General features: G+C 33.0%; 186 protein-coding genes, 4 tRNA genes and 1 pseudogene (2 of these 191 only partly in view). 111 read left to right on the top strand and 80 right to left on the bottom strand.

All coding sequences use genetic code 11. The features are described 5' to 3' along the window. A protein-coding gene (locus tag Q0739_RS05210; RefSeq protein ID WP_298237644.1) for a TonB-dependent receptor crosses the window boundary here: on the top strand, window positions 1-773 show its final stretch. The gene continues 2,152 nt to the left of window position 1, outside the view; only the last 773 of its 2,925 coding nucleotides appear in the window; its start codon lies beyond the left edge, outside the window; its stop codon occupies window positions 771-773. A gap of 338 nt (window positions 774-1,111) precedes the next feature. Here Q0739_RS05210 and Q0739_RS05205 read toward each other — a convergent pair whose 3' ends face one another. The 4 genes from Q0739_RS05205 to Q0739_RS05190 form a co-directional block, all read right to left on the bottom strand. After that, the gene (locus tag Q0739_RS05205) at window positions 1,112-4,636 is read right to left on the bottom strand and encodes an efflux RND transporter permease subunit (protein WP_298237643.1); all 3,525 of its coding nucleotides are present in this window, start codon (window positions 4,634-4,636) and stop codon (window positions 1,112-1,114) included. A gap of 92 nt (window positions 4,637-4,728) precedes the next feature. Then, window positions 4,729-5,898, bottom strand: coding sequence for an efflux RND transporter periplasmic adaptor subunit (locus tag Q0739_RS05200; protein WP_298237642.1), 1,170 nt, complete (start codon window positions 5,896-5,898; stop codon window positions 4,729-4,731). A gap of 14 nt (window positions 5,899-5,912) precedes the next feature. Next, window positions 5,913-7,229 (bottom strand): TolC family protein, encoded by a 1,317-nt coding sequence (locus Q0739_RS05195; RefSeq protein ID WP_298237641.1) that lies wholly within the window; start codon window positions 7,227-7,229, stop codon window positions 5,913-5,915. Between the two features lie 5 nt (window positions 7,230-7,234). Next, a complete protein-coding gene (locus tag Q0739_RS05190) occupies window positions 7,235-7,843 on the bottom strand; it encodes a TetR/AcrR family transcriptional regulator (RefSeq protein ID WP_298237640.1) in 609 nt (202 codons plus the stop codon). 125 nt (window positions 7,844-7,968) lie between these two features. On the opposite strand from Q0739_RS05190, the gene Q0739_RS05185 reads away from it, so the two are divergent. Further along, entirely contained in the window at window positions 7,969-8,943 is a 975-nt protein-coding gene (locus Q0739_RS05185) for a polyprenyl synthetase family protein (protein WP_298237639.1), read from the top strand. A gap of 44 nt (window positions 8,944-8,987) precedes the next feature. After that, window positions 8,988-9,338 carry a hypothetical protein gene (locus tag Q0739_RS05180; RefSeq protein ID WP_298237638.1) on the top strand — a complete coding sequence of 117 codons (351 nt, stop codon included), beginning with the start codon at window positions 8,988-8,990 and terminating at the stop codon, window positions 9,336-9,338. Between the two features lie 91 nt (window positions 9,339-9,429). Here Q0739_RS05180 and Q0739_RS05175 read toward each other — a convergent pair whose 3' ends face one another. Beyond that, window positions 9,430-9,948 carry an alpha-ketoglutarate decarboxylase gene (locus Q0739_RS05175; protein WP_298237637.1) on the bottom strand — a complete coding sequence of 173 codons (519 nt, stop codon included), beginning with the start codon at window positions 9,946-9,948 and terminating at the stop codon, window positions 9,430-9,432. Window positions 9,949-10,105: 157 nt separating this feature from the next. Here Q0739_RS05175 and Q0739_RS05170 point away from each other — a divergent pair, with 157 nt between their 5' ends. Next, the gene (locus Q0739_RS05170) at window positions 10,106-12,847 is read left to right on the top strand and encodes a 2-oxoglutarate dehydrogenase E1 component (protein ID WP_298237636.1); all 2,742 of its coding nucleotides are present in this window, start codon (window positions 10,106-10,108) and stop codon (window positions 12,845-12,847) included. Window positions 12,848-12,876: 29 nt separating this feature from the next. Then, entirely contained in the window at window positions 12,877-14,088 is a 1,212-nt protein-coding gene (gene odhB / locus Q0739_RS05165) for a 2-oxoglutarate dehydrogenase complex dihydrolipoyllysine-residue succinyltransferase (RefSeq protein ID WP_298237635.1), read from the top strand. A 496-nt stretch (window positions 14,089-14,584) separates the two neighbouring features. Here the strand turns inward: odhB and Q0739_RS05160 are convergent, their stop codons facing one another. Together Q0739_RS05160 and Q0739_RS05155 are read right to left on the bottom strand one after the other, a co-directional pair. Further along, window positions 14,585-15,217, bottom strand: a complete 633-nt coding sequence (locus tag Q0739_RS05160) for a response regulator transcription factor (RefSeq protein WP_298237634.1) — start codon at window positions 15,215-15,217, stop codon at window positions 14,585-14,587. A gap of 29 nt (window positions 15,218-15,246) precedes the next feature. Beyond that, the gene (locus Q0739_RS05155; RefSeq protein WP_298237633.1) at window positions 15,247-15,714 is read right to left on the bottom strand and encodes a retropepsin-like aspartic protease; all 468 of its coding nucleotides are present in this window, start codon (window positions 15,712-15,714) and stop codon (window positions 15,247-15,249) included. 52 nt (window positions 15,715-15,766) lie between these two features. Here Q0739_RS05155 and Q0739_RS05150 point away from each other — a divergent pair, with 52 nt between their 5' ends. The 8 genes from Q0739_RS05150 to Q0739_RS05115 all read left to right on the top strand — a co-directional run bounded on the left by Q0739_RS05150 (window position 15,767) and on the right by Q0739_RS05115 (window position 20,908). After that, entirely contained in the window at window positions 15,767-16,534 is a 768-nt protein-coding gene (locus Q0739_RS05150) for a TatD family hydrolase (RefSeq protein ID WP_298237632.1), read from the top strand. Between the two features lie 3 nt (window positions 16,535-16,537). After that, window positions 16,538-17,569 (top strand): asparaginase, encoded by a 1,032-nt coding sequence (locus tag Q0739_RS05145; protein WP_298237631.1) that lies wholly within the window; start codon window positions 16,538-16,540, stop codon window positions 17,567-17,569. A gap of 78 nt (window positions 17,570-17,647) precedes the next feature. After that, window positions 17,648-17,735: transfer RNA gene (locus tag Q0739_RS05140), tRNA-Ser, on the top strand. A gap of 74 nt (window positions 17,736-17,809) precedes the next feature. Then, window positions 17,810-18,586, top strand: a complete 777-nt coding sequence (locus Q0739_RS05135) for a MotA/TolQ/ExbB proton channel family protein (protein ID WP_298237630.1) — start codon at window positions 17,810-17,812, stop codon at window positions 18,584-18,586. A 20-nt stretch (window positions 18,587-18,606) separates the two neighbouring features. Continuing rightward, complete coding sequence (locus Q0739_RS05130; protein ID WP_298237629.1) at window positions 18,607-19,011, top strand: hypothetical protein; 405 nt, start codon at window positions 18,607-18,609, stop codon at window positions 19,009-19,011. A 1-nt stretch (window position 19,012) separates the two neighbouring features. Continuing rightward, the gene (locus Q0739_RS05125) at window positions 19,013-19,621 is read left to right on the top strand and encodes a biopolymer transporter ExbD (protein WP_298237628.1); all 609 of its coding nucleotides are present in this window, start codon (window positions 19,013-19,015) and stop codon (window positions 19,619-19,621) included. A 24-nt stretch (window positions 19,622-19,645) separates the two neighbouring features. Continuing rightward, entirely contained in the window at window positions 19,646-20,125 is a 480-nt protein-coding gene (locus Q0739_RS05120; RefSeq protein ID WP_298237627.1) for a biopolymer transporter ExbD, read from the top strand. A 90-nt stretch (window positions 20,126-20,215) separates the two neighbouring features. Continuing rightward, complete coding sequence (locus Q0739_RS05115) at window positions 20,216-20,908, top strand: porin family protein (RefSeq protein ID WP_298237626.1); 693 nt, start codon at window positions 20,216-20,218, stop codon at window positions 20,906-20,908. Here Q0739_RS05115 and Q0739_RS05110 read toward each other — a convergent pair. The 11 genes from Q0739_RS05110 to rplM all read right to left on the bottom strand — a co-directional run bounded on the left by Q0739_RS05110 (window position 20,903) and on the right by rplM (window position 32,807). Beyond that, window positions 20,903-21,508 carry a hypothetical protein gene (locus Q0739_RS05110; RefSeq protein ID WP_298237625.1) on the bottom strand — a complete coding sequence of 202 codons (606 nt, stop codon included), beginning with the start codon at window positions 21,506-21,508 and terminating at the stop codon, window positions 20,903-20,905. The two genes, Q0739_RS05115 and Q0739_RS05110, sit on opposite strands and share 6 nt — an antisense overlap. After that, a complete protein-coding gene (rpoN, locus tag Q0739_RS05105; RefSeq protein WP_298237624.1) occupies window positions 21,508-22,968 on the bottom strand; it encodes an RNA polymerase factor sigma-54 in 1,461 nt (486 codons plus the stop codon). Before rpoN ends, Q0739_RS05110 begins: the two co-directional genes overlap by 1 nt. 81 nt (window positions 22,969-23,049) lie before the next feature. Continuing rightward, window positions 23,050-24,486 carry an asparagine--tRNA ligase gene (gene asnS / locus Q0739_RS05100; RefSeq protein ID WP_298237623.1) on the bottom strand — a complete coding sequence of 479 codons (1,437 nt, stop codon included), beginning with the start codon at window positions 24,484-24,486 and terminating at the stop codon, window positions 23,050-23,052. A gap of 80 nt (window positions 24,487-24,566) precedes the next feature. Beyond that, entirely contained in the window at window positions 24,567-26,954 is a 2,388-nt protein-coding gene (locus Q0739_RS05095) for an efflux RND transporter permease subunit (protein ID WP_298237622.1), read from the bottom strand. A gap of 58 nt (window positions 26,955-27,012) precedes the next feature. Next, window positions 27,013-28,284 carry a hypothetical protein gene (locus Q0739_RS05090; protein WP_298237621.1) on the bottom strand — a complete coding sequence of 424 codons (1,272 nt, stop codon included), beginning with the start codon at window positions 28,282-28,284 and terminating at the stop codon, window positions 27,013-27,015. Window positions 28,285-28,341: 57 nt separating this feature from the next. Continuing rightward, window positions 28,342-28,899 (bottom strand): ribosome recycling factor, encoded by a 558-nt coding sequence (gene frr, locus Q0739_RS05085; protein ID WP_298237620.1) that lies wholly within the window; start codon window positions 28,897-28,899, stop codon window positions 28,342-28,344. 68 nt (window positions 28,900-28,967) lie between these two features. Then, window positions 28,968-29,675 carry a UMP kinase gene (gene pyrH, locus Q0739_RS05080; RefSeq protein ID WP_298237619.1) on the bottom strand — a complete coding sequence of 236 codons (708 nt, stop codon included), beginning with the start codon at window positions 29,673-29,675 and terminating at the stop codon, window positions 28,968-28,970. Window positions 29,676-29,897: 222 nt separating this feature from the next. Then, complete coding sequence (gene tsf / locus Q0739_RS05075; RefSeq protein ID WP_298237618.1) at window positions 29,898-30,872, bottom strand: translation elongation factor Ts; 975 nt, start codon at window positions 30,870-30,872, stop codon at window positions 29,898-29,900. Window positions 30,873-30,956: 84 nt separating this feature from the next. Next, the gene (gene rpsB, locus Q0739_RS05070; RefSeq protein WP_298237617.1) at window positions 30,957-31,772 is read right to left on the bottom strand and encodes a 30S ribosomal protein S2; all 816 of its coding nucleotides are present in this window, start codon (window positions 31,770-31,772) and stop codon (window positions 30,957-30,959) included. Between the two features lie 193 nt (window positions 31,773-31,965). Further along, window positions 31,966-32,352, bottom strand: coding sequence for a 30S ribosomal protein S9 (gene rpsI / locus Q0739_RS05065; protein ID WP_298237616.1), 387 nt, complete (start codon window positions 32,350-32,352; stop codon window positions 31,966-31,968). Then, window positions 32,352-32,807 (bottom strand): 50S ribosomal protein L13, encoded by a 456-nt coding sequence (gene rplM / locus Q0739_RS05060; RefSeq protein WP_298237615.1) that lies wholly within the window; start codon window positions 32,805-32,807, stop codon window positions 32,352-32,354. Before rplM ends, rpsI begins: the two co-directional genes overlap by 1 nt. A gap of 292 nt (window positions 32,808-33,099) precedes the next feature. Here rplM and Q0739_RS05055 point away from each other — a divergent pair, with 292 nt between their 5' ends. Continuing rightward, window positions 33,100-35,052 (top strand): YgiQ family radical SAM protein, encoded by a 1,953-nt coding sequence (locus Q0739_RS05055; protein WP_298237614.1) that lies wholly within the window; start codon window positions 33,100-33,102, stop codon window positions 35,050-35,052. Between the two features lie 41 nt (window positions 35,053-35,093). Here the strand turns inward: Q0739_RS05055 and Q0739_RS05050 are convergent, their stop codons facing one another. From Q0739_RS05050 to polA, 3 genes are read right to left on the bottom strand one after another with little or no spacing between them, the layout of a single operon-like run. Then, window positions 35,094-35,837, bottom strand: coding sequence for a glycosyltransferase family 2 protein (locus tag Q0739_RS05050; RefSeq protein ID WP_298237613.1), 744 nt, complete (start codon window positions 35,835-35,837; stop codon window positions 35,094-35,096). A 6-nt stretch (window positions 35,838-35,843) separates the two neighbouring features. Beyond that, on the bottom strand, window positions 35,844-37,337 hold the full coding sequence (locus Q0739_RS05045) for a hypothetical protein (protein ID WP_298237612.1): 1,494 nt from the start codon (window positions 37,335-37,337) through the stop codon (window positions 35,844-35,846). A 1-nt stretch (window position 37,338) separates the two neighbouring features. After that, window positions 37,339-40,197 (bottom strand): DNA polymerase I, encoded by a 2,859-nt coding sequence (gene polA / locus Q0739_RS05040; RefSeq protein WP_298237611.1) that lies wholly within the window; start codon window positions 40,195-40,197, stop codon window positions 37,339-37,341. A 167-nt stretch (window positions 40,198-40,364) separates the two neighbouring features. On the opposite strand from polA, the gene Q0739_RS05035 reads away from it, so the two are divergent. Together Q0739_RS05035 and Q0739_RS05030 are read left to right on the top strand one after the other, a co-directional pair. Beyond that, window positions 40,365-41,594: a metallophosphoesterase gene (locus tag Q0739_RS05035; protein ID WP_298237610.1), complete on the top strand. Its 1,230-nt coding sequence runs from the start codon at window positions 40,365-40,367 to the stop codon at window positions 41,592-41,594. Window positions 41,595-41,740: 146 nt separating this feature from the next. Beyond that, window positions 41,741-42,037, top strand: a complete 297-nt coding sequence (locus Q0739_RS05030; protein ID WP_298237609.1) for a thioredoxin family protein — start codon at window positions 41,741-41,743, stop codon at window positions 42,035-42,037. On the opposite strand, the gene Q0739_RS05025 is transcribed toward Q0739_RS05030, so the two are convergent. Both Q0739_RS05025 and Q0739_RS05020 read right to left on the bottom strand, forming a co-directional pair. Further along, entirely contained in the window at window positions 42,034-42,702 is a 669-nt protein-coding gene (locus Q0739_RS05025) for a polysaccharide deacetylase family protein (RefSeq protein WP_298237608.1), read from the bottom strand. The two genes, Q0739_RS05030 and Q0739_RS05025, sit on opposite strands and share 4 nt — an antisense overlap. A 5-nt stretch (window positions 42,703-42,707) precedes the next feature. Continuing rightward, window positions 42,708-46,010 (bottom strand): DUF2723 domain-containing protein, encoded by a 3,303-nt coding sequence (locus Q0739_RS05020; protein WP_298237607.1) that lies wholly within the window; start codon window positions 46,008-46,010, stop codon window positions 42,708-42,710. Between the two features lie 172 nt (window positions 46,011-46,182). Here Q0739_RS05020 and Q0739_RS05015 point away from each other — a divergent pair. The 4 genes from Q0739_RS05015 to infB all read left to right on the top strand — a co-directional run bounded on the left by Q0739_RS05015 (window position 46,183) and on the right by infB (window position 50,979). Further along, window positions 46,183-46,255: transfer RNA gene (locus Q0739_RS05015), tRNA-Gln, on the top strand. A 259-nt stretch (window positions 46,256-46,514) separates the two neighbouring features. Next, a complete protein-coding gene (gene rimP / locus Q0739_RS05010) occupies window positions 46,515-46,976 on the top strand; it encodes a ribosome assembly cofactor RimP (RefSeq protein WP_298237606.1) in 462 nt (153 codons plus the stop codon). Between the two features lie 12 nt (window positions 46,977-46,988). Beyond that, complete coding sequence (gene nusA / locus Q0739_RS05005) at window positions 46,989-48,221, top strand: transcription termination factor NusA (RefSeq protein ID WP_298237605.1); 1,233 nt, start codon at window positions 46,989-46,991, stop codon at window positions 48,219-48,221. Between the two features lie 28 nt (window positions 48,222-48,249). After that, window positions 48,250-50,979 (top strand): translation initiation factor IF-2, encoded by a 2,730-nt coding sequence (infB, locus tag Q0739_RS05000; protein WP_298237604.1) that lies wholly within the window; start codon window positions 48,250-48,252, stop codon window positions 50,977-50,979. Window positions 50,980-51,040: 61 nt separating this feature from the next. Here the strand turns inward: infB and Q0739_RS04995 are convergent, their stop codons facing one another. Beyond that, complete coding sequence (locus Q0739_RS04995) at window positions 51,041-51,433, bottom strand: SPOR domain-containing protein (RefSeq protein ID WP_298237603.1); 393 nt, start codon at window positions 51,431-51,433, stop codon at window positions 51,041-51,043. A 213-nt stretch (window positions 51,434-51,646) separates the two neighbouring features. On the opposite strand from Q0739_RS04995, the gene Q0739_RS04990 reads away from it, so the two are divergent. The 16 genes and pseudogenes from Q0739_RS04990 (at window position 51,647) to queG (ending at window position 74,695) form a co-directional block, all read left to right on the top strand. After that, entirely contained in the window at window positions 51,647-52,942 is a 1,296-nt protein-coding gene (locus tag Q0739_RS04990) for a cytochrome c3 family protein (protein ID WP_298237691.1), read from the top strand. Window positions 52,943-53,023: 81 nt separating this feature from the next. Next, on the top strand, window positions 53,024-56,137 hold the full coding sequence (locus Q0739_RS04985) for a TAT-variant-translocated molybdopterin oxidoreductase (protein WP_298237602.1): 3,114 nt from the start codon (window positions 53,024-53,026) through the stop codon (window positions 56,135-56,137). A gap of 28 nt (window positions 56,138-56,165) precedes the next feature. Next, window positions 56,166-57,587: pseudogene (nrfD, locus tag Q0739_RS04980) on the top strand (NrfD/PsrC family molybdoenzyme membrane anchor subunit); the annotation flags it as partial. A gap of 39 nt (window positions 57,588-57,626) precedes the next feature. Next, entirely contained in the window at window positions 57,627-58,157 is a 531-nt protein-coding gene (locus tag Q0739_RS04975; RefSeq protein ID WP_298237600.1) for a DUF3341 domain-containing protein, read from the top strand. An 8-nt stretch (window positions 58,158-58,165) separates the two neighbouring features. After that, on the top strand, window positions 58,166-58,717 hold the full coding sequence (locus Q0739_RS04970; RefSeq protein ID WP_298237599.1) for a cytochrome c: 552 nt from the start codon (window positions 58,166-58,168) through the stop codon (window positions 58,715-58,717). A 20-nt stretch (window positions 58,718-58,737) separates the two neighbouring features. Continuing rightward, window positions 58,738-60,105, top strand: coding sequence for a quinol:cytochrome C oxidoreductase (locus Q0739_RS04965; protein WP_298237598.1), 1,368 nt, complete (start codon window positions 58,738-58,740; stop codon window positions 60,103-60,105). 30 nt (window positions 60,106-60,135) lie between these two features. Beyond that, a complete protein-coding gene (locus Q0739_RS04960; RefSeq protein ID WP_298237597.1) occupies window positions 60,136-61,206 on the top strand; it encodes a cytochrome c oxidase subunit II in 1,071 nt (356 codons plus the stop codon). Between the two features lie 28 nt (window positions 61,207-61,234). Further along, entirely contained in the window at window positions 61,235-63,028 is a 1,794-nt protein-coding gene (locus tag Q0739_RS04955) for a cbb3-type cytochrome c oxidase subunit I (protein WP_298237596.1), read from the top strand. A gap of 224 nt (window positions 63,029-63,252) precedes the next feature. Then, complete coding sequence (locus Q0739_RS04950; protein ID WP_298237595.1) at window positions 63,253-66,888, top strand: gliding motility-associated C-terminal domain-containing protein; 3,636 nt, start codon at window positions 63,253-63,255, stop codon at window positions 66,886-66,888. A gap of 26 nt (window positions 66,889-66,914) precedes the next feature. Continuing rightward, window positions 66,915-67,871 (top strand): type IX secretion system membrane protein PorP/SprF, encoded by a 957-nt coding sequence (locus Q0739_RS04945; RefSeq protein WP_298237594.1) that lies wholly within the window; start codon window positions 66,915-66,917, stop codon window positions 67,869-67,871. A 19-nt stretch (window positions 67,872-67,890) separates the two neighbouring features. Beyond that, window positions 67,891-69,777, top strand: coding sequence for an OmpA family protein (locus Q0739_RS04940; protein WP_298237593.1), 1,887 nt, complete (start codon window positions 67,891-67,893; stop codon window positions 69,775-69,777). 152 nt (window positions 69,778-69,929) lie between these two features. Continuing rightward, the gene (locus Q0739_RS04935; protein WP_298237592.1) at window positions 69,930-70,145 is read left to right on the top strand and encodes a hypothetical protein; all 216 of its coding nucleotides are present in this window, start codon (window positions 69,930-69,932) and stop codon (window positions 70,143-70,145) included. A 48-nt stretch (window positions 70,146-70,193) separates the two neighbouring features. Further along, window positions 70,194-71,216, top strand: a complete 1,023-nt coding sequence (gene ruvB, locus Q0739_RS04930) for a Holliday junction branch migration DNA helicase RuvB (RefSeq protein ID WP_298237591.1) — start codon at window positions 70,194-70,196, stop codon at window positions 71,214-71,216. Window positions 71,217-71,405: 189 nt separating this feature from the next. After that, window positions 71,406-72,305 carry an AraC family transcriptional regulator gene (locus Q0739_RS04925; RefSeq protein ID WP_298237590.1) on the top strand — a complete coding sequence of 300 codons (900 nt, stop codon included), beginning with the start codon at window positions 71,406-71,408 and terminating at the stop codon, window positions 72,303-72,305. Between the two features lie 87 nt (window positions 72,306-72,392). Continuing rightward, on the top strand, window positions 72,393-73,721 hold the full coding sequence (locus Q0739_RS04920) for a vanadium-dependent haloperoxidase (protein WP_298237589.1): 1,329 nt from the start codon (window positions 72,393-72,395) through the stop codon (window positions 73,719-73,721). A 50-nt stretch (window positions 73,722-73,771) separates the two neighbouring features. Beyond that, window positions 73,772-74,695: a tRNA epoxyqueuosine(34) reductase QueG gene (gene queG / locus Q0739_RS04915; protein ID WP_298237588.1), complete on the top strand. Its 924-nt coding sequence runs from the start codon at window positions 73,772-73,774 to the stop codon at window positions 74,693-74,695. A gap of 6 nt (window positions 74,696-74,701) precedes the next feature. On the opposite strand, the gene Q0739_RS04910 is transcribed toward queG, so the two are convergent. Next, on the bottom strand, window positions 74,702-75,730 hold the full coding sequence (locus Q0739_RS04910; protein ID WP_298237587.1) for a LacI family DNA-binding transcriptional regulator: 1,029 nt from the start codon (window positions 75,728-75,730) through the stop codon (window positions 74,702-74,704). Window positions 75,731-75,896: 166 nt separating this feature from the next. On the opposite strand from Q0739_RS04910, the gene Q0739_RS04905 reads away from it, so the two are divergent. The 12 genes from Q0739_RS04905 (at window position 75,897) to sprA (ending at window position 96,643) form a co-directional block, all read left to right on the top strand. Continuing rightward, window positions 75,897-78,551, top strand: coding sequence for a TonB-dependent receptor (locus Q0739_RS04905; protein ID WP_298237586.1), 2,655 nt, complete (start codon window positions 75,897-75,899; stop codon window positions 78,549-78,551). A gap of 179 nt (window positions 78,552-78,730) precedes the next feature. After that, window positions 78,731-79,108, top strand: a complete 378-nt coding sequence (locus Q0739_RS04900) for a glutaredoxin family protein (RefSeq protein ID WP_298237585.1) — start codon at window positions 78,731-78,733, stop codon at window positions 79,106-79,108. Then, complete coding sequence (locus tag Q0739_RS04895) at window positions 79,095-80,393, top strand: MFS transporter (RefSeq protein WP_298237584.1); 1,299 nt, start codon at window positions 79,095-79,097, stop codon at window positions 80,391-80,393. The genes Q0739_RS04900 and Q0739_RS04895 overlap by 14 nt, the downstream gene beginning before the upstream one ends. A 64-nt stretch (window positions 80,394-80,457) precedes the next feature. Beyond that, window positions 80,458-81,465 (top strand): aldo/keto reductase, encoded by a 1,008-nt coding sequence (locus Q0739_RS04890; RefSeq protein WP_298237583.1) that lies wholly within the window; start codon window positions 80,458-80,460, stop codon window positions 81,463-81,465. Between the two features lie 184 nt (window positions 81,466-81,649). Further along, the gene (locus Q0739_RS04885) at window positions 81,650-82,588 is read left to right on the top strand and encodes a carbohydrate kinase (RefSeq protein ID WP_298237582.1); all 939 of its coding nucleotides are present in this window, start codon (window positions 81,650-81,652) and stop codon (window positions 82,586-82,588) included. 10 nt (window positions 82,589-82,598) lie between these two features. Continuing rightward, window positions 82,599-84,164: a sucrose phosphorylase gene (gtfA, locus tag Q0739_RS04880; protein ID WP_298237581.1), complete on the top strand. Its 1,566-nt coding sequence runs from the start codon at window positions 82,599-82,601 to the stop codon at window positions 84,162-84,164. 397 nt (window positions 84,165-84,561) lie between these two features. Then, on the top strand, window positions 84,562-85,137 hold the full coding sequence (locus Q0739_RS04875; RefSeq protein ID WP_298237580.1) for a Crp/Fnr family transcriptional regulator: 576 nt from the start codon (window positions 84,562-84,564) through the stop codon (window positions 85,135-85,137). Between the two features lie 54 nt (window positions 85,138-85,191). Beyond that, complete coding sequence (locus tag Q0739_RS04870; RefSeq protein ID WP_298237579.1) at window positions 85,192-85,551, top strand: DUF4406 domain-containing protein; 360 nt, start codon at window positions 85,192-85,194, stop codon at window positions 85,549-85,551. Then, window positions 85,541-86,122 carry a GDP-mannose pyrophosphatase NudK gene (nudK, locus tag Q0739_RS04865; RefSeq protein ID WP_298237578.1) on the top strand — a complete coding sequence of 194 codons (582 nt, stop codon included), beginning with the start codon at window positions 85,541-85,543 and terminating at the stop codon, window positions 86,120-86,122. Before Q0739_RS04870 ends, nudK begins: the two co-directional genes overlap by 11 nt. A 309-nt stretch (window positions 86,123-86,431) precedes the next feature. Next, complete coding sequence (locus Q0739_RS04860; RefSeq protein WP_298237577.1) at window positions 86,432-88,729, top strand: NADP-dependent malic enzyme; 2,298 nt, start codon at window positions 86,432-86,434, stop codon at window positions 88,727-88,729. Between the two features lie 51 nt (window positions 88,730-88,780). Continuing rightward, window positions 88,781-89,362 (top strand): Holliday junction branch migration protein RuvA, encoded by a 582-nt coding sequence (ruvA, locus tag Q0739_RS04855; protein ID WP_298237576.1) that lies wholly within the window; start codon window positions 88,781-88,783, stop codon window positions 89,360-89,362. A 6-nt stretch (window positions 89,363-89,368) separates the two neighbouring features. Beyond that, window positions 89,369-96,643, top strand: a complete 7,275-nt coding sequence (sprA, locus tag Q0739_RS04850; protein ID WP_298237575.1) for a cell surface protein SprA — start codon at window positions 89,369-89,371, stop codon at window positions 96,641-96,643. A gap of 103 nt (window positions 96,644-96,746) precedes the next feature. Here the strand turns inward: sprA and Q0739_RS04845 are convergent, their stop codons facing one another. Genes Q0739_RS04845 through Q0739_RS04825 form a run of 5 tightly spaced genes read right to left on the bottom strand, consistent with a single transcriptional unit; the run spans window position 96,747 to window position 99,783 of the window. Further along, window positions 96,747-98,003, bottom strand: coding sequence for a Y-family DNA polymerase (locus Q0739_RS04845; RefSeq protein ID WP_298237574.1), 1,257 nt, complete (start codon window positions 98,001-98,003; stop codon window positions 96,747-96,749). 20 nt (window positions 98,004-98,023) lie between these two features. Then, a complete protein-coding gene (locus tag Q0739_RS04840) occupies window positions 98,024-98,476 on the bottom strand; it encodes a DUF3157 family protein (protein ID WP_298237573.1) in 453 nt (150 codons plus the stop codon). 60 nt (window positions 98,477-98,536) lie between these two features. Further along, entirely contained in the window at window positions 98,537-98,746 is a 210-nt protein-coding gene (locus Q0739_RS04835; RefSeq protein WP_298237572.1) for a helix-turn-helix transcriptional regulator, read from the bottom strand. Between the two features lie 3 nt (window positions 98,747-98,749). Further along, window positions 98,750-99,229 carry a DUF2975 domain-containing protein gene (locus tag Q0739_RS04830; RefSeq protein ID WP_298237571.1) on the bottom strand — a complete coding sequence of 160 codons (480 nt, stop codon included), beginning with the start codon at window positions 99,227-99,229 and terminating at the stop codon, window positions 98,750-98,752. Between the two features lie 2 nt (window positions 99,230-99,231). Next, on the bottom strand, window positions 99,232-99,783 hold the full coding sequence (locus Q0739_RS04825) for a DUF2975 domain-containing protein (RefSeq protein ID WP_298237570.1): 552 nt from the start codon (window positions 99,781-99,783) through the stop codon (window positions 99,232-99,234). Window positions 99,784-99,949: 166 nt separating this feature from the next. On the opposite strand from Q0739_RS04825, the gene Q0739_RS04820 reads away from it, so the two are divergent. From Q0739_RS04820 to bioB, 8 genes are all read left to right on the top strand, one after another. Next, complete coding sequence (locus Q0739_RS04820; RefSeq protein WP_298237569.1) at window positions 99,950-101,092, top strand: pyridoxal phosphate-dependent aminotransferase family protein; 1,143 nt, start codon at window positions 99,950-99,952, stop codon at window positions 101,090-101,092. Between the two features lie 48 nt (window positions 101,093-101,140). Next, complete coding sequence (locus tag Q0739_RS04815; protein ID WP_298237568.1) at window positions 101,141-101,566, top strand: DUF2007 domain-containing protein; 426 nt, start codon at window positions 101,141-101,143, stop codon at window positions 101,564-101,566. Continuing rightward, window positions 101,563-102,171 (top strand): dethiobiotin synthase, encoded by a 609-nt coding sequence (gene bioD / locus Q0739_RS04810; RefSeq protein ID WP_298237567.1) that lies wholly within the window; start codon window positions 101,563-101,565, stop codon window positions 102,169-102,171. Before Q0739_RS04815 ends, bioD begins: the two co-directional genes overlap by 4 nt. A gap of 83 nt (window positions 102,172-102,254) precedes the next feature. After that, entirely contained in the window at window positions 102,255-103,520 is a 1,266-nt protein-coding gene (gene bioA, locus Q0739_RS04805; protein ID WP_298237566.1) for an adenosylmethionine--8-amino-7-oxononanoate transaminase, read from the top strand. 21 nt (window positions 103,521-103,541) lie between these two features. Further along, window positions 103,542-104,729, top strand: coding sequence for a beta-ketoacyl synthase N-terminal-like domain-containing protein (locus Q0739_RS04800; RefSeq protein WP_298237565.1), 1,188 nt, complete (start codon window positions 103,542-103,544; stop codon window positions 104,727-104,729). 60 nt (window positions 104,730-104,789) lie between these two features. Further along, entirely contained in the window at window positions 104,790-105,422 is a 633-nt protein-coding gene (locus Q0739_RS04795; protein WP_298237564.1) for a hypothetical protein, read from the top strand. Then, complete coding sequence (locus Q0739_RS04790) at window positions 105,391-107,070, top strand: flotillin family protein (RefSeq protein ID WP_298237563.1); 1,680 nt, start codon at window positions 105,391-105,393, stop codon at window positions 107,068-107,070. The genes Q0739_RS04795 and Q0739_RS04790 overlap by 32 nt, the downstream gene beginning before the upstream one ends. 80 nt (window positions 107,071-107,150) lie before the next feature. Beyond that, window positions 107,151-108,245, top strand: a complete 1,095-nt coding sequence (bioB, locus tag Q0739_RS04785) for a biotin synthase BioB (RefSeq protein ID WP_298237562.1) — start codon at window positions 107,151-107,153, stop codon at window positions 108,243-108,245. Window positions 108,246-108,327: 82 nt separating this feature from the next. Here the strand turns inward: bioB and Q0739_RS04780 are convergent, their stop codons facing one another. Both Q0739_RS04780 and Q0739_RS04775 read right to left on the bottom strand, forming a co-directional pair. Then, a complete protein-coding gene (locus Q0739_RS04780) occupies window positions 108,328-108,831 on the bottom strand; it encodes a 30S ribosomal protein S16 (protein WP_298237561.1) in 504 nt (167 codons plus the stop codon). 135 nt (window positions 108,832-108,966) lie between these two features. Beyond that, complete coding sequence (locus tag Q0739_RS04775; protein ID WP_298237560.1) at window positions 108,967-110,028, bottom strand: lactonase family protein; 1,062 nt, start codon at window positions 110,026-110,028, stop codon at window positions 108,967-108,969. A gap of 167 nt (window positions 110,029-110,195) precedes the next feature. On the opposite strand from Q0739_RS04775, the gene dnaE reads away from it, so the two are divergent. From dnaE to tsaB, 9 genes are all read left to right on the top strand, one after another. Further along, window positions 110,196-114,581, top strand: coding sequence for a DNA polymerase III subunit alpha (gene dnaE, locus Q0739_RS04770; protein ID WP_298237559.1), 4,386 nt, complete (start codon window positions 110,196-110,198; stop codon window positions 114,579-114,581). A gap of 225 nt (window positions 114,582-114,806) precedes the next feature. Further along, window positions 114,807-115,334: a DUF420 domain-containing protein gene (locus Q0739_RS04765; protein WP_298237558.1), complete on the top strand. Its 528-nt coding sequence runs from the start codon at window positions 114,807-114,809 to the stop codon at window positions 115,332-115,334. A 75-nt stretch (window positions 115,335-115,409) separates the two neighbouring features. Then, on the top strand, window positions 115,410-115,649 hold the full coding sequence (locus tag Q0739_RS04760) for a hypothetical protein (protein WP_298237557.1): 240 nt from the start codon (window positions 115,410-115,412) through the stop codon (window positions 115,647-115,649). Window positions 115,650-115,705: 56 nt separating this feature from the next. Beyond that, the gene (locus tag Q0739_RS04755; RefSeq protein WP_298237556.1) at window positions 115,706-116,407 is read left to right on the top strand and encodes an ABC transporter ATP-binding protein; all 702 of its coding nucleotides are present in this window, start codon (window positions 115,706-115,708) and stop codon (window positions 116,405-116,407) included. Further along, window positions 116,400-117,632, top strand: coding sequence for an ABC transporter permease (locus tag Q0739_RS04750; RefSeq protein WP_298237555.1), 1,233 nt, complete (start codon window positions 116,400-116,402; stop codon window positions 117,630-117,632). Before Q0739_RS04755 ends, Q0739_RS04750 begins: the two co-directional genes overlap by 8 nt. Further along, window positions 117,633-118,874 carry an ABC transporter permease gene (locus tag Q0739_RS04745; protein ID WP_298237554.1) on the top strand — a complete coding sequence of 414 codons (1,242 nt, stop codon included), beginning with the start codon at window positions 117,633-117,635 and terminating at the stop codon, window positions 118,872-118,874. A 14-nt stretch (window positions 118,875-118,888) separates the two neighbouring features. After that, entirely contained in the window at window positions 118,889-119,992 is a 1,104-nt protein-coding gene (locus Q0739_RS04740; RefSeq protein ID WP_298237553.1) for an efflux RND transporter periplasmic adaptor subunit, read from the top strand. 11 nt (window positions 119,993-120,003) lie between these two features. Further along, window positions 120,004-121,353, top strand: coding sequence for a TolC family protein (locus tag Q0739_RS04735; protein ID WP_298237552.1), 1,350 nt, complete (start codon window positions 120,004-120,006; stop codon window positions 121,351-121,353). Window positions 121,354-121,449: 96 nt separating this feature from the next. Continuing rightward, window positions 121,450-122,124: a tRNA (adenosine(37)-N6)-threonylcarbamoyltransferase complex dimerization subunit type 1 TsaB gene (gene tsaB / locus Q0739_RS04730; RefSeq protein ID WP_298237551.1), complete on the top strand. Its 675-nt coding sequence runs from the start codon at window positions 121,450-121,452 to the stop codon at window positions 122,122-122,124. Here tsaB and Q0739_RS04725 read toward each other — a convergent pair. The 5 genes from Q0739_RS04725 to Q0739_RS04705 all read right to left on the bottom strand — a co-directional run bounded on the left by Q0739_RS04725 (window position 122,121) and on the right by Q0739_RS04705 (window position 126,763). Then, a complete protein-coding gene (locus tag Q0739_RS04725) occupies window positions 122,121-122,936 on the bottom strand; it encodes a mechanosensitive ion channel domain-containing protein (protein WP_298237550.1) in 816 nt (271 codons plus the stop codon). The genes tsaB and Q0739_RS04725 overlap by 4 nt on opposite strands. Before the next feature lie 88 nt (window positions 122,937-123,024). Beyond that, entirely contained in the window at window positions 123,025-123,378 is a 354-nt protein-coding gene (locus tag Q0739_RS04720; protein ID WP_298237549.1) for a DUF1304 domain-containing protein, read from the bottom strand. Further along, a complete protein-coding gene (locus Q0739_RS04715; RefSeq protein ID WP_366140768.1) occupies window positions 123,375-125,480 on the bottom strand; it encodes a thioredoxin domain-containing protein in 2,106 nt (701 codons plus the stop codon). Before Q0739_RS04715 ends, Q0739_RS04720 begins: the two co-directional genes overlap by 4 nt. A gap of 79 nt (window positions 125,481-125,559) precedes the next feature. Continuing rightward, window positions 125,560-125,760 (bottom strand): dodecin family protein, encoded by a 201-nt coding sequence (locus Q0739_RS04710; RefSeq protein WP_169672214.1) that lies wholly within the window; start codon window positions 125,758-125,760, stop codon window positions 125,560-125,562. 100 nt (window positions 125,761-125,860) lie between these two features. Continuing rightward, window positions 125,861-126,763 (bottom strand): NifU family protein, encoded by a 903-nt coding sequence (locus Q0739_RS04705; RefSeq protein ID WP_298237548.1) that lies wholly within the window; start codon window positions 126,761-126,763, stop codon window positions 125,861-125,863. A gap of 176 nt (window positions 126,764-126,939) precedes the next feature. Between Q0739_RS04705 and Q0739_RS04700 the strand changes: the two genes are divergently transcribed. Beyond that, on the top strand, window positions 126,940-127,941 hold the full coding sequence (locus Q0739_RS04700; protein WP_298237547.1) for a type IX secretion system membrane protein PorP/SprF: 1,002 nt from the start codon (window positions 126,940-126,942) through the stop codon (window positions 127,939-127,941). Window positions 127,942-128,036: 95 nt separating this feature from the next. Here the strand turns inward: Q0739_RS04700 and Q0739_RS04695 are convergent, their stop codons facing one another. Next, on the bottom strand, window positions 128,037-129,194 hold the full coding sequence (locus Q0739_RS04695) for a vWA domain-containing protein (protein WP_298237546.1): 1,158 nt from the start codon (window positions 129,192-129,194) through the stop codon (window positions 128,037-128,039). A 261-nt stretch (window positions 129,195-129,455) separates the two neighbouring features. Between Q0739_RS04695 and Q0739_RS04690 the strand changes: the two genes are divergently transcribed. The 4 genes from Q0739_RS04690 to Q0739_RS04675 all read left to right on the top strand — a co-directional run bounded on the left by Q0739_RS04690 (window position 129,456) and on the right by Q0739_RS04675 (window position 133,363). Beyond that, on the top strand, window positions 129,456-131,573 hold the full coding sequence (locus tag Q0739_RS04690; RefSeq protein WP_298237545.1) for a histidine kinase: 2,118 nt from the start codon (window positions 129,456-129,458) through the stop codon (window positions 131,571-131,573). 110 nt (window positions 131,574-131,683) lie between these two features. After that, entirely contained in the window at window positions 131,684-131,752 is a 69-nt protein-coding gene (locus Q0739_RS04685) for a hypothetical protein (protein ID WP_366140770.1), read from the top strand. A gap of 292 nt (window positions 131,753-132,044) precedes the next feature. Next, window positions 132,045-132,779, top strand: coding sequence for a LytTR family DNA-binding domain-containing protein (locus Q0739_RS04680; RefSeq protein ID WP_298237544.1), 735 nt, complete (start codon window positions 132,045-132,047; stop codon window positions 132,777-132,779). A gap of 71 nt (window positions 132,780-132,850) precedes the next feature. Beyond that, the gene (locus Q0739_RS04675) at window positions 132,851-133,363 is read left to right on the top strand and encodes a gamma carbonic anhydrase family protein (RefSeq protein ID WP_298237543.1); all 513 of its coding nucleotides are present in this window, start codon (window positions 132,851-132,853) and stop codon (window positions 133,361-133,363) included. Between the two features lie 6 nt (window positions 133,364-133,369). Here the strand turns inward: Q0739_RS04675 and murI are convergent, their stop codons facing one another. From murI to Q0739_RS04635, 8 genes are all read right to left on the bottom strand, one after another. Beyond that, window positions 133,370-134,149 carry a glutamate racemase gene (gene murI / locus Q0739_RS04670; RefSeq protein WP_298237542.1) on the bottom strand — a complete coding sequence of 260 codons (780 nt, stop codon included), beginning with the start codon at window positions 134,147-134,149 and terminating at the stop codon, window positions 133,370-133,372. A 66-nt stretch (window positions 134,150-134,215) separates the two neighbouring features. After that, complete coding sequence (locus Q0739_RS04665) at window positions 134,216-134,722, bottom strand: OmpH family outer membrane protein (RefSeq protein ID WP_298237541.1); 507 nt, start codon at window positions 134,720-134,722, stop codon at window positions 134,216-134,218. 25 nt (window positions 134,723-134,747) lie between these two features. Then, the gene (locus tag Q0739_RS04660; protein ID WP_298237540.1) at window positions 134,748-135,767 is read right to left on the bottom strand and encodes an OmpH family outer membrane protein; all 1,020 of its coding nucleotides are present in this window, start codon (window positions 135,765-135,767) and stop codon (window positions 134,748-134,750) included. A gap of 185 nt (window positions 135,768-135,952) precedes the next feature. Beyond that, window positions 135,953-138,595, bottom strand: coding sequence for an outer membrane protein assembly factor BamA (gene bamA / locus Q0739_RS04655; protein WP_298237689.1), 2,643 nt, complete (start codon window positions 138,593-138,595; stop codon window positions 135,953-135,955). Continuing rightward, window positions 138,528-139,268, bottom strand: a complete 741-nt coding sequence (locus Q0739_RS04650; protein WP_298237688.1) for an isoprenyl transferase — start codon at window positions 139,266-139,268, stop codon at window positions 138,528-138,530. Before Q0739_RS04650 ends, bamA begins: the two co-directional genes overlap by 68 nt. Window position 139,269: 1 nt before the next feature. After that, a complete protein-coding gene (locus Q0739_RS04645) occupies window positions 139,270-139,959 on the bottom strand; it encodes a DUF6089 family protein (RefSeq protein ID WP_298237539.1) in 690 nt (229 codons plus the stop codon). A gap of 99 nt (window positions 139,960-140,058) precedes the next feature. Next, complete coding sequence (locus tag Q0739_RS04640; protein ID WP_298237538.1) at window positions 140,059-140,943, bottom strand: NAD kinase; 885 nt, start codon at window positions 140,941-140,943, stop codon at window positions 140,059-140,061. Between the two features lie 3 nt (window positions 140,944-140,946). Then, complete coding sequence (locus Q0739_RS04635) at window positions 140,947-141,606, bottom strand: CBS domain-containing protein (protein WP_298237537.1); 660 nt, start codon at window positions 141,604-141,606, stop codon at window positions 140,947-140,949. A 98-nt stretch (window positions 141,607-141,704) separates the two neighbouring features. On the opposite strand from Q0739_RS04635, the gene Q0739_RS04630 reads away from it, so the two are divergent. From Q0739_RS04630 to clpX, 7 genes are all read left to right on the top strand, one after another. Further along, window positions 141,705-142,418: a pyridoxine 5'-phosphate synthase gene (locus Q0739_RS04630; RefSeq protein ID WP_298237536.1), complete on the top strand. Its 714-nt coding sequence runs from the start codon at window positions 141,705-141,707 to the stop codon at window positions 142,416-142,418. After that, window positions 142,418-143,182 (top strand): alpha/beta fold hydrolase, encoded by a 765-nt coding sequence (locus tag Q0739_RS04625; RefSeq protein ID WP_298237535.1) that lies wholly within the window; start codon window positions 142,418-142,420, stop codon window positions 143,180-143,182. Before Q0739_RS04630 ends, Q0739_RS04625 begins: the two co-directional genes overlap by 1 nt. A gap of 57 nt (window positions 143,183-143,239) precedes the next feature. Then, entirely contained in the window at window positions 143,240-144,427 is a 1,188-nt protein-coding gene (locus Q0739_RS04620; protein WP_298237534.1) for an energy transducer TonB, read from the top strand. A gap of 16 nt (window positions 144,428-144,443) precedes the next feature. Then, window positions 144,444-144,791 (top strand): phage holin family protein, encoded by a 348-nt coding sequence (locus Q0739_RS04615; RefSeq protein WP_298237533.1) that lies wholly within the window; start codon window positions 144,444-144,446, stop codon window positions 144,789-144,791. Between the two features lie 196 nt (window positions 144,792-144,987). Beyond that, window positions 144,988-146,316, top strand: coding sequence for a trigger factor (gene tig / locus Q0739_RS04610; RefSeq protein ID WP_298237532.1), 1,329 nt, complete (start codon window positions 144,988-144,990; stop codon window positions 146,314-146,316). A gap of 139 nt (window positions 146,317-146,455) precedes the next feature. After that, complete coding sequence (gene clpP / locus Q0739_RS04605; RefSeq protein ID WP_298237531.1) at window positions 146,456-147,130, top strand: ATP-dependent Clp endopeptidase proteolytic subunit ClpP; 675 nt, start codon at window positions 146,456-146,458, stop codon at window positions 147,128-147,130. A 67-nt stretch (window positions 147,131-147,197) separates the two neighbouring features. Then, complete coding sequence (gene clpX, locus Q0739_RS04600; protein WP_298237530.1) at window positions 147,198-148,430, top strand: ATP-dependent Clp protease ATP-binding subunit ClpX; 1,233 nt, start codon at window positions 147,198-147,200, stop codon at window positions 148,428-148,430. A 229-nt stretch (window positions 148,431-148,659) separates the two neighbouring features. Here the strand turns inward: clpX and Q0739_RS04595 are convergent, their stop codons facing one another. Beyond that, a complete protein-coding gene (locus Q0739_RS04595; protein ID WP_298237529.1) occupies window positions 148,660-150,174 on the bottom strand; it encodes a GH3 auxin-responsive promoter family protein in 1,515 nt (504 codons plus the stop codon). 42 nt (window positions 150,175-150,216) lie between these two features. Here Q0739_RS04595 and Q0739_RS04590 point away from each other — a divergent pair, with 42 nt between their 5' ends. After that, complete coding sequence (locus Q0739_RS04590; protein WP_298237528.1) at window positions 150,217-151,011, top strand: DUF2797 domain-containing protein; 795 nt, start codon at window positions 150,217-150,219, stop codon at window positions 151,009-151,011. A 54-nt stretch (window positions 151,012-151,065) separates the two neighbouring features. Here the strand turns inward: Q0739_RS04590 and rpsU are convergent, their stop codons facing one another. The 3 genes from rpsU to Q0739_RS04575 form a co-directional block, all read right to left on the bottom strand. After that, window positions 151,066-151,260 (bottom strand): 30S ribosomal protein S21, encoded by a 195-nt coding sequence (gene rpsU, locus Q0739_RS04585; protein ID WP_298237527.1) that lies wholly within the window; start codon window positions 151,258-151,260, stop codon window positions 151,066-151,068. A 75-nt stretch (window positions 151,261-151,335) separates the two neighbouring features. Then, entirely contained in the window at window positions 151,336-154,032 is a 2,697-nt protein-coding gene (locus Q0739_RS04580; RefSeq protein ID WP_298237526.1) for an AsmA family protein, read from the bottom strand. A gap of 125 nt (window positions 154,033-154,157) precedes the next feature. After that, window positions 154,158-154,862: a queuosine precursor transporter gene (locus Q0739_RS04575; protein ID WP_298237525.1), complete on the bottom strand. Its 705-nt coding sequence runs from the start codon at window positions 154,860-154,862 to the stop codon at window positions 154,158-154,160. 131 nt (window positions 154,863-154,993) lie between these two features. On the opposite strand from Q0739_RS04575, the gene folK reads away from it, so the two are divergent. After that, the gene (gene folK, locus Q0739_RS04570; RefSeq protein WP_298237524.1) at window positions 154,994-156,124 is read left to right on the top strand and encodes a 2-amino-4-hydroxy-6-hydroxymethyldihydropteridine diphosphokinase; all 1,131 of its coding nucleotides are present in this window, start codon (window positions 154,994-154,996) and stop codon (window positions 156,122-156,124) included. A gap of 22 nt (window positions 156,125-156,146) precedes the next feature. Here the strand turns inward: folK and Q0739_RS04565 are convergent, their stop codons facing one another. The 3 genes from Q0739_RS04565 to Q0739_RS04555 form a co-directional block, all read right to left on the bottom strand. Next, window positions 156,147-156,971 (bottom strand): cysteine hydrolase, encoded by an 825-nt coding sequence (locus Q0739_RS04565; RefSeq protein ID WP_298237523.1) that lies wholly within the window; start codon window positions 156,969-156,971, stop codon window positions 156,147-156,149. Window positions 156,972-157,103: 132 nt separating this feature from the next. Further along, window positions 157,104-157,763, bottom strand: coding sequence for a class I SAM-dependent methyltransferase (locus tag Q0739_RS04560; RefSeq protein WP_298237522.1), 660 nt, complete (start codon window positions 157,761-157,763; stop codon window positions 157,104-157,106). 72 nt (window positions 157,764-157,835) lie between these two features. Then, window positions 157,836-158,372: an RNA methyltransferase gene (locus Q0739_RS04555; protein ID WP_298237521.1), complete on the bottom strand. Its 537-nt coding sequence runs from the start codon at window positions 158,370-158,372 to the stop codon at window positions 157,836-157,838. 229 nt (window positions 158,373-158,601) lie between these two features. Between Q0739_RS04555 and mutS the strand changes: the two genes are divergently transcribed. The 3 genes from mutS (at window position 158,602) to Q0739_RS04540 (ending at window position 161,518) form a co-directional block, all read left to right on the top strand. Then, complete coding sequence (gene mutS / locus Q0739_RS04550) at window positions 158,602-161,214, top strand: DNA mismatch repair protein MutS (protein WP_298237520.1); 2,613 nt, start codon at window positions 158,602-158,604, stop codon at window positions 161,212-161,214. 97 nt (window positions 161,215-161,311) lie between these two features. Then, window positions 161,312-161,383: transfer RNA gene (locus Q0739_RS04545), tRNA-Gly, on the top strand. Window positions 161,384-161,434: 51 nt separating this feature from the next. Next, window positions 161,435-161,518: transfer RNA gene (locus Q0739_RS04540), tRNA-Leu, on the top strand. Window positions 161,519-161,741: 223 nt separating this feature from the next. On the opposite strand, the gene Q0739_RS04535 is transcribed toward Q0739_RS04540, so the two are convergent. Together Q0739_RS04535 and Q0739_RS04530 are read right to left on the bottom strand one after the other, a co-directional pair. Continuing rightward, on the bottom strand, window positions 161,742-162,110 hold the full coding sequence (locus Q0739_RS04535; RefSeq protein ID WP_298237519.1) for a hypothetical protein: 369 nt from the start codon (window positions 162,108-162,110) through the stop codon (window positions 161,742-161,744). Window positions 162,111-162,202: 92 nt separating this feature from the next. Next, entirely contained in the window at window positions 162,203-163,522 is a 1,320-nt protein-coding gene (locus Q0739_RS04530; RefSeq protein WP_366140767.1) for a glycosyltransferase N-terminal domain-containing protein, read from the bottom strand. Between the two features lie 53 nt (window positions 163,523-163,575). On the opposite strand from Q0739_RS04530, the gene Q0739_RS04525 reads away from it, so the two are divergent. Together Q0739_RS04525 and galE are read left to right on the top strand one after the other, a co-directional pair. Next, window positions 163,576-164,733, top strand: a complete 1,158-nt coding sequence (locus Q0739_RS04525) for a DegT/DnrJ/EryC1/StrS family aminotransferase (protein WP_298237518.1) — start codon at window positions 163,576-163,578, stop codon at window positions 164,731-164,733. Beyond that, the gene (gene galE / locus Q0739_RS04520; protein WP_298237517.1) at window positions 164,726-165,745 is read left to right on the top strand and encodes a UDP-glucose 4-epimerase GalE; all 1,020 of its coding nucleotides are present in this window, start codon (window positions 164,726-164,728) and stop codon (window positions 165,743-165,745) included. The genes Q0739_RS04525 and galE overlap by 8 nt, the downstream gene beginning before the upstream one ends. Window positions 165,746-165,799: 54 nt before the next feature. Here the strand turns inward: galE and Q0739_RS04515 are convergent, their stop codons facing one another. The 4 genes from Q0739_RS04515 to Q0739_RS04500 form a co-directional block, all read right to left on the bottom strand. Continuing rightward, entirely contained in the window at window positions 165,800-166,918 is a 1,119-nt protein-coding gene (locus tag Q0739_RS04515; protein WP_298237516.1) for a histidine kinase, read from the bottom strand. Then, on the bottom strand, window positions 166,918-167,697 hold the full coding sequence (locus tag Q0739_RS04510) for a response regulator (protein ID WP_298237515.1): 780 nt from the start codon (window positions 167,695-167,697) through the stop codon (window positions 166,918-166,920). Before Q0739_RS04510 ends, Q0739_RS04515 begins: the two co-directional genes overlap by 1 nt. A 360-nt stretch (window positions 167,698-168,057) precedes the next feature. Further along, entirely contained in the window at window positions 168,058-169,182 is a 1,125-nt protein-coding gene (locus tag Q0739_RS04505; RefSeq protein ID WP_298237514.1) for a histidine kinase, read from the bottom strand. Window positions 169,183-169,201: 19 nt separating this feature from the next. Next, complete coding sequence (locus Q0739_RS04500) at window positions 169,202-169,984, bottom strand: response regulator transcription factor (RefSeq protein ID WP_298237513.1); 783 nt, start codon at window positions 169,982-169,984, stop codon at window positions 169,202-169,204. Window positions 169,985-170,528: 544 nt separating this feature from the next. Here Q0739_RS04500 and Q0739_RS04495 point away from each other — a divergent pair. From Q0739_RS04495 to Q0739_RS04485, 3 genes are read left to right on the top strand one after another with little or no spacing between them, the layout of a single operon-like run. Continuing rightward, a complete protein-coding gene (locus Q0739_RS04495; RefSeq protein ID WP_298237512.1) occupies window positions 170,529-173,735 on the top strand; it encodes a SusC/RagA family TonB-linked outer membrane protein in 3,207 nt (1,068 codons plus the stop codon). A 10-nt stretch (window positions 173,736-173,745) separates the two neighbouring features. Next, window positions 173,746-175,449: a SusD/RagB family nutrient-binding outer membrane lipoprotein gene (locus tag Q0739_RS04490; protein ID WP_298237511.1), complete on the top strand. Its 1,704-nt coding sequence runs from the start codon at window positions 173,746-173,748 to the stop codon at window positions 175,447-175,449. 11 nt (window positions 175,450-175,460) lie between these two features. After that, window positions 175,461-176,375: a hypothetical protein gene (locus tag Q0739_RS04485; protein ID WP_298237510.1), complete on the top strand. Its 915-nt coding sequence runs from the start codon at window positions 175,461-175,463 to the stop codon at window positions 176,373-176,375. Window positions 176,376-176,438: 63 nt separating this feature from the next. Here the strand turns inward: Q0739_RS04485 and lspA are convergent, their stop codons facing one another. The 6 genes from lspA to Q0739_RS04455 form a co-directional block, all read right to left on the bottom strand. Next, a complete protein-coding gene (lspA, locus tag Q0739_RS04480; RefSeq protein ID WP_298237509.1) occupies window positions 176,439-176,933 on the bottom strand; it encodes a signal peptidase II in 495 nt (164 codons plus the stop codon). Further along, entirely contained in the window at window positions 176,934-177,827 is an 894-nt protein-coding gene (gene fabD / locus Q0739_RS04475) for an ACP S-malonyltransferase (RefSeq protein WP_298237508.1), read from the bottom strand. A gap of 42 nt (window positions 177,828-177,869) precedes the next feature. Continuing rightward, window positions 177,870-179,426, bottom strand: coding sequence for an FAD-dependent protein (locus Q0739_RS04470; protein ID WP_298237507.1), 1,557 nt, complete (start codon window positions 179,424-179,426; stop codon window positions 177,870-177,872). Between the two features lie 186 nt (window positions 179,427-179,612). Further along, window positions 179,613-180,236, bottom strand: a complete 624-nt coding sequence (locus Q0739_RS04465; protein ID WP_298237506.1) for a hypothetical protein — start codon at window positions 180,234-180,236, stop codon at window positions 179,613-179,615. Window positions 180,237-180,749: 513 nt separating this feature from the next. After that, window positions 180,750-181,259, bottom strand: a complete 510-nt coding sequence (locus Q0739_RS04460; protein ID WP_298237505.1) for a hypothetical protein — start codon at window positions 181,257-181,259, stop codon at window positions 180,750-180,752. Window positions 181,260-181,361: 102 nt separating this feature from the next. Continuing rightward, window positions 181,362-182,294 carry a dihydrofolate reductase gene (locus Q0739_RS04455; protein ID WP_298237504.1) on the bottom strand — a complete coding sequence of 311 codons (933 nt, stop codon included), beginning with the start codon at window positions 182,292-182,294 and terminating at the stop codon, window positions 181,362-181,364. 281 nt (window positions 182,295-182,575) lie between these two features. Between Q0739_RS04455 and Q0739_RS04450 the strand changes: the two genes are divergently transcribed. Continuing rightward, window positions 182,576-182,872, top strand: a complete 297-nt coding sequence (locus Q0739_RS04450) for an isoamylase early set domain-containing protein (protein WP_298237503.1) — start codon at window positions 182,576-182,578, stop codon at window positions 182,870-182,872. Between the two features lie 161 nt (window positions 182,873-183,033). On the opposite strand, the gene Q0739_RS04445 is transcribed toward Q0739_RS04450, so the two are convergent. The 5 genes from Q0739_RS04445 to Q0739_RS04425 form a co-directional block, all read right to left on the bottom strand. Next, the gene (locus Q0739_RS04445) at window positions 183,034-183,858 is read right to left on the bottom strand and encodes a thymidylate synthase (RefSeq protein ID WP_298237502.1); all 825 of its coding nucleotides are present in this window, start codon (window positions 183,856-183,858) and stop codon (window positions 183,034-183,036) included. Between the two features lie 161 nt (window positions 183,859-184,019). After that, window positions 184,020-185,555, bottom strand: a complete 1,536-nt coding sequence (locus Q0739_RS04440) for a nucleoside transporter C-terminal domain-containing protein (protein ID WP_298237501.1) — start codon at window positions 185,553-185,555, stop codon at window positions 184,020-184,022. Window positions 185,556-185,570: 15 nt separating this feature from the next. Next, complete coding sequence (locus tag Q0739_RS04435; RefSeq protein WP_298237500.1) at window positions 185,571-186,185, bottom strand: bifunctional nuclease family protein; 615 nt, start codon at window positions 186,183-186,185, stop codon at window positions 185,571-185,573. 209 nt (window positions 186,186-186,394) lie between these two features. Beyond that, window positions 186,395-187,354 (bottom strand): electron transfer flavoprotein subunit alpha/FixB family protein, encoded by a 960-nt coding sequence (locus Q0739_RS04430; protein WP_298237499.1) that lies wholly within the window; start codon window positions 187,352-187,354, stop codon window positions 186,395-186,397. An 85-nt stretch (window positions 187,355-187,439) separates the two neighbouring features. Beyond that, window positions 187,440-188,186 (bottom strand): electron transfer flavoprotein subunit beta/FixA family protein, encoded by a 747-nt coding sequence (locus tag Q0739_RS04425; protein WP_298237498.1) that lies wholly within the window; start codon window positions 188,184-188,186, stop codon window positions 187,440-187,442. 155 nt (window positions 188,187-188,341) lie between these two features. On the opposite strand from Q0739_RS04425, the gene Q0739_RS04420 reads away from it, so the two are divergent. Both Q0739_RS04420 and Q0739_RS04415 read left to right on the top strand, forming a co-directional pair. Further along, window positions 188,342-189,319 carry a pyruvate dehydrogenase complex E1 component subunit beta gene (locus tag Q0739_RS04420; protein ID WP_298237497.1) on the top strand — a complete coding sequence of 326 codons (978 nt, stop codon included), beginning with the start codon at window positions 188,342-188,344 and terminating at the stop codon, window positions 189,317-189,319. A gap of 64 nt (window positions 189,320-189,383) precedes the next feature. Further along, window positions 189,384-191,888, top strand: coding sequence for a DUF5686 and carboxypeptidase-like regulatory domain-containing protein (locus Q0739_RS04415; protein WP_298237496.1), 2,505 nt, complete (start codon window positions 189,384-189,386; stop codon window positions 191,886-191,888). Between the two features lie 37 nt (window positions 191,889-191,925). Here Q0739_RS04415 and Q0739_RS04410 read toward each other — a convergent pair whose 3' ends face one another. Next, entirely contained in the window at window positions 191,926-192,543 is a 618-nt protein-coding gene (locus Q0739_RS04410) for an SGNH/GDSL hydrolase family protein (RefSeq protein ID WP_298237495.1), read from the bottom strand. A gap of 8 nt (window positions 192,544-192,551) precedes the next feature. Next, window positions 192,552-194,777, bottom strand: coding sequence for a M1 family metallopeptidase (locus tag Q0739_RS04405; RefSeq protein ID WP_298237494.1), 2,226 nt, complete (start codon window positions 194,775-194,777; stop codon window positions 192,552-192,554). Window positions 194,778-194,973: 196 nt separating this feature from the next. On the opposite strand from Q0739_RS04405, the gene Q0739_RS04400 reads away from it, so the two are divergent. The 3 genes from Q0739_RS04400 (at window position 194,974) to Q0739_RS04390 (ending at window position 199,137) form a co-directional block, all read left to right on the top strand. Beyond that, a complete protein-coding gene (locus tag Q0739_RS04400; protein ID WP_298237493.1) occupies window positions 194,974-195,501 on the top strand; it encodes an inorganic diphosphatase in 528 nt (175 codons plus the stop codon). 129 nt (window positions 195,502-195,630) lie between these two features. Continuing rightward, complete coding sequence (locus Q0739_RS04395) at window positions 195,631-198,060, top strand: sodium-translocating pyrophosphatase (RefSeq protein WP_298237492.1); 2,430 nt, start codon at window positions 195,631-195,633, stop codon at window positions 198,058-198,060. Window positions 198,061-198,141: 81 nt separating this feature from the next. Beyond that, on the top strand, window positions 198,142-199,137 hold the full coding sequence (locus Q0739_RS04390) for a phosphatase domain-containing protein (protein WP_298237491.1): 996 nt from the start codon (window positions 198,142-198,144) through the stop codon (window positions 199,135-199,137). Between the two features lie 4 nt (window positions 199,138-199,141). Here the strand turns inward: Q0739_RS04390 and Q0739_RS04385 are convergent, their stop codons facing one another. From Q0739_RS04385 to Q0739_RS04365, 5 genes are all read right to left on the bottom strand, one after another. After that, window positions 199,142-200,755 carry a glutamate synthase-related protein gene (locus Q0739_RS04385; RefSeq protein ID WP_298237490.1) on the bottom strand — a complete coding sequence of 538 codons (1,614 nt, stop codon included), beginning with the start codon at window positions 200,753-200,755 and terminating at the stop codon, window positions 199,142-199,144. A gap of 93 nt (window positions 200,756-200,848) precedes the next feature. Next, the gene (locus Q0739_RS04380) at window positions 200,849-201,463 is read right to left on the bottom strand and encodes a deoxynucleoside kinase (protein WP_298237489.1); all 615 of its coding nucleotides are present in this window, start codon (window positions 201,461-201,463) and stop codon (window positions 200,849-200,851) included. A 5-nt stretch (window positions 201,464-201,468) separates the two neighbouring features. Continuing rightward, a complete protein-coding gene (locus Q0739_RS04375; protein ID WP_298237488.1) occupies window positions 201,469-202,248 on the bottom strand; it encodes a hypothetical protein in 780 nt (259 codons plus the stop codon). 33 nt (window positions 202,249-202,281) lie between these two features. Beyond that, window positions 202,282-202,965: a response regulator transcription factor gene (locus Q0739_RS04370; RefSeq protein WP_298237487.1), complete on the bottom strand. Its 684-nt coding sequence runs from the start codon at window positions 202,963-202,965 to the stop codon at window positions 202,282-202,284. After that, entirely contained in the window at window positions 202,958-204,421 is a 1,464-nt protein-coding gene (locus tag Q0739_RS04365) for a HAMP domain-containing sensor histidine kinase (protein WP_298237486.1), read from the bottom strand. The genes Q0739_RS04370 and Q0739_RS04365 overlap by 8 nt, the downstream gene beginning before the upstream one ends. Before the next feature lie 126 nt (window positions 204,422-204,547). On the opposite strand from Q0739_RS04365, the gene Q0739_RS04360 reads away from it, so the two are divergent. From Q0739_RS04360 to Q0739_RS04350, 3 genes are all read left to right on the top strand, one after another. Further along, on the top strand, window positions 204,548-205,366 hold the full coding sequence (locus Q0739_RS04360) for a GLPGLI family protein (RefSeq protein WP_298237485.1): 819 nt from the start codon (window positions 204,548-204,550) through the stop codon (window positions 205,364-205,366). Window positions 205,367-205,501: 135 nt separating this feature from the next. After that, window positions 205,502-206,374 carry a GLPGLI family protein gene (locus Q0739_RS04355; protein ID WP_298237484.1) on the top strand — a complete coding sequence of 291 codons (873 nt, stop codon included), beginning with the start codon at window positions 205,502-205,504 and terminating at the stop codon, window positions 206,372-206,374. A 42-nt stretch (window positions 206,375-206,416) separates the two neighbouring features. After that, complete coding sequence (locus Q0739_RS04350) at window positions 206,417-209,134, top strand: TonB-dependent receptor (protein WP_298237483.1); 2,718 nt, start codon at window positions 206,417-206,419, stop codon at window positions 209,132-209,134. A gap of 234 nt (window positions 209,135-209,368) precedes the next feature. Here the strand turns inward: Q0739_RS04350 and Q0739_RS04345 are convergent, their stop codons facing one another. The 3 genes from Q0739_RS04345 to metK all read right to left on the bottom strand — a co-directional run bounded on the left by Q0739_RS04345 (window position 209,369) and on the right by metK (window position 213,458). Next, window positions 209,369-210,448 carry an HpaII family restriction endonuclease gene (locus Q0739_RS04345; protein WP_298237482.1) on the bottom strand — a complete coding sequence of 360 codons (1,080 nt, stop codon included), beginning with the start codon at window positions 210,446-210,448 and terminating at the stop codon, window positions 209,369-209,371. After that, window positions 210,445-211,710: a DNA cytosine methyltransferase gene (locus Q0739_RS04340; RefSeq protein WP_298237481.1), complete on the bottom strand. Its 1,266-nt coding sequence runs from the start codon at window positions 211,708-211,710 to the stop codon at window positions 210,445-210,447. The genes Q0739_RS04345 and Q0739_RS04340 overlap by 4 nt, the downstream gene beginning before the upstream one ends. 494 nt (window positions 211,711-212,204) lie before the next feature. Continuing rightward, complete coding sequence (gene metK / locus Q0739_RS04335) at window positions 212,205-213,458, bottom strand: methionine adenosyltransferase (protein WP_298237480.1); 1,254 nt, start codon at window positions 213,456-213,458, stop codon at window positions 212,205-212,207. A gap of 581 nt (window positions 213,459-214,039) precedes the next feature. On the opposite strand from metK, the gene ilvD reads away from it, so the two are divergent. The 15 genes from ilvD to proB form a co-directional block, all read left to right on the top strand. Next, a complete protein-coding gene (gene ilvD / locus Q0739_RS04330; protein WP_298237479.1) occupies window positions 214,040-215,725 on the top strand; it encodes a dihydroxy-acid dehydratase in 1,686 nt (561 codons plus the stop codon). Window positions 215,726-215,780: 55 nt separating this feature from the next. Then, the gene (ilvB, locus tag Q0739_RS04325; RefSeq protein ID WP_298237478.1) at window positions 215,781-217,514 is read left to right on the top strand and encodes a biosynthetic-type acetolactate synthase large subunit; all 1,734 of its coding nucleotides are present in this window, start codon (window positions 215,781-215,783) and stop codon (window positions 217,512-217,514) included. Between the two features lie 12 nt (window positions 217,515-217,526). Next, on the top strand, window positions 217,527-218,060 hold the full coding sequence (gene ilvN, locus Q0739_RS04320) for an acetolactate synthase small subunit (RefSeq protein ID WP_298237477.1): 534 nt from the start codon (window positions 217,527-217,529) through the stop codon (window positions 218,058-218,060). A gap of 15 nt (window positions 218,061-218,075) precedes the next feature. After that, window positions 218,076-219,551 carry a ketol-acid reductoisomerase gene (gene ilvC, locus Q0739_RS04315; RefSeq protein ID WP_298237476.1) on the top strand — a complete coding sequence of 492 codons (1,476 nt, stop codon included), beginning with the start codon at window positions 218,076-218,078 and terminating at the stop codon, window positions 219,549-219,551. 106 nt (window positions 219,552-219,657) lie between these two features. Continuing rightward, window positions 219,658-220,923: a threonine ammonia-lyase IlvA gene (gene ilvA / locus Q0739_RS04310; protein WP_298237475.1), complete on the top strand. Its 1,266-nt coding sequence runs from the start codon at window positions 219,658-219,660 to the stop codon at window positions 220,921-220,923. Between the two features lie 133 nt (window positions 220,924-221,056). Further along, window positions 221,057-222,649: an NADP-dependent glyceraldehyde-3-phosphate dehydrogenase gene (locus Q0739_RS04305; protein WP_298237474.1), complete on the top strand. Its 1,593-nt coding sequence runs from the start codon at window positions 221,057-221,059 to the stop codon at window positions 222,647-222,649. Window positions 222,650-222,687: 38 nt separating this feature from the next. Beyond that, window positions 222,688-223,194 carry an azurin gene (azu, locus tag Q0739_RS04300; protein WP_298237473.1) on the top strand — a complete coding sequence of 169 codons (507 nt, stop codon included), beginning with the start codon at window positions 222,688-222,690 and terminating at the stop codon, window positions 223,192-223,194. Between the two features lie 127 nt (window positions 223,195-223,321). After that, entirely contained in the window at window positions 223,322-223,696 is a 375-nt protein-coding gene (locus Q0739_RS04295; protein ID WP_298237472.1) for a transmembrane 220 family protein, read from the top strand. 479 nt (window positions 223,697-224,175) lie between these two features. Then, window positions 224,176-224,790 (top strand): GNAT family N-acetyltransferase, encoded by a 615-nt coding sequence (locus tag Q0739_RS04290; RefSeq protein ID WP_298237471.1) that lies wholly within the window; start codon window positions 224,176-224,178, stop codon window positions 224,788-224,790. Between the two features lie 36 nt (window positions 224,791-224,826). Next, window positions 224,827-226,002 carry an argininosuccinate synthase domain-containing protein gene (locus tag Q0739_RS04285; protein ID WP_298237470.1) on the top strand — a complete coding sequence of 392 codons (1,176 nt, stop codon included), beginning with the start codon at window positions 224,827-224,829 and terminating at the stop codon, window positions 226,000-226,002. Between the two features lie 180 nt (window positions 226,003-226,182). Further along, a complete protein-coding gene (argC, locus tag Q0739_RS04280; RefSeq protein ID WP_298237469.1) occupies window positions 226,183-227,166 on the top strand; it encodes an N-acetyl-gamma-glutamyl-phosphate reductase in 984 nt (327 codons plus the stop codon). A gap of 217 nt (window positions 227,167-227,383) precedes the next feature. Continuing rightward, the gene (proC, locus tag Q0739_RS04275) at window positions 227,384-228,178 is read left to right on the top strand and encodes a pyrroline-5-carboxylate reductase (RefSeq protein WP_298237468.1); all 795 of its coding nucleotides are present in this window, start codon (window positions 227,384-227,386) and stop codon (window positions 228,176-228,178) included. A gap of 2 nt (window positions 228,179-228,180) precedes the next feature. Then, window positions 228,181-229,308, top strand: coding sequence for an aminotransferase class III-fold pyridoxal phosphate-dependent enzyme (locus Q0739_RS04270; protein WP_298237467.1), 1,128 nt, complete (start codon window positions 228,181-228,183; stop codon window positions 229,306-229,308). Window positions 229,309-229,410: 102 nt separating this feature from the next. Continuing rightward, window positions 229,411-230,604 (top strand): glutamate-5-semialdehyde dehydrogenase, encoded by a 1,194-nt coding sequence (locus tag Q0739_RS04265; RefSeq protein ID WP_298237466.1) that lies wholly within the window; start codon window positions 229,411-229,413, stop codon window positions 230,602-230,604. 50 nt (window positions 230,605-230,654) lie between these two features. Next, on the top strand, window positions 230,655-230,686 hold the 5' portion of the coding sequence (proB, locus tag Q0739_RS04260) for a glutamate 5-kinase (RefSeq protein WP_298237465.1). 730 nt of this gene lie beyond the right edge of the window; only the first 32 of its 762 coding nucleotides appear in the window; the start codon lies at window positions 230,655-230,657; its stop codon lies off the right edge, out of view.

The following is a 230,686-nucleotide window of genomic DNA, read 5'->3' as shown; positions in this document are numbered from 1 at the left end:
TAAAGGAAGAAACATCTACAAGCTTTAGTTTAGGTTTGACGGGTAAAATACCAGATGCAAATTTAACATTTAGTATAGATGGTTATTTAATTAATATTGACGATCGTATTGTTTATAGCGGAAGTTTTGGTCCAGGTTCAAACCCTGAAGTTCAGGCTATCTTTGATGCAGCAGGAGCAACTTCAGCTCGTTTCTTTGTGAATGCGATAGATACAAGTACTAAAGGGTTAGATATAGTAATAAGTCATAAAGCAAACTTAAATGATGAGTTGAGGTTAACATCAGACTTGGCTGCAAATTTCACCGAAACAGAAGTCGATGCATTAAATGTTCCTGCTGATGTTGCTGCTGCTGGGCAAACAGGTAATTTCTTTGATGCTCAAGAAGAAGCATTTTTAACACTTGCAATTCCTAGAACTAAAGCAAGTTTATCAAATAACTTATCATATAAAAGCTGGAATTTTTTATTGAGAAATACTTTCTTTGGAGAAGTGGAAGACCCAGATGATTTTGCAGATACTCCAAGAGTAGACCAACATACTGTTTCGGCAGATGCTGTATATGGTAGTAAATTAGTTACAGATTTAACAGTGTCTTATGAGCTTAGTGAGGATATCAATATTTCTATTGGAGCAAATAACTTATTTGATGTTTACCCTGATGAGAATAGACCAGGTGGAACGTCTGGAGATCAGTTTGTATATTCTAGAAGAACATCTCAATTTGGTTATTCAGGTAGATATTTGTTTGCAAGAATGAATTTTAAATTATAAAGCTTACCTATATAAATGAGTCACCCTAAAACAGGATAATAGTTTACAATAAAAATAAATTAGACCAGAGCATTAATTTGTTCTGGTTTTTTTGTTGTGTATAATGTTAGGTGTCTTCTTGCTAAAACTCAAGCTTTTTTCTTCTAGAAGAACATCTCTTTGGGTTTAGTGGTAGGTATGGTTTTGCTAGGTTAACTTTTAAGTTGAAGTAGAACATTTAATTAAATACAATAACCAAAACCCCGCAACAATTGTTACGGGGTTTTTCGCTATTAACCAATCCTTAATAATCCAATAAAAAGGATTTTTTTTACACAACTTTAAGTTGTGGCTTTAATTTAATTTTTCTCAATAGTGATTGGATCTAAAACAACCGAATCTTCTCTTGGTACCGTTCTGCTTTTAAATAGCCACATTTTAAATTTGGTAATTAAAAAGAATAAAATCGGTACTACTATAAGAGTTAAAAAGGTTGCGATAAATAATCCGTAAATAACAGTCCAAGCTAATGGCCCCCAGAAAATAACATTATCACCTCCTACATATATGTTTGCATCAAACTCGCTAAACAGCGTAAAGAAGTTAATATTCAAACCAGTTGCTAAAGGAATTAAACCTAAAATGGTTGTAATGGCTGTTAATAAAACTGGACGTAAACGTGCTTTTCCACCTTTAACTATTGCTTCAATTAAATCGGTTGTTTTTAGATATTGATCGTCTTCTAAATTCTCTTTAACCTTTTTACGGTCTATAAGCAATTGTGTATAGTCTAAAAGTACCACGCCATTATTTACTACAATTCCTGCGAGGGATATAATTCCCATCATGGTCATCATAATAACAAAAGCACTTCCAGTAGCAACAATGCCACCAAACACACCTATTAAACTCAAAAAGATAGCCAGCATGATAATTCCTGGTTTAGAAACGGAATTAAATTGAAATATTAGAATGAAGAATATTAACCCTAGACCAGTAAAAAATGCACCCATTAAAAAAGCCATCTGTTTTTCTTGTTCCTCAATTTGACCTGTATAATCGATTTTTACTGTATCTGGTTTTTCAGTGAAGGCTTGCATTTCGTTTTTTATTACAGAAACTATGGCGCCTGCATCTGTGTATCCTGGTGCTAGTGCAGAATATAATGTTACGACACGCTCTACATCTTTATGTTTAATAGCACTAAAGCCCGAATTATTATTTTGTTTGGCAACAGAAGAAACAGGGATTTCTTTTATTTGACCAGAAGCCATGTCTCTAAATGTGATTTTTTGATTAAAAAGAGCACTGGTATTATATCTGTTTTCTTCATTAAACCGTACATAAATATCATAGTCCTCGCCGTCTTCTTTATAAATACCTGCTTTTGCTCCAAAAATTGCATTGCGTAATTGTTGTCCAACTTGCCCAGAACTTGTTCCAAGCTCTCCTGCCTTTTTTCTATCTACCAAAACTTGCATTGAAGGTTTGGATTTATTCACATCAATTTTAAGCTCATCAATTCCTTGAATGTTTTTAGAATTGATAAAATCACGCATTTTTTCTGCGGTTGCGATTAATTCAGAATAATTTTTACCTTCCAATTCTACATTTATTGGATAACCCGCAGGTGGACCAACAGCATCTTTTTCAACAGAAATAGAAACGCCAGGATAAATGCCTTGTAAAGCTTCTTGAACTTGTTTTAATAGGTCATTACTATCTGCGCCTTTTCTAAATTTATATTCCCGCATTGTTGCAGTAATTTTTGCTCTATGAGGCATTTCTGCAGCAGAACCACCATCGGTTTGTGGATTTCCAGCACCCTCACCAACTTGTGATACGGCACTTTCTGTTAAGAAATTAAAGCCATCTTCAACATAGGATGCATTATTAATAATACCGTAAACACGTTGTTCAATTTCTTTAGTTATGGCATTGGTCTTTTTTATATCGGTTCCTTCGGGATACTCGATGTAAACAATAATTTGATTTGGTGTGTTATCTGGAAAAAACTCAACTTTTGTACGCTTGTTTTCTACGGAAGCTCCAAACCCCATGAATGCAATAATTAACAATAAAAAAGTACCAACAGTAATTAAAACTGGTCTTCTTCCTTTTAAAGCTGTGCGTAGCATTCTTTCATAAAAACGCTCCCAGCGTGGTAAAATTTTGTTTTGAAAACCATTAGCCCATTTTCTTAAGAATAATCGATACACCCAAAGCATGATTGCAACTACAATCATTAAAGTGCCTAAACCTCTATAGGCGCCACCAAAAAATGCAATTAGTAATCCAATGGATGCTACAATTGCTGTAATTTTAATAATACTATGAAGTGGCATATCCTTGTCTTCTGTGGTCATAAACTGAGACACCATTACTGAATTAAAGAAAATAGCAACAAAAAGTGATGAGCCTAAAACGACTGATAATGTAACTGGAAAATAAATCATGAATTGCCCCATTAAACCAGGCCATAAACCTAAGGGAATAAAAGCGGCAACTGTTGTAGCCGTAGAAATTATAATAGGGAATGCAATTTCTCCAATTCCTTTTTTGGCAGCTTGAATTCTAGTCATGCCTTCTTCTTCCATTAAGCGGTAGACATTTTCAACAACAACAATTCCGTTATCAACTAACATCCCGAGACCCATGATAAGACCAAAAAGTATCATAGTATTCATGGTGTAGCCCAAGGTATTTAAGATCATTAAAGACATAAACATTGACATAGGAATGGCGAATCCAACAAATAAAGCATTTTTAAAGCCCAAGAAGAACATCAATACGGTAACTACTAGAATGATACCAAAGATGATATTGTTAACTAAATCGTCTACCTGACCAATAGTTTTTGAAGATTGGTCGTTAGAAATAGTAACTTTTAAATCTTTAGGAAAAACATTTTCAATAGCGTCATCAACAATAATTTTAATTTGTTCTGCGGCGGCAACCATGTTTTTACCTGAGCGTTTTTTAACATCTAACATCACTACAGGTTCACCAAATTCTCTTGCATAGGTGGTTTTATCTTCGTCTTTAAAAGATACTTTAGCAATATCATTTAAATAAATGGCATTACCATTTTCAGCTTTTACAACAAAAGTTTCAAGTTCTTTGGGGTCTTCAATTTCTCCAATAATTCTAATGGTGCGACGTTGCCCACTTGAGATTAAATTTCCAGCAGACATGGTCATGTTTTCGTTATTAATGGCATTAATAACGTCATTAAAACTTACCTGAGCTGCCATCATTTTATAGATGTCTACAGCTACTTCTACTTCTTTATCTTGAGCGCCTCGAATATCTACCTGTTTTATTTCTTGAAGGCTTTCTATTTCATCTTCTAAATATTCGCCATATTCTTTTAACTTATCTACGGGGTAGTCTCCAGAAATATTAATATTGAGTATTGGGATTTCTTCAGACATACTCAAGTCGAAAATTGTGGGATCTACTTTGGCGCCATTAAACGTAGGCCAATCTTCACCAGAAGTTTCAGAATCGACCTCATCTTTCACCTTTTGCTTTGCAGCTTCAACTGTTATACCCTCGTCAAATTCAACAACAATAATTGAATAATCTTCCTGCGAAGTCGAAGTTATCTCAACAACATTGCTTACTGTTTTTAGTTTATCCTCAATAGGATCTGTAATTAGTTTTTCAATATCCTCTGCAGTATTTCCAGGGTATACAGAGCTTATGTAAATTTTTGTTTCTTTTATTTCTGGGAAATTTTCTCTAGCCATACTGAAATATGCTCCAGCACCTAAGAAAAGGATAAGAGCGATTAAAACATACATGGTTGTTTTATTGTTGATTGCCCATGATGATAACCCAAACTCTTTATCTACTTTTTTCTTCTTTTTGTCTTTTGTCATGATTGATTGTTTTTTTGTCATTCCCGCTAAAGCAGGAATCCACTTTTTTATGTTTTGATTAATAGATTCCTGTCTGCGCAGGAATGACAAGGCTATTTAATTTCAATAATTTTAACATCTTGACCATCTTTTACGCTACGAGCTCCTTCGTCAATAATTTCATTACCGTTTACTAGACCAGAAAGTACTTCAATATTATCACCTTGTGTTTTTCCAGTTTCAATTATAACTCGTTTTGCTTTTGCTACATCATTATTTTTATCTGTAACAGCATAGACATACTGTTCGCCTTTGGCGTTTTCAGAAATAATGCTTTGGGGAATTAAAATAGCTTTATCGCTCGTATAGTCATTAATTTTAAGCTTAGCAGTAAGGTTAGGTTTTATTGACTCGTTTTTATTTGGAATAGGGACTTGTATTTTAAATGTTCTATTCGCAGGATTTATAAAATCGCCTACTTGACTCACTTTTGTAGTAATGGTTTTTCCAAGTACAGAAAACTCTGCATCTACTGTTTTTCCTTCTTTAATTGAAGAAATATAGCTTTCTGGCACATCTGTTTCAATGTACATGTCCTTTAAGTTTACAATTCTGAAAAGTGCTGATTGTCCTGGAGCAACCACACTTCCTTGATCGGTAATTATGTCATCAATAGTTCCCGAAAATGGTGCGCGTACTATTGTTTTTGCAAGTTGTTTTGCTAATTGATTTGTCGCTTGTAGTTGGGCTTCATAGTTAGCTTTTGTTTGCAAGTATTGGATTTCGCTTCCAATTTTTTGATTCCATAAGCGTTCTTGACGTTCAAATGTCGTTTTGGCTAATTCCGTTTGAATTTTTAACTGTGCCAATTGCTGACCTAAACCACCATCATCAATTGTAGCAAGTTTTTGCCCTTTACTTACTTGTTGTCCTTCTTTAACATATATTTGTTTTAAAAGGCCACCATACTCGGCATTTATTACCACATTTTGTTTTGTTGTAACATTACCTTGAAGTTCTACAAAGTGATTAAAAATGGCTTCTTCAGCTTTAAAAGTTGTAATAAGAGGTATTTTTTGTTGTGGGTCTAACTTTTTTATTTCAGATTCCAGTTGTTTGAGTTCTGCAATTAGTATTTGCTGTTGCTCGTCTAAAGATGCTTTCTTGGCTCTTATTTGTTCAAGGTTTTGTGTAGCAATAATATCTTCTACAGATTTTTTATTGTCACCTCCGCAGGCACTTAATAAAACGGTTATAATTAGTAAGGAATATATATTTTTCATTTTCTGATTGATTTTTAATTTATAGTATTTAATACAGTTTCTAAGGCAGCTTTTTTGTTAATAACATCTAGCATGGCTTGTAGATATTCTTGCTGTGAACTATATAATTGTGTTTGTGCTTGTCTTAAATCGAAACTACTTGCTATCCCTTCAAAAAATTTGGTTTGATTTTTTTGCTCGATGCGTTCTGCCAGACTTAAGTTTTGTTTTTTGTTTTCGTATTCTTCGATTGAAAATTGGTAATCACTTTTGGCAGAGGTGATTTCTAATTGTAACTGTTGTTTGGTTTCGTTTAAATCTTCAATAGATTTTTCAAGATTAATTTTTGCGCGTTGAGTTGCGGCTTGCTTACCAGAAAAATTAAATATTGGAATTTTAAGGCTTACTCCAAATGATGATGTGGGAACCCATGGTTGCTCATTTTCTAAAAACCTAAATTTTTCGTTATATCCTATATAATTAGCATTTATAAAGGTGTTAAGCGTTGGTAAAAACTTGCTTCTTTCAAGTTTTACGAGTAACTCTTTTGATTTTTTATCATTTTGGGCAATTCTATAGTCTATATTGTTTTCTATACTTTCATCTGCTTGAAGCAATCCTAATACAATATTTTCTTTGGTAAGGTTTTCAAGGTTATCTGTTAATGTCAATTTAACATCAATGGGTAAACCAATGGTTATATTTAACATTTGGTAACCAATAGTTTTTAGGCGCTTGGTATTATTTAAATTACTCTTAACGCTTGATAAGGTAATTTGGAGTTGTTCAACATTTTCTTCTTCGCCTAATCCGTTTTCGTAAATCTTGGAAGTTTCGTCTAAGTTTTTACTTAATACAGCAACATTGCGCTCTAAAATATTTACAGATTCTTCAGCGAGTAAAACATTACCATAGGCATTAATAACAGCTTTTCTAACTTCTAAATCTGTTTTTTCTTTTGCGTTTTTTGAAATCTCTAAGAATACTTTTGCAGATTGTAGCCCAACTATATAGGAACCATCAAATAGAAGTTGTGTTGCTTGAATACCAGCAATAATCGATTGTTTTGCACCAAAGTCGGTAATGCCATTTCCGTCAAAATCTACGGCACCAAATTGTCTTTCAATATTATTTTGATAGTCAATACTACCGCTAATTTGAGGAAGACCTATAGTGGTGGTTTCCCATTTTTGTTTTTCAGCAGACAAAATATCTAAACTTGCCTTTTTTGCTGTTCTATTATGCTCTAAAGCATAATTTATTGCTTCATCTAAAGAGAAACTTTTTATGCCTTCTTGCGAATGCATTATAAAAGCTTGAAGTAAGCCTAATATAATTAGATACCGTTTCATTTTGTTTATGATTGTTTATGATTGATTATAAATTTGTTAAGTGTTTCTAAGCCTTTTGGGGTGCAGATACCGCGTAAGTGATATTCTAAATAATTATTCATTAACACATTAATTGAAAACTGCTTGAGTGGAAATAAGTCTTTATCCTTAATAGCTATCATACCATAGAAGTAAATTCTAGCTATAAATTCTACGCTTATTGTATCGCGATACAACCCGAGTTGAATACCTCGTTTAAGATTATTGGTTACGCAAGTTTGCATAACCTGAAACTGTTTGTTTTTTAAGGTGTTAAAAATTTGTGGGTAATATTTTTGTAATTGATATTGAGGAGAAGATTTTTCGTCTTTTAAATGCTCCATTACAAATTGTTTTATACTGTAAATTTCTTCTATTGGGTTTTTTTCTAAAGCGCAAATACAGTCTATTCCATGAGAAATAGATTTAAATAAGTTGAGTGTGGTTGCCTCGACTAGTTTTGTTTTATTATCAAAATGTTGGTAAATGGTTTTTTTTGATACACCTAAAGAATTAGCAATATCGTCCATTGTCACACTTTTAAACCCATAGTTTAAAAACAAATCTGTTGCTCCTATTAAAATTTTATCTCTCATAATATCATGCAAAAATACGACAGGAAACTTTAAAAACTCAAAAAGTTTCCAAAGTTTTAATATTTATTTAACATATCCTGTCTTTTAAAGCTTCAAATTGTGATGAATTAATTTATTTTTGTTTCATGCTTACAATAGAAAAATATCAAAAGGAATTTGTTACTTATTTAGAAAGTTATTCAGTTTCAAAAGAGCCATACAATCTATACAACCCAATTCAATATATATTAAGCTTAGGCGGGAAACGATTACGACCTGTGTTAACATTAATGGCCGCAGAAATTTTTAATTGTGATTATAAAAAGGCATTAGATGCTGCCTTGAGTATAGAAGTTTTTCATAATTTTTCGTTGGTACATGACGATATAATGGATGATGCCCCGCTTAGAAGAGGTAAACAAACGGTACATGAAAAATGGGATGTGAATACGGGAATTCTCTCTGGAGATGCTATGTTAATAATGGCTTATCAACTTTTTGAAAATTATGATACTAGTACCTTTCAAGCTTTAGCAAAACTATTTAGTAAAACCGCTTTGGAAGTTTGTGAAGGGCAGCAGTATGATGTGGATTTTGAGACTAGAAACGATGTTACAATTCTAGAATATTTAAAAATGATAGAATATAAAACCGCAGTTTTAGTTGGTGCAGCAATGAAAATGGGGGCTATTGTAGCGAATACTTCACAAGAGGATCAGAACAATATTTATGCATTTGGGAAAAATCTAGGAATTGCATTTCAATTACAAGATGATTATTTGGATGCTTTCGGAGACCCTAAAACGTTTGGAAAACAAGTAGGAGGCGATATTATTGAAAATAAAAAAACATATTTATATTTAAAAGCATTGGAGTTTTCAAATGAAACTGATAAGCTTGAGTTGAGTCAACTTTTCAATTCAAATCCAGAGGACGTAGCAACCAAAATTAATGTGGTAAAGCAATTTTTTGAATCAACAGGATCTGCTGATGCCACCAAACAAGCTATTCAAGAATATACTAATAAGGCATTTTTAGGTTTAGAATCTTTGAATATTTCTGAAGACAAAAAAGAACTGTTGAAAACATTTGGTAATAGTTTAATGAATAGAACGGTTTAAATAATTAATCTTTTTTCATTTCTGCGAAGGCAGAAATCTATCTTATGCAATTACCAAAAACTTTTGAAAGTTTAATTGAAGAGGCAAATCAATTAGATTTATATAGAAAATTAATTCTTCAGCTTAATAAAGATTTTCTTTTAGCAAATATTGATTTAGATTTTCATGAAGATATTTTATCTACCAGCTTAAAGCTTTTACTACATGAAACTGTTTATAAACTCATACAGGAAAAATTCATGGAGTATCTTAACTTGCTTTATATTATTGATGTACCTGAAAAACAAGTGAAAGCTTTGGATGGAGATGATGTTGTTAAGATATCAGAAGCCGTTACATTTTTAATACTAAAACGTGAATGGCAAAAAGTCTGGTATAGAAATAAATATTCTTAAAAATCTTTCTTTTTCGATTTAAAGATAATTCTTAATACTGGCAGAGTCACCCATAATATTAAGTGCTTCTAGAAAGGAAATTCCTTTTTACCTAAAAATAAAACCGAACAAAAGGCAGCCAAGGATCTATATAAATACTCTTATCATTATCATAAAGAACATCATATCTTATTCCAAAAGTAACATTACCATTTCTATATCCAGCTCCTAAGAATAAAGCAGGAACCCAATAATTTTCATCTGGAAAATTTAAGTTCACATCGTATCGTCTATTCACATTAAGTTCTTCAAACTCTGCCGAAAGTTGAATTTCAGGAATAACATTAACTAGTCCAAGAAGACTACCTCCTAAAATAGTAGATTTATAAACTCGTTTTTGATTGTTTATTGTGCCGTTTAATCCAATGCCTAGTGCAAATACATCATCAAACTCATAAATTGCGCTTGGGGCAAGTGTGCCACTAAAGAATCCATCTCCAAAATTTAGTCCTATGCCGCCTCCATAACGTACATGACTCCAAAATTCACTTTTAACTTCTTGTGCATTAAGCAAATTTACAGTGAAAACAAAAATGCTAATAAAGCATGCGATTTTGTTAAAAAACTTCATTGAAATTAAGGATTTTTAAAATTTTAACAGCAAACAAAAGTTGTTTACTAAATAACGATTATCTGTTTATAAATATAGTAAAACAAACATCTAATTTTGGTAAAAGTTGTATTTTTGGAGAATATTTTGACTAAGCCTAACGGTATTATATATAATAATGGATAAATTTTCATTTTTAAACGCAGCACATACAGCTTATTTTGCTGATTTATACGATCAATATGTACAAAATCCAGATTCTGTAGAACCGAGTTGGAGAGCCTTTTTTCAAGGGTACGATTTTGGAAGCGAAAACTATGGGTTAGATGGAGAGATTATAGAAGGTGTTTCTACTCAAATTCCAGAGCATGTTCAAAAAGAATTCCAAGTTGTTAAACTTATTGATGGCTATAGAATGCGTGGGCATTTGTTTACAAAAACCAACCCTGTTAGAGAACGTAGAAGTTATTTTCCAACTTTAGGTTTAGAAAATTTTGGACTTTCAGATCAGGATTTAAATACCGTTTTTAATGCTGGCGAAACTCTAGGTATTGGAGCAAAGACTTTAAGAGAAATTGTAGTTCATTTAGAAAATATTTATTGTAGTTCTATAGGGGTAGAGTATATGTATTTGCGTAACCCAGAGGTTATTAAATGGTGGCAAGACCAACTAAATAAGAACGATAATCAACCTAATTATTCTCCTGAAACTAAAAAGTACATTCTTTCAAAATTAAATCAAGCGGTTACTTTTGAAAACTTTTTGCAAACAAAATATGTTGGTCAAAAACGTTTTTCACTTGAAGGAGGAGAGTCGTTAATACCAGCTATTAGTAATGTGCTTTTTTATTCTGTTGAAAGGTATGGTGTTAAAGAATGTGTTTTAGGAATGGCACATCGAGGACGATTAAGCACACTCGTTAATATTTTTAGAAAGCCAGTAAATGAACTTTTTAGTGAATTTGATGGTAAAGATTTTGAAGACGAAAGCATCGATGGAGATGTGAAGTATCATTTAGGTTTGACTTTAGATAAAACCTATCAAAACGGAAAAAACATCAAAATGAATTTGGTTCCAAATCCATCTCATTTAGAGACCGTTGCTCCTGTGGCCGAAGGCATTACACGAGCAAAAATTGATACCGATTATGATGGAGACGATTCTAAAATTTTACCAATAATTGTACATGGAGATGCAGCAATTGCTGGACAGGGTATTGTTTATGAAGTAGCCCAAATGAGTAGGTTAAATGGCTACAAAACAGGAGGAACCATACATATAGTGGTTAATAACCAAATAGGCTTTACTACCAACTATTTAGATGCACGTTCAAGTACCTATTGTACCGATGTTGCTAAGGTAACCTTATCACCAGTTTTACATGTTAACGCAGATGACGCTGAAGCTGTTGTACATGCTGTTGAAATGGCTTTGGAGTATAGAATGCGTTATAAAAAAGATGTGTATATTGATTTGTTAGGGTATAGAAAATATGGACATAATGAAGGTGATGAACCTCGTTTTACACAACCTAAACTTTACAAGAACATAGCAAAACATGATAATCCATTCAAAATATATTCAGACAAACTAATTTCTGAAAAAACAATAGATAAAGCATATTTAGATAAAATTGTAGCTGATTTTAGAGACACATTAGAACGCGAATATGAGAAGTCTAAAAAAGCAGAATCCTCAAAAGTTAGAGAGTTCATGCAAGAACGATGGACAGATTTTGAGCGTAGAGGAATAAAAGAAATGCTTGAAACGGTAAACACCTCTTTTCCAAAGGATAAATTGGAAAAGATTTCTAATGTTGTTTCAACAGTTCCAGAAGGAGTTAAGTTTTTACGCAAAGCGGAAAGAATTCTCCAAGGACGGAAAAAGATGGTATTTGAAACAGATACTCTCGATTGGGGAATGGCAGAGACATTGGCTTATGGAAGTTTAATGATAGAAGGCTTTAATGTTAGAATTTCTGGGCAAGATGTAGAGCGTGGTACATTTAGTCATCGACATGCTATTTTGCGAGATGAAATTTCAGAAGAACGTATTAATCTTTTAAACACAAACCCAGAGAATAAAGGGAAAATGGATATTTACAATTCCTTTTTGTCCGAGTATGGTGTATTAGGGTTTGATTATGGTTATGCAATGGCAAATCCCAACACGCTTACTGTTTGGGAAGCACAATTTGGTGATTTTAGTAACGGTGCACAAATTATTTTCGATCAGTATTTATCGGCCGCTGAAGACAAGTGGAAATCACAAAATGGTATTGTAGTATTACTTCCACATGGTTATGAAGGACAGGGATCAGAGCACTCATCAGCGAGAATGGAACGTTATTTACAGCTCTGCGGAGAAGATAATATGATAGTTGCAGATTGTACAACACCTGCGAACTTTTTTCATTTATTGCGTCGTCAAATGAAACGCGATTTCAGAAAACCACTTATAGTGTTCACTCCTAAAAGTTTATTGCGCCACCCTAAAGCGGTTTCGTCAATAAACGAATTAGCAACTGGAGAATTTCAAGAAGTTATCGACGATACTATAGATAAAAGTCAAGTTAAGAAATTAGTTTTGTGTACAGGTAAATTTTATTATGATTTATTAGCCGCAAGAGAATCTTTAAAAAGAGAAGATGTCGCATTGGTTAGAGTGGAACAGTTATTTCCTCTTCATTTAGATAAAATTCAAAAAATAATTGATTCCTATCCAAATGTAGAAAAATATGTTTGGGCACAAGAGGAGCCAAAGAACATGGGAGCGTGGAGTCACATGGTACAACGAATGGATTTAGTGAAATTAGAAGTTTGTTCAAGGTCGTACAATTCTGTTCCAGCACCAGGCTCAAGTACAAGAGATAAAAGAAGACAGCAGCGTGTTATTAATGATGTTTTCGATATAGAATAAAAATTAAGAGATAATTAAAATTATAAAGAATGATTTTAGAAATGAAAGTGCCTTCGCCAGGTGAGTCTATTACAGAAGTAGAAATAGCTACATGGTTAGTCGAAGATGGTGATTATGTTGAAAAAGATCAAGCCATTGCAGAAGTAGATAGTGATAAAGCAACACTAGAATTGCCTGCAGAAGTAAGTGGGATTATAACACTTAAAGCAGAAGAAGGTGATGCTGTAGCAGTTGGAGCAGTAGTTTGCTTAATAGATACAGATGGTGAAAAACCTGAAGGAAATGAATCTCCCAAGGCAGAAGAAAAAGTTGAAGCCACAAGCGTAGATACTTCAAAAGTAACAGCTACAGAAGCTAAGACTTATGCTACTGGTAGCGCTAGTCCTGCTGCAAAAAAGATACTAGCTGAAAAAGGTATGGATGTTAGTTCTGTATCGGGCACTGGAAAAGATGGAAGAATTACCAAGGATGATGCAGTAAATGCAGTACCATCTATGGGAACACCAACAGGAGGTAGTCGTGGTACTTCAAGAAGTAAAATGTCTATGTTACGTCGTAAAGTTGCAGAACGATTAGTCGAGGCGAAAAACACAACGGCGATGTTAACTACCTTTAATGAGGTTGATATGTCTCCTATTTTTGCATTACGTTCAGAATATAAGGAAACCTTCAAAACAAAACATGGAGTAGGACTAGGGTTTATGAGTTTCTTTACTTTGGCAGTTGTTAGAGCTTTAAAAATGTATCCAGCTGTAAATTCTATGATTGATGGTAAAGAAATGATATCATATGATTTCTGTGATATTAGTATAGCTGTTTCTGGACCTAAAGGGCTTATGGTACCAGTAATGCGAAATGTAGAAAACCTAAGCTTTAGAGGTGTAGAGTCTGAAGTAAAACGACTAGCTATTCGTGCTCGAGACGGACAAATTACTGTTGATGAAATGACAGGAGGAACCTTTACAATATCAAATGGTGGTGTTTTTGGAAGTATGTTATCTACACCAATAATTAACCCACCACAAAGTGGTATATTAGGAATGCACAATATTGTTGAGCGTCCTGTTGCCATAGATGGAAAGGTGGAAATTCGACCAATAATGTATGTGGCGTTATCTTATGATCACAGAATAATAGATGGAAAAGAAAGTGTCGGGTTTTTAGTTGCAGTAAAAGAAGCTTTAGAAAACCCAGTAGAATTGCTAATGAACAATGACATTAAAAAAGCTCTAGAGCTATAAAAACACAAGATTTATAAATTCAAAAAAGGGGGTTTTCTGTTTACAGAAAACCCCTTTTTTAACTAACTAAATACTATAAAAAATTACTAATAATATTGATTGAGATTATTGTAACAATTAATATAACCATACCAATAATAACAATCTTTTCTAAAGAGTTACTTTTTTTATTCATGAGATATTAAGAATGATAGTTTGGGGTTTGGGGTTCATAACTTGCATTTAGGAAAACTCTGTGCCATTACAGCACAGAGTCTTATTAAAAATTCTTCTCTCAATAAAGAATTATTAATAGCAGGATAAAGGTATGTTGCATTGGTGTAAAAAAAAATACGCACTAGTGCGTATTTTCAATAAGGGTGTCAAGTGTTAAAAAAACGAAAGCTCTAAATCATAATAATTTAGAGCCTTCTATAATTCTCCCTAAGAACTAATTAATAGCACTGTAAAGATAAGTAAGAAGGATGGTTAAAAAAATACGCATAAGTGCGTATTTTTAAAGAAAATCTTTATTTAAGTTTGCCCAAACCGAAAGTGAGTTAGGTTTATTTTCTAAATGTAGCTTGCCAACAATATGACTCCTATGTTTATGTATGGTTTTAATAGATACAGAAAGGATATCGGCAATTTCTTGGCTGGTTTTATTTTCGGAAATGAGCGTTAAAATTTTCAATTCAGATTTAGTCAACGAATCTAAAACTTCAGGCTTTTGTTCTAAATTACTTTTGTTGAGGTAAGATGTAATTTCTTTACTAAAATATGGTTTGTTATTTACAACTTGAGTAATACAAGTTTCAATTTCTTCAACAGCAAACTCTTTTAAAATATAACCATAAACTCCAAAAGTTTTTGCTTGATCATAAAGCACTTCTTCTTTATCGAATGTTATCAATATAATTTTAGTTTTCAATTCATTTTTCTGGCATGCTTCAGCAATTTCTAACCCTGTCATATATGGCATTCTAATGTCTAGAATAGCTATTTGAGGCTTAAGTTTAACAATGAGACTATAAGCAAGTTTCCCATCTTCTGCACTTCCTAAAATATTGAACCCTTTTGATGTCAAAAAATCGGTAAGGCCACGAAGCATAAGCGGATGGTCATCCGCAATAACAATTGATGTATTCATTAATTTTTAGAGATAATCGCTATTAATAATTACCTTAAATTAGGATCGATAAGGTTTTGTAATTTTAAATATAGATATTTCTTTTCATAATCTATAACAGCTTTTGCTTTTTTTAAAATATCGGCTCCTATAATGCCATCAACGGGTTTAGAATTATGATTTATAAGCGCAGTGTTTACATGTGTTAAGTTAAATAACACCAAAGCAATCTTGTTATGTTTCCATTTGCCAATCTTTACTTTATTTTTTTTTGCCATTTTAGTATCCATATCTGTTGCACCTGCACCTGCAGCCTTAATAATGGAATCTTCGGCATTTAATTTAAAAGTATTAATGGCTTCAAAACCCACGCACGAACTAGATGCGCCTGTATCTAAAATAAAAAGACCTTTTACACCATTAATAGTAGCTTTAATTTCAAAATGATTTGTTTTGGTAAGATGGAGTTTTACCTTGGTATAGTTTTTATTTAGAAGAAATTCTTGAAGCGTGTCCATACTATTTCGGTTTAAGCAAATATAATCATGTAAAAACAATTATTTTTACAACATGATAATTACCGATACGCACACACATTTATATAGTGAAGCTTTTGATGAAGATAGAGAGATTATAATTAATAGAGCTATTGAAAAAGGAGTTTCAAGATTTTTTATTCCAGCTATAGATTCGACTTATACAGAATCTATGCTTCAATTAGAAAATGATTATCCTGAAAATATGTTTTTAATGATGGGTTTACACCCCACCCATGTTAAAGACAATTATATGGATGAATTAAATCATGTTGAAAACATGCTTACAAAGCATAAATTTTATGCCATTGGTGAAATTGGTATCGATTTGTATTGGGATAGGTCAACGCTTGAAATTCAGAAAAAAGCATTTAAAACGCAAATTCAGTTGGCAAAAAAATATAAATTACCAATTGCTATTCATTGTAGAGAAGCTTTTGATGAAATTTTTGAAGTATTGGAAACAGAGAAAAGCGATAATTTATTTGGCATTTTTCATTGTTTTACAGGAACTTTAGAGCAAGCGCACAAAGCTATTTCTTATAATATGAAATTAGGAATTGGAGGAGTAGCTACTTTTAAAAATGGAAAGATTGATAAATTTTTGAATCATATAGACCTAAAACATATTGTTTTAGAGACCGACTCACCCTATTTATCCCCAGTACCATATCGCGGAAAACGTAATGAAAGTTCTTATATAATAAATGTATTAGAAAAATTAGCATCAATATATAATATGTCTGTAGTAGATATCGCGAGTATTACAACCAACAATTCTAAAGACGTTTTTAATGTGTAATTAATGGCAAATTCAAAACCAACAATATTATTAATTTATACAGGAGGCACCATAGGCATGGTTAAAGATTTTAATACGGGAGCCCTTAAAGCTTTTAATTTTAAAAATCTACTCAAGAAAATACCAGAATTAAACTTAATCGATTGCAATATAGATACCGTTTCATTTAAAACACCTATAGATTCTAGCAACATGAACCCTAAGTATTGGATAGAAATTGCAAAAATTATAGAAAGTAATTACGATGAGTTTGATGGTTTTGTCGTGCTTCATGGAAGCGATACAATGAGTTACACATCTTCGGCGTTAAGTTTTATGTTGGAAAATTTAGCAAAGCCTGTTGTGTTTACAGGCTCGCAATTACCTATAGGAGATTTAAGAACCGATGCTAAGGAAAACTTAATTACTTCAATTCAAGTAGCGGCTTTACAATATAGAAATGCACCTGTGATTAGAGAGGTGTGTTTGTATTTTGAATATAAATTATACAGAGCCAATAGAACTACAAAAATTAATGCAGAACATTTTGAGGCATTTACGTCTCCAAATTATCCAGATTTGGCAGAATCTGGGGTGCATTTAAAAGTAAATAAAGAATATTTGTTACAAGCTAATAAAAGAAAAGCATTAAAGGTTGGTTATAGTTTTGATGAAAATGTAGCCATTGTAAAACTCTTTCCTGGTATTTCAAAATCGCTTTTGAGCAGTATTTTGAATACGCCAAATTTAAAAGGCGTTGTTTTAGAAACTTATGGCGCTGGAAATTGTACTACAGAAAAATGGTTTATAGATTTATTAAAAGAAGCTATTTCTAATAATATCCATATTATAAATGTTACGCAATGTTCTGGCGGAAGAGTCATTATGGGGCATTATGATACCAGTAGCGAACTAAAAAAGATGGGAGTTATTTCAGGAAAAGATTTGACTACAGAAGCTGCAATAACAAAACTAATGTATTTGCTAGGAGGGAATATTTTAGTTAAAACCTTCAAAACCACGTTCGAAAGTCCTTTAAGAGGAGAAATGTCTTAAAATTAACGACTAAAGTTTTATCATTCAAAGAATTTTTTGTTATTTGAGCCTCCATAAAATTTTAAGCTTTTAAAATAAAGAGAGGTGGCCGAGTGGTCGAAGGCGCACGCCTGGAAAGTGTGTATACCTCAAAAGGGTATCGAGGGTTCGAATCCCTTCCTCTCTGCTGATATTTTTATTTTTTAATTGCTTTTTTTTTATATCTTTAACACTTTAACTAATAAAATTAAGATCGAGAACATGAAAAGATTATTTTCTATCCTTGCCATTTCAGGAATGATGGCTTTCGGAACTACTGTTAATGCAACTACAAGTGCAAACACAAGTACAGCGGTAATAACTGTGGCTAGTACAACACAAGACGATGCAGCTCCTGCTGAAGAAGAAGCGAGTTTCCATCAAGATTTAAAGAAACGATTTATTGAAGGTGGTCCAGGCTTTATGGGGATTGTATTGTTATGTCTTATTTTAGGACTAGCTATTGCTATCGAAAGAATTATCTTTTTAAACCTTTCTACTACAAATACAAAAAAATTATCTCAAGAAGTTGAAGATGCTTTATCTTCAGGTGGTGTTGAAGCTGCAAAAGAAGTTTGTAGAAACACAAAAGGACCTATTGCCTCCATATACTATCAAGGTTTAGATAGAACAGACGAAGGTCTTGAAGCTGCTGAAAAAGCTGTTGTGGCTTACGGTGGTGTTCAAATGGGACAACTAGAGAAAAATGTATCTTGGATTTCGTTATTTATTGCATTAGCACCTATGTTAGGTTTCATGGGTACGGTAATTGGTATGATTCAAGCTTTCGATAAAATTGAAGCTGCTGGAGATATGAATCCTTCTTTAGTTGCAGGTGGTATTAAAGTAGCACTTTTAACTACAGTATTTGGTTTAATTGTGGCGATTATACTTCAAATTTTTTACAACTATATTATTGCTAAAATTGATAGCATTGTTAACAGTATGGAGGATGCTTCTATTACGTTAATGGATTTATTGATTAGACAAAAGAAGTAATAACTAAAACATAAACTATTATGCACAAAATATTTAAAATAGTGGCTTTTGTTTTAGCTATCGCTGGCATTGTGTTTACAGCAATGTTAGCATCTGGTAACGAGAGTCAAATAGGCAGCGTATTATTTATTGCCTATATTACATTAGCAATAGTTTTAGTGTCTGTTCTACTATTTACTATACTTAATTTATTTTCAGACGCTGCAACGCTTAAAAGCACTCTTAAAGGAGTAGGCTCTTTTGCATTGCTAGCTATAATATGCTACTTTTTAGCTACTGGTGTAGAAACACCTTTAAAAGAAGGAGGAACATTATCTGCAGGTGGATCTAAGTTAATTGGAGCAGGACTTTACTTATTCTATGCACTTATTTTTATTGCTGGAGGTACTATGTTGTTCTCTGGAATTAAAAAAATGATAAAATAATATGGCAAAACGAGCAGCACCAGAAGTTAATGCAGGCTCAATGGCCGACATTGCCTTCTTATTACTGATATTTTTCTTGGTAACTACAACCATTCCAAAGAATTCAGGTATCAATCGTAAGCTTCCTCCAATGGAAGAATCTGATGAGGACGTTATCATCAAGCAAAAAAACATTTTTACCATTTTAATAAATGGTAAGGATCAATTGCTTGTTGAAGATGAACTTATGGAACTTAAAAATTTAAGAAAAGCTGCAACCGAGTTTTTAGATAATGGTGGTGATGGCAGTTGTAACTATTGTCAAGGTGGAAAAGATCCAGCATCTTCAGATAACCCAGATAAAGCCATTATATCTTTAAAGAATGATCGTGAAACATCTTATGCGGTTTATATTGCAGTTCAAAATGAAATTGTTGCAGCTTATAATGTTTTAAGGAACAGAAGAGCACTTCAAGTTGGTTCGCAAAAAGGATTTCCAGGGATGGATTTTATAAAAATGCAAGAGAACTATAAAGACGTTCGCTGGACTGGGAATAAGGAAAAGCTTAAAGAGGTTATTGACCAAATTAAGTTAGAAATTCCTCAGAAATTCTCTGAAGTTATAGAATAATTTAGAATTAAATAAAAAGTAATTATGTCTAAATTTAAGAAGAAAAAAGATGGAGGATTAGCTCCTATAAACACAGCATCATTGCCAGATATTGTATTCATGTTATTATTCTTTTTTATGGTAGCTACCGAAATGAGGTTAGATACACTTATGATTAAGAATACTTTACCTAATGCAGATCAAATTGAAAAGTTAGAAAAAAAGAATCCTGTTAGTTTCATCTTTATAGGAAAGCCCAGTTCTGGTTATGAAAAATATGGAACTGAAGCAAGAATACAGCTTAATGATAAGTTTGCCGAGGTTAAAGATATAGCATCGTTTATTAATGAAGAAAGAGCTCTCCTTAGGGAAGAACTTATTCCTTTTTTAACGGTGGCTCTTAAAGTTGATAAAGAAGCTAATATGGGAATTGTTGGTGATGTGAAACAAGAACTTAGAAAAGTTAATGCGTTAAAGATTAACTATATGGTGGCTCCAGGGGATGTAAGTAATAATTTGAAATAATTTATCTTAATAAAATTTGTTAATAGATTAAGGCATTCGTTTAGAATGCCTTTTTTTATAAATAAACACTTAATATCAAAGTATTAACAGTTGAAAAAACTATTAATTTTAGTAGGAACTTTTTTTTATTCGATGCTTGTGTGTGCTCAAGAATTTTCTAATAAAGTTGAAGATTCTTTATATCGCGAGGATCAGTTTTACATAGGTGTTACATATAATTTATTAGGTAAAAAACCTATGAATCTTTCTCAAACAGGATTTTCAAGTGGTTTTCATTTAGGCTTTATTAGAGATATGCCTATTAATAAAAAAAGAAATGTTGCCTTTGGAATAGGTCTTGGAATTTCCTCAAACTCGTATAATCAGAATTTACTTATCGACAAGGACAATTTAGCAAATAGTACTTATACCATTTTAGATGATAATGGTACGTTTACAAAAAATAAATTTTCCACACATTTAATCGAACTTCCTTTTGAATTTAGATGGCGAACTTCTACACCTACAGAATATAATTTTTGGCGAATTTATACTGGATTTAAAGTTGGATATATGTTTACGCATACCACTAAATACAAAGGTGATTTAGGTTCGATTAAACATAGTAACATTTCCGAATTTAATGATTTTCAATACGGATTAACCTTAAGTGTTGGTTATAATACTTGGAATATAAATATCTACTACGGTTTAAATCCAATTTTTTCAAGTGACTCCCTTTTAGAAGGCAATCAATTGGATATGAATGCTGTTAAGATAGGCTTGATGTTTTATATTTTATAACCAATAGTTAACTAATAGTAGCTGGGGTGTCAGTCCAATAAAAACACCAATTATTAATTCTTTATTCGTGTGAGCTTTTAAATGAAGCCTCGAAGTCGCTACACCACCAATTATAATAGCCATTAAAGCCAACGTACCATTTATATTGATGCTAAAATGAATACTTAGGGCGATAAAAAACATAAATAAACCAGATACAGCCATCATGTGTATACTAGCTTTAAACTTTAAAACAGCTAGGATTAGACACGCTAGCGTAGATATTAAAACACCAACAAAAAAATAGTAAAGTTCAATAATTTGCGTTGGTGTTAAAATACGCTGCAATACAATAAGAATAACACCGAAATTTAAAGTTAGAGGAAAAATACGTTCTCTAGCAGACTCCAAATAAATTGATTTAACTTTCCCTAAAGTCTTAAGTAAGAAGTATAATAGAATAGGTAAAATTACAGTCAATATAAAGAGTGACACTAATTTGGCTTGAATAATTTCTGGAGGGATATAACGTGGGGATTTAGCAAAATAAAAAAGAACACCAAATATTGGCATTAGTAATGGATGAAAAATAAACGAGATACTTCTTAAAATTTTATCCATTATATTTTTTTACGTAGACGCGCAACAGGAATGTCTAGTTGTTCTCTATATTTCGCTACAGTTCTTCGTGCTATTGGATATCCTTTTTCTTTTAAAATTTTAGCTAAAGTTTCATCTGTTAAAGGTTTTCTTTTGTTTTCTTCTTCAATAACGGTTTCAAGAATTTTTTTAATTTCTCTTGTTGAAACATCTTCACCTTGATCATTTTTCATTGATTCCGAGAAAAATTCTTTAATCAATTTAGTGCCGTAGGGTGTGTCTACGTACTTACTATTTGCAACTCGAGATACTGTAGAAACATCCATGGAAATTTCATCTGCAACGTCTTTAAGAATCATAGGTTTTAAGTTGCGCTCGTCACCTGTTAGAAAATACTCCTTTTGATAATGCATAATTGCACTCATGGTAACAAATAACGTCTGTTGGCGTTGTTTTATGGCTTCTATAAACCATTTTGCAGCATCTAATTTTTGCTTTATAAATATAACAGCATCTTTTTGAGATTTCGATTTATCTTTAGATTCTTTATACCCTTTTAACATGTTGTTGTACTCTCTAGAAACATGCAATTCTGGAGCATTTCGTCCATTAAGTGTAAGTTCTAATTCGCCATCAACAATTTTAATAGCAAAATCTGGCACTACATGTTCTACAATTCGATTGTTTCCAGAATAGGAACCTCCTGGTTTCGGATTTAGATGTTCAATTTCAGAAATGGCATCCTTCAATTGCATTTCAGAAATATCAAATTTTTGAAGTAGTTTTTTGTAATGTTTCTTTGTGAATTGGTCGAAAGCGTTATCAATTATATCAATAGCAAGCTCAATATCAGGCGATTTTTCTTTTCGGTGAAGTTGAATACTCAAACATTCTTGTAAATTTCTTGCTCCAACTCCAGCTGGATCTAGTTGGTGTACAATACGTAAAACATATTGAATTTTATCTTCGGTAGTATATACATTTTGAGTAAAAGCTAAATCGTCCATGATGTCTGAAAGTGAACGACGAATGTATCCGCTTTCATCAACACTTCCAACTAAGAATTCTGCAATTTCACGCTCTTTCTCGCTTAATCTATACGTATTAAGTTGATTGACTAAATGTTGAGTGAAAGATGTACCAGCGGCATAAGGCATTGTTTTTTCGTCATCATCGCTACTATAGTTATTTACTTGTGTGCGATAATCTGGAACCTCATCATCACTTAAATAATCATCAACGTTTATATCGCCTGCTTCAATAGTCTCGTTGTCGTTATAATCGTCAACAGTATTATCTAAGTCTGAATCATATTCACTATCATTTTCTTCTTTACCACCTTCTAAAGCAGGATTTTCCTCAAGTTCTTGTTTTAATCTTTGTTCAAAAGCTTGTGTGGGCAACTGTATCAATTTCATCAATTGAATTTGTTGCGGTGATAATTTTTGCGATAATTTGAACTGTAAATATTGCTTAAGCATATTGTGATTTGGTTTAGGCTAAAAATATAAAAAATCTTTTTATCCTATGTAATTGGGGCTTTCTGTTTTTCTTTTTTATTATTAAAACTCTGCATTTTGAGGTGTTCTTGGAAATGGAATAACATCTCTAATATTTCCCATTCCTGTTGCAAACATAACTAAACGCTCAAAACCTAATCCGAAACCAGAATGCACAGCAGTTCCATACTTACGCAGGTCTAAATACCACCATAAATCTTCTTCTGGAATATCTATGGCTGCCATTTTTTGTTTTAAAACCTCTAGGCGTTCTTCTCTTTGTGCCCCGCCAACAATTTCGCCAATGCCAGGAAATAAAATATCCATGGCACGTACTGTTTTACCATCGTCATTTAATCGCATATAAAAAGCTTTAATATTAGCTGGGTAATCAAATAATATAACGGGACATTTAAAATGCTTTTCAACTAAAAAGCGCTCATGCTCACTTTGTAAGTCGGCACCCCATTCGTTAATTATATAATTAAATTTTTTCTTTTTGTTAGGTTTACAATTGCGTAAAATATCTATGGCTTCTGTATAACTGAGACGCATGAAATTATTTTCTGTTACAAATTTTAATTTCTCAATTAGATTCATATCGCTGCGCTCTGCTTGAGGTTTTGTCTTTTCTTCGTTCTGCAAACGTGTATCTAAAAAGTCTAAATCTTCGCGGTTATGTTCTAAAATATGTTTTAATACGGACTTTAAAAAATCTTCAGCTAAATCCATATTACCTGCCAAATCCATAAAAGCTACTTCGGGTTCTATCATCCAGAATTCTGCTAAATGACGCGAAGTATTTGAGTTTTCAGCTCTAAAGGTAGGCCCGAAGGTATATACTTTACCTAATGACATGGCGTAGGTTTCTGCTTCTAATTGTCCAGATACTGTTAGGTTGGTTTCTTTTCCAAAAAAGTCTTGGGTGTAGTCTATATGACCATCGTCGTTAAGAGGAGGGTTTTTAGCATCCAAATTTGATACACGAAACATTTCACCTGCACCTTCTGCATCACTCCCTGTAATTATTGGCGTGTGCATATAATAAAATCCATTATCGTTAAAATATTTATGTATCGCAAATGATAAGGATGAACGCAAGCGCATCACAGCACTAAAAGTGTTCGTTCTTGTTCGTAAATGAGCCTGTTCTCTTAAAAATTCGAAGGAGTGCTTTTTTGGTTGAATAGGGTATGTTTCAGGATTAGCATCACCTAAAATTTCTAATTTAGTCACTTGTATTTCAACTTTTTGCCCTTTCCCTTGGCTTTCTACTAAGTCGCCAGTTATATGTATGGCGGCACCAGTTGTGATACGTTTTAATAATGCTTCATCAAATTTTTCGAAGTCCACAACACATTGAATATTATTTATTGTAGAACCATCATTTAAAGCAATAAATCGATTAGCTCTATAGGTTCTTACCCATCCTTTAATATCAACGCTTTGGAAAACAGATGGTTCTTTTCGCAATAAGTCTGAAACAGTATATGTCTGCATAAACAAGATAATTTTAAAAAGTAAAGATAAAAAAAGCCATTAGGCTTTCAAGTAAGAAACGGTGAAATTCTAACTAAGAATTAATCGCTTTCATCTTCCTCTGGAATAATATTTATTGAAGGTTCTCTTAATACTTCTTTGTTTGCAATACTACGCTCTAATGAAAGTAATAAAGACGGTAATAAAATAAGATTAGAAAGCATAGCAAATAATAGGGTTGCAGATACTAAAGCGCCTAAAGCTACAGTGCCACCAAAACTTGAAATTGTAAATACCGAAAAGCCGAAGAATAAAACAATGGAGGTGTAAAACATACTAACTCCAGTTTCTCTTAATGCTGCATAAACTGAAATTTTTATTTTCCACTGATTGGCTTGCAATTCTTGTCTGTATTTCGCCAAGAAATGAATAGTATCATCTACCGAAATACCAAAAGCGATGCTAAAAACTAAAATTGTAGATGGTTTTATAGGAACTCCTAAGTAGCCCATTAAACCAGCAGTGACCACAAGAGGCAGTAAGTTTGGAATAAGTGAGACTATAATCATTCTAGCAGACCTAAACATGTACGCCATAAAAATGGAAATTAATAAAATAGCTAGCGACAACGATATTGCCAGATTTTTAACCAAATACTTCGTGCCTTTTTGAAACACAAGAGCTTTACCAGTCATGGTGACATTGTAACGCTCTTTAGGAAAAACTTTATCTATTTTATTTTGAACATTTTCTTGAATTCGTTCCATTTTATCTGTACCAATATCCTTCATAAATGTGGTAATACGAGCATATTGTCCAGTACTATCAACAAAGTTTTTAAGCAAATCTACATTTGATGATGAGTTTTTGGCGTAGGATAAAATAAAACTATTTTCTTGGGCTGATGGAAGCTGATAAAACTTAGGGTTACCATTGTAGTAAGCCTGCTTAGAATATTTTACAAGACTAACAACCGATATTGGTTTTGATAATTCTGGTGTTTCAATAATTAACTCTTCAAGCTCATTCATACGCTTTAGAGTAGATAATTTCATAACACCTTTCTTGCGTTTGGTATCAATCATTATTTCTAAAGGCATTATACCGTTAAACTCTTCTTCAAAAAACCGTATATCATTAAAAAATTCTGTCTTTTTAGGCATGTCTTCAATTAAACTTCCAGAAATTTTTATTTGATAAATACCTATAATACTTGCAATAAGTAAAACTACCGAAGTAGCATATACTGCTATACGTTTTTTCTTAACCATATATTCCATCCAATCAACAAAACCACCAATCCAGCGCTTGTTTAAATGCTCCAAGTGGCGATCTTTTGGATATGGTAAAAAAGTATAAATTATTGGAATAATAAGAAGGCATAAGATAAAAATTGCTAATATGCTTAAGGATGCAACAATACCAAATTCCTTTAGTAATTTACTTTCTGTTAAAATGAACGTAGCAAATCCTGAAGCTGTAGTAACATTTGTCATTAAAGTAGCGTTACCAATTTTTGTAATAACCCTTTGTAGCGATTTTACTTTGTTTCCATGTAATTTTACTTCGTGTTGGTATTTATTAATTAGAAAAATACAATTTGGAATACCAATTACAATAATTAAAGGCGGTATAAGCGCCGTTAATACGGTAATCTCATAATTTAAAAGACCTAGAATACCTAAGGTCCACATAACGCCAATACAAACAACTACTAAAGAAATTAAAGTGGCTCTAAATGATCTGAAAAAGAAAAAGAATATAATTGATGTTACAAATAATGCAGCACCTACAAACCACCCAATTTCATCAATAATAATTTGTGAGTTAAGCGTTCTTATATATGGCATACCCGAGACGCGAACATCTAATTTTTGAGCATTTTGGAAAGCTTCAATTTTCGGGATTAAAATATCTACTATAAATTCTTTTCTAGCAGGGGTATTTACAATATCTTTTTTAAGGTAAATAGCTGTTCTAATTGTTTTACTATCTGCGTTAAACAGGAAATTATCGTAAAAAGGGTATTTGTTAAAAAGCTCTTCTTGAAGTTTGTCTATTTGCGCTATTGAAGTGATAGAATCTTTAATAAAAGGCTCCAGGTTAAATTTTTCATTAGGAACATCCTTTATAAGTTTTTGTAAGTCTTTTATAGAAATTACAGTTTCAACAGCTTCATATTGCTTGAAATCTTGTGATAATTTATTCCAAGCATTGAGTTTTTTTATATTAAAAAAAGAACTGTCTTTTACACCTAATAAAATAAGATTACCTTCTTCTCCAAACGTTTCTAAAAAATCATTATAAGTTAGATTTATTTCGTGGTCATCTGGAAGTAAATTGGCTTCAGTATATGTAAACCGCATGTTATCCCATTGGGTACTAAAGAGAAAAGTAACCATCGCAATACCAATAAGAATAATAATTTTATTCCTAAGAATTAGTCTTGCTGTAACATCCCAAAAATCTTTTGTAAAAAGTTTAAACATGCTTTAATATAAAGATGCGCAAAGGTAGAAAAAACAATGTATTGGCATAGTAAATAGCTTATAATGTTATATTAAAAGTAAACTTAAATGCAACATTATCGGTTATGCTTGGTAAGTGGTATGCACCGTATCTATATGTGAAGCTTAAGCCAAAACCAAAAAATAGTTTATTCATTTCGAAACCAGATTCGGTAAATCCTTTTTTTAATGAATTAAAAGAAATATTTTCATGTCTTTCGGGGTTTTTAATATCTCCAATTGCATAACGAGAGATTAAAACCATTTGAGGTTTAAAACGTTTAGAAATATTAAAGGGCTTTAAATAATGCTTAAGTTGCACGGTTGTAAATTTATCTGAAAAAAATTCATTAAAAAACATGGTTTCAAAACTGTTAAGACCAGCAACAGAAAATCGTTGCATAATGGTTTCATTTCTTATGTTATTAGGGTAGGCATGATATAAATGTGTTAATGGAGTGTCTCCCCCAACGAGTCCAGAAACAATTGTTAATTCTGAAAGATGATTATCTATTTCTCCTAATCTGTAAATAGTTTTAAAATCGACTTTTGAAAAGTTGAAGTCACCCTTAAATACATCTTTAAAACTTTTGGTATACTGAATAGAAAATTGTGGATAACCTCTTTTTGTTTCTTTTAGTTTTCCTTCTGAAGACTTAAACTTACTAAAGGGACTCCATTGTAACCCGAATCTAGCGGTACTCAAATCAAATTGACTAATGGAATTACCATTTAAGATGAAATTATAGCTATAAGTTGGGTCTATTTTACTAAGTGCAAATTGTGTTTCTGTTATAAGTTTTGGATATATTTGGTGCTCTAATGCTATGGCCTTGGTAATATGTTTATGAAATAAATCGATGTTTAAAAGTCTAGGCTCGAAAAATTGAAAAAACCTGTTGTCTGTCAAGAAAATAGAGCTTCCAGTTTCTTGTAAATCGTCAGTATATGATAAGTTTACCCATGTATTTGTTTTTTCAGCAAGTCTTAAACCACCTCCAATGCTATATTTAAAGCGATGATCCCGAAACCCATAAACGACATAAGAATTTAAGCGGTATTTTTTAGAAAACGCATCATTTGTTACGCCACCAATCCCTGTTCTTACTCCCTCGTATTGATTGTATTTTATTAAGTACCTAAGATCGGCGTTAAAATATTTAGTAGGTAAGTAACCATTCCCTATTTGTTTGAGAAAGGCACTTTTTTTAATCGAATCTTGAACTGGAGCAGATTCGTTAATAGAGGAAGTTTGGGCTTGTGCCAATGCTGAAAATAAAATAAAAATTAGAAACGAATAAAATTTCAGCATTAGAAAATTAAAGCTAGGGTTATAAATAAAAAAGCGACATTGTAGTCGCTTTGGTAATTATACAGTCATAATCTCTTTTTCTTTATTGTCAAAGAGGTCATCAACTTTTTTAACGTAACTATCTGTCATTTGTTGTACGTCTATCTCTGCGTTAGCTTTTAAGTCTTCAGAAACATCATCAGATTTTTTAATGTCGTTATTGGCATCTTTTCTTGCAGATCTTATACTTATTTTAGCTTCTTCAGCTTCAGATTTGGCTTGCTTAGCTAGGTCGCGTCTTCGCTCTTCGGTTAAAGGAGGCACATTTATAATTATAGTTTCACCATTATTCATGGGGTTAAAACCAAGATTAGCATAAGCAATACCACGTTCTATTTCCTGTAGCATATTTTTTTCCCATGGTTGTACCGTAATAGTTCTGCCATCGGGTGTATTTACGTTGGCCACTTGATTTAAAGGCGTCTGTGAACCATAGTAATCTACCATAACACTACCTAGCATAGAAGGGCTTGCTTTACCAGCTCTAATGTTAACAAATTGCTTTTCTAGATGTTTAATAGCATTATCCATGGCTTCATTTGCCGTATCTAATATAAATTGTATGTCTTCATTCATTGTTTTAAACTTTTATGTCAATCAATGTTTCAAAAATTACGCCAATTTTTTTAAAACTGAAACAAGAACTAAATATTAACTTCTGTTCCAATATTTTCTCCCGAAACAACTTTAAGTAAATTACCTCTTTTATTCATGTCGAATACAATTATAGGTAGTTTGTTTTCTTGACTTAAAGTAAATGCCGTTGTATCCATTACCTTTAGACCTTTACTCAATACGTCTTCAAAAGATATAAAATTAAATTTTGTGGCTTTGGTGTCTTTTTCAGGATCTGTATTGTAAATCCCGTCTACGCGAGTTCCTTTTAAAATAACATCTGCTTGAATTTCGATAGCTCTTAATACTGCTGCAGAATCTGTTGTGAAATAAGGGTTTCCTGTTCCGCCTCCAAAAATAACAACGCGTCCTTTATTTAAATGACTCAAGGCTTTACGTCTTATAAAAGGTTCGGCAACTTCGTTAATTTTTATTGCTGTTTGCAGTCTTGTTTTTAGTCCAGCATCTTCTAAAGCACCCTGAAGAGCCAGTCCATTAATTACAGTTGCAAGCATTCCCATATGATCGCCTTGAACACGATCCATGCCATTACTAGCGCCGGCGACACCTCTAAAAATATTACCTCCTCCTATTACAATGGCAACTTGTACTCCTTTATTTGTAATCTCTTTAATATCCTCTGCATATTCTGCTAATCGCTCTGGGTCAATACCATATTGGCGATTTCCCATTAAAGCTTCACCCGATAATTTTAGAAGTATTCTTTTGTATTTCATTAAACAATTTCTATTGCTGATTTAAAGTCTATGTAATTTGTCTATTACCATTTGTTATCACTAACATAATAATTAAGACGCATTTTAGTTCCGCTTTGGAGTTTAGCAAAGCTAAACATTTTTTTTATTTTTTGAATTTACTCTGAAGCTCTTTTTTAATCAAAAAAAACCATCGTGCTAGCTAGCACGATGGTTTTTAAAATTATATGAAATGTCTCTATTTTATCCTAGAGTTACACGTTTAAAACTTGTAATTTCTACTTCACCGTAAGATGAAACGTAAGCTGCAACAGTTTTCTTTTCATCTTTGATAAACTTTTGATCTAATAAACATTGTTCTTGATCTAAAGTTGTATTATCAGAAATGAATCGCTCCATTTTACCTGGTAAGATTCTGTCCCAGATTTGCTCTGGCTTACCTTCAGCTTTTAATTCAGCTTTAGCAGCTTCTTCGGCTTCTGCAATAACCTCAGGTGTTAATTGTGCCATTGAGATATATTGAGGTACGTTTTTAAGTGTTTTTCCTAATCGTCCTAATTCAATATTGTCTTTTTCAATAACAGCAATTCTTGCTTCAGTTTCAGAAGCAATAAATGCAGGGTCAAAATCTTTATATGATAGCGTTGTAGCTCCCATAGAAGCAATTTGCATGGCAACATCTTTACCTAAAGTTTCAATATTGTTAACTACGCTAGAAAAACCAACAATAGCAGCAATTTTGTTAATGTGAACGTAAGCACCAACATAAGCAGCTTCGATTTTTTCGAAAGCATTAATCTCTAATTTCTCGCCAATTACACCTGTTTGTTCAATTAATTTATCGGCTACAGTCATTCCTCCAAAATCAGCAGCTAAAAATTCGTCTTTAGAGTTAGTATTTAAAGCAATGTCTCCTAATTGATTAGCTAAGGCTAAAAAGTTTTCGTTTTTACCAACAAAGTCAGTTTCACAGCCTAAAACAATAGCAACTGCAGCGGTATTATCTGCATTTATTTTTGCAACCGCAGCACCTTCACTAGATTCACGATCTGCTCTTTTTGCAGCAACTTTTTGTCCTTTTTTACGTAAAACCTCAATAGCTTTATCAAAATCACCTTCCGCTTCTACTAAAGCTTTCTTGCAGTCCATCATTCCTGCACCAGTAGCTTGTCTTAATTTGTTTACTTCTTGGGCTGTAACTTTTACAGTAGTACTCATAATTATTATAATTTAAAAAAGTCGTTCAATTTATTTTCAACAGAGAAAAAGAACTAAACGACTTATTTGTGTGTATTGTGTTATTTATTCTTCTTCTTCAGCAACAGCTTTTTTGGCTGGTGCAGCTTTTGCTTTAGGAGCAGCCTCTTTTTCAGCTACTACTTCAGTTTTTGCTTCCACTTCTGCTTTAGGAGCAGTAGCAGCCTCTTTTTCAGCTTTACGTTCTGCCAATCCGCCAGATACTGCAGATGCAACATGCGTTAAGATTTTATTTATTGATTTAGAAGCGTCATCATTTGCTGGTATTACATAATCAACCTGACGTGGGTCAGAGTTGGTATCAACCATTGCAAAAATTGGAATGTTTAATTTTTGAGCTTCTTTAATCGCGATATGCTCACGCTTAATATCTACAACAAATAAAGCACCTGGTAAACGTGTCATGTCGCTAATAGAACCTAAGTTTTTTTCTAACTTAGCTCTTAAACGATCAACTTGTAAACGTTCTTTTTTAGATAATGTCATGAAGGTACCGTCTTTCTTCATTCTATCAATTGATGCCATTTTTTTAACGGCTTTTCTAATAGTAACAAAGTTGGTTAACATACCACCTGGCCATCTTTCTGTGATGTAAGGCATGTTAATTTCGCTAGCTTTTTCAGCAACAATATCTTTTGCTTGTTTTTTTGTTGCAACGAATAAAATTTTACGTCCAGAAGCTGCAATTTTAGCAAGTGCTGCTCCAGCTTCATCAATTTTAGCCGCTGTTTTGTAAAGGTTTATAATATGGATACCGTTACGCTCCATATATACGTAAGGCGCCATGTTTGGATCCCACTTACGTGTAAGGTGTCCGAAGTGCACACCTGCTTCAAGTAATTCTTTTACTTCTACTGCCATTTTGTAATAGTTTACGTTCTGTTGAATTAGCAATGATTAAGTGGTCATTTTTAAAAATTCGCCTTAACCATTTAGATGCTAAACTAAATCCTGTTTTTACACTAGGACAACAATAACTGTTTTTTAATTTATTATTTTGTTTTGAAAATGATAAAGGAATCTGATATACAGATCCTGAACCATGTCCAGGATATTAACGTTTAGAGAATTGGAATTTTTTACGCGCTTTCTTCTGTCCGAATTTTTTACGCTCCACCATTCTTGGATCTCTTGTTAATAAACCTTCTGGTTTAAGTGTTAATCTGTTTTCAGCATCAACTTCGCACATTGCACGAGAAATTGCTAAACGAACAGCTTCTGCTTGTCCAGTAATACCACCTCCATATACATTTACTGTAATATCAAAGTTGGCGTCATTGTTAGTCAAAACTAATGGTTGTTTTACTTTGTACTGTAAAGTAGCGGTAGTAAAATAATTAGCTAAGTCTTTTTTATTGATTGTAATGTTACCTTTTCCTGGGGTAACATAAGCGCGCGCAACAGCCGTCTTTCTACGGCCAATTTTGTGAATTACATCCATTATTTGAATTCGTTTAAGTTAATTGTTTTAGGTTTTTGAGCTTGATGTTTGTGCTCTGAACCAACAACAACTGTAAGATTACGGAATAAATCTGCACCTAATTTGTTTTTAGGTAACATTCCTTTAACTGATTTTTCTACTACTCTTGCTGGATCTTTTCCGTACAATTCTGTAGCAGTTAAACTTTTTTGACCTCCTGGATATCCAGTGTGACGAATGTATGACTTGTCAGTCCATTTGTTACCAGATAACGTGATTTTTTCTGCATTGATAATAATTACATTATCTCCGCAATCAACATGAGGTGTGAAGTTTGGCTTGTGCTTACCTCTTAAAAGTTTTGCAACTTTAGAAGCTAAACGACCAAGCGCTTGACCTTCAGCATCAACCAAAACCCACTGCTTATTTACAGTAGCTTTGTTTGCTGAAATCGTTTTGTAGCTTAATGTGTTCACACTTTTTATTTTTTCTTATTAAACATTCCTCTCTCAAAAAGAGTTTGCAAATTTACGATTATATATTTGATTACCAAATAGTGAAGTGAGATAATTTCATGTAATTTTTAATATTTAAAAAGTAAGGATAAAGGCTTAATAAAATAATTTAATTCTAGACTATCTATTGATATAGAATAATCTGTAAAATGCTTAAAAAACATGAAAGTAATTAATCAATGAATCTTATGAATATTCAAAAGAATTAGACAGATAATCTCAAGAGTCTATTTTTACCTATTTTTGCAGCACTATGGAGGACTTGAAACTTTCGGATTGGTTGCCTACCACAAACAAAGAGGTGAAAATACGCGGTTGGGATGCGCTGGATGTGATTTTATTTAGTGGTGATGCTTATGTAGATCATCCTACATTTGGACCTGCAGTAATTGGACGTTTGTTGGAAAGTTTTGGTTTGCGGGTGGCCATTGTACCGCAACCGAATGTGAATGATAATCTTCAGGATTTTGTGAAATTGGGGGCACCTAAATTGTTTTTTGGAGTAACGGGTGGCTGCATGGATCCTATGATTAGCAACTACAATGCGAATAAAAAACGTCGTGATAAGGATGCATATACACCGAATGGCGATATTGGGTTTAGGCCCGATTATGCAACAACGCTTTACTCTAAGATTTTAAAAGATAAATGGCCTGATGTGCCTGTTTTGCTTGGTGGTATTGAGGCATCGTTACGTCGTGTAACACATTATGATTACTGGAGCGATACGCTGATGCCTACTATTTTGGAAAGCTCGAAAGCCGATATGTTGGTGTATGGAATGGGTGAGCAACCGCTACGAGAAGTGGTGCGTTTAATGCAAAAAGGAGTGCCGTTTTCTAGTATTACAACTATTAAACAAACGGCTGTTTTATTGGATACTGATGCAAAAATTCCGAAGAATAGTAATTGGGAAGATGTTGAAATTGCATCGCATGAAGTTTGTTTGAAGGATAAAAAGAAATATGCTTCTAATTTTAAAATTATAGAGCAGGAGAGTAACAAATTAGCTGCTCGTAGAATTTTTCAGAAGGTAGGCGATAAAACCTTGATGATTAACCCGCCTTATCCTACCATGACTGAGGATGAAATTGATGCCTCTTTTGAGTTGCCTTATACACGTTTACCGCATCCAAAATATAATAAGCGCGGACCGATACCTGCGTTTGAGATGATTAAGTTTTCTATTAACATACATCGAGGGTGTTTTGGAGGGTGTAGTTTCTGTACTATTTCTGCACACCAGGGGAAGTTTATTGCGTCTAGGAGTCAGGAATCGGTATTGCGAGAGGTAGATAAGGTAGCAAATATGCCAGACTTTAAAGGATATTTATCTGATATTGGTGGCCCAAGTGCGAATATGTATAAGATGAAAGGGAAAGTGCAATCGATTTGCGATAAGTGTGTGGCGCCTTCATGTATTTCGCCTGTGATTTGCAGTAATCTGGACACGTCTCATAAGCCTTTAACAGATTTATATCAAGCGGTTGATAGTCATCCGAAAGTGAAGAAATCGTTTATTGGATCGGGTATTCGCCATGATATGTTGGTGCCTGAGTTTAATAAAAATGCCGACCCTAAAGAGTTGGATGATTATACGGAAGAGGTGATGACAAAGCATGTGTCTGGACGTTTAAAAGTAGCGCCAGAGCATACGAGTGACCCTGTATTGAAATTGATGCGTAAGCCATCGTTTAGTTATTTCCATAAGTTTAAGGAGCGTTTTGATAAGATTAATATTAAGAAAGGGTTGAAACTACAATTGATACCGTATTTTATTTCAAATCATCCTGCTTGTGAAGCTGAAGATATGGCTAATCTGGCTGCAGAAACTAAAGACATGGGCTTTCAGTTAGAACAAGTTCAAGGCTTTACACCAACACCTATGACGGTGGCGACTGTGATATATTACAGTGGGTATCATCCATATACTCTTAAAAAAGTTAGAACCCCGAAGACTAGAAAAGAAAAGGATGAGCAGCATCGTTTTTTCTTTTGGTATAAGGACGAAAACAAGGCTTGGATTAAAAACACCTTAAATAAGTTAGGACGTCAAGATTTATTAGATGTTTTACTACCTGCTAAAACTGAAAAATGGCGTAAAAATAAACCTAGAGATGAAGCAAAACATACCTTTGATGATGCGGTGCCTTATAATGAACGGAAGAATAAAGCTAAGTTTAGGAGTAAGAAGAAGCGGAGGTAGTTTTACTTTTGTTTTTTAATAAATGCAAAAAAAGACTAAGTTTATTTTCTAAAAATAGAGGATTTAATATTCAAATTTTTATCAAGAAAATATTCGATGGAAGTTTTTAACACCCCAAGTCCATATTTACAACTTCTTTTAAAATTTATTGAAGAGGCGTCTTCAAAATATTTTGTAGGACATGTAATTTCTGCAATTTCATAATTATTGTAACATATTTGTGCTAGCATTTGATTATCAAAAACAAAATCATCAGAATTTATATTGAAATTTATTGTATTTAAAACTTCAGATGAAAATGCTCTGTACCCTGAATGATACTCTGAAAGTTTTTGTTTCATAAGGATATTTTGAAATAATGTTAAACAACGGTTTGCAAAATATTTGTAATAAGGCATACCACCTTTTAAAGCTCCCATTCCTAATATTCTTGAACCTAGAACAACATGATATAAATCGTTAGCAATTAAGTAGCACATTGAATGAATTAGCTTTGGGGTGTATTGGTAATCTGGATGTAACATAACAATAATATCTCCATTTAGCTCTAAAGACTTATTGTAGCATGACTTTTGGTTGGCTCCGTACCCAGAATTAATTTCGTGTTTGATGATGTGTTTAATATTTAATTCTTGAGCAACTATAAATGTGTTGTCGGTACTATAATCATCAACTAATATAATTTCATCAACAATATCAAAAGGGATTTCTTGATATGTTTTTTTTAAAGTTTTTGCAGCATTATAAGCGGGTAAAACAATTATAATCTTTTTATTGTCAATCATTTTAATTTATCTGGTTTTAGATAATTTAACAAGTTCTAATTCATCTTTTTTATAGATGGAATTGCCCTTAGACTTGATCCATTTGTATGTTGATTTATCAAGATCTATTATATTATGATTAAGCAAAACATAATCAGCGACATATTTATTTATTATACCTTCTCTTATTGAGTCAGTCGTTGATTTTGAAAAAAAAATGTTTAAATTTTGTCTTCTTTCAACTATATCATCTACCCAATAAAGCGGATGCCCTGATGATAATACTTTACCGTTAAAAGCAGGAATCATCCAATTTGTAAGGCCATGAGACAGTATTAAGTCATCTGACTTAACCATGGTTTTGAGAAATGAAAATTTTTCATAGTAGCGAATATCTTTTTCTTTAAAAACTTGTATAAAGGTATGATAGTTGTCTCCCTTATTTATAATAACTGATGCAAAAAAAGCTACAGATAGTATTGTCAAATAGATTTTGTTCTTAAAACGGGATTCTTTGATTAAATTATAAATAATGTAAGCTATAAGAAAATGACCAAGCATCATAATATTAGAAATGACTCTTGAAAATCCATATACCCCAAGAATATATCCTCCTATATAAATCAAGAAAAGTAGAGTTATCGTAATTAATAAAAAATCAATGATATGATCTTTTTTGTAGAAAAAAAGATAAGGAATGATGGTTAATAGCGGCCAAATTCTTTTATAAAAGTCTTTGTAAAGCTCTATTGAATCACTATGGAAATCTGCGGTATTTCCGCTTAACAAATCAAATAAATTGTAGTAGGGCCATAATAAACATAATATCAAACTAGGTATTATTATTTTTGATGACTTTAAAAAGCATTTCTTTACAGAATAGCCATTATAAACAAAATAAATAGCAACAATTGAAACGTTAAGCGGGATTACAGTAGTAGGATGTGTAATAGCAACAACAGAATTTAAAGCAATGATTCCTGATAAAAAATAATAATTATCTTGCTTTATGTCCCTTAGTACAACCGCTAAAATTAGAAAGACCAAAGCCATAGCAAACGTTGATGGGTATGGCAGTACGTAATGTAAAGTTGTAAAATGGAAAAAACCGCTCCATTTGTAGGGATTATTACCCCAAAAAAATAAAGTAAGTATCAAGCTTATTGAAGCGATAATGTTGTAATCTTCTTTAAATAAAGATTTACAAAATAAGTAGAAACTAAAAAGGAAAAAGATTAGATTAAAAAAGGCAAAAAACTCAAGTGATTCTATGGGACTAAAACCCGAAATTTTAGAAAATAATGAAACAACAACAGAATAAGGGGAAAAAAATGCATGGGGTATATCTGCCCTTATCATTGGATTTGTTGGGTTTGCTAAATTGTTTGTCAGTTCCTTTACAACAGCACAGTGTTCCCAAAAATCTCCAGACCACCCTCCCTGTAAAATCATTATTACTCCATAAACACCTAATGTAGTAGCTAGGATTAAATAATTGTATTTAGATTTTAAAACTTTCATTCTAATGCGCCTCCAACCAATTCAAACCAGTATCCAACTCCACATCCAATGGCACATCCATTTTAAAAGCATTTTCCATTTCAGATTTTACTAATGTTTTGATGGTTTCTAGCTCAGGTTTAAAAACATCAAACACCAATTCATCATGTACTTGCAATAGCATTTTTGTTTTAAAATCGCCTTCTTGAAGCTTGTTGTGAATATTAATCATAGCAATTTTAATAATATCGGCAGCACTCCCTTGAATGGGTGCGTTAACGGCATTACGTTCTGCAGCGCCTCGAACTACTGCATTACGAGAATTGATATCTTTTAAATAACGGCGACGTCCTAAAACGGTTTGTACATAGCCATTATCACGAGCAAAATCGACTTGCTCGCTCATGAATGCACGAAGTTTTGGATAGGTTGCGTAATAGGTGTCAATAAGTTCTTTGGATTCACTTCTGGATAAATCGGTTTGATTACTTAGCCCAAAAGCAGAAACACCGTAAATAATTCCGAAGTTTACGGTTTTAGCATTACTTCGTTGCTCACGAGTCACTTCATTTAAAGGCACATTAAATACTTTTGAAGCTGTAGAGGCATGAATATCTTCTCCATTTTTAAAAGCTTCAATCATAGTTTCTTCTTTGCTTAATGCGGCAATAATACGGAGTTCGATTTGTGAGTAATCGGCAGCTAATAAAATGTAGTCCTCATTTCTAGGAATAAAGGCTTTACGCACTTGTCGCCCACGCTCGGTTCTGATTGGAATATTTTGAAGATTAGGATTGTTGCTACTCAGACGACCAGTAGCGGCAACAGTTTGCATGTAATCTGTGTGTACACGACCAGTGACTTCTTCAACCTGAGTTGGTAAGGCATCTACATAGGTGCTTTTTAATTTTGAAAAGCCTCTGAAATCTAAAATATTCTGAATAATTTCATGATCTTTAGCTAAATAGCTCAGTACATCTTCAGCTGTAGAATATTGCCCTGATTTTGTCTTTTTTGGTTTGTCAACCAACTTTAATTTTTCAAAAAGAATAATCCCTAATTGTTTTGGCGATGCTATATTGAATTCTTCTCCAGCTTGTGTATAAATTTTACTTTCTAAGGCTTTAATGTCTTTATTGAGTTGCTCAGATAAACCATTTAAAAAGGCTTTATCCAAATTTATGCCTTCCAATTCCATAGCTGCTAAAACGCGTAATAATGGAATTTCAATATCATCAAAAAGTTTTTGGGTGTTGGCTTCTCCTAATTCATTTTGAAAATGTTCTTTTAACTGTAAAGTGATATCTGCATCTTCAACAGCATATTCGGTTTGCTTATCTATAGCTACTTCACGCATTGATAATTGATTCTTTCCTTTTTTACCAATCAAGGTTTCAATGGAAATAGGTGTGTAATTTAAATACGTTTCTGCTAGTACATCCATATTATGTCGCATATCTGGATTGATTAAATAATGCGCTAGCATGGTGTCAAACAATTTACCTTTAACAACAATATTATATTTTGCTAATACCTTAATATCGTATTTTAAATTCTGACCAACTTTCTCGATGGTTTCACTTTCAAAAAACGGACGTAATTGTTCAATAAGTTCTTGAGCTTCGTTTTTATCTTCTGGAAATGGTAAATAAAAGCCCTTTCTAACTTCCCATGAAAATGCAATCCCCACCAATTCTGCTGTTAACGGGTTTAACCCAGTGGTTTCAGTATCAAAACAAACCGAAGATTGACTCATCAAATTTTTAATGAACAATTTAGTTGCCATTCCAGAGGCTACACTTTGATAAAAATGCGAAGTGGTTTCAGCTGTTTTACGTGTGTATTCATTAATTGTTTCGGTTTCATTTGTTGGGTCTGCTCCAAATAATGAAAATTGTCCTGCACCAGCAGAGTTAGGTGTTTTTGTTGACACCTTTTTTTCAGGGATAGACTTCTCGACTGCGCTCGAAGTGACATTAGTGGTGGATTCTTCTTTAGTAGTAGCAAAGGTTTTTAGGAAATTATCGGTAAGTCGTCTAAATTCTAGATTTTGAAATATTTCTTTAACCTTTTCAATATCGGGATGGTCGAGTTCAAAATCCTTGGCATTAAATTCCACAGGAACATCCAACATAATAGTCGCCAATTTTTTTGAAAGCAGTCCTAATTCACCATTAGCCTCCACTTTCTCTTTCATTTTACCTTTAAGCTGGTCGGTGTTTGCAAGCAAACCTTCCATACTTCCAAATTGTGCAATGAATTTTTTAGCTGTTTTTTCACCTACGCCTGGTAATCCAGGGATATTATCACTAGCATCGCCCATCATGCCTAAAAAATCAATCACTTGCATGGGGTCGGTCACTTCAAATTTTTTCTGCACTTCAGGAATACCCCAGGTTTCATAGCCTCCACCAAAAACGGGGCGATACATAAAAATGTTTTCGGTTACTAATTGCGCAAAATCTTTATCAGGGGTTACCATAAAGGTTTTATAACCCGCTTTTTCAGCTTGACGAGACAAAGTTCCTATCACATCATCAGCCTCATAGCCTTCCTTTACCATAATGGGAATATGCATGGCTTTTAAAATCTCATAGATGTACGGAACAGCTGTTTTTATACCTTCGGGTGTTTCATCTCTATTGGCCTTATATGCTTCGTACATTTCCACACGGTCTGCACTTCCGCCCTTATCAAAACAAACAGCTAAATGGTCTGGACGCTCACGTTTAATCACATCTAAAAGGGAGTTCATAAACCCCATAATAGCTGAGGTGTCTTCTCCTTTTGAATTGATTCTTGGGTTTTTTATAAAAGCATAATAACCACGAAAAATTAATGCGTATGCATCTACTAAAAAGAGGCGTTTTTGATCTGACATTTTGATTGTTTTGATGGAAAATCAAAGCTACAAAAAGTAAATGGTAATTGGTAACTTAAAAGTTTTGGTTTGTAGATGAATTTCGTTTATTTCTTAACAATTAGTTAAATAAGAATCGCTTATTTAATATTCACTTAGATTACCGTTATCTTTGGTGAAAAAGAAAAATGCGCTGGATTATTTTCTTATTCATATTTGTTATCATAGACATTTATGTATTTCAAGCTTTCAGAACTATTTCTAAAAATATTTGGTTAACAGTTGCATATTGGTTTTTAACTGTTTTGGTTTTAGGAAACTTTATCTATCAATTTTATGGTTTAAACAGAAGCGATTTTGGAAACTCCCAAGCGTTTGCATTTGGATTTTTAATTGCATTTCTAGTTCCTAAAATAATTGTTTTGGCTGTGATGTTTTCAGAAGATATTTTTCGAGTACCACAAGCCATTTTTCGTTATTTCACAGAAGGTTCCAATGCAGATTTAAAATACTTACCATCACGTCGATCTTTTATTTCAAAAATAGCTTTAGGCATAGCGGCAATACCATTTGGAGCAATTCTTTATGGAATGTACAAAGGAAAATACAATTTTAAAGTACTAAAATATACTTTAAATTTTGAAGATTTACCCGAGGCTTTTGATGGATATAAAATCACTCAAATTAGCGATGTACACTCAGGGAGTTTTGATAATGTTGAAAAGGTGAAATACGCCATAGATTTAATAAATGAGCAGGAAAGCGATGTAATATTATTTACAGGAGATATGGTAAATAATAAGGCAGAAGAAATGATTCCTTACTCTAAAATATTTAGTAAGCTAAAAGCTAAAGATGGCTTGTTTTCTGTTTTAGGAAATCATGATTATGGCGATTATGTTAAGTGGGATTCAGTTGAAGCTAAAAAGCAAAATTTAGAAGACTTAAAGAGTATTCAAAGAGAAATTGGTTTTGATTTATTATTAAACGAGAGCAGATACATTGAAAAGAAGGGAGAAAAAATAGCTTTGATAGGTGTAGAAAATTGGGGTGTTAGAGGTTTTAAACAAGCTGGCGATTTAAAAAAGGCAGTTCAAAATATAGGAGTTAAAGATTTTAAAATTTTAATGAGTCACGATCCATCACATTGGGAAAACCAAGTAATTCATGATGAATACCATTACCATTTAACCTTAAGTGGTCATACCCATGGCATGCAGTTTGGAATAGAAATACCAGGTTGGTTTAAGTGGAGTCCTGTAAAATGGCGTTATAAATATTGGGCAGGTATTTACAAAGAGCTGGGGCAATATATAAACGTCAATAGAGGTTTTGGGTATTTAGGATTTCCAGGTCGGGTTGGTATTTGGCCAGAAATTACAGTTATAGAACTCAAGAAGGGTGCTAGAAATGTATAATTTGTATTATTTGCTGTTTTTATAAAGAAATTGCTTATTTTTATGTTAACAGATTGATAAAAACATAGGTAAATATTGTATTTATTTATAATATTAAAAAAATATGTAGGTTTGTAAAAGTTTGTTTGACTAATAATTAAAAGAGTATGTCAAAATTTGGGGAACTTATAGATGTAGAAATTCCAGTACTGTTAGACTTTTATACAGAATGGAATGATCAATCTACAACTATGCACGCGGTGCTTAGAGATGTAGCTGCGGCACTAGGTGATAAAGCTAAAGTTATAAAAATTGATGTTGAAAAAAACGGTGAACTTGCTGAAGCACTTCGCGTCAAAGGACTACCTACTTTAATTATTTATAAAGATGGCGAAATGAAATGGCGTCAAAGTGGAGAGCAAGACGCTAATACGCTTATCGGGATTATTCAACAATATGTTTAAACGTTAACAGATTTAAACTTATACCCTTTTTTGCTAAAGTATTCTAACATTCTTGGCAATGCAAATTGCATGTTTTTTGATGCTTTTACACTGTCATGAAATACAATAATACTCCCTTTATTAGTTTTAGTAATAGCATTATTATAGCAAGTCTCAGGGTTTACTGTTTTGTCCCAATCAAAAGGTAAGATATCCCACATAACAATTTTATAACCTAGTTCAATAAGCTTTCTACCTTGTTTTGGTTTTATTTTACCGTACGGTGGTCTGAAAAGATTTACGATTAGCGATTTTTGATTAACGATAGATGAATTTGAAATTTCAGAATTTATTGTTGTTTGAGCGTCACAAATATTCTCCAAATAATCTTTGGTTTTAGTTTTCCATCCTTTTAAATGATTATGTGTGTGATTGCCAATTGCATGTCCTTTTTCTATAATATTCTGAAAAATAGCTGGATGTTTTTCAATGTTATTGCCAATGCAAAAGAATGTCGCTTTTGCATTATATTTATCCAATATATCTAATGTCCAATTAGTAATAATTGGCGTAGGACCATCATCAAAAGTTAAATAGATAACTTTTTCCTTAGTAGGGATATCCCAAATATAATTGGGAAACATTTTTTTAGCAACTTTAGGCGTTTTTATTGGCTTTAAAGTCATACCTTTTAATTGATGGCATCAATACTGCTATCTACTGGAATGTCTGCATCAATTCTTGGTTCTTCCTCTGGCTCATCATCACCATAAAAATGCTTGAATAGTTTTAGGTAGTTATTGAAAATATCACCTTCACTTTCAGCAAAATCTGGATCGTATTCAACCAGTACATCAATTAAACCCTTGTATCGTTGAATGTCTGTATAGATTTCTTCAAATAAACGTTCCTGATTTTTAGTTTTTAATCCACTGTAATAACTCAGGTTTTCTTGATATTTTACGGCAACGTCTTTAAATAGTTGCTGTGCTTTTTCTTTATTATCAACTTCGTAATAAGCACTAATATAGGGCTCTAAAAGGGTGTAATATCCAAAATAATCTACTGGCATATTAGTCATAGCTATATCAGCTATTTCTTCTGCTTTATCTAATTTCTCCTCGTTTATTAGCTGTTCTATCAAACGGGCTAAATTACCTCTGTAAGTAATAGAGTTTTTACGTGTTTCGGTATCATGATAAATATCTGGACTACCACTATTACCCCAATCCCAATTTTTTACTTTTTCATACATCAAGTCGCTATCTACACGACCCATATCAAATGGATTTGCTCTGTCAACAGGTGTTCTAATAGGGACTAATTTATAGCACATGCCATCTAATTGCAGATAATCTTTCATCCAAATATAATCGTCGTCGCCAAAGCTTCCGCCAGTAAAATAGATTGGGCGTGTCCAATCGTTGTTTGCCACAATGTCCAGCATTAAAAGCCTGTTCTTCAATAATGCATTCCCTTTTACTCTAATATAAATAGTGTCTTCAATTTTGCTTGCATCTTTAAGTTTTACTATACCGTTTTTAATGGCGTTTTCTTTATTTACAGAAAGCTTTAAGAACTCGGTAGGCAGGTAATTCGCATTTAAATCATGCGCTCTTACCTGTGCTAAATCAACTCCTTTTTGTTGTAGTACATATTGATATTTTGTTCTTGGATGATTGCTTGAAATAAAATTTAGAGCTTCTTTAATTTCTAAAGTATCTCTAATAACATTTTCTTTTATAACGTAGCGGTTAGTACCCCATTTGTAGTCATCATGCGTCAGTTGGGAAGGTATTGGGTCACTCTCATAAGCCTTACGCTTCATTTGATCGATATACCAATCGGTTTGAAATAAACTCGTATTAACTACACGAACATCGGTTCTATAACCTTCAATTTCTTGAGCATACCAAAGCGCAAATGTATCATTGTCCCCAATGGTAAATAAAATAGCATTTTCTGCACAAGAATCTAGGTACTTTCTTGCCATTGCTTTGGCTGTATATTTTCCAGATCTATCGTGGTCATCCCAGTTGTTGGCAGCTAGAATACTTGGGACTAAAATTAAGCAAGCCAAAGTTATTATGTGAGCTGTGTATTTCGACGTTAAATATTTTTTAAGCATATCATAGATGGCATATACCCCAAAACCAATCCATAGCGCAAACACATAAAAAGAACCCACAACAGAGTAATCCCGTTCGCGAGGTTCGAAAGGACGTACATTGGTATAAAATTGAATAGCTAGTCCCGTAAATAAGAAAAAGACAAGCATCACCCAAAACAGTTTCTTATCTGTGTTAAACAAAAAGAACATGCCTATAAGCCCTAGAATAAGCGGGAGAAAGTAATAGGTGTTTCTAGCTTTATTATTTTTTACATCACCTGGCAGGTTATCTTGTGAAACGCCCAAATGCCATTCATCAATAGGTTTTATGCCACTAATCCAATTACCATGATTGTCATACCTCCCTTGAAGGTCATCTTGCCTTCCAGTAAAATTCCACATAAAATAACGCCAATACATATAGCCTAATTGGTACTCTAGCATATAAGCAATATTGCTTCCCAATGAAGGTTTTTCAATATCTATATAGTCTTTAAATTGCTTTAAAAAGTCATTGTAATCTTCATAATCGACATTGCCTTGTACCACATCATTTCTAAAATTGGTAATGGCTGTACGCAATTCGTTTTCCATTTGGTATTCTGGCTTTAACTTAAAATTTAGGAAACCAGAAAAGAGCATATAATTTTCTGTATGTTCAGAACTCCACATACGTGGAAGTATGGATGCGTGTTTCGAATTATAATTTTGTTTCGCATTTTTATAATCGTTTACAACTACATATTCTCCTTTCTCATAGTCTTTTTCATATTTAGGTTTATCATCCACATAAGGATTTTCTTCATCTAAATAAGCGTATTGATCTGTAAATTGTGGGCCATAAAACAAATGTGTTTCTGGGTATTGTTCTAAGTTATAATATGCAAGAAGCTCTCTGGCACTCGATGGATTGTTTTCGTTAATAACAACATTGGCATTAGCCCGAATGGGTAGCATGAGCCATGTAGAAAAGCCTATAATTATAAAAGTTACACATAAAACCCCTGTGTTTAAATAGACGAAGCCTTGCTTTCGAGTATATTTTAAAGCAAAATGAATAAGCGCAATTATAAAAATTCCAGCTATAATAGATCCTGAATTAAAAGGAAGACCAACCGAGTTAACAAAAAAGATTTCGAAAGCACTAAATATTTTTAAAATATTAGGCGCTAATAGTTTAAAAACAAATAGAAGTATAGCAACAGAAACTAGATTAGCAATTATGAAGTTTTTTATGGTAATTTCTTTATAATTTTTAAAATAATAAATTAGTCCAATAGCGGGTATAGTAAGAAGCCCCATAAAATGTACACCAAATGATAAGCCTATAACAAATGCAATTAGAATAAGCCAGCGGTTTCCGCGGGGTTTGTCCATGTCTTGCTCCCAGCGTAATCCTAACCAAAATAACACAGACATAATTAACGTAGCCATAGCGTATACTTCAGTTTCTACAGCATTAAACCAAAAAGAATCTGTAAAAGCAAAAGCTAAACTACCCACTAAACCACTTCCTAAAATAGCGATGATTTGCGATTGCGTAAAGTCGTTTTTTTGTACGATTAGCTTTTTCATTAAAAGCGTAATTGTCCAAAACATAAATAATATGGTGAAAGCGCTAGAAACGGCACTCATCATATTCATCATCCACCCTATTAATTCATTATTACCAAAAGTAAACGTAGAAAAGAAGGCACCCATCATTTGAAATAAAGGGGCTCCTGGAGGATGACCAACTTGTAATTTTGATGAAGTTAATATGTATTCTCCTGCATCCCAAAAACTTACTGTAGGTTCAACCGTTAGACTATAAGTTATAAGCGCTATTAAAAAAGAGAACCATCCTAAAATAGTATTCCATTTTTTAAAGTTCAAATCTGCCATGTATATTGCTATTTGTTTGCTTGGGCGAATTTACTAATAAATATGATATCCCAAATATTTTTAAGTAAACGTTAAGTTTTCAATATTATTTTTCAAAAAAATGCTTGTGCAAATAAAACTTTATACTAAATTTGCACCTGCTTTAGCGAGCAGTAGCCGTTAAATTGCATATTGGCCTATGGTGTAACTGGCAACACGTTGGTTTTTGGTACCAAAGAGTCTAGGTTCGAGCCCTAGTAGGCCAACAAAAAATAAACCCTAATTATGAATATAGTTAGGGTTTTTCTTTTTAAGTAAATTAATGGATTAAGCTAGAAGTTTATACTTAGCGCAGTCGAAGTAGGTCCTAGTAGGCAAACATAATTGTAAAGTTCCAATCGCTTAGGTTGGGCTTTTTATTTTAAATTCTGCTAATATTTTAATTAAATTGTATTATATTTGCAGCGCTGAAAGGAAAAATAAAAGAGTTGAGGGGACGGAAAGTCCCCTCTTTTTATACTAAAAATGTTTAAAACTACAGTTAAAAATTTATTAGATCAGGCTTTAACAGAAAGAAGCGATTTGTTCCTCATTGAATTTTCAATTTCTGGAGACAATAAGATTAAGGTAGTTGTAGATGGCGATAATGGTGTTCTTGTTGAAGATTGCATGTTTATAAGTAGAGCTATCGAACATAATTTAGACAGAGAAGAACAAGATTTTTCTTTAGAAGTAATGTCTGCTGGAGCAACCTCACCATTGACCCACAAAAGGCAGTATAAAAAAAATTTAAATAGAGTACTTGATTTAAAAACGGCTTCCAACAAAATTGAAGGAACCCTTACAAGTGCTACAGACTCTAACATTATATTAGAGTGGAAAGTTAGAGAGCCAAAACCAATAGGTAAAGGCAAAGTAACTGTAAAAAAGCAAGCTAGTATTGCTTATGAAGATATTGTAGAAGCAAAAGTTATGATTAAATTTTAATTCAAAAGAGTTATGGAAAATGTCGCGTTAATTGAATCTTTTTCTGAATTCAAAGACGATAAGCTAATTGACAGAGTAACGTTAATGGCAATTTTAGAAGATGTATTTAGAAGTGCCTTAAAAAAGAAATATGGTGATGACGATAATTTTGATATCATTGTTAATCCAGATAAAGGAGATTTAGAGATATGGAGAAATAGAATAGTTGTAGCCGATGGTGAAGTTGAAGAACCAAACCAAGAAATTTCTTTAACAGAAGCTCGTAAAATAGAACCAGATTTTGAAGTAGGTGAAGATGTGTCTGAAGAAGTAAAGCTTATAGACTTAGGTCGTAGAGCTATTTTAGCGTTGCGTCAAAACCTAATATCTAAAATTCACGAACACGATAATACCATAATCTACAAGCAATTTAAAGACTTAGTTGGAGAAATCTATACCGCTGAGGTACATCATATTCGCCATAGAGCAGTTATTTTGTTAGATGACGAAGGAAATGAGATTGTTTTACCAAAAGACAGACAAATACCTTCAGATTTTTTTAGAAAAGGAGATAATGTAAGAGGTGTTATTGATAGTGTAGAGCTTAAAGGTGCTAAACCAACAATAATTATGTCTAGAAGCTCACCTAAGTTTCTAGAAAAATTATTCGAACAAGAAATTCCAGAAGTTTTTGATGGGTTAATCACCATTAAAAATGTAGTAAGAATACCAGGTGAAAAAGCAAAAGTAGCTGTAGATTCTTATGATGATAGAATCGATCCTGTTGGAGCTTGTGTAGGTATGAAAGGATCTAGAATTCATGGAATAGTGCGCGAATTAGGCAATGAAAATATCGATGTAATTAATTATACAAATAATTTACAGCTATATGTAACCAGAGCTTTAAGCCCTGCAAGAGTAACTTCAATTAAATTAAATGAAGAAACAAAACGAGCTGAGGTTATTTTAAAACCAGAAGAGGTTAGTAAAGCCATTGGTAGAGGTGGACACAACATTCGTTTAGCAGGTCAACTTACTGGTTACGAGATTGATGTGTTTAGAGAAGGTGCAGAAGAAGATGTAGAATTAAGAGAATTCTCTGATGAAATCGAAGGATGGATTATTGACGAATTTAGTAAAGCTGGATTAGATACTGCGAAGAGTATTTTAGAACAAGATATTGTAGATTTGGTTAAGAGAACCGATTTAGAAGAAGAAACAATAGGTGATGTGATTAGAATTCTTAGGGAAGAATTCGAAGAATAATATATATTTGAGTTTTTAAAGGCAATTTATGGCTGACACAATTAGATTAAATAAAGTATTGCGCGAGCTTAACATCTCTTTAGACCGTGCCGTAGAATTTTTGGATTCTAAAGGCATAGAAATCGAGAAGCGACCTACTACAAAAATTTCAGAAGAAACATACAATATTCTTTCTGATGAATTTGAAGTAGATGCTAACAAAAAAGTAGCATCTAAAGAGGTTGGTGAGGCAAAACAAAAAGAAAAAGATTTACTTCGCGAACAACGCGAGCGCGAGATTGAAGAAAAACAAAAAGTAGAAGCCAAAAAAGAAGAGGTAATTAAAGCGACTAAAACGCTTTCAGGTCCAAAGCAAGTAGGGAAAATTGAATTAAACCCTAAGAAAAAAGAAGTAGCTCCTAAAAAAGAAGCTGAACCAGCTAAGGAAAAACCTGTTGAAGTTAAAGCCGAAGTTCCTGTTGCTCCTAAAAAGGTTGAAGAAAAACCAAAAGAAGTTAAAAAAGAAACAGAGGCGCCAGTAGAAAAACTCGTTGAAACAGAAGAAGGCTTAGTTCCTGAAGAAAAGGTTAAAACTCAGTATCAAAAACTAACAGGTCCTAAAATATCTGGGAATAAAATTGATTTAAGTAAATTTAATAAGCCTAAGAAAAAGAAGGAAGAAAAGAAACCAGACACTAAAACTTCTGAAGGAGGTGCAGCAAGCGCAAACAAAAAGAAACGTCGTCGTATTAGCAAGGTCGATTCTGGTAATAGTGGTCAACAAAGAGGCGGGAAACCAGGAGGTAATGGCAGATTCAATAAAGGCGGAAATAAACCTGGACAAGGAAGACGAAACATTGTTAAGGAAGAGCCTAGTGAAGAAGATATTAAAAAACAAGTACGTGAAACACTAGAAAAACTTCAAGGTAAATCTAGCAAAGGTAAAGGTGCCAAATACAGAAGAGATAAGAGAGATCTGCACAGAGAACAATCTGAAATAGATCAGCAAATAGAAGCAGCAGAAAGCAAAATACTTAAAGTAACAGAATTTGTTACCGCTAGCGAAGTTGCAACCATGATGGATGTTGGTGTAACTGAAATTATTTCTGCTTGTATGTCTTTAGGTATGATGGTTACCATGAACCAGCGTTTAGATGCAGAAACATTATCTATAGTAGCAGAAGAATTTGGATATAAAGTAGAATTTATAACTGCAGATATTGAAGAAGCAATAGAAGAAGTTAAAGATAAACCAGAAGATTTAAAACCTCGTGCACCAATTGTAACAGTTATGGGGCATGTCGATCATGGTAAAACATCACTTTTAGATTACATTCGTGAAGAAAATGTAATTGCTGGTGAGTCGGGTGGCATTACGCAGCATATTGGTGCGTATGGTGTACAACTTGAAAGCGGACAAAAAATAGCATTCCTAGATACTCCAGGTCACGAAGCTTTTACAGCTATGCGTGCTCGTGGTGCTCAAGTTACAGATATAGCTATTATTGTAGCAGCAGCAGATGATGATATTATGCCGCAAACAAAAGAAGCTATTTCCCATGCTCAAGCTGCGGGGGTACCTATTGTATTTGCAATTAATAAAATAGATTTACCAGCTGCTAACCCAGAAAAAATTAAAGAAGGTTTAGCAAACATGAACCTATTAGTTGAAGATTGGGGAGGAAAAGTTCAGTCTCATGATATATCGGCTAAAATGGGTACTGGTGTAAAAGAATTATTAGAAAAAGTATTGCTTGAAGCTGAATTATTAGAGCTTACAGCAAATCCAAATAAACCAGCTGTAGGAACAGTAGTTGAGGCCTTTTTAGATAAAGGTCGTGGTTACGTATCTACAATTTTAGTTCAAGCAGGAACTTTAAAAATTGGAGATTATGTATTAGCAGGTCAACATAGTGGTAAAGTAAAAGCCATGCATGACGAACGTGGTAATGACGTTATGGAAGCTGGCCCATCAACACCTGTATCTATTTTAGGATTAGATGGGGCACCTCAAGCAGGCGATAAATTTAGTGTATTTGAAGACGAGCGTGAAGCAAAACAGATTGCAACTAAACGAGCACAGCTTCAACGTGAGCAATCGGTTAGAACACAACGTCATATTACATTAGACGAGATTGGTCGTCGTATTGCACTTGGCGATTTCCAAGAGTTGAATATTATTCTTAAAGGAGATGTGGATGGTTCTGTTGAAGCATTAACAGATTCTTTCCAAAAATTATCAACAGAAGAAATTCATGTTAACATAATTCATAAAGGTGTTGGTGCTATTACCGAAAGTGATGTGCTTTTAGCAACTGCATCTGATGCAATTATAATAGGGTTTAATGTACGCCCTGTTGGAAATGCGAGAATGATAGCAGATAAAGAAGAAATTGATATTAGAACATACTCAATTATATATGATGCAATAAACGATCTTAAAGACGCGATGGAAGGTATGTTGTCTCCAGAACTTAAAGAAGAGATTACAGGTACCGCAGAAATTAGAGAAATGTTTAAAGTTTCTAAAATTGGAACTATTGCAGGATGTATGGTAACCAATGGTAAAATACTTAGGTCTTCTGGAATTAGATTAATTCGTGATGGCGTAGTAGTTTACACTGGAGAATTAGCGTCGTTAAAGCGATTTAAAGATGATGTTAAAGAAGTTGCTAAAGGTTACGATTGTGGTATGCAAATTAAAAATTATAACGACATTAAAGAAGGCGATATTATTGAAGCGTTCCATGAAGTTGAGGTTAAAAAGAAATTAAAATAAAAACCTAAAAGTGTAAAAAAAGCGACCATTTTGGTCGCTTTTTTATTTATAATAATTCACGTTAACTTTTTTCCTTTTTTGGTTTAAAAACAAAAGCACTTGGAAATTCACGTTTAATCTTTTTTAAAGCCCTATCAGCTTCTAATCGTGTTCTAAAATTACCTGCCCAAATTTTAAAGTTGGGTGTTTCATAAACAATTTTTGAAGTCCAATCGTAATACTTACTATTAAAGTTCTTTCTAGCTGCTTCAGCACTAGAGCGATTGCCAGAGTAAATTTGAATTTTATAGTAGTTATTACTTTCTTTATTAATCTCTTTTTTAAGATTTAATAAAGTAATAATAGCTTCATCTTGATTTATGGATACAGTTCCTTGCTGTGCAAAACTATAGTTTGCAATAAATAAGCAAATTATTAACGCAGAAATACCTGTTTTTAAATGGAATAAATTCATATTTTAAATTGTTTATACAAATGTATACGATATTAACTTAATTCTAGTCTTTTTTATTATTTAGAATCCCTCTAAATTACCAATTAACAGTTCTGTAACATTTCTAAAATCGACTTTTAATATTACTTTTGCCTGAGATTTTATAACTGTGTTTTATCGTATTCTTATATGAAAAAACCATACCAAAGTTTAGAAGTTAATTTAACCAACAATATGAAACAGGTGATTCACCGTAAATTAAGTAGAAACATTCTTCGTTTAGGCTTAATTATTTTATTAGCGTTTACAACCTCTCTTTCGGCTCAAGAAGGAGATCCAGCAAAAGGAAAATCATTATTCAACGCCAATTGTGCTGCTTGTCATCAATTAGATAAAAAAATGACAGGTCCTGCATTACGTAATGTAGAGGCACGTTTGTCTGATGACCAAGGTTTAGATAGAGATTGGATTTATGCATGGATTCGCAATAGCGCAGGTGTTATTAAATCTGGCGATGCTTACGCAAATAAAATATTTAATGAGTATAGTGGAGCAGCAATGACTGCTATGCCTCAATTAACAGATGAGGATATTAATAACATTCTAGCTTATACTGCTGAAGAGAAAAAAGCACCTGCACAAACTGCTGTTGCTGCCACTGGAGGAAATGCTGAGTCAGGTTCTTCTAACGGTATTACAAACGAAATTATTTTAGGGGCGTTAGCAATATTATTCATTTTATTAGCAATTGGACTGTATTTAGTTAACAAAACGTTACGTCGTTTTGCATCGGCTCAAAATATTGATTTACCAGAGTCTTCAGCTAGAACACCACTTTGGAAAGCTTTTGTTCAAAATCAATTTTTAATGTTGGTTACAGCTATTTTCTTTTTACTAGCCAGTGCCTACTTTGCCTATGGTTATTTTATGCAAATTGGTGTAGACCAAGGATATCAACCAGTGCAACCAATTCATTTTTCGCATAAAATACATGCTGGTGATAACGGTGTTGATTGTAAGTACTGTCATTCTTCAGCTAGAGTTAGTAAAACATCTGGAATTCCATCTTTAAATGTTTGTATGAATTGCCATAAGTCAATTTATGAGTATAATGGAGAAACTTCTCCAGAGTATACAAAAGAATTTTATGATGGAGAAATCCAAAAATTATATGCAGCCGCAGGATGGAGTGATGCTGACCAAAAATATACTGGAGATTCACAACCAGTTAAATGGGTGAGAATTCATAATCTACCAGACTTTGTGTATTTCAATCATTCACAACACGTTACTGTTGCTGGTGTAGAATGTCAAACTTGTCATGGTCCAGTAGAAGAAATGGAAATCATGTACCAGCATGCGCCGTTAACAATGGGTTGGTGTATAGAGTGTCATAGAACAACGAATGTAAATGTTCAAGATAATGCTTATTACGAAAAAATACATGAGCAGTTATCTAAGAAATATGGTGTAGATAAGTTGACTGCTGCTCAAATGGGCGGATTAGAATGCGGTAAGTGCCATTATTAAAAGAATAAAAATGTCACACTAAGCGCAGTCGAAGTGCTTTACATGTAAAAAAATTAATAAGAAGTAATTCAATTATATAATATGTCATCAAACAAGAAATACTGGAAAAGTGTTGAAGAGCTAAACGAAAATAGCTCTATTGTTGAGACGCTAAAACAAAACGAGTTTGTTAGTGAGATTCCTACGGATGAATTTTTAGGAGATAAAGATACATTAGAGTCTACATCAACAACGCGTCGCGATTTCTTAAAATATGTCGGGTTTAGTACTGCTGCGGCTTCATTAGCGGCTTGTGAAGGACCAGTAAAAAAATCGATTCCTTACGTTGTGCAACCAACAGAAATTATTCCTGGTGTTGCAAACTATTACGCAACTACAATTGCCAATGGTTTCGATTTCGCAAGTGTTTTAGTAAAAACGCGTGAAGGTCGTCCAATTAAAATTGAAAATAATACTATGGCAGCTACTAATGGTAGTGCAAATGCCAGAGTGAATGCTTCAGTTTTAGGTTTATACGATAGTTTAAGAGTTCAAGGGCCTAAAAAAGGAGGTGAATCTATTTCTTGGAGCGATTTCGATAGCGAAACAACCAAAACGTTAACAGATTTAGCTGCTGCCAATAAAGATATTGTTTTATTAACCCAAACTTTTGCAAGCCCATCGACTAGTAAATTAATAGCTGAATTTTCTGAAAAGTATGGTAATGTACGTCACGTTGTTTACGATGCCGTTTCAGAATCTGCTGCTTTGGATGCTTTTCAAGCAAAATATGGGGAGCGCGGCTTAGCAAATTACGATTTTTCTAAAGCCATGACCATTGTGTCTATAGGTGCAGATTTCTTAGGAGATTGGCAAGGAGGCGGATTTGATTCTGGATACTCAAAAAACAGAGTGCCAGATCATGGTAAAATGTCTAGACATATTCAGTTTGAATCAAATATGTCTTTAACGGGTGCCAATGCAGATAAGCGTGTACCTTTAACACCAACTCAGCAAAAACAGGCTTTAGCAAAGTTACATAGTTTAGTTGTTGGTGGTGCCGTGTCTACAGATTTACCAGAACATATAAATGAAGCGCTTCAAAAAGCAGCTTCTCAGCTTAAAAAAGCTGGGAGCAAAGGGTTAGTTGTTACAGGTATTCAAGATGTAAATGCACAAACGGTAGCTTTAGAAATAAATGAAACTTTAAATAGCAAAGCTTTCGATTCTGCGTCACCAATTAAAACAAGACAAGGTAGTGACAAAGCAGTAGCCCAATTAGTGGCTGATATGAATGCTGGTAAAGTTGGTGCTGTTATTATGAGTGGTGTAAACCCAATGTACACGCTACCAAAAGCTTCTGAATTTGCAGAAGGACTAAAGAAAGTAGATTTATCGGTTGCATTTTCAATGAAATCAGACGAGACATCGTCTTTAACAAATTATATTGCTGCTGCACCACATTATTTAGAATCATGGGGAGATGTTGAGTTAAAAAAAGGGCACTATGCCTTAACACAACCAACAATTCGTCCTTTATTTGATACAAGACAATTTCAAGAAGCTTTATTAAAATGGATAGGAAAAGATGTTTCTTATCACGATTATATTAAAGATGCTTGGGGAACAACTATTTTAGGAGGAAGTTCTTTCAATAAAGCACTACATGATGGTGTTTATGTAGGAAGTATTGATACAGAAATAGAAGAAACTTCTATTGTTTCTGAAGAGGAAGAAGTAACAGAAACTCCTTCTGGAAGTGCTGCAAGAGCTTTAGCGGCATCTGCAGTATCTGAAGGTTTAGAGTTAACTTTATATACCAAAGTAGGTATGGGTGATGGGCAACAAGCCAATAACCCATGGTTACAAGAGTTTCCAGATCCTATTACAAGAGCTTCTTGGGATAACTACTTAACTATTTCTAAAGCTGATGCTGATGAAAAAGGTTTAACAAACACACACGTTGCAAACGGTGCATTAAATGGAAGTTATGCAAATGTTACAGCAAACGGTGTATCGATTAAGGTACCAGTAATGATTCAGCCAGGACAAGCTAAAGGTTCTGTTGGATTAGCTTTAGGATATGGTAGAACTAATGGGTTAAAGGAAGAAATGCAAACAGGTGTTAATGCATATGCGTTATACCAAGATTTCAATAATGTACAGAATGTAACCATTGAAGTTGTAGCTGGTGAGCATGAATTTGCATCAGTTCAGTTGCATAACACGTTGATGGGTCGTGGTGATATTATTAAGGAAACCACATTAGAGATTTTCAATACTTACGATAAGGAAGATAAGAAACACGGTTGGAACAAGACTCCTGTAGTCTCTTTAAATCATGAAGAAACTCCAGTAACGTCTCCAGATGTAGATTTATGGGATGAATTTGATCGTTCGATTGGGCATCATTTTAACTTATCGGTTGACTTGAACGCTTGTACAGGATGTGGAGCATGTGTAATAGCTTGTCACGCCGAAAATAATGTACCTGTAGTTGGTAAGACAGAAGTACGTCGTAGCCGTGATATGCACTGGTTACGTATAGATAGATATTATTCATCTGAAGAATCATTCGAAGGTGATAATGAGAAAAAAGATAATATTTCTGGTTTAGGAAGCTCCTTAAGTGAGTTTGGTGAAATGGAAAGCGCTTCAGAGAATCCTCAAGTAGCATTCCAACCAGTAATGTGTCAACATTGTAATCATGCACCATGTGAAACTGTTTGTCCTGTGGCAGCAACATCGCACGGTCGTCAAGGTCAGAACCACATGGCTTACAACCGTTGTGTAGGTACTAGATATTGTGCAAATAACTGCCCATATAAAGTACGTCGTTTCAACTGGTTCTTATACAATGGTAATGATGAGTTCGATTATCATATGAATGATGATTTAGGACGTATGGTATTGAATCCAGATGTAGTTGTACGTTCTCGTGGCGTTATGGAAAAATGTTCTATGTGTATTCAAATGACACAGAAAACTATTCTTGATGCTAAACGTGATGGACGTCAAATTAAAGATGGAGAATTCCAAACAGCATGTTCTGCAGCTTGTAGTAACGGAGCAATGAGTTTTGGAGACATCAATGACAAGAAAAGTAAAGTTGCAAAACTTAAAGAAGATAATCGTATGTATCACTTATTAGAAAGTGTTGGTACTAAGCCTAATGTGCAGTATCAAACAAAAGTGAGAAATACAACTGAAGCATAAATCTAATTAAAGAATCAATTATATAATTATGGCGTCTCATTACGAAGCACCTATTAGAAGACCTTTAGTTACAGGCGAAAAGTCGTACCACGATGTTACTGTGGATGTTGCTGCACCTGTAGAAGGAAAAGCCAATAAGCAATGGTGGATAGTTTTTGGTATCTCACTTGCTGCTTTTCTTTGGGGAATTGGATGTATTATTTATACAATATCTACAGGAATTGGAACTTGGGGTTTAAATAAAACTGTAGGTTGGGCTTGGGATATTACTAACTTTGTTTGGTGGGTTGGTATTGGTCACGCAGGAACACTAATTTCTGCGGTACTTTTATTATTCCGTCAAAAATGGAGAATGGCAATTAACCGTTCTGCAGAAGCAATGACCATTTTCTCTGTTGTTCAAGCTGGTTTATTCCCAATTATTCACATGGGTCGTCCATGGTTAGGATACTGGGTGTTACCTATTCCAAATCAATTCGGATCATTATGGGTAAATTTCAACTCGCCTTTACTTTGGGATGTATTTGCGATTTCAACATACTTATCGGTATCATTAGTATTCTGGTGGACTGGTTTATTACCTGATTTTGCCATGTTACGTGATAGAGCAATAAAACCTTTCCAAAAGAAAATATATTCATTGTTAAGTTTTGGATGGTCTGGTCGTGCTAAAGATTGGCAACGTTTTGAAGAAGTATCATTGGTACTTGCAGGTTTAGCAACACCATTAGTACTTTCTGTACATACTATTGTATCGTTTGACTTCGCAACATCAGTAATTCCTGGTTGGCATACAACCATATTCCCACCATACTTTGTTGCTGGTGCGGTATTCTCAGGATTTGCGATGGTAAATACACTTCTTATTATTATGAGAAAAGTGTGTAACCTTGAAGATTACATTACTGTACAACACATCGAATTAATGAACATAGTAATCATGATTACTGGTTCTATAGTTGGTGTGGCTTATATTACAGAGCTATTTATTGCTTGGTATTCTGGTGTTGAATATGAGCAATATGCTTTCTTAAACAGAGCTACAGGGCCTTATTGGTGGGCTTATTGGGCGATGATGACATGTAATGTGTTTTCGCCTCAATTTATGTGGTTCAAAAAATTAAGAACAAGTATCATGTTCTCTTTCTTAATATCAATTGTTGTAAACATAGGTATGTGGTTTGAGCGATTCGTAATTATTGTAACCTCGTTACATAGAGATTACTTGCCATCGTCATGGACCATGTTTTCACCAACATTTGTAGATATTGGAATTTTTATTGGAACTATTGGATTTTTCTTTGTGCTATTCTTACTGTACTCAAGAACATTCCCTGTTATTGCTCAAGCAGAAGTAAAAACGATTTTAAAATCTTCTGGAGAGCGTTATAAGAAAATTAGAGAAGCAGGAGACAGTTTGGTAGGTACAGGTACTGATGAAAGAACCTCTGGTAAGAAAGTTAATAAATCAAAAAAATAAAAGTAGCATATGGAAGCTTCACAAGTAATTCACGCTATTTATACTGATGATGATGTATTGATGTCTGCTGTTAAAAAAGTAAAGGCAGATAGACATCATATAGAAGAAATATACACACCATTTCCAGTTCATGGACTAGATAAAGCTATGGGATTAGCACCTACTCGAATCGCTATTACAGCATTTATGTATGGTTTGGTTGGTCTTACCGTAGCAATTGTAATGATGAATTTTATCATGATTGAAGATTGGCCACAAAACATAGGTGGTAAGCCAAGTTTTAGTTATATAGAAAACATGCCGGCTTTTGTGCCTATTATGTTTGAGCTAACGGTCTTTTTTGCTGCGCATTTAATGGTAATCACATTTTATTTAAGAAGTAGAATGTGGCCATTTAAAAAAGCAGAAAACCCAGATCCAAGAACAACAGATGATCATTTTTTAATGGAAATTGCAGTTCATGGAAATGAGAAAGAGCTTCAAAGTTTATTAAAAGAAACAGGAGCAGTTGAAATTAATTTAGTTGATAAAGCCCATTAATAAATAATATGAAAAGCTTAATTAAGATATTAGTAATAGCAGTCGTTTTTGTAGCTGTGTCATGTAACAAGAGTTCAGCACCAAACTATCAATTCATGCCTAATATGTATGAATCTGCAGGTTACGAGACGTATGGAGAAGCTGCATTCCCAAATGGAGTAGAAGCACAATTACCTGCTGAAGGATCTATTCCTAGAGGATATGTTCCTTTCGATATTGAGAATTCAACTGAAGGTTACGAGTTGGCTAAAGCAACGTTAACAAGTCCGTTGGATTCAACACAAGTAGATTTAGCTAAAGGTAAAGAGTTATATGATATTTACTGTGGTATCTGCCATGGCAATAAAGGAAAAGGCCAAGGTAATTTGGTTAAAAGAGAAAAAATTCTCGGTATACCTAGTTATGATGATGTAGGGAGAGCAATTAATGAAGGAAGTATTTACCACACTATTTATTATGGTAAAAACGCGATGGGTTCTTATGCGAACCAATTAAATGAAGAAGAACGTTGGCAAGTAGTGTCATACGTTTTAAAGTTGAAAGCCGATTTAGAAAAGTAAGAAGATAAGATTATATAGATATGTACACATTTTCAAATAGATTAAAGACATTTTCTATCATTCTAATGGTTTTAGGATTGTTAGGTGTTGGATATGGTTTTATGTCATCTCATAAATCTTTAGACGAAGTAAAAACGATGCTTGCTGAAGAAGCTTCACATCATGGTGGGGGACATGCAGAAGAAGTTTCACATGCTGTTGCCGATTCTCATGATGCACACGCAGAGGAAGCATCACATAGCGATGAAGCTCATGGAGACGATGCACATCACGGAGATGCGCATGCAGAACATGTTATGCACCAAATTCATAACAGACCTTGGTCTGCATTGTACGTTGCTGCATTTTTCTTTATGATGATTGCTTTAGGTGTTTTGGCATTTTATGCCATTCAAATAGCTTCTCAAGCTGGATGGTCACCAGTACTTTTTAGAGTTATGGAGGGTATAACGTATTACTTACTGCCAGGAGCTTTAATTGTTGTTGCTATTGCAATCTTTTCTGGAGACCATATATTTGTTTGGATGAATCCAGATATGGTTAACCCAGAAAGTGATCATTATGATGCGTTGGTTGCTGGAAAATCGGGTTGGTTAAATAAAACAGGTTTTGTAATTCGTGCTCTTATATTTATTGGAGGATGGAGTTTATACAGATATTTTGCTCGTAAATTTTCGATTGCTCAAGATACAGCCGAAGATAATAAGAACTTTAAAAAATCATTCCGTATAGCTGCAGGATTCTTAGTATTCTTTATTTATACAGAATCTATGATGTCTTGGGATTGGATTATGAGTGTAGACCCGCACTGGTTCTCGACATTATTTGGATGGTATGTATTTGCAAGTATGTTTGTAAGCGGTATAACAGTTATTGCTTTAATTACTTTATACTTAAAATCTAAAGGGCAGTTAGAGTTTGTTAATGAAAACCACTTGCATGATGTAGCTAAGTTTATGTTTGCATTTAGTATTTTCTGGACGTATTTATGGTTCTCTCAGTTCATGTTAATTTGGTATTCTAATATTCCAGAAGAGGTTACTTATTTTGTAACGCGATTCAACGATTATAAATTACCATTCCTTGGTATGGTAGTTATGAATTTTGTATTCCCTATATTAATGTTAATGAATGCCGATTATAAGCGTATCCCTTGGTTTGTTGTTATGACTGGTCTGGTAATATTATTTGGACATTATATTGACATATTCAATATGATTATGCCTGCAACAGTAGGAGATAGATGGTTTATTGGAATTCCAGAGATAAGTTCCATACTGCTTTTTGCTGGGTTATTCATATTTATAGTATTTACAGCATTATCAAAAGCGCCTTTACTTGTTAAAAGATATCCTTTTAGAAAAGAAAGTGAAGAGTTTCATTATTAATTAAGATATAAATAAAGACGAACGATAACAATGACTGCTTTATTAACAATTATAGTTTTAGTATTTATTTTAATTGCCATCTGGCAAATGGTAAAGATTTTCGACTTGGCTCAAGCTAAGAATGAAAGCAATACTGGTGTTGCCACAGACAAGGACAATACATTAAATGGGTATTTAATGATGGGCTTCTTAGCTTTCATTTATGTAATTACCATTGTATGTTTTGTTAAATGGGGCGATTTACCATTAATGTCTAATTCGGCCTCAGCTCATGGGCCTACTATAGATAATTTGATGATTATTTCAATGATAATTATCTTTTTCGTGCAAACTGTTACGCAGTTTTTGTTACATTATTTCGCATATAAATACAAAGGGGAAAAAGGAAAGAAAGCCTTATTCTTTGCAGATAATAATAAACTTGAAGCTATCTGGACAATTATTCCAGTTATAGTTTTAGCAGGATTAATTATTTACGGATTAAATACCTGGATAAACATCATGGGTGTTGATGAAAGTGATGATCCACTAGTGGTAGAATTATATGCACAACAGTTTAACTGGAAAGCCAGATATGGCGGCGCAGATAATACATTAGGTAAGGCTAATGTTCGATTAATCGATATCGATCGTGCTAACATTCTTGGTTTAGACGAATCTGATCCAGATGCTCAAGATGATGTCATTACTACCGAGTTACATTTACCAGTTGGAAGACCTGTACTATTTAAAATGCGTTCACAAGATGTATTACACTCGGCATATATGCCACATTTTAGAGCTCAAATGAACTGTGTTCCTGGAATGATTACACAATTTGGGTTTACACCAACAGTTACAACCGCAGATATGCGCCAAACACCTCAAATGATAGAGAAGGTGGCCAATATTAATAAAATTAGAGTTGAAAACAGCAAACCTTTAATAGCAAAAGGAGAAGAGCCTTTAGAACGCTATGAATTTGATTACCTGTTATTATGTAATAAAATTTGTGGTAAGTCTCACTACAACATGCAAATGAAAATTGTAGTGGAAACTCAAGAAGAATACGATGCTTGGATGAAAGAGCAAAAGGAATTCAAGAATTCTCTAGTTAACTAATTAAAAAAAGAAAAAACGATACAAGATTATGTCAGCACACGCAGATACTCACGCTCACGACGACGACCACGGACATCATCACAAAGAAACGTTTGTAACTAAATATATATTTAGTCAAGACCATAAGATGATTGCTAAGCAGTACTTAATTACAGGTACTATTATGGGTGTCATTGGGGTTTTAATGTCTATGATGTTTCGTATGCAAATTGCATGGCCAGAAGAACCTAACGTGCTATTTGAAGCTTTATTAGGAAAATGGGCACCAGATGGTGTAATGGATGCAGATATTTATTTGGCATTAGTTACTATACATGGTACCATAATGGTGTTTTTTGTATTAACCGCTGGTTTGAGTGGTACGTTTAGTAACTTACTAATTCCATTGCAAATTGGTGCACGAGATATGGCATCTGGTTTCTTAAATATGGTTTCCTATTGGTTATTCTTTTTATCGAGTGTAATTATGGTAATTTCTCTATTTGTCGAGGCAGGACCTGCATCGGCTGGTTGGACAATCTATCCACCTTTAAGTGCCTTACCAATGGCTCAAGGTGGTTCAGGAATGGGTATGACGCTTTGGTTAGTATCTATGGCTATATTCATTGCATCATCATTATTAGGATCACTTAACTATATTGTTACAGTAATTAACTTACGTACCAAAGGCATGTCTATGACAAGATTGCCACTTACAATTTGGGCATTTTTTGTAACTGCTATAATTGGTGTAGTATCATTCCCAGTTTTATTATCTGCTGCTTTATTATTAATAATGGATAGAAGTTTTGGTACATCATTCTTCTTGTCAGATATATTTATTCAAGGAGAAGTATTACATTACCAAGGCGGTTCACCAGTATTGTTTGAGCACTTATTTTGGTTCTTAGGTCACCCAGAAGTATATATAGTAATTTTACCTGCTATGGGGCTTGTTTCAGAAATTATGGCATCAAGCTCACGTAAACCTATATTTGGTTACCGAGCAATGATTGCTTCAATACTTGCAATTGCATTTTTATCAACTATTGTATGGGGTCACCATATGTTTATATCTGGTATGAACCCATTCTTAGGGTCTGTATTTACTTTTACTACGTTATTAATTGCCATACCATCTGCGGTTAAAGCATTTAACTGGATTACGACGCTCTGGAAAGGTAATTTACAGATGAATCCAGCTATGTTATTTTCAATTGGGTTTGTTTCAACATTCATAACAGGAGGGTTGACAGGTATTATTCTTGGGGATTCAGCCTTAGATATTAATGTTCACGATACTTATTTTGTAGTAGCGCACTTTCACTTAGTAATGGGTATATCTGCATTGTATGGTATGTTTGCAGGAATCTATCATTGGTATCCAAAAATGTTTGGACGTATGCTTAATAAAAATTTAGGATATATCCATTTCTGGATTACTGCAGTTTGTGCTTATGGTGTATTCTTCCCAATGCACTTTATTGGTATGGCTGGATTACCACGTCGTTATTATACGAATAGTAATTTCCCATTGTTTGATGATTTAGCTAATGTGAACGTAATTATTACCATATTTGCTTTAATAGGTGGGGTTGTTCAAATCTTGTATTTATACAATTTCTTTACAAGTATATTTTACGGAAAGAAAACAGTACAAAATCCTTGGAAATCTACCACATTAGAGTGGACAGCACCTATAAAACATATCCATGGTAACTGGGAAGGAGAGATTCCTCATGTACATAGATGGGCATACGACTATAGCAAACCAGGACACGATGTAGATTTTGTGCCTCAGAATATTCCACTTAAAGAAGGAGAGGAAGAATTGCAACATTAAATTAAGATATTTCATAATATATTAAAAGCTCGCTTGAAAAAGCGAGCTTTTGTCGTTTAAGTGTCAAATATTTTCGATGAAATACAAAATAATTTAAAAAAATACGACGAAATACAAAAAAATCAGTTAAATTGCGTTCGAAAGAGCTGAAATAATTATCTAATACATTATTGATTCGGTTTTTTAAGGTTATTAATATTAATAATTATAAACTTAATCCAGTCATGAAAACAAAACCCTTATCTAGGCACCTACTTAGAATAGTATCCTGCATTTTGTTATTGTTATGGACAACCAATCAAGTTTTTGCACAATGTCCTAATATAGCAGACCCAAGTCCACCACCCATTTGTGATGCATCTGGTTTTACATTTAGTGATTTGGATGCTTTTGCGACCACTGGTGGTAACGGCATTGTTTGGTATAATGTTGCGACAGGCGGAACAGCTTATTTTGATACAGAATTAGTTTCAGAAGGTACTTATTATGTTGACGATAATTCTGGAATCTGTGGCACTAGAGAATCGATAACCATATCGTTTCAAGTTAGTCCATCTAATCAAAATTTAGATCGTCTTTACTGTAGTAATGAAAATCCAACCATTCAAACCTATATAAATGATGTATTGCAACCGTTTATTCCTTTTGGGGGTTCGGTTGAAGTTTATAATGATTCGCAGTTAACAGATCAGGCAAATTCCACCGATCCTATTTCGGTAGGTGCATTTAGCTATTATATCGTTTTTATTGATAATGGAGGGTGCGAAAGCCAAATTGAAATTGGAAATGTTGGTTTATTTAATTCACCACTAGACCCTACTCCTACAGACCCACAATTACTATGTTCAGCTTCGAGTCCAACTATTGCAAATTTAGATCCTGGTACAGCTTCAAGCCACAGTTGGTATGTAGATTTAGATGTATTTGGAAACCCGGTGCAACCAGCCTTGTCCCCGTCAACCCCTTTGATTGATGGAAATACTTACTATGTTCAAGTAGATGACTTCTTCTGCGATAGTAATCCAATTCCTGTAACTGTAAATATTGATACACCTGTAGATCCAGGAACACCTGCTAGTTTAGAATATTGTGAAGATAATATTCCAACAACAGATTTTGATTTGTTTAGCCTTTTAGGCGGTATGGCAGATACAACAGGGACATGGACAGGTCCTACTACGATTTTTAATGGACATCAAGGGAGAACAAATATTTCATCTTTAACAGCACCGAGTACAAATGTATATACGTATACCGTACCAAGTAATGGAGCATGTCCAGATGGAGTTTCAACTGTAACTATAACCTTATTTGAAATTCTGAATTCAGGAATACCTTCAGCGGCAAATCCAGCAAGCTATTGTGAAGCAGATTTACCCAGTGCATTCGATTTATTTAGTTTGTTAGATAATGAAGACCCCAATGGATTATGGACACAAGGGACTTCTAGTGCAGATCCTCCTGTGACGTCATCATTAAATTTAGTTGGCTTCACCCCTGGAACTTATAATTTTACATATACACAGAACTTATTGCCAAGTCCTTGTTTGGAAGAATCAACGACAGTACAAGTAACGGTATTGCAAGATCTAAATGCGGGTAATGCTATTAATCAGGTATTTTGTGAAAATGATATTGCTGCCAATTCACCGTTCGATTTATTCAACGCGTTAGACGGTTCTCAAGATAATAACTCTGGTACGTGGACAGACTCTAGTAACAATACGATTTCCAACACACTAGACATTACAGGTTTTACTGTCACGGGAAGCCCTTATACTTTTAATTATACCATTGATAATGGAACTTGTACAGATACAGAACCAATTACAATTACTATTGAGCCAGCTCCCGAATCGGGAACTCCAAATGCACCACTTGAATTCTGTGCTTCAGAATTAACGGCAGGTCAAACAGTTGATTTATTTGATTTATTAGAAGGCGAAGATCAAACAGGTACATGGAATGATGATAATGGTTCATCAGCTTTAGCTGGTAATACACTTACAGTAGATGGTTTAGGTGATGGAACATACAATTTTACTTTTGATGTAGATGCAGTAGGTTCGTGTGATGATGTTTTAGTAACAGTAACTGTTATTATAAACGACCCACCACCACCAACAGCATCTCCTAGCCAATCATTTTGCGATGCAGGAACTGTAGGAGATATTACAGTTACTGGAACAAACATACAATGGTACGACCAAGCAACGGGTGGTACACCTTTATCTGGAACAATCGATTTAACCGATGGCGGAATGTATTATGCAACTCAAACCGACCCTATAACAGGATGTGAATCTTCAGTTAGGACTTTAGTATCTGCATCAGTAAATCAAACACCAGTGGCTGGAAATGCAGGATCGCCAATAACCGAATGTAATAACAATAGTAGTATCGATTTATTTTCAACTTTAGATGGCACGCAAGATGCTGGAGGTATTTGGCAAGATAATGATAGTACGGGTGCTGTCTCTGGAAATAACTTAGATGCAACTAGCCTTACAGCAGGAACATATAATTTCACTTACTTTATTGCAGCAACTCCACCATGTATTGATGCTAGCGTAAGTGTAACATTAACAATAGAAGAATCTCTAAACCCTGGAACACCAGCATCTACTAATATATGTAGTGATGGAGGAACTACCGATTTGTTTCCGCTCTTAGGAGGCGCAGATACAGGTGGAACATGGTCTCCAGCATTAACGAGTACTACGGGAGTTTTTGATCCAGCAATAGATACACCAGGGGTTTATACATATACCTTAACCAATTCATGTGGAGATATAAGCAGTAATATTACAGTTTCTGTTACACAAGCAGCGAATGCAGGAACAGATAATTCAGTAACAATTTGTGTAGCCGATGGACCAACCGATTTGTTCGGTTTTCTAGGTGGTGCTCAAACAGGTGGAACATGGTCTCCAGCTTTAGCTAGTGGGACAGGAGTTTTTGATCCTTTGGTTGATATAGCAGGAGATTACGCCTATACCATTGCACCAACGGCACCTTGTACAAGTGGAGCAAGTGCAACTATTACTGCAACTATAGGTGATAGCCCACCACCAACAGTTATAAATTCGAACCCATCATATTGTTTAGTAGACAACCCAACCGTAGCAGATTTAGATATGAATTTAACTGCTACAGGAACGATTACTTGGTATACAGATGCGACATTGACTATAGTCTTAGCTCCAACAGATACGCTAGTTGATGATGAAGATTATTTTGCAACACAAACAGGTGGAAGCGGATGCCCATCTTCTGTTAGTGTTCAAGTAGATGTTACTATTAATGATACCCCAACACCAACGTTAAGCGACCCATCTTTAACTTATTGTATAAATGATGGCCCAACAATAAATAACTTAACCTCAAATATCGATTATGATTTATCATTGTTCAATGTCGTTTGGTATGATGCAATAATAGGAGGAAATGCTATTAGCGATACTTCTACATTATCTAATAACACAACCTATTATGCTGTTCTTGTTGATTCAGTAACAGGATGCGAGAGTAGTATCCGATTAGATGTTACTCCAGATTTAACTGGATGCGAAAAAGTAGTTTTTCCAGATGGATTTTCACCAAATGGTGACCCAGTAAATGAAACATTTGATGTCGAAAATTTAGATGTTCTATATCCTAATTTCGTCATGGAGATTTATAACCGCTATGGAAATCTAGTGTATAAAGGAAATGCAAGTACACCACGGTTTAATGGTAAATCGAACCAATCGGGAACTATAGGCAGCGCAGACTTGCCTGTAGGTGTGTATTTCTACATATTCAATTTTAATGATGGAATTAATAAGCCAGAACAAGGCAGATTATACCTAAGCAGATAATTTAGATAAAGCAAAATTTAGAAACGATGAAAAATTTAAATATATATCATAAAATAATTGCTTTGTTAAGTCTGACTTTAGTGTCATTACAAAGTTTTGGACAACAAGATCCTCAGTTTACACAATACATGTATAATATGAGTGTGATTAATCCAGCTTATGCAACTGCCGATGAAGGTATGCTGAATTTAGGTGGATTATATAGAACGCAATGGGTAGGTATAGAAGGAGCTCCTAAAACTGGAACCTTTTTTGCACACACACCTATTAACCAAAAAATAGAAGCAGGTATATCATTTACAAATGATGATATTGGCGATGTGGTTTCAGAGAATAATATCTATGCAGATTTTGCCTATGTATTACCTGTAGGGTTGGAAGGGAAATTATCATTCGGACTTAAAGCAGGGTTCACTTTCTTTAATGCTAATTTTGATGGATTTGTTTTGCAATCTGGAAATACATCAACCGATATTGCCTTTAATGATAATATTAGTAAAACCTTTCCTAATATTGGAATTGGTGCTTTCTATTTCACAGATAATTATTATTTGGGCTTGTCAGCTCCTAATATGTTAACCACAAAACATCTTGAAACCGAAAATGGTATAAAATCAACAGGTGTGCAGTCCGTTCATTACTTTTTAACGGGTGGTTATGTGTTCGATATTAATGAAAATTTAAAGCTGAAACCAGCATTTATGGCAAAAGCAGTAAGTGGAGCACCTTTAGCATTAGATATAACAGCAAACGTTTTAATTAATGAAAAACTTGAAGCTGGTTTAGGCTATCGTTTAGATGATGCCATAAGTGCGTTAGTAAATTTTAGAGTTGCCCCAGATTTAAGAATAGGATATTCATACGATTTTACAACCTCTAACTTGGGAAGTTTCAATTCTGGATCTCACGAAATATTTATTTTGTTTGATGTCGATTTATTCGGACTCAAAAGCGGTTACGATCGTTCACCTAGATTCTTCTAACATTAAAGACTATAAAGAGATGAAAAAACATATATACATACTTGCAAGCCTTTTATTAGTTAGTGGAATTACGCTAGCTCAAAAAGGAAATTTAAAACGAGCCAACAAGCTTTTTGAAATGAAAGCTTATGCAGAAGCTGCTGAAATTTATGAAACCAAAGACCGATCAAAAACGGTGCTTCAAAACTTAGCAGACAGTTATTACTATAATGCTAATATAGAAAAAGCTATTATCACTTATAAAGAGTTGTTTAGTGCTTATGCAGATTCTTTAGATACAGATTTGCGATTTCGATATGCACAAGCTTTAATGGGTGACAAAAATTATAAGGAAGCCGATGTTCAACTAAGTAAATATTATGGCGAAATTATAGATACAGAGTCATTTATTGAATTAAATGGAAAAACTACACCGCATGTTTTCAATCTCTCTGTTTTAGATAATGCAAATTCAAGTAGTGATTTCGGATTGTCTTTTTATGGAGAAAATAAAGTAACTTTTGCTTCAGCAAGAAATAACGAAAACCCAACTTATAGTTGGAATAATTTGCCGTATCTGGATTTGTATAAGGCAACCTTAGCTAGCGATGGAAAAATTGAAAATATTACACCATTTTCAGATGAAGTAAATACAGATTCGCATGAAAGCAATGCTACTTTTAGTAAAGATGGAAAAACCATGTATTTTAATAGAACTAATAAATCTCGTATTAAATCGGATGGTGAAAGAATAGCACATGTTAAGATATTTAAAGCCCAATATGTTGATGGTAAATGGACAAATGTAAAAGCATTACCATTTAATTCTAATAAATATAGTACAGAACACCCTAGTTTAAGTAAAGATGGAAAGACACTTTATTTTGCAAGCGATATGCCAGGTACATTAGGTGGTTTCGATATTTATAAAGTGGCAGTTAATGACGATGGAACCTTTGGAGAACCTGAAAATTTAGGAGATAAAATAAATACGCCACACCGCGAACAATTCCCATACATTAGTGATTTAGATGTTTTATATTTTTCATCTATTGGTCATCAAGGATATGGTGGTTTAGATGTGTTTAGAAGCAATAGAGTAAATAACACTTTTGATAACCCTGTAAACCTAGGAAGTTCTATAAATAGTAGTCTTGATGATTTCGCTTATGTTGTTAAAGAAAATAATAACAAAGGATATATATCATCTAACAGAACAGGTCACGACAGATTGTATGGTTTTTCTAGAGAAGAAAATATACTAACAAAATATTTGGTTGATGGGCTTGTACAAGACAAAAATAGTAAAGCGTTATTACCTAATTCTTTAGTTACACTACTTGACGAAACCGGAAGAGTACTTCAAGATTCTATTGTTGGAGAAAAGGCAAATTATTTATTTAAGATAGAACCAAACAAAAAATATACAATTCGCGGTACTCGTAAGGCTTACATTCCTCAAGATGTAGATTTCTCAACAGATAGTGAAGGTAAAATTAACCATAATATATACTTGTCATTAGAGTCTTTTGCAGATGCTGAAGAACGCGTTAAAGAAAATGAAAAAGGTAATGTACAAGTAGAATTAGATAAAATCTATTTTGATTTTGATAAATCTAAAATTCGTGAAGATGCTGCAATTACGCTTAACGTATTAGTAGATTTAATGAAAAAATACCCATCAATGGAAGTTGAAGTTTCAGCGCATACAGATGCTCGTGGAAAAGATCAATATAATTTAGAGTTGTCTAAACATCGTGCAGCATCAACCTTAGAATATTTAGTAAGTCAAGGAATAGACAGAAGTAGACTTAGAAGTATTGGTTATGGCGAAACGCAACCACTTAATGAATGTACTAAACCAGGTATTTGTACAAAAGAAGAATACGAAATTAACAGACGTTGTGAGTTTACTATTTTAAATTAACCAACCATTTTATACCAATTAAAAGCCTGAAAAGCCTTTCTATCTAACACTTTTAGAATTGAAAGGCTTTTTTACATATGTTTTTATCATTCATTAATTTTCAAGTAAGTCATTTGTTTTGTGTATTTTTATCATATTAAATTTATACGGATATGGTGTATTATATAGCTGCAATAATTTTGTTTGTGTTAGTGGGTTACATTATCCACAAATTAGCCTATAAAAGGTTTAAAAAATTAAAAGGTAGAACACCAAATAAAAGAGAATTTTGGAGTATTTACCACTGGGAGGGAGTTCTAGGTTTAAGTGCTTTAATTGTACTTGTTCTTGTATATATTCTAAAAGCCTCAAATGTTTTATCCATTTAAATCTTTTAAAAAACCTACCGGTTAACCAGGTTAAGGCACACTATAAAAATGAACGAAAACCTAGACCCATCCAACGAAAATTTTTCTCCAGAAGAAATTGATGTAGAAAGAAAGTTAAGACCCTTATCTTTTGACGATTTTGCAGGTCAAGATCAGGTTTTAGAAAATCTTAAAATTTTCGTTCAAGCTGCTAACTTACGAACCGAAGCTTTAGATCATGCACTTTTTCATGGCCCACCAGGATTAGGAAAAACAACTTTAGCACATATTTTAGCGAATGAATTAGAGGTAGGTATTAAAGTAACCTCGGGTCCAGTTTTAGATAAACCAGGAGATTTAGCAGGCTTGCTTACAAATCTTGAAGAGCGCGATGTACTGTTTATAGATGAAATTCATCGGCTTAGTCCTATAGTCGAAGAATATTTGTATTCTGCAATGGAAGATTATAAAATCGATATCATGATCGAGTCTGGTCCTAATGCACGCTCTGTTCAAATAAACTTAAATCCATTCACACTTGTTGGAGCAACAACTCGATCGGGATTACTAACAGCACCCATGCGAGCGCGTTTTGGCATTCAAAGTAGATTACAATATTATAATACAGAATTACTAACATCTATAGTTCAGAGGAGTGCATCTATTTTAGATGTCCCTATTTCTATGGAAGCAGCTATAGAAATAGCAGGTCGCAGTCGAGGCACGCCAAGAATTGCTAACGCACTTTTGAGAAGAGTACGCGATTTTGCACAGATAAAAGGTAATGGAACTATCGATATTAAAATAGCAAAGTTTGCCTTAGAGGCTTTAAATGTAGATGCCCATGGTTTGGACGAAATGGACAACAAAATTCTATCAACCATTATTAATAAATTTAAAGGAGGTCCAGTTGGAATAACCACCATTGCTACAGCTGTAAGTGAAAGCCCAGAAACGATTGAAGAAGTGTATGAACCTTTTTTAATCCAACAAGGTTTTATTATGCGTACCCCCCGTGGTCGAGAAGTAACTGATCAAGCGTATAAGCATTTAGGAAAAATAAAAGGAAATATTCAAGGCGGGTTATTTTGACAATTAGTGTCATCCTGAACTTGATTCAGGATCTCAGCATTATTAACAATAGAATACACAAAACTCATTAAAACTGAAGCAATAAGCCTCGGTTTTTTTGTGTTCAGTATTTAAATAAAAATATCACTTTCGTTAAATAAAAGAAAATCAGTATCTTAGAGAAACCAATGAAAATAGGGCTTAAGTATTATGAAGCGTAAAGACATGATCCATTTTTATGAGTTTGTCGAAAACAATCCACTTTTTAGGCAATTTAGTGTTAGTGATGTTTTGTTTACCGCCTATGATTGCCCAATTGAAGGCTCTCCTGTGGATTACTGGGTGAATAAAAATTATTTTTGTTACGTATTTGTTGGTGGAGGAAGGTGGAAAACACCAAATGAAGAATATGTACTTAAGGCTGGGGATGCTGCATTTTTAAAAAAAGGAGCCCATAGAGTGTATAAAATTTTGAATGGCGATTTTTGCGCTTTGCTCATTTTTGTGCCTGATGAATTTATTGCCTCAGTTATGAAAAATGATTGTTCCATAAATATAGATACCGATAAAATTCAAGATACAGATTCGGTTATTCCTTTATCCTTGGACCAAACTTTAACAGATTATTTCAAAACGCTTCTAAATTATTTTTCGCTATCAAAACCCCCTTCAAAAAGTTTACTTAAAATTAAATTCAAGGAACTAATCATTAATATAGTTACTGGAGGGCTTAATTCAAAGGCAACTAATTATTTTAAAGAAACCTGTTTTGATGGTAAGAAAAGTCTAAAACCCATTATGGAAGAGCATTATCTTTTTAATTTAAAATTGAAAGAGTTTGCTAAACTTAGCGGAAGAAGCCTCGCTACGTTTAACAGAGATTTTTTAAAATTATATAAAACCACACCTGGCAAATGGTTAAAGAAGAAAAGGCTTGAATACGGTAGGTTTTTGTTAGAAACTACCGATTTGAACATTAACGAGATTGCATTGGATATAGGCTTTGAGAATACCTCTCATTTTATTAAATCCTTTAAAGAATACTATAATAATCCTCCTTTAAAATTCAAAAATCGATTAAAAGAACGCGAACTTCTTCAGCAATCATGAGTTTTTTAGCATATTTTTTGAGTTTTTTAGCATATCTGTTTTTTAGAAAGTCTGTTAAATTGCATTAACACTAAAAATACTGCTTTTATGAAGACAAAAAACGTTGCGTGGATAGTTATGCTGTTCGTATCTCTATCAATACAAAGTTGCAAAACGCAAGAATTAAAAATTGACGACTTTAATGCAGAAATTGCTTCTAAATGGAATCAAAAAATCATAGAAACTGCAATTGCTGAAGATAACCTGTTAACTCTTAAAGGGGTTCGTGCTGCTTCAATGATGCACATAGCCATGCATGATGCCTTGAATAGTATTGTTCAAAAGTATAGTCATTATGCATATCATACTGAAATGCCTGAAGCAGATCCTATTGCCTCGGCAACTTATGCCGCCTATTCTATAGCGATAAGTCAATATCCAGACAAACAAGAGGGTTTTGAAAAACTACTTAACGAGTTTATAAATACCATTAATAATGGTGAAAGTAAAAGTCAAGCGCAAACCTTAGGCAAAGCATCTGCAAAAGCTATTTTAGAAAAACGAAATGATGACAATTGGAATACGAAATCCGATTATACATGGCATCCTATGGCGCCAGGGGTTTATGCAGAGTTTAATGAGCACAGTGGTACGCCAGAAGGATTTATCTTTGGGGCAGGTTTGGCCATAGCAAAACCCTTTGCACTCCCGAAATATAATTATTTTAGAGCGCCACCACCACCTGAAATCAATAGCAAAACTTATACGAAAGCCTTTAACGAAGTAAAAGAGGTTGGAGGCTTTAACAGTAAAACCAGGACTGCAGACCAAGCCCATTTAGCCATGTGGTGGAAAGAATTTGGAGAGAGCTCGCATAATCAACTGTTAAGGGATTTAATAGCCAAAGAAAAACCAAATTTATGGGACGCTACCAGAACGTTTGCTTTAATGAACATGGCTATTTGTGATGCTTATATAAATGTCTTTGACAATAAGTTTCACTACAACCATTGGCGACCTTATACCGCTATTCGTTGGGCAGATAATGATGGGAATGATGATACTGAAAAGGATGCTGAATGGAATAACCTTCATAAACACACCTATCCGTTTCCATCATATCCTTCGGCACATGGTACAGCAAGTACGGCAGCTATGACTGTTTTAGCCAATACTTTTGGGAAAGGCGATGATTACAAATTTATTATGACACAGAAAGAAGTAGATAGCGCTGGATTCTTTTCAGGAAAAATGAAAATGAATCCACCTACACGCTCATTTAATAGTTTTACAGAGGCAGGTTTAGAAGCTTCAATGTCAAGAGTATACTTGGGAATTCATTTTAGATATGATTCTGAAGAAGGTCATAAATTAGGAGCTAAAGTAGGTAATTATATTACCGATAATTTTTTGAGCCCTATAGCTTTAAAGGATTAAAATAAATCGCATATAGGTTGTATCTTAGCCATTAAGACTTTAAACCTAATTTGAGCCTAAAAAGGACATATACCCAACTCATAAAAACCGAAGCCAAACGCCTCGGTTTTTTGTCTTGTGGTATTAGTAAGGCTGAGTTTTTAGAAGAGGAAGCGCCTCGATTGGAAAAATGGTTAAACCAAAACATGCATGGAGAGATGCGATATATGGAAAACCATTTTGATAAACGTTTAGATCCCACAAAACTGGTTGAAGATTCAAAAAGCGTCGTATCCTTATTGTTAAACTATTACCCTAGCCAAGAGCAAACGGCTAATAGCTATAAGTTATCTAAATATGCTTTCGGAACCGATTATCATTTCGTTATAAAAGACAAACTAAAATCACTTCTAAATTTTATTCAAGATGAAATTGGAGAAGTCCATGGTCGTGCTTTTGTAGATTCAGCACCCGTTTTAGACAAAGCTTGGGCAGCAAAATCGGGGTTAGGATGGATTGGGAAACATTCTAACTTATTGACCCAACAGGTAGGTTCATTCTATTTTATTGCAGAATTAATTATTGATTTAGAACTAGATTATGATAATCCAGTAACAGATCATTGTGGTACTTGTACCGCTTGTATTGATGCTTGCCCTACAGAGGCTATAACAGAACCTTATGTGGTTGATGGCAGTAAATGCATCTCATATTTTACTATCGAACTTAAAGAAAATATTCCAACAGAATTTAAAGGAAAAATGGATGATTGGGTGTTTGGTTGCGATGTATGTCAAGATGTTTGCCCTTGGAACCGGTTTTCAAAATCGCATAATGAACCACTTTTTAATCCGCATCCAGAACTTTTATCCATGACTAAGAAAGATTGGGAAGAAATAACTGAAGACACGTTTAGAAAAGTATTTAAAAAATCCGCAGTAAAGCGTACTAAATTATCTGGTTTAAAGAGAAATATTTATTTTTTAAAAGATTAATGTACACTATTTTTTAGTGGATTCTCTTTCTATTAAAGCAGTATCAAGTGTAATAATTTTTGATGCTTTCGGTTTCTTATTTTTAATGGCCTTTATTTCTTTATAAAGTTGTTTAAAAGCTGTTTTTCCCATTTTAAATCCAGGTTGGTCAATAGTTGTTAATGTAGGTGATATTACAGAAGACATAAACCAGTTACTAAATCCAACAATACTAATGTCTTCAGGGATTTTAACACCTTGTTTATTAAACTGGGTCATGGCTCCAATGGCAACTAAATCAGTATTTATAAAAATTCCGTCTACATCGTCATGGTCTTTTAGTAATTGTTGTGCATTTGTTTTACCTTCTTCAAAACTCATATCACCGCATTCGCATATATACACCAAAGAGTGGTCGTAAGGTATATTGTTATCCAATAACGCCTTTTTGTAGCCAAGAAATCTATCTATAGAATTTTGAGGCAAAAGAGCACCTCTAAAATGCGCGATTCGTTTACATCCTATATCTATTAAATGTTGCGTCGCCATGTAAGCTGCTTTTCGGTCATCAATAATAACTTTAGAACATTTTACAATTTTTGCAATTTTATCAAACATAACTAAAGGTTTCTCTTGAGAAATAACTTCGGTTAAATGACTAAAGTCCGCTGTACCGTTTGCCAATGAAATTAGAATACCGTCAACACGTTGACTTAATAATAAATCAATTTGTTTTTTTTCTAGTTCATAAGATTCGTTAGATTGAAGAATAATAACTAAATACCCTTTTTTTTCGGCTTGTGAAATAATACCTTTAATAACACTCGAAAAAAAATGATGAACAATTACAGGAATGACTAAGCCAATAGTTTTAGACTCTTTAGTTCTTAGATTAACAGCAAAAGTATTAGGCTTATAATTTAATGTTTTTGCTAGTTCCCTGACTAAGCCTCTTGTTTTTTTACTAACATCAGGATAGTCCTTTAGAGCTTTTGATGCAGTGGTAACAGATATATTTAATTGTTCAGCAATTTCTTTTAAGGTGACAGGTTTCATATAACAGTTTATTTTCTTTAAATATAATAAAAAAACCAAATCGAAAACGTTTTCGTTGAAATCGAAAACGTTTTCGATGAGAATAATAAAATTTCACCTACTTAAAAATATACATTTGATAAAAATTAACTAAATAATTTATTGAATAACTAAAATTTAAGACAAAATGAATTCAATTACAAAAAATGGATTTTTATTGATTATAATGCTACTTTCGGTAAGTATTGTTGCAGCACAATCAATATCAGGAAATGTTAAAGACCAAGCAGGAATACCTTTGGCGGGTGTTAATGTTATTTTAGATGGCACATCTAAAGGTGCGGTTACAGATTTTGACGGTAACTATACTATTAGTAGCATAGAAAATGGTACTTACACATTATCCGCAACCTTCTTAGGGTATGCAAAAGTGTCACAAAATATTACTATTAATGATGCCGACGTAACAGTAAATTTTACAATGGCAGAAGATGCTCAATCATTGGATGTGATAGTCGTAACAGGCGTAGTCAACCCAAAATCTAGATTAGAATCTAGTGTTTCGGTGTCATCAATTGGAATACAACAAATAGCTCAATCTGCTCCAAGAACCTCAGGAGAAGTTTTTAGAAATATCCCTGCTATACGTGCAGAAACTTCTGGTGGTGATGGTAATGGTAATTATAGTGTACGTGGTGTGCCTGTGTCTTCTGGTGGATCTAGATATTTGCAAATTCAAGAAGATGGATTGCCAATAAATTTATTTGGAGACACATCTTTTGGTAATTCTGATAACTGGTTAAGAATAGATTCTAATATTGGTAGAGTTGAATCTATAAGAGGTGGTTCAGCATCCACTCAAACATCAAATGGTCCTGCAGGTATTATTAATGTTATTAGTAAAACTGGAGCTACAGAGGGTGGTTCTGTTTCAACAACATTTGGTTTAGATTACCAAACTAACAGAATAGACTTTGAGTATGGTACGCCATTAGCTAATGGAATATCTTATCATATAGGAGGATTTATGAGGTCTGGTGAAGGTCCAAAAGCAGCAGGGTATAATGCTAATCAAGGTGGGCAACTTAAGGCAAACTTTACTAAGCGTTTTAATTCAGGATACATTCGTACTTATTTTAAGTTTTTAAATGATAGATCTGCAATGTATTTGCCTGGTCCAACTTTAGTAGAAGGTTCTGATTCTGATCCAACTTTTACAGATTTACCAGGTTATGATATTAATAATGATTCTCAGCATTCAGCATTTTTACAAGAAAATGCAGGTGTAAGTGCTTTAGATGGTAACAGAAGAACAGGTGATATTAGAACTGGTAATAACCCAATAGTAAAAGCTATAGGTTTAGAATTCTCTTTTGACTTAGGGGATGGATGGAAAGTATTTAACAAAGGTAGAACTGCTTCAAGAACTGGTGAATGGGCAGGCCCTTTTACAGCTGGTTTTGGTGCTACTGCAGATATAGAAGCAGAAGTTAGAGGTTATATTCCTGCAACCGCTACTGGAGGTCTTGTATATGCTGATGGAGCTAGAGAGGCTTACAATCCTGATAATGGGTTATTACAAATATTACACATGTTTGATGTGACCATTGAAGATATGGGAAGCTTTGTTAATGATTTTAAAATTTCAAAAAAATTAGGTGATAATGTATCTGCAACTGCTGGTTACTTTTTTGCCTCACAAAAAACTAAAACAGGCTGGAACTGGACATCTTTTTTATCTGAAGTTAAAGGTGATAACGCCAGATTAGTTGATATTGATGGTTTCTCTAGAGGTGGTCAATTCGCGTATGGTAACCCAAAATGGGGAAACTGTTGTAATAATAAATATAATACGGTACACACAATAAATTCTCCATATTTAGGTATTGATGCAAAAATTACAGAAAATTTAAATTTTGATGGTAGTATTAGATTTGAAAACGTTGATGTAGATGGAACTATTGCTTCTTTTGGGTCTGCTGCACCTCAAAATTACGATGTCAATGGTAACGGTGTTATAGAAGATATTGAAACTTCTGTACCTGTTAGAAACCCAAATCAAAATCAAATTGTAAATGATGAGTACAATTTTGTTTCTTTCTCGGCAGGTTTAAATTATAAATTAAATGATGATTCAGCTGTGTTTGGTAGATATAGTCGAGGTGCTTCAGGTAGAGCTCCTGATAGAAATTCTTATGGACTTGATGGAACTGCTGCAACACAGTATGACCAAATCTCTCAGCTTGAAGTAGGTTATAAAAGAAAAATAAATAACGGATATATTAACTTAGTTGCTTTCTTAAGTAATACTGATGAAGATGCAGGTGCTGCTCTTAACCAAACGGTAGGTAATGAGTTTAAAGCTTCTGGGCTAGAGTTAGAAGGGTTGTATAATCCAGGAAGTTTCTCCATTGTTGGTTCTATTACGTACACAAATGCTGAAATAACTGAGGATAGAGCTAGTGGTACAGGTGCTAATACAGGGAATACCCCTCAAAGGCAGGCTGATTTTGTATACAATTTTTCTCCGAGATATACTTTTGGTAAAGACCGTCAACATTCATTAGGTTTAGGGATTATTGGTACTTCAAAGTCTTTTGCATCTGATGGAAATGCTTTGATTATGCCAGGGTACACTTATGTTAATTTATTAGGTACAGTTGCTCTTACAAAAGGATTGTCTGTATCTATTAATGTAAATAATCTTTTTGATACCGTAGGAATCACAGAAATTGATAATGGTGGCTCTACAATTGGTGATGCTCCAGGAGGAAATCGTTATGCATTAACTAGAGGTATAACAGGACGTTCATCAGCTTTGTCATTAGCATACAAATTTTAGGGATTAGTTTAGTTTGAGTAGTTTGTTAATTAAAAGGGCTGGAGTTTTATATTGAGTTCCAGCTCTTTTTACTCTCTTTTTTGGTGTAGATATAAAGAGAGTTTTAATAGCTCTTGATAACAATCTAGATTTTAATGGCTAATTATATTGACAGATAGTAAACAATAAAATATAAACAGGTGAAAGCTCTTATTTTTTCAATAGTATTTATTCTTACCTTACCTACTGTCAGCTTCGGTCAAACTTCAGCTTCGGTTACAGATGATGTATATACTAAAAAAGAATTAAAAAAAATTATCATATATGGTAACAGAACATGCCACTATTGTGTTGACACTAAAACGTATTTAACCAAAAAAAGGATTTCTTTTGTTTTTTATGATTTAGACATACATTCTGAAAAGATAGAAGAGATGTACGTTAAATTACGAAAGTCTGGCATTAGTACTTCAAATTTTCAGATTCCTGTTGTGGATAAAGGCGGAAAAATTATAACCAATAATTACAAAACTTTTGATGAATTTTTAAGTAAATTGACTACTGATGATGAGAAGTAAAATCAAGTTAAGTTTCTGGCAAATTTTTAATATGAATGTAGGGTTCTTAGGAATTCAATTTAGTTTTGGTTTACAGCAAACAGCCGTTAATCCTATATTTTCATTTTTAGGAGCACATCATGAAGATTTACCTTTGTTAAACTTAGCTGGCCCAGTAACTGGTTTAATCGTTCAACCCATAATTGGAGCCATTTCAGATAAGACTTGGTCGCCACGCTGGGGAAGACGTAAACCATTCTTCTTAATTGGAGCTATAATAGGTAGTTTGTGTTTATTTGCCTTTCCATTTAGTCCTACGCTTTGGTTTGCAGTTGGTTTGTTGTGGATTCTTGATGTTGGTAATAATATGGCCTTGGAACCTTATCGTGCTTTTGTAGGCGATAAATTACCAAACAAGCAGTTAAGTTTTGGTTACCAAATGCAAAGTTTGTTTGTAGGTGCAGGTATTGTTTTAGCAAACGCCTCCATATTTCTTTTTCAAGATTGGTTTGGAGTTGCAGAAGCTGTTGAAGCGGCTAGTGGTATTCCTAAATGGTTGTATTATTCCTTTTTTATTGGTGCAATATTATCAGTTTCTACCATTTTATGGTCAGTTTTAAAAACACCAGAAATTCCACCATCAGATGAAGAATTCGAAGAGATAAAAAAGCACAATGCTTTACCGCTTTCAGATAGAATTAAAACACCTTTTCTAGAAATTGTGAATGCTATAAAAGATATGCCTAAGCTTATGTGGAAATTATCTGCTGTTTATCTTTTTCAATGGTATGCCTTATTTGTGTATTGGCAGTTTATAGCTCCTATGTTTAGGGAGAGTATGAATTTTGATGCTTCTCAAGCTCTAAGTCAAGCAGCAAAAATGAATACCACATATAATGTGTCAACAATAGTTTTTGCATTGGCACTTGTACCTTTAGCTGTTAGATTCGGAGGTAAAAAAGTATATGTTTTTAGTCTATTTTTAACAGGCATTGCCATGCTTAGTATTCCATATATTCAAGACCCGCTTTTGGTTATTTTACCCATGATTTTGTTTGGTGTAGGTTGGGCAGCAATGATGGGTATCCCTTATTCTATGGTGTCTAAAGTTGTACCCCAAGAACGCCGCGGGGTCTATATGGGCATATTGAATATGATGATTGTTATTCCTATGGGAATTCAAACACTAACATTCGGACCTGTTGTAAAGAATCTGTTAGATAATAGTGCGGTTAATGCCATAATATTTGGTGGCGTATTTTTTATCATAGCTGGTGTTTTAGCATTGCGTCTTAAAACAACCTAAAACTAATGAAGAAGATTAAAATGTTGTTAGATAAAATATAAATGTTAAGTAAGACAAATAAATTATGAAGTATAGGCAAATTGGGAAAAGTGGTTTAATATCCTCTAATTTAACATTGGGTACAATGATATTTGGAGAGAAATCGGGTCGGGCTACTTCTGAAGAAGATGCAATTAAAATGATAAACTACTATCTTGATTTGGGAGGTAATCATATTGATACAGCTAATGTTTATGCAGATGGGCGCTCAGAAGAAATTATAGGAAAAACATTGAAAGGGAAACGAGATAAGACAATCATTTCTACGAAAGTAAGATTTAGGACGTCGTCAGATATAAATGCAGAAGGTTTATCTCGAACCCACATCGTGCAAAGTGTTGATGATAGTTTAGCCAGGTTAAAAACCGATTATATAGATTTACTTTATCTACACAGCTTTGACCCAATAACACCTCTTGAAGAAACTATTAGAGCTATAGAGCATTTAATTGATAAGGGGAAAGTTAGATATATAGGTGTTTCAAATTTTAAAGCTTGGCAGTTGATGAAAGCTCAAGGTTTAACAAAATATTTGAATACAAATCCATTTATAGCAGCCCAATATCAATACAGTTTAGTAAAGAGAGATTTAGAATATGAATTTTTTGATTTATTTGAATCAGAAGGATTAGGACTGTTAACTTGGGGACCATTAGGGGGTGGTTTTTTATCTGGAAAGTATACTAAAGATAAACCAAATTCGGGTAGAATAGCAAGTACTTCGGATGACACAGAAGAATCCTGGGAGCGTAGAAATAGTGATAAAAATTGGCAAATAATTAATGCTATTGAGTCTCTCACAAAAAAATATAATGTCACATTTTCACAAGTTGCAATCGCATGGATATTATCAAATAAGGTTGTGTCCTCTGTAATTTTAGGGGTCAGAACCCTTGACCAGCTTAAAGACAACATGGGAGCAAATAATTTATACCTCACTTTGGATGAAGTGAATTTATTGAATAATTTAAGCCAATTACCTGAACTATATCCTTATAGATTTATGAATGAATATGGAAATAGAGAAATCTAATTGCTTTTGTTTAATGTGTAATACCTGTCAATAATTCTGATTAGAAGTGATAGCCATTTAGTTGCAAAACCAAGTATGTGAATAAAAAGGTTGTATTTAAACGATAAGTAGGGTTATAAAACCCGACATTATTCTTATAAGAGGTCGATAGAGCGAACTAATTTATAATTTAAGAAAGAGAGTTTTGAAGAACAATAATAAAGATATAGATATTTTATGCGTTGGTGAGGTACTTGTTGATTTCATTGGACATCAAACAGAAGTACTAATCAACAATACAAGAGATTATCATAGGTATTTAGGAGGTTCGCCTGCTAATGTGGCTATGAATTCTACAAGATTAGGCTTAAAATCTGTTATGGTAGCAACCGTAGGCAATGATGGTTTTGGAGAATATATTTTCGAGAGATTAAATGGTGTTGGGGTTATTACAAGTTATATTAAGCAACTTGAGAATAAACCAACAAGTGTTATTTTTGTATCTAGAACAGATGGTACTCCAGATTTTATTCCGTTTAGAGAGGCCGATTGTTTTATTACAGAAAAGCAAATTTCTAAAGAGTTACTATCAAAGACCAATATTTTCCATACGACTTGTTTTGCATTAAGTAAACAGCCTGCACAAACCGCTATTATAGAAAAAGCTAAGGAAGCATTTCATTTAGGATGTAAGTTAAGCATCGATGTAAATTATGCTAAGAAGTTATGGAATAGTCAAGAAGAAGCACTTGTTGTTATTAAGGCATATTGTGAATTCAATCCTTTGGTTAAGATTAGTGAAGATGATATGTTTAGGCTTTTTGAGCAGGAGTTGCCGCATGAAGACATATTTAACTTTTTCCATTCTGAAGGTGTTGATATAGTGTGTTTAACATTGGGTAGCAAAGGCGTTAAGCTATCACAAAAAGGTGAGGAAATCATTTATATGCCTGCAATGCAAATTGATGTGGTACAAGATGCCACTGGAGCAGGTGATGCCTTTTGGTCTGGGTTTTTGTTCGCCTATATTAAAGAAAAACCTATTGAAAAATGTTTAGAAGTAGCTTTGCAATTAGCAGCTTTAAAGCTTCAGAATGTAGGTAGATTACCGGATAATATAAACATATTATCAGAATTACTATAATTATTTAGATATGTCAAAAGAATCAAATATTAGTAACGGCGTTATGCTAAATGCATATCCCGATAGCATTGGGGTTAATTTAAAAGACATGATTACCATGTTGCAAATGCCAGAATTCAAAGATGTTTTTTCGTTGTTTTATATATTACCAACCTTTTTTAACAGCGATTTAGATAGGGGATTTTCAGTTATAGACTATAATTTAAATAAAGATTTGGTCTCTCAAGAAGATTTAAAAGCACTAGATGGACTTAACATAGAGCTAAAGTTTGATATTGTATTAAATCATTTATCGGTAGAATCGCCTCAATTTAAAGATTTGCTCAAAAACGGAGTGGAATCAAAATACAAAGACTTTTTTATCAATTGGAATAGCTTTTGGGGAGGAAACGGAACCATGGGTGATGATGGTTTCATAATTCCTAAAAAAGAATTCCTCGATAAATTATTTATGAGAAAGTCTGGTCTTCCCATATTAAAAGTACCTTTTCCTGACGGCTCTATGCAACCGTATTGGAATACGTTTTATCAAAAGATAAATGACGATAAAAGTTTTTTAGGACAAATGGATGTTAATGCAAAATCCGAATTGGTTTGGGGTTTTTATGAAGAAACCCTTAAAAAATTAAGTGGTTATGGTTGTAAAATTTTGAGACTAGATGCTTTTGCTTATTTGCATAAAGACATTGGACAATCTAATTTTTTTAATAAACCAGGGACTTGGGATTATCTTGAACGGATTAAGCAAATTGCAAAAAAGAATAATTTAACACTTTTACCAGAAATTCATGCTGAATATGGACTGCATTTACATGATGAGGTTGCTGATAAGGGGTATCAAATTTATGATTTTTTCTTGCCAGGTTTGATGATACATACTTTGGAAAATGCCAATTGTGAGGCGCTTATGAAATGGGCCAAAGAAATAGTTGGTAAAGGTTATAAAACGGTAAATATGTTGGGTTGTCACGACGGAATCCCCGTGTTAGATTTAAAAGGGAAAGAAGTTGCGGGTACGTATTATAAAGGGTTACTATCAGATGATGAGATAGAAGTCATTATGAATAAAATAATGGAACATGGAGGCAGAGTCAAGAATCTTTATGACCCATCGGGTAAAAAAATATCTTATTACCAAGTAAATGCTACATTCTTTAGTGCAATAGGTGAAGATGAGCAAAAATTATTATTGGCTAGAGCCATTCAAATATTTATGCCTGGGATTCCACAGGTATGGTATTTAGATATTTTTGCTGGTAAAAATGATTATGAAGCTGCAGATAAAGCTGGTAATGGAGGACATAAAGAAATAAACCGAACAACCCTTTCAGTAACGGATGTTAAAGAAGGACTTAAAAAACCAATAGTTCGAAATCAACTTAAGCTTCTGAAATTAAGAAATACATCCAAAGCATTTTCTGGAAGTATAAAAATAAACCAAACCTCTTCAGATACTATAGATATAGAGTGGGTGAATGGAAATGATGCGGTACAATTAAAAGCTAACCTTAAGACCTATGAATTTACCATAAATCGCACTGAATCTGGAAGAAATATTGTAATGTTGTTAAATTAGGTTAAAGGGAGAACACCAGTTCTTTAAAAATCAATAGTAGTTTATAATTTAAGGAAATACTTGAAATTTATTAAAAAATAGTCCACCAAAGCATAGTAGGAGTTATTAGTATTTTAAAGGTAGTATAAATCCCCAAATAAGACTCTATGTAATTGGTTTTAGTAACTTGTTTTTTAGACAAGAACAGAATTTTGAAAACAAAAAAGTCTTAAAATCAATTGCTTATCAATTTTTCAGTACTTTTTTAAGTCATTGTGCAACCGGTACCATAGTTAGAAAAAGTTTTTTGTGAGCGACCTAGTAAGTGCGTTCTGAAAATCAGTTCCTGATGATTCCCAATGCATACAGTAATGTGTTAAGATGAATCAAAATGTAATCTACTATATTTTTTTATACCATGAAAGAATATCAAATTTTTAAGAACATTCAAAAGCATATTTCACTAAGTAATACTGAAAGGGAATTTTTCATTTCTATTTTGATAGAAAAAGATATTGCTAAAAAAGAAATAGTATTAGAACAGGGGTCTGTAAGTAGCAAGTTATATTTTGTCGAATTTGGAAGTTTGAGAGCATTTAATGTTAACGAAGAAGGTAGGGAATCTACTATTATGTTAGCTGTTCAAGATTGGTGGATTACTGATATGTACTCTTTTGTAAATAAAAAACCCGCTTTGTTATCAATAGAAACATTAGAAGTCAGTCGGTTAATAGAATTTGATTTTATTATGTTAGAAAAACTATATAAACGGCTGCCAAAATTTGAAAGGTTTTTCAGAATTCTTTTTCAGAATGCTTACATTAGGGAACAGCTTAGGGTATTGGATAATATTTCTTTTACCACGGAGCAACGATACACAAGATTCATTGATAAATACCCTCAAATAGTTAAAAAAGTAACCCAAAAGCAAATTGCATCTTATCTTGGTGTTACGCCTGAATTTTTAAGCTCTGTCAAAAAGAAATTGTCTTAAACTATCTTAATTTTTAGGTTATTATTATTTACGTTCTTTACAAAAACTTAAATTATGATGATGATTTTAATAGCAGGCCCTTACCGAAGCGGAACAAATAACAATCTAGAACTTATCAAAAAGAACATGAACAGACTAGAGTCCATGGCATTACCAATTTTCCGTAAAGGTCATATCCCGATGATAGGTGAATGGGTGGCTAATCCATTGATTGAATCAGCTGGCTCAAAGGAAGTTGGAGATGATATTTTTAATGAAATTCAATATCCTACAGCTCATAGACTGTTGATCAAGTGTGACGCAATTTTAAGAATAGAAGGAGATTCTAAGGGAGCCGATCAAGATGTAGAGATAGCCAAAAAATTGGGATTAAAAGTATATTATAATTTAAAAGAAATACCAGGTGCAAAATAATAAAGTCCGCAATTTAAAAACTGAAGTTCTTTCTGACAATTGGTATACTTTAAGAAAAGTCACTTTTGATTATTTAAAGAAGGATGGGAGTTGGGAAACACAAAGTAGGGAAGCCTATGATAGAGGAAATGGTTCAACAATACTTCTTTACAATAAGGAAAGGTCAACAGTAATACTCACAAGACAGTTTCGGATGCCAACTTATGTTAATGGTAATGAAACTGGAATGCTAATAGAAACTTGCGCTGGACTTTTGAGCAAAGAAAATGCGACCGAATGTATTCATAGAGAAACACAAGAAGAAACTGGATATGAAATTTCATCCGTGGAGAAGGTGTTCGAAGCATATATGTCCCCTGGCTCTGTAACTGAAATTGTTTATTTTTTTATTGCTGAATATAAAGACTCAATGAAAGTCTCTGAAGGTGGTGGAGTCGAAGACGAACAAGAGGAAATTGAGGTCTTGGAATTGAAAATTGATAATGCGATAGAAATGATAGAAAATGGGGAAATTAAAGATGGAAAAACAATAATGCTATTACAGTATATTCAAATTAAAGGAATTCTTTAAAGTTGCAAATTCATCCATAGTTTTTTCGATAAATTGAAAATAATGAACTACTAGTTTGGTGTTTTATAATCTAAGGATAGATTTAATTTGGTGAAATAAAAATGCTTTTGCATATTTAAGGGTAGACTTAATTTCTAAAAAGGTTAGGATTAAACCTAATTAAGGAGAGTTTAAAGAAACAATGACGTTTAAGTTTTTACATTAAGTATTAATATTATTCAGGCTTAAAAAGAAACATCAATTTTTTAAAAGAGTAGTTGTTTCCTTAATAGGATTGCTATATTTGTTAGTCTATATAATTTAATCCATATGAGTGAAGAAAGTAAAAGACGCGAAGCCCTTATATATCACGCAAAACCAACTCCTGGTAAAATAAAAGTAGTTCCAACCAAAAAATATGCAAGCCAAAGAGATTTATCTTTAGCATACTCTCCTGGTGTAGCAGAGCCTTGTTTGGAGATTGAAAAAGACAAAAACAACGCTTATAAATATACAGCTAAAGGTAATTTAGTAGCAGTAATTTCTAACGGAACGGCTGTTTTAGGTTTAGGAAATATTGGCCCAGAAGCTTCAAAACCTGTAATGGAAGGTAAAGGCTTACTGTTTAAAATCTTCGCTGATATTGATGTGTTTGATATTGAAGTAGATACTGAAAATGTCGATGAATTCATTGAAACCGTAAAAAATATAGCACCAACTTTTGGAGGGATTAATCTTGAAGATATTAAAGCTCCCGAAGCATTCGAAATTGAAAGACGCTTAAAGGAAGAGTTAGATATTCCTGTAATGCATGATGACCAGCATGGTACAGCAATTATTTCTGCTGCAGCATTGTTGAACGCCGTTGAGCTTGCAGATAAAAACATTAGTGATGTAAAAATAGTTATTAGTGGAGCTGGAGCTGCAGCTATTTCTTGCTCACGGCTATATCAAGCCTGTGGAGCAAATCGAAAAAACATGGTCATGCTAGATAGTAAAGGTGTGATTAGGGACGATAGAGATAATCTAACTAAGGAAAAAGCTGAATTTGCTACACACAGAAAAATAGATACTCTAGAAGAAGCCATGATAGGAGCCGATGTGTTTATTGGACTTTCTATGGCAGATATTGTATCGCAAGATATGTTGAAGGTTATGGCGAAAAACCCTATTGTATTTGCTATGGCTAATCCAAATCCAGAAATAAAATACGATTTAGCCATTGCAGCTCGAAAGGATGTTATTATGGCTACGGGGCGTAGCGATCATCCTAACCAAGTTAATAATGTATTAGGTTTCCCTTTTATTTTTAGAGGCGCATTAGATGTTCGTGCAACAAAAATTAATGAAGCCATGAAAATGGCAGCCGTAAAAGCACTAGCCAAATTGGCCAAAGAGCCAGTTCCAGAGCAGGTTAATATAGCCTATGGTGAAACGCGACTTGCTTTTGGTAAAGATTATATAATACCAAAGCCATTTGACCCAAGGTTAATTGCAGAAGTTCCTCCAGCGGTAGCCAAGGCAGCTATGGAAAGTGGTGTTGCTAAAGAGTCTATTACCGATTGGGAGAAATATAAAGATAGTCTTAGAGAGCGTTTAGGTTCAGACAATAAATTAGTACGCTTACTGCTTAATAGAGCAAAATTAGATCCTAAACGAGTTGTCTTTGCTGAAGCAGACCAACTTGCTGTTCTAAAAGCGGCACAAATTGTTTATGATGAAGGCATTGCGTTTCCTATTTTATTGGGACGAAAGGAAACCATAAAAAGTCTGATGAAAGAAATTGAATTTGATGCAGATGTTCCAATTATAGACCCTAAAACAGATGAACAAAATGATGTTAAAAATAAATATGCTAAGGTTCATTGGGAGCAAAGAAAAAGAAGAGGCGTAACATATTATTCTTCACAACGTTTAATGCGTGAACGTAATTACTTTGCTGCAATGATGGTTAATGAAGGTGACGCCGATGCGCTTATTTCAGGATATTCTCGTAATTATCCTTCGGTTGTAAAACCAATGTTGGAATTAGTAGGAATGGCTCATGGTGCTACTAGGATAGCGACTACCAATGTTATGATGACTAAACGAGGGCCGTTATTTTTAAGTGATACATCCATCAATATCGATCCAACGGCTAAAGATTTAACCAAAATCACACAAATGACCGCGCAGGTTATTAAAATGTTTGGTATGAATCCAGTTATGGCAATGATATCGTATTCCAATTTTGGGTCTTCCGATCATGAAAAAGCTTCTAAAGTACGAGAGGCTGTTTCTTATTTGCATCGTCATTTTCCTAGTTTAGATGTAGATGGTGAGTTACAAACAGATTTTGCATTAAATGATGAGATGCTGCGTGAAAAATTCCCTTTCTCAAAATTAGTTGGTAAGAAGGTTAACGCCTTGATATTTCCTAATTTAGATGCTGCAAATATCACGTATAAGTTACTAAAAGAATTAAATGAAGCAGATTCTATTGGACCAATTATGATGGGTATGCGTAAACCCGTTCATATACTTCAATTGGGTGCGAGTGTAGATGAAATTGTAAACATGACGGCGATTGCGGTTATTGATGCACAGTATAAAGAAAAGTGGGAAGAAGAAAAGGGGCAGACTAAGTAGGACTAGTGTAAATAATTTTATTACATTTGGTTTGTTAACGAATTGCTCTAAATGATAACACATATTCAGGGAAAACTTTCGGAAAAAAATCCGACACATGTTGTTATAGATTGTAATGGAGTGGGGTATATGTTAAATATTTCATTACATACATACTCTCAAATTCCAGATAACGATTTTTTAAAATTGTATACACATCTTCAGGTAAAAGAAGATTCACACACACTTTATGGGTTTTCATCTCTGGCTGAACGCGAAATTTTTAGACTATTAATTTCTGTTAGTGGTATAGGTTCTAGTATTGCAAGAACGATGCTCTCATCGTTAACACCAAAACAAGTTCGGGAAGGCATTGCATCTAGCGATGTAGCTTTAATTCAATCAATAAAAGGTATTGGCGCAAAAACAGCACAACGTGTTATTATTGATTTGAAGGATAAAATCTTAAAGATTTATGATATTGATGAAGTTTCTGTTTCTAAAGACAATACCAGTAAAGATGAAGCGTTATCTGCATTAGAGGTTCTTGGTTTTGCAAAAAAGCAGGCTGAACGTGTTGTGGATAAAATTATGATAGCACAACCAGATGCCAATGTCGAAACTATTATTAAAGAAGCTTTAAAAAACTTATAATAAATTTTGAATACAACTAACCATAATTTGTATATATCTATTAAAAATTACCTTACGCTATTTATTGTTTTCTTGATTGTTGGTACTGCTTGGTCACAGCAAACCCCTCAAGATTCAACTAAAACAGGTTTTAGTTTAGGAAATATAAAAACACCTAACCCTAATAGTATTGAATCTAAATATACATACGATGCTTTAACAGACAGGTATATTTATACGGAGAAAGTTGGAAATTTTGATATTAATTACCCTGTTATTCTAACTCCTAAAGAATATTATGAATTAGTAGCCAAAGAAAGCTTAAAGCAATACTACCTAGAAAAAATAGCTGCGTTTGATGGTAAGAAAGAAGGGTCTGAAGATGCACAAAAAAATCTTTTACCAGAGTTTTATGTGAATTCTGGTTTTTTCGAATCTATTTTTGGAGGAAATACCATTGAAGTAATTCCTCAGGGTTCTGTAGAAATGGATTTAGGTGTGTTGTTTTCACAACAAGATAATCCGTCTTTTTCGCCAAGAAATAGAAGTAATTTTACTTTTGATTTCGATCAACGAATTAGTCTAAGTTTACTAGGGAAAGTTGGCGAGCGACTTCAGGTAACAGCTAATTATGACACGCAGTCAACTTTCGATTTTCAAAATTTAATAAAATTAGAATACACGCCTACCGAGGATGATATCATTCAAAAGATTGAGGTTGGTAATGTAAGTATGCCCCTTAATAGCTCTTTAATAACCGGTGCACAAAGCTTATTTGGTGTTAAAGCACAGTTGCAATTTGGTAGAACTACAGTAACGGGTGTTTTTTCTGAGCAAAAATCACAATCGACTTCTGTGGTGTCGCAAGGAGGAGGAACATTAGAAGAATTTGATCTTTTTATAAGAGATTATGATGAGAACAGACACTTCTTTTTAGCCCAGTATTTTAGAGACAACTACGATTCGGCTCTAGAAACCTATCCGTATTTAGATACTAAAGGGTTGCAAATTACAAGAATTGAAGTTTGGACAACCAATAGAAGTAACAGAACAGAGAATGTTAGAAACATTGTAGCACTTCAAGATTTAGGTGAAGGAGACCGTATTGGACTCCAGACACCACCAGCAAATTTTGTAAATGTTGGCCCAAATGCATTTCCAGACAATGGTAATAATGATTTTGACCCGAGCACTATTGGCCCAATAGGTTTAATAACCGATGCTATTAGAGATGTAGCAACTGTTCAACAAGCTATAACAGTTCCTAATACCAATGAAGGTTTTGATTACGCTAAATTAGAAAACGCAAGAAAACTTATTCAAGGGCAAGAATATATTTTAAATACCGAATTAGGTTATATTTCATTAAATCAACGTTTAAATAATGATGAGGTTTTAGCGGTAGCTTTTCAATTTACCGTTGGTGGTCAAGTATACCAAGTTGGGGAGTTTGCAAATGATGGTGTAAATGCAACCGATGTTACAACTAATGGTCAAGGGCAAGTAACCCAAGTGGTTAATTCTAATTTAGTTCTTAAACTATTAAAAAGTAGTGTTACTGCTGTTGAGTTACCTGTTTGGGACTTAATGATGAAAAATATTTATGATACAGGTGCTTTTAACCTAAGTCAAGACGATTTTAAATTAAATATTTTTTATAACGAAGCATCGCCTTTAAATTTTATAACCCCAGTGGGTACAACACCTTTTCCAACACCAGCACCTAATGAAAAAGGGCTTCAAGAGTCTCCATTGTTAAGGGTGTTTAATTTAGATAAGTTGAATTTTAATAACGATCCACAGACTAACGGTGATGGTTTTTTCGACTTTGTTCCTGGTATTACAGTATTACCTCAAAATGGAAAAATAATTTTTCCAAGTGCAGAACCTTTTGGAGAATTTCTATTTAATAAATTATCAATTAGCCCAAGTGAAGACTATGATGTAGCTAGTACCTTTAATGAGAATCAAGCAAAGTATGTTTACGATATTCTTTATAAAAGCACCAAAACAGCTGCTTTGGAGGAGGTTGAAAAGAACAAGTTCAAATTAAAAGGGCGCTATAAATCTAGCGGTGGTGATGGTATTCCTATTGGAGCATTTAATGTCCCTAGAGGTTCTGTGAAGGTAACTGCAGGAGGTAGGGTTTTAGTTGAAGGAATAGATTATACAGTAAACTATCAATTGGGAAGAGTTCAAATTTTAGATGAAGCCTTAAAAGCTTCCAATACCCCAATAAATGTTTCAACAGAGAATAATGCGGTATTCGGTCAGCAAACAAGACGTTTTACAGGGATTAATGTTGAGCATAAATTCAATGAAAATTTTGTTTTAGGAGCGACACTTTTAAACCTTAATGAACGACCTATTACTCAAAAAGCTAATTATGGTTCAGAGCCAATTAATAATACTATTTTTGGGTTCAACGGAAATTATGCGACACAAGTACCTTTTTTAACCAGATTAGCCAATAAATTACCAAATATTGATACAGATGTTGAATCTAATGTATCAGTTAGAGGGGAGTTTGCTTATCTAGCTCCAGGAGCACCTAAAGGAACGAATTTGAATGGTGAGGCAACTTCCTATGTCGATGATTTTGAAGGTTCTCAAAACGCTATAGATTTAAAAGCGCAGCAGTCTTGGTTTTTATCGAGTAGACCGTTACAAATTGATGGAACAGATGTTTTTGATGTTAATGGACCAACCAACGGATACGATAGAGCATTACTTAACTGGTATAATATTGATCCTATTTTTTACAGTAGCCAAAAACCTGATGATATAAGTGATGATGACTTATCTGATTTGTTTACCAGTCGAATTTTTATAAACGAATTATTTCCTAATAGAGATTTAGTTCAAGGTCAAAACTCAGTGCTTTTTAGTTTAGATTTAGCTTACTATCCAGATGAAAGAGGGCCTTATAATTTTGAGCCAATAAATACATCTGATGCTAATAATGACGGTAGGCTAGATAATCCTGAGGAATCTTGGGCAGGTATCACACGTCAACTAACATCCACCGATTTAGAACAGGCCAATGTGGAATATATTGAGTTTTGGTTACAAGATCCGTTTCAAAATCCAAATGGACAAGGGACATCTAATAATCCAGGTGGTAAGCTAGTATTTAACTTAGGGAATATATCCGAGGATGTCGTACGTGATGGTAGAAAGATTTATGAAAATGGTTTGCCAGAAGACGGAGATGTAAGTTTATTGTTACCGACAGCTTATGGGACAGTTGTACCACAAAATCAATCACTTATTTATGCTTTTGATACTACTGGGCAAGAACGTGATAATCAAGACGTTGGTTATGATGGTTACGACGATGCCGAGGAAACAGCTGTTTTTGGTACCGATTTTGGTCCTGACCCAGCAAACGATAATTACACCTATTTCTTAAACGCAACCGGAGATATTTTTGAACGTTACAAACAGTATAACGGTGTTCAAGGGAATACACCAGATACGTTTTCAAATACAGATAGAGGTGCTAATACACAACCAGATGTAGAAGATATCAATCGTGATAATACAATGAATACGATTGATAGTTATTTTGAGTATGTATTAGAGATTAAACCTGAACATTTACCAAAAACTATAGCCGAATTTGAAAACTTACCAGACTCTAATCCCTTAAAAGAATTTTTGACAGATTTTAAGGCTCAAACACGTTCAGTTCCTGGTCAAACAGAAGAATTACCTGTAAGATGGCATCAAGTTAGAATTCCTGTTAATGTGCCGCTAGATAGATTTGATGACCCAGCCTTTCCAGAATATAAGCGTTATGGTGGGATTACAGATTTTAGATCCATTCGTTTCGCTCGTGTTTATCTTAAAGGGTTTACGGAAAAAACGGTATTCCGATTTGGTACGTTGGATTTAGTTAGAAGTGATTGGAGACGCTATACACAAGCACTTGATAAAAACGATGCAACACCAGATGATGCCCAAACCGATTTTTCTGTGGGGATTATAGGAACTATTGAAAATGAAGGAAGTTATCAAAGACCTCCAGGTATAGAACCAGAAGAATTATTTAATAATAACACAGTTGTTGAACAAAACGAACAGTCGTTAGTTGTTAACGTGTGTAATTTAGAAGCTCAAGATTCTAAAGCAGTATATAAAAATATTAATATCGATATGCGTCAATATAAACGCCTAAGAATGTTTATGCATGCCGAAGCAGGTGACTCAGGAAACTTAACGAGTGATGAGTTAGTTGGGTTTATACGTATGGGTAACGACCTAACAGAAAACTATTATCAAATTGAAGTGCCACTTCAAGTGTCTACAGGAATATCTAGAGAAGAATTATGGCCAGATGTAAATGAAATTAATTTACCAATTGAAGTTTTAGGTAAGATTAAAGCGCAAGGAATTTCGGATATGACGTTAACCAATGAAGATCCAACTTTTTACGATGTTGTAGGTGATGAAATAATTCCAATACCCAATGATGAATTTTCAGATTATGTAATTGGCCAACATCGTGTGGGTATAAGAGGAAATCCTAACTTTGGAGATATTAGAACATTGATGGTTGGTGTTAAAAACAGAACGAGTAATAATGATGTTTGTGCAGAAGTATGGTTTAACGAATTACGTTTATCAGATTTAGATAACGAAGGTGGTTGGGCCGCCGTAGTTAGTATGGATGCCAATATCGCAGATTTCATGAATATTAGTGCTACAGGAAGGCAAAGCACCTCTGGGTTTGGTTCTTTAGAGCAAGGCCCTAGCCAACGAAGTTTAGAGGATGTTCAACAATACGATGTGGTAACCAATATAAATGTTGGACAATTATTACCAAAAAAATGGGGAATTCAATTACCATTCAATTATGCACAAAGTGAAGAGTTAATAACACCAAAATACGATCAGTTTTATAAAGATTTAACGCTAGATTCAAGATTAGATGCTGCCAATTCTAGCGAAGAACGCGAAAGAATAAAAGAACAGTCGGAAGATTATACCAAAAGACAAAGTATCAATTTTATTGGAGTAAGAAAAATAAGAACCAACGAGGATGCTATACCTCGCTTCTATGATGTTGAAAATCTAACCGTAAATTATTCTTATAATAAAGTTGAACATCGTGATTTTGAAATTGAAAATTCATTGAATCAAACCGTACGTGCGGGGGTTAATTATGCATTTAATTTCAACCCAATAAAAGTAGAGCCTTTTAAAAAGAACGATTCACTGTTTAAAGGTAAATATTGGAAAATACTAAAAGATTTTAACTTTAATTTACTGCCAACGAGTTTTACAGTTAATACAGATATTAATAGACAGTTCAATAAACAAAAATTTAGAGAAATAGACTTAGGTGGCGGGAATATTGGTATAGAAGAATTATTTAGAAGAAACTACACCTTCGATTTTCAATACACAATTAATTACAATTTAACCGATGCTTTACAGTTAAACTTTACCGCTGCAAACAATAATATTGTTCGAAACTACTTTAAAGATAATATCATTAATGGAGAACAAAACCCCGACCTTGATATCTGGGATGGTTTCTTAGATGTTGGGGATCCAAATAGGCAAACACAGCAACTGGGGATTAGTTATCAATTACCATTTAGTAAAATCCCAACCTTTAGCTTTTTAGATGCAACGTATCAATATAGTGGCGATTTCCAATGGCAAAAAGGATCTGATTTATTTGGGGACCTAGAGCTTGATGGACAAACTTATGATTTGGGGAATACCATTCAGAACGCAAATACGCACAATATAAATTCAACTTTAGATATGAAAAAGTTGTATAAATATATTGGCTTGGTAAAAAAACCTATTAGAGGCGCTAGAACTAGAAGAGCTGCTCCTGGTCCTCCAGAATTGAACAATCAAGCTGCAACCAATCAGAAAAAAAATAAAACCAAGTCTGGAACTAAAATATTAAATGCAGGAATTGATATTTTAACGAGTATTAAGAGAATTCAAGTAAATTATTCAGAAAATAATGGGACATTCTTACCAGGATATTTACAAACACCAGGTTTTGTAGGAACACTAAAACCTACTTTAGGTTATACCTTTGGTAGCCAAAGCGATATTCGACATTTAGCAGCTAGAAGAGGCTGGTTAACAGTGTTTCCAGAGTTTAATCAACAATACACAGAAACACAAACTAGACAATTAGATTTATCTGCAAACTTAGAGCCATTTAGAGATTTAAAAATTGATATAGTTGGTAATAGAACCTATTTTGAAAATTACACAGAAAATTATCGCGTTAACACTGTTAATGGTCAATTAGAATACGAATCTTTAACACCTAATACTTTTGGAAACTTTAATATTTCAACCATTTTAATAAAAACAGCCTTTAGTAAAAGTGATGAAACAATATCTGATGCTTTTAATGATTTTAGAGCTAATAGATTAATAATAGCGAGAAGGTTGGCACAACAAAATGGCTCTGATGTTAATGATGTAGATGCTGATGGTTTTCCAAGAGGTTATGGAAAAAATAGTCAAACTGTATTATTGCCAGCATTTTTAGCAGCTTATTCAGGTCAAGATGCAAGTAAGGTTAAAACTACGGCGTTTAGAGATGTGCCAATTCCAAACTGGGACTTAAAGTATACAGGCTTTATGAAGTTTACTTGGTTTAAAAAACGTTTTAAAAGATTCTCATTAACGCATGGATATCGTTCTAATTATACGATTAATCAGTTTCAGTCTAACTTAGATTATACGAAGCCAGATTTTAGTTTAGATTATGATAGTCAAGCTCCAGAAACCAAAGATCAATCTGGAAATTATAAAAATGAAACACTTTTTAGTAATATCAATTTAACAGAAATGTTTAGTCCACTTATTAGAATTGATATGGAGATGAAAAATTCTATTAAGATATTAGCAGAGGTTAAGAAAGACAGATTATTGTCGCTTAGCTTCGATAATAATTTAATGACAGAAATATTAGGAAACGAGTATGTTTTAGGTCTGGGTTATAGAATAAAAGATGTACGTATAAAATCGCAGTTAGCAGGTCCTAAAAAACGTATAGTAAGTGATTTGAATATGAAGGCAGATATCTCTGTAAGAGATAATAAAACGATTATAAGATATTTAGATTTAGAGAATAATCAAGTTACTTCTGGACAGACTATTTGGGGATTAAAATACTCTGCAGATTATGCTTTCAGCAAAAATCTAACAGCGATATTTTATTTTGATTATGCTTTTTCTGAATATGCAATTTCTACAGCATTTCCGCAAACAACGATTCGATCAGGGTTTACATTGAGGTATAATTTTGGTAATTAACGATATCTCCTAAAGGTTACAAAGATGTAATTTTTTAGAGAGGCGTTTTTTAAACAGATCTTTAGCACTTATCACCAAAGATTAGTTTTATATAAAGGGTCGATTATTTAACCACAATAATATCATTGATATTTGTAGTATATCTTGGAGATAAACGTTCTTGGCGCATTTTCCATGTACGTTTTAGGTCTTGACTACCCAATTTTATTTTATAATCAGCATATTTTGAGTTTAAACAATCTATAGTATGCATCAATGGTTTGTGTTTTGGGTTTTCGGCTTCAAATATTTGTAGTTGGTGATTATTGGTTGGTACTAAACCCATTACGATAACACCAGCACGTTTATATTTTATGCCTTTTTTAAAAATATGTGTTACTGCTTGAATAGCTTTTTGACTAATAATTAAACTAGAATCTGTTGGGAAAGGTAAATTAATAGCTTTACTGGCTCTATGCTGTTCTAGATTTTTTTTATGTCTGTCACTACTTAATATCACATAAATTACATGACAGCTAGATCCTTGTTTTCTTAACTTTTCAGCACAACTAGTTGCAAAGGTTGATATGCGTTCTTTAATATTATCAATATCTGAAAATGTGTATTCAAAACTTCTAGTAGTAGCTATAGCACGCTTTGTTTTTACTTCATCTAGTTTTATTTGAGAAACCCCTTCTAAATCTTTTTTAAGTCTCCATTCGGTTATCGAAAAACTTTTTCTAACCCATTCATCGGAAAGATTAGTAAAGTCAAAAGCTGTTTTACACCCTTTTGCCTTCAATCGTTTTTGTAAACCACGACCTATACCCCAAACAGATTCAAGTTGAATCCATTTTAGAGCTTTAATACGCTTTTCTTCAGAATCTATAATATAAACACCCTTCGTTTCCTTTGGAAATTTACGTGCAATTTTGTTTGCTACTTTGCTTAACGCTTTTGTTGGAGCAATACCTACACAAGTTGGAATACCTGTCCATTTTAAAATACGCTGCCTAATTTGGTATCCGTAATTGTCTAAATAGGAATCATTAAAGCCTATAAATTCTAGAAAAGCTTCGTCTATGCTGTATACTTCAACGTCTGGAGTAAATTGTTTTAAAATCGTCATAACCCGATGACTCATGTCTCCATATAGAGGATAGTTTGAAGACAATACTTTTATGTTATTTGCTTTACAAAATCCATCCCATTTAAAAATAGGAGCACCCATAGGAAGATTTAGAGCCTTAGCTTCATCACTTCGAGAAATAACACAGCCATCATTATTGCTTAAAATGGCAATGGGTTTATTGCGTAAGTTTGGATTAAAAACACGTTCGCAAGACGCATAAAAATTATTACAATCTACTAAGGCATACATAAAAGTAAAGGTACAAAACCCTAAAAAACATCAATCGCCTTTATAATGGAATTACCAACACGCTTGTAAGTTGCTTTCGTGCCATTTACACAAAAGTAATAGATATCTCTACTTTTTTGTTCTTTAGCAGATAGTAAAATAACTTGATCTACACTGCAATTGTTGTCTTTTGCAACTTTCTTTTTTACATGATTTATAGTGGCACGTCCCTTTTTTAATTGCGATTGTATTTTTGCGTTTAATTTAGGTTCAACAAAATCTTTTGAAATGCTGCAAGAATTTGGGTTTAAAGGTTTAATGCTATTTACTTTTGCGCTATCTACTAGAGTTAAAGGTTGCATATCAATATATTCCCAAGTATAATCGGCTTTTAATAATACGCGTCTACCATCCTCAGTCTTTACTATATAATTATTTTGGGAAAAACCAACAAACGATAGTGCAAACACTAAAACCAAAATACATTTTTTCATAACAAATAAAATAATTTAAATATTATCAAAAATACGATTTTATTCTTCAATACTTCAATTTCACTCAGCACAAACATACTCTAAAATATCAGCAGGTTGACACTCTAAAGCTTTGCAAATAGCTTCTAAGGTTGAAAAACGAATAGCCTTAGCTTTTCCAGATTTCAATATTGAAAGATTGGCAGTAGTAATACCAATAATTTCAGCCAATTCTTTGCTTTTCATGTTACGCTTGGTAAGCATGATGTCTAGGTTTACAATTATTGGCATGGGCTAAATGGTTAAGTCGTTTTCTTGTTTTATTAAACTTCCATTCTGAATAATATCTGAAATTATATGTAAGCTGAAACCAACTATCATAAGTAGAAGGTTTAGACCTAAATTTCCAAAAAGAACAATGTTTTCTGATTGATAAGCAATCATAAGGTCAAAGATTAAACTTAAAACACCTGAAATTAAAAACAACTTACCCGCAGTTTTAAATTTTAGTCCACTTCCTTTATTGAAAAAGCCATTTTTTATAGTTATTCCCAAACCTCTTTGTATAAAAATCAAGCCAATAAACGTTATTATAGAAAAAGTTAAGGTCATAAACTGAGTATAATATCCAAAAATAGAATTCTTATGAAACTCGTCTGAAATATTGATGAAATCTGGTGCAAAAAAAGTTAGATAAATAGAAGTTACAAAATGTATCATAAAAACAATGATAAGTATTTTTACAAACCCGTTTAAAAAATTAATTTTCTTCATAGTTATATGGTTAAATCGTTTTCTTTCTTCAACAACCTACCTTCTTTAAAAATCTCTGCCATTATAAATGATAATAAAACAAAAAGTAGTGGAGTAAGAGAAATTGAAGTTCCTCTATAACCACCAAATTTGAAAGTCATAGAATGATAACTAGTTAATAAAAAATAAGCGAAAATATATTTTCCAATTTTTCTAAAAGCCTTAATAGTATCTTGCTCAAAGGTTTTAACTTCCTTAACCGAAGTCATTATTTTTTGAAACGCTTTAAATGGTAAAAATAATACAATCAATATAGCAACATATTTCACATAATTTAAGTATAGAGAACTTGTTTTTATGTCTCCAAAAACATAGACATCTTTATCTGCACTTTTAGGATTTACTTTCCATTTTCTCAAACTAGAATAATTATAATCTTTAAAATTAAAACTCACTTCCTTTCCTTTGTAAAAACTACGATCTACTTGCAAATGAATGAAAAAAGTCGTTAAACCAATAAAAACTATTACGAGGAAGAATCTAATAAATTTACAGACTATTATTGCTATATTCAAAAGGGTGTTTTTAGTCATTATACTAAATAATTATTGTTTAACGATAACAAAAATATATAAAATTATCGAAAAACAATAATTTTTAATTAAAATATTTTAATTTAATTCGTATTAGACCTGTCAGGTTTTAAAAACCTAACAGGTCTTTTTTAGTATCTTTGAGCTTATGTTTCCTAAAAAACTCCAACAAAAATTAGAAGAGCGCAAAGCTAATAATGCCTTACGCAAACTTGGAGTACAAAGTAATTTGATAGATTTTTCATCAAATGATTATTTGGGATTTTCTAAAAGCGAAACTATTTTTAATAGCGCTCATGAGTATTTAGTAGGACACAATATTATACAAAATGGATCGACGGGATCGCGTTTACTTTCTGGAAATAATCAATTATATAATATTATAGAAGCTATGCTTGCTAGTTTTCATAATAGTGAAACGGCGCTAGTTTTTAATTCGGGCTACGATGCTAATGTTGGTTTCTTTTCATCGGTTGCCCAACGAGGCGATATTATTTTGTATGACGAATACATACATGCTTCTATTCGGGACGGTATTACAATGAGTAATGCTAAACCCTATAAGTTTAAGCATAATAATATAAAAGACTTAGAGTGTCACCTTGAGCGCAGTCGAAAGGTCTCACGAGAAACAAATATCTACATCGCCACAGAATCCGTATTCTCTATGGATGGAGATACTCCAGATTTAACCTTAATGTCACAAATATGTAAAACATATAATGCGTTTCTAGTAGTTGATGAAGCACATGCATTAGGTGTTTTTGGTGAACAAGGAGTTGGTATTATTCAAAATTTAGGGTTAGAAAAAGACATTTTTGCTCGCATTATTACTTTCGGAAAAGCCATGGGTTGCCACGGATCAGCAATTTTATGTAGTAAAAATTTAAAAGAATATTTAGTAAATTTTTCGCGCAGTTTTATTTATACTACAGCATTACCGCCACATAGTTTAGCTACAATTCATACTGCTTATCATGAATTAATAATAAGCGAAAACTTAGATAGATTACATCAAAACGTACAACTTTTTAAGTCTGAAATTGTTAAAAATAAACTTCAAGATATTTTTATTGAATCTCATTCAACAATACATTGCTGTATCATTTCGGGTAATAACAAGGTAAAATCTATTTCAGAAAAACTTCAAGATAATGGGTTTAATGTAAAGCCTATATTATCTCCAACCGTTCCAAAAGGTAAAGAACGATTACGTTTCTGTCTGAATAGTTACAATTCCCCTCAAGAAATCACCAAAGTCTTAAATCTACTTGCTACTTTTGTAACTTAGCTACCTTGAACTTGTTTTAATTTTTCATAAAACAGCAAATATCATTATATGAATAATACTTTTAAAACCATAGCTAGGTTTCAATATTCATCCGAAGCAGAAATAATAAAAGGACGTTTGGAAGCCGATGGTATTCAAGTTTTTCTGTCTGATAACTTAACCATAGACACCGACCCATTGGTAAGTAATGCCATTGGAGGTGTGAAATTAAAAGTATTATCCAATCAAGCCGAGGAAGCAGAACAGATTTTAGAATCTATAAACAAATATTCTGTTGACGATAATGGAAGTACTATAAATTGCCCAAATTGTAATAGTGAAAAAACACAACTGTATTCTACTGTAAAGGATGGTAAATCTTTTTTTGCGTTTATTTTTGCACTTATCCTTAATCTATTTGTTAATATTCTACCTTTTTACACAAAGCATAAATATAAATGTGAAGATTGTAAAACAGAATTTGATTTAAAATGAGCACATATTTCATCACAGGAATTTCAACCGATGTAGGTAAAACAGTAGCTTCAGCAATTATAACCGAAGCCTTGGAAGCTGATTATTGGAAACCCGTTCAAGCTGGGGAATTGGATAACTGCGACACTAAAAAAGTGGAACGATTAGTTTCAAATACCAAATCAAAATTTCACTCAAATGCGTATGCATTAAAAACACCTATGAGTCCGCATGCGGCTGCTGATATTGATGGTATTCAAATTGATATTAAAAAAATTAAAACTCCAAAAACAAATAATCATTTAGTTATTGAGGGGGCAGGAGGTTTGTTGGTACCATTAAATGATAAAAACACTGTTTTCGATTTAATACAACCCCATTATAAAGTTATAGTGGTTTCAAGACATTATTTAGGAAGTATAAATCACACATTATTAACCATTCAGGCGTTAAAGAATAAAGGTTTTGATGTGTCTATAATTTATAGTGGAAACAAACACCCAACTACTGAAGCTATCATCAAAAAAATGACTCAAGTTCCAATAATTGGAAGGATTGATGAAGAACCGTATTTTGATAAAAATGTAGTAAAAGAGTATGCTGATTTGTTTAAGAATAACTTGTAACTGTCGTGCCTGCGAAAGCAGGAATCAGCAATACAACGAAAAAATTAAAAAATAGATTCCTGCCTTTTCAGGAATAACAAAATATGAATTTACAAGAACGCGACAAAAACCACCTTTGGCATCCATTAACACAGCATAAATTACATCCAGATAGTATTGCTATTACTAAAGCAAAGGGTTGTGTTTTAATTGATGAAAATGGGAATGAGTATATAGATGCCATTGCATCATGGTACACTTGTATGTATGGGCACTGTAACGAATACATAACCAGTAGGGTGTCAAAACAAATGCAAAAGCTCGATCAAGTAGTTTTTAGTGGATTCACCCATGAGCCTGCCATCAAATTATCTGAAGCACTCATTAAAATCCTTCCAGAAAATCAAAACAAGATATTCTTTAGTGATAATGGTTCTACATCAGTCGAAATTGGCATTAAAATGGCTTTGCAATACCATTTTAATAAAGGTGAAAAGCGAAATACATTAATCGCTTTTGAAGAAGGATTTCACGGAGATACTTTTGGAGCAATGAGTGTTTCAGGATTATCAGTTTACAATGGACCGTTTGAAGATTTCTTTTTAGAAGTTAAACGAATTCCAGCTCCTAATGGAGAAAACAATAATGAAATTTTAAAGTATTTAGAAGATATAATAGTGACCAATAATGTAGCAGGGTTTGTTTACGAACCCTTGGTTCAAGGTGCAGCAGCCATGAAAATGCATGATGCTGAAGGTTTAAACGGTATTTTAAAATTATGTACCGAGAATAATATCGTTACAGTAGCAGATGAGGTAATGACTGGTTTTGGAAAAACAGGAAAACATTTTGCTTCACTTCATCTAGAAACCAAGCCAGATATTATCTGTTTAAGTAAAGCCCTAACAGGTGGTTTGTTGCCAATGGCTCTTACCACATGTTCACAGAAAATTTATGATGCTTTTTTTAGTGATGATATTAGCAAGGGCTTATTTCATGGGCATACCTATTCTGCAAATCCGTTGGCTTGTACAGCGGCTTTAGCGAGTATAGAGTTGCTGCAAACCGATGGTATTCAAGAAAACATTAAAATTATTATAGCATCGCATCAAGACTTTGGTAATCGTATTCAAAGCCACCCTAAAGTAAAATCTATTCGTCAATTGGGAATTATCTTCGCTTTAGATTTGAATGTAGAAATGGAACGCTATGGAAATCTTCGCGATAAACTCTTTAAGTTTTTTATGAACAACGGTATTTTTTTACGTCCATTAGGGAACACTATATATATTCAAGCGCCTTATGTAATTACTAAAGAACAATTAGATAAAGTCTATCAAGTAATTGAAGATGCACTAGAAATAGTATAACTTAGTAGCCAAAATAATTTCTTGCAAAAACCAATTTCAATAACAGCTATTTCATCTATTTCTCCTCTAGGAAAATCTTTAAGTGAGGCATGGAAAAGATATCAAAGTGATAATCATTTTATCATTGAAAAAATATTCAATTCATCATCTGTTTTAGTAGCAGAAATTCCTGAGGATGCAAAAAAAGAGATTGAAGCTTTAAGACAATCAGATAACAAATATAAATCTTTAGACGCTACTGTATTGTATGCTATCTATGCATCTAGAAAAGCAATTAAAAATGCTAATTGGAATTCTTTAGATAATTTCGGAATCAACATAGGATCTTCTCGAGGGGCTACATCACTTTTTGAAAAATATCATGAAGGGTTTCTTAAAAACAATAAAGCTAAAACGTTAAGTTCGCCAACAACCACTTTAGGGAATATATCATCTTGGGTGGCGCACGATTTACAAACGCAAGGTCCAGAAATAAGTCATTCTATTACCTGTTCCACAGCATTACACGCTATGCTAAACGGTATTGCATGGATTAATTCTGGAATGAGTGATAAATTCTTAGTAGGTGGTAGCGAGGCGCCATTAACACCATTTACCATTGCTCAAATGCAAGCGTTAAAGATTTATGCAAAGACAAATTTAAACCACAATTGTCATTCTGAGCCTGCCGAAGAATCTTTTCCATGTCGTGCTTTAGATCTCGAAAAGTCAAAAAACACAATGGTTTTAGGAGAAGGAGCTTCCATGGTCTGTTTAGAAGCAGGAAAGAAAGACAATGCGTTGGCAATAATTAGAGGCTATGGTTATGCAACTGAGATCTTGAAACATAACATTTCAATTTCAAGTGATGCACAATGTTTTCAGAAGTCCATGAAAATGGCAATGGGTGACATGTCTCCAGATGATATTGATGTTGTGGTTATGCATGCGCCAGGGACTATTAAGGGAGATTCCTCTGAGTTTAATGCGATAAAAAAAATATTTTGTAACAAACTTCCTGCATTGACTACTAATAAATGGAAGGTAGGTCACACCTTTGGAGCGTCCGGGGCTCTTAGTATTGAATTTGCTGTACTCATGTTGCAGTATCAAAAGTTCATAGGTGTTCCTTATTTAGAATCGCAAAATACTCCAAAAAAAATAGAGAATATTTTAATTAATGCTGTCGGATTTGGCGGAAATGCGGTGTCTATTTTTCTTTCAAAATAAAATTGTAAAACTTTATAAAGATTGTATATTTATTAACTCATATTTTTAATTAATTTAACGATGTCAGATTGGTTTTCTAGTTTAGATTTATTGTCGAAAATTTACTGGTTAATAGCCATTATCGGGTCGCTAGTTTTTACTATTGTAATTATACTAGCCTTTACAGGAGGAGATGCAGATGAACTTGAAGGAGTTGATTCAGAAATTGAAGGTGATGCTGGTATAGGATTTCAGTTTATAACCTTTAAAAATCTTGTTGGATTTTTTACCATTTTTGGATGGAGTGGTATTGCTTGTATAGAAGCAGGGATTTCTAAGCCTTTAACATTTATTATTTCTACATTTTTCGGTTTAGTTATGATGGCTATTATGTCTGCCATGTTTTACTTCATGTCAAAATTAAGCGATAGTGGTACTCTTAATTATAAAAATGCATTAGGAGCTATTGGTGAAGTTTACCTCACTATAGGTGCAAGCCGTTCAAAAATGGGAAAGGTGACTGTTAGAGTTCAGGGGACATCAAGAGAATTAGATGCTTTAACAGATTCTTTAGTTGAATTAAAATCTGGAACCATCATAAAAGTAGTAGATGTAACTAGTAACGGTATATTAATAGTAGATCAAACAAGAAAACCAATAGAACCATTAAAACAACACACTTATGAAATTACTGATAATGCAGGAGGGCTTTAATTTAGGATTTCCTATGGCTCTTATTTTTGGAGTATTATTTATATTCCTATTTTTAATTATTTTAATAAAGCGCTATAAACGCTGTCCATCAGACCGTATTTTAGTAGTTTATGGTAAAGTTGGTGGAGGTCAATCAGCCAAATGTATCCATGGTGGAGCAGCATTTATCTTGCCAGTTATTCAAGATTATGAATTTCTTGATTTAACCCCAATATCTATTGAAGTCAATCTTGTCAATGCTCTATCAAAGCAAAACATCCGTGTAAACGTACCATCACGATTTACCATTGGTATTTCTACAGAACCTGGAATCATGCAAAATGCAGCAGAAAGACTATTAGGTTTAGGGCAAAATGAAATTCAAGATTTAGCTCAGGAAATTATATTTGGTCAATTACGTTTAGTGGTGGCGTCTATGGATATTGAAGAAATTAATTCTGATAGAGATAAATTTTTAGCAAATATCTCGCAAAGTGTTGAGTCAGAATTAAAGAAGGTAGGTTTAAAACTTATCAATGTAAATATTACCGATATTGTTGATGAGTCTGGTTATATAGAAGCTTTGGGTAAAGAAGCAGCTGCGCATGCTATTAATGCAGCACGTAAATCTGTAGCAGAAAAAACTAGAGATGGATCTATTGGTGAAGCTAATGCTGTTCAAGATGAAAGAACTCAAGTAGCAGAACTACATGCTAAGGCTAAGATTGGAGAAGCCAATGCGATGCAAAATGAGAGGACTCAGATAGCCGCAGCCAATGCGCAAGCCAAGATTGGAGAAGCTAAAGCAAGTCAACAAGAAAGGGTGGAAACTGCAAGTGCCATAGCTTTAGCTAAAATTGGAGAAGCAGAAGCTTTAAAAGATGAAAGAATTAAAACTTCTGAAGCTAATGCAAGAGCTATTGATGGGGAAAATATTGCCAAGATATCTATAGCAGAGTCTGATGCACTGCGCAGAGAAAGAGAAGCTGAAGCAGAAAAGCGTGCTATAGCGGCTGAAAAAGTTCAAGCTGCAAAAGCTTTAGAAGAGGCTTATGCAGCCGAGAAACTTGCCGAAGTAGCTAGATCCGAAAGAGTCCGTTCATCTCAGTTAGCAGATATAATTGTGCCAGCTGAAATTGATAAGAGAAAAGTTGAAATTGATGCCGAAGCAGAAGCTGAAAACCTCAGAAGAATAGCTAAAGGTGAAGCAGATGCTATTTTATTGAAAGCACAAGCAGAAGCGGAAGGTATTTTTGAAGTACTAACTAAGCAGGCAGCAGGTTTTGATCAAATAGTCAAAGCAGCAGGAGACGACACGCAGAATGCAGCACTATTATTAATAGCAGATAAGCTACCTGAGTTGGTTAAATTACAAGCTGAAGCTATTAAAAATATCAAGATAGACAAAGTTACTGTTTGGGATAACGGAGGAACAAAAGATGGAAAATCATCAACAGCAAACTTTCTGTCTGGAATGTATAAATCTGTACCGCCATTACAAGAAATGTTTAATATGGCAGGAATGCAATTGCCTGAGTATTTAAAGGGGAAAGACATAGTTTCAATTGAAGATGTTAGCTCTGAGGAAAAACCTAATTCAGATAAAAAAGAATTGAATAAGCCTAATAATAAAAAGCTACCTCCTAAATCTGGTGACGTAGATTCTTAAATTTGAAATAAATAAACTTAAATAAATTCCGCTACACCAGCGGAATTTTTTACTTTTGAAAATACATTAATTGCGATTTTATGAGCGAGACAAAACACAATTGGACTAAAGAAGAAATTCTAGAAATATATAATAAACCTTTAATGGAGTTACTTTATGATGCTGCTTCTGTGCATCGTTTACATCACGACCCAAATACGGTTCAAGTCTCTACATTGTTGTCTATAAAAACAGGTGGCTGTCCAGAAGATTGTGGGTATTGTCCCCAGGCAGCACGTTATCATACCGATATAGAAGGCAATGATTTAATGTCGGTTCAACAAGTTAAAGCTCAGGCTTTACGAGCAAAGTCTAGTGGGAGTTCACGTGTATGTATGGGTGCAGCATGGCGGAATGTGAAAGATGGCGAAGAGTTTGATCAAGTTTTAGAAATGGTGCGTACCATTAATAAATTAGATATGGAAGTATGTTGTACATTGGGTATGATAACTGAAAACCAAGCACAACGTTTAGCAGAAGCAGGTTTATACGCGTACAACCATAATTTAGATTCCTCTGAAGAATATTATAAAGAAGTCATTTCTACACGTGGTTTTGAAGACCGTTTAGAAACCATTGATAATGTGCGAAAAACCAATGTAACTGTTTGTAGTGGCGGTATTATTGGTATGGGTGAAAAGGTTGAAGATAGAGCAGGTATGCTAGTAGCCTTATCAACCTTGAATCCGCAACCAGAATCGGTACCTATAAATGCATTAGTGGCTGTTGATGGAACACCTCTTGAAGATCAAGAACCAATTTCTATTTGGGATATGATTCGTATGGTAGCAACCACAAGAATTGTGATGCCAGAAACACAAGTACGTTTAAGTGCAGGAAGAACACAAATGACAAGAGAAGGACAGGCTATGTGTTTCTTTGCTGGTGCCAATTCTATTTTTGCTGGTGATAAATTATTAACAACGCCTAATCCCGATGTAAATGAAGACATGAAAATGTTTGAGTTGCTAGGATTAAATCCTCAAAAACCATTTATAAAGAAAATGCAGCCAGAAACAGTTGAAGCTCAAGATTCGCAGTATCAAGCTTTAGGAGAAAAACCAAAATGGACACGACCTGAACATACCATTGAACGTAACGAAGTGGCAAAAGAAAAAGCGAAAGCTGTCAAGTAAATTACTTGATATTACAAAATAGCATAAAAAAACTCCGACACTTAGTATCGGAGTTTTTTTGTAAAGTATAAAAATGTATTTTTTATTCTTCTTCGTTTGAAGCTTCAACTTCTGCAGCTTCCTCTGTTTCTTCAATAACAGGAGCAGCAGCAGCGATTCTTGCTTCGTTAACTGCTTTTTCAGCAGCTAGTGCATCAGCTTTAGCTTTAGCTTCAGCATCAGATAAGCCATCAGCTTTAGCTTGTACTTTTGCTGCTTTTTCTTCTAACCAAGCAGTGAACTTTGCTTCTGCTTGCTCTTCAGTTAAAGCACCTTTCTTAACACCTCCTGCTAGGTGATTCTTTAATAAAGCACCCTTGTAAGATAATAAGTTTTTAGCCGTGTCAGTAGGTTGTGCACCATTCTGTAGCCATTTTACAGCACCATCAACATTTAATTCAACTGTTGCTGGATTTGTGTTTGGATTGTAAGCACCTAATTTTTCTAGGTATTTACCGTCTCTTTTTGAACGTGCATCTGCTGCAACGATCCAGTAGTAAGGTTTTCCTTTTTTACCGTGTCTTTGTAATCTAATTTTTACTGGCATAATAATTAATTATTTGAGGTTCTCGACCTCGGTTATTAATGAGGGCGCAAATATATTATATTTTTTTGAATTATTTAGCCTTTTTCTGTTTTGAAATGTTATTTTTTAAACACTGATAATCAGTAGATTTAAAGGCTAGAACAATAAGCAAACAGGACTTGGTAAATCTATGGCATGCAGAAATGATAGCTTACCCGTTTTAGGGTCTATTTTAAAGACTGAAATATTCGCACTGTTTTGGTTAGCAACTAACATAAATTTACCAGTTGGATCTAAAGTGAAGTTTCGAGGCCAATCGCCATGAGTACTTATATTTTGTATTTTATCTATCGTACCCGTTTCAGTATTTCTTTTAAAAACGACAATGGAGTTTTCTCCACGATTAGAGCCGTATAAAAAACGCTCATCTTTAGATAAGTGAATATCGGCACAAAAGTTTTTCCCTTTGTAGTTTTCATCTAAAGTAGAGTCCGAATCAATTTGTTTAAACCCATTGTCAGTTTTTTTAACCGAAGTTATTGAGCTTCCATATTCATTAATAATATAAATAAACGCACCGTTTTTTGATATGGAAAAGTGTCTTGGTCCTGGGTTATCTTGAATTTCAATAATACTTGGAGACTTTAGGGTGTATAAATTATCTTTTAATTTGTATTGATAAACTGCGTTTCTTCCCAAATCTGAAATAAATAAATCGTTTTTAAAAAATTGAGCCGAATGAACATGTGAAGCTATGCTATCTATATTGTGGTCTAAAACTTGAAACGCCTCAGTCAAGAGCCCGCTATTTAGTACAGAATGTAATGAGGCATTACCACCAGTATAATTTGACACAACAATCTTATCTCCAGAATCATTAATAGTAACATGACAAGGGTGAGCACCATTTACGCTTACTGTGTTTAAAGAAGTTAAATTCCCTTCCTTTTCAACTTTAAAAGATGTAATAGCACCATTTTCATTTTCATTTACAGCATAAATATGTTTTTTATCAGGTGAATAAGTTAAAAATGATGGGTTTTCTGAAGTTGCCGCTAAGTGCTTATTACTTAATTCTCCAGTTTCGGTATTAAATTGAAATTGATAAATCCCTTCACTGTCGCCATTGGTGTAGGTTCCAACATACAAAGTCGTATTTGGGTTAGAGCAGTTGAATAAACATGAAGTAATACCGAGCATGAGTAATATGAATTTCATATAAAAAGTTTTAATATTCTAAATTAGTGTAATTTATTTAAACAGAGATGAAAGATTTGTTCACAACTCTTAAAAACTTCATTTTAAAAAAGTGTAAATTCTGCCTATTTTTATACATTTCGTTTTTATTCTAAACGAATAAACAAATCAACACATAAACTTACGAAATGTATTTAATCTTCGATACTGAAACCACAGGATTACCAAAGCGTTGGGATGCGCCAATTACAGATACTGATAACTGGCCAAGGTGTATTCAAATCGCGTGGCAACTCCACGATGAGATGGGGAATTGTATTGAGAGTCAGGATTATTTAGTAAAACCAGAAGGCTTTAATATTCCGTATGATGCCGAAAAAATTCATGGTATTTCTACGGAATTAGCACAAGAACAAGGAGTCCCTCTAGCTGAGGTTTTAGAAAAATTTAATGAAGCTTTAGGGAAAACTAAATTTGTTGTTGGGCAAAACTTGAAGTTCGATTTAAACATCATGGGGGCAGAATTTGTGCGTGGTGATGTTGAAAACGTGTTACAAGAACTTCCTGTTTTAGATACTTGTACAGAGCATACGGCTGGATTGTGCCAAATTCCTGGTGGACGTTATGGTAAATTTAAATTACCAACATTAACAGAACTTCATGAGTTTTTATTTAATGTGCCGTTTTCTGAAGCGCATAATGCAACAGCCGATGTTGAGGCAACTACACGTTGTTTTTTCGAGTTGGTGCGTTTAGGGGAATACACCAAAGAACAGCTGGATGTTGCCCCTGATTATTTTGAGAATTTCAAAAAAGAAAATCCCGATACCATTCAGTTTATTGGTTTAAAGCACATCAATCTTAAAAAGGAGAGTGCCAAAATCCGTGAGCGTATTGAAAAAGCAAAATCTGGAATTTCATCAGAAGATATTCAACAAAATGTATCTGATTTAGCTGATGTTGATTTTGTGCATTTGCATAACCACTCCCAGTTTTCGGTGTTGCAATCCACCATGAGTGTTTCAGATATTGTTGCAGCAGCTGGCGAGCATAACATGCCTGCAGTAGCTTTAACCGACCACGCGAACATGATGGGTGCCTTTCATTTTGTAAATGCAGTAAATAAGTTTAACGGTGGAGTAAAAGCAAAAATAGCCGAAGCCGAAGAAAAAGGAGAAACTACAGATGCAAAATTGATAAAACCCATTGTAGGTTGCGAGTTTTTTGTGTGCGAAGACCATGCAGATAAATCTAGAAAAGACAACGGATATCAAATTGTATTACTGGCTAAAAACAAAAATGGCTATCATAATTTGGCAAAATTATCCTCTCATGCCTTTGTGGATGGCTTTTATTATTTGCCAAGAATTGATAAAAAACTCATTCAGCAGTATAAAGAAGATTTAATTGTGCTGACTGGGAATTTATATGGAGAAGTCCCAAGTAAAGTATTAAATATTGGCGAAAATCAAGCTGAAGAAGCTTTGCTTTGGTGGAAAAATGAATTTGGAGACGATTTGTATGTCGAGTTGATGCGCCATAATCAAGAGGATGAAAATCGTGTTAATCCAATCTTGATTAAATTGGCGAGAAAGCATGAGGTTAAGCTGGTTGCATCAAATAACACTTACTATAGAAATCAAGAAGATGCTAATGCACATGATATTTTATTGTGTGTAAAAGATGGCGAAAAACAAGCCACACCAATTGGTAGAGGAAGGGGGTATCGCTACGGATTACCAAATCAAGAATATTATTTTAAGTCTTCTGAAGCTATGAAGACATTGTTTCAGGATGTCCCTGAAGCGATAAAAAATGTTCAAGAAGTGGTTGATAAAGTGGAAGCATTTCAATTAGCTCGTGATGTATTATTACCTGCTTTTGATATTCCAGAAGAGTTTAAGCATGAAGAAGATGCAATTGATGGAGGCAAGCGTGGAGAAAATGCTTATTTAAAACATTTGGTGTATGAAGGTGCTAAAAAACGTTATGGTGAAACACTTACCGAAGAAGTTACAGAGCGTCTCGATTTTGAGCTGAGTGTTATTGAAAATACAGGTTATCCGGGGTATTTCTTGATTGTTGAAGATTTTATTCGCGAAGCCAGAAACATGGATGTATCGGTAGGTCCTGGAAGAGGTTCTGCTGCTGGTTCGGTGGCGGCGTATTGCCTTTGGATTACAAATATAGACCCCTTAAAGTACGATTTGCTTTTTGAGCGTTTCTTAAATCCAGACCGTATTAGTATGCCCGATATTGATATTGATTTTGATGATGAAGGTAGAGGTCGTGTGATGCAATATGTTATCGATAAATATGGAAGTAATCAAGTGGCGCAAATTATTACGTATGGTACTATGGCTGCAAAATCGTCAATTCGAGATACAGCACGTGTACTAGATTTGCCATTGTTTGATGCCGATAGGATTGCGAAATTAATCCCAACCATGTCTAAACTCGGAAAGATTTTTGGGTTGGATGAAAAAGAATTAGGTAAGAAGTTTAGAGCTGAAGATTTAGAAAAAGTTAACGAACTTTTAAATATTGCTGATGGTAGTGATTTACAAGCTGAAACGGTAAACCTCGCCAGAACGCTTGAAGGTTCTGTTAGAAATACAGGAATTCATGCCTGTGGTGTCATTATTACTCCAGATGATATTACCAAATTTGTTCCTGTTGCAACAGCAAAAGATTCCGATTTGTACGTCACGCAGTTTGATAACTCGGTAGTAGAAGATGCTGGATTATTGAAAATGGATTTCTTGGGATTAAAGACCTTAACTTTAATCAAAGACACTGTTAAAATTGTAAAAGCAAAACATGATATTCAACTAGACCCTGAAAGTTTTCCTTTAGATGATGAAGAAACGTATGCTTTATTCCAACGCGGAGAAACTGTTGGTGTATTCCAATACGAATCGCCTGGGATGCAAAAACACCTTCGGGATTTAAAGCCAACGGTTTTTGAAGATTTAATTGCAATGAATGCCTTGTACCGTCCAGGGCCAATGGAATATATTCCAAGTTTCGTTCGAAGAAAACATGGTGATGAAGAGATTGAGTATGATTTACCAGCCATGGAAGAGTACTTAAAAGAAACCTATGGTATTACGGTCTATCAAGAGCAAGTGATGTTACTGTCTCAAAGTTTAGCAGGTTTTACTAAAGGTGAAGCCGATGTACTTCGTAAAGCGATGGGTAAAAAGCAAATTGCTGTACTTGATAAAATGAAACCTAAGTTTATCGAGCAAGCCAGTGCAAATGGTCATGATGCTAAAATTTTGGAGAAGGTTTGGAAAGATTGGGAGGCTTTTGCGAGTTACGCCTTTAATAAATCGCACTCCACATGTTACGCGTGGATTGCTTACCAAACCGCGTATTTAAAAGCACATTACCCTGCGGAATATATGGCTGCAGTATTGTCTAACAATATGAACGATATCAAACAAGTGACATTCTTTATGGAAGAATGTAAGCGTATGAAGTTGGATGTTTTAGGGCCAGATGTAAATGAAAGTTACTACAAGTTTTCGGTGAATAAAGATGGTGCGGTACGTTTTGGTATGGGCGCCATAAAAGGTGTTGGTCATGGTGCGGTAATGACGATTGTAGAGAACCGTAAAGAGGATGGGCACTACAATTCTATTTTCGATTTTGCAAAGCGAATTGATTTACGGGCTGCCAATAAAAAAGCTTTTGAAAATTTAGCTTATGCAGGTGGTTTTGATGGTTTTGGAGATATACATCGTGCGCAGTATTTTCATGATGATGGTGATGGGATTACCTTTTTAGAAAAAGCGATTAAGTTTGCCCAAAAGTATAAAGAGAATAAGAATTCTGCACAAATAGATATGTTTGGAGAGCAGAGTAGTGTGCAATTTTCTGAACCCGAAGTGCCACCATGTGAAGAGTGGGGTACGATGAAGACTTTGAGTAAAGAACGGGAGGTTGTTGGGGTTTATATTTCTGGACATCCGTTGGATGATTTTAAAACCGAAATGAAAACCTTTTGTAACGCTACGGTTGGTATGTTTAATAATTTAGAGCCTTATGTAAATCGCGAATTGGTGTTTGGTGGTGTAGTTACCGATGTGCAACACCGTGTAAGTAAACAAGGAAAAGGATGGGCATTATTTACTATTGAAGATTATACGGATAGTTATGAGTTTAGAATTTTTGGCGAAGAATATTTGAAGTTCAGACACTTTTTATTACAGAACAATTTTGTGTTTGTAAAAAGCTTTGTGCGTGAAGGTTGGACAAATAAAGATACTGGGAAGAAGAGCGACCCACGATTACAGTTTAATAATTTCCAGTTGCTGCATGATGTGATGGAGCAGTATGCCAAAAAGCTTTCTATACAGGTTGATATTAAAGATTTGAGTGAACAAAAAATAATAGCCTTAAAAGAGTTGTTGCACATGCATCCTGGAAACCAAGCGCTGAATTTTTTGGTGTATGATACCAAGGAAAAAATGAAATTAACTATGCCTAGTAGAAGGCAAAAAGTTAAGGTCTCACAGGAGTTGTTGAGTGAGTTGGAGGCTCAAGATGTTCGGTTTAAGTTGAATTAGTTGCCTTTCATAACGCTGAGCTTCTGTCTAGGCCTAAAAGAGATGCACTAAAAACATCGTGTAATGAAAACAATACAAATCAAAAAAAAGCAAAACAATGACCTTATTGTTTTGCTTAATTTATAAATTTAAACCTTTAATAATCTGTATCGCTTATTCAAGACTAGGCAAAGCAATTGAAGCTTGTTGAAGGAGTTGTTTCAGAATTATATAATTTTTTGATAAATGAAAGAACAAGATAAAATTTTAGATGATAAAAAGTACAACAAATTAATTGTTGCTTTGTCTATTATAATTCCAGTTGCGGTTGCAGCACTTTTCGGAATAAAAATAGACATTGAATTACCTGTATTTTTACCACCAATATATGCGACAATAAATGGTATTACAGCCTTGGTTTTAATTTTGGCTGTATTTCAAATAAAGAAAGGAAATAGAAAATTTCATGAACGACTTATGAAATTTGCGATAATACTTTCAGTGTTATTCTTGACTATGTATATTCTATACCACATGACGAGTAATTCAACAAGTTATCAGGGAGAATATAGGTCAATTTATTTTTTCATATTGTTAAGCCATATTATACTGTCTGTGGCGGTAATTCCGTTTGTTTTAATAACCTATGTAAGGGCTATAACTAATAATTTTGAGAAACATAAAAAAATAGCAAAAATTACGTTTCCGCTTTGGCTATATGTAGCAGTAACAGGAGTTGTTGTTTATATTATGATTTCTCCATATTATGTTTAATGTTATTTGAGGATTTTGTGACATAAGAATCTAGTTATCCTTTACGTATTATGAATTAGGTTTAAATTTTGTAAAATGAAAAATAAACTCATCTTTTTTCTCTTTTCTATGTTCGTTTCTTTAAATACAAGCGCACAATGTGCTATGTGTCGAGCAGTTTTAGAAAGTGAAGGAAATAAAACAGTTGCAGAAGGGATTAACGACGGGATTGTTTATCTTATGGCAATTCCTTATATTCTTGTTGGGGGCATAGGGTATATTATTTACAGGAAATATAATAAAATCAATAAGCAAAAAAGCAAGAATATTTTGTAACATTTAGTTGCTTTTAGTGTCTTACTTATAAGGTTAGCTGGTTAATTAATAGCATAATGTTAGAAATTCGCGAATTGCATAAATCCTATCCTATAGGTGGCTCAAGTTTACATGTATTAAAAGGAATAAATCTATCTGTTAAAGATGGTGAAATGGTTGCTATTATGGGTTCTTCTGGATCTGGTAAGTCTACGTTACTTAATATAATTGGCATGCTAGATGAAGCCGATTCTGGTGAATACATTTTAGATGACCTTCCTATTAAAGATCTTACCGAAAAAAAAGCTGCTGTTTATAGAAATAAGTTCTTGGGATTTATCTTTCAATCATTTAACTTAATAAATTATAAAACTGCGCTTGAAAATGTAGCGCTCCCTCTTTATTATCAAGGTGTGAATAGGAAAGAAAGACAACAGCAAGCAATGTTTCATCTTGGTAAGGTTGGGTTGACAGATTGGGCTAAACATTTGCCTAAAGAGCTTTCAGGTGGGCAAAATCAGCGTGTGGCAATTGCACGAGCCTTGGCAGCGAATCCTAAATTATTATTGGCAGATGAACCAACAGGAGCTTTAGATACTAAAACGTCTTACGAAATCATGGAATTTATCCAGCAATTAAATGATGAGGGTAAAACTATTTTAATGGTAACCCATGAAGAGGATATTGCTAATATGTGTAAACGTATTGTAAGGCTTCGAGACGGCGTCATTATGGAAGATAAAAAAGTAACCCAAGTACGCGCAGAACACTATGTTTGACTTAGACCTTTGGCGCGAAATATTTCAAAGTATAAACAAAAATAAGACAAGGGCTTTACTCTCTGGTTTTACAGTAGCATTTGCTATTATGTTATTCACCATACTTTTTGGAATTGCCAATGGGTTAGAAAATACGTTTGAAAAATTTTTCGTAAATACTGCTGAAAATGCCATAACGATTCGGTCTGGAACAACTTCTAAACCCTATAAAGGACTTCAAATAGGTAGGCTCATAAGGTTTGATAATAAAGATTTAGAATTTCTAAACAAAGAGTTTGGAGATGAACTGGAATATATAACTCCTAAATTAAGTAGAAGTTATCAGCTTAAATATAAAAATAAGAAAGGCCAATATACAATTACTGGAATATCTCCAGACCATCAATATTTAGAAAAAGCGGTAATTATTAAAGGGCGTTTTATAAATCAAAAAGATGTACAAAATAAAGATAAAGTTATAGCAATTGGTCGCCTTGTAGAACAAGATTTGTTTGTTAAAGAATCTGCATTAGGGAAATACATTGATTTAGAAGGAGTTGTTTATAAAGTTGTTGGAGTTTTTTCAGATAATGGTGGCGATAGTCAAGAGCGCGCCATTTACACAGCATACACCACAATACAAAGACTATATCTTGCTAATGATGAAATATCTAGTATTACTATAGGTTATAATCCAAAAATAAATACTGATCAAGCTTTTGTTTTAGTTCAAGAAATAACTACCAAATTAAAGAATAGGTATGATGTGGCTCCAAATGATCAAAGAGCTATTAGAATTGGAACCCAAATATTACAAGGAAAAAAACGCCTCGAAAACATGACAACAGGTCTTGGAATACTTATTCCTATTATAGGTTTTGGTACTTTAATAGCAGGTATTTTAGGCATCAGTAATATTATGATTTTTATTGTTAAAGAACGTACTAAAGAAATAGGTATTCGTAAGGCTTTAGGAGCATCACCAAGATCTATTGTTTCTATAATTCTAATTGAATCTATTATAATAACGGCGTTTGCAGGATATGTAGGCTTACTTTTAGGAGTTGGGTTTTTAGAAGCTATTGGTTCTAGTATTGAGCGATATTGGATTACAAATCCAAGTGTAAGTGTTTCTATTTTATATACTGCTACTATAGTTTTAGTAATTGCTGGAGCTATAGCTGGTTTTTTACCTGCAAAGAAAGCATCAAAAATTAAACCAATTATAGCATTAAGAAATGGTTAAATGATAAAGTTTTTATTAGAAAAAGATACCTGGCAAGAAGTTTTTGATAGCCTAAGTAAAAATAAACTTAGGTCTATTTTAACTATGGTTGGTGTTTGGTGGGGTATCCTTTTGCTAATAAGTTTACTAGGGTCTTCAAGGGGTATAGAAAATAACTTTAACAGAATGTTTGAAAACTATGCTACAAATAGTTTATTTCTTTCTGGTGGAAATACATCGATGCCTTTTAAGGGCTATCAAGAAGGACGAAAAATAAAACTGAATCTTGATGATGCTAAAAAAATTAAAGAGAATGTTGAAGGTGTTGAATATGTTTTACCTAGTCATCAATTACAAATTACTTTAAGTAGAAAATCATTATCTGCAAGTTTTATTGGAAAAGGGGAATTCCCTTTTAATGATGTATTGGCTAAAAAAGATTTATTGTGGGGGAGATACATTAACCAAACAGATATTGACGAGCATAAAAAAGTAATAGTTATCTCAGAAGATGTTTATAAACAACTATTTGAAAAAGACGAGAATCCAATAGGTAAAATAGTTTATGGAGAAAACCTAGGTTTTACTGTTATAGGTGTATACAAAGTGGTTAATTTTGGCGGACCTCAAATAGATGTTGATATTCCTTTTACAACTTCTCAGCAAATTTTTGGTCGAGGTAATACTATTGATTGGATGACAATTACAGGCTACGAAAATTTTGATATAAATCAAATCGATGCAGATGTTAAGCTTTTACTAAAGAATATACATAGTATACATCCAGATGATAATAGAGGGCTCTTCGGTTTTAATCTTGGAGATAGATTTGATCAAATTACTGGTTTTTTAACAGGAATGCAATTTTTAACATGGTTTGTAGGGATTGCTACTTTAATTGCAGGTGTATTTGCCATTGGTGGTATTTTACTCATTTCGGTTAAAGAGCGTACTAAGGAAATTGGTGTTAGACGTGCATTAGGTGCAACACCATTTCTAATTAAACGTCAAATTATTATTGAATCTATCGCCATTTCTCTAATTGCAGGTTTTTTAGGTATTATAAGTGGCGGATTAATTTTAATGTTAGTTAATAAAACGTTAGGTATTGGCGAGGATGCTTTTATGCGGAATCCTTCAGTATCTATTGCGATAGTGTTTTTTGCATTGTTAATAGTAATAACCTTGGGAACATTAATTGGACTAATTCCAGCATTTAAAGCCACAAGTGTAAAACCAATTGACGCATTAAGAGAAGAATAAATAAAGTAAATAAAATGAAGAAATTTTTAAAAATTAGTTTTATCGTAGTAGGAGTGGTACTATTTTTAATAGTGCTAAAGTATTTCTATGATTCTAACGCTAAATCTGTTGAAGATTATAATGTTGAAGAACCTTTTCGTACATCAATAAATACTAAAATTGTTGCCACTGGCAGTCTTAATCCTGAGGAAGAAATTGAATTAAAGCCTCAAATTTCTGGCATAGTGGATGACATTACAGTAGAAGAAGGCGATCTTGTTGAAAAAGGCGATTTAATTGCTAAGATTAGAATTGTTCCAAACGAACAATCATTAGCTAGTGCGAATAGTAGATTAAATACCACGAGATTATCATTCGATAATGCTAATACTTTATTCAAAAGAAATAAATTACTTTTCAATAAAGGAGTCATTTCAAAACAAGATTTTGAAAACAGTGAACTTTCATTTAATCAAGCAAAAGAATCGCTAAGACAGGCTCAAAACGATTATCAAATAATCAAGAAAGGATCTTTATCTGGTGGTAATTCAGCTAATACAAGTATTATAGCTCAGATATCAGGGACAGTTTTAGAAATACCTATTAGAGAGGGCGATCAAGTTATTCAAAGTAATAATTTTAATGCTGGTACAACTATAGCTACAGTAGCCGATATGAGTAATATGATTTTTGAAGGAACCGTTGATGAATCAGAAGTAGGTAAATTAATTGAGGGTGACTCAATAGATGTTATTATAGGAGCATTAGATGAAAAAAAATTGGCGGCTAAATTAGTGTTTATTGCTCCCAAAGGAATTTCGGATAATGCAGGAGCGGTTCAGTTTACAATAAAAGCAGACGTTAAAGTAGATGTAAATACCAATATTAGAGCAGGGTATAGTGCTAATGCAGAAATTGATATTGAAAGTAAAGATGATCTTTTTTGTATTAGAGAGTCTCTGGTTCGATTTGATAGAATAACAGAGAAGCCCTATGTAGAAATTCAAGGAGAGAATAACACTTTTAAAAGACAAGATGTTACTTTAGGTTTGTCTGATGGGATTAACGTTGAGATTATTGACGGTATTAATGAAGGGGATAAAATTAAGGTTTGGAATAAAGTATCAAAAGAAAATTAATTCTAAAAAATATGATTTATTTCAATAATAAACTCACAAAAAACAGTCTTTCACTTTTACTATTATTAGTATCAGTTTCATTCTTTGCACAAGATAAAAAATGGACATTGCAAGAATGTGTTAATCATGCTCTTGAAAATAATATAACGGTCAAGCAAAGTGAAAACACCCTTCTTTTAAACGATCAAGACATTATCGCCGCAAAAGGACAGTTTTTGCCCTCTGTAGCTGCAACTACTGGTAATCGTATGAGTATTGGCTCAGGTTTCGATCCAGTTACAAACCAGCGTATAACGAATCAAACAACACATTCGTTTAATTACAATATTGGTGTCAATCAAAACGTGTTTAATGGGTTTAGAACGTTGAATTTATATAAGCAATCACAACTTACTAAAGAAACAAGTACTTTAGAATTGCGACGTATAAAAGATGATATTTCTTTAAATGTTGTTAATGCTTATTTGAATGTGCTGTTCAATATTGAAAATTTAGAAATAGCAAAAGCACAGTATATTTTTAGTGGAAAACAACTAGAACAAATAAAGGAATTAGTTGAAGCTGGAGTGCAACCAAAGGCAAATATTTATGATGCTGAGGCGACTTTAAGTAGAGATGCACAACAAGTTACTCTAGCTGAGAATAGTTTTAATTTATCATTATTATCATTATCTCAGTTACTTCAAATTCCTTTTAATGGTTTTAATGTTGAAATTATTGATGTCAATAAACCCTCTGAGGGATTATTGTATAAAAATGTGACACCTATTTTAGAGCATGCACTTGAAAATAGAGCAGAAATCAAGATTGCAGAAAAACGTATAGAAAATGCCCAATTAAATACTGAAATTTTAAAAGCAGGTTACTACCCTACTATTAGTTTTGGATATGGTTTTGGCTCTGTTTGGAGTGAATCTAAAAATGATTTTATAAAGCAAGCATTTTTTAGAGAATTGGATTTGTTGAAAGGGCATAACTTCAATTTAAATGTCAATATTCCTATTTTCTCCAGATTTCAAAATAAAACCAATGTTGCAATATCTAAGATTCAAGAAGAAAACAGCAAACTTTTATTTGATCAAGCCAAGTTAGATTTAGAATCTAATATCCAAAGAGCTTATACAGATGCTCAAGCAGCGTTTAAAGCTTATGATGCCGCCATTAAGTCTTTAACGTCTCAAGAATTAGCATTTAACAACTCTAAAGAGCGTTATAATATTGGAACTATTACGGCCTTCGATTTAGAACAAGCCAGAGTACAATTAATTAATGCACAATCTTCCTTAATAAATGCTAAATATGATTTTGTTTTTAAGACAAAAGTTTTAGACTTTTACATGGGAAAATCTTTAACTAATTAAAAAGGTGACTTCTCAATGGTTTTATTGGGATAACAATTGAAATTATCATTCTAGCGAAAGCGGGAATCCATTTTTTCTACGTTTTATGAAAAGAAAATGAGCATATATATATTAAATATAGAAACAGCAACAACTAACTGTTCGGTTTCACTTTCAAAAGAAGGTAAAACGATAGTCTTAAAAGAAGATTATGATAAAAAATATTCACATGCCGAAAGATTACATGTTTATATTAATACTGTTTTAAATGAAGCTAGTATTACTTCTAACGATTTAGATGCTATAGCTGTTAGTAAAGGCCCAGGTTCTTATACTGGTTTAAGAATTGGCGTTTCAGCAGCCAAAGGACTTTGTTTTGCGCTTGATATTCCTTTAATTTCTGTTTCTACTCTAGAGGCATTAGCGCATCAGGTAAAAAATGAAAATGGTGTTATCGTTTCCATGCTGGATGCCCGAAGAATGGAAGTATATTCGGCTATTTTCGATACTGATTATAACCAAATAAGAGAGACGCAAGCTCAAATTTTAGATGAGATATCTTTTGAAGATTATTTGAAACTGGGCAAAGTCTGTTTTATTGGTAATGGAGTAGAAAAAACGAAAGAAATTATAAATAACTCTAACGCTGTTTTTGTTGAAAATAAATTACCTTCTGCTAATGAGATGAGTCAGCTAGCTTATAATAAATATAAAATAAGCGACATCGAAGATGTCGCTTATTTTGAACCTTATTATTTGAAAGATTTTGTGGCGTTAAAACCTAAATCTTAACTCTTTTTCTGTATCTCAACTTGATGTGGGTAAGGAATTTCAATACCTGCTTTATCAAGTGCTTCTTTTACGTCTTCTGTAATTCCGAAGTAAACATCCCAATAATCATCTGACGTACTCCATGGTCTTACAGCAAAATTTATAGAGCTATCTGCTAATTCAGAAACATTTACTGTTGGCTCTGGAGATTTTAATACTTTAGGGTGCGATGTTAGAACATTCATCAGTACTTCTTTTGTCTTTTTAATATCAGAATCGTAGCCTACTCCAAAAGTTAAGTCTACACGTCGCGTGCCTTCCGAAGTATAGTTAATAATATTACCGTTAGACAACGATCCATTAGGAATTATAATTTCTCTATTTGAAAGCCCCGTAAGTTTAGTTGTGAAAATTTCAATCTCTTTAACCACCCCAATTTCACCTTGAGCTTCAATTAAATCACCAATTTTTATTGGTTTAAAGATCATAATTAAAACACCGCCTGCAAAATTACCAAGAGACCCTTGTAAAGCCATACCTATAGCTAAACCAGCTGCTGCTAAAATAGCTGCAAACGAAGTGGTTTCTACTCCTATAGTCCCTAAAATAGATACTATTAAAATAATCTTTAAAATCCAACTTAATAGATTTAATAAAAACTTCTGTAGGCTTTCATCATAATTTTTTTTGGTCATCACTTTTCGTGTGCCCTTTACAATTTTTTTAATTACCCAAGAACCAATAATCCATATTACAATGGCTCCAAGAATTTTAAGCCCGTATGTTGTGGCTAAATCAAGCCATTTTTCTGTGTCGATGTTTTCTAAATTCATATTTTTTTATAAGTTAATTCGTATTGCAAAATTAAAAACTATTTAAGGTTTTTCTGCACTGATTACATTAAAAAATGCTGAGAATTAATTAAAAATAACAGCTAATTAATGCTAAAACCGCAGGAATAGATTGAACATAAAACAGTTTAATTTTCTTCGTTGAGTAAGCCCCATAAATTCCAGCTATAGTTACACAAATTAGAAAGAAAATAGCCATTTCTATATCTTTTTGTATAATTGAAAATATAAGTCCAGCTGCTAAAAACCCATTATATAGACCTTGATTGGCAGCTAAGACTTTAGTTTCTTTGGCAAATTCCTTAGATTTTAAACCGAATGCTTTAATGCCTTTTGGTTTAGTCCACAGAAACATTTCTAAAATTAGAAAGTAAATATGTTCAACAGCTACTAGGGCAATTAAAAAGATGGTTATAAAGCTCATTCCATTAATAATTTAACAGCTTTATCAACTTCAGAAACTGGAAGTTTACATGCTTTATTTACACAAACATAAATAAGTGTGTTTTCGGGGTTAAATCTGTTTTCTAATAAAGGCATGTTATTTTCAGATGTACTTCCAGCAATAAGCTTGTTTGGTATGTAGGTTTTGTTTAGAGATTCAATTTTTTCTTTAGCATCTTTACCAACTATAGCTACTTCATAATAAGGCTGTGCATAATTTAGCATGAGGTCTAACCAGTTTGAATAGCCAGAAGGATATTCCTGCATTTCTGGTTTTACATTATTTAGCATGGTCATAGCTGTTTTGTTGTAGTAAGTATTATCAAAATAATGAGATAATTTAAACAAATTTTTTGCCATTATGGAGTTGCTCGCTGGAATAACATTATCGCGATATTCAATACTTCTTGTTACTAATGGGTCATCTTCATTCGATGTAAAGAAGAACATCTTACTCGTTTCATCAAAGAAATGATCAAATGTATAATTGGTTAAATTTCTTGCGGTGTTTAGCCAAGTTTCATTTAAAGTAACCTCGTAAAGGGTAATAAAAGCATCAATTGATGCTGCGTAATCTTCTAAATAACCGTTGATGCTACTTTTACCATTTTTATAGCTGTGGTTTAGTCCACCATCTTCTCTTAACTGATTATTAATAATGAATTTGGCATTTTTTTTAGCGGAAGCCAAATATTCGGCATTACCTAAAACTCGGTAGGCATCTATATAGCCTTTTAGCATTAGAGCATTCCATGAAATTAAAGTTTTATCATCTAACCTTGGTTTGTCTCTTTTATTTCGTTCATTTATAAGTGTGTTTTTCCAAGTGTTTATTTTTTCTGATAAAGTTTCAGGTGTTAAATCATGTTTTTTCATGATTGAAGTATCATCATCTTTTCTAATAAGAACATAATTACCATGTTCCCAAAGTCCATAATTATTAATATTGTAATAATCTGAAAACAATTCAAAGTCACCCCCGATAAGTGTTTTAAGTTCTTCTTTGTTCCAAACATAGTAAGCACCTTCTTCAAGTTCTCCTTCTGGAGTATTGCTGTCTGCATCTAATGAAGAATAAAATGCACCATTTTCTGTTGTCATTTCCTCTTTTACATAATCTAATGTTTCGGTAATGATGTTTTTATATAATTCGTTTTTTGTAATAAGATAGGCGTCTGCATAGAGGCTAACTAATTGACCGTTATCGTAAAGCATTTTTTCAAAATGAGGTATATGCCAAACAGTATCTACAGAGTATCTTGAAAATCCACCACCAATTTGGTCAAAAACACCACCGTATGCCATTTTTGTTAGTGTTAAATTTACAAACTCCTGTAATTTTTCGTCATTAGTTTGATAAGCGTAACGCAATAAAAAATGATAATTATTGGGCATCATAAACTTAGGAGCTCTATTTAAACCGCCATCTCGATTATCGAATTGTTTAGACCATTCTTTTACAGCTTCATCTATATAGTTTTTTTCGAAGATAGGCTCATCGGTATTTAATTGAACAACGTCTAGCGATTTAATACCTTCTTCTAACTTGTCTGCATATTCATGCAGCTTTTCAGGTTTCTCAGCATATAATTTTGATATCTGCTCTAAGGCGCTAATCCATTGTTCTTTCTTAAAATAAGTGCCACCCCAAACGGGTCTTCCATCTGGTAAGGCAATCACATTTAAAGGCCAACCACCGCTACCAGTCATGAGCTGTACGGCATTCATGTATACTTGATCTACATCTGGGCGTTCTTCTCTATCAACTTTTATATTAATAAAATTTTTATTCATCACCTGAGCCACTAAACTATCTTCAAAGCTTTCGTGTTCCATAACATGGCACCAATGGCATGCTGCATATCCAACACTAATGAGTATTAGCTTGTCTTCAGATTTCGCCTGTTTTAGAGAAGTCTCATTCCAAGCATTCCAATCAACTGGATTGTGTGCATGTTGTAAAAGGTATGGGCTTGTTTCGTTAACTAGGGCATTTGTATATTGATGATTCATGGTTTCGGAATTCTGACCCTTACAGCCCATAATTAGAATAATAAAAGCGAATATTAATACGTATTTCATAGCCCAAAGTTAGCGAAATTATAGCATAAAAAAAGCGTTCAATTAATGAACGCTCTTAAATGCTTGGGAGCAAAAAAAGTTATTCTACTTCAAATGTTATTTTAAGATTTACTCTAAATTCTGTAACCTCACCATCTTTTACACTAGCACTTTGATCTTGAACATATACAGAACGGATGTTTTTTAAACTTTTTGATGCATGTTTTACTGCTTTTTTAGTAGCATCTTCCCAACTTTTATCTGAGTTTGATAAAATCTCGATTACTTTTAATACTGCCATTTTTTACGATTTTAAATTTATAATTGAAAATCTCCCTATGGAGATGACTGTATTTAAGACACAAGCAAGTGGAATTAGTCACTTTTATAATGAGAAATGATTAGCCATTTATTGCTTCAACCATATCTACTTTACCAGGTAGCATTTGTTTGAGCATGTTTTCTATGCCGTTTTTTAAGGTAAAAGTAGAAGATGGGCATCCACTACAAGCACCTTGAAGCATAACCCGAACATTTTTTGTATCAGCATCGTAAGCAATAAATTGAATATTACCACCATCACTAGCTACAGCTGGTTTTACATATTCTTCAAGAATGTTTACAATCTCTTTTGAAGTATCATCTAAATTTTCAAAATGCGAATTTTGATGTTTTTCAGATTTTTGTAGTGTTTCAACAGCATTGGCTAAAACGATTTCCTTGCCATCTTCAATAAACTTTCTTATAAACTCACGAAGTTCTATAACAATTTCTTGCCACTCAGACATGTCGTACTTTGTAATTGACACATAATTATCTTCAATAAAAACACTTTTTACAAAGGGGAAATGGAATAGCTCTGTTGCTAAAGGAGATAATTTAGCATCATCAATAGAAGTAAACTCAAAAAGGGCAGTAACCATTTTTTTGTTGGCAACAAATTTCATGACCGCTGGATTTGGTGTACTTTCTGCATAAACAGTTACAGGTACTTTTTTTGACTCTGCAGTTTCTTCAACTACAAGGCCACCATCATTTAAATAAGCCTCTATTTGTTGAGCAACTTCATCTTGTACATCTGTCCATTCAACAATATCATAGCGTTCTACTGCAACAAAATTGCCTGAGATATAAACTTTTTTAACAAAAGGTAAATAGAATAGTTGCTGAGCTAGAGGAGAAGATTTGGCATCATCTATATTATTAAATTCAAAACTTTGATGTTTTGTAATGAATTTGTTTAACTCAAATTTTATTATTGAATTATTTGAAGTTTCTTGTATACTAACCTTGAAAGCACTCATTTTAGCTATTTTTTTGCAAAAATACTAAAAGAAAACTTTAGATATCCATATATTTGATTTTCATTGCCTGTATTGGTCGTGTTTATGTTGAAGTAATTTCTTTTACATACATTAAGTGTAATTTTTTAATAATCAAGACGTTTATAGTAAACTGAACCTACCTTGGTATAGAATTTATGAAATTGAAAAACATTTTAGTAGTTGTAATTGGACTATTATTAGGTCATGTTGCAATATCCCAAGAGGGGTTGCCAATATATACTGATTATTTAACCGATAATTATTACCTCATTCACCCTTCTATGGCAGGTGTTGCTAACTGTTCTAAAGTTAGATTAACAGCACGCCAGCAATGGTTTGGTCACGACGAAGCACCTAAACTATTAACTTTAAGTCTTAATGGAAGAATAGGTGATACCCAATCTGCAATAGGAGGTATTTTGTATGCCGATAAAAATGGGTATCATTCACAAACAGGGGCTTATGCTACCTATGCACATCATTTATTGTTTTCTAGAAACGAAGTAGACTTAAACATGCTTTCTTTTGGATTAAGCGTTGGTTTTATTCAATATAAGCTAGATGAAACCTCTTTCCTGTTTGAAGGCCCAGACCCTATTATTGATGGGATTGTACAAAGCGAAACAAACTTAAATATTGATTTAGGATTCTCATACCACTATTTAGATTTTTATGCCCACGCCACAATTAAAAATTTATTAGAAAATTCAGGGATTAATAATGATATAGAAATTACAAGTAACCTTAGGCGTTATTTAGTTTCTATGGGCGGTGTTTTTGGCAAGTTAGGAAGTGAATGGACTTATGAGCCTTCCTTAATGTTTATGTATAAAGATGGCACAGGAGAGTCATCAATAGATATTAATGCTAAGGCATATAAAGAGATGGAATTCGGTAAAATATGGGGTGGTTTGTCTTATAGAAGAAGTTTTGATGGCGCCGAGTTTTTAGACGGTTCTGGAGTGAGTAGCCAAAAGCTTCAATTATTATCTCCAATTCTTGGTGTAGATTACAATGAGTTTATGTTCGCCTATAATTATACCTACCAATCTAATTCTGTAGTATTTACAAGCGGTGGTTTTCACCAATTAACGTTAGGTTATAACTTTAACTGTAGAAGAAAACAATACGACTGTAAATGTCCTGCTGTTAATTAAGCTTCGTCAAACTGAACTTGTTTCAGTTTCTTATAATTTTTTAAAAACTTTTATATAATCCTGAAATAAATTCAGAATGACGGCTTAATAAATGATTAATTCCAAGTGTATTTTTTCTTTTTAGCTTGCTCTTTTATGGCTTTTGTCATGGCATTTTCTAAATTATTTGTGTTGTTTTTTTTCTGATTCAAAACATACTCTTTACGCTTCGCATTTAATTCTTGTATTTGTTTTTGAATGTTAACACGCTCTTCACCTTTTTTAGTCACATACTTTTTAATTTCTACTTCAGTTTTTCCTTTTAGTTCGGTAGGTAATTGAGATTCTTCTATATCTTCAAGGTCAACTTCATCCTGTTCAATAGCATCTACTAAATCCCAAGATTTGTTTTTATATAAATGAGAACTCTTACTTACAGTCCTTTTAACAGCATTGGCTTTGCTATAATAACGAGCGTTAGAATCTTGTTCTGCTTGAAGTTCTGTCTTTTGCCTCCCTTTTTGTCCATAGGCAACATAGGTTTTATTCAGCTTTTGATTTAGTAATAATATGTCATCATCATAAGGTGAAGCTATGTGAACTGTTTTATTGTTTTGATTTATTGCCATGTAATCACCATAAGTTATGTCGGCACCATCTTTCCAATTAGTTACTATGCCTTGTTTGTAATTACCACAAAAAATAGTGTTTATGGTAATGCCTTTTTCTTTAGCATTTATAGCAACGTTTTTATAATTGACTTTGCCTTGAGTAAAAGGTTCGTTTCCTGCTATAAAAATAAGTTTCAAATCATCAGCATTAGTACCCCAATTTAATTGGTTTAGAGAAGTTTTAATTACTTGACCACAGTATTCTTCACCACCATTTGTGGTTAATGAAAATAATTCTTTAGAGATTTCATCCAAGTCGTCACTAAAAGCTAAGACTTGTTTTATATAACCTTCGTAACTATTCAATCTGTCATTTCCATATTCGTAAAGTGCAATTTCTAAGTTTGGTTTCTTAGTTCCGCATTTAGCATAGGATAACTCATTTACTAAATCCCAGAGTTGTGCTTTTGCTTGGTCTATTAGTCCATCCATACTATTGCTGGTATCTAATAGTAATGCAACTTTAATACATTGGTTTTTTGGTTCTGAGTCTTTTTTTTCAGTTTTATAAAGCGCAAAGTCTTTATTTTTGGTTTTTGCATTGCATGCAGTAATACTTGCCAATACGATTACTAAAAGCAAGAGTTTAAAATTTGTTTTCATGATAATTAACGTTTTTTGATTTTCGATAAAACTAAAAGCAACTTTTCTTTTAAAAAACCATGAATGAGCGAAAGCGGTTTTTAAATTAGTGACTGGTGCTTTATAATGCGCGAAAACGATATTTTATATTGAAAATAGCAAGATTACCGAAAGCACCATTTTATTATATGAAGTAAAGTGTGTAAGTTTATCTCATATAAGATAGAGGTGAAGTTATTTACAAAGTATATTATTTTTTTATTACTTGTTCTAAGTGCAAACTTGGCGTTTGTTCAGGAAAACAATGTTTTTGAAAGACCTAAATTTATAGTAAAAGGTTCTGTTATTGAAAGCGATACTAGAGACCCAATTCAAAATGTAAATGTAGAGACAAGTTCTGGAGATTATACCACGACAGACTTTTTAGGGAAGTTTAAAATTGAAGCTCGAAAAGGCGATGAACTTATAATTAGATCTAAGGATTTCGAAACTGTTTATTATACCATTCAGAGTGATGAGAGTATTACTGTTAAAGTTGAACCAAGTGAAGAGGATGTTTCATTTTCTAGATTAAAAAAGAAGTTTAGAAATAATACAAGTTTGTTTAAGGCTTTAATCGATTCGTCTAAATCTTACCTTAAAAGAGATGCGCAAAAAAGTATTCAGTTTGTTGCAGATGCTTTAGGAGAGAGCAATTCAACAAGAGATAACGCCCTTGCCTACGAAACTCTTGGAGATATTTATATGTATTGGAAACAATACGATTTGGCTGTTACAAATTATCGCATTAGTCTTCAGAATATAAAACTGGAAACCGTTAATTTAAAATTAGCTAATGCTTATAAGTTGAATAAGAATTATCAAGAAAGCATTAGCCTTTTCAAAAGCATAAATAAGAAAAATTTATCGAATTATGATTTAGTATCGCTATACGAATCTTTAGGCAATGTGTATTTCTTAATTAAAGATTTTGAAAGCGCAGTTAGCTCATATAATAATGGGCTACAAGTGGCACAAAAGCATTTAATAACACCAAAAATAACCGATTTAAATTCGAAACTTGCAGACGTTTATGATGTAAGTGGAGATAAGGAAGAAGCACAAAGCCTATTTAGCAAATCCTTAGATTTAGCAACTAAAGAAAATAAGAAAAGAGCTGTTGAAGAAAAAATTAAAGTCGCCGATTTCCAAAACAAGCAAAGCAATTATTCAGATGAAATTGAACTGAGAAAAGAAGCTTTAATAGATTTAGATGATATTGCTAAAGATTCTATTCTAGATAATAAGAGTTCACTAACACAGCAAAAGCAAAATTATAAAATTGGAAACGCCTATGCTTTGCAACAAGATTTTGTCAATGCCATTCCTTATTTGGAAAAAAGTATTGAGGAAGCTAATAATAGAGAAGACCTAATAGTTCAAAAAGATGCTACCAGAAAACTATCTGAAGTTTATCGAGATGCAGGACAGTTTGATAAGGCATTATTAGCATATCAAGATTATGTTGACTTAGTAGATAAGCTATATTCTAAGAGGGAACAAGAAATATCGCAAGCAGCTCGATTTAGTAAAGATATTGTAAGCAAGCAAAATAGAATATTGAGTTTAGAGGGAGACAGGGAGTTATCGGAAAGTAAATACCAACTCACTATCGAGCAAACGAAACGACAGAAACTGATTATTTATTCATTATTAGGAGGGTTAATACTGCTTTTAGTGCTTGCATTTTTAATGTATAAATATATAAAGCAACAGCGATTGGCAAATAACTTGTTAGCGTTAAAAAGTTTGCGAAGCCAAATGAATCCACATTTTATATTTAATGCACTAAACTCTGTAAATAGTTTTATAGCATCTAACGACGAAAGAACCGCAAATAAATATTTAACCGATTTTTCGTTATTAATGCGTGCGGTTTTAGAAAATAGTGAAGAAGACTTTATTCCACTTGAAAAGGAAATAGAGCTTATAGAATTATACACCAAACTTGAACATTTTAGATTTAAAGATAAGTTCGAGTATAGCATAACGGTTGATGAACAAATTAATGTAAAAGACTTTTTAATTCCGCCAATGTTATTGCAACCCTATATAGAAAATGCTGTTTGGCACGGTTTGCGTTATAAGAAAACGAAGGGGCATTTAGAAATATCCTTTACTCAAAAAACCCCGAATGAAATTAATATCATTATAAACGATGATGGTATTGGACGAAAAAAATCGAAAGCTTTAAAGACTAAAAATCAGCAAAAACAAAATTCAAAAGGATTAGGAAATATTAAAAAGCGTGTTTCTATTCTAAACAATATGTATAAAGATAGAGTAGATGTTTTTATTGATGATTTTAAAGACGAAGAAGATATAGGAACCAAAGTAGTAGTAACACTTAAAAAGGATTAACTGTTAAACATTTTTTAAAACGAATAATACAATTGAATGGATAATGTCACGCTGAATTTGTCGAAACGCTTACGGCATAAATTATTAAAATATAATTTTATTACGTTTATATAATACTTTGCTTAAACAACACCTATTACACTGGAATGACTAATGATTTAGAAGGAAGGATTAATTAACATAAAGAAGGCAATAGAAAGATAGTTACACATGTTCACCTAGACCTATTGAACTTAAGTGGTATATGCAATGCTTAACTCCTTCTGAAGCTATTACAATTGAAAAACAAATTAAAAGGATGCTCTCTTAAAAAGAAGGCAGCTTTGATAAATAAAAATTGGGGAGGTTTAATTGAGTTTTAGAAGAATTATACTAAATATGGAAATTCGAATAAGGATTAAAATATCTTCGACAAGCTTAGACTGACAGTACATTTATTAATTGGCAGCCAAACTAAAATAAAAATGTAAAATGAAACTAAACACTATCATAGTTGAAGACGAAGAAACTAGTAGAGATATTCTAAGGAATTATCTTAAAAAATACTGTCCTAATATAATTGTATTAGGTGAAGCAGCAAATGTAGAAGAAGCTTTAGTTTTAATTAGAAATAACCAATTAGATTTGGTTTTTCTAGATGTAGAAATGCCTTATGGCAATGCTTTTGACCTCTTAGATAAAGTAGGTGATGTAGATTTTGAAACTATATTTGTTACCGCTTATAATCATTATGCTATAGATGCGTTAAACGCCCATGCTAGCTATTACTTGATGAAACCAATATCTATTGACGACCTCATAAAAGCAGTTGATTACGTAACAGAAATTAAAGTAAAGGAAAATGCATTGCAGGATCAGGTGCTAATTCCAAAAACAAATAGTGTAAATGGTAAAATAACAATCCCTCAGTTAGATGGATTTGAAATTTTAAACACCGCTGATATTTTATATTGCAAAGCAGACGATAACTATACCGAAATCTATTTAAATAATAATAAGAAAAAGCTGGTGAGTAAAACTTTAAAATATTTTGAAGATGCGTTGGTTAATTCAAGTTTTGCTCGTATACATAAATCGTATCTTGTTAATGTAAACGAAGTCGTAAAATATGTAAAAGGAAAAGGAGGAAGGGTTGTGTTAAGTAATGGAAAAGAAGTTATGGTTTCGTCCTCTAAAAAGTCGGCTTTTTTGTCATATTTTAAATAATCTGGTCATTCAGAGCAAAGCGAAGAATCTTTAATTAATCAATCGTCAATAAAAAATAATTATTTAAACCTATGCCAGTAATAAAATCAGTAAGAGGGAAAAGTCCAGAAATACCAAAAGATTGCTTTATAGCCGAAAATGCTACCATAGTTGGCGATGTTTCAATGGGAAATGAATGTAGTATATGGTTTAGTGCTGTTGTTCGAGGCGATGTTAACTTTATTAAAATAGGCAATAAAGTAAATATTCAGGATGGTGCCGTAATACATGGGACTTATAAAACAGCCCCAACCACTATTGGTAATAATGTTTCAATTGGTCACAATGCCTTGGTGCATGGGTGTACCATACATGATAATGTACTAATTGGAATGGGAAGCATCGTTATGGATAATTGTATTATAAAGAGTAACTCTATTATTGCCGCGGGCGCAGTAGTAACTAAAAATACCATTGTAGAAGCAGGCAGTATATATGCTGGAGTACCAGCAAAAAAAGTAAAAGATATTAGTGAAGAATTAATATCTGGCGAAATAAATAGAATTGCCGATAACTATATTAAATATTCTGGTTGGTTTAAATAGTGTTTATTAAAAGTCTAAATATTGAATATCAGATTTATTATTGACGAGCGACTTTAAAACATCGAGGTTTCTATTAGTAAAAAATTCTGTTTTATCAATTGATGAAGAATCATTGAGTAAATCGTGAGATGTTAAAACAGCTTTTGTTTGTCGTGCGACTGCTTCCCCAGAATCTATTATTTTTACATGCTTAGGTAGTAATTCAATAAGCAAAGGCATTAAGTAGGGGTAATGCGTGCATCCTAAAACCAAATAATCAATATTTGCTTCTATCATTGGTTTTAGATATATCTTTAAAAGCGATTTCATTTTTTCAGAATGCAATTGTCCCGTTTCTATAAGCTCTACAATACCATCGCCATTCTGCTCTAAAACATTAATATTACTAGCAAATAAGTTTGAAGTTTTAGAAAATAAAGCACTGCTTAAAGTTCCTTTAGTTGCTAAAATTCCAACAGTATTCGTTTTTGTTTGTAAAGCGGCAGGCTTTATGGCGGGTTCAATACCAATAAACGGAACTTTATAATTACTCCTTAAATAATCGATAGCATTTGTGGTAGCTGTGTTGCATGCTACTACTATAAGTTTACAACCTTTACTTAATAGGTATTCGGTGTTTTTAATACTTAACTCAATAATGGCATCTTTTCCTTTAGGACCATAAGGCGCATTTGCGCTATCTGCCAAATATATAGTATGCTCATTAGGTAGTAGCTTATTAATAGCTTTCCAAATGGAAGTACCACCTACACCAGAATCGAAAATGCCAATAGGTTGTTTGTTCATATTTAACAAAAATAAAAAAGCTGCCTTGTATAAGACAGCTTTAAAATATTTATTTTGAGTATAGTTTTATATACCTAATTCTTTTTTAACATCGTCAAGTAAATTTTTACCATCAGACATAATTACAACGCTTTGTGCAGAGTCTACAACATATTCGTAACCTTGTGCTCTAGCAACTTTTAAAATTGCTGCTTTAGCCTTTTCAGTAATAGGGCCTAAAAGGTCAATTTCCTTTTTCTGTAAATCTTTTTGAGCATCTGCTTGAAACTGTTGGATACGTTGTTGCTTTTCTTGCAATTCTAAACCTCTTTTTTGGTTTTCTTCATCAGTTTTTGTAGCTGCTTCTGCTTCATATTGTTTTACAGTTGTTTGATATTCTGTTATAGAAGCTTGAATATCTGTTTGGTATGTTTTACCTAAAGTTTCTAATTCTGCTTGTGCCGATTTCATTTCTGGCATTGCTTGAATTAATTCAGTAGTATTTATATGTGCAACTTTACTTTGAGCTTGAGTAAAACTAATTGTCCCTATGCATAATGCCGTTGCTAATAAAATAGTTTTTAAGTGTTTCATTTTTTAAATTGTATTAAGTGTGTTATTAATTGTTTTTATTATTATTTATTGAATCTTTCGCTTTTTGGCGATCTTCTAAAATTTTCTTTTTCTTGTCTTCTAAAGCTTTTTTACGTGCTGCGCGGTCTGCTAATTTTTTTTGTCTATTTTCTTCTATAAGCTCTGCTCTCGTTTTTGGTTTGTCATCTTCACTTGCTTCTTTTTCTTCTGCAGATTTGGCTTCTACATCACTTTCTACTTCTGTAGATGTTTCAGTTGTCTTATTTTTAGCATCTATTTTGTCTTGCCTTGCTTTGGCTCTTTCATCTAATATTTTTTGTCTTCTATCTGCGGCTTCTTTTACCTTTGCTTCACGAGCTGCTAATTTCTTAGCTCTTGCTTCTTCAATAGCACTTGCTCTTTTTGCCTTCTTTTCTTCAAGTGCTTTTTCTCTTTCTTCTAGCTCATAGTTAATTTCTGGAACTAACTCTTCTTTTTCAGCTTCTTTTCGTTCTGCTTTAGATTTTACTTGTTTACGTTTTGAAGCTCTTGTAATGCTTCTTAAAATTTGCTCGCTTAAATCGAATTGCTTCGCTGAGTAAAGCATTACAACATCTGCCGATTTATCGAAAATGAAATCATATTTTCTGCTAGAAGCCATATCTTGTACTGCTGCAAAAATTTGATCTTGAATAGGTTGCATTAATTGTTTCTTCTGAATCATTAAATCACCATTCGGTCCAAAACGCTTTTGCTGATAGTCTAATATTTCTTTTTCTTCATAATAAATATCTTCTTCACGTTCTTCAACCAACTCTTTAGTTAAAAGTGCTTTTTCATTACTAAGGTCTTTTCTTTTTTGTGCTACTGTACTCAATCTAGAATCAATTTCACTTTTCCATTTCTGAACTTTATTTTCTAGTTGAGCTGTTGCTTCTTGATACTCGGGTACATTTTGTAAAATGTACTCTGTGTCAATATAACCTATTCTTACGCCTCTTTGCGCATCTACAGAAAAGCTTAGCATGAACAAGAATGTCAATAAAAAAAGAACTTTTAGTTTCATCTGATTAATGTTTTTATAATTTATAGCTCATAAATTTCAGAAACGACAGATGATAATTTGTTTTGAACTCCGTCGGTTTATGAATTCTATCTTCAAAATTAACGAATTTTAATTTTAAAAATTTCATTCTCATTCAAATCATCAAAAGGTTATTAGAAAATATCGTGCCAAAATAAATATGTTCGTTAAAATTGTTGCCCAATTATGAAGTGTGTTTCCCATCCATGTTTCCCAACTTCTCCATCTAATGGGTCGAATCCATGACCGAAATCGATTCCTAATAAACCAAATGCTGGCATAAATATTCTAACACCTAAACCTGCAGAACGGTTTATATTAAATGGGTTGTAGTCCCTAAAATTGTTATAAGAAGCACCGCCTTCTACAAATGCAAGCGCAAATATTTTTGCCGATGCTGCAAGCGTTATAGGGTAGCGTAATTCTAAAGAAAATTTATTGTAAATAGTACCACCATCTTGATCGGACAATGATTGGTTTGGATAACCACGTAATGCAATTACTTCTCTACCATCTAGCGAAAAGTTACCTAAGCCATCGCCACCTAAATAAAAACGCTCGAAAGGAATAACTCCTCTATCGTTATTGTAGGCTCCAAGAAAGCCAAATTCTACACTAGGTTTTAAAACCAATTTGCTGTTATTTATAACTTCGGTATACCAATCTCCTTTAAAATTAACTTTATAAAACTCTAACCATTTATAGCGTTCTTGGTCAGCTTTTGCTAGTTCTTCACTTTCTTCTTGTGTTCTTGATTGTCTAGGTATTGAACTTAATCTGTCACTTGTTTCTCTAAGTGAACTATAATCTACATTATTAAACAAAGAGTAAGGAACTGAAACTTTTGCAGTTATTCCAAAATTAGAACCTCCAGTTGGGTAAATTGGATCTACACTGGTGTTATTTCTGCTTAAGCCAACCGTATATGAAAGGTTGTTTGAATACCCATCGCCAAAATTAAACAAACCTACGTCATAATTGTTTAAATCATAACGTTGATAACTTATCGCTTGAGATAAGGTAAAATAATCATCTGGGATTGATAAACGTTTTGCTAAGCCAAAGGTGATGCCAGTAATATTAAAACTCCTATTTTTGTCTGCATTTCGTGTTAAAGGGTTGAATTGAAACTGTTTAGTGTGCGATATAGATGTTGAAAATTGTACGGGACGTTTACCACCTAACCAAGGTTCTGAAAACGAGAAACTATATGTTTGGAAAAAACGACTTGCTTGAAGACGCAACGCTAATTTTTGACCATCACCCATTGGGATTGGTTTATAAGCTTCTTTGTTAAAGATGTTTTTTATTGAAAAATTGTTAAACGATAAACCAAGTGTTCCTATAAAGCCACCGCCGCCATAACCGCCTTGTAATTCTATTTGGCTGGAACCTGTTTCTTTAACTACATAGTCAATGTCAACCGTTCCCTCATTTGGATTTGGGTTTTTAATATCTGGAGTTAATTCTTGAGCATCAAAAAAGCCTAACTGCCCAAGTTCTCTAATGGTTCTAACTACATTTGCCTTACTGTATAATTGCCCTGGACGTGTTCTAATTTCCCTATAAATTACATGATCATTCGTTTTGTCATTTCCAGAAACACTAACGTTGTTGAAGTAGGCAGGTTTCCCTTCTACAATTCTTATTTCCATGTCAATAACATTGTCTTTCGCACTAACCTCAACAGGGTTTATAGTTGAAAATAAATAACCATTATTTTGATATAGGTTTGTTATATCAAGTGCATCTGGCTTAGAATTGTCTGCAATTCGTTTTTCGAGTAAAACACCATTATAGGTATCTCCTTTTCTTATACGTAACATTCTAGTTAGTTGGTCATTGGAATATACTGTGTTTCCAATGAATGTAATATCACCAAACTTATACTGCTCACCTTCATTTACATTAATTTGGAGTGATATGGTTTTGTCATTATTTATTATAACACTATCAGATAATATTCTAGCGTCTCTATAGCCGTTCTCTTTATAGGTGTCTATAATATGACCTAAATCGGCTTGATAAGCAGAATCTATAAATTTTGATCGCTTTAATATTCTAAGTCTATTAATTTTTTTAGTGTTTTTCATGCTTTTTCGAAGTTTTTTGCTTTTTAAAACTTCGTTGCCATTGAAAACGATATCTTTAATTTTAACCTTTTCGCCTTTATCAATATTTAATACCATATTAACTCTAGCAGTTTGAATAGAGTCTTTTACATCTATGGTGTTTATATAGACTTTTGAATTTAAGAAACCTTGCTTTTTGTATTTTGTTTCGAGGAAATTTTTTGTGGTAGTAACAAGGTTTTCTGTTACTTTAACACCTTTGTCAAGTTTATTTTCTTTTATAATACCTTCAACTTTCGATTTTTTAACCCCATTAATTTTTAGTTCATTAAGCTGCGGTAAGTCTGAAAGACGAATTTCTAAATAGGCTGTGTTGCCATCAATTTTGGTTACATATAACTCTATGTCGCTAAAGAGTTTAGAGTTCCATAATTTTTTTATGGCTGTGCTAGTGCCTTCACCAGGGATGGTTATCTCTTTGCCTTTTCTTAAACCTGAGTAAGTGACAATGGTTTTTTCGCTAAAACTAGTATTTCCAGACACAGATATGCCTCCAATAATATATTTTTTGCCATTGTCGTATGATATGTCCTGCGCCTGAAGGCTAAAACTAAAAACTATAAATAGTAATGCTAAACAGTTTTTTATATAAGTAGAAAAAGCTAAACTATTAGCTAAGTTGTTCACTTGTTTTCCCAAATCGTCGTTCTCTTTTTTGATATTCAATAATAGCTTTATACAAATGCTGTTTCGTAAAATCTGGCCAAAGTGTATCGGTAAAATACAATTCGGCATAAGCAATCTGCCAGAGCAAAAAATTACTTATACGTTTTTCGCCACTTGTTCTAATAAGCAAATCTACGTCTGGTAAATTTTGCGTGTAAAGATGCTCATTTATAATCGATTCATCAATTTTTTCGGGCGAAATTATATTATTTTTAACTTTAATACTAATTTCTTTAACAGTGTTTAGCAATTCTTCTCTAGAACCATAACTTAATGCTAGAGTTAATGTCATTTTATTGTTATCCTTGGTGGCATCAATAACATCGAAAAGTTCTTTGTAAACTTTAGAGGGCAATGTCTTTAAATTACCAATGGCATTTAATTTAATATTGTTGTCTAACATGGTTTTAATCTCTTTTTTTAAAGAAGAGACTAAAAGTTTCATAAGTGTTTGAACTTCTAGTTTTGGTCTATTCCAGTTTTCGGTTGAAAAAGCATAAAGCGTTAGATTTTCAATTCCCAATTCGGCAGAAGTTTCAACTACATCCTTGACTGATTTTGTGCCATTTTCATGACCAAAGGTGCGCCGCATACCTTTTTGCTTTGCCCATCTACCGTTGCCATCCATAATAATAGCTACATGCTTTGGCAATTTGTTAGGGTTTATGTCTTTTAGTAAGTCCATTTTAATTTCCAGCACAATAGCAAGGGTTTAGTCCGAAAGTATATGTTAAGGTAATCCCTGAAAACACATACCAATCATTATTGTTTATATTTCCAAATCTGTATTGTTCTCTAAATTTATCATCTGGAATACTACCGTCTATTTCATCTGAGAATGTATATCTAGCACCAATTTCTAAACTAAGCACGAAATTATCTAGGAATGTTGTTTTGAACCCTAATGCCATGGGAATACCATAAGCCCAACTAGAATTATTTTCTTGAGTTTGCACTCCGTTTTGGAAATAGTGATTATCATGATTTGCAACACTAATACCTGTATATAAGTATGGTGTCCCCATTTTTTTGCCAGTATGCAAATCAAAATCAAAAAAAGTGAATTCCATGCCAGCAGATATTTCTATAATTTGATTGGTAAAACTATAGCCTCTTTTAATACGTCTAGGGTCATCAGAATTATTGTCTATCCCTTCAAGTTCCGAAAATATTAAAGATACACGATAAGAATGTCTTGGGCTTCTATTCCATTTATAAACGCCACCAATTGCTAACTGATTAGGAGAAATATAGTCTGTAGCACCTACATCTCCTATAAAATTACTGCCACCAATAAAAATACCAACTTCATTTATTTGAGCATGCCCTAAATAAAAGCTTAAAATGCTAAAAACCAATACAGTTAAATGCTTCATATACGTTCAAAAGTTTGCAAATATAATAAATAAGATTAGCTAAGTATAATTTGAGCTAAATTGTATTAGTGTAAAACTGTATTTCGACTAAATTATTGTTTAATTACGCTTGTCTTCACCCCAAAGCAGCTTTTTTCGGAGTGTACTTAAAAAGCTTTCATTTAAAAGATCTATCATTTTAATTTTAAATGTGGCTTTTTTAATTTTTATTAGAGTTCCATTATCTAAAGTAGCAATTCTAGAATCTAAAGATACTAAGTGGTTTTCCTCACGCCCATCAACTTTAAGATGTATTTCTGTAGAATCTGGAATAACTAAAGGTCTTGCACTTAAATTATGTGGTGCAATAGGTGTTAAAACAAAACTATTTGTGTCAGGTGTAATTACGGGGCCTCCACAACTTAAAGAGTACCCTGTAGATCCTGTTGCTGTTGAAACTATTAAACCGTCACTCCAGTAAGATGTTAAATATTCCCCATCTAGATGCGTTTCAACAGTAATCATAGAAGTTGTATTTTTTCTACTTACAGCAATTTCATTTAAAGCAAAATTAAGCGATTTAATCTCATCATTTTCTGGCGAAGTTTCAATTTCGAGCAAACTACGCTCTGAAATTTTATAATTTCCATCAATAATATCTTGAATAGCTTTTTCTATAGAATCAACTTGAATTGTAGCTAAAAAACCTAATCTGCCTGTATTAATACCAATAATGGGAATACCCATATCTTTCACAAAAGTTATGGCTCTTAAAATAGTGCCATCTCCACCAACACTTACTAGCAAATCAAACGAGGTATCAAGAACATCAAACGTTTTAAATGCAGTATAGTCGTCTAAATTAGAATTTTGAGCTTTAATGAGGTCATAAAAATGTGTCTCTATATAGGCTTCAACATCTTTTTTAACAAGCGAATTGAAAAGTGTTATAACAGATGATGATGTAGTTTCATTATAAAATCGTCCAAAAACGGCAACCTTCATAGTTTACATATTTAAATATTTATTCAAATAATCAGATCGCTCTTTAAGGCTTTGCTTATAACTGTCATCTTCATGTCCAGATACTATATTATAACTATAACGTCTAAACGTTTGAATTATCTCGTTTAAAGAAACATTGCCAATTTTAAGAGTAACTTGAATAACATCATTTTTCATTTTTGAAACAAAAGCTCCAAGCAATTTCCCGTTGTTTGACTCTACAATCTGGCTAATTTCGCTAAAAGAATAATCGTTAATGCCTTTTTCTACAACCAAAACGCCTCCTGGATCAATGAAAAAAGGAGATTCCCCGAATAAGCTTATAATATCACTTAATTCGTAATAGCCAAGATAACGATTGCTTTCATTTAAAACAGGCATTATGTTACTTGAGTTTCTTGCAAAAGCTTCTAAAACATCTAACCAAAGTGTTTTGTCATTTACGTGAAAATCTTCGAGCGCATAAGTATAATCACTTATTAGCTTATCGCTTTCAAAACAGTGTACATCTGTTTCAAATAAACTGCCAATAAACTCATTATCTTTGTTTTTAATAGGAATATGAGAATATGTTAATTGATTAAACAATACTTGTAAATCACTTATTTTGCTATTACTAGCAATAGGTTTTATATCGTTTATTATGTATTCTGTGAGCTTCACCTAATTTTTAAGATTCGTTTACATTGGTATGCAAATTAATTAAAAAAATAACACTTAAGCCTGTTCTACTTTGTATTTTTGCGGTTTAAAAATTATATATGACTAAGCTAAGCGTTAATATTAACAAGATTGCTACCTTGAGAAATTCTAGAGGAGGAGATCTGCCTAATGTTGTGAAATTTGCAAAAGATGTTCAGCGTTTTGGAGCAGAAGGGGTTACAATTCATCCGCGACCAGACGAACGCCATATACGTTATCAAGATGCACGAGATTTAAAATCAGAAGTTTATACCGAGTATAATATTGAAGGAAACCCTATAGAATCTTTTGTGAACTTGGTATTAGAAGTTAAGCCAACACAAGTTACTTTGGTTCCAGATTCTGTAGATGCAATTACCAGTAATGCAGGATGGGATACAATAAAACATAAGGATTTTTTAGTAGATGTTATAAAGGAGTTTCAGAATAACAATGTACGAACGTCCATTTTTGTCGACCCAGTCATAAAACAAATAGAAGGTGCTAAAGAAACGGGTACAGATAGAATAGAATTGTATACCGAGGCTTTTGCACACCAATTTGGTTTAGGTAACAAAGAAGCTATTAAGCCTTATGTAGAAAGTGCCAAACTAGCTAACAAATTAGAATTAGGAATTAACGCTGGACACGATTTGTCTTTAGAAAACATTAAGTTTTTTAAAGATGAAATTCCAAATTTATTAGAAGTCTCCATTGGGCATGCACTTGTTTCTGAGAGTTTGTATTTGGGCGTTGAAAATGTAATTCAAATGTATCTTCATAAATTAAAATAATGCTGCTACATTCAAATATTATAGGCGAAGGGCGAGTTTTTGTTATTCTACATGGGTTTTTAGGAATGAGTGATAACTGGAAATCACTTGGCAGACAATTTAGCGAGCAAGGGTTTCAAGTTCATCTAGTAGACCAGCGTAATCATGGGCGAAGTTTTCATGACGAGGTGTTTAATTACGAAGTTCTTGCAGAAGATTTAAAAGCATATTGCGAATCTCATAATATAGAAAACATTATATTGCTGGGTCACTCTATGGGAGGTAAAACAGCCATGTTGTTTGCAACGTTATATCCAGAATTGGTTTCAAAATTATTAGTTGCAGATATTTCTCCGCGGTTTTACCCAATACATCATGATGCTATTTTAAATGGTTTGAGCGCATTAAATTTTGATGAAGTTAAAAGCAGAGGGCAGGCAGATATTGTTTTAAGTGATTATGTGCCTGATTTTGGAACAAGACAGTTTTTATTGAAAAACCTGTATTGGATTGAGAAAGGAAAATTGGCATTGCGTATAAATCTTGAAGTTTTAAAAAATGAAGTTGGCGAGATAGGAGAGTCATTGCCTTCTTATGCAATATTTGACAAAGACACTTTGTTTTTACGTGGTGATCGATCAGAATATATTGGTATTGAAGATGAACGATTAATTGCTAACCATTTTCCAATAGCTAAAATTGTAACAATTTCTAATGCTGGACATTGGTTGCATGCAGAAAACCCTAAGGATTTTTATGAAGTTGTACTAGCGTTCATAAAATAGAAGGATTTTTCTTTTAAAAAAGCTATTTTTACCAATGTATAATTTTAATTCCATTAAATGAAACATCTTATTTTAGCCTTATTCCTAGTTGCATCTTGTGTAGTGTTTCCTCAAAAGAAGAAAAGGCATGGGCCGTTTGAAGACTACTATAAAAGTGGAGAATTAAAAACTTTAGGTCAATACAGGGAGGGAAAAAGGATTGGTAAGTGGCAAGATTTTTATGAAACTGGACAACTGTCCAAAATATACACCTATAATAGCAATGGTAGAAAGACTGGTTTTCAAGAAAGCTACTACAAAAATGGTGGTTTAAAGAATAAGACGATTAAGTTAAAATCTGGAGATTTTATAAAAAATGGGTTTTATGAAGAAGGCACATTGCTTTACGAAATGATGCTTTCTAGTAAGCCTAATTCCAAATTGAATTTTCTTTTGAAAAATGGGCTGTATCGTGAGTTTTATAAAAACAAAAATGTTAAAATAGAAACCAATTATAAAGATGACCAATTGTCTGGATTATGGGTTAAATATTATGACTCTGGAGAGAAAGAATGGGAGGTTGAGTATTATTTAGATTACAAACAAGGTGCTTACAAGAAATATTTTAAAAACGGGCAAATAGAACTGGAAGGAACAACAGCATTAGGATTAAAAAATGGAGTTGAGAAACGCTATAATGAAAAAGGATTAATTCTTTTGAAGGGAACTTATGATAAGGATAAGTTAGATGGGGAATGGTTTGTTTATGAAGAAGCAGGAGATAAAACAAGTACGGTTAAATTTAAAAAAGGAATAGCTAGAAAATCTAAAAACAATATTGTAATAAACCCAACAAAGATTCCAGAAGGTGATTTTGAGCAAGTTCCTATTTATCCTGGTTGTGAACTAGCATTAGGTAATTTTGGTAAAAAGAAGTGTATGTCTGAAAAAGTTGCAAAATTTGTAAATAAAAGTTTTAATACTAATCTGGCTTTTGGTCTTGGTTTAGAAGGAAGACAAAAGATAAATATCATTTTTAAAATAGATAAAACAGGAAGTGTTACAGGTATAAGAGTACGAGCTCCACATCCTAGTTTAGAAGAAGAAGCTAAATATGTTATTAGTAAGTTGCCAAAGATGGAACCCGGTATGCAAAGAGGAAAAGCTGTTGTTGTACCATACTCTTTACCAATAATATTTATGGTAAAAAGCAAAAAGAAGAAAGACATATTTGAGGACCCTTTTTATAAAGGAGTAGGGAATTAACATAAAACATAATATTATGAAACTAATAATCAAACTTCTATTAAACGCAATTGCAGTATTTATTTTAGCACATGTTTTATCAGGCGTTTTTGTCGATGGTTATCTAACCGCAATTATAGTAGCCGTTGTTTTATCTATATTAAATTTATTAGTAAAGCCGATATTAATAATTTTCACTTTACCAATAACTATAGTAACATTGGGCTTATTTTTATTAGTAATAAATGCATTAATAATCTTGTTGGCAGATAAATTAATTGAAGGATTTTCGGTAAGTTCAATTTGGTGGGCAATTCTTTTTAGTATCTTACTGTCCATACTACAATCAATACTTCATTCACTTTTAAAAGAGGATAAAAAATAGCTTAAAAATCAGACAATTAAACTTTGTTGGGATGCGAAAAATGTTATATTTTTGCATCCCAATTTTAGTTGCAAGAAACTCTAAAAGATTTATGTCTTTTAGTTTCGATTGAAATTGTCATTCCCCTGAAAATGGGAATCTAAAAAATCAAGTTAAAACTTAAATTAAATACCTTTTAAGGTTTAGATCATTAAAAATGAATATTACAAGAGAAAACGTTGATGCATTAAATGCGGTTGTAAAAGTGGATATTGCTAAAGAAGATTATAGCGATAAAGTTGAAAAAATCTTATCAGATTATCGTAAAACAGCGAACATTCCAGGATTTAGAAAAGGACATGTGCCAATGGGAATGGTTAAAAAACAATATGGTAAAGCCGTATTGGTAGATGAAGTTAACAAATTACTGCAAGAAGCATTAAATAAATATTTAACCGAAGAAAAGTTAGATGTACTTGGGCAACCATTACCTAAGCCTCAAGATGCTGTTGATTGGGATTCTGATGCCTTCTCTTTTGAATTCGAATTAGGTTTAGCACCAGAATTTGAAGTAAATTTAAAGAGCAAAAAAGCGATTACGCAATACAATATTGTTGCCGATGATAAAATGATCAACGAGCAAGTTGAGCGCATTCAAAAGCAATATGGGAAATTAATTTCGCAAGAAACTGTTGAAAAAGATAGTGAGGTTACAGGAACTTTTAAAAATGAAGAACGCGAAATCGATAATACGGTAACTTTAACTTTAGATAAGTTTAAGGGTAAAGCAACCGCAAAACAATTTATTGGTGCAAAAGCAGGCGATGTTATTATTTTAAAAACAAAAGGTCTTTATAATGATGAACATGAATTAATGCATGCCTTAAAATTAGGACATGATGATGTTCATGGCTTAGATATTGAAGTGTCTTTCACAATTTCAGAAATTAACCAAAGAGAATTTGCAGATTTAGATCAAGAATTGTTTGACAAACTTTTTGGAAATGGTACCGTAACTTCTGTAACAGAGTTGAAAACAAAAATTAAGGAAGATGCCGAAAAACAATTTGTTCAACAAGCAGATCAAAAATTATTGAATGATGTTACAGAGTACTTAGTAGAAAATACGAAGTTCGATTTACCAGCAGAGTTTTTAACAAAATGGATGCAAACAGCTGGTGAAAAAGAAATGGATGAAGTACAAGCAAAAGAAGAATATGAGAAGTCTGAAAAAAGCTTGCGTTACCAATTAATTGAAGGAAAATTAATTGAGGAAAATAACGTTCAAGTAACCATGGACGATATAAAGAATCATGCAAGAGAAATGATTAAAGGACAAATGGCTCAATTTGGTCAAATGAATCCTTCAGATAAAGAATTAGACGATATCGCTGCACGTGTATTATCAAACCAAGATGAAGCACGTAGAATTTCAGAACAGTTAGTTAGCCAAAAACTTTTACAAGTATATAAAGAAAAGGCTAATTTGAAGGTTAAAGAAATGAGTTACGAAAACTTTGTTAAAGAAGTTTACGGGGACAAATAATCAAATAATAATTCATTATATTTAAGCGCTTAAACGCATTTGTTTAAGCGCTTTTTTATTTATATATATATTGAAAGAAAGCTTTATGTATCTTGATGTGAGTCAAGGTTTTAAATCAAATTAATATTTTAGAACAATTATGGATTACGCAAAAGAATTTGAAAAATTTGCTATAAAAGACCAAGGCATTAGTAGTACTTATTATAATAAAATAGTAAGTAGTATGTATCCAACGAGTTTAACCCCTAATATTATTGAAGAACGCCAGATGAATATCGCAATTTTCGATGTATTTTCGCGTTTAATGATGGATCGAATTATTTTTATGGGTACCGCAATTAACGACCAAGTGGCTAACATTATTCAAGCACAACTGTTGTTTTTAGAAAGTGTGGATGCTTCAAAAGATATTCAAATTTATATCAATTCTCCAGGTGGAAGTGTCTATGCTGGTTTAGGTATTTATGATACCATGCAGTTTATAAAACCAGATGTAGCGACTATTTGTACAGGAATGGCAGCATCTATGGGAGCCGTTTTATTATGTGCAGGTCAAAAAGGCAAACGTAGTGGCTTGACACATTCTAGAGTTATGATTCACCAACCCTTGGGTGGTGCGCAAGGACAGGCAAGTGATATTGAAATTACAGCGCGCGAGATATTGACTTTAAAGGAAGAACTTTATAAAATTATTAGTAAGCATTCGGGTCAAGAATACGACAAAGTATATGCCGATAGCGATAGAGATTATTGGATGAAAGCCGATAAAGCCAAGGAGTATGGCATGATAGATGAGGTTTTAGTACGTGAGTAAATAAATTTTTGTAGTTTTATAATTCGTTATACTTTGATTTTTAACGATTTATATTAAAATTTGATTAATGGCAAAAGAAGAATTAGAATGTTCCTTCTGCGGAAGAAAGAAACCAGAAACTAACTTATTAATAGCTGGTTTAGATGCACACATTTGTGACAGATGTATTGAGCAGGCACATGGTATTGTTATTGAAGAATCTAAACAAAGCGATAGTAGCGACTTATCGGCAGAGTTAAAACTTCGCAAACCACAGCAAATCAAGGAGTTTTTAGACGAATATATTATTGGTCAAGGAATGACTAAAAAAGTGATGTCTGTAGCTGTTTATAATCATTACAAAAGATTGTTGCAGCCAGCATCAAATGACGATATTGATATTCAAAAAAGTAATATCATTATGGTTGGACAAACAGGTACAGGTAAAACACTTATGGCTAAAACCATTGCTAGAATGCTTAATGTTCCTTTAGCTATTGTTGATGCCACTGTTTTAACCGAAGCAGGTTATGTAGGAGAAGATGTCGAAAGTATTTTAACACGATTGTTACAAGCTGCAGATTATAATCTCGATAAAGCTGAAAAGGGCATCGTTTTTATTGATGAAATAGATAAAATTGCCCGTAAAAGTGATAATCCGTCCATTACAAGGGATGTTTCTGGTGAGGGTGTACAACAAGCCTTGTTAAAATTGTTAGAAGGAACGGTTGTAAATGTTCCACCAAAAGGAGGTAGAAAGCATCCAGACCAAAAATTTATAGAAGTAAATACAGAAAATATTTTGTTCATTGCGGGTGGCGCTTTTGATGGTATAGACCGCGTAATTTCTAAACGATTGAATATGCAAGCTGTGGGTTATAGTGCTTCCATGTCTGATGATGTGGTGGATCAAGATCATTTGCTTCAGTATATCATTCCTAAAGATTTAAAAGATTTTGGATTAATTCCAGAAATTATTGGTCGTTTACCAGTACTAACATATATGGATCCACTTGATGCTAATACATTAAGAGCTATTTTAACAGAGCCTAAAAATGCGATTATTAAACAGTATAAAAAACTGTTTTCAATGGATGAAATAGATTTCAGTATTACTGATGGAGCATTAAACTTTATTGTAGGGAAGGCAATAGAGTATAAATTAGGAGCGAGAGGTCTAAGGTCTTTATGTGAAGAGATTTTAACAGATGCTATGTTTGAATTACCAAGTAGTGATGAAAAGAAATTTAATGTTACTAAAATGTATGCCGAAGAAAAATTGACTAAAACAACTTTGAAAAAATTGAAAGCGGTTTCATAAATAACAATCACAGCTTTAAGAAACAAAAAACCACGCCTTAAGCGTGGTTTTTTTATTTGGATTTAATTAATAATGGACATTATGAGGAATTTTTCGTTCGTCTATTAAACTTCAATAAAAGTATACTTAATAAACTATTGGTCAAAAGATTTTTATAGCTTTTAGATGATTAGATGAAATACTCGTTTAAAAACTTTTAGCAATACACTTTATCGAATAAATGCGATTTTCAAGAATCTAAGTTTAATAATGCTTCGAGATAATTTCTGGAATTAGAGAGTCTAGGTATTTTATGTTGTCCACCAAGTTTATTGTTTTGTTTTAGCCAATCATAAAAGAGATGTTCTCTAGCTACATGTATTTTTGGTTTATTTAATGTTATATTATTATAACGTTTAGCTTCATAATCAGAATTTAAAGACTTTAAAGCGTTATCAAATAACTCGTTAAAATAATTAAGATCCTTGGGAGGTGTTTTAAATTCAATGAGCCATTCGTGTCCTCCTTTTTCTTTCCCTTCCATAAAAATTGGTGCCGCAGTAAAATCTACAATTTCAGCCTTTGTACGTTTACAAACTTTTTTTAAAGCTGCTTCTGCATTTTCTATAATAAGCTCTTCGCCAAAAACATTTATATGATGTCTGGTTCTACCAGTAACTTTTATTCGGTATGGATTTAAAGACGTAAACCTAACAGTGTCTCCAACTTTATATCTCCATAATCCCGCATTGGTGGTTATTATAATAGCGTAATTTTTATTTAGTTGTACGTCTCCTAATGGGATAGCATATTCTTCTTCTGTGCCGTAAACATGCATTGGTATAAATTCATAGAAAATCCCATAATCTAGCATCAGTAATAATTCATCGGAATTATTTTGATCTTGAATAGCAAAAAATCCTTCAGAAGCATTATAAATCTCATAATACTTAAAATCCTTTTTTGGAAGAATGTTTTTGTATTGGTCTATGTAAGGTGTAAAGCTCACGCCACCATGAAAGTAAACTTCTAAATTGGGCCAGATTTCAAATAGGTTCTGCTTACCTGTGGTTTTTAAAACATCATTTAGTAATACGAGCATCCAAGAAGGTACACCAGCTAAGCTAGTAACATTCTCATTTATAGTTTCATCTACAATGGCTTGCATTTTGTGTTCCCAATCGCTCATTAGGGATACCTTGTTGCTTGGGGTGCTACTAAATTCTGCCCAAAATGGCATATTGTCTATTAAAATAGCCGATAAATCTCCAAACACAGTCCCGTTTTCTTTATATAATTGTTTGCTTCCGCCTAATCGCAAACTTTTACCAGTGAACAACTGAGAATCTTCGTTGTTATTTAAATACATACAAAGCAAATCTTTACTGGCTGCGTAATGACAATCTTCTAATGATTCAGAACTAACGGGAATAAATTTACTTTTAGACCGAGTGGTGCCACTTGATTTTGCAAACCATTTGATTGATGATGGCCAAAAAATATTGTTTTCACCCTGTCTTGAACGTTGAATTAAATCTTGGCACGCTTCGTAATTCTTTATAGGAATTCTTTCTGCAAACGTTTTATAATTTTTTATCGAAGCAAAATTATATTGTTTGCCTATTTCGGTGTCTTTAGCATAATCTATTAAGCTTAAAAGTAATTCTGTTTGTACTTCGTTAGGGTATTTTAAAAAGAGTTCTATTTGATGAAAACGCTTTTTTAGGAACCAAGAAGCAATAGAATTTACTAAAGGAATTGGCATATTTGTTTTATATTTAAGTTCTTAAAAATAAGACTTTTTTTTATGACCTACCAAGGTGTTTTAACAAAAATGGAAACCGAGTTTTCGTATCCAATTCAATATTATTTAGTATTTAAAAATGACTTTTTAAATATGAATCAGTTGCTCAATAAATCCATTACTATTCAATTTGTAAAGTATCAATGTTTAAACTGTGGATTGGATAAGCCTATTTACAGACAAGGCTTTGATAAACAGTGTTTTTACGATACTGCCCGTGCTGGAGATTGGATTATGAGACCAGAACTTAGTACTGCACATTTAGGTAAAGAGGATCGAGACTTAGAATATGAAAAAAAGGCACAATTGCAACCACATATAGTTTATTTAGCTAATTCAAGCAATGTTAAGGTTGGTGTTACTAGAAAAAGTCAAGTACCAACTCGATGGATTGACCAAGGGGCACATGAGGCTATAGAAATTGTAGAAGTTCCAAATAGGTATCTAGCTGGTATTACAGAAGTAGCCTTGAAGAATTATGTAAGTGATAAAACTAACTGGAGAAGTATGCTTAAGAATGATATAAAGGACGAGAACTTGGTTGAGTGGCGTGATCGTTTAAGGCAATATATACCAGAAGAAGCAAAAGATTATTTTATAGAAAGTAATACAGAAACTAATTTAGAATTTCCTGTAAATAAATATCCAGAAAAACCTAAAAGTTTGAATATTATAAAGGAACATAAATATTCTGGTAAGCTGGTTGGTATAAAGGGGCAATATCTTATTTTTGAGGACCAGACAGTCTTCAATATTCGAGCTAACGAGGGATTGGTTGTAAATATTACTATAAACTAAAAAACCCATTTACAATTAATGCAAATGGGATTCATTTATAAGGTAATTAAAGATTTATATATCCTCTTGATCTCTTAAGTTTTGGATATATTCAGCTTTTTGAATTTCACGGCGACGCTTAACAGAAGGTTTTGTAAAAAACTGACCGTCTCTTAAGTTCTGCATTACTTTAATGTTTCTGTGCTTTCTTTTGTAACGTTTTAAAGCTCTTTCGATGTTCTCACCATCTTTAACTATAATCTTTAACATAAATATATTTTATTATTTCGTTTTCAAGGATTTCCTAAAAAGGGATGCAAAGTTGAGACTTTTTATCAAAAAATCCTAATTAATCGTATCTTTTGTCTTCTTCTTTTTACTTAATAACCCACCTAATACATTTTTAACAGCATCTGTTGTTGGATTCGTTTTTATAGAATCGGTTTTTGTTGATGATGTATCCTTAGTTTTTGGTTTATTTCCCATCATATCTTTTAGCACATCTTGGACTACCGAATTTTGGTCTTTCTTAATAGAATCGGTTTTTGTTTTGTTACCGCCTATAATATCACCAAGCATGTCTGTTATTTTGTCTTTGCCTTGATTTAGTAATTTTTGTTTTTGGACCTCTATAAGTTGTTTGGTTAAATTAGAAACTCCACTAGTTAAATCTGTTTTTATTGTTGGATTGGAGTAACTACCACCAATATTTGCGGTTACAGGAATGGTAATGTTTTTTGTTGCATCGGAATCAATTTTTCCAATTAATTGATTTATTTCACTACCTAAATATTTTGCAGGTACGTTAAAAACGGCATCATAGTCTAATGTTTTGTCAAAACCATGGCCACCAGAAACCGTAATGCTAATATCTTGGTATTGTATATCGAAAGGCTTAACACTCACTTTTCCATTGGCAAATGCTAATTTGGTTTTTAAGTCTTTTAAATTGAGTTTGCTAAAATCGATAAAACTTAATGCACCTTCCAATTTATTGAATAGCTCTCCTTGCTTTGCACTAATCTTAGTAGTTAGTAATTGTGCCAAAGCATTACCAGAAACGGTATTTAGGTTTGGTGAAAACTCTTTATCTAATTCGCCAGAAAGATTAATGTTTGTATTCAATTTTCCTTGAAGCAGTTTTGCAATAGGTGCTAAGTTTTGCAGTAATTCTATTTCCTTAAACGATTTTGCAATATCGAATCCATCGGCACCTAAATTTAAACTAAAAGTTGGTGTTTCGTTTTTTGTTGAAACATCTCCAGCTATAGATAAAGCACCATCAAATATGCTCGATGTCATATTTTGTATGGAAGCCTGTTGGTCTTTTATATAAAGTGTTCCAGTGACTTCTTTTAAATTTAAATTATCATAAACAACCGTTTTAGCATTAGCATTAATGGCACAATCTAAAAAGGCAGGTATTTTTAAAGATTCAGAATCGCTAGTGGTTTTATTTTCTGCTGAAGCTCCATCTTCAGTCATAAAATCACTCACTTTAAAGAGGTTTGAGTTTACGTTAAAATTCCCTTTTAAGGTATTATCGCTTAGTAAAAACCCTAATAAATTATTTGTAGTTCCAGAGGCATCTAAATCGCTTTCACCAGTTTTTGCTTTAAAATTATTTAAAGATACAGTTTCGTGATTAAAGGTCATATCAGCTTTAGAGATATGAATAGGATTCACAATGTCTTCCGAAGAAAACACAAAATCAGTAATGCTTGCTGAACCATTATTTTTAATGCGATCAAAAGCATTAGTTTCAATAGCATTCATATCAAAAGCCGTATTTATTTTTCCTTTTAAAATACCAGTAAGCGCATTTTCTAATTCTACAGGGTATGCCTTGGTAATGTTTGCCAAATTTAAAACACCATCAACATGAGCATTTACTAGCATGTTTTTTGTGATATTTTTTAAAGTTGCCGACGATTTAAAAGCATCATCATCAATTTTAAAATGTAATGTTTTAATGTCTATATAAGTGTCATTAACTTTTCCTGTTGTGTTTTTTATTTCTGTATTAATCACAATATTTTGCACACGTTTAGGTAAATCTGGATATTTAAAGGATGCATTATTTGATGTAATACTGATATCCAAATTTGGAATAGTTTCGTCTGAACTTACGCCTTTAATGAGTCCTTTTACTTTAAAATCTCCTGTGGTTTGAACTTCTTCAATATTTTTAGAATAGGTTTTAGGAATAACTGCTAAGAAATTTTTAAAGCTTGATTCTGGGTTTTCAAACGAAATATCAATTTGTTGTCCGTTTTCAAGTTGTTGGACATAGCCTTGAAACTCTAAAGGTAAATTATTTATAAAAGCTTTGTTTTCTTTAAAGGTGTATTTGCTGTTTTCTAAATCTAGACCAATTAAGGCATCTAATTTTATAGGATTATTGTTTAAGTAATTGGTGCTGTCTAAAGTAAAACTCACATTAGCTTCACTTTTGGTGTTTAATTCTGAAGTTTCTGCTGAAAACGTACCATGGCCTTCGTGGTTTAATTCGGTAATATAAATCAAAGTTTTAGAAGCTTCATCAATATAAGTAAAGGCACTATTTTTTATTTTATAATCCTCAAGACTAAATGAAAAACTTTCAGATTCGTTATCCTTGGGTGTTTTGTTCGGGTCTTCTTTTGTTATATCGTAATTGTTATTTCCAAACTTATCGGTTTTTAGAGTTAAAAGTGCTTCGTCTATAGTTATTGAATTTACAACAATAGGATTTTCATTAGCAGTTTTAAATAATTCTTTTACAGACATGGTAAACGAAATATCTTTAACCGTTGCAAAAGTTTCATCTTTAAACGGTTCAAAATTGGTTATTACCAAATCATTTACATTAACATGTGCTTGCGGAAAGCTTCTAATAAAACTTAGAGAGACATCGCTAAACTCTACTTGTGCATTTAGGTTTTCATTAATAAAACGCTTTACCATATCTTTTATCTGACCTTGGAAAGCGAATGGAATAGCAATTAAAAATGCGATGATGATTAATAAAGTAATTCCAATAATTTTAAATGCTTTTTTCATAAACAATAATTTGTCATTCCCGCAAAGGCGGAAATCTTTACTTTTTTCAGCTTATAAATATATACGCAAAAATGGTGCTAAAAGATGAAATTCGCTTTTTATTAGTGTTAATTCTTTCTGAAAAATTAAAGTAAATCAATCTCTTCATTCACTTTTAAATTGAAGCGTTTTCTGAATAAATACACCCCTAAATATAAAAACGGGGTGTCGCAAGCTGCTATAATTACTTTGAATAAAAAGCCACTAACTAACAAGCCTTTAAAATTTACCCAGTCTATAATTCCAAAAGAACATAGTAAAAATACTATGGTGAAGGTATCTACAAATTGTGAAAACCAAGTGGAGAAATTATTTCTTAGCCATAAGTGTTTGCCTTTAGTTAAGCGTTTCCAGAAATGATAAATTTGGATGTCTATAAACTGCGCAAATAAATAGGTAAGCATGCTTGCAAAAACAGCAATAGTAGAATTACCGAAAACGGTTTTAAACATGTCGTTGTTAACCGGAGCCCAATATGTTGCGGGAACAATATCGGCAACATAAATAATTAAAAGTGAAAACAATGAAGCAAAAATGCCAACCACAACCACATCGTTTGCGCGTTTTTTTCCGTAGATTTCACTAATTAAGTCAGTGATTAAAAACGTGATAGGATACGGTAAAATTCCAACAGAAATTTCAAAAAGCTTGCTTCCGAAAATTTCAATATCAAATGGATACCAATAGAAAAATTTCTGGAAAATAAGATTTGAAACTACTAATGATGTGATGAATAAACCACCTAAAAGGATGTAAATACGTTGGGCGGTTAGTTTGTCTTTTATGGTCATTTGTTTTACGTTAGGTCAGTTCGAGTGATGCAATATAGATTTATCGTATCGAGAACAATCGAAAGTAATTTTTAAAATTCAACACTATAAATATAAAGGAAACCATTTACTTTTTATTATTTTGCTTTTCTATGCTAAAATCAACAACATATCATATAGCACTTGGGAGTAATAAAGGCGATAAGTTTAAAAACATACAGCAAGCGGTTGACGCTATTCATGAACGTGTAGGAAATATTAAATTAATTTCTAAGGTTTATAAATCGCCTGCGTTTGGGTTTGAAGGTGAAGATTTTTTGAATTGCTGTTTGGTTTTAGAAAGCGATTTAAAACCGCAAAATGTATTAGAAATCTTATTGGAAATTGAAACCGAACTAGGGCGCACCCGAACCAAAACAAAAGGCTATGAAGCACGAACCATAGATTTGGATATTGTTTTTGCAGAAGATGAAATAATCAGTACCAAAACACTACAAGTGCCGCATCCAGAAATGAGCAAGCGTGCGTTTGTGTTGTTGCCGCTTAACGATATCGCTTCAAAAGTAAAGCATCCAAAATTAGGTAAAGAAGTTTTTGTTTTATTAGATGAATGTGAAGATGAATCGGTATTAGAACCTATTAAGATTTGGCTTAAAAACCCAAGTAAACAATATGATTTTTCAAAATTCAATTACATAGCTATTGAAGGAAATATTGGTGCCGGAAAAACCAGTTTAGCAACTAAAATGGCTCATGATTTTAATGCGAAATTGATTTTGGAACGCTTTGCTGACAATCCCTTTTTACCTAAGTTTTATGAAGATGCAAATAGGTATGCCTTTACTTTAGAAATGTCTTTTCTAGCGGACCGGTATCAACAAATTTCGGATGATTTATCACAACTCGATTTGTTTAAAGATTTTATTGTGAGTGATTATGACGTGTTTAAATCGCTTATTTTTTCTAAAATAACATTGAATGATGATGAGTTTAATCTCTACAGAAAGCTTTTTTATTTAATGTATAAAGATATCGCGAAACCTGAATTGTATGTGTATTTATATCAAAACACCGAACGGTTACAACAAAATATCAAAAAACGTGGACGCGATTACGAACAAAATATCTCTGATGATTATCTAGAAAAAATCAACGCAGGTTATTTAGAGTTTTTAAAAACTCAAAAAGATTTTAATGTAAAAATTATTGATATTTCTGATAGAGATTTTATCGAAAATCGTGAGGATTATTTGTGGGTTTTGGGGGAGATTTGTGGGGATTGATTTTTAGGGATATACCTTTTAATTATTCTCTTAATGCATTAACATATTCCATTGAATTTGAAATCCATCCAAACATAATTTGAATATTTAAAATAGACGCCTCGTAATTTGTTCGGGATAAATTTGAGCCGATGGTTTCTACTGTACAATCTTCCAATACTATGGAGTTATAATCTCTGTACATAGCGTCTCTAACCGTTGATTCAAGACAAATACTTGTTGTGCAGCTGGTAAAAACCAGATTGGTTATATTTTTCTTTTTCAGGATTGAATCTAGTGTTGTATTATAAAATCCACTATATCTGGTCTTCTCAATAATTATGTCATTTTCGTGAGGTTTTAGTGCATCAATAATATCTGTATTCCATGTGTCCTGAATTTGGATTCGACTTATTTCTCCATTGGGAGCTATTATGGTATCGCCCACATAAGGTTTTCTTATTCTATTTATTGAATTTTCACTTCCTAAATCAGAAAGATCAGCTTTATATCCCATTTTGAAATAGATAATTGGGATTTCTGCTTTACGTGATGCATTAATTACTTTTTTTGTTGGTTCTACTACTTTTTGAACCTCCGAAATATCTATACTTAGAAAATCTAATAAACCGCCTTTCGAGCCGAAATCATTTTGCATATCAACAACAATTACCGCTGTATTATTAGCCATAAATGAAATTGAATCTGGTTTTGCCCCGATGGAATAAGTTGTGCTAAATTTATTTAACTCTGATTTTGATTCTTTTTCTATTTGGTGATTAACGTCTTTGCTAAGTTTAGAGTTTTCCTCACACGAGGTTAATACTACCGTGAAACAAACTATAATTAAATTAATAATTCTGTTCATCGTTATTTAATTTAGTGATAGTTATAAAGGTAAGGTATAGTTCTGTTTTAACGAATTATATTATAAGAAACCGATAACTAGAATTTAAAAAATGTTCAGAATGAACTTGAATTACTATACCAGTTAAAACTTTCAGAATATTTGATATAATGTCGTTACAATTCTGCCTTTATTGTTTTCCATAATATACTCATCAAGTAGTTTTTGTTTTTTAATTTCTAAATTGAATGGAACTTCTAAAATAGCAACACCACTGTTATATTTTACACGATTTCCTTGTCCTGATATAATGTCTATATTAGGTTCAAAATTACCAGTTGGGATATGTTCCGTTAAAATGATGTATTTATAATGCTGAATTTTTTGAAGGATTTGATTTATTTCAGTATTTGATAAATGCTGTAAAACCTGTCTCAAAATAATACAGTCTCCATTGGGCAATTCATCTTTTGAGATATCTAAGCATTGGAATTCTAAATAATCAGACTTGAATAGTTTTTTGTTTCTTTCAATTAAAGCCTCAGCAATATCAATAGCTATATACTTTTTAGTGTATTTGGTTAGGTGTTTTCCAATATTAAAATCGCCACAACCTAAATCGCAAACAGTTAAAAGCTCGCTAAAAGATTTTAAAAATGAAACGACTTGTTCTAAATAAGGGGTTGTAATTTTTGGGTCATGCGAACCTTCACCAGAGTAAAAATCAAAATCTTTTCCGCCCCAAAGATGCTTATCATAAATCTGGTGCATTACGGCTTTTGTTGGCCAAGGTTTTTTGATTTTTTTTGCCATATATTATGAGATTTCTCGACTGCCCTCGAAATGACAATAAGGTTATATATTCTAACTTCTAACTTCTAACTTCTAACTTCTAACTTCTAACTTTGAAAACACATCCCAAACCACAACGCCACAACTTACAGAAATGTTTAAAGAATGCTTTGTGCCAAATTGCGGAATTTCAATAACAATATCGCTGGCGTTAACAACATCTTGCGAAACACCTTTTACTTCGTTTCCAAAAACTAAAGCATAAGTGGTCTGTGGTTTAGGTGTAAAGTCGTTTAGCATAGTTGCATTTTCGGCTTGTTCAATGGCGCAAATAACTACATTGTTGGCTTTCAGTTTCTCAACTAAATCTATAGTGTTTTCGGCATATTCCCAATTAACCGTATCTGTACTTCCTAAGGCTGTTTTATGAATGTCTTTATGTGGCGGTTTTGCAGTTATTCCACAGAGGTAAATTATTTCAATTAAAAAAGCATCACTTGTTCTAAATACCGAACCAATATTATTTAAACTTCTAATATTATCCAGAATAATGATGATGGGCGTTTTTTTAGCGTCTTTAAAATCATCAATACTTAACCTATCTAGCTCGCTATTTTTAAGTTTTCTCATTAATATAGTCTTTGTCATTTCCGCGAAGGCGGAAATCTCATCAAATGTGTGGCTTTGTTCAAAATAACAACTATTGTTGAAATCTCGTTCTAATTGTAGATAACTTATGAAAAATCAAGTTCAAAACACATGAAATTAATAGTACATTGCATGCTACAATTTTGTCAAAAATAACATATATAAATCACTTTTCCATTGAGATTCCCATCTTCATAGGAATGATAAAGGCATGAAGAAAAAAGCAAAAAAAGTAACGCCGTTAATGAAACAATATAATGCCATTAAGGTGAAATATCCTGATGCCTTGTTATTATTTCGTGTGGGCGATTTTTATGAAACCTTTGGAAGTGATGCTGTTAAGGCTGCAGGAATTTTAGGTATTATTTTAACCAAACGTGGTGCTGGTAGCGAGAGCGAAACAGAGTTGGCAGGATTTCCGCACCATTCTCTAAATACCTATTTACCTAAATTGGTAAAAGCAGGTGAACGTGTGGCAATTTGTGACCAATTGGAAGATCCTAAACAAACTAAAACCATAGTGAAACGAGGCGTAACAGAGTTAGTTACTCCTGGGGTTGCTTTGAATGATGAGGTTTTAGTATCAAAATCTAATAATTTTTTGTGTTCGGTCTATTTCGATAAAAAATATATTGGAGTGTCATTTTTAGATATTTCTACAGGCGAGTTTTTAACCTCTCAAGGGAATGCTGAGTATATTGATAAGTTACTTCAAAATTTTAATCCGAGTGAAGTATTAGTTTCAAAACAAAAACGAACATTGTTTAATGATACGTTTGGAGACGATTTTCATACTTTTTATCTAGAAGATTGGGTATATCAAACCGATTATGCCTACGAAACCTTAACGAAACATTTCGATACAAAAACATTGAAAGGTTTTGGAATTGAAGATTTGTATGAAGGTATTATTGCTTCAGGTTCTATTCTTCATTATTTAGGTGAAACGCAACATCATAAATTACAACACATCACCTCTATTTCTAGAATCGCTGAAGATGATTATGTGTGGATGGATAAGTTTACCATTAGAAATTTAGAGCTTTATAATTCTACAAATAATAACGCGGTAACACTTTTAAATGTTATTGATAAAACCATCTCGCCAATGGGCGGCAGGTTACTAAAACGATGGTTAGCGCTCCCGTTAAAAAACGTTGAAAAAATAAAACAACGTCATGAAGTGGTGAGTTTCTTAACTCACGAAAATACCGTGCTTCAAAAGATTCAAAATCATATTAAGCATATTGGCGATTTAGAACGCTTAATTTCAAAAACGGCAACGGGGAAGGTTAATCCACGAGAGGTTATTCAGCTTAAAAATTCGTTGGAAGCTATCGTGCCTATAAAATCTTTAGCTTCAAATTGTGATAATGAGTCGCTTAAAATTATTGGAGATAAACTTCAAAGTTGCAATGTGCTTCGCGAAAAAATAAAGGCAACTTTAAATGAAGATGCCCCAGTTAATATTTTGAAAGGCAATAGTATTGCTGCTGGTTTTTCTTCTGAATTAGATGAGTTAAGAGGTTTGTCAAAATCTGGTAAAGATTATTTGGATAATATGCTTGAACGTGAAAGTGAGCGTACTGGTATTACATCACTTAAAATCGCGTCAAACAACGTATTTGGATATTATATTGAAGTTAGAAATACCCATAAAGACAAAGTTCCAGAAGATTGGATACGTAAGCAAACTTTAGTGAGTGCAGAGCGTTACATTACTGAAGAACTCAAAGAGTATGAGGCTAAAATTTTAGGTGCTGAAGAGCGTATTTTAGCTATTGAGCAACAATTGTTTTCAGAATTAGTAAGTTGGTTAAATCAATACATTAAACCAGTACAGCAAAATGCATATTTAGTTGGGCAGTTAGATTGTTTGTGTGGTTTTGCTCAATTGGCAAAAGATAATAAATATATTTACCCAACACTTGATGATTCATTCGATTTAGAGATTAAAGATGGTCGTCACCCAGTAATTGAAAAGCAATTACCCATTGGTGAAGCATATATCTCTAACGATGTGTTTTTAGATAGAACCTCACAGCAAATCATTATGATTACAGGTCCAAATATGTCTGGTAAATCAGCCATATTACGTCAAACAGCTTTAATTGTTTTGCTTGCTCAAATAGGGAGTTTTGTGCCAGCTAAAGCAGCTAGAATTGGTTTGGTAGATAAAATTTTTACTAGAGTTGGTGCTAGTGATAATATTTCCATGGGAGAATCTACTTTTATGGTTGAAATGAATGAAACAGCTTCTATTTTAAATAATATTTCTGATAGAAGTTTAGTATTGCTGGATGAAATAGGAAGAGGGACAAGTACCTATGATGGTATTTCCATTGCTTGGGCAATTAGTGAGTATTTACATGAGCATCTCGCAAAGCCAAAAACATTATTTGCAACACATTACCATGAGTTAAATGAAATGAGTGAAACTTTTGGACGCATTAAAAATTTCAACGTGTCTGTAAAAGAACTTAAAGACAATGTGCTATTCTTGAGAAAATTAGTTGAAGGTGGAAGCGCACATAGCTTTGGTATTCATGTAGCAAAAATGGCAGGTATGCCTCAACAAGTATTACGACGAGCAAACAAGATTTTAGAGAAATTAGAAAAATCACATTCAAGTGAAGAGCTTACAGATAAGGTGAAAACTCTAAACGATGAGATGCAATTGAGTTTCTTTAATTTAGATGACCCGCTTCTTGAAAACATCAAGGATGAGATTTTACATACTGATATTGATACACTTACGCCAGTTGAAGCACTTATGAAACTCAATGAAATTAAGCGTATGCTAGTAAAGAAAAAACAAGCTTAAAATAAAATTTATTTATTTTAGGAAAAGGCTTTGCAATTCCTAGAAATATTTTAAATTTGCATCCGCAATAGCAATATTGTACGTTCATAAAAAGACTGCGAAAGTAGCTCAGGGGTAGAGCATCACCTTGCCAAGGTGGGGGTCGCGGGTTCAAATCCCGTCTTTCGCTCTGAAACTTTCTTAAAATATACCAACGACGTGCTGAGCACAGTCGAAGCATGCTGAAGTGGTGGAATTGGTAGACACGTTGGACTTAAAATCCAATGTCCATTAGGACGTACGGGTTCAAGTCCCGTCTTCAGTACAGATAAAAAGCCGAAACGAAAGTTTCGGCTTTTTTGTTTTTAAAATAGTTGAGAGTTTAGGAATAATACCTAAAAAGTTGATATGGTAATCGACACAGTCAATTAGCGTATTAATTACTAAGTCTTTATAAGTTTTTTGTAAAGACTATTTATATACTTTAAGTTTATAGCATAAAAAAACCACCTTCAAGGTGGTTTTTAAATTTTTAAGACAGCTAATAATTAGTTGTTAATCTTAATCTTATCTGCTTCTTTTTTTAGAGCATCTGAAGCTGAATTTGCAGCGTTATCTACTGCGTCTCCAGCAGCATCAACAGCACTATCTACTGCATCTCCAGCGGCATTCACAACGTTGTCTACTGCATCTCCAGCAGCATCAACAGCGCTATCTACTGCATCTCCAGCAGCATCAACAGCTCCTTCTACAGCATCGCCAGTAGCTTCTGCCGCTTCTTCAATAGCGTTACCTGCAGCTTCTGTTGCATTTTCAACAGCATCTTCAACAGAGTCTGCTTTTTTAGTATCTCTACAAGATGTAAAAGATAAACCTAATGCCATTACTAATGCCATACTTAAAAGTGATTTTTTCATGTTTTTTGTTTTTAGTGTTAATTATTTATAGTCAAGTGCCAATTTAATGACTTTTTTAAAAAAAAATAAGAAAGCTTAAACAATTCTTAATTTTATATACGCAGATAATCTAGTATTTGGATGACAGCTCCCTTATTATTTCTTACGTACTGTGAATTTTTAGACCCATACTCTATCCGCAAGTCACTATTTTTTATCAGTTTATTTAATATTTTGTCAAATTCATCTTGATTTGAAACAGAAAACATACCGCCATTTTCTATCATGGTTAGTGCTTCAGGGAATTTAAGATGATTTTTCCCAATTATTATAGGAACACCAAATACAGCAGCTTCAAGCGTATTATGTAGCCCTGTATTGCCCATAGCACCACCTATATAAGATATGTCTGCGTAACTATAAATTTTTGTAAGAATTCCAATGGAATCAATTATAAGCACTTGTACATTAGCTACATTAATTTTATCTCTTTCAGAATATAAAGCAGTTTTTACAGAAAGGCTTTCTTTTAAGTTTCTTATTTGATTCTCTTTTATATTATGTGGAGCAATAATTATTTTAATTCTATCTGTATTTTCAGAATTAATAAAATTAATTAGTAGTTGTTCATCCTCTTTCCATGTACTACCAGCAACAAGACACACTTGATTATTTTTAAAATTTTCAACAAACTCTAACGTATTGTCTTGTTCTAACTGATTTGTAACCCGATCAAAACGAGTGTCTCCAGAAACGGTAGCGTTTTTATAGTCAATAGATTCGAGTAATTGCTTTGAAGATTCATTTTGAGTAAAAATATGTTCAAAAGAAAACAGCGCTTGTTTCAGAGTTTTACCATAAAACTTAAAATAAGGTTGATTTTTTCTAAATAATGCAGATATTAAAACAGCTCTTAAATTTCTGGTTTTAATTTCATTTAAAAAATTAGGCCAAATGTCGTATTTAACAAATACAGTTAGTTCTGGATTAACTATATTTATGAATTGTTTTGCATTTCTTCTAGTATCTAAGGGTAAATAAATTACAATGTCGGCTATTGGGGTGTTTTTACGAATCTCATAACCAGAAGGTGAAAAAAAGGAGAGTACAATTTTATGCTGATAGAAATGTCTTCTAAGTTCTTTAAAAATGGGTAACCCTTGTTCGTATTCGCCTAAAGAAGCACAATGAAACCAAAGCGTTTTACTTTTTGCATTTAGGTTATCTTGCAGGATACCAAAAGTTTTAGAACGACCTATTACGCCTAATTTTATCTTTATATTAAAAGATGACAAGCACTTTAATGCAAAGTCAGTTATTTTAATGCCAATATTATAAATAAAACTCAATGTCTTTTTCTTTAACGCTAAAATACATTTCTTTAACACATTTCTATGGATAACCTGCTCGATTTTTGTAATTTTGTAAGTCAAAACTCTTAAGGGTTTTTCTTTAATTTGACCAAATGGGTCTTAATTTTTTTTAAATGAAGAAAATTCAAATGGTTGACCTTAAAGGTCAGTATGCTGGTATAAAAGATGAAGTTAATCTTTCTATCCAAGAAGTAATTGAAAACACAGCATTTATAAACGGTCCAAAAGTTCATGAATTTCAGAATAATTTAGAACAATATTTAGGAGTCAAGCATGTTATTCCATGCGCTAATGGAACAGATGCTTTGCAAATAGCTATGATGGGTTTAGGTTTGAAACCAGGAGACGAAGTAATAACTGCAGATTTTACATTTGCCGCAACTGTTGAAGTTATAGCTTTACTTAATTTAGTTCCCGTTTTAGTAGATGTAAACGAAGATGATTTTAATATAAATATTGAAGCTTTAGAAAAAGCGATTACACATAAAACAAAAGCAATTGTTCCTGTTCACTTATTTGGTCAATGTGCCAATATGGAAGCCATCATGGAAGTTGCAAAGAAGCATAATTTATTTGTAATAGAAGATAATGCACAAGCCATAGGGGCAAATTATACTTATAAAAATGGAACTAAGGTAAAAGCTGGAACTATTGGTAATGTTGGAGCTACATCTTTTTTTCCATCTAAAAATTTAGGTTGTTATGGAGATGGAGGTGCTATTTTTACAAACGATGACGATTTAGCACATACGATAAGAGGTATAGTTAATCATGGCATGTATGAGCGTTACCATCATGATGTAGTAGGTGTTAATTCGAGATTAGATAGTATTCAGGCAGCGGTGTTAGATGCTAAACTACCTAATTTAGATAGTTATAATAAGGCTAGACAGACTGCCGCAATTAAATATAGTAAAGCTTTTGAAGGAATTGAAAGTATTATTACGCCTAAAACAGTTAGTAATAGCTGTAGTAATATTTGTGACACATGTGATTGTCATGTCTTTCATCAATATACTTTACGATTAAAAGGAGTTAATAGAGATGCTCTAGCTAAACACTTGAACGAAAATGAAATTCCTTGTGGAATTTATTATCCAATTCCGCTTCATAAACAGAAAGCATATGCCGATGAAAGATACAATGAAGCTGATTTTCCAGTAACCAATCAATTGGTGAAAGAAGTAATTTCATTACCAATGCACACCGAATTAGATGACGAACAAATTGAATTTATTACTTCAACAATTATAAAATTTATAAATGGATAAAATATTAGTTACAGGTGGACTGGGATTTATAGGATCACATACCGTAGTTGAATTACAAAATGAAGGTTACGAGGTTGTTATTATAGACGATTTATCAAATTCTTCTGAAAAGGTATTGGATGGAATAACCGCTATTACTGGTAGAACACCAATTTTTGAAAAGTTAGATCTTAAACAAAAGGATAAAGTTGAAGCTTTTTTTGCAAAGCATAACGATGTTAAAGGTGTTATTCATTTTGCAGCAAGTAAAGCTGTTGGAGAAAGTGTTAAGGAGCCATTATTATATTATGAAAATAATATTGGGACTTTGGTTTATATTTTAAAAGAATTAAAGAAATTACCTGAAGCTAGTTTTATTTTTAGCTCATCGTGTACAGTTTATGGGCAAGCAGATGAATTACCCATTACCGAAAGTGCTCCTGTAAAACAGGCAGAGTCGCCTTATGGAAATACTAAACAAATTGGCGAAGAAATTATTCAAGACACGTGTAAAGTAGTTCCCAGTTTAAAAGCGATTGCTTTAAGGTATTTTAATCCAATTGGAGCTCACGAATCGGTTGAAATAGGAGAATTACCAATAGGGGTACCACAAAACTTAGTGCCATTTATTACACAAACGGCTATTGGATTACGAGAAGAATTGTCTGTTTTTGGTGATGATTATCCAACACCAGATGGTACTTGTATTAGAGATTATATCCATGTTGTAGATTTAGCCAAAGCCCATGTTATAGCTTTGGAGCGTTTACTTAAGGGGAATAATAAATCTAATTATGAGACTTTTAATCTTGGTACAGGGAAAGGAAGTTCGGTTTTAGAAGTAGTTAAATCTTTTGAACGTGTTTCAGGCAAAAAACTGAATTATAAAATTGTAGGCAGAAGAGAAGGTGATATAATTTCTGCCTATGCCGACACCAACAAAGCAAATAATGAGTTAGGTTGGAAAACAGAACTATCTCTCGATGATGCAATGCGTTCTGCTTGGAAATGGGAGCAGAAGGTGAGAAGCTAATGTTTTAGACTATCTGCAAATTAATATAAAGCACTAATTTTGGTGCTTGTTCTTTTAAAGAAGATTGTATTCAGATAACCTGTAAGGTAAGGTTATTTTAGTTAATACGCCTTCTTCAGTATTTTTAAATTCAAAGTTAAATTGGTCTTTGTATAAGGTTTTTAAACGATCAATGGTGTTAATGATACCCATCCCTTTTTTCGTTAATTCTTTAAAAGGCTTTTCAATAAAACGACCATTATTTAAAATTTCAATTGTTATCTTAGAATCCATTCTAATTATTTTGATGAATATTTTTAGTGTGATATGATTTTTGGAATATCCATGTTTAATAGAGTTTTCAACTATTGGTTGAATAAGCAAGCTTGGAATAAGAACGTTTTCAAGATCATCAGAAATTTGCATATCTACTTTTAAATCATCCGAAAAACGTATTTTAACTATATCAAGATATTTATTAAATAAATTTAACTCATCTTGTAATTCTATTAGGTTGAGGTCTTTGAAATCTATTAATTTTCTTAGAAGCTCACTTAAATTTACTAACATTTCTTTAGAGCTATTCACATCACTATCTATTAATGTATAGATACTGTTTAATGTATTAAAAAGAAAATGAGGTTGTAAATGAGACTTTAATACTTTTATTTTTGTCTCTATTAATTGTGCTTCTATTTTCGCTTGTTTAATTTTGTTTTCTTTATCCTTTGAGAGGTAAAAGTAGGCGTAAATTATTGCAACAAAAGCAATATATAAAGTAAAGTTGTCATCTATACGCCATATTGTACCTTGCACTAATTTAATATAACCTAAATTTTCAGATATGCTTTCTCCTCTTATAAATGCCCTCAATGTTATATGAAGTAAACCCAAAAAGGAGCTATATAAAAAAGCAAATATGATATGAAAAGGGATTACAATTTTCCAAGAATACTTCTTCTTAATCAAAAATTGAGTTATTAAAGCAATTGCAGAAATGAAAATTATCATAGGTATACCACCTAACACAAAGATTTCTGACAATAGCTCTTCCCAACTCTTACTTATAAATGCAATTTCATTGTATTTATAATAGGATGCAATTAAAGCAGAAGAAATTAAGTTTACTGCATAGAAACCATATAAGTAAAGGAGTAATTTTCGTTCTATTGATAATTTAATTTGCTTGATCATTACAACCCTATTAAATTCTGAAATTCCTTTTTATGAGTTTTGCTTATTCTAAATAGTTTTTCATCAAGCATTTTAACGTCAATTTCTCCATAACTTGAATAGATAACTTCTTTAATGAAAGAGGTGTTTACAATAGTTGATCTATGAATTCTAAAAAACATTGTTTTGTTAAGCTGTTCTAAAAGAGCACTCAAAGATTCTCTTAATAAATACTTCTTTTGGTCTGTATATATTTCTGCGTAATATCCTGATGCTTGAATGTATTTAATTTCTTGTTTCTCGATAAAAAACACCTTACCATTCGCCTTAATTGGTAACTTATTATTTCTAAAATGCGATAATTTTTTTTCTGGACTTTCTACATAATTAATTAATTGATTAATTTTCTCATCCACATTGCTTCTGTTATTCTTATTAAATAATTCAATTACTTTTTTGGTAGATTTATAAAAACGTTCATCTTTAAAAGGTTTTAACAAATAATCAAAAGCAAAATAATCAAAAGCTTTTAGCGCAAACACATCAAAAGCTGTAATGAAAATTATTAATGGTCTAATCGCTGGGTCAATTTGTCTCAAAACATCAAACCCTGTCATGTCTTTCATCTGGATATCTAAAAAAATTAAATCAGGTTTTTTTTCTTGAATTTTTTTAACAGCTTCCTTTCCAGAGCTGCACTCGTCGATGAGCAGAAAATCTTTTAAGTCAGAAATAAGAATTGAAATTCTTTTTCTTGCCAAAGGCTCATCATCAATAATTAACGTTCTTATTGAAGGCATTTTTTATACTAAACTAGTTTAAATAAATTAAATGTATTTTAACTGGAAAGACATTCATATCAATTATCAAATTGTATAAATCAAAAAATTTGTATTTCAATTCAATAAATTGAACTTTTAAATCAATTAATGTAAAATTTAAAACAGTATGACAATCAAAAACTCTTAAAACGATATTTATATTTAATGTATGATAATCATGTATTTAAATATTTATGTTTGATAATTTTTCATCTAAACCTTGATAGCTTTCTAACATCTAAATATAAGTTATTGAAGTCAATGTAATTGAATATTGAATCATAATTCGATTTGAACTAGAAAATGAGTTTTATTAATATTTTGAATGAATTATCTCAATTAATTTTTAAATGAATCAGGTATCTCTGAAATAGATAATTGAATTGGAAAATGTATTTCGGTAATTACAAAATCTTGTTTATTATATAATGTCAATTTATAATTATCTTTATAAAGTGTATTTAAACGTTCCTTTAAGTTACTAAGGCCAGTACCCTTTTCAAATAACAAAGAAGTTTTTTCTGTTAATTTTTTTCCATTGTTTTTAACTTTAACAATAAGTTTCTTGTTTTGTTTTTTAATATCTATGTAGATGTCTAATATTCCATGCTTTATTTCATATCCGTGTTTGGTAGCATTTTCAACCAAAGGCTGAATAAGCATATTTGGGACTAGTACATTTTCTAACCCTTCCTCAACTGTCACATGAAATTTAAGATGATCAGAGAATCTAATTTTTTTAATCTGAAGATACTTCTGAAGAATAAATAGCTCTTCTTGTAACTCAATTAAATTTTGATCCTTTTTGTCTAGAACATTTCTTAAAAGATCACTTAAATCTACAACCATATTTTTAGATTTTGGAAGACTAATATCCATTAATGAATGAATACCATTTAATGTATTAAAAAGAAAATGTGGGTGCATTTGAGATTGCAAAAATTTTAAATGAGCTTTTGAAAGTTGATCTTGAAGTTTTAATGCTTTAACTTTACTTTCTTCATTTTGTTTTAAGTAATAGTACATATAAACAACCGTTACTAGTGCCGCATAAATTAAAAAATGTAAATTCATAAGGCGAACAAACCATTCAATAATAGTATCAAAAGACATAAGAGATGTAGACGAAGACCCTGTGAATTTTTCAACAATGTTTGATAAGAATATAGTGAAAAATCCTATAAAAAAGGAAAAAAATAAATGTATAAAAATAATAAAAACCATTTTGGTTTTTTTATGCATCATTAGTTTGGTTGTAAATACCAAAAAAAATATAAATACGGTAATTACAACCCAGTCTATAATGTTACTTTTTATGAGCTCATACCACTCAATTGGTTCTTTAAAAAAGTTCACTCGTATATAGGCTGCTCGAAAAAGTTGCACAAGTATAAATAAACCATAGCCGCCTGATAAAATAGCTATGAGCTTTAGGTCTAAATATTCTTTTAATTTTTCAATCATATTTAAATCATTTGGATAATTAAATTCCCATTTTTTTTTGAAACTCTTTTTTATGAGTTTTACTAATTCTGAAAAGCTTTTCATCTTCCATTTTCACATCGATTTCGCCATAATTTGAGTACAATACTTCTTTAATTAAAGACGAATTTATAATAGTAGATCTATGAATTCTAATAAATTTAAATGATTTTAACTGATCTAACAACGAGTTTAAAGATTCTCGTAAAAGATACTTTTTTTGATCTGTAAAAATCTCAGCATAATAACCAGATGCTTGAATATATTTTATATCATTCTTTTCAATAAATGAAATTTTACCATTAGCTTTTATAGCGAGTTTCGATTTTTTTGTTTCAAAAAAATCAGCATTGGGATTTTCTATATACTTTAAAAGGTTATTTATTTTTTTATTTAATCCGTCTGATTTATTTGTAGAATACAAATCAATGACTTTATTTGTTGATTGAAAAAAGCGTTCATCTTTAAAGGGTTTTAATAAATAATCAAATGCAAAAAAATCAAATGCCTTTAAAGCAAATTCGTCAAAGGCTGTTATAAATATTATTAAAGGCATAACAGATTCGTCAATTTGTTTAAGAACATCAAAACCTGTCATATCGGTTATTTGTATATCCAAAAAAATAAGATCTGGTTTTTCGGTTAATATGGCATTAATAGCATCTTTGCCAGAGCTACATTCTTCAATTAAATCAATTTCTTTAATGTCATTCAATAAATTAGAAACTCTTTTTCTTGCTAAGAATTCATCATCGATTATTATAGCTTTAATTGGGGATATCATAGGGAATTAAATAATTTGATATTCTAAACTAATATAAAAAAATGACTTTTTAAGTTTAATTAAGTCGTTTTAAATCAATAAAACAGACTTTCAAATCACATAAAATTTAATTCAAATCAATAAAAAAGACTTATAAATCAATTATTAATGATTTGACCGTTTAAGTCTTTAATTTAATTATCGGCTCTTAATTATAATAGAATTTAGTTGTAATCATTGATGTTTAATGATGAAACTAAATTAAGAAATGTTTTGCTGGGCTATGTTAAAAATGTGTTAATGCAACTAGTCTATCAAATAAGTTACCTAAATCATTTTATAGGCACTTCAAATCAAAACTGTCATTAAGAGGCAATTAAACCCCTTTTTTTACTACTGCAATTGTAAAAGGTAAGGTGGTAAAGCTTTACTTATTCTTATTTAGTGTTTCACTAAACTTTGACTTTTCTGTGAAGTATAGTTTTTTTGAATTAGTCTTTTAAAAAATTTCTTTGCTGCCTTCCTTTCTACAATCTGCATTGACTAACTCAAAAAATAACATAAAATGAAAAAAAAGTTTAGTGGATTACTAACGCTATTACTAGTGTTTGTCGTGCAATTATCTTTTGCACAAGAAAAGACAATCTCAGGTACGATTTCAGATGATTCTGGTTTACCGCTTCCTGGAGCGACTGTCTTAGTTAAAGGTACCTCGTCAGGTACGTCATCAGATTTCGATGGTAATTATTCAATAAGTGCAAGTCAAGGAGCAGTCCTTGTATATAGCTTTGTTGGATATACAACTCAAGAGGTTGTTATTGCTAATATTAATACCATTAATTTAGTGCTAGTACAGGATGCAACCTCTTTAGATGAAGTTGTTGTTACAGCTTTTGGTATTAAAAGAAATCCAAAATCTTTGGGATATTCAGTAAGTAATGTTGAATCTGAAGATGTTGTTGAAAATTCTGAGCCAGATTTATTAAGATCATTAACAGGTAAAGTAGCTGGGGTAGATGTTAATTTTTCAAACGGCGTTGCAGGAGCTTCTAACAGAATTAATATTCGAGGTCAAACTACTATTGGTGGCTCAAGTCAACCATTATTTATTGTAGATGGAGTGGCTTATGATAATACCCAATTATTAACTTCTAGTCAAACAACAGGAGGCGGAGGTTATGAGTCTGGGATATCTAGTTTGGACCCTAATAGTATCGAGTCGGTAACTGTCTTAAAAAGTACAGCTGCGGCTGCATTATATGGTTCTAGAGCAACAAATGGTGTAATAGTTATTACTACAAAATCTGGTTCGCCAGCAAATAAAACAAATGCTAATAACAAATTGAGTGTATCGGTTAATAGTGGTGTTTATTTTGAAGAAATAGCTAATTTACCTGATTATCAAAATAAATATGGACAAGGAACACAGTTTAGCTTTAATGCTGGTTCTAATGGTTCATGGGGGCCAGCGTTTGATACCTTGGCAACTATACCTGTTTGGAATTCTTGGGTTACGGCTTTCCCAGATGTTTATGGTACAGGACCTGGATTAATTTCTACACTTCCTTATGTTGCACAACCTAATAATGTTGAAGACTTACTAAAAACAGGGGTTGTTTTAGATAATTCTGTAACCGCTTCTTCAAATAATGAAAATGGTAGTTTTAGTGTAACATTGTCAGATTTGGCTCAAGAAGGCTATATACCATTTAATACCTATGATAGAACGTCATTTTCAGCTGGAGGTAATTTCAAATTACCAAATAACATTACGGTAGGAGGATCAATGAGTTATTCTGACACAAAACAGGTAGGAGGTTTTTTTGGAAACCAACAATTTGCAGGATCTTCTTCGGCATTAGCCAGAACTTTCTGGTTAGGAAGAACATGGGATTTATCAATACCATTTACAAATCCAACTACTGGAGGGTCTGTAATTCCTAATACCGGTTGGGATCATCCACTTTGGTCTTTGAAAAATGATCAGATTGTTTCAAATTCTGAAAGAATAGTAACAAATTTAAATGTTAATGTTCCTATTGATGATCATATTTCAGCTTCATTTAGAGTGGGTTATAATAAGTATAATATAGATAGAGAAGAAATAAGGCATCCAGCTTCAATTGCTTCTGCTTTAACTGGAGGGACAATTACTACTGATAGTGCTACTAATGTGGACCTTGAATCGACCTTATTATTGAATTTTGATTATAGTTTAACGGAGGATTTAAGCTTATCTGCTATTACAGGATTAAATAGCTTTCAAAATACTTTTGAACGCGATGTAAATTTAGGAACTACGTTTATTTCTCCTGGAATATATTCTTTAGCCAATACAATAACAGTTTCAAATTTAAATAGTTTATACCTTCCTACTAGTGTAGGCTTTTTGAAAAAGCGTAACATAGGGGTGTTTGGAGATATCACTTTGTCTTATAAGGATTTTCTATTTTTAAATGGAACTGGTAGAAACGATTGGTCTTCTTCTTTACCGAAAAATAATAATTCTTATTTTTATCCATCAGTTAGTATATCATTAATTGCAACCGAAGCATTAAAATTAGATAGTGAAATTCTTACTTTTGCTAAACTTCGTGGTGGTTGGGCTTCTGTAGGAAATGATGCGGGTGCAGAGTTTTTAAGTACAACATTTGCATTAGGTTCTACTTTTACTAGTATCCCTACTGTTGGAAATAGAACTGCCTTGGGTGATCAAGAAATTACACCAGAATTTACCGATGAAATTGAGATTGGAGCAGATTTAGAATTTTTTAATAGACGTATTGCTGTCGATTTTTCGTGGTATAAAAAAACCACGAGGGATTTAATTTCACCAGTTTCTGTGCCTTCGTCAAGTGGGTTTACAACATTTAATACTAATATTGGTGAAATGACCAATACAGGTGTTGAAATTGGGTTAACATTAGTCCCTTTTCAAACCGAAAACTTTAAATGGACTTCTTTCACAACCTTTACAAAGAATACAAATGAGGTCACAGAATTGGTTGAAGGTCTTGAAAGAATAAGATTAGATGGAAATCAAGTAGCCTATGCTATTAAAGGCCAGCCATTCGGAGTGTTTTTTGGGTCTAAACATCTAAGAGATTCTGAGGGAAATTATATTATTGATCAATCTACGGGATGGATATTTCAAGATCCAACGAGTGATATTATTGGAGATCCTACACCAGATTTTAAAATAGGGTTTATAAATACATTTGCTTATAAAAACTGGACTTTAAGAGCTCAAGTTGACTGGAGAGAAGGTGGAGATATACAATCTATAAGCATTGGATCTCTGCTAGGTAGAGGAGTGACTAAAGATACAGAAGATAGAGAGCGTACACATATTATTCCAGGATTTTATGGCGATGTAAATGGAAACTATACCTTAGATGCAAGTGGTAATAGAATTACAAATACTACACAACTTGATACCAATGATTTGTATTTCACTGGAGGAGGACCTAGTAATACATGGGGTATTAACTCAACAGATCAAGGTACTGTGTTCGATGGCACGGTTTATCGCTTAAGAGAAATAAGTTTAGCATACGATGTACCTACAAAATGGTTAGAAAAAACACCATTCGGTAAGATTTCTTTAAGTGTTGTTGGTAATAATTTATGGTATTTCGCACCAAATGTTCCAAGATATACAAATTATGATCCTGAAGTTACCTCCTTTGGTAATGGTAGAATTCAAGGGATTGAAAACTCTTCAGCTCCAACTTCCAAGCGTTATGGGTTTAAAGTTAACTTAACATTTTAAAAAAAGAAAGATGAAAAATATAAAGTTAAAAAGACAGTATATATTGTCAATTTTATTAATAGTTGGTGTCCTTTTTGGATGCGAAAACTATTTAGATGTAGATACAGATACGGACAATCCAACGGTTGCCCCACTTAATCAATTACTGCCTGGTTTACAAATTACCACGGCACTTATTGGAGATTATAATCTTTTTAGTGGTGAAGTGCTTGGAACATATACACACCAAGGAGTATCACGAAGTGAACAGGATCAATATGGTACCAAAGCAAACAACATTCCATTAAATAACGATTGGAATAACATTTATTTATCTTTAACAGATTTACAAAGTTTAATTTCACAAGCAGAAACAGACGAAGCAACCGTTTATCAAGGTATAGGACAATTACTTAAAGCTTATATGATGTCTGTAGCTGTAGATTTATGGGGAGATGTACCTTTTTCAGAAGCTACTTTGCTAAAGGAAGGTACGGTTGGTCCTGTTTTTGACAATTCGGAATCTATATATCAAGCGATTTTAGATTTAATTGATGAAGCTAAAGTGAATTTAAATAATCCAAATACAGTTGGAGCTCTCCCAGGAGCAGATGACTTTTTTTATAAAGGTGATGCGTCTCAATGGATAAAATTCGCTAATACTTTTAAGTTAAAACTATACAATCAAATACGATTATCGTCTTCACCATTGTTTAATACTTCTGATTTAAACGCATTAGTTACAGAAAATAATTTCTTTTCATCTATAAATGATGACTTTCAATTTACACATACTGCTACCACAGCACCAACTGATGAACGTAACCAACTATTTCAAGGAGCCTATGGAGGTGCTCAAGTAGATAATTATGTAAGTCCTTGGTTTTATGAAATTTTAATGGGAATGAACCCTAATATTCATACAGGTAATCCAGATCCACGAATTCCATATTATTGGGCAAATCAATTACAGCCTGGGCAATTTCCTAGAGATCAATCTGATCCTGTATCTGGAGATCCAAGAGCCGATTATTGGGATGCATCAACAGGGTTCTTTACAATCCGTTTTGCCAGTGTTGGTCCATGGCGAGATGGTGCAGTGGCAAATGATGCTACGTTTCCTGGAATATTCCCTTGTGGAGGAAGGTTTGATGATGGTCAAGGATTTGCGAAAAGTGTTGCAAGTGGTACAGGAGTTGCTCCAAGACGAATTTTAACTTATGATGAATTCTTATACATTCAAGCAGAGCTTATGCAGGTAGGTTTAATAACGGGTGATGTTGCAGCAAAGTTAACTGAAGCTATGACAGCAAGTTTTGCAAAAGTAGATCAGGTTGTTGCAGGAACTGGAACAACCCAGGCAGTCCCAGTTTTAGCAGGAACGATGCCAGTAACAGATTTTATTGCAAATGTAGGAGTTGAATTTACATCTGCAAACTCAGAAAAACAGTTAGAAATTATTATGACTCAAAAATGGGTAGCAACTTATGGAGATCAGTTGGATCAGCATAATGATTATAGAAGGACAGGATATCCTGTTTTTCCTGATCCAAATAGTCCCAATGAATATCAATTAGATAATGGGGATGCTTTTCCTTTACTTGATTCTGATACAACCTTAAATAATCCTTATAACCGAACATTCTTTTGGCCGGAAAATGAATTAAATATTAATCAAAACGCTCCAGAGCAAAAAACGCTTGCTAATTATAGAGTGTTTTGGGACAACAATTAAAAAAAGAAAACATGAAAAAAATAAAGATTTTATTATTGACAATTATAATCACAGTTGGTAGTTATTCTTGTGATAACGATGGAGGAACCTCTGCAATTGAGGCAGAAGCTGGTGCAGCTCCTAATATGACTAAAGCTCCTGGCTCTAGTGGAATTATAGATCTTCTTAAGCTTGAAAGCGGAGAAGTTTTAAGTATATCTTTTAGAGTAGAATTAGCCCAAGGGGAAATCGCTTCTGCAGACGTTGTAGCAGCATATGTTGTATTGGGTGGACCAACATATACCACTACTTTAGATAGTGATGTAAATTTGCCCCAAGATTATACCATAACAACGAATGATATCGTAGCAGCTTTTACGGAATTAAATAGTACAGCAGATATTAAACTTGGTGATGTTTTAAGAATATCTGCTAGGTTTACTATGGCAGATGGGCGTGTGTTGAGCTTATTAAACGAAGCTGGTACCACTGATATTAATGGAACAGATCTTACAGGTACAGATAATACTGGAACAACACTTAGTAATTCTAAATTAGTAGCTATAGCTGTAAACTATCCTGTTTCATGTCCTTCTGATATTGGTGGAACTTATTTGGTATCAAGTAACGGTGTTGGATGTTGTGGAGTGCCTCCAATAACAAATTATGAATATACGGTCACTGTTACCGATAACGGAGGAGGTGTATATACTTTATCAGATTATTCTGGGGGAGCATTTGATGGTTTGTTTTGTGCTGCGTTTAATATATGTGGGGATACTTCAAGTGGTGATATTACTGATGTCTGTGGAGCTTTAGGTGGCTCAGCTTCAGATTGTTGTGGTGATTCGTACGATTTTAGTGGCGTTGTAAATGAAGATGGTACTTGGAGTGTTGAGGTAGAAAGCGGCTTTATGGCAGCAACACAAGTTTGGACTAAACAATAATTTTTACTGTTTTTTATAATGATAATTTTAAATCTCCAAGAATTTTAATTCTTGGAGATTTTTTTATTCAACAATTTTCTTCTTCCTAAAACTAAAAACCACCAAAATAATCATTCCAGTGGTAACTGCTAAATCGGCAATATTGAAAATACCTGTTCGCAATAAATCGGTTAATTTGATATAAAGAAAGTCTGTTACAGAACCGAATACCACTCTATCAAAAACATTGGCAATACCACCGCCAATAATCATAGAAAAAGCAAATAAAGACCATTTGTCTATTTTTTTGTCTTTTAAAATATAGCGCAGAACAAAACCAAGAACAATTATAGGTAGAATGAGTAATAAAATGATTCTGAGTGAATCATTTAGTTCGCTACCCATGCCAAGGAAAGCACCTTCGTTTTCTACGTTGTGCAATGATAGGAACTTGCCAAGTATTTCTGTTTGACTACCAGCAACAACCTTAGCTCGTACTATTACTTTTGAAATTTGGTCGGCAGTAATAGTTAAAATAATAACTAATAAAATGTAGAGAGTACGTTTTGATAACTTCATTTAGCTGTTAGATTCTAGTGTTGCAGAAACAGTTTCAGATGCTCTATTAATCTTTTTAACCAGACCCTGTAAAACTTTACCTGGACCTACTTCTGTAAATAGTGTAGCACCATCTGCAATCATTTGTTGCACCGACTGTGTCCAACGAACTGGAGCCGTTAATTGAGAAATTAAATTTGCTTTAATGGCAGCTTCATCAATAACCGCATTAGCAGCTACATTCTGATAAATGGGACAGTTAGGTGTGCTAAATATTGTATTTTCAATAGCTGCAGCTAATTCCTCACGTGCTGGTTCCATTAAAGGTGAATGAAATGCACCTCCAACTGGCAGTACTAATGCACGACGTGCGCCTTCTTCTTTTAAAGCTTCACAAGCTCTGTTTATTGCGTCAATCTCGCCAGAAATTACAAGTTGCCCCGGACAGTTATAATTAGCAGCAACTACAACACCTTCTGTCATGGCACATATTTTTTCAACAACACCATCACCTAAACCCAAAACGGCAGCCATAGTGCTTGGTTGCAATTCGCAAGCTTTTTGCATAGCTAATGCGCGCTGAGACACTAATTTTAAGCCATCTTCAAAAGTTAAAGCACCATTTGCTACTAAAGCCGAAAATTCACCTAGCGAGTGTCCTGCAACCATGTCTGGTTTAAAACTATCTCCTAGCGTTTTTGCTAAAATTACTGAGTGTAAAAATATTGCTGGCTGTGTTACTTTGGTTTCTTTCAAGTCTTCAGCGGAGCCCTCAAACATCGTATCTGTAATGTTGAAACCTAAAATTTCATTCGCTTGCTCAAATAAATCTTGAGCTAAAGGTGAGTTTTCATATAAGTCTAAGCCCATTCCTGAGAATTGAGCACCTTGACCAGGAAAAATATATGCGTTCATAAAGTTAGTTTTAGTGTGGCAAAAATAGGAATAAAATTGCAACTATAGGCTATTGGTAGCTGCTTCTGCACATCGTTCGCCATCCATAGCCGCAGAAACGATGCCTCCTGCATAACCACCACCTTCCCCGCAGGGAAAGAGGTTAGAGATTTGTGGATGTTGTAATTGATTATTTCTTGGTATGGAAACTGGTGATGAGGTTCTAGATTCCACACCAACAATATTTGCTTCTTCGGTATAATAGCCTGTCATTTTTCTTCTAAAAGCTTCAAAGCCTTTCCGCAATCTACCACCAATAAATTTAGGTAATAGAGAATGCAAAGGAGCCGATTTTAATCCTGGTTGGTAAGATGTATCATTCAAATTGTTAGATAGTCTACCCTCAACAAAATCTGTTAATCGCTGTGCGGGTGCTACTTGACTTCTACCGCCCGAAGTGAAAGCTAAACGTTCTAGGTTTTTTTGATATTCCAAGCCCTTCAATGGGCCAAATTTTTCATATTTGGGTATGTCGGTGTCGACATTAATTTCAACTACAATCCCAGAATTAGCATATAAATTATTTCGTTTAGAAGGCGACATGCCGTTTACAACCACTTCGCCATTGGCTGTAGCCGCTGGAACTATAAAACCACCTGGGCACATACAAAATGAATAAACCCCTCTGTCTTTAACTTGTTCAACCAAACCATAAGAAGCTGCTGGAAGCAATTCATTACGTGTGCCAGAACAATGGTATTGAATAGAATCAATAATATGTTGTGGATGCTCAACGCGTACACCCATAGCAAAGGATTTTGCTTCTAATGCAATTTGCTTTTTTTCAAGTAGATAAAAAATGTCTCTAGCTGAATGCCCTGTTGCTAAAATAACTTTTTCTGTAGTTAATTCTTCACCGTTTTGGAGTTCTATAGCTTTAATTTTTCTATCTTTTATTATGAAATCGGTTACGCGTGTTTCAAAATGAATTTCGCCACCATATTTAAGTATGGTTTCACGAATATTCTTAACTACCTTGGGAAGCTTGTTTGTTCCAATATGAGGATGTGCATCAATCAATATTTGATCTGTGGCACCATGATAAACTAGATTTTCAAAAATACGCCTAACATCACCTCGTTTTAAACTTCTGGTATATAGTTTGCCATCGCTATAAGTGCCTGCCCCACCTTCACCAAAACAGTAGTTGGAATCTTCATTTACAAAATGATCTTGATTAATGGCTTTTAAATCGCGCCTACGGTCTTGTACATTTTTACCGCGCTCTAAAACTATAGGCTTAAAACCTAGTTCTATACAACGTAAAGCGGCATACATGCCTGCAGGTCCAAAACCAATAATATGAATGGGTTTTGCTTTGGAAACATCTGTATAGTCGAATTTGTATTCTGAGTTTTTTGGTAAAGCTTCTTTAATAAAGACCGCAACTTTATAGTTGAATATTATTTTGGGTTTTCGCGCATCAATAGATTTTCGTAGTACTTTTATACCCGTAATATCTTTTTTGTCAATATCTAATTTAATTGCAGATTTTAATATTAAAATATTACTAATTCCTTCTTCTTTAAGGGTAATACGAAGTTGTATTTCTTTTACCATTTGGTAAAATTAGGGAAATTTGAAATAGGATAGGTGTGGAATATTCAGAGTGACGTTTAAAGGTTTTGTTTATCTTGAAAATTTACGAGTTTGTGAGTGAGGATTTTCTGAAAGAAAATCATATATAAAAAACTAAGTAACCCTCATAGATTAAGCTAAAAATCAAAATTTTATATTGTGCAAGTATTAGTCATTTTGCTTATAGCCTATTGGTTCGGTTTCTCCTTCTTCTTCAGGATAAAAATTTCGTTCGACTTGCTCTAAGTGTATTCGATATTCTTCTTTGGATATTATTTCATTATCCAATAACCACTTTAATTGGTTTCTATGTTCATTGTACGTTTTGTCTTCATCGTAAACGCCATATTTTTCAATTAGTCTAGATTTTTTAATTATTTGAAGTTCTTCAATAAATGCTCGGAGTTTTTTATTACTAGGGTTGTTATTCAAAAATTGGATATGAGTACTCCTGTTTTTTTGACTTAAATAAAGATAATTTTTTCCAAAAAAGAAAAAGACACTAAGAAATAAAAAACCTATAAAATAATAAAACGCTATTGCTCCTTTGCCATAGTTTCCACCGTTAAGTTGACCAATGAACAATAAGGTTGACATCCCAATAAACATGATTGAGATGAAAAGAGGAATTAATAGTCTGCGCTTTTCTATAGTAATAATATTACCTATAGACTCAAATTCAAAAAAATCTTCTGAATGACTACTTATTGTTTTGGAGATTACTCTTAATCCATCTTTTTCTATTTCGAATAATTTTTTATTTAATTTAATGTCATATTGTTTGAACTTCATTTTTATTATATACTTTTCTGTTTTCTTTTAATAACATAAACTCGATTAGCGTAAAATTTTTCTCCTAATCTACAATCCTTTTCATTATTAATTTATTTTATGGTAATTTCATTTTTATTCAATGAAATCTCAAAATAGCAAATGGATTACATACATTCATTATAAATGCCTTTATTTTTCCTTAAAATAAATAATCCCTTTTTCTCCATTAGATACATTTAAATGGAAAAGAACTTGATTTGTATTAAGTCAACAATTTGCAAATTATTATTCTCATCTAATTAATAAATCCCAATAAATTGACTATCTATCTTAACTATTTTAAGGTCTATATGAATAATTACGTTCTGTCAATGTACTAGCTGTCTATAATATAATCACTAATTTTTCGCGCCTAATTTAAATAGTCAAATATATAATCCTATTTTTTAAAAAATATTAATTTTGATTAGGCTTCAGTTATTAACTTTTACTTATTGCTTCAAGTCATTGTTGTTAACTTTTTTTTTATCACTAATGAAATTCAATACTTATTTGACTGATTAAATCGTTTTTAAACCCAAGTAAGATTGGGTTTTTTACTGTTTTAGGATTGTTCATACACATTTCTGGCATTATACATTTTATTTCAAAACCTTTCATTTCGTCTACAACAGTGGATTTCGACTCTTGATTTATAGACGTTGTTCCAATTTTAAGAGTTCCTTTAAATATTGTTTCAGGGAAATTCTTGTCTCCGTCCCAATTAAAGTTCACGCCGATTGTTAGTAAATTACCGTTAACAGTATGTAAAATTAGACCTAATTCTTCATAATGATAGTTCGTCTTACCCGTAGGATATTCTTTATATATAACAGGTTCTCCAAGTATTTTAACGATTTCACTATACATAGTTGTATTGTTGATTGGTATTCCATTTAACAAAACTGAATTATCAGAATTATACTCAATAGTTACTTCTATTTGTCCAAAACAGATAGAAGTTGAAATACATAAAATTAGAATTGTGATAATCTTTTTCATTCATTTGTTTTTTAAACCGTTGCTAAATACTTGATAGGAAGTCGTTTCGTATTGTATGTTAAACGAAGTTAGATAATTTTTCTGACAAAAGCAATAGATAGGTTATTTCCTTTCATAAGTCAAAAACGAAAATTCATGCTCATGGTTTTCATCTTTTTTATGAAAGACATTAGAGGTTTCTTTCCAAACAGATGCATCTATTTTAGGAAAGAATGTATCTGCTTCAAAATCTTCATGGACTCTTGTGAGCTCTATTTTATCTACAAGATCCATTGCTTGTTTATAGATTTGTCCGCCGCCTATTATAAATGGTTGTGAATCTGTTTTTACAGCATTAATAGCATCTTCCAGACTATGAACAATAATAACGCCTTCTGGAACTTTATAGTTTTTTTGTCTTGTAATAACGACGTGTGTTCTATTTGGTAAAGGTTTTGGAAAACTTTCAAATGTTTTACGCCCCATTATTATATGATGCCCATTTGTTAGCGATTTAAAACGTTTTAAATCGTCACTTAAATGCCATATAAGTTTGTTTCCTAATCCAATGGCATTGTTCTCTGCAGCAGCAACAATAATGGTTAGTTCTGATTTAGAATTATTCGATTCGGAATTTTGATCTTTCGAGTTGGATTCATTATAAACCTCGCTTTGAGCGATTAACTTTTCTTCTTTTAAAAAGCCTGCTTTTAGTTTGTCTATTCGTTCATGTTGTTTAGCAACTAATTTTTCTAGTTGCTGTTTCTCCCATGCTTTACCCATAAATTTATGGGTAATAAATACATTGAAAGCGTGGTATAAAAAAAAGAATAACCACAAAAAGATTGCATATACAAACCAGTTTATATCGAAAAATTTTAAGTCTTTTCCAATGCCAAGAACAGTATTTGCTATTATTAAAAAGATGGCGCCAATTAAAAACACCACAAAATGAACGTACAAACGTTTTTTTTGTTTAATACGTTTTTGAGCATATTCAATGAGCTCTAATTGGTCTTTATCTATAGTAGGGGTGGGTTTCTTTTTTCCAAACATGGGTTCGTTTTAATGCCTGTAAAGTTAAAGTTTTTTAGCTAATTTATAATAAAATATTGGGTCAAATAGCGAAATCGATTTAGTTTAAAAATCCTCGAAAATCAGTAAAAAATGATACTTTTAGGATATTAATTATTCAATTTTAATCTTAATTTTTTATCTACTTTAAATTAATGTGAACAGATATTAACAAATTGATAATTCTTTAGTGTAATTGGGCTAAAGTGCTAACTATTAACTTATTCTTTAATAAATTTGTACCATAAACAACACATTTTATTATGGCTATTAAAAAACAGTATTTAAAGAGTAAACCTATATGTAAAGTAACTTTTTCTATTGAAGCAGAAGATGCTAAAAAAGTTGCAGTTGTAGGAAGTTTTAACGAATGGAACGCTAAAAAAGCACCACTTAAAAAATTAAAGAATGGTACCTTTAAAGGGACTATCGATTTAGACAAAGACAACTCATATGAGTTTAAGTACATCGTTGATGGTGCTTATGTAAACGATTCTGAAGCAGATTCTTATGCATGGAATGATTTTGCAGGAGCAGATAATGGTGTAGTTACAGTTTAACAATAAATGAAATTTTAAAAAAAAGAGGCTGTCTAAAAAGTCATTATAATTTCATTTGTCAGGTTGAGCCTGTCGAAACCGATATTGATTATCAGAAAGTTAATAGTATTTCGACAAGCTCAATATGACATCGAACTTACTTTTTCAGACAGCCTCTTTTTTTATACAGCTACAACACCCTTAATATGTGGGTGAGGATTGTAATCTACCAAAGTAAAATCATCGAAATCGAAATCGAAAATATCCTTTATTTCAGGATTTAATATCATTTTTGGTAACGGACGAATATCTCTCGATAATTGTAGTTCTAATTGCTCATAATGATTGCTATAAATATGAGCATCTCCAAAGGTGTGTATAAATTCTCCTGCTTCATAACCACATACTTGAGCCATCATCATAGTGAATAAAGCATAAGAAGCAATATTGAAAGGAACGCCTAAAAAGATATCGGCACTTCTCTGATAAAGCTGACAAGATAGTTTGCCATCCGCAACATAAAATTGGAAAAATGCATGACATGGCGGTAAAGCTGCTTTGCCATTAGCTACATTTTCTCCAAAAGATATTGAAGTATCTGGAAGTACTGAAGGGTTCCAAGCAGAAACCAACATTCTACGACTATTAGGATTGTTTTTCAGAGTCTGTATTACCTCTTTAATCTGATCGATCTCATCGTTATTCCAATTACGCCATTGGTGTCCATAAACAGGTCCTAAATCGCCATTCTCATCAGCCCATTCATTCCATATGCGAACGCCGTTTTCGGTTAGGTATTTAGTATTTGTATCACCTTTTAAAAACCAAAGCAATTCATAGACTATAGATTTTAAATGCAGTTTTTTTGTAGTAACCATCGGGAAGCCTTCGCTTAAATCGAATCGCATTTGATGCCCAAAAACACTTTTAGTTCCTGTTCCTGTTCTGTCTCCTTTTTCGTTCCCGTTTTCTAAAACGTGTTTTACTAAATCGTGATATTGTTTCATCCCTTTTTCTGTCTTCTCAAAGGAAGATTTTTTATGTTAGATTTTTTTTCGGATTAAAAATAAAAATATGTTATGAATCTTTATGACTTCAAGATACCATAATATAAAAAGTTATTAACTTATGGTTTCTTTTTTGTTAAATGTTCTAAGTTTTAAGTGAATTACCCAATAATCATACCTGCAATAGTAGCAGAAATTAAAGAAGCTATTGTACCACCCAGAAGGGCTTTCATACCAAATTTAGATAAGGTTTTACGCTGCCCAGGAGCTAATGAACCTATCCCGCCAATTTGAATCCCTATAGAAGCAAAATTAGCAAACCCGCAAAGCATATAGGTTGCCATAATAATGGATTTTTCGTAGTTAAGATGGATATTGCTTGTTACGTTTTTTAAATCTGCTAATTGTATGTAACCCACAAATTCACTAGCAGCTAATTTTATTCCTAGTAGTTGCCCCATTAAAGCCATATCTTCTTTAGCCACCCCAATGAGCCACATAAGAGGCGCAAAGGTATAACCCAATAGAAGTTCTAAAGAAAGACTATCGTAAGTAGTGTTCTTAGCTATCCATCCATTTAAAGAAGACACATCTCCTACCCAACCCAAAATACCGTTGAACATAGCTATAAAAGCTACAAAAACTAGAAGCATAGCACCTACATTAACGGCTAATTTTAAACCTTCGGTTGTGCCATTGGCTATCGCATCTAAAAAATTTGTACCTATTTTTTCTTGAGACACTTTAACATCTGTATTTACATCTTCGGTTTGTGGATATAGAATTTTAGAAATTACAATAGCGCCAGGAGCAGCCATTACTGATGCCGCCAATAAGTGTTTTGCATAAAACAGTCGCAAAGCTGGATCGTCGCCACCAAGGAAACCTATGTAAGCTGCAAGAACAGCGCCAGCAACAGTTGCCATACCACCAATCATGACGAGTAACATTTCGGACTTATTCATTTTTTCTAAATAAGCTTTTATTAAAAGTGGCGCTTCTGTTTGTCCTAAAAAAATATTCCCAGCAACACTTAAGCTTTCGGCACCAGATATTTTTAGAGCTTTTGATAATAACCAAGCCATCCCTTTTACTACTTTTTGAATAATTCCTAAGTAAAATAAAACAGATGTTAGTGCTGAAAAGAATATAATAGTTGGCAATACTTGGAATGCGAAAATAAATCCGAAGGTATCCATGTCCACGACCAAGCCTTCAAAAAGGAATTTACTTCCTGCTCGAGTAAAATCGAGAACGCTTACAAAAAGCCCACCTACAAATTCGAAAATATTCTTAATGAATTCAACTTTTAGTACACCTACCGCTATTAGCAATTGAAACGCTAAGCCTATACCAACAACTTTCCAGTTAATGGCTTTTTTATTACTACTAAAAAGAAAGGCTATAAAAACCAATGTTATCATGCCTAGACTACCACGCCACAAACTGTTTAAAGAAAATCCTTGACTTGGAATAATTATAGAAGTATTTTCTGCTTTAGATGCTTGTTCAATATTCTCTGCAGGAGTGGTTTTATTTAAGGCTAGTGTGTTTGTAGAATTATTTTCTATTGAAACTTGAGTTGTTTCACTTGTTTGAAGCGAATCAATAACTATAGCTTCTGTTGTGTTTTGTGCTACAATTATTGAAGTAGATAATAAAAAAACTACGACAAAAGACAAAAGAAATTGTTTCATAGGGTGATGCAAAAATTATCGTTTTGAGATTTCGTCTCTTATTTTAGCCGCTTTTTCGTAATCTTCATTAGTGACAGCTTCATCTAAAAGGTTGTGAAGCTCTTCTAAGGTTTTTCCTTTGTAGCTTTCTTGAGGTGCATCAAGTTCTAGTTCGTCTGCAAGTAAATCGTCTACTAAAACACTGTCTTCATTTTCTTCGTCATCCTTATTAGGGTTGACTTTTAAGTAGATTCCCGCTTTGTCAAGAATGTTTTTATATGTAAAAATTGGAGCATCAAAGCGAAGTGCTAAAGCAATGGCATCACTGGTACGGGCATCTATAATTTCTTCAATTTTATCGCGTTCGCAAATTAAACTGGAGTAAAAAACACCATCAACTAGTTTGTGTATGATTACTTGCTTGACAACAATATCAAATCGATCGGCAAAATTTTTAAATAAATCGTGAGTTAAAGGTCTTGGTGGGCGTATTTCTTTTTCTAAGGCTATTGCTATAGATTGCGCTTCAAAAGCTCCAATAACAATAGGGAGCTTCCTGTCTCCATCAACTTCATTTAAAATAAGGGCGTAAGCACCATTTTGGGTTTGGCTATAAGATATTCCCTTTATATTTAATCTTACTAAACTCATAATTTACTCGATAATCGAGATTTAAATATTCTGAGGATTATCTCAAAAAACATGTTTCTTAAAAATATTATGTGCACCTTTATCAAGGTAGTTTATTAAGCACAAAGAACTGTTTAAATTAGAACTTTACCAAACTGCCAAAGACAGATTTAAGAATAAAATGCTAATTTACGCAGTTCTGTACGCGTATACAATTTATAAAAAATATTTTATTGTTGTGCTTTAAAAGTCTTCAATTTTTCTATTAAAGTAGGAACAACTTCAAAGGCATCACCAACAACGCCATAGTCTGCAGCTTTAAAGAAAGGTGCTTCGGCATCAGTATTAATAACTACTTTTACTTTGGATGCGTTAATTCCAGCCAAATGCTGAATTGCACCAGAAATTCCAATAGCAATGTACAAGTTAGAAGCTACAGGTTTTCCCGTTTGCCCAACATGTTCGCTATGAGGTCTCCAACCTAAATCTGAAACTGGCTTTGAACAAGCTGTTGCAGCACCTAAAACATCAGCAAGTTCTTCAACCATGCCCCAGTTTTCTGGACCTTTTAAACCACGACCTGCAGAAACTACAATATCGGCATCTGCAATACTTACTTTGTTTGTAGCTTTATCAACCGATTGAATGGTTACTCCAGCATTTGAAATAGTAGGCGTAAATACTTCTGCGGAAGCATTACCGTTAGATTCTACCAATCCAAAGGAATTATTTGAAACACCAATAATTTTAATATCCGTGTTTATTTGAGATACTTCAAAAGCTTTATTGGTAAAGGCACTACGTTTAACGGTTAAAGGTGCAATACTTGATGGCACCTCAACAACGTTGGAAGCATAACCGGCATTTAAGCCAACAGCTAAAAGCGGTGCAAGATATTTACTGTCTGCACTAGAGCTAACAATAATAACTTTGGCATTTTCTTTATCTGCTGCTTGTTTAATAGCATCAGCGTAACCTTTAGCATTAAAACTTTTTAAGCTCTCATTGCTAACGTTTAATACCTTATCTACGCCATAGCTACCCAATTCGCTTGAGTTGCTAGCATTGATAGTAATAGCTGTGACGGTAGATCCCATTTGGTCTGCAACAGCTTTGGCATAAGAGGCTACTTCAAAAGCTGTTTTTTTAAAAGTTCCTTGTTCTGATTCTGTATATACTAAAACGGACATATATATTTATTAATATTAAAATTTCAAGAACCAAATTCCAATAGTTTTAGTTTGGTATTTGGGTTTTGATGATTGGAATTTATTTTTAAATCACCTTAGCTTCGTTATGAAGTAAGCTTACTAATTCATCTAAATTATCTGGAGATACCAGTTTAACAGCTCCTTTTGGTGCCGGCTTTTCAAATGATACCGAAGTTGTTTCAGCAACAGTATCTATTGGCTCTAAAATGGTTAAAGGCTTCTTACGCGCCATCATAATACCACGCATATTAGGAATTCGTAAATCACTTTCTTCAACTAAACCTTTTTGGCCTCCAATTACGAGTGGGAGTGAAGTAGAAACGGTTTCTTTTCCGCCATCTATTTCTCTTGTTGCAGTAGCATTGTTTCCTTCAACTTCAAGATTAATACAGTTATTTACAAAATTGGCATCAATTATACCTGCCATCATACCTGGAACCATACCACCATTATAGTCTATGGACTCTCGACCAGCAATAATCAAATCGTAAGAACCATCCTTTACTACATTTGCTAATTGTTTTGCAACCGAAAAACCATCAGTCGCAACAGTATTTATACGAATTGCAGCATCTGCACCAATCGCTAAAGCTTTACGAAGTGTAGGTTCTGTTTCTACAGTTCCAACATTTACAACCGTAACTTCGGCACCTTGTTTTTCTTTGAACCACATAGCTCGTGTAAGCCCAAATTCGTCATTCGGATTAATGACAAACTGTACGCCATTAGTGTCAAATTTTGTGTTGTCTTCTGTGAAATTAATCTTCGAAGTCGTGTCTGGCACATGGCTAATACACACTAAAATTTTCATTATAATTGATTTAAATTATTGTAAGTTTTTCAAAGCACGAAGTTAAATATTTTATTTCGAATATTTACTATGCATGCATAGTAAATTTGCAGAATTCTTTTTAAGAATATAAAGCATTTATTGTTATTTTTGCAACTCGATTTAAAATACATTAAATGAAGACAATTCAATTTAGAGAGGCTATTTGTGAAGCGATGAGCGAAGAAATGCGCAAAGACGAAAGCGTATATTTAATGGGTGAAGAAGTTGCGGAGTATAACGGAGCTTACAAAGCTTCGAAAGGTATGTTAGATGAGTTTGGTGCTAAACGTGTAATCGACACACCAATTGCAGAGCTAGGTTTTGCAGGTATCGCAATTGGATCTACAATGACTGGCAACAGACCAATAGTTGAATATATGACTTTTAACTTCTCGTTAGTTGGAATAGATCAAATAATTAATAATGCTGCTAAGATAAGACAGATGTCTGGTGGCCAATTTAAGTGTCCAATTGTATTTCGTGGGCCTACGGCTTCTGCAGGACAATTAGGAGCTACGCATTCTCAGGCTTTTGAAAACTGGTTTGCTAATACACCAGGATTAAAGGTGGTTGTGCCATCTAATCCTTATGATGCTAAAGGACTTTTAAAAGCCGCTATTCGTGATGACGATCCAGTTATTTTTATGGAAAGTGAGCAAATGTATGGTGATAAAGGAGAAGTGCCAGAAGGCGAATATATCGTGCCATTAGGAGTTGCAGATATTAAGCGTGAAGGAACAGATGTTACTATTGTATCCTTTGGAAAAATAATTAAGGAAGCTTATAAAGCAGCAGATGAACTTGAGAAAGAAGGTATTTCTTGTGAGATCATAGATTTAAGAACAGTTCGTCCAATGGATAGAAAAGCTATTGTAGAGTCTGTGAAGAAAACAAACCGATTGGTTGTTTTAGAGGAAGCATGGCCTTTCGGAAATGTTGCAACAGAAATTACTTATTTAGTACAGTCTGAAGCATTCGATTATTTAGATGCACCAATTGTTAAAATTAATACAGCAGATACGCCTGCGCCTTATTCGCCTGTTTTACTAGCTGAGTGGCTTCCAAACCATGAAGATGTAATAAAAGCAGTAAAAAAGGTTTTGTACAAATAAATTAATATAATTTGCGTTATATAAACTTCATTAGCATGATTGTTGATGAAGTTTTTTTTATAATATGAACTTACGATTACTTATTACCCTATTTTTTATCGGAATGTTTTCCGGAATAACTCAAACAAAAGTTAGTGGTCATGTTTTTGATGCATTTAATGAACCCATTTCATTTGCTAATGTCATATTTAAAGGATCGACTGAAGGCACTATAACGAATGAGGATGGTCGATTTTATTTAGAATCCGATGAAACTTGGGATGCCTTAACAGTTTCTTTTATAGGTTACGAGACTTTAGACATTCCTTTGGATAAAAAAGTAACTTATAATTTAAAATTCACCCTTAATGAGGAAGCTTCGCAATTAAGTCAAGTAGTTATTGTTTCTGGGAAGCAATCTAAAAAGAATAATCCAGCAATAGATTTACTACGAAAAATTTGGGATAATAAGAGGAGTAATGGTTTGAAGCAATTCAATCAATACGAATACGATAAATATGAAAAAGTCGAATTCGACCTTAATACTATAGATAGCGGCCTAATTAAAAGTAAGCTTTTTAGAGGTATGGAGTTTGTTTTCGATGAGGTTGATACATCGCGAGTAACTGGAAAAACATACCTACCTATGTTTATTAACGAAGCGGTTTCAAAAGTTTATGGGGATAATATTATAAATAAAGAAAAAAACGAACTTAAAGGAAATAAGAATTCAGGCTTTAGCGATAACCAAGTAATCATAGATTTTGTTGACGATTTATATTCCGATTTTAATGTCTACGATAATTACCTGAAGTTTTTTGATAAGAGTTTTGTTAGTCCGTTATCTAAAACAGGAATAAGTACTTACAACTATGTGTTAAGTGATAGCGCTTTTATAGATAATAAATGGTGTTATAATGTTATTTATTATCCAAGACGAAAAAACGAGCTAACTTTTAAAGGCGATTTTTGGGTTGCAGACTCTACTTATGCCATTAAAGAAATTAACCTTCAAGCATCTAAGAGTGCAAATATCAATTGGGTTAAGGAGATTTATATTGAACAAGAATTTGAAGTATTAAATGATTCCTTATTTCTTGTAAAAAGAGATTATATGATGTCCGATTTCGCCTTTAGTAAAAAGGAAAAATCACGTGGTGTTTATGGAAAACGAACAACACTCTACGATAATTATAAATTCAATATTGAAAAGGACAAGAAATTCTACGAAACCGAAGTTTATAATTACGATAAGGATGTATATGACAGAGACGAAACTTTTTGGACAGAAAACAGACTTGAAGCTTTAAATAAAGATGAAAAAGGTGTTTACAAAATGTTAGACACTTTAAAAACGGTTAAAAAGTTTAAACGTCTTTATAATTTAGGCAGTATTTTGGCATCAGGTTATATTGAATTTAACTCCTTGCCTTTAGATTATGGGCCAATATTTTCAACATTTGGTTTTAACGAAGTAGAAGGTTTGCGTTTACGCGCTGGTGGTCGTACTTATTTTGGAAGAAACGATTTGTGGCGTTTAGAAGGTTTCTTAGCTTACGGGTTTAGAGACGATAAATTCAAATATGGTATTTCTGGAAAGTGGTTGCTTGATAAAAAGCGGCGTATTATTATTTCTGGAGGCAATAGGCGCGATGTGGAACAAATAGGCGCTAGCTTAACAACAAGTACCGATGTTTTAGGTCGAAGTTTAGCATCCTCATCAGTTGTGGGTACTGGTGCTAACGATAAGCTTACATCTATAAATTTAACAAGTTTTGCGGTTGAAGCAGAGCCTTGGAGAAATTTTATTTTTAGAATGGGTGCAAACTATAGAACCTTAGAATCTGCATCTCCAACATTTAGCTTAGATTATAATACCGCAACAGGAGTAGAATCGGAAATTAAACAATTTGAAACATCGTTATCACTCTCATATTTCCCAAAAAGAAAAATGACAGGATTTGGTGTTGAACGTAAAATTGCTAATGATGATTTTGCACGTTTATTTGCACAAGTAAGTCGCGGAGATAAAAGCATGTTTGATAGCGATTTCGACTATACCAAAGTACAATTTTCATATATACAACCTTGGCAAGTAGGGGGTTTTGGTAGATTAACAACAACGGTAGAAGCTGGTAAAACATTTGGGGAAGTGCCATTGGGTTTATTAAGTGTTATTCCTGGTAACCAGACTTACTTTTCAATTTATAATACCTTTTCTCAGTTAGACTTTTACGAATTTGTATCCGACACATATACTTCGGTTCACTTAGAGCATAATTTTAATGGACGTTTCTTTTCAAGAATTCCATTTTTACGAAAATTTAATCTAAGAGAAATTGTTAGTATTCGTGGTGTTTGGGGTGAGCTTTCAGAAGAAAATAGATTGCTTAGTACTACAAGCAATCCAAACACGATTCCATTAGTTGCGCCATCATCTAAACCGTATTACGAATATAGTTTAGGCATTGGTAATATTTTTAAGGTTTTTAGAATAGACTTTAATTTTAGAGGAAACTATAAAAATGATATCCTATATCCAGAGGCTAGAAAATTTGGCGTAACTGGTAGTTTTGGGTTTTATTTTTAAGAGTTTTGTTTAAAAGTTATTAAAAAGTCAAGATTCTTTATTTTCCAAATAGAGATTCAATAATAACTTTAGCAGCAATTTCACTTCCTTTTTTGGAAGGGTGAAATCCATCAGAACCATAATAATCATAATAATTAGTGGTGTTAAAATATTTTCTCCATATGTCACCTACAGGGCATAAGATGGCATTATTGGCTTTTGCTGCTAATTGATGATTTTTTATAACTCCTTCAAAAGTGTGGTAGTATTGTAATGAAGGCCACACCATAAAATAGGCTAATTTAACTTGATTCTTTTTACAAAGTAAACTATATTTTTCTCCATACTCCAGAAGCATTTGCTTGCCTTCTGCTTGCGAGGAAGGACCTTGCTGAACAATTAAAAAATCAAATGTTTTACTCTTAATTAGTTTCTGCGCTTTCCCTTCATGCCAATGATCTGGAAGTGTGTAATTAGGTTCAGCTATCATTTTTGTGTTAATAGTTATGCCAAGTTTCTTAGCTTGTTTTTTTACAAGTAGCGGTAGATTGTTAGTATAGGTTAAGCTATTACCTATGAATAAAATATTAAACTCTGTTTTTTTTGACTGACTTTGTAATTGACATAGAAGACAGATACTTACAAGAAAAGTTGATACATATTTAACAGAGTCCATAAAACCAATCAATTACTCCCTTGCTTATTTTTAAACTCATCAAATTCAGAAGGTGTTTCTGCTTTTGGAAAGCTATTGTTTTTCATATTAGTGTCGGCAAACTCAAAATTAGGGTCAAGGTTTACTTTTTTAACTTCTTTGCTTTTTACAAAAACTTGTTTAACCTCATATTCGTTGCGACGCCATATTTCTGCTGGAAGCTTATCAATTTCTGAAGTACCGTCGGTAAAAATCCATTCAATAGTTACAGGCATTACTAAGCCGCCTTTATTTTTAATAGTTACTTCGTAAAGGTTTTTGCCAGATAATTGTTTTTTAACTTCTACCTCATCGATTCTTGATAAAAATCCGCCATAAGCATTTTCTGGAGTTGTATTCATAGTAATGGTTTCTGGCCCGTTAGAGAAATTTTTTGGATTTTCGCCGTTACTATCACCTTCAATATTAACTTGTTGACTCCTTTTTTGGTCTTCAATATTTAGATTTTCTTCAAAGACTTTAAACCATTTTACATTGCTTAATTCCATGTCCACATTATCGGTTGTAAAAAACCAACCTCTGTAAAACCAATCTAAATCTGTAGCAGTAGCATCTTCTATGGTTCTAAATAAATCTGATGGGTTCGGGTGTTTATATTTCCAACGGTTGGCATACTCTTTAAAAGCGGCATCAAATAATTCCTTTCCTATTACAGAATTTCTAAGCATTTGAAGTCCCACGGTAGGTTTCATATAAAAATTAGCTCCAAATTGAGATAGTAACTCATTATCTGATGTTGTCATTATTGGGCGTAATATATTTTTATCGCCACTCATAAAAGGTGTAATACTCTTTGGTGTAACATGATTGAAATCTGGGTAGCGCTCTCGCACGGTTCTTTGATGTAAAAAGGTATTTAAACCTTCGTCCATCCACATCCATTTACGTTCGTCTGAACTAACAATCATCGGGAACCAATTGTGGCCAACTTCATGGATTATAGTGCCTATCATACCTTGCTTTGCATTATCACTTATTTTACCATTTTTCGGACGCCCGCCGTTAAAGCTAATCATAGGAAATTCCATTCCTATATTAGAGGTGTTAACAGAAATAGCAACAGGGTAAGGGTAGTCGAAAGTCGCTTCAGAATAAACTTCCAAAGCATGCATTATAGCTTTTGTAGATTCTTCTTGCCATACTGAAAGCCCTTCTTTTGGATAATACGACATAGCCATTACAGTATTTGTTGGCAATTTTACTGCTTGGGCATCCCACATAAATTTTCTTGATGAAGCAAATGCAAAATCTCGAACATTGGTTGCAGAATATTTCCATGTTTTTTGTTTAGATGATTTCGTTTTTTCGTTCGCTTCAGCTTCTTCTTTTGTGATAATCATGACTGGTTTATCAAACGATTTTCTAGCGTTTTCCATTCGATCGCGTTGGGTTTTACTAAGCACCTTTTCAGTATTAAGTAATTTACCAGTTGAGGCTACAACATGGTCTTCTGGTACTGTTATTTCGACCTCATAATCGCCAAATTCTAAGGCAAATTCTCCAAGCTTTTGAAATTGCTGATTCTGCCAACCTTCGGTATCATTATAAACAGCCATTCTTGGAAACCAATGCGCGATTAAGTAAACGGTATTGTTGTCTTCTGGAAAATATTCATAGCCTTCTCTTGAAAGTAAAAACATACTACGATCTGTAATTGGATAAGACCAAGCAATGGAGAAACTCATGGATGCGCCAGATTTTAAGGGTTCTTCCAGTAATACTTTCATCATGGTGTTGTTTACTAAAGATCTAATTGGCTCCCCATTTGTGTCTTTAATATATTTTATGGTGTAACCTGCAGGAAAATCAATGGCTCGAGTTAAAAATTGCATCTGGCGTGCATTCATGCCATCTTTTAAATTGTTGTTTATGCTACCAAAATCTTCATTCCCTTTTTTGTTGACATTCTGTTCTAACTGAAGCCATAAATAGCTAAGATTATCTGGAGAATTATTGTAATAAGTAATTATTTCTTCACCAGAAATGGTGTTGTTTTTTTCATCCAATGTGACTTTAATCTTGTAATCGGCACGTTGCTGCCAATAAGCTTTTCCTGGTGCTCCACTAGCTGTTCGATAGCTGTTTGGCGGAGCCATAAGATTATCTATGGGTTCAAATTTTCCTTGCCATGGTTGATTTTGAGCTCCTAATTGAAGTATAAAGAAAGCACAAAAGAAAGTAATATATTGTTTCATGAATATTTGAGTTTATTAGATTTAAAAACAAAGATTTCAAGGTAATAAAAATTTATGTTAAATTTTGTGAATATGATATTTCATGGATAGTTCTTTAACAATAAATGAATGATATGTAAAAAAAATATAAGGTATTGTTTATTTGTTGTAAAAGGTTAAAGTGTTCAGTACCTTTGCAGTCCAAAATTTAAAGAATATGACTAAGAAAAAAGAGTTAACATTCGACGTGTTAATTGAGATACCAAAAGGAAGTAGAAATAAATACGAATACGATTTTACGCTACATAAAATTCGCTTTGATCGTATGTTGTTTTCATCAATGATGTATCCAGGAGATTATGGATTTATTCCAGAAACATTAGCATTAGATCAAGACCCATTAGATGTTTTAGTTTTAGGTACAGAGCCAACATATCCTATGGTAGTTATGGAGGTAAGACCAATAGGAGTTTTTCATATGACTGATGAAAAAGGACCAGACGAGAAAATTATTTGTATACCTGTTTCAGACCCTGTTTGGAATAAGAAGTTTGATATTGCAGATTTAAATCCACATAGATTAAAAGAAATAGAACACTTTTTTCAAGTGTACAAAGATTTAGAGAAGAAAAAAGTTGATACAGGTGGATGGGGAAATGCTAATGAAGCTGTTAAAATTTACCATGAATGTGTTAAGCGTTATGAAGATAGCGAACACAAGAAAAAACGAACATTTACAATTTAAATGAAGAATTAATAATTTATTGTCAAAATACTGAGCCATCTTTAATTAAAGGTGGTTTTTTTTATCACTTATATTTTCCTATTTTTAGCTCCGTTAAAAAAATTAATAATTTAAAACTAACTAACTAATATGGAATTAATAGTAAATTATTTACCCTTTTTTGGTGTTTTAGCACTGCTCTTTGTATTAATTAAAAGCGGTTGGGTTTCAAAACAAGAAGTGGGAGATGCTAAAATGGCTAGAATTGCAAAGAATATAGCAGACGGTGCCATGGCATTCTTAAAAGCTGAATACAAGGTTTTAGCAATTTTTGTTGTCGCAGTAGCAATTCTCTTATATTTTAAAGGTAATGCTGAAGAGGGGTCTAACGGTATGGTAGCTGTATCATTTATTGTAGGTGCTATCTGTTCAGCCTTAGCCGGATTTATTGGTATGAAAGTAGCAACCAAAGCTAATGTTAGAACAACTCAAGCGGCGCGAGCATCTTTAGGACGCGCATTAGAAGTAGCGTTTGCTGGTGGTGCTGTAATGGGCTTAGGTGTTGTAGGTCTTGGCGTTTTAGGTCTTAGTGGTTTATTTATGATATATAGCGGACAAGGTTGGGAAATAGGAGAAATTCTTAATGTTCTTTCTGGGTTTTCACTTGGTGCATCTTCAATAGCCTTATTTGCACGTGTTGGCGGTGGTATTTATACCAAAGCTGCCGATGTTGGTGCTGATTTAGTTGGTAAAGTAGAAGCTGGTATTCCAGAAGACCATCCATTAAATCCTGCAACAATTGCCGATAATGTTGGTGATAATGTTGGAGATGTAGCTGGTATGGGAGCCGATTTGTTTGAATCTTATGTAGGTTCTATTATTGGTACTATGGTTTTAGGAGCTATATATGCAACATTACCAGAATTTCAAGGTGCCTTTGATGGTTTAGGAGCGGTATATTTACCTTTAGTACTTGCAGCCGTAGGTATTATCATGTCTATTTTAGGAACTTTTTTCGTAAGAGTAAAAGATGGAGGAAATCCACAAACTGCATTAAATATTGGAGAATTTGGTTCTGCAGGTTTAATGTTGGTAGCGTCTTATTTTATAATTAATCAAATGTTACCTGAATCTTGGGTTGATGCAGGAACAACATATACTTCTATGGGTGTGTTTTGGGCTACTATTGCTGGTTTAGTAGCTGGTTTAGCTGTAGGTAAAATAACCGAGTATTATACTGCCACAGGAAAACCACCTGTTATGTCTATAGTTAAACAGTCTGAGACTGGTGCTGCTACAAATATTATTGCTGGTATAGGTGTTGGTATGATGAGTACAGCTATTCCAATTTTATTAATAGCAGCAGCAATTATGGTGTCTCATCATTTTGCAGGTTTATATGGTATTGCGATTGCAGCCGTAGGAATGTTAGCCAATACAGGTATTCAATTAGCTGTGGACGCTTATGGACCAATTTGTGATAATGCTGGGGGTATTGCTGAAATGGCAGAATTACCAAGTGAAGTACGAGAGCGTACCGATAAGTTAGATGCAGTTGGAAATACAACAGCTGCTATTGGTAAAGGATTCGCAATAGCTTCTGCCGCATTAACAGCTTTAGCATTATTTGCTGCGTTTATGAAAACAGCAAATGTAACTTCAATTGACGTGTCTAGACCAGATATTATGGCAGGACTATTAATTGGAGGAATGTTACCATTTGTATTCTCAGCATTGTCTATGAATGCAGTTGGTCGTGCTGCAATGGCAATGATTGAAGAAGTGCGTCGTCAATTTCGAGATATTCCAGAGCTAAAAGCAGCATTAGGGATTATGAGAAAATATGATTCAGACATGAGTAAAGCTTCTAAAGAAGATAGAGAAGTTTTTGATGCTGCCGATGGTGTTGCAGATTATGGAAAATGTATAGATATTTCAACAAAAGCATCTATTAAAGAGATGGTATTACCAGGTTTATTAGCAATTGTAGTTCCAGTAGTAGTAGGTTTTGGAGGTCAATGGTTTGGAGTTGGTGGTGCCGAAATGTTAGGAGGATTACTTGCAGGTGTAACTACTTGTGGTGTACTTATGGCAATTTTTCAATCGAATGCAGGAGGTGCTTGGGATAATGCAAAGAAAACTATTGAAGAAGATGGTAGAAAAGGAACAGATACGCATAAAGCCGCTGTTGTAGGAGATACTGTAGGAGATCCATTTAAAGATACTTCAGGGCCTTCATTAAATATATTACTTAAATTAATGTCTGTAGTGGCATTAGTAATAGCACCTAGTATAGCAATATCATCAGATGCAGTTACTGCTTATGTCTCTGAAAATGATACTACAGAACAGGTTGAGATTTCTAAAGAAGTAAAAGTAGAAATGAATAAAAATGAAGATGGAACCTTTAAAGCAATAGTTACTACTATTACGACTGAAAATGGAAAAGCATCAACTAGCTATAAAACCTTTCAAGGTACAGAGGAAGAAGTAAAGGCTAATTTAGAAGCTTTAAAGAGCGAAGAAAAAGATGGAAACTTAAAAGTAGAAAAGGTGATTGAAGAAGTGGTTATAAACTAACTAAGAGAAAATTTTTAAAATAAAAAACCACGTTTTTAAACGTGGTTTTTTTGTATTTTTAAGTCAAATTTTATAACCTTAATGTTTAAAAAAGATGCCCTTCAAATAATTGTTTTTCAAACATATGGAACTCCAAATCATTTATATTTAAGAGGAAGAGCTATTGAAGATGAAAGTATTAATTTGGAGCAAAAAGGGTTGTTTGGATTATTTATCAATTCTTGGAAACGTTTTGAGACTGACGAAATCAAACATACAGCTATTAAAGTAACCTTACCTAATGGAATAATATTAAAAACGACTACTGATGGGCATGGTTACTTTAAAATAGACGAAACAGTTAATGGCTTAAACCTTTTAGCTAATTCCAAAAGTTGGCTCAGTTTTAAGGTTTCTTTTGATGATGTTAATATTAAACGTAATATTCAAAATTCCAACCAGTTTCCAGGAGAACTATTAATACCACCAGATCAAGCAAGTTTTGGTGTGATTAGCGATATTGATGATACCATTATTCATACAGGTGTCGTTTCAATGCTAAAATGGAAAGTATTACTCAATAGTATTTTTAAAAGTGCAGCAAGCCGAATTCCATTAGAAGGCGCAGCAGAATTTTATCATAAATTACACCGAGGCGGAACGGGAAAAAATACTAACCCCATATTTTATGTGAGCCATAGCCCCTGGAATTTATATCGTTATCTAGAATTCTTTTTAAAACAGAATAGCTTTCCAAAAGGGCCAATATTACTGCGAAGTTTTAAAGATATATTCAGAAAAAAATCGGGTAATCGTCCACAAAAGTATATAGAAATTGTCAATATTTTAAAAACCTATCCTAAACTTAAATTTATTTTAATTGGTGATAGTGGCGAACATGACCCAGATATTTATATGGAAGTTGCCGAAACGTTTCCAGATAGAATTTTGGCTATTTATCTTAGAAGCGTAAATCATAAAAAGAAAATGCTTCGTGTATCTAGTCTTTATAGAGAATACAAACGCATTCCTGTTTTGTTGGTAGAGAACGGCGAACATGCATTAAAACATGCAAGAAAGCATAATTTTATTGTTTGAATTACTATTTAACTCCAGCGTAATTAATACCTGTTAATTTATGTATATCAAAATCAAACGTTGATAAATCAGTAGGGTTAAATTTAGAAATATCATTATAACCACAGGCTCTTGCCACTACTTTAATTAAGTTGTTGGTTGCAGAGAAATAATTGTAAAGTTGTTTAGCAGATTGATTTATAATTAATCTGCTTCTTAATGATTCTTTTTGAGTAGCAATACCAACGGGGCAATTATTAGTTCCACAAGCCCGCATACCTAAACATCCAATAGCTTGTAATGCGGAGTTAGATACTGCAATTGCATCTGCACCAAGCATCATGGCTTTCGCAAAATCTTCGGCAACTCGCAAGCCTCCTGTAATTACTAAGGTAATGTTAGTTGCACCTACTTTATCCATATAAGCTCTTGCTCTAGCTAAAGCAGGAATTGTAGGCACATTAATATGATCTCTTAAAATAGTAGGTGCAGAACCTGTTCCGCCACCACGACCATCTAAAATAATGTAATCCACTCCAACATCAAGAGCAAATTGAATATCCTTTTCTATGTGGCTAGCTGCAATTTTAAATCCAATAGGAATTCCTCCTGTTCGTTCTCTTACTTCATCAGCAAAAACCTTAAAATCTTCAACTGAATGAAAATTTGGATTTGCTGCTGGCGAGATAGCTGTTTCTCCTTCTTTTAACCCTCTTACTTCAGCAATCTCTTTACTTACTTTATTTCCTGGTAAATGCCCACCAGTTCCTGTTTTCGCACCTTGACCTCCTTTAAAATGAAAGGCTTGTAAATTATCTAATTTATCCCAAGAAAACCCAAATTGGGCCGATGCTAATTCATAAAAATATCTAGAATTACTTGCTTGCTCTTCTGGTAACATCCCGCCTTCACCAGAACAAATCCCCGTACCAGCCATTTCGGCTCCTTTGCTTAAAGCAATTTTAGCTTCGCGAGATAACGCTCCAAAGCTCATGTCACTCACAAAAAGTGGCATATCTAGCTCTAGTGGTTTTTTAGCGTTTGGACCAATTACCACTTTGGTTGCAACAGGCTCATCATCTAATAAAGGTCGCGTTGCTAATTGTGCAGGTAAAAATTGTATGTCGTTCCATTTTGGCAGGGTGTTTCTATCAACACCCATAGAAGCTGAAAACCCATGATGCCCAATGTTTTTTAATCCGTTTTTCGCGAGTTCTTTTATGTATCCTGTGTAAGGTTCTGTGTCTTCGGGGTGTGTATCTGCGTAGGTACCCAAATAATCTTCACGATTAAAAGGTTGAGGATGCTTGTGTTCGAAATTTTTAATTTCGTTTTCGTCTATTAATAAAGAATCTCCTTCTATATACTCTTTAAATTTGTGAAGTTGCTCATCGTTATTATATTCACTAATTCCAGTATCGTACCTATAATCCCAACCATGAACGCCACAAATTAAATTATGACCATCTATATGGCCATCGGATAAAAGAGCACCACGGTGATGACACCTTCCGTATAAAACAGAAACTCCATCTTCATGTTTAATAATTACTAAGTCGGTGTTTTTTACTAAAGCGTAAGCGGGTTGTTTTTCTTTTAATTCTGAAAGTTTTGCAATCTCAATTTTATTCGTAGACATGAAGTTGGTTTTAGTTAGTTACTAAATTTACAACTTTTGGACGAAAGATATTTATGTTATTGACAAATTGAAATTATTAAAGAAATAGGATGTTTAAAACAATCCATTAATTTCGGCGTCAATAGTATTGATAATATTACCTAGGTCTTCAGGATTATCAACAAAATCAAGTTTGTCAACATCAATAATTAGAAGTTTACCCTTGTTATATCCATGTATCCAAGCCTCATAGCGTTCATTTAATCGACTTAGATAATCGATGCTTATAGAATTTTCGTAATCGCGCCCTCGCTTATGGATTTGAGATACCAGATTAGGAATTGAGCTTCGAAGATAAATTAAAACATCGGGGCCTTTAACTAAAGATTCCATTAAATCGAATAATGATCTGTAGTTTTCAAAATCACGATTTGTCATTAAACCCATAGCATGTAAATTAGGAGCAAAAATATGGGCATCTTCATATATGGTCCTATCTTGAATGATGTCTTTACCACTCTCGCGTATTTGTAATACTTGACGAAATCTGCTATTTAAGAAGTATACTTGCAGATTAAAACTCCAACGTTCCATTTGATTATAAAAATCGTCTAAGTACGGATTGTCTACAACATCTTCAAGTTGTGCTTCCCATTTATAGTGTTTTGCAAGTAATTTAGTAAGCGTTGTTTTTCCAGCGCCAATATTTCCAGCAATAGCAATGTGCATAGTTTTTAATTGATTTTTATTTGGTACTCAAATAGAATTTTGGAATCGTAAATATACAAGGTTTCGTTGGTTACAAAAAACTGATTTATCAACAAATTAGATATATTAATTGGTATCATGTTTTTTGATTCTTTTTGCAGTCTAAAAAGGGTGTTTTCCTTCTTTAAAAAAATGGTTCCATTGTTTTCGGTAATAGCTGTATGGCCATCATTCTTAATTTTTGAAACCAAACTTCCAAAGTAATTATATTTATAAATATAATCTGTAGTAAGAATCCAGCAATAGTTATAATTACTTTTCAAATCTATTACCTCACTTTGAATGGGTAAGCTCAAAGCACGCGTTGTATTACTTTTATAATCATAAAGTTCTAATTGTTGATTATCTAAATTGAAAACCCATAAGGTGTTATCGTAGCCCGTAGTAATGTGAGATACATTTTTGTATGGTTGGACAGCGTTAAAATCAATTTTAAATATTTCTGCTAAGCGATTATCGAGTATAATTACTGAATTGAAATCTCTATAAAATAAATTAATTTTTAAGGGGTTAAAGGCATTAGCTGAAAATAATTCGCCTAATTGTAGATTGTTGTAGGTAATGGTTTTACTAGCGTCTTTTTTATAAAATACATTATTGTTTTCGTAATAGATTGTTCCAAAATTATCAATTGAAATAATGGATTCAACGTTTAAATCGGTTTTTTTAACCAGCGTAGTTTCAATAGTTTCCTGAGCGATTATTGAACTTGAAAGAAAGAATAGAATATAATAAGCGTATTTCATTGTAGCTTGAAAAATACAAAAATCAAACCACTTTCAACAAATTAGTTTATAACCAAAACCACGGACGTTAATAATTTCAATTTCAGAATCTTGTTTTAGCTTTTTCCTAAGTTTGGTAATAAAAACATCCATACTTCGCGCATTGAAAAAATCGTCGTTACCCCAAAGCTTATTAAGAATTAAAGAACGATCTAAAACTTGATTTTTGTTTTTTATAAGATGAAACAATAAGTGCGCTTCTCTATGTGTGAGTTGCACGATGGCATCATTTTTATATTGAAGGGTTTGTTTGGGGAAATTAAAAGTATAATTACTAAAATTTATGGTGTCAACTTGTTTTTGTTCCTGTGTTCTATGAAGCAAATTATTTATTCTAACAATTAACTCTTCCATACTAAAAGGTTTTTTTAAATAATCGTTTCCGCCAATAGAGAATCCTTCAACTACATCTTGCGTTTGCGATTTAGCAGTAAGAAAAATAATTGGAATGGAATCATCTGTTTTACGAATTTCCTTTGCCAATGTAAAGCCATCTTTCTTCGGCATCATGACATCTAGAACTAATAGCTCTGGTTTTTCAGATTGATATTTCGATAAAGCAATTTCACCATTTGCACATAGTATAACACTAAAGTCTCGTGTTTCAAGACTTTCCTTAATTATTTGCCCTAATGCTGGTTCGTCTTCAGCTAAAAGTATCTTAGTTAGCTTAGTCATTTGGAAGCGTTATTTTAAACGTTGTTAAATTGTTGCTTAAGTCGAGATTAATTGTGCCGTTATGTTTTTCAATTATCTTTTTGGTGTAATATAGACCAATCCCAAAGCCTTTCACATCGTGTGTGTTTCCTTTTGGGATACGATAAAACTTTTCAAAAATTTTATCTGTATTGGCTTTTGTAATAGAGTTTCCATTATCCGAAATTGAAACATAAAAATCTTTAGCATCTTGCGATAATTCTATATTAATAACATCTCCACCATATTTAATAGCATTGTCTAAAATATTATTAATGGCATTTTCAAAATGGAAAGAGTCTACAATGCCAACTATATTTTTAGATGAACCTAAAAAATTTATGGTTTTATTTTCGCATTGTAATTTGTGTTTTGCAAGAATGGCGTCTAATATATCATTAATAGTGTATGCTTCCTTATTTAATTTTAAATTATCACTATCTAAAGTGGCTGTTTCTAAAAGTTTTTCAACCATCACATTTAGTTTTGATAATTGATTGCTAGATATATTTAAATACGATTTGGTTTTTTCTTTATTATCAATAACATTAAAGTTTTTAATACTCTCTAAAGCGACTCCTATAGTTGCAATAGGTGTTTTGAATTCGTGGGTAATGTTACTAATCAAATCATTTTTTACTTCTGCAAGTTGTTTCTGTTGCTGGATAATTTTAAGTAAATAGAGCAAGCACCCTATAATGACAAATACAAGTAATGTTGAAATTATAATTGTACTTAATCCCTGTTTCAAAATAATGTGTGTAGCATTGGGATATGCAATAATCAATTTTTCGTTGTTTTTTAAAAATGTAGATTTTGATTCTGCTTTTAAAAAGTTGGAATCTGCTTTTTTTAAATTTATTGAATTAAAAAGGCTGTCTCCTTTAAAATGCTTTAGTGCAAAAGGAATGTCTAATTGTTTTCTTTTTAGTTCTTTTTCTACTAAAGGATTTAATTTGGAGAAATCTAAACTGTCATTTTTTATGGAAATAAAAATGGAGGTAATACCTTTTAAAAGCTTAATACTATCTGTGGCTTTTTTACCTCTAAGGACTTTTATTTTGGAGATATGCTCTTGGCCTTTCTTGAAGCTATAGCCGCCACTGGAATCGTTTAATTTTGTGAAGCCAGAAATGCCTTTATCATGTATGTTTTTATATTCAAACTCTATGTTTCTTAGAATAGAATCGGGATTAAAGGAATGAGGGTCTTCGTTAAAATAAATACTATCCGATTCAATAATAGTCATTTCGTTAGATTCTGCAAGATCTGCATAATAGGTATCGAGAGCATTGTCTAAACTAACCTGAACCTGATTAGTAAAATATTGTTTGTTTAGTAAATAATTTTTGTAATTCCAATAGCCTTGAACAGCAATAGTTAAAACTATAGTTGTAACTATAAGATATAAAAGCCATGTGTATTTCTTGTCGTTCATTAGTTCAAAAGTAAATGTTAAATAGTTATAAAACGAATTGGTTAACACACGTTAACACTCATTAACTATAATAATTTATTTTACTTTTCATATTTGTAGCTCATTAATCAAAAAACGAATACAGTTATGAAGTTTAATTATGTCTATGTGTTTATTTTATTCGCTATTGCAAGTTTACCCGCTCAAGACTTTCAAGGCATTGCAACCTATAAATCCCATCGCAAGGTAGATTTAAAAATGGATGATGAGAACATGAACTCCGAAATGCAGGAACAAATTCAAGCCCAATTACGAAAACAGTTTCAGCAAGAGTACACACTTACCTTTAATAAAAATGAATCTATTTACAAACAGGAAGAAAAGTTGGAGGCGCCAAACCCTATTCAATCGGGCATTCAAATAAAAGTTTCTCAAGGTTCAGATATAATGTATAAGAACATAAAAGAGAGCAGGTATACTAATAAAAATGAAATATTTGGAAAGGTGTTTTTAATTAAAGATAGTCTAGAAAATAGAAAATGGGAGCTTGTAAATGAAACGAAATTTATTGGTGATTATACCTGTTTTAAAGCTGAATTCAAAGATGAATATACCACACAAACCATAAATGAAAAAGGTGAACTAACAAAAGAAACAAAACCTAGAACAACCACAGTTTGGTATACACCTCAAATACCTGTAAACAATGGTCCAGAGAATTATTTTGGACTGCCAGGTTTAATTTTAGAAGTTAATGACGGTGATTTAACACTTGTCTGCTCAAAAATTGTACTTAATCCAAAAGAAGAAATTTCTATTGTTGAACCTAAAAAAGGCAAAGAAGTTACGCAAAAGGAGTTTGACGAAATTAGCGACAAAAAATCTAAAGAAATGATGGAACAATTCCAATCAAGAAGAGGGGGTCACGAAGATGGTGAGCGTGTTATGATTCGTATTGGAGGCTGATTATTTAACGAATTATTAACAAAAGCCTGTTAAACTTAAGCTTAGTATTGATGTCTAAAGGATGTTTTTTAAATATAAAAAACATTGTTTAATAAATTATTATATTTGTTAAACAAAACTATTTAGATACTCAAAATGAAAGTATACATTAAAAAAATTTCGATTAGCTGGTTATTCTTATTTGTTACAGTTTCAATTCAAGCTCAAGATTTTCAAGGGAAAGCATATTATTTTTCAAAAACACCAATGGAATTAGGTCGTTTTGGGGCAAAAATGAGTGAAGAGCAAAAAAAGCAAATAGCTGCACGTCTTCAAAACAGATTAGAGAAGACCTATATACTAACTTTTAACAGAGAAGAATCGATGTACAAGGAAGATGAAAAACTAGATGCTATTTCTGGAGCTACAGACTCATGGGGAAAGAATTTTATGCCAGGGATTCAATATAAAAATATAAAGAATAAAACTTTTTTACAAGAACAAGAATTTTACGGGAAGAAGTTTTTGGTAAAGGATAGTTTACAGTCTCTTAATTGGAAGATGGGTAGTGAAACAAAACAAATAGGACAGTATACCTGCTTTAAAGCTACCTGTGAACGAACGACTTTTGATTTTTCTTGGTGGAATTTTTCTTGGGAAACTATTAGAAATCAAGCAGAAAAAAAACATGATTCTTCGCAAACTAAACCTGCTATAAACGCTGTAGAAATACCAACAGAGGAGGCTGTTAAAATGGAAGAAATTATTGTATGGTATACACCAATGATTCCAGTAAGCCAAGGCCCAGGAGATTATTGGGGGCTACCAGGGTTAATACTAGAAGTAAATGTTGGGAATACAATTATATTGTGTAATAAGGTGGTTATGAATCCCGAAGAAAAAACAAAAATAAAAACCTTAGAAAAAGGGAATGTTGTTACCAAAAAAGAATACAAAAAAATTATTACCGGAAAAATGAAGGAGTTTAGAGAGAATAGAGGAAGAAGAGGCGGTCGCCGAAGAGGCTAATTTTAATTTTTTATCAATCAAAAAAATCGATTAACCAAAATCATGAAGAAACTAATTTTTGTAGCGCTACTTTGCGTAGCTAATTTGGCCATGTCTCAAGTAAAGCTACAAGGTATTGTTAGAGATAGCATTGGAGCGCCTCTAGAATTAGCCAATGTTATTGCAATAAACCAAGAAACTAAAGCCTTGGAGTCTTATGGTATTACAAATGATGCAGGCAGATACAAATTGGCTTTAGCAAAAAACACTACATACAGTTTACAAGTGAGTTACATAGGTATGAAAACCTATACCGAAACAATTTCTACTCAAGAATTAGATTTGGAAAAAGATATTTCAATGATTACAGATAATACCTTAGATGCAATCGAACTTACTTATGAAATGCCAGTAACTGTAAAAGGCGATACATTGATTTATAATGCCGATTCTTTTAAAAATGGAACAGAACGTAAACTAGAAGATGTTTTAGAAAAACTACCAGGAATAGAAATAAATGATGATGGGCAGGTAGAAGTAGAAGGTAAAGTGGTTAACAAACTTATGGTAAATGGCAAAGATTTTTTTGATGGTGACACTAAATTAGCGACTAAAAATATCCCGTCTAATGCGGTAGATAAAGTACAGGTATTGAGAAATTATTCCGAGGTTAGCCAGTTAAATGGGGTTACTAATAATCAAGATAATGTTGCCTTAAACATTAAGCTTAAAGAAGGAAAAGAAAACTTTTGGTTTGGTAATGTAACTGCTGGAGGTGGCGCATCTCCTGATAGTGAATTGTATCTGGCGCAACCCAAACTATTTTATTATAGCCCTAAATTTAGTCTAAATTTTATAGGTGATTTAAACAATATTGGTGAATTAGCTCTATCGCGCCGCGACATTCGAGGCTTTGGTGGTGGTTTTAGGGCACCTAGCAGAAGTAGTGGTACAACTATAAATTTAGGTGATAACGGACTTAATTTCTTAACCACTCAAAATAATGCACTAGAAATAGAGAATAAACTCGCAGCGTCTAATTTTAGTTATTCTCCAAACAAGGCTTTAGACATCAGCGGATTTGCAATTTATAATAGCAGTCGCATATTATCTAAAGAAACGAGTTTTGTGCAATACACAGATTCCGATTTAGGAATTCCAGATGAAGCGACAGAGCAAAGTAGCAAGGAACGTTCTAATCAAGGGTTGTTAAAGTTAAGTGCTTCATATAAGCCGAATGTAAATAACCAATTAGACTATAATGTTTTAGGGCGTTTTTCAGAAGACATACAAAACCAAAATTTAATCTCTGATGTAGTACTCGGGAATACTATACAGTACGACGAAGTAACACCGTTTAGTATTAATCAGAATTTAAATTATTACTATACCCTTGACGAAAATAATATTTTTGCTTTTGAAGCACAGCATCTCATAAAAAATGAAGATCCGTTCTACAATGCGCTATTAGTAAACGACCCAGATAATGAAGATGTTTTCGATAACACAGCAGATGCCATTGGCTTTAATACAGCTTTAAATAATTATGATTTAGGACAGAACAGATTGATAAAGTCAAACCAGTTAGATGCGAAACTCGATTATTATAATATCCTAAATGCTAAAAGTAATATCAATTTCACTTTAGGAACGATTTTAAGCACTCAAGAATTCAATTCAAATATGTTTCAGTTTTTAGAAAACGATTCGCAATTAAATCCAATCCCAAACTTTAATGATGGACGAGTAACTAACGATACAGATTATAACTTTAGCGATATTTATTTGGGGCTTCATTATACCTTAAAAGCAGGTATATTTACATTTACTCCTGGGTTTTCTGTACACGCTTATTCAAATAAAAATAGTCAGTTTGGAGAAACGTATAAAGAGAATTTCTTTAGATTTTTACCAGATTTTGAGACGCGCCTTCAATTTAAAAAGAGTGAAAGTTTAACTCTTCGATATAACATGCGAAATCAATTTACCGATGTTACACGTTTAGCACAAGGGTTGGTGTTTAACAACTTTAATAGTATTCAATTTGGAGAACCCGAATTACAAAATGCCTTATCGCATAATGTAAGTTTGTTTTATAGTAGTTTTAACTTGTTTAATTATACAAATGTATTTGCGCGTGTATCTTACAATAAGAATATAGACCAGATTCGTGGATTAACAAATTTCGAAAATGTAATCCGAACAAGCACTTTTTTTAATTCAGATTTTGCAGATGAAAGTATCTCAGCAAACGGGCGCGTGCAACGTACATTTGGTAAACTAAGAGCAGGTCTTTCGGCCGATTTTAATTATAGTAAGATTAATCAATTTATCCAAGGACGTCAGTCTTTAAATGAGCGCTTTACACAAAGTTACAGACCAGAATTACGCACCAATTTTAGAGAAGCCCCCAATGTAAGAGTAAGATATCGTTACAGCGTTTCAGATAATAACCAAGGAACAAGCTCTACAAAGTTTGTTACTAAAGCACCATCAATAGATTTTGATGCCTACATCTGGAAATCGGTAACTTTTAAAACGGAGTATACGTATACCAATCAAGATGGTGGTTCGCAACCAGAGCAGACTTTCGAAACTTGGGATGCGTCGCTTGCGTATAGAAAAAACAGAGATGCCAAATGGGAATACGAAATAAAAGCAACCAACCTTTTAGATATAGATTCTAGAGCCAGAAACAGCGCGAATAATATTTCTGTTCTAAATTCAGAAACGTTTATACAACCACGTTTTGTTACTTTTAGGATTCGTTATGAGATTTAGGGGGTTCGTTTCGTTTATTGTTTAGTATAAGGCAAGTAGGATGGAAAGCAGGTGCTTATTTTTGAGTAAAAAAGAAACTTTAATACATCAAATGGCTATTATTACCTTATTAAGATGTTTGTCTACAGGCTTTCTGCGTTCTGATTAGTTTTAAGGATTGGCAGAAATATGTTTTTTTACAACTTTGTTAAGCTTATATGAATTGACTATAAGATTTGTAGTAACTGTCGAGAGTTATTTTATAAATCTTATTTGAAGGTTTAGTTTGAAATATTGATTTCTATTTTGTTCATAAACCTTACCAAATTTTAGCCTTGTTGAACTTGGATTGATGATTTTGGTATTTGCTAACAAATAATCTTCAAATTCATTTCTATTGTAAATGTGATAGCATAATATTTCGCCATCTTCTTTTATTACTAAATAACCTCCTGTTGTATCTAATTGACCAGTCCAAACAGTTGTTGGTACCATGCCTAAAGCAATGTCTGAAAGTAATCGCTTTATTTTGTAATTATAAAAAGAATGATTGTTGGATATATCAAAATTTAAAGGGTTTTTGGATTTAATAGTTTCGATTAAATCTATTAGCTTGTTAAATTTTGATGTACTGAAATTTATAATAATCTCGGATAAAATTTCAGGTAATAGGCTATCAATCAATGTTAGGTTATTATGAAAAATTGAACCTTCTGTCTTTTGAAAGTTTAGTGTCGCTCCATAAGCCAAGATCATTTTTACCCTATCTTGAATTTTACTTCGCGTATTTAAATTGTTTATTTCTTCTATTTGATTGTGAGATAGCTTTATTTCATCAATTCTGTATATAAAATTAGAGCCTTGTGAAGAATTGAAAAGAGTTGCTGGCTTTCCCAATTGTGATTTAATACTAAAACCTAATTCTGGTTTAGTTCCAGTTCTTTGGTCGTGAATGATAATCCTTATGTCGCTTTTTACTGAAGATTTAGCTTTGAGTGAATAACAGTTAAAGGAATTTAAGAAAAGTTCTATATCAGGAAAGGAGGATGTTGTTTCAGAAAAGGTCTTTAAATACTGCAATAATTGAGAAGCTAATTCTTTAAATTTTGATAAAGGAATCCTGAATTGTTGTTCATTACCACTAATAACAACTATGTCATTATCATAAGAGTATTCAAATGTTCCGTTAGATTCATCACGAAGAACTTTGATTATTGGAAAGATTAAAGATTCAAGTTTTTCCAAATCACTATTTCCAGCGAATAATTTTTTATCGCCAACGATTTTTAAAAGCGTATAAATTTCGCTCCATTCTCCAATATTCCCTTTTATCATTTGCGGTTAAGTTTCTCTATAATTTTTTTCGCTGTGGCTTGGATAGCGGGAACTGCAACTGAATTTCCGAATTGTTTATAAGCTTGTGCGTCTGATACTATAATTTTAAAATTGTCTGGAAACCCTTGGAGTCTAGCCCATTCTCTTGGTGTCATTTTTCTAATTCCTTCACGATTCACTTCTCCTGTAATATGAGTTACGGGAACAAAATTTGTTAATCTATCGTCTAAAACTAAATTTCGTTCTCTGCCCATACCGCCACAAACAACCGCATTTGCAGTTCCGTTATTGGGTATTATTTGGTAACCAAATCCATTACCTTTGCTTTCGTGGCGTGCTCGATGTTTTTTTAAAGTTTGAACGTATGTTGTAGATAGATAATATTTTACTGAAACTTCTTCCTGTTCTAAAATATCGTCTAAAATTGCATCTTTATTTGTTGGTTCAGGATAGTGGAAATCAGTTATTTCTAAATCTTTGCGGAATCCAATTATAAAAATTCTTTCACGATTTTGAGGAACTCCAAATTCTTTAGCATTCAATATTTGCGGTTCTGGCACGTAGTAGCCTAAATCTTCTCGAAGTACATTTAAAATAGTTTTTAGAGTTTTTCCTTTGTCGTGATTTCTTAAACCTTTTACATTTTCGAGGAATATTGCTTTTGGTTTTTTCTTTTTAATAATCTCTGCTACATCAAAAAACAATGTTCCACGAGTATCTTCAAATCCGCCACGTCTTCCAGCAATAGAAAAAGCTTGACAAGGAAAACCAGCACAAAGTACATCGAAATTGTCAGGGATATAACTTTTTGTCTTTTCTTTTGTAATGTCGCCAAATGGTATTTCGCCAAAGTTGGCTTTGTAAGTTTGTTTTGAATGTTTATCCCATTCGCTCGTAAACACGCACTTTCCTTCAAGGTTTTGAAGTGCCATCCTAAATCCCCCAATTCCAGCAAATAGGTCAATAAATTTAAATTTGGGTTTTTCAGGTGCTGGAAAAGGAACTGTTTTGTTTAAATCAAAAATTAAATATTGCAAAGCTTCTTCTGTAACCTTATAGGTAATTTCATTTGTTGGATATTCTTTTACAAGTATTTCCTTAACAAATGCAAGCGCATCTTTTTTGTAGAACTGCGAAACGCCGTTAATATGATTCTGCAAATAATGTGTAAAAGAAGCTGCTTTATAGTTATCTGGTTCAACTACTTTTGTTTCAAATAGTTGTTCGTTAATCTTTTCTATGTCAATTCTTTCTTTTGTCATTCCGAATCAAATTCAACTTCACAAGTTAAAAAAGATATGTTTTATTTATCTGTTTTATCTGTTTTTTTTGTTCACATTTTTTGAAGATAAAGTTGTTAAAACCTAAAGGTAGAAATAGCTCTTATATTTATTGAATGTTGGTTGACCAGATTCAAAATTAATGTGATACATTGATGCTAGCTTTCAGGTTGTAAAGAACTTTAATTGATATGATATTGTTTTAATACAGAAACAATTCTGATAGCTATGGGAACATTACAAGTAACTCATATAAGAATTGAACTAATATAGCAGAAATTTTTACAAAGTTAAGTTGGTATAATTAAAAAAGACTGTCTAAAAGGTGTCATTCCGAACAAAGTGAAGGAATCTTTTAAATTCAGATTTTTGATTATGAGATTACTTCGAAATCAAAATTGTCCTCGAATTAGTTAACTTCTATAGTAATGACGTATAATTGGTGCTTTTTAAACACCCTCTTTTTACGAGTTTATTTAAAGCTCAAAAGCTTCTTTTACCTTCTCAACATAATCCAACTTCTCCCATGTAAATAATTCTACATCAAGCGTTTTACTTTCACCATTAGGTTGGCTAAAAGTTTTAGAAACCACACGATTGCTACGTCCCATATGTCCATAAGCAGCAGTTTCGCTATAAATTGGTGAGCGTAGTTTTAAGCGGTCTTCAATAGCAAATGGGCGCATATCAAAAATCTTAGATACTTTCTCTGCTATTTCGCCATCGGTCATGTTAAAAGGACAAGTACCGTATGTGTCTACAAATATACCCATAGGTTCTACCACGCCAATGGCGTAACTTACTTGTACAAGAATTTCATCTGCTACACCAGCAGCAACCAAATTTTTAGCAATATGGCGTGTAGCATAAGCTGCACTTCTATCTACTTTACTTGGGTCTTTTCCAGAGAAAGCGCCACCACCATGAGCACCTTTTCCGCCATAAGTATCAACAATTATTTTTCGCCCTGTTAATCCAGTATCTCCATGAGGGCCTCCAATAACAAACTTGCCTGTCGGATTAATGTGATATTTAATATCATCATTAAATAATTTTTGAATAGACTCTGGAAGTTTAGCAACGACTCTAGGGATTAAAATATCAACAATATCTTTTCTGATTTTTGCAAGCATAGCATCGTCATCCGCAAAATCATCATGCTGTGTTGAAACTACAATAGCATCAATACGTTGTGGGATATTATCATCGCTATACTCAATAGTAACCTGACTTTTAGAATCTGGTCTTAAATAAGCGATAGCTTTATTTTTACGTCTTAAATCGGAAAGTTCTTTTAAAATTCTATGTGATAGATCTAACGCTAGAGGCATAAAATTTTCAGTTTCGTTAGTTGCATAACCAAACATCATCCCTTGGTCGCCAGCACCTTGTTCTTCTTTACTGCCTCTGTCAACACCTTGATTAATATCTTCAGACTGCTCGTGAATTGCAGAAAATACACCACAAGAATTACCATCAAACATATATTCACCTTTGGTATAGCCAATTTTGTTTATAGTATCTCTCGCAATTTTTTGAACATCTAAATAGGTATTCGATTTTACTTCGCCAGCAAGTACCACTTGTCCTGTTGTAACAAGTGTTTCACATGCGACTTTAGAATCTATGTCGAATGCTAAAAAGTTATCTATTAGTGCATCACTAATTTGATCTGCAACTTTATCTGGGTGTCCTTCAGAAACACTTTCCGAAGTAAATAAATAGGCCATTTTAATTTATTTTTTTGAGATTTGACGATAGCGTCTCAGGAAGTTTACACTGCCTTTAGCATTTTTTCTTGAGGTTGCAATCAGTCAAATCTTTCCTCATTATTATTAATCATGCAAAAGTAAAAAAATAAAAGAATATGAACGTCGATTTTTATTTTTTTCAAAAAAGAATAGGTGGTTTTAAAATAAATGTAAATATTTGTAGTGTTAAGATGAAAAAACAAATATTAAATATCGTTTCTATTAGTGTTGTTGTGATTATTTCACAGCGATAGGGAATGGTATTTTAAAACGAAAATAAATTTTAAAAGCCTTCCCAAAACGGAAGGCTTTTTTTATGGAATATTTTTTCAATTTTGGACATCATAAAAATAATCATTTAAACATTTGTTAATCAGTATTTTAAACTAATTTTTATAATGCTGAATTTAACCAAGGAATGCAGTAAAAAGTAGATTTAAGAATGTAATAATTTAATTTCGTAATCTTTTTAAGAGGTTTGTAGATTTTTCAAGCATATTCTTAAAAATGAAGAAAATAACCAACATTAAGGAAGATAGGCGAAATTTTTTGCAGTAAATATGAAGGAACTTAATAAACATAGTAAAAGACTAACACAGGATGAATCTCAACCAGCTTCTCAAGCCATGCTATATGCAGTGGGTTTAACGGATGAGGATATGAAGAAAGCTCAAGTGGGTATTGCTAGTACAGGTTACGACGGGAACCCTTGTAATATGCACTTAAATGGATTGGCAGCCGAAGTTAAGATTGAGTGTAAAATTGCAGATTTAGTTGGTTTAGGATTCAATACTATTGGGGTTAGTGATGGTATTTCTATGGGAACTTCTGGAATGAATTATTCTTTAGCCTCTCGTGATATTATTGCAGATTCTATTGAAACCGTTATGAATGCCCAAAGTTATGATGCGCTTATTTCTGTTGTGGGTTGTGATAAAAACATGCCAGGAGCCGTTATAGCTATGTTACGATTAAATCGTCCATCAATTATGATGTATGGCGGTACGATTGCATCTGGAAAATACAAAGGAAGAAAATTAAATATTGTTTCAGCTTTTGAAGCTTTAGGTCAAAAAGTGGCTGGTGAGATTGAAGAAGAAGAATATAGAGATATTATAAGAAGGGCTATTCCAGGAGCGGGAGCGTGTGGCGGTATGTACACAGCAAACACGATGGCTTCAGCAATAGAATGTATGGGGTTTGCATTACCTTATAACTCGTCTATTCCTGCTGAAAACCCAAATAAATTATCTGAAAGTGAAAGAACCGCTAGAGCAATAAAAAATCTTTTAGAGCTAGATTTAAAACCTCTAGATATTATTTCAAAAAAATCTATTGAAAATGCAATAGCATTGGTAAACGCTTTAGGAGGTTCTACAAATGCGGTACTACATTTTTTAGCCATTGCACATGCTGCTGATATTGACTTTACATTAGAAGATTTTCAACGTGTCAGTGATAGAACACCTTTAATTGCAGATTTAAAACCTAGTGGAAAATACTTAATGGAAGATGTTCATGGTGTTGGAGGAACTCCAGCAGTTATGAAATATTTACTCGATAATGGTTATTTACATGGCGATTGTTTAACGGTAACTGGAAAAACATTAGCAGAGAATTTAGCAGATGTTGAGCCACTTTCATTTGAAGAAGATAGTCAAGATGTTATTTATCCAAAAGATAAAGCTTTAAAGTCTTCAGGAAATTTACAGATTCTTTATGGGAATTTAGCTTCGGAAGGCGCTGTAGCAAAAATATCTGGAAATGAAGGGTTATTGTTTGAAGGAAAAGCAGTTGTTTATGATGGAGAACAAGCAGCAAACACAGGTATTTCAAATGGCGAAGTAGAGCGAGGAGATGTAGTCGTCATTCGGTATGTCGGTCCAAAAGGAGGTCCAGGAATGCCAGAAATGTTAAAACCAACCTCATTAATTATGGGTGCTGGTTTAGGAAAATCTGTGGCTTTAATTACAGATGGCCGTTTCTCTGGAGGAACTCATGGTTTTGTTGTGGGGCATATCACGCCAGAAGCACAAACAGGAGGAGCGATAGGTTTATTAAAAACAGGTGATAAAATTAGAATTAGTGCTGAAGATAACTCTATTAACGTGTTGCTTTCTGATGAAGAATTAGCAGAAAGAAAAGCACAATGGGTACAACCAGCGTTAAAGCACAAAAAAGGAATACTATACAAATATGCAAAATCGGTAGCATCGGCTTCACAAGGCTGTGTAACGGATGCATAACACATAAAATTTTTTCATTTCCGCGAAGGTGGAAATCTCAATAAAAGTGAGAATTATGAAAACACAAACAATAAATACGAAACAAGAAGTGGCAGAAAAAACACAACGTATATCAGGTAGCGAAGCTATAGTAAGAAGCTTAATGGCAGAAGGCGTTGATATTCTTTATGGATATCCAGGAGGAGCAATTATGCCTGTTTATGATGAATTATACAAATTTCAAGATAAAATTCATCACGTTTTAACACGCCATGAGCAAGGTGCTGCTCATGCAGCTCAAGGTTATGCTAGAATTTCTGGTAAAGTAGGTGTTGCTATGGCAACTTCTGGACCAGGAGCTACCAACCTAATTACAGGTATCGCTGATGCGCAAATAGATTCTACACCCTTAGTGTGTATTACAGGGCAAGTGCCATCACATTTATTAGGTAGTGATGCCTTTCAAGAAACCGATATTGTTGGAATTTCTACACCAGTAACGAAATGGAATTGCCAAGTTACTAAATCAGAAGATATTCCAGAGGCTATAGCAAAAGCATTTTACATTGCTAGAAGCGGAAGACCAGGGCCAGTACTTGTAGATATTACTAAAGATGCGCAATTTGGAGAGTTAGACTTTAAATATGAAAAATGTAAAGGGGTAAGGAGTTATTACCCTGTTCCAAAAACAAGTCAAGCATCTATTAACGCTGCTGCGGAATTAATAAATAATGCTAAAAAACCCATGATTGTTTGGGGGCAAGGGGTTATTTTAGGACAGGCTGAAGAGGAACTTAAAGCAGTTATTGAAAAAGCTGGAATACCTGCTGCTTGGACTATTTTAGGAGCTTCGGCATTACCAACATCACATCCATTAAATATAGGTATGGTTGGTATGCACGGTAATTATGCGCCTAATAAACTAACAAACGAGTGTGATGTGTTGATTGCTATTGGAATGCGTTTTGACGACCGTGTTACAGGCAGTTTAGATACTTATGCTAAACAAGCAAAAATTATTCATTTTGATATTGACCCTGCGGAAATTGATAAAAATGTAAAAACGGATGTCGCTGTTTTAGGAAATTCAAAAGAAAGCTTAGCAATGCTTTTTGATGCATTAAATGAAAATACTCATGAATCTTGGTTACAAGAATTCAAAAATTTATATACTATTGAATTTGAAAAGGTAATCAAAAATGACCTCCACCCTACAAAAGAAGGATTGACTATGGGTGAGGTATTGAAGCAAATAAATATTGAAAGTAAAGGAAATGCAGCTATTGTTTCAGATGTAGGACAACATCAAATGATTGCTTGTAGATACTCTGATTTTAATATCACTAAAAGTAATATTACTTCTGGTGGTTTAGGGACTATGGGGTTTGCACTTCCAGCAGCTATTGGAGCAAAAATGGCCGCACCAGAACGCGAAGTAGTTGCTATTATTGGTGATGGTGGTTACCAAATGAATATTCAAGAACTAGGAACCATTTTTCAGCAAAAAGCAGCTGTTAAAATTGTGGTGCTTAATAATGAGTTTTTAGGAATGGTACGCCAATGGCAACAGTTATTTTTCGATAAGCGTTATGCTTCTACCGAAATGACAAACCCTAATTTTGTAGCTATTGCTGAAGGTTATTATATAAAAGCTAGAAAAGTAATTAAGCGTGAAGAATTAGCAGATGCTGTAAAAGAAATGATGACTTCAAAAGAATCTTACTTTTTAGAGGTTTGTGTAGAAAAAGAAGATAACGTATTCCCAATGATTCCGTCGGGAGCATCGGTTTCAGATATCCGTTTAAGCTAAATTAAAAAAGACATGAACGAAGAGATAAAATCACTAACTATATCAGTATATACCGAAAATAATATCGGTTTATTGAATCGGATTTCCGCTATTTTTCAGCGAAGACATATCAATATAGAAAGCTTAACCACTTCTCAATCAGAGATTGACGGTGTTAATCGTTTCGTTATTGTTGTTAATGTTACAGAAACAAATGCTATAAAAATTGTTAAACAGATTGAAAAGCAAGTAGAAACAATAAAGGCTTATTGTCACACAGATGAAGAGACTATTTTTACTGAATCTTGCATGTTCAAAATAAAGTCTGATTTACTTTTTGATGAACCACAAATTCAAAATATAATAAAGGAAAGTGATTCTAATATAGTAACCGTAAATAAAGAATTTTTTGTACTTGAAAAATCGGGTAGAAGAAATGAGATTGAATCTTTACGTCGAGATTTAAACGTGTTTGGCATTATGCAATTTGTACGTTCAGGAAGAATTGCAGTAACAAAAGACGAAATGAAAATAACTGAAATGCTATCAGCATTCAATAACCAATAATTACAATTAAATAGAATGGGAAATTATTTTAACACACTATCTTTAAGAGATAAATTAGATCAATTATCGAAGTGTAGATTTATGGACGCTTCAGAATTTACAGATGGCGTAAATGCATTAAAAGGGAAGAAAATTGTTATCGTAGGATGCGGAGCTCAAGGTTTAAACCAAGGGTTGAATATGAGAGATTCTGGTTTAGATATTTCTTATGCATTGCGTGATGCTGCAATTGCAGAAAAACGTCAATCTTTTTTAAATGCTACAGAAAACGGATTTACTGTTGGTAATTATCAAGAGTTAATTCCTACTGCAGATTTAGTGTTAAATCTAACACCAGATAAGCAACATACAAATGCTGTAAATACCGTAATGCCTTTAATGAAAAAAGGAGCTACTTTATCGTATTCTCATGGTTTTAATATTGTTGAGGAAGGGATGCAAATTAGAAAAGACTTAACTGTAATCATGGTAGCACCTAAGTGCCCTGGTACAGAAGTAAGAGAAGAGTATAAAAGAGGATTTGGTGTACCAACATTAATTGCTGTTCATGAAGAAAATGATCCAGAAGGGAAAGGTTGGGCACAAGCAAAAGCTTATGCTGTTGCAACTGGTGGTGATAGAGCAGGTGTTTTAGCATCGTCTTTTATTGCTGAGGTAAAATCAGATTTAATGGGAGAGCAAACCATTCTTTGTGGATTGTTACAAACAGGGTCTATCCTTTGTTTTGATAAAATGGTTGAAGAAGGTATTGATGCTGGATATGCTTCAAAATTAATTCAATACGGTTGGGAAACGGTAACAGAAGGACTTAAATATGGTGGTGTCACTAACATGATGGATCGTTTGTCTAACAAGGCAAAAATTAAAGCTTTTGAATTATCTGAAGAGTTAAAAGATATCATGCGTCCGTTATTCCAAAAACACATGGATGATATTATTGAAGGGCGTTTTTCTGCAGGTATGATGGCAGATTGGGCTAACGATGATAAAGATTTATTAGGATGGAGAGCAGCAACTGCTGAAACGAACTTTGAGAAAACACCAGCTGGAGATGTTGAAATTTCAGAGCAAGAATATTATGATAATGGTGTCCTAATGGTAGCTATGGTAAGAGCAGGTGTTGAGTTAGCTTTTGAAGCTATGACTGACTCAGGGATTATTGATGCCTCTGCATACTACGAATCATTACACGAAACGCCACTTATTGCAAACACCATTGCAAGAAAGAAGTTATATGAAATGAACTCTGTAATTTCTGATACAGCAGAATACGGATGTTATTTATTTGATCATGCTTGTAAGCCTTTATTAACCGATTTCATGAAAACCATCAAAACAGATGTTATAGGAAAACCTTATGCAAAAGATAATGGCGAAGGTGTTGATAACGCTAAGCTTATTGAAGTAAATGCAGCTTTAAGAAATCATCCAGTTGAAAAAGTAGGTGAGTTTTTAAGAGCATCTATGACAGCAATGAAACCAATAGTATAGAACACAACTAAACTAAACTATATTTTTTAGAACCTGTCGGATTTTATTTTTGACAGGTTTTTTATTTAATAGAATTGGTATAACTTTTTTAGTAAATTATAAAAATATGAATCAGGAAAAACAATCCTATTTTCCTAGTATAGATGATGTAAAGGCTGCTGCTAAAACAATTAAAAACGTATCGGCAGTCACACCTTTAAGCTCTAGTTTACGATATTCAAAGCGCTTTAATGCAGATATTTTTTTTAAACGTGAAGATTTACAACAAGTACGATCGTACAAAATAAGAGGTGCTTATAATAAATTAAACTCATTAACTTCTAAGCAATCTGAGAGCGGTGTGGTATGTGCAAGTGCAGGGAATCATGCGCAAGGTGTTGCTTTGTCTTGTAAACTTTTAAAAATAAAAGGGACTATTTATATGCCTGCTCCAACACCAAACCAAAAGGTGGAACAGGTAAAAATGTTTGGCGAAGATTTTATTGAAATTAAATTAGAAGGAGATACGTTTGATGATGCATATCACGCAGCCATGTTAGAGTGTGAAAAATTAGGAAAAACATTTATACATCCTTTTAACGATGAAAAGGTAATTGAAGGACAAGCCACTATTGGTTTAGAAATTATACAACAATCAGAAACACCAATTGACTACGTGTTTTTAGCAGTTGGAGGAGGTGGATTAGCCTCGGGATTATCGACAGTGTTTAAGGAGCTGTCTCCAAGTACAAAAATTATTGGTGTTGAGCCAGAAGGTGCTCCGTCGATGACTGAATCTATTAAAAACAATAAAAATACAACATTAGAATCTATCGAAAAATTTATAGATGGTGCCGCAGTAAAACGTGTTGGCGATTTGAATTTTGAAATCTGTAAAGTGAATCTAGATGATATGATTACCGTTCCAGAAGGTAAAGTTTGCGAAACTATTTTAGAACTTTATAACAAAGATGCAGTTGTAGTTGAGCCAGCAGGTGCATTAAGTATTGCAGCACTAGATTTTTATGCTGATGAGATTAAGGGTAAAAAAGTGGTATGCGTTGTAAGCGGAAGCAACAATGATATTACTCGAACATCCGAAATAAAAGAACGTGCTTTATTATATGCCAATTTAAAACACTATTTTATTGTAAAATTTCCACAGCGAGCGGGTGCTTTAAAAGATTTTGTGGTCGATATTTTAGGAGAGAATGATGATATTACTTATTTTCAATATGCAAAAAAGACGAATAGAGAAAATGGATCGGCAGTAGTAGGGGTGCAATTAAAATCTGCCACAGACTTAGAGCCACTTATTGCTAAAATGATGGCTCATAATTTTTACGGAGATTATCTAAACGATAAGCCAGATTTATTTCAATTTTTAGTATAGTATATAGCATTTTGTCGCCTTTTTTTGGTAAGCTCTTCTACATCGTTTTCGTGTGTATTCTGTTGTTTATATTACGTTTGAGTCTTATTATAATTAGGTTTGTAGTAAATTAGTACTCTTAAATTTTCAGATTATGAAAAATACTTTTTTAGAAATTCCAGAAGAATATAAAATCAAATCACTTTTACATCAAAACACTTATTTAATTGATGGTGAATTAAAACAATGGAGCGGCGAAACAGCCGAAGTCTTTTCAACCATTTCATCAACAAAAGATTATAAACCAACGTTATTAGGAACGATTCCTCAGTTGGGAGAAAAGGAAGCAATGGATGCTCTTAATTCAGCAACATCAGCTTATGATAATGGGAAAGGTTTATGGCCAACTATGAAAGTAGCCGATAGAATTGCGTGTATGGAATCGTTTGTTGAACAAATGAAGACCAAGCGTCAAGAAGTTGTTAAGCTTTTAATGTGGGAAATAGGGAAAAATTTACCAGATTCTGAAAAAGAGTTTGATAGAACCGTAGATTATATTTATGATACAATTGAAGCTTATAAAGAAATTGACCGAGGTTCAGCAAAGTTTGAAAAAAATGGTGGTGTTTATGCACATATTCGTAGAGGACCACTAGGAGTTGTATTGTGTTTAGGGCCTTATAATTATCCGCTAAATGAGACTTTTACATTGTTGATTCCAGCTTTAATTATGGGAAATCCAGTAATTTTTAAGCCTGCAAAAATAGGTGTATTACTTATTTTACCATTATTAGAAGCATTTCAAAGTAGTTTTCCAGAAGGTGTTGTAAACATAGTATATGGTCGTGGTCGTGTGCTAGCAACTCCAATTATGAAGTCTGGTAAAATAGACGTATTGGCATTAATCGGGAATAGTAAATCTGCAAATGCATTGCAAGCACAACACCCAAAAGGAAATAGATTGCGTATGGTTTTAGGCTTAGAAGCCAAAAATCCAGCAATAGTATTGCCAGATGCCGATTTAGATTTAGCAGTTGAAGAATGTATAGCAGGAACATTATCTTTTAACGGACAACGTTGTACTGCACTTAAAGTATTGTATGTGCACGAATCTGTTGTTGAAGAATTTAATAGAAGATTTTCGTATAAAGTAGATCAGCTTAAATTCGGTAACCCTTGGGAAGAAGGAGTTAAATTAACACCATTACCTGAAGAAGACAAACCAGAATATATTCAAGAATTAATTGATGATGCTAAAGAAAAAGGAGCTAAAGTATTGAATATTAAAGGAGGTGAAACTACCAATAATTTTATTTTTCCTGCGTTATTGTATCCAGTAAACAAGGAGATGCGTGTTTTTAAAGAAGAACAATTTGGACCTGTAGTACCTATTGTTTCTTTCTCAGATATTGAAGAACCTCTCGATGATATGGCAGAATCGAATTATGGACAACAAGTAAGTTTATTTGGTAAAAATGTAAATACGCTATCTCCATTAATAGATACTCTAGTTAATTTAGTTTGTCGTGTTAATCTAAATAGTTCATGCCAAAGAGGACCAGATGTATATCCCTTTACAGGTAGAAAGGATTCAGCATATGGAACTTTGAGTGTTCATGATGCATTGCGTTCCTTCTCTATAAGAACTTTTGTAGCATCAAAAGATAATGCATATAATAATGAGATTTTAAGTGAATTACTTGAAAAAAAGACTTCTAATTTTATTAGTACAGATTATATTTTGTAAATAGAATTCACTAGATTTATTGCAGAAATTTATAAAATATGAAAACACTTAGAATTATAGTTTTAGCCATTTTTTCAATAACGGTAATAGGTTGCGGAGGAAAAGAAGAAAAGAAAAAAGAAGGATTTAGTTACGAGAAAAAATCTGAGGTTTCAAAAAAAGCAGAAAGCAATCCAAATGATGTTATCATAACATCAAATGATGCGATGCAATTCAATAAAAAAGAAATCAAGGTTAAAGCTGGTCAAAAAGTTAAGTTAACGTTGAAGCATATTGGAAAACTCGATGTTAATGTGATGGGACATAATATCGTAATTCTTAAAAAAGGTGTTGATTTAACAGCTTTTGCAGCTAAAGCAGCAACACAAAGAGATAATAAGTATATACCAAAAAACTCAGAAGATATTATTGCGCATTCAGATTTAATTGGAGGCGGGCAAGTATCGGTTGTTGAGTTTGATGCTCCAGAGGCAGGAACTTATGAATTTTTATGTAGTTTCCCAGGACATTCTGGTTTGATGAAAGGTAAGTTTATTGTAGAATAAACGCTATTTTAAAATTAAAAGAGGCGGTAAAGTTTAGACTCTACCGTTTTTTTTATGCAAAGTTTTAGCTAAAAGTATATGCTTCTAAATTTGTAGCTTTACAGCTAGCAACATTTAAACATAAGTTATGGTCTATGGAGAAGCTTCAAAAAAACGAAGAATAATTAGCTTTGTTTTATTCGTTTTGTTCTTGCTTTTTGCCTACTTACAATTAAATGACCCAGACCCTTTGCTATGGGTTAGCATATACCTCTTAATAGCATTATTGATGCTGGTTTCTAATTATAAAACAATTCCTAAAATAATCTTATGGGGTATTTTAGTAGCACTTTTACTGTATGCTTCAACCTATTTTTATTTTGTGGTTGACTGGTTGCAAACTGAAAACAAAAATGAGCTTTTCGGGGAAATGGTTTATGAAAAATCTTATTTAGAAGGTACACGCGAATTTTTAGGCTTACTTATATCGGCTATAGCCGTGGTGTATTTGCTGAAAAAATAATACTAATAGCACTCCAAGGCTTATTGTATTTTACTATTTATGGCACGGTTTTTATATCAAAAGGTGTAATTATTAAATTTTTTAAAACAAAATCATCTAAAAATCGAGATTTCAATAATTTTTATCAAAAAATCCTGTGTAAACAAGGCTTTTTTAAAAATAAGTTTTAGTTTTACATAATGAAAAATTCAAAAAATAAAATACGTTTTACTACACCCGGTTTGCCCGTGCGCTGTCGCCGTCGCTTCTAATAGTCAGATAAGTAAACCAAAAACGTAATTTTAATTTTTCAAAAAGTGTCCAATTTTTTTATCATAGCATTACAAAATAAAGTTAATTCATCAATTAACAACAGTTCTATTATGCGTCGTCGTTTTCCTCGTCGCCCGTAAGGGTATGTCTAAATTTTATTGAACTAGGTGAGTCCAGTTCAGCATTCAAAAAAAAATCAAAACAATTATATTTATTAAATTAGGAAAATGAAGGTTGTAATAGCCGATAAATCACATATTAAATACGCAGAAGCTATCTGCGATACCATTGCATCTTCTGCACAGGTACGTGGTACTGGTATTGCTAGACGTACACCTGAATATGTTGCTTCAAAAATGGAAAATGGTAACGCTGTTATAGCTTTAGATAATGGTAAGTTTGCTGGATTTTGCTATATAGAAAAATGGGGTCATGGTAAATTTGTAGCCAATTCAGGATTAATTGTGCATCCAGATTATAGAGGTAAAGGTTTAGCGAAAAAAATAAAGCTTAAAGTTTTTGAGCATTCTAGAAATAAATTCCCAAATGCGAAAGTGTTTAGTATTACCACAGGGCCTGCTGTAATGAAAATGAATAGCGATTTAGGGTATAAACCAGTTCCGTTTTCAGAATTAACAGACGACCAAACCTTTTGGGATGGCTGTCAAACTTGTAAAAATTATGATGTTTTGACACGCACTAACAGAAAAATGTGTTTGTGTACAGGAATGCTATACGACCCAAATGCAAAGAAAGAAAAGATAAAACCTATAAAGGAAAAGACTTTTAAAAGATTAAAGAAAATTAAAGAAGCATTGTTTCTAAAAAAAGATAAAAAATAAATTATCGCTTTCGCGGAAATGAAAAAATAATAAAAAATGAAAAAATTAGTAATTGCTTACAGTGGCGGACTTGATACATCGTATTGTGCAGTAAGTTTGTCAAAGGAATATGAAGTTCATGCGGTAAGTGTAAATACAGGTGGATTTACAAATGATGAAATAAAACATATAGAAAGTAACGCTTATAAAATGGGGGTTACTACCTATAAAAATATTGATGCGGTAGCAACGTTTTACCAAAAAGTAGTGAAGTATTTAATATTTGGAAACGTATTAAAAAACAGTACATACCCACTTTCTGTAAGTGCAGAACGTATTATACAAGCTATTGAAATTATAGAATACGCTAAAAGTATTGATGCAGAATATATTGCCCACGGTAGTACTGGTGCTGGAAACGACCAAGTGCGTTTTGATATGATTTTTCAAACATTGGCATCAAATATTGAGATTATTACGCCAATAAGAGACCAAAAATTAACAAGACAGGAAGAAATTGATTATTTAAAATCTGAAGGGATTGATATGCCTTGGGAAAAATCGAAATACTCTGTTAATAAAGGCCTTTGGGGAACTAGCGTTGGTGGTGTTGAAACGTTAGAGTCTGAAAAGCCTTTACCAAGTGAAGCGTATCCGTCTCAATTAGAAAAAGAAGGTGAAGAAAAAGTGACATTAACTTTTAAAAATGGTGAATTTGTTGCGCTAAACGGTGAAGAACAAGCACCTGAAGTTAATATTGAAAAGTTAAATGACATCGCTTCTGCTTATGCTATTGGTAGGGATATTCATGTTGGAGATACCATTGTAGGTACTAAAGGGCGCGTTGGTTTTGAAGCTGCGGCGGCTCTAATTACTGTAAAAGCACATCATTTGTTAGAGAAACATACTTTAACAAAATGGCAATTACAACACAAAGAATATTTGTCTAGTTTCTATGGGATGCATTTACATGAAGGGCAGTATTTAGATCCTGTAATGCGTGATACTGAAGCTTTTTTACAAAGTTCTCAAAAAATGGTTTCTGGTGATGTTGTGGTATCTTTAAAACCGTATCATTTTTCTTTAGATGGCATTGTATCAGAACATGATTTAATGTCTAGTAAGTTTAGTACTTATGGTGAAGAAAATAAAGCGTGGACTGCCGATGATGCTAAAGGATTTATTAAGATAATTGGAAATCAAAATAAAATTTATAGACAAGTAAACTCTTAGTTGTTTTGAGACCTGCGAGGTTTTAAAAACCTTGTAGGTCTGGAAACTTTAGTAAGTAGATAAAAATGAAAACATTTTAGTCATATTTCGACAGAGGAGAAATCACATAATTTAAGCAGCGCTATATTATGAGATATCTCAATCGAACCTCATTTCGATATGACATTAATTGAATAAAAGATGGGAAAAATAAAAGTTGGAATTATTGGAGGTGCAGGTTATACCGCTGGAGAGTTAATTAGATTATTAATTAATCATCCTGAAACTGAAATTGATTTTGTGTTTAGCACATCCAATGCGGGTAATACTATTAGTAAAGTACATCAAGATTTAGTAGGGTCGTTAAATTTGAAATTTACAGATACCGTAAATCCAGATGTAGATGTTTTGTTTTTATGTTTGGGTCATGGGAATTCGGTTAAGTTTTTATCTGCTAATTCGTTTTCGGATACTACAAAAATTATCGATTTAGGAAACGATTTTAGATTGGAAGCCGATAAGGTTTTTGAGGATAAAACGTTTGTTTATGGTTTGCCAGAGTTAAATAAGGAAGCCATTGTTAGTGCCAAATATATTGCGAATCCTGGGTGTTTTGCTACGGCAATCCAATTGGGGTTATTACCATTGGCAGATGCAGGTTTAATAAACAAAGATGTGCATATTAATGCAGTTACTGGTGCTACAGGAGCAGGAACATCATTATCTGCAACGACGCATTATACGTGGCGAGATAATAACTTTTCGTATTATAAACCGTTTACGCATCAGCATTTAGGGGAAATCAATCAATCGGTTAATCAATTGCAAAGTGGTTTTTCTTCTGAAATTATTTTTATGCCAAATAGAGGTAATTTTTCTAGAGGGATTTTTGCTACGATTTATACCGATTTTGAAGGAACAGTTGAAGATGCCAAAGCCATTTATAAATCGTTTTATAAGGATGCTAAATTTACATTTGTATCGGACGATTTTTTACACATGAAACAGGTAGTAAACACCAATAAGTGTTTGGTACATTTACATAAACACAATGGTAAATTATTAATTACAAGCACGATTGATAATTTATTGAAAGGAGCTTCTGGACAAGCGATTCAGAATATGAATTTAATGTTTGGTTTGGAAGAAACCATAGGGTTAGGATTGAAGGCAACGTATTTTTAGCCCCACTATTCTTCCCCTAATAGGAGGAATGGATTATTGTTAGACCTGTTAGGTTTTTAAAACCTGACAGGTCTGTAAAAAGTTTGAGTAAGCACATAACAGTGGTGCGTTAGCGATTGTAGTGGATAGCCCACAGCGAGGCACGAGCGAGGACTTGGAACGTAAAGCGCGACCCCTTGTGGGTAACGCCCAAAAAATAAATAAAAAGAGTTTTATTATGAAAATAGCCATTATTGGAACTGGGAATTTAGGGAGTTCGATTGCAAAAGGACTTATTGGTAATGAATCGTTTACGTCGTTGTATTTGAGTGATAGAAATACGAAGGCGGTGAAACGTTTTGAAACGGTGGATAATGTTTCGATTACGAGTGATAATGAATTGGCGGTGGAGCAATCGGATATTGTGATTTTTGCTTTACAACCCAAGCATATTGATGGTGTTTTGGAAAGTGTAAAATCTAAGGTGACTGATAATCATATTATCATGTCGGTTGCGGCAGGTGTGGATACTGTTAGGATTGAGAATATTTTAGGTGCCGATAAAAATATTATTAGAGTGATGCCAAATACGGCGATTTCGATTGGGAAATCTATGACGTGTATTGCGGCAAATAAAACGGGACAAGATAAAGTGCCATTGGCTGAGGCGATTTTTAATCAGCTAGGAACGACTATGGTGATTCCTGAGGATTTGGTGCAAGCGGCTACGGTAATTTGTGCTAGTGGTATTGCTTTTTGGATGCGCCTTGTGCGTGCGACTACTCAAGGGGCTATTCAGTTGGGTTTTGAGGCTGAAGAAGCGCATGAACTGGCAGTACAAACCTGTTTTGGTTCGGCGAGTTTATTGATAGAATCTGGAAGACATCCAGAGCAAGAAATTGATAGGGTAACTACGCCAAGTGGTTGTACTATTGAAGGTTTAAACGAAATGGAACACCAAGGATTGAGTTCGGCTTTAATTCAAGGTATTGTGGCTTCGTTTGAAAAAATTAATCAATTAAAAAAGAGTTAAAAATGCCATTATTTGACGTTTATCCATTATATAATGTAACCCCAGTTTCGGGGAAAGGTATTCATGTTTATGATGACAAGGGTACCGAATATTTAGACCTTTACGGGGGGCATGCTGTAATTTCTATTGGGCATGCACATCCTAATTATGTGAAGGCAATTACAAACCAAGTTGAAACTTTAGGGTTTTATTCTAACGCGATTCAGAATCCGTTACAAAAGCAATTGGCTGATAAGTTAGAAGATTTATCGGAGTGTAAAGACTACGAGTTGTTTTTATGTAATTCTGGCGCTGAAGCCAACGAAAATGCTTTAAAATTAGCATCATTTAAAACAGGAAAGAAACGTGTTGTTGCTTTTAGTAATGGGTTTCATGGGCGTACATCGGCAGCTGTAGCAGCCACCGATAACAAAAATATTATAGCACCCATTAATGCGCAACAGGCAGTTACAATTTTACCGTTAAATGATATTGAAGGGGTTAAAACAGAACTTGAAAAAGGAGATGTTTGCGCTGTTATCGTGGAGTTTATTCAAGGTGTTGGCGGTTTAGATCAAGGGTCTGCTGAGTTTTTTGAAGCAGTTGATAAGCTGTGTAAAGCAAATAATACCATGTTCATCGCTGATGAAATTCAGTGTGGTTATGCGCGTTCGGGTAAATTCTTTGCGTTTCAGCATTGCAAGGTTACGCCAGATATTATTTCTTTGGCAAAAGGCATGGGGAATGGGTTTCCTATTGGAGGGGTTTTGATTCACCCAAGTATTGAGTCTAAATACGGGATGTTAGGAACCACTTTTGGTGGTAACCATTTAGCTTGTGCTGCTGGTTTAGCGGTTTTAAACACGATTGAAGAGGAGAGCCTTCTTGAAAACACAAATGCGATGTCTGAGTATTTCTTTGCTGTGGCGAAAACCATTCCGCAGATAAAAGAAGTTAAAGGTAGGGGCTTAATGCTAGGTTTAGAATTCGATTTTGAAGTGGGCGATTTACGCAAAGATTTAATTTACAACTATCATATGTTTACAGGAGGTGCAGCGAATAAAAAGCTGTTAAGAATATTACCACCTTTGAATATTGAAAAACAACATATAGACCAATTTTTTGAAGCTTTGAAGAAGGCTTTGAAATAATAAAAACAAGTCGTTTAGTTATTTCGACGAAAGGAGAAATCGCATAATTAGCTTAGAAGAGTAGCTAAACTGAAGACTGTTAACTGAAGACTAAAAAAAACTATGAACACATTATTATCTATAGAAACTAGAAACGCCGTTTTATTAAAAATGGCTGTGCTTTTAGAACAAGAACGTCAAGCATTAATTGCTATCAATAAATTAGATTTAGACGCATATAATGGCGATGATATTTCGATGTTTGATCGTTTAAAAGTTGATGATTCTAAAGTTGATGAAATGATTAAAGCGGTAACACATTTAGCATCTCAAGAAGATCCTGTTGGTGTAGAACGTTTTAGTTTTAAGCATGATAATGGGATGCAGGTTTATAACAAAACCGCATCGTTTGGTACAGTATTAATTATTTACGAATCTAGACCAGATGTTACGGTTGAAGCTGCAGGTATTGCTTTTAAATCGGGGAATAAAATATTATTAAAAGGCGGTAAAGAATCGTTGCGTTCTAACTTAAAAATTGTGGAGCTTTGGCACCAAGCGTTGAAAGAAGATGATGCATCAACGGATTGGGTAGAGTATTTACAATTTAATAGAACAGAAACACAGGCCTTTTTAGAAAAACCAACACAAAAGGTAGATTTAATTGTACCTCGTGGCGGAGAAAGATTAATTGCTTTTGTGAAAGAACACGCTACGTGCCCGGTGATAATTAGTGGTCGTGGTAACAACTTTGTGTACGTTCATAAAGAAGCTGATTTAGATATTGCTGTTGATGTGATTATGAACGGAAAATCAAAAATATCGGCTTGTAATGCGGTAGATAAGGTGTTGATTGATGAAAACCTTCCAAATAAAGAAGCTTTTGTGAAATCTTTAATTTCGAAATTAAAAGCATTTAAAATTGAAGTTTTAGGAGATAAAACCATTTCAAAGGATAATGCACTTGAAGCGATTACATCTGATGATATTTGGTACGAAGAGTTCTTAGATTATAAAATTCTAATTGGAGAAATAGGGTCTAATCAAGAGACTATTGCGATGATTAATAAGTACTCGGGGGGGCATTCTTCATCTATAATAACCAGTAATGAAGCCGAAGCGAAATTATTTATGGAAAATGTAGATACTGCTGCTGTGTATCATAATGCATCTACACGTTTTACAGATGGTGGACAATTAGGATTAGGAGGCGAATTAGCTATTAGTACTGATAAATTACACCAACGCGGACCAATTGGTTTACAGCATTTGGTAACAAATAAATGGTATGTTCATGGCAACGGACAAATACGTTAAATATACACTCTATAATGAGCATTTTAAATAAGCTGGAGAGGTTTTAAATAATGAAGAAAAAACGCATATTATTAAAAGTAGG

It is taken from the genome of uncultured Algibacter sp. (assembly GCF_947487605.1).
Lineage (GTDB): Bacteria > Bacteroidota > Bacteroidia > Flavobacteriales > Flavobacteriaceae > Algibacter_D.
This window is presented reverse-complemented; position numbering and strand designations above follow the sequence as displayed.

What these genes read in the sequence shown, in the direction of transcription:
- Q0739_RS05205 (WP_298237643.1), bottom strand. Translation starts at nt 4,636, where the DNA reads ATGACAAAAGACAAAAAGAAGAAAAAAGTAGATAAAGAGTTTGGGTTA.
- Q0739_RS05200 (WP_298237642.1), bottom strand. Translation starts at nt 5,898, where the DNA reads ATGAAAAATATATATTCCTTACTAATTATAACCGTTTTATTAAGTGCC.
- Q0739_RS05195 (WP_298237641.1), bottom strand. Translation starts at nt 7,229, where the DNA reads ATGAAACGGTATCTAATTATATTAGGCTTACTTCAAGCTTTTATAATG.
- Q0739_RS05190 (WP_298237640.1), bottom strand. Translation starts at nt 7,843, where the DNA reads ATGAGAGATAAAATTTTAATAGGAGCAACAGATTTGTTTTTAAACTAT.
- Q0739_RS05185 (WP_298237639.1), top strand. Translation starts at nt 7,969, where the DNA reads ATGCTTACAATAGAAAAATATCAAAAGGAATTTGTTACTTATTTAGAA.
- Q0739_RS05180 (WP_298237638.1), top strand. Translation starts at nt 8,988, where the DNA reads ATGCAATTACCAAAAACTTTTGAAAGTTTAATTGAAGAGGCAAATCAA.
- Q0739_RS05175 (WP_298237637.1), bottom strand. Translation starts at nt 9,948, where the DNA reads ATGAAGTTTTTTAACAAAATCGCATGCTTTATTAGCATTTTTGTTTTC.
- Q0739_RS05170 (WP_298237636.1), top strand. Translation starts at nt 10,106, where the DNA reads ATGGATAAATTTTCATTTTTAAACGCAGCACATACAGCTTATTTTGCT.
- odhB (WP_298237635.1), top strand. Translation starts at nt 12,877, where the DNA reads ATGATTTTAGAAATGAAAGTGCCTTCGCCAGGTGAGTCTATTACAGAA.
- Q0739_RS05160 (WP_298237634.1), bottom strand. Translation starts at nt 15,217, where the DNA reads ATGAATACATCAATTGTTATTGCGGATGACCATCCGCTTATGCTTCGT.
- Q0739_RS05155 (WP_298237633.1), bottom strand. Translation starts at nt 15,714, where the DNA reads ATGGACACGCTTCAAGAATTTCTTCTAAATAAAAACTATACCAAGGTA.
- Q0739_RS05150 (WP_298237632.1), top strand. Translation starts at nt 15,767, where the DNA reads ATGATAATTACCGATACGCACACACATTTATATAGTGAAGCTTTTGAT.
- Q0739_RS05145 (WP_298237631.1), top strand. Translation starts at nt 16,538, where the DNA reads ATGGCAAATTCAAAACCAACAATATTATTAATTTATACAGGAGGCACC.
- Q0739_RS05135 (WP_298237630.1), top strand. Translation starts at nt 17,810, where the DNA reads ATGAAAAGATTATTTTCTATCCTTGCCATTTCAGGAATGATGGCTTTC.
- Q0739_RS05130 (WP_298237629.1), top strand. Translation starts at nt 18,607, where the DNA reads ATGCACAAAATATTTAAAATAGTGGCTTTTGTTTTAGCTATCGCTGGC.
- Q0739_RS05125 (WP_298237628.1), top strand. Translation starts at nt 19,013, where the DNA reads ATGGCAAAACGAGCAGCACCAGAAGTTAATGCAGGCTCAATGGCCGAC.
- Q0739_RS05120 (WP_298237627.1), top strand. Translation starts at nt 19,646, where the DNA reads ATGTCTAAATTTAAGAAGAAAAAAGATGGAGGATTAGCTCCTATAAAC.
- Q0739_RS05110 (WP_298237625.1), bottom strand. Translation starts at nt 21,508, where the DNA reads ATGGATAAAATTTTAAGAAGTATCTCGTTTATTTTTCATCCATTACTA.
- rpoN (WP_298237624.1), bottom strand. Translation starts at nt 22,968, where the DNA reads ATGCTTAAGCAATATTTACAGTTCAAATTATCGCAAAAATTATCACCG.
- asnS (WP_298237623.1), bottom strand. Translation starts at nt 24,486, where the DNA reads ATGCAGACATATACTGTTTCAGACTTATTGCGAAAAGAACCATCTGTT.
- Q0739_RS05095 (WP_298237622.1), bottom strand. Translation starts at nt 26,954, where the DNA reads ATGTTTAAACTTTTTACAAAAGATTTTTGGGATGTTACAGCAAGACTA.
- Q0739_RS05090 (WP_298237621.1), bottom strand. Translation starts at nt 28,284, where the DNA reads ATGCTGAAATTTTATTCGTTTCTAATTTTTATTTTATTTTCAGCATTG.
- frr (WP_298237620.1), bottom strand. Translation starts at nt 28,899, where the DNA reads ATGAATGAAGACATACAATTTATATTAGATACGGCAAATGAAGCCATG.
- pyrH (WP_298237619.1), bottom strand. Translation starts at nt 29,675, where the DNA reads ATGAAATACAAAAGAATACTTCTAAAATTATCGGGTGAAGCTTTAATG.
- tsf (WP_298237618.1), bottom strand. Translation starts at nt 30,872, where the DNA reads ATGAGTACTACTGTAAAAGTTACAGCCCAAGAAGTAAACAAATTAAGA.
- rpsB (WP_298237617.1), bottom strand. Translation starts at nt 31,772, where the DNA reads ATGGCAGTAGAAGTAAAAGAATTACTTGAAGCAGGTGTGCACTTCGGA.
- rpsI (WP_298237616.1), bottom strand. Translation starts at nt 32,352, where the DNA reads ATGGATGTAATTCACAAAATTGGCCGTAGAAAGACGGCTGTTGCGCGC.
- Q0739_RS05055 (WP_298237614.1), top strand. Translation starts at nt 33,100, where the DNA reads ATGGAGGACTTGAAACTTTCGGATTGGTTGCCTACCACAAACAAAGAG.
- Q0739_RS05050 (WP_298237613.1), bottom strand. Translation starts at nt 35,837, where the DNA reads ATGATTGACAATAAAAAGATTATAATTGTTTTACCCGCTTATAATGCT.
- Q0739_RS05045 (WP_298237612.1), bottom strand. Translation starts at nt 37,337, where the DNA reads ATGAAAGTTTTAAAATCTAAATACAATTATTTAATCCTAGCTACTACA.
- polA (WP_298237611.1), bottom strand. Translation starts at nt 40,197, where the DNA reads ATGTCAGATCAAAAACGCCTCTTTTTAGTAGATGCATACGCATTAATT.
- Q0739_RS05035 (WP_298237610.1), top strand. Translation starts at nt 40,365, where the DNA reads ATGCGCTGGATTATTTTCTTATTCATATTTGTTATCATAGACATTTAT.
- Q0739_RS05030 (WP_298237609.1), top strand. Translation starts at nt 41,741, where the DNA reads ATGTCAAAATTTGGGGAACTTATAGATGTAGAAATTCCAGTACTGTTA.
- Q0739_RS05025 (WP_298237608.1), bottom strand. Translation starts at nt 42,702, where the DNA reads ATGACTTTAAAGCCAATAAAAACGCCTAAAGTTGCTAAAAAAATGTTT.
- Q0739_RS05020 (WP_298237607.1), bottom strand. Translation starts at nt 46,010, where the DNA reads ATGGCAGATTTGAACTTTAAAAAATGGAATACTATTTTAGGATGGTTC.
- rimP (WP_298237606.1), top strand. Translation starts at nt 46,515, where the DNA reads ATGTTTAAAACTACAGTTAAAAATTTATTAGATCAGGCTTTAACAGAA.
- nusA (WP_298237605.1), top strand. Translation starts at nt 46,989, where the DNA reads ATGGAAAATGTCGCGTTAATTGAATCTTTTTCTGAATTCAAAGACGAT.
- infB (WP_298237604.1), top strand. Translation starts at nt 48,250, where the DNA reads ATGGCTGACACAATTAGATTAAATAAAGTATTGCGCGAGCTTAACATC.
- Q0739_RS04995 (WP_298237603.1), bottom strand. Translation starts at nt 51,433, where the DNA reads ATGAATTTATTCCATTTAAAAACAGGTATTTCTGCGTTAATAATTTGC.
- Q0739_RS04990 (WP_298237691.1), top strand. Translation starts at nt 51,647, where the DNA reads ATGAAACAGGTGATTCACCGTAAATTAAGTAGAAACATTCTTCGTTTA.
- Q0739_RS04985 (WP_298237602.1), top strand. Translation starts at nt 53,024, where the DNA reads ATGTCATCAAACAAGAAATACTGGAAAAGTGTTGAAGAGCTAAACGAA.
- Q0739_RS04975 (WP_298237600.1), top strand. Translation starts at nt 57,627, where the DNA reads ATGGAAGCTTCACAAGTAATTCACGCTATTTATACTGATGATGATGTA.
- Q0739_RS04970 (WP_298237599.1), top strand. Translation starts at nt 58,166, where the DNA reads ATGAAAAGCTTAATTAAGATATTAGTAATAGCAGTCGTTTTTGTAGCT.
- Q0739_RS04965 (WP_298237598.1), top strand. Translation starts at nt 58,738, where the DNA reads ATGTACACATTTTCAAATAGATTAAAGACATTTTCTATCATTCTAATG.
- Q0739_RS04960 (WP_298237597.1), top strand. Translation starts at nt 60,136, where the DNA reads ATGACTGCTTTATTAACAATTATAGTTTTAGTATTTATTTTAATTGCC.
- Q0739_RS04955 (WP_298237596.1), top strand. Translation starts at nt 61,235, where the DNA reads ATGTCAGCACACGCAGATACTCACGCTCACGACGACGACCACGGACAT.
- Q0739_RS04950 (WP_298237595.1), top strand. Translation starts at nt 63,253, where the DNA reads ATGAAAACAAAACCCTTATCTAGGCACCTACTTAGAATAGTATCCTGC.
- Q0739_RS04945 (WP_298237594.1), top strand. Translation starts at nt 66,915, where the DNA reads ATGAAAAATTTAAATATATATCATAAAATAATTGCTTTGTTAAGTCTG.
- Q0739_RS04940 (WP_298237593.1), top strand. Translation starts at nt 67,891, where the DNA reads ATGAAAAAACATATATACATACTTGCAAGCCTTTTATTAGTTAGTGGA.
- Q0739_RS04935 (WP_298237592.1), top strand. Translation starts at nt 69,930, where the DNA reads ATGGTGTATTATATAGCTGCAATAATTTTGTTTGTGTTAGTGGGTTAC.
- ruvB (WP_298237591.1), top strand. Translation starts at nt 70,194, where the DNA reads ATGAACGAAAACCTAGACCCATCCAACGAAAATTTTTCTCCAGAAGAA.
- Q0739_RS04925 (WP_298237590.1), top strand. Translation starts at nt 71,406, where the DNA reads ATGAAGCGTAAAGACATGATCCATTTTTATGAGTTTGTCGAAAACAAT.
- Q0739_RS04920 (WP_298237589.1), top strand. Translation starts at nt 72,393, where the DNA reads ATGAAGACAAAAAACGTTGCGTGGATAGTTATGCTGTTCGTATCTCTA.
- Q0739_RS04910 (WP_298237587.1), bottom strand. Translation starts at nt 75,730, where the DNA reads ATGAAACCTGTCACCTTAAAAGAAATTGCTGAACAATTAAATATATCT.
- Q0739_RS04905 (WP_298237586.1), top strand. Translation starts at nt 75,897, where the DNA reads ATGAATTCAATTACAAAAAATGGATTTTTATTGATTATAATGCTACTT.
- Q0739_RS04895 (WP_298237584.1), top strand. Translation starts at nt 79,095, where the DNA reads ATGATGAGAAGTAAAATCAAGTTAAGTTTCTGGCAAATTTTTAATATG.
- Q0739_RS04890 (WP_298237583.1), top strand. Translation starts at nt 80,458, where the DNA reads ATGAAGTATAGGCAAATTGGGAAAAGTGGTTTAATATCCTCTAATTTA.
- gtfA (WP_298237581.1), top strand. Translation starts at nt 82,599, where the DNA reads ATGTCAAAAGAATCAAATATTAGTAACGGCGTTATGCTAAATGCATAT.
- Q0739_RS04875 (WP_298237580.1), top strand. Translation starts at nt 84,562, where the DNA reads ATGAAAGAATATCAAATTTTTAAGAACATTCAAAAGCATATTTCACTA.
- Q0739_RS04870 (WP_298237579.1), top strand. Translation starts at nt 85,192, where the DNA reads ATGATGATGATTTTAATAGCAGGCCCTTACCGAAGCGGAACAAATAAC.
- Q0739_RS04860 (WP_298237577.1), top strand. Translation starts at nt 86,432, where the DNA reads ATGAGTGAAGAAAGTAAAAGACGCGAAGCCCTTATATATCACGCAAAA.
- ruvA (WP_298237576.1), top strand. Translation starts at nt 88,781, where the DNA reads ATGATAACACATATTCAGGGAAAACTTTCGGAAAAAAATCCGACACAT.
- Q0739_RS04845 (WP_298237574.1), bottom strand. Translation starts at nt 98,003, where the DNA reads ATGTATGCCTTAGTAGATTGTAATAATTTTTATGCGTCTTGCGAACGT.
- Q0739_RS04840 (WP_298237573.1), bottom strand. Translation starts at nt 98,476, where the DNA reads ATGAAAAAATGTATTTTGGTTTTAGTGTTTGCACTATCGTTTGTTGGT.
- Q0739_RS04835 (WP_298237572.1), bottom strand. Translation starts at nt 98,746, where the DNA reads ATGCCAATAATTGTAAACCTAGACATCATGCTTACCAAGCGTAACATG.
- Q0739_RS04830 (WP_298237571.1), bottom strand. Translation starts at nt 99,229, where the DNA reads ATGAAGAAAATTAATTTTTTAAACGGGTTTGTAAAAATACTTATCATT.
- Q0739_RS04820 (WP_298237569.1), top strand. Translation starts at nt 99,950, where the DNA reads ATGTTTCCTAAAAAACTCCAACAAAAATTAGAAGAGCGCAAAGCTAAT.
- Q0739_RS04815 (WP_298237568.1), top strand. Translation starts at nt 101,141, where the DNA reads ATGAATAATACTTTTAAAACCATAGCTAGGTTTCAATATTCATCCGAA.
- bioD (WP_298237567.1), top strand. Translation starts at nt 101,563, where the DNA reads ATGAGCACATATTTCATCACAGGAATTTCAACCGATGTAGGTAAAACA.
- bioA (WP_298237566.1), top strand. Translation starts at nt 102,255, where the DNA reads ATGAATTTACAAGAACGCGACAAAAACCACCTTTGGCATCCATTAACA.
- Q0739_RS04795 (WP_298237564.1), top strand. Translation starts at nt 104,790, where the DNA reads ATGTCAGATTGGTTTTCTAGTTTAGATTTATTGTCGAAAATTTACTGG.
- Q0739_RS04790 (WP_298237563.1), top strand. Translation starts at nt 105,391, where the DNA reads ATGAAATTACTGATAATGCAGGAGGGCTTTAATTTAGGATTTCCTATG.
- bioB (WP_298237562.1), top strand. Translation starts at nt 107,151, where the DNA reads ATGAGCGAGACAAAACACAATTGGACTAAAGAAGAAATTCTAGAAATA.
- Q0739_RS04780 (WP_298237561.1), bottom strand. Translation starts at nt 108,831, where the DNA reads ATGCCAGTAAAAATTAGATTACAAAGACACGGTAAAAAAGGAAAACCT.
- Q0739_RS04775 (WP_298237560.1), bottom strand. Translation starts at nt 110,028, where the DNA reads ATGAAATTCATATTACTCATGCTCGGTATTACTTCATGTTTATTCAAC.
- dnaE (WP_298237559.1), top strand. Translation starts at nt 110,196, where the DNA reads ATGTATTTAATCTTCGATACTGAAACCACAGGATTACCAAAGCGTTGG.
- Q0739_RS04765 (WP_298237558.1), top strand. Translation starts at nt 114,807, where the DNA reads ATGAAAGAACAAGATAAAATTTTAGATGATAAAAAGTACAACAAATTA.
- Q0739_RS04760 (WP_298237557.1), top strand. Translation starts at nt 115,410, where the DNA reads ATGAAAAATAAACTCATCTTTTTTCTCTTTTCTATGTTCGTTTCTTTA.
- Q0739_RS04755 (WP_298237556.1), top strand. Translation starts at nt 115,706, where the DNA reads ATGTTAGAAATTCGCGAATTGCATAAATCCTATCCTATAGGTGGCTCA.
- Q0739_RS04750 (WP_298237555.1), top strand. Translation starts at nt 116,400, where the DNA reads ATGTTTGACTTAGACCTTTGGCGCGAAATATTTCAAAGTATAAACAAA.
- Q0739_RS04745 (WP_298237554.1), top strand. Translation starts at nt 117,633, where the DNA reads ATGATAAAGTTTTTATTAGAAAAAGATACCTGGCAAGAAGTTTTTGAT.
- Q0739_RS04740 (WP_298237553.1), top strand. Translation starts at nt 118,889, where the DNA reads ATGAAGAAATTTTTAAAAATTAGTTTTATCGTAGTAGGAGTGGTACTA.
- Q0739_RS04735 (WP_298237552.1), top strand. Translation starts at nt 120,004, where the DNA reads ATGATTTATTTCAATAATAAACTCACAAAAAACAGTCTTTCACTTTTA.
- tsaB (WP_298237551.1), top strand. Translation starts at nt 121,450, where the DNA reads ATGAGCATATATATATTAAATATAGAAACAGCAACAACTAACTGTTCG.
- Q0739_RS04725 (WP_298237550.1), bottom strand. Translation starts at nt 122,936, where the DNA reads ATGAATTTAGAAAACATCGACACAGAAAAATGGCTTGATTTAGCCACA.
- Q0739_RS04720 (WP_298237549.1), bottom strand. Translation starts at nt 123,378, where the DNA reads ATGAGCTTTATAACCATCTTTTTAATTGCCCTAGTAGCTGTTGAACAT.
- Q0739_RS04715 (WP_366140768.1), bottom strand. Translation starts at nt 125,480, where the DNA reads ATGAAATACGTATTAATATTCGCTTTTATTATTCTAATTATGGGCTGT.
- Q0739_RS04710 (WP_169672214.1), bottom strand. Translation starts at nt 125,760, where the DNA reads ATGGCAGTATTAAAAGTAATCGAGATTTTATCAAACTCAGATAAAAGT.
- Q0739_RS04705 (WP_298237548.1), bottom strand. Translation starts at nt 126,763, where the DNA reads ATGAGTGCTTTCAAGGTTAGTATACAAGAAACTTCAAATAATTCAATA.
- Q0739_RS04700 (WP_298237547.1), top strand. Translation starts at nt 126,940, where the DNA reads ATGAAATTGAAAAACATTTTAGTAGTTGTAATTGGACTATTATTAGGT.
- Q0739_RS04695 (WP_298237546.1), bottom strand. Translation starts at nt 129,194, where the DNA reads ATGAAAACAAATTTTAAACTCTTGCTTTTAGTAATCGTATTGGCAAGT.
- Q0739_RS04680 (WP_298237544.1), top strand. Translation starts at nt 132,045, where the DNA reads ATGAAACTAAACACTATCATAGTTGAAGACGAAGAAACTAGTAGAGAT.
- Q0739_RS04675 (WP_298237543.1), top strand. Translation starts at nt 132,851, where the DNA reads ATGCCAGTAATAAAATCAGTAAGAGGGAAAAGTCCAGAAATACCAAAA.
- murI (WP_298237542.1), bottom strand. Translation starts at nt 134,149, where the DNA reads ATGAACAAACAACCTATTGGCATTTTCGATTCTGGTGTAGGTGGTACT.
- Q0739_RS04665 (WP_298237541.1), bottom strand. Translation starts at nt 134,722, where the DNA reads ATGAAACACTTAAAAACTATTTTATTAGCAACGGCATTATGCATAGGG.
- Q0739_RS04660 (WP_298237540.1), bottom strand. Translation starts at nt 135,767, where the DNA reads ATGAAACTAAAAGTTCTTTTTTTATTGACATTCTTGTTCATGCTAAGC.
- Q0739_RS04650 (WP_298237688.1), bottom strand. Translation starts at nt 139,268, where the DNA reads ATGGACTTACTAAAAGACATAAACCCTAACAAATTGCCAAAGCATGTA.
- Q0739_RS04645 (WP_298237539.1), bottom strand. Translation starts at nt 139,959, where the DNA reads ATGAAGCATTTAACTGTATTGGTTTTTAGCATTTTAAGCTTTTATTTA.
- Q0739_RS04640 (WP_298237538.1), bottom strand. Translation starts at nt 140,943, where the DNA reads ATGAAGGTTGCCGTTTTTGGACGATTTTATAATGAAACTACATCATCA.
- Q0739_RS04630 (WP_298237536.1), top strand. Translation starts at nt 141,705, where the DNA reads ATGACTAAGCTAAGCGTTAATATTAACAAGATTGCTACCTTGAGAAAT.
- Q0739_RS04625 (WP_298237535.1), top strand. Translation starts at nt 142,418, where the DNA reads ATGCTGCTACATTCAAATATTATAGGCGAAGGGCGAGTTTTTGTTATT.
- Q0739_RS04620 (WP_298237534.1), top strand. Translation starts at nt 143,240, where the DNA reads ATGAAACATCTTATTTTAGCCTTATTCCTAGTTGCATCTTGTGTAGTG.
- Q0739_RS04615 (WP_298237533.1), top strand. Translation starts at nt 144,444, where the DNA reads ATGAAACTAATAATCAAACTTCTATTAAACGCAATTGCAGTATTTATT.
- tig (WP_298237532.1), top strand. Translation starts at nt 144,988, where the DNA reads ATGAATATTACAAGAGAAAACGTTGATGCATTAAATGCGGTTGTAAAA.
- clpP (WP_298237531.1), top strand. Translation starts at nt 146,456, where the DNA reads ATGGATTACGCAAAAGAATTTGAAAAATTTGCTATAAAAGACCAAGGC.
- clpX (WP_298237530.1), top strand. Translation starts at nt 147,198, where the DNA reads ATGGCAAAAGAAGAATTAGAATGTTCCTTCTGCGGAAGAAAGAAACCA.
- Q0739_RS04595 (WP_298237529.1), bottom strand. Translation starts at nt 150,174, where the DNA reads ATGCCAATTCCTTTAGTAAATTCTATTGCTTCTTGGTTCCTAAAAAAG.
- Q0739_RS04590 (WP_298237528.1), top strand. Translation starts at nt 150,217, where the DNA reads ATGACCTACCAAGGTGTTTTAACAAAAATGGAAACCGAGTTTTCGTAT.
- rpsU (WP_298237527.1), bottom strand. Translation starts at nt 151,260, where the DNA reads ATGTTAAAGATTATAGTTAAAGATGGTGAGAACATCGAAAGAGCTTTA.
- Q0739_RS04580 (WP_298237526.1), bottom strand. Translation starts at nt 154,032, where the DNA reads ATGAAAAAAGCATTTAAAATTATTGGAATTACTTTATTAATCATCATC.
- Q0739_RS04575 (WP_298237525.1), bottom strand. Translation starts at nt 154,862, where the DNA reads ATGACCATAAAAGACAAACTAACCGCCCAACGTATTTACATCCTTTTA.
- folK (WP_298237524.1), top strand. Translation starts at nt 154,994, where the DNA reads ATGCTAAAATCAACAACATATCATATAGCACTTGGGAGTAATAAAGGC.
- Q0739_RS04565 (WP_298237523.1), bottom strand. Translation starts at nt 156,971, where the DNA reads ATGAACAGAATTATTAATTTAATTATAGTTTGTTTCACGGTAGTATTA.
- Q0739_RS04560 (WP_298237522.1), bottom strand. Translation starts at nt 157,763, where the DNA reads ATGGCAAAAAAAATCAAAAAACCTTGGCCAACAAAAGCCGTAATGCAC.
- Q0739_RS04555 (WP_298237521.1), bottom strand. Translation starts at nt 158,372, where the DNA reads ATGAGAAAACTTAAAAATAGCGAGCTAGATAGGTTAAGTATTGATGAT.
- mutS (WP_298237520.1), top strand. Translation starts at nt 158,602, where the DNA reads ATGAAGAAAAAAGCAAAAAAAGTAACGCCGTTAATGAAACAATATAAT.
- Q0739_RS04535 (WP_298237519.1), bottom strand. Translation starts at nt 162,110, where the DNA reads ATGAAAAAATCACTTTTAAGTATGGCATTAGTAATGGCATTAGGTTTA.
- Q0739_RS04525 (WP_298237518.1), top strand. Translation starts at nt 163,576, where the DNA reads ATGAAGAAAATTCAAATGGTTGACCTTAAAGGTCAGTATGCTGGTATA.
- galE (WP_298237517.1), top strand. Translation starts at nt 164,726, where the DNA reads ATGGATAAAATATTAGTTACAGGTGGACTGGGATTTATAGGATCACAT.
- Q0739_RS04515 (WP_298237516.1), bottom strand. Translation starts at nt 166,918, where the DNA reads ATGATCAAGCAAATTAAATTATCAATAGAACGAAAATTACTCCTTTAC.
- Q0739_RS04510 (WP_298237515.1), bottom strand. Translation starts at nt 167,697, where the DNA reads ATGCCTTCAATAAGAACGTTAATTATTGATGATGAGCCTTTGGCAAGA.
- Q0739_RS04505 (WP_298237514.1), bottom strand. Translation starts at nt 169,182, where the DNA reads ATGATTGAAAAATTAAAAGAATATTTAGACCTAAAGCTCATAGCTATT.
- Q0739_RS04500 (WP_298237513.1), bottom strand. Translation starts at nt 169,984, where the DNA reads ATGATATCCCCAATTAAAGCTATAATAATCGATGATGAATTCTTAGCA.
- Q0739_RS04495 (WP_298237512.1), top strand. Translation starts at nt 170,529, where the DNA reads ATGAAAAAAAAGTTTAGTGGATTACTAACGCTATTACTAGTGTTTGTC.
- Q0739_RS04490 (WP_298237511.1), top strand. Translation starts at nt 173,746, where the DNA reads ATGAAAAATATAAAGTTAAAAAGACAGTATATATTGTCAATTTTATTA.
- Q0739_RS04485 (WP_298237510.1), top strand. Translation starts at nt 175,461, where the DNA reads ATGAAAAAAATAAAGATTTTATTATTGACAATTATAATCACAGTTGGT.
- lspA (WP_298237509.1), bottom strand. Translation starts at nt 176,933, where the DNA reads ATGAAGTTATCAAAACGTACTCTCTACATTTTATTAGTTATTATTTTA.
- fabD (WP_298237508.1), bottom strand. Translation starts at nt 177,827, where the DNA reads ATGAACGCATATATTTTTCCTGGTCAAGGTGCTCAATTCTCAGGAATG.
- Q0739_RS04470 (WP_298237507.1), bottom strand. Translation starts at nt 179,426, where the DNA reads ATGGTAAAAGAAATACAACTTCGTATTACCCTTAAAGAAGAAGGAATT.
- Q0739_RS04465 (WP_298237506.1), bottom strand. Translation starts at nt 180,236, where the DNA reads ATGAAGTTCAAACAATATGACATTAAATTAAATAAAAAATTATTCGAA.
- Q0739_RS04460 (WP_298237505.1), bottom strand. Translation starts at nt 181,259, where the DNA reads ATGAAAAAGATTATCACAATTCTAATTTTATGTATTTCAACTTCTATC.
- Q0739_RS04455 (WP_298237504.1), bottom strand. Translation starts at nt 182,294, where the DNA reads ATGTTTGGAAAAAAGAAACCCACCCCTACTATAGATAAAGACCAATTA.
- Q0739_RS04450 (WP_298237503.1), top strand. Translation starts at nt 182,576, where the DNA reads ATGGCTATTAAAAAACAGTATTTAAAGAGTAAACCTATATGTAAAGTA.
- Q0739_RS04445 (WP_298237502.1), bottom strand. Translation starts at nt 183,858, where the DNA reads ATGAAACAATATCACGATTTAGTAAAACACGTTTTAGAAAACGGGAAC.
- Q0739_RS04440 (WP_298237501.1), bottom strand. Translation starts at nt 185,555, where the DNA reads ATGAAACAATTTCTTTTGTCTTTTGTCGTAGTTTTTTTATTATCTACT.
- Q0739_RS04435 (WP_298237500.1), bottom strand. Translation starts at nt 186,185, where the DNA reads ATGAGTTTAGTAAGATTAAATATAAAGGGAATATCTTATAGCCAAACC.
- Q0739_RS04430 (WP_298237499.1), bottom strand. Translation starts at nt 187,354, where the DNA reads ATGTCCGTTTTAGTATATACAGAATCAGAACAAGGAACTTTTAAAAAA.
- Q0739_RS04425 (WP_298237498.1), bottom strand. Translation starts at nt 188,186, where the DNA reads ATGAAAATTTTAGTGTGTATTAGCCATGTGCCAGACACGACTTCGAAG.
- Q0739_RS04420 (WP_298237497.1), top strand. Translation starts at nt 188,342, where the DNA reads ATGAAGACAATTCAATTTAGAGAGGCTATTTGTGAAGCGATGAGCGAA.
- Q0739_RS04415 (WP_298237496.1), top strand. Translation starts at nt 189,384, where the DNA reads ATGAACTTACGATTACTTATTACCCTATTTTTTATCGGAATGTTTTCC.
- Q0739_RS04410 (WP_298237495.1), bottom strand. Translation starts at nt 192,543, where the DNA reads ATGGACTCTGTTAAATATGTATCAACTTTTCTTGTAAGTATCTGTCTT.
- Q0739_RS04405 (WP_298237494.1), bottom strand. Translation starts at nt 194,777, where the DNA reads ATGAAACAATATATTACTTTCTTTTGTGCTTTCTTTATACTTCAATTA.
- Q0739_RS04400 (WP_298237493.1), top strand. Translation starts at nt 194,974, where the DNA reads ATGACTAAGAAAAAAGAGTTAACATTCGACGTGTTAATTGAGATACCA.
- Q0739_RS04395 (WP_298237492.1), top strand. Translation starts at nt 195,631, where the DNA reads ATGGAATTAATAGTAAATTATTTACCCTTTTTTGGTGTTTTAGCACTG.
- Q0739_RS04390 (WP_298237491.1), top strand. Translation starts at nt 198,142, where the DNA reads ATGTTTAAAAAAGATGCCCTTCAAATAATTGTTTTTCAAACATATGGA.
- Q0739_RS04385 (WP_298237490.1), bottom strand. Translation starts at nt 200,755, where the DNA reads ATGTCTACGAATAAAATTGAGATTGCAAAACTTTCAGAATTAAAAGAA.
- Q0739_RS04380 (WP_298237489.1), bottom strand. Translation starts at nt 201,463, where the DNA reads ATGCACATTGCTATTGCTGGAAATATTGGCGCTGGAAAAACAACGCTT.
- Q0739_RS04375 (WP_298237488.1), bottom strand. Translation starts at nt 202,248, where the DNA reads ATGAAATACGCTTATTATATTCTATTCTTTCTTTCAAGTTCAATAATC.
- Q0739_RS04370 (WP_298237487.1), bottom strand. Translation starts at nt 202,965, where the DNA reads ATGACTAAGCTAACTAAGATACTTTTAGCTGAAGACGAACCAGCATTA.
- Q0739_RS04365 (WP_298237486.1), bottom strand. Translation starts at nt 204,421, where the DNA reads ATGAACGACAAGAAATACACATGGCTTTTATATCTTATAGTTACAACT.
- Q0739_RS04360 (WP_298237485.1), top strand. Translation starts at nt 204,548, where the DNA reads ATGAAGTTTAATTATGTCTATGTGTTTATTTTATTCGCTATTGCAAGT.
- Q0739_RS04355 (WP_298237484.1), top strand. Translation starts at nt 205,502, where the DNA reads ATGAAAGTATACATTAAAAAAATTTCGATTAGCTGGTTATTCTTATTT.
- Q0739_RS04350 (WP_298237483.1), top strand. Translation starts at nt 206,417, where the DNA reads ATGAAGAAACTAATTTTTGTAGCGCTACTTTGCGTAGCTAATTTGGCC.
- Q0739_RS04345 (WP_298237482.1), bottom strand. Translation starts at nt 210,448, where the DNA reads ATGATAAAAGGGAATATTGGAGAATGGAGCGAAATTTATACGCTTTTA.
- Q0739_RS04340 (WP_298237481.1), bottom strand. Translation starts at nt 211,710, where the DNA reads ATGACAAAAGAAAGAATTGACATAGAAAAGATTAACGAACAACTATTT.
- metK (WP_298237480.1), bottom strand. Translation starts at nt 213,458, where the DNA reads ATGGCCTATTTATTTACTTCGGAAAGTGTTTCTGAAGGACACCCAGAT.
- ilvD (WP_298237479.1), top strand. Translation starts at nt 214,040, where the DNA reads ATGAAGGAACTTAATAAACATAGTAAAAGACTAACACAGGATGAATCT.
- ilvB (WP_298237478.1), top strand. Translation starts at nt 215,781, where the DNA reads ATGAAAACACAAACAATAAATACGAAACAAGAAGTGGCAGAAAAAACA.
- ilvN (WP_298237477.1), top strand. Translation starts at nt 217,527, where the DNA reads ATGAACGAAGAGATAAAATCACTAACTATATCAGTATATACCGAAAAT.
- ilvC (WP_298237476.1), top strand. Translation starts at nt 218,076, where the DNA reads ATGGGAAATTATTTTAACACACTATCTTTAAGAGATAAATTAGATCAA.
- ilvA (WP_298237475.1), top strand. Translation starts at nt 219,658, where the DNA reads ATGAATCAGGAAAAACAATCCTATTTTCCTAGTATAGATGATGTAAAG.
- Q0739_RS04305 (WP_298237474.1), top strand. Translation starts at nt 221,057, where the DNA reads ATGAAAAATACTTTTTTAGAAATTCCAGAAGAATATAAAATCAAATCA.
- azu (WP_298237473.1), top strand. Translation starts at nt 222,688, where the DNA reads ATGAAAACACTTAGAATTATAGTTTTAGCCATTTTTTCAATAACGGTA.
- Q0739_RS04295 (WP_298237472.1), top strand. Translation starts at nt 223,322, where the DNA reads ATGGTCTATGGAGAAGCTTCAAAAAAACGAAGAATAATTAGCTTTGTT.
- Q0739_RS04290 (WP_298237471.1), top strand. Translation starts at nt 224,176, where the DNA reads ATGAAGGTTGTAATAGCCGATAAATCACATATTAAATACGCAGAAGCT.
- Q0739_RS04285 (WP_298237470.1), top strand. Translation starts at nt 224,827, where the DNA reads ATGAAAAAATTAGTAATTGCTTACAGTGGCGGACTTGATACATCGTAT.
- argC (WP_298237469.1), top strand. Translation starts at nt 226,183, where the DNA reads ATGGGAAAAATAAAAGTTGGAATTATTGGAGGTGCAGGTTATACCGCT.
- proC (WP_298237468.1), top strand. Translation starts at nt 227,384, where the DNA reads ATGAAAATAGCCATTATTGGAACTGGGAATTTAGGGAGTTCGATTGCA.
- Q0739_RS04270 (WP_298237467.1), top strand. Translation starts at nt 228,181, where the DNA reads ATGCCATTATTTGACGTTTATCCATTATATAATGTAACCCCAGTTTCG.
- Q0739_RS04265 (WP_298237466.1), top strand. Translation starts at nt 229,411, where the DNA reads ATGAACACATTATTATCTATAGAAACTAGAAACGCCGTTTTATTAAAA.